Source organism: Janibacter cremeus, assembly GCF_029395675.1.
Taxonomy (GTDB): Bacteria; Actinomycetota; Actinomycetes; order Actinomycetales; family Dermatophilaceae; genus Janibacter; species Janibacter cremeus_A.
Map to the genome: position 1 here is coordinate 2,714,432 of NZ_CP115184.1, position 227,551 is coordinate 2,941,982.

The 227,551-nt window shown below is 71.4% G+C and carries 210 protein-coding genes, 4 tRNA genes and 1 riboswitch (2 of these 215 cut by a window edge); of the genes, 105 read left to right on the forward strand and 109 right to left on the reverse strand.

Going from position 1 to position 227,551, the window contains the following annotated elements; genetic code table 11:
* From O9K63_RS12965 to O9K63_RS12975, 3 genes are all read right to left on the reverse strand, one after another.
* On the reverse strand, positions 1-71 hold the 5' portion of the coding sequence (locus tag O9K63_RS12965) for an LLM class flavin-dependent oxidoreductase (protein ID WP_277238448.1). Its footprint begins 1,099 nt before the window's first position; the window shows 71 of its 1,170 coding nt (coding positions 1-71); it begins with the start codon at positions 69-71; the stop codon falls past the left edge of the window.
* 67 nt (positions 72-138) lie between these two features.
* Positions 139-978 (reverse strand): SMP-30/gluconolactonase/LRE family protein, encoded by an 840-nt coding sequence (locus O9K63_RS12970; protein ID WP_277238449.1) that lies wholly within the window; start codon positions 976-978, stop codon positions 139-141.
* Positions 979-1,011: 33 nt separating this feature from the next.
* Positions 1,012-1,959 carry a 5,10-methylenetetrahydrofolate reductase gene (locus tag O9K63_RS12975; protein WP_277238450.1) on the reverse strand — a complete coding sequence of 316 codons (948 nt, stop codon included), beginning with the start codon at positions 1,957-1,959 and terminating at the stop codon, positions 1,012-1,014.
* Between the two features lie 114 nt (positions 1,960-2,073).
* Here O9K63_RS12975 and O9K63_RS12980 point away from each other — a divergent pair, with 114 nt between their 5' ends.
* A complete protein-coding gene (locus tag O9K63_RS12980; RefSeq protein ID WP_277238452.1) occupies positions 2,074-2,832 on the forward strand; it encodes an SDR family NAD(P)-dependent oxidoreductase in 759 nt (252 codons plus the stop codon).
* An 18-nt stretch (positions 2,833-2,850) separates the two neighbouring features.
* On the opposite strand, the gene O9K63_RS12985 is transcribed toward O9K63_RS12980, so the two are convergent.
* The 10 genes from O9K63_RS12985 to O9K63_RS13030 all read right to left on the reverse strand — a co-directional run bounded on the left by O9K63_RS12985 (position 2,851) and on the right by O9K63_RS13030 (position 11,909).
* Positions 2,851-3,318, reverse strand: a complete 468-nt coding sequence (locus tag O9K63_RS12985; protein WP_277238454.1) for an aminoacyl-tRNA deacylase — start codon at positions 3,316-3,318, stop codon at positions 2,851-2,853.
* Between the two features lie 97 nt (positions 3,319-3,415).
* Positions 3,416-4,165 carry an enoyl-CoA hydratase/isomerase family protein gene (locus O9K63_RS12990; RefSeq protein WP_277238455.1) on the reverse strand — a complete coding sequence of 250 codons (750 nt, stop codon included), beginning with the start codon at positions 4,163-4,165 and terminating at the stop codon, positions 3,416-3,418.
* Positions 4,165-5,388, reverse strand: coding sequence for a thiolase family protein (locus tag O9K63_RS12995; RefSeq protein ID WP_277238457.1), 1,224 nt, complete (start codon positions 5,386-5,388; stop codon positions 4,165-4,167). The genes O9K63_RS12990 and O9K63_RS12995 overlap by 1 nt, the downstream gene beginning before the upstream one ends.
* 21 nt (positions 5,389-5,409) lie before the next feature.
* Entirely contained in the window at positions 5,410-5,919 is a 510-nt protein-coding gene (locus O9K63_RS13000) for a GyrI-like domain-containing protein (RefSeq protein ID WP_277238459.1), read from the reverse strand.
* 144 nt (positions 5,920-6,063) lie between these two features.
* Positions 6,064-7,248 (reverse strand): zinc-dependent alcohol dehydrogenase, encoded by a 1,185-nt coding sequence (locus O9K63_RS13005; RefSeq protein WP_277238460.1) that lies wholly within the window; start codon positions 7,246-7,248, stop codon positions 6,064-6,066.
* A 35-nt stretch (positions 7,249-7,283) separates the two neighbouring features.
* The gene (locus O9K63_RS13010) at positions 7,284-8,120 is read right to left on the reverse strand and encodes a PRC-barrel domain-containing protein (RefSeq protein WP_277238461.1); all 837 of its coding nucleotides are present in this window, start codon (positions 8,118-8,120) and stop codon (positions 7,284-7,286) included.
* Position 8,121: 1 nt separating this feature from the next.
* Positions 8,122-9,351, reverse strand: coding sequence for an NRAMP family divalent metal transporter (locus O9K63_RS13015; RefSeq protein WP_277238464.1), 1,230 nt, complete (start codon positions 9,349-9,351; stop codon positions 8,122-8,124).
* Positions 9,348-9,791: a hypothetical protein gene (locus O9K63_RS13020; protein ID WP_277238466.1), complete on the reverse strand. Its 444-nt coding sequence runs from the start codon at positions 9,789-9,791 to the stop codon at positions 9,348-9,350. The genes O9K63_RS13015 and O9K63_RS13020 overlap by 4 nt, the downstream gene beginning before the upstream one ends.
* A 270-nt stretch (positions 9,792-10,061) precedes the next feature.
* A complete protein-coding gene (locus O9K63_RS13025) occupies positions 10,062-10,193 on the reverse strand; it encodes a putative transporter small subunit (RefSeq protein WP_277238468.1) in 132 nt (43 codons plus the stop codon).
* A gap of 15 nt (positions 10,194-10,208) precedes the next feature.
* On the reverse strand, positions 10,209-11,909 hold the full coding sequence (locus O9K63_RS13030; protein WP_277238470.1) for a sodium:solute symporter family protein: 1,701 nt from the start codon (positions 11,907-11,909) through the stop codon (positions 10,209-10,211).
* A gap of 281 nt (positions 11,910-12,190) precedes the next feature.
* Between O9K63_RS13030 and O9K63_RS13035 the strand changes: the two genes are divergently transcribed.
* Positions 12,191-13,063: a hypothetical protein gene (locus O9K63_RS13035; RefSeq protein WP_277238472.1), complete on the forward strand. Its 873-nt coding sequence runs from the start codon at positions 12,191-12,193 to the stop codon at positions 13,061-13,063.
* Between the two features lie 97 nt (positions 13,064-13,160).
* Here O9K63_RS13035 and O9K63_RS13040 read toward each other — a convergent pair whose 3' ends face one another.
* From O9K63_RS13040 to O9K63_RS13065, 6 genes are all read right to left on the reverse strand, one after another.
* Positions 13,161-13,769 (reverse strand): class I SAM-dependent methyltransferase, encoded by a 609-nt coding sequence (locus O9K63_RS13040; RefSeq protein ID WP_277238474.1) that lies wholly within the window; start codon positions 13,767-13,769, stop codon positions 13,161-13,163.
* A 92-nt stretch (positions 13,770-13,861) separates the two neighbouring features.
* A complete protein-coding gene (gene ric, locus O9K63_RS13045) occupies positions 13,862-14,569 on the reverse strand; it encodes an iron-sulfur cluster repair di-iron protein (protein WP_277238476.1) in 708 nt (235 codons plus the stop codon).
* Between the two features lie 27 nt (positions 14,570-14,596).
* Complete coding sequence (locus O9K63_RS13050) at positions 14,597-15,007, reverse strand: RrF2 family transcriptional regulator (protein WP_277238478.1); 411 nt, start codon at positions 15,005-15,007, stop codon at positions 14,597-14,599.
* A gap of 17 nt (positions 15,008-15,024) precedes the next feature.
* Positions 15,025-15,612 (reverse strand): 2'-5' RNA ligase family protein, encoded by a 588-nt coding sequence (locus O9K63_RS13055; protein ID WP_277238480.1) that lies wholly within the window; start codon positions 15,610-15,612, stop codon positions 15,025-15,027.
* A 212-nt stretch (positions 15,613-15,824) separates the two neighbouring features.
* On the reverse strand, positions 15,825-17,912 hold the full coding sequence (locus O9K63_RS13060; RefSeq protein ID WP_277238481.1) for a neutral/alkaline ceramidase: 2,088 nt from the start codon (positions 17,910-17,912) through the stop codon (positions 15,825-15,827).
* Positions 17,913-17,993: 81 nt separating this feature from the next.
* Entirely contained in the window at positions 17,994-18,479 is a 486-nt protein-coding gene (locus O9K63_RS13065; RefSeq protein ID WP_277238483.1) for a DUF2177 family protein, read from the reverse strand.
* Positions 18,480-18,640: 161 nt separating this feature from the next.
* Between O9K63_RS13065 and O9K63_RS13070 the strand changes: the two genes are divergently transcribed.
* Positions 18,641-18,826, forward strand: coding sequence for a PspC domain-containing protein (locus tag O9K63_RS13070; RefSeq protein WP_277238485.1), 186 nt, complete (start codon positions 18,641-18,643; stop codon positions 18,824-18,826).
* Between the two features lie 103 nt (positions 18,827-18,929).
* Here the strand turns inward: O9K63_RS13070 and O9K63_RS13075 are convergent, their stop codons facing one another.
* The 3 genes from O9K63_RS13075 to O9K63_RS13085 form a co-directional block, all read right to left on the reverse strand.
* Positions 18,930-19,166, reverse strand: coding sequence for a DUF1059 domain-containing protein (locus O9K63_RS13075; protein WP_277238486.1), 237 nt, complete (start codon positions 19,164-19,166; stop codon positions 18,930-18,932).
* Between the two features lie 69 nt (positions 19,167-19,235).
* Positions 19,236-20,126, reverse strand: a complete 891-nt coding sequence (locus O9K63_RS13080; protein WP_277238488.1) for a sigma-70 family RNA polymerase sigma factor — start codon at positions 20,124-20,126, stop codon at positions 19,236-19,238.
* A 148-nt stretch (positions 20,127-20,274) separates the two neighbouring features.
* On the reverse strand, positions 20,275-20,472 hold the full coding sequence (locus O9K63_RS13085; RefSeq protein ID WP_277238490.1) for a hypothetical protein: 198 nt from the start codon (positions 20,470-20,472) through the stop codon (positions 20,275-20,277).
* Positions 20,473-20,553: 81 nt separating this feature from the next.
* On the opposite strand from O9K63_RS13085, the gene O9K63_RS13090 reads away from it, so the two are divergent.
* Entirely contained in the window at positions 20,554-21,459 is a 906-nt protein-coding gene (locus tag O9K63_RS13090) for a LysR family transcriptional regulator (protein WP_277238492.1), read from the forward strand.
* Between the two features lie 202 nt (positions 21,460-21,661).
* Positions 21,662-22,576, forward strand: coding sequence for an oxidoreductase (locus O9K63_RS13095; RefSeq protein ID WP_277238494.1), 915 nt, complete (start codon positions 21,662-21,664; stop codon positions 22,574-22,576).
* Positions 22,577-22,683: 107 nt separating this feature from the next.
* Here O9K63_RS13095 and O9K63_RS13100 read toward each other — a convergent pair whose 3' ends face one another.
* Complete coding sequence (locus tag O9K63_RS13100; protein WP_277238496.1) at positions 22,684-24,003, reverse strand: HNH endonuclease signature motif containing protein; 1,320 nt, start codon at positions 24,001-24,003, stop codon at positions 22,684-22,686.
* Positions 24,004-24,273: 270 nt separating this feature from the next.
* Here O9K63_RS13100 and O9K63_RS13105 point away from each other — a divergent pair, with 270 nt between their 5' ends.
* Positions 24,274-25,305: a hypothetical protein gene (locus O9K63_RS13105; protein ID WP_277238498.1), complete on the forward strand. Its 1,032-nt coding sequence runs from the start codon at positions 24,274-24,276 to the stop codon at positions 25,303-25,305.
* Here the strand turns inward: O9K63_RS13105 and O9K63_RS13110 are convergent.
* Both O9K63_RS13110 and O9K63_RS13115 read right to left on the reverse strand, forming a co-directional pair.
* Positions 25,298-26,392, reverse strand: coding sequence for an ABC transporter ATP-binding protein (locus O9K63_RS13110; protein WP_277238500.1), 1,095 nt, complete (start codon positions 26,390-26,392; stop codon positions 25,298-25,300). The two genes, O9K63_RS13105 and O9K63_RS13110, sit on opposite strands and share 8 nt — an antisense overlap.
* A 93-nt stretch (positions 26,393-26,485) precedes the next feature.
* Positions 26,486-27,454: a sugar-binding transcriptional regulator gene (locus O9K63_RS13115; protein ID WP_277238503.1), complete on the reverse strand. Its 969-nt coding sequence runs from the start codon at positions 27,452-27,454 to the stop codon at positions 26,486-26,488.
* Between the two features lie 112 nt (positions 27,455-27,566).
* On the opposite strand from O9K63_RS13115, the gene O9K63_RS13120 reads away from it, so the two are divergent.
* The 5 genes from O9K63_RS13120 to O9K63_RS13140 all read left to right on the forward strand — a co-directional run bounded on the left by O9K63_RS13120 (position 27,567) and on the right by O9K63_RS13140 (position 33,719).
* On the forward strand, positions 27,567-28,937 hold the full coding sequence (locus O9K63_RS13120) for an ABC transporter substrate-binding protein (protein WP_431190323.1): 1,371 nt from the start codon (positions 27,567-27,569) through the stop codon (positions 28,935-28,937).
* Entirely contained in the window at positions 28,934-29,890 is a 957-nt protein-coding gene (locus tag O9K63_RS13125; protein ID WP_431190324.1) for a carbohydrate ABC transporter permease, read from the forward strand. The genes O9K63_RS13120 and O9K63_RS13125 overlap by 4 nt, the downstream gene beginning before the upstream one ends.
* A gap of 14 nt (positions 29,891-29,904) precedes the next feature.
* Positions 29,905-30,729 (forward strand): carbohydrate ABC transporter permease, encoded by an 825-nt coding sequence (locus O9K63_RS13130; protein ID WP_431190393.1) that lies wholly within the window; start codon positions 29,905-29,907, stop codon positions 30,727-30,729.
* Positions 30,726-32,228 (forward strand): mannitol dehydrogenase family protein, encoded by a 1,503-nt coding sequence (locus O9K63_RS13135; protein WP_431190325.1) that lies wholly within the window; start codon positions 30,726-30,728, stop codon positions 32,226-32,228. Before O9K63_RS13130 ends, O9K63_RS13135 begins: the two co-directional genes overlap by 4 nt.
* Before the next feature lie 78 nt (positions 32,229-32,306).
* Positions 32,307-33,719 carry a xylulokinase gene (locus O9K63_RS13140; protein WP_277238507.1) on the forward strand — a complete coding sequence of 471 codons (1,413 nt, stop codon included), beginning with the start codon at positions 32,307-32,309 and terminating at the stop codon, positions 33,717-33,719.
* A gap of 21 nt (positions 33,720-33,740) precedes the next feature.
* On the opposite strand, the gene O9K63_RS13145 is transcribed toward O9K63_RS13140, so the two are convergent.
* Positions 33,741-34,778 carry a zinc-dependent alcohol dehydrogenase family protein gene (locus O9K63_RS13145; protein ID WP_277238509.1) on the reverse strand — a complete coding sequence of 346 codons (1,038 nt, stop codon included), beginning with the start codon at positions 34,776-34,778 and terminating at the stop codon, positions 33,741-33,743.
* 57 nt (positions 34,779-34,835) lie between these two features.
* Between O9K63_RS13145 and O9K63_RS13150 the strand changes: the two genes are divergently transcribed.
* Entirely contained in the window at positions 34,836-36,170 is a 1,335-nt protein-coding gene (locus tag O9K63_RS13150; protein WP_277238511.1) for an alpha-hydroxy-acid oxidizing protein, read from the forward strand.
* A 27-nt stretch (positions 36,171-36,197) separates the two neighbouring features.
* Here the strand turns inward: O9K63_RS13150 and O9K63_RS13155 are convergent, their stop codons facing one another.
* The gene (locus O9K63_RS13155; RefSeq protein ID WP_277238513.1) at positions 36,198-38,021 is read right to left on the reverse strand and encodes a thiamine pyrophosphate-requiring protein; all 1,824 of its coding nucleotides are present in this window, start codon (positions 38,019-38,021) and stop codon (positions 36,198-36,200) included.
* Between the two features lie 98 nt (positions 38,022-38,119).
* Positions 38,120-39,643, reverse strand: coding sequence for a fused MFS/spermidine synthase (locus tag O9K63_RS13160; RefSeq protein WP_277238515.1), 1,524 nt, complete (start codon positions 39,641-39,643; stop codon positions 38,120-38,122).
* 44 nt (positions 39,644-39,687) lie between these two features.
* On the opposite strand from O9K63_RS13160, the gene O9K63_RS13165 reads away from it, so the two are divergent.
* Both O9K63_RS13165 and O9K63_RS13170 read left to right on the forward strand, forming a co-directional pair.
* The gene (locus tag O9K63_RS13165; RefSeq protein WP_277238517.1) at positions 39,688-40,464 is read left to right on the forward strand and encodes a hypothetical protein; all 777 of its coding nucleotides are present in this window, start codon (positions 39,688-39,690) and stop codon (positions 40,462-40,464) included.
* A 71-nt stretch (positions 40,465-40,535) separates the two neighbouring features.
* Positions 40,536-41,720 carry a TIGR04053 family radical SAM/SPASM domain-containing protein gene (locus O9K63_RS13170; protein ID WP_277238519.1) on the forward strand — a complete coding sequence of 395 codons (1,185 nt, stop codon included), beginning with the start codon at positions 40,536-40,538 and terminating at the stop codon, positions 41,718-41,720.
* 13 nt (positions 41,721-41,733) lie between these two features.
* Here O9K63_RS13170 and O9K63_RS13175 read toward each other — a convergent pair whose 3' ends face one another.
* Positions 41,734-42,948 (reverse strand): ATP-binding protein, encoded by a 1,215-nt coding sequence (locus O9K63_RS13175; protein ID WP_277238521.1) that lies wholly within the window; start codon positions 42,946-42,948, stop codon positions 41,734-41,736.
* Between the two features lie 261 nt (positions 42,949-43,209).
* On the opposite strand from O9K63_RS13175, the gene O9K63_RS13180 reads away from it, so the two are divergent.
* From O9K63_RS13180 to O9K63_RS13200, 5 genes are all read left to right on the forward strand, one after another.
* Entirely contained in the window at positions 43,210-44,688 is a 1,479-nt protein-coding gene (locus O9K63_RS13180) for an NAD-dependent malic enzyme (RefSeq protein WP_277238524.1), read from the forward strand.
* 136 nt (positions 44,689-44,824) lie between these two features.
* On the forward strand, positions 44,825-45,604 hold the full coding sequence (locus O9K63_RS13185; protein WP_277238526.1) for a fructosamine kinase family protein: 780 nt from the start codon (positions 44,825-44,827) through the stop codon (positions 45,602-45,604).
* A 136-nt stretch (positions 45,605-45,740) separates the two neighbouring features.
* The gene (locus tag O9K63_RS13190) at positions 45,741-47,039 is read left to right on the forward strand and encodes a sensor histidine kinase (protein WP_277238529.1); all 1,299 of its coding nucleotides are present in this window, start codon (positions 45,741-45,743) and stop codon (positions 47,037-47,039) included.
* Complete coding sequence (locus tag O9K63_RS13195) at positions 47,036-47,701, forward strand: response regulator (RefSeq protein ID WP_277238531.1); 666 nt, start codon at positions 47,036-47,038, stop codon at positions 47,699-47,701. The genes O9K63_RS13190 and O9K63_RS13195 overlap by 4 nt, the downstream gene beginning before the upstream one ends.
* A gap of 3 nt (positions 47,702-47,704) precedes the next feature.
* Positions 47,705-48,553 carry a DUF4097 family beta strand repeat-containing protein gene (locus O9K63_RS13200; protein WP_277238533.1) on the forward strand — a complete coding sequence of 283 codons (849 nt, stop codon included), beginning with the start codon at positions 47,705-47,707 and terminating at the stop codon, positions 48,551-48,553.
* Between the two features lie 149 nt (positions 48,554-48,702).
* Here the strand turns inward: O9K63_RS13200 and O9K63_RS13205 are convergent, their stop codons facing one another.
* Genes O9K63_RS13205 through O9K63_RS13220 form a run of 4 tightly spaced genes read right to left on the reverse strand, consistent with a single transcriptional unit; the run spans position 48,703 to position 53,373 of the window.
* Positions 48,703-49,401: a LutC/YkgG family protein gene (locus O9K63_RS13205; RefSeq protein ID WP_277238535.1), complete on the reverse strand. Its 699-nt coding sequence runs from the start codon at positions 49,399-49,401 to the stop codon at positions 48,703-48,705.
* Positions 49,398-50,813: a LutB/LldF family L-lactate oxidation iron-sulfur protein gene (locus O9K63_RS13210; protein WP_277242325.1), complete on the reverse strand. Its 1,416-nt coding sequence runs from the start codon at positions 50,811-50,813 to the stop codon at positions 49,398-49,400. Before O9K63_RS13210 ends, O9K63_RS13205 begins: the two co-directional genes overlap by 4 nt.
* Positions 50,814-50,857: 44 nt before the next feature.
* Complete coding sequence (locus tag O9K63_RS13215; RefSeq protein WP_431190327.1) at positions 50,858-51,649, reverse strand: (Fe-S)-binding protein; 792 nt, start codon at positions 51,647-51,649, stop codon at positions 50,858-50,860.
* On the reverse strand, positions 51,646-53,373 hold the full coding sequence (locus O9K63_RS13220) for an L-lactate permease (protein ID WP_277238537.1): 1,728 nt from the start codon (positions 53,371-53,373) through the stop codon (positions 51,646-51,648). The genes O9K63_RS13215 and O9K63_RS13220 overlap by 4 nt, the downstream gene beginning before the upstream one ends.
* Positions 53,374-53,535: 162 nt before the next feature.
* Here O9K63_RS13220 and O9K63_RS13225 point away from each other — a divergent pair, with 162 nt between their 5' ends.
* A complete protein-coding gene (locus O9K63_RS13225) occupies positions 53,536-54,264 on the forward strand; it encodes a FadR/GntR family transcriptional regulator (protein WP_277238539.1) in 729 nt (242 codons plus the stop codon).
* A gap of 15 nt (positions 54,265-54,279) precedes the next feature.
* Here O9K63_RS13225 and O9K63_RS13230 read toward each other — a convergent pair whose 3' ends face one another.
* Both O9K63_RS13230 and O9K63_RS13235 read right to left on the reverse strand, forming a co-directional pair.
* The gene (locus O9K63_RS13230; RefSeq protein WP_277238541.1) at positions 54,280-55,140 is read right to left on the reverse strand and encodes an Fpg/Nei family DNA glycosylase; all 861 of its coding nucleotides are present in this window, start codon (positions 55,138-55,140) and stop codon (positions 54,280-54,282) included.
* Positions 55,133-56,209, reverse strand: coding sequence for an App1 family protein (locus tag O9K63_RS13235; protein ID WP_277238543.1), 1,077 nt, complete (start codon positions 56,207-56,209; stop codon positions 55,133-55,135). Before O9K63_RS13235 ends, O9K63_RS13230 begins: the two co-directional genes overlap by 8 nt.
* Positions 56,210-56,281: 72 nt before the next feature.
* Here O9K63_RS13235 and O9K63_RS13240 point away from each other — a divergent pair, with 72 nt between their 5' ends.
* Positions 56,282-56,602: a putative quinol monooxygenase gene (locus tag O9K63_RS13240; RefSeq protein ID WP_277238545.1), complete on the forward strand. Its 321-nt coding sequence runs from the start codon at positions 56,282-56,284 to the stop codon at positions 56,600-56,602.
* A 114-nt stretch (positions 56,603-56,716) separates the two neighbouring features.
* Here O9K63_RS13240 and arsC read toward each other — a convergent pair whose 3' ends face one another.
* The 4 genes from arsC to O9K63_RS13260 are packed head-to-tail and all read right to left on the reverse strand — an operon-like array spanning position 56,717 to position 59,764.
* Positions 56,717-57,073 carry an arsenate reductase (glutaredoxin) gene (gene arsC, locus O9K63_RS13245; RefSeq protein ID WP_277238547.1) on the reverse strand — a complete coding sequence of 119 codons (357 nt, stop codon included), beginning with the start codon at positions 57,071-57,073 and terminating at the stop codon, positions 56,717-56,719.
* 20 nt (positions 57,074-57,093) lie between these two features.
* On the reverse strand, positions 57,094-58,494 hold the full coding sequence (locus O9K63_RS13250) for a PQQ-binding-like beta-propeller repeat protein (protein WP_277238549.1): 1,401 nt from the start codon (positions 58,492-58,494) through the stop codon (positions 57,094-57,096).
* A 30-nt stretch (positions 58,495-58,524) separates the two neighbouring features.
* Positions 58,525-59,439 carry an exodeoxyribonuclease III gene (locus O9K63_RS13255; protein ID WP_277238551.1) on the reverse strand — a complete coding sequence of 305 codons (915 nt, stop codon included), beginning with the start codon at positions 59,437-59,439 and terminating at the stop codon, positions 58,525-58,527.
* Between the two features lie 10 nt (positions 59,440-59,449).
* Positions 59,450-59,764: a GNAT family N-acetyltransferase gene (locus O9K63_RS13260; RefSeq protein ID WP_277238553.1), complete on the reverse strand. Its 315-nt coding sequence runs from the start codon at positions 59,762-59,764 to the stop codon at positions 59,450-59,452.
* A gap of 164 nt (positions 59,765-59,928) precedes the next feature.
* Between O9K63_RS13260 and gdhA the strand changes: the two genes are divergently transcribed.
* Positions 59,929-61,284 (forward strand): NADP-specific glutamate dehydrogenase, encoded by a 1,356-nt coding sequence (gene gdhA / locus O9K63_RS13265; protein ID WP_277238555.1) that lies wholly within the window; start codon positions 59,929-59,931, stop codon positions 61,282-61,284.
* Between the two features lie 107 nt (positions 61,285-61,391).
* Here the strand turns inward: gdhA and O9K63_RS13270 are convergent, their stop codons facing one another.
* Positions 61,392-61,670 carry a hypothetical protein gene (locus O9K63_RS13270; RefSeq protein ID WP_277238557.1) on the reverse strand — a complete coding sequence of 93 codons (279 nt, stop codon included), beginning with the start codon at positions 61,668-61,670 and terminating at the stop codon, positions 61,392-61,394.
* A 342-nt stretch (positions 61,671-62,012) separates the two neighbouring features.
* On the opposite strand from O9K63_RS13270, the gene O9K63_RS13275 reads away from it, so the two are divergent.
* Positions 62,013-63,476 (forward strand): DEAD/DEAH box helicase, encoded by a 1,464-nt coding sequence (locus O9K63_RS13275; RefSeq protein WP_277238559.1) that lies wholly within the window; start codon positions 62,013-62,015, stop codon positions 63,474-63,476.
* A 128-nt stretch (positions 63,477-63,604) separates the two neighbouring features.
* Here the strand turns inward: O9K63_RS13275 and O9K63_RS13280 are convergent, their stop codons facing one another.
* Positions 63,605-64,387, reverse strand: coding sequence for an acyl-CoA thioesterase (locus O9K63_RS13280; RefSeq protein ID WP_277238560.1), 783 nt, complete (start codon positions 64,385-64,387; stop codon positions 63,605-63,607).
* Positions 64,388-64,407: 20 nt separating this feature from the next.
* Positions 64,408-65,247: an NAD-dependent epimerase/dehydratase family protein gene (locus O9K63_RS13285; protein ID WP_277238563.1), complete on the reverse strand. Its 840-nt coding sequence runs from the start codon at positions 65,245-65,247 to the stop codon at positions 64,408-64,410.
* Between the two features lie 106 nt (positions 65,248-65,353).
* On the opposite strand from O9K63_RS13285, the gene O9K63_RS13290 reads away from it, so the two are divergent.
* Both O9K63_RS13290 and O9K63_RS13295 read left to right on the forward strand, forming a co-directional pair.
* Positions 65,354-66,163 carry a maleylpyruvate isomerase family mycothiol-dependent enzyme gene (locus tag O9K63_RS13290; RefSeq protein WP_277238565.1) on the forward strand — a complete coding sequence of 270 codons (810 nt, stop codon included), beginning with the start codon at positions 65,354-65,356 and terminating at the stop codon, positions 66,161-66,163.
* 80 nt (positions 66,164-66,243) lie between these two features.
* Complete coding sequence (locus tag O9K63_RS13295; RefSeq protein ID WP_277238567.1) at positions 66,244-67,254, forward strand: aldo/keto reductase family protein; 1,011 nt, start codon at positions 66,244-66,246, stop codon at positions 67,252-67,254.
* A gap of 69 nt (positions 67,255-67,323) precedes the next feature.
* Here O9K63_RS13295 and O9K63_RS13300 read toward each other — a convergent pair whose 3' ends face one another.
* A complete protein-coding gene (locus O9K63_RS13300) occupies positions 67,324-68,349 on the reverse strand; it encodes an NADP-dependent oxidoreductase (protein WP_277238569.1) in 1,026 nt (341 codons plus the stop codon).
* Positions 68,350-68,425: 76 nt separating this feature from the next.
* On the opposite strand from O9K63_RS13300, the gene O9K63_RS13305 reads away from it, so the two are divergent.
* From O9K63_RS13305 to egtD, 4 genes are all read left to right on the forward strand, one after another.
* Positions 68,426-69,052, forward strand: a complete 627-nt coding sequence (locus tag O9K63_RS13305) for a hypothetical protein (protein ID WP_277238571.1) — start codon at positions 68,426-68,428, stop codon at positions 69,050-69,052.
* A gap of 77 nt (positions 69,053-69,129) precedes the next feature.
* A complete protein-coding gene (locus O9K63_RS13310) occupies positions 69,130-69,603 on the forward strand; it encodes a pyridoxamine 5'-phosphate oxidase family protein (protein ID WP_277238573.1) in 474 nt (157 codons plus the stop codon).
* A 190-nt stretch (positions 69,604-69,793) separates the two neighbouring features.
* The gene (gene egtB / locus O9K63_RS13315; RefSeq protein ID WP_277238575.1) at positions 69,794-71,041 is read left to right on the forward strand and encodes an ergothioneine biosynthesis protein EgtB; all 1,248 of its coding nucleotides are present in this window, start codon (positions 69,794-69,796) and stop codon (positions 71,039-71,041) included.
* Positions 71,038-71,979, forward strand: a complete 942-nt coding sequence (gene egtD / locus O9K63_RS13320; protein ID WP_277238577.1) for an L-histidine N(alpha)-methyltransferase — start codon at positions 71,038-71,040, stop codon at positions 71,977-71,979. Before egtB ends, egtD begins: the two co-directional genes overlap by 4 nt.
* 24 nt (positions 71,980-72,003) lie before the next feature.
* Here egtD and O9K63_RS13325 read toward each other — a convergent pair whose 3' ends face one another.
* Positions 72,004-75,711 carry a DUF2126 domain-containing protein gene (locus tag O9K63_RS13325; protein WP_277238579.1) on the reverse strand — a complete coding sequence of 1,236 codons (3,708 nt, stop codon included), beginning with the start codon at positions 75,709-75,711 and terminating at the stop codon, positions 72,004-72,006.
* Between the two features lie 69 nt (positions 75,712-75,780).
* On the opposite strand from O9K63_RS13325, the gene O9K63_RS13330 reads away from it, so the two are divergent.
* The gene (locus O9K63_RS13330) at positions 75,781-76,953 is read left to right on the forward strand and encodes an MFS transporter (RefSeq protein ID WP_277238581.1); all 1,173 of its coding nucleotides are present in this window, start codon (positions 75,781-75,783) and stop codon (positions 76,951-76,953) included.
* Positions 76,954-77,094: 141 nt separating this feature from the next.
* Here O9K63_RS13330 and O9K63_RS13335 read toward each other — a convergent pair whose 3' ends face one another.
* Entirely contained in the window at positions 77,095-77,757 is a 663-nt protein-coding gene (locus O9K63_RS13335) for a VOC family protein (RefSeq protein ID WP_277238583.1), read from the reverse strand.
* Positions 77,758-77,819: 62 nt separating this feature from the next.
* On the opposite strand from O9K63_RS13335, the gene O9K63_RS13340 reads away from it, so the two are divergent.
* Positions 77,820-79,286: an HAD-IB family hydrolase gene (locus O9K63_RS13340; protein WP_277238584.1), complete on the forward strand. Its 1,467-nt coding sequence runs from the start codon at positions 77,820-77,822 to the stop codon at positions 79,284-79,286.
* Positions 79,287-79,307: 21 nt separating this feature from the next.
* Here the strand turns inward: O9K63_RS13340 and O9K63_RS13345 are convergent, their stop codons facing one another.
* The 4 genes from O9K63_RS13345 to O9K63_RS13360 all read right to left on the reverse strand — a co-directional run bounded on the left by O9K63_RS13345 (position 79,308) and on the right by O9K63_RS13360 (position 83,370).
* Positions 79,308-80,726, reverse strand: coding sequence for a hypothetical protein (locus O9K63_RS13345; RefSeq protein WP_277238587.1), 1,419 nt, complete (start codon positions 80,724-80,726; stop codon positions 79,308-79,310).
* A gap of 18 nt (positions 80,727-80,744) precedes the next feature.
* Entirely contained in the window at positions 80,745-81,074 is a 330-nt protein-coding gene (locus O9K63_RS13350; RefSeq protein ID WP_277238589.1) for a hypothetical protein, read from the reverse strand.
* A 20-nt stretch (positions 81,075-81,094) separates the two neighbouring features.
* Positions 81,095-82,504 carry a hypothetical protein gene (locus tag O9K63_RS13355; RefSeq protein ID WP_277238591.1) on the reverse strand — a complete coding sequence of 470 codons (1,410 nt, stop codon included), beginning with the start codon at positions 82,502-82,504 and terminating at the stop codon, positions 81,095-81,097.
* A 203-nt stretch (positions 82,505-82,707) separates the two neighbouring features.
* A complete protein-coding gene (locus O9K63_RS13360; protein ID WP_277238593.1) occupies positions 82,708-83,370 on the reverse strand; it encodes an Ltp family lipoprotein in 663 nt (220 codons plus the stop codon).
* Between the two features lie 139 nt (positions 83,371-83,509).
* Between O9K63_RS13360 and O9K63_RS13365 the strand changes: the two genes are divergently transcribed.
* The 3 genes from O9K63_RS13365 to nagB all read left to right on the forward strand — a co-directional run bounded on the left by O9K63_RS13365 (position 83,510) and on the right by nagB (position 86,278).
* Positions 83,510-84,769: a sensor histidine kinase gene (locus O9K63_RS13365; RefSeq protein ID WP_277238594.1), complete on the forward strand. Its 1,260-nt coding sequence runs from the start codon at positions 83,510-83,512 to the stop codon at positions 84,767-84,769.
* Positions 84,766-85,431, forward strand: coding sequence for a response regulator (locus tag O9K63_RS13370; RefSeq protein WP_277238595.1), 666 nt, complete (start codon positions 84,766-84,768; stop codon positions 85,429-85,431). Before O9K63_RS13365 ends, O9K63_RS13370 begins: the two co-directional genes overlap by 4 nt.
* 70 nt (positions 85,432-85,501) lie before the next feature.
* Positions 85,502-86,278 (forward strand): glucosamine-6-phosphate deaminase, encoded by a 777-nt coding sequence (nagB, locus tag O9K63_RS13375; RefSeq protein ID WP_277238597.1) that lies wholly within the window; start codon positions 85,502-85,504, stop codon positions 86,276-86,278.
* 6 nt (positions 86,279-86,284) lie between these two features.
* Here the strand turns inward: nagB and O9K63_RS13380 are convergent, their stop codons facing one another.
* On the reverse strand, positions 86,285-87,001 hold the full coding sequence (locus O9K63_RS13380) for a FadR/GntR family transcriptional regulator (protein WP_277238599.1): 717 nt from the start codon (positions 86,999-87,001) through the stop codon (positions 86,285-86,287).
* 166 nt (positions 87,002-87,167) lie between these two features.
* Between O9K63_RS13380 and O9K63_RS13385 the strand changes: the two genes are divergently transcribed.
* A complete protein-coding gene (locus tag O9K63_RS13385) occupies positions 87,168-87,686 on the forward strand; it encodes a gluconokinase (protein WP_277238601.1) in 519 nt (172 codons plus the stop codon).
* 115 nt (positions 87,687-87,801) lie between these two features.
* Here the strand turns inward: O9K63_RS13385 and O9K63_RS13390 are convergent, their stop codons facing one another.
* Positions 87,802-89,352 carry a hypothetical protein gene (locus tag O9K63_RS13390; RefSeq protein WP_277238602.1) on the reverse strand — a complete coding sequence of 517 codons (1,551 nt, stop codon included), beginning with the start codon at positions 89,350-89,352 and terminating at the stop codon, positions 87,802-87,804.
* Positions 89,353-89,558: 206 nt separating this feature from the next.
* Here O9K63_RS13390 and O9K63_RS13395 point away from each other — a divergent pair, with 206 nt between their 5' ends.
* Entirely contained in the window at positions 89,559-90,926 is a 1,368-nt protein-coding gene (locus tag O9K63_RS13395; RefSeq protein ID WP_277238604.1) for an MFS transporter, read from the forward strand.
* Here O9K63_RS13395 and O9K63_RS13400 read toward each other — a convergent pair whose 3' ends face one another.
* Positions 90,927-92,606, reverse strand: coding sequence for a PucR family transcriptional regulator (locus O9K63_RS13400; protein ID WP_277238606.1), 1,680 nt, complete (start codon positions 92,604-92,606; stop codon positions 90,927-90,929).
* A gap of 118 nt (positions 92,607-92,724) precedes the next feature.
* Between O9K63_RS13400 and O9K63_RS13405 the strand changes: the two genes are divergently transcribed.
* The 3 genes from O9K63_RS13405 to O9K63_RS13415 all read left to right on the forward strand — a co-directional run bounded on the left by O9K63_RS13405 (position 92,725) and on the right by O9K63_RS13415 (position 95,650).
* Positions 92,725-93,177, forward strand: a complete 453-nt coding sequence (locus O9K63_RS13405; protein WP_277238608.1) for a GlcG/HbpS family heme-binding protein — start codon at positions 92,725-92,727, stop codon at positions 93,175-93,177.
* Between the two features lie 299 nt (positions 93,178-93,476).
* Positions 93,477-95,018 carry a hypothetical protein gene (locus tag O9K63_RS13410; protein WP_277238610.1) on the forward strand — a complete coding sequence of 514 codons (1,542 nt, stop codon included), beginning with the start codon at positions 93,477-93,479 and terminating at the stop codon, positions 95,016-95,018.
* Positions 95,018-95,650, forward strand: coding sequence for a cysteine hydrolase family protein (locus tag O9K63_RS13415; protein ID WP_277238612.1), 633 nt, complete (start codon positions 95,018-95,020; stop codon positions 95,648-95,650). The genes O9K63_RS13410 and O9K63_RS13415 overlap by 1 nt, the downstream gene beginning before the upstream one ends.
* A 78-nt stretch (positions 95,651-95,728) precedes the next feature.
* On the opposite strand, the gene O9K63_RS13420 is transcribed toward O9K63_RS13415, so the two are convergent.
* From O9K63_RS13420 to O9K63_RS13455, 8 genes are all read right to left on the reverse strand, one after another.
* The gene (locus O9K63_RS13420; RefSeq protein ID WP_277238613.1) at positions 95,729-96,124 is read right to left on the reverse strand and encodes a Na-translocating system protein MpsC family protein; all 396 of its coding nucleotides are present in this window, start codon (positions 96,122-96,124) and stop codon (positions 95,729-95,731) included.
* 152 nt (positions 96,125-96,276) lie between these two features.
* A complete protein-coding gene (locus O9K63_RS13425; RefSeq protein ID WP_277238615.1) occupies positions 96,277-96,714 on the reverse strand; it encodes a RidA family protein in 438 nt (145 codons plus the stop codon).
* Positions 96,708-98,336, reverse strand: coding sequence for a gamma-glutamyltransferase family protein (locus tag O9K63_RS13430; RefSeq protein WP_277238616.1), 1,629 nt, complete (start codon positions 98,334-98,336; stop codon positions 96,708-96,710). The genes O9K63_RS13425 and O9K63_RS13430 overlap by 7 nt, the downstream gene beginning before the upstream one ends.
* A complete protein-coding gene (locus tag O9K63_RS13435) occupies positions 98,333-98,731 on the reverse strand; it encodes a Rieske (2Fe-2S) protein (RefSeq protein WP_277238618.1) in 399 nt (132 codons plus the stop codon). Before O9K63_RS13435 ends, O9K63_RS13430 begins: the two co-directional genes overlap by 4 nt.
* Before the next feature lie 19 nt (positions 98,732-98,750).
* Positions 98,751-100,196 carry an aldehyde dehydrogenase family protein gene (locus tag O9K63_RS13440; protein ID WP_277238620.1) on the reverse strand — a complete coding sequence of 482 codons (1,446 nt, stop codon included), beginning with the start codon at positions 100,194-100,196 and terminating at the stop codon, positions 98,751-98,753.
* Positions 100,193-101,431 (reverse strand): NAD(P)/FAD-dependent oxidoreductase, encoded by a 1,239-nt coding sequence (locus tag O9K63_RS13445; protein ID WP_277238622.1) that lies wholly within the window; start codon positions 101,429-101,431, stop codon positions 100,193-100,195. The genes O9K63_RS13440 and O9K63_RS13445 overlap by 4 nt, the downstream gene beginning before the upstream one ends.
* Positions 101,428-101,778, reverse strand: coding sequence for a Rieske (2Fe-2S) protein (locus tag O9K63_RS13450; protein WP_277238623.1), 351 nt, complete (start codon positions 101,776-101,778; stop codon positions 101,428-101,430). The genes O9K63_RS13445 and O9K63_RS13450 overlap by 4 nt, the downstream gene beginning before the upstream one ends.
* Before the next feature lie 100 nt (positions 101,779-101,878).
* Positions 101,879-102,598, reverse strand: a complete 720-nt coding sequence (locus tag O9K63_RS13455) for a TenA family transcriptional regulator (protein WP_277238625.1) — start codon at positions 102,596-102,598, stop codon at positions 101,879-101,881.
* Between the two features lie 186 nt (positions 102,599-102,784).
* Here O9K63_RS13455 and O9K63_RS13460 point away from each other — a divergent pair, with 186 nt between their 5' ends.
* Both O9K63_RS13460 and O9K63_RS13465 read left to right on the forward strand, forming a co-directional pair.
* Complete coding sequence (locus O9K63_RS13460) at positions 102,785-103,516, forward strand: DUF1275 family protein (protein WP_277238627.1); 732 nt, start codon at positions 102,785-102,787, stop codon at positions 103,514-103,516.
* Positions 103,513-104,589, forward strand: a complete 1,077-nt coding sequence (locus O9K63_RS13465) for an Ldh family oxidoreductase (RefSeq protein ID WP_277238628.1) — start codon at positions 103,513-103,515, stop codon at positions 104,587-104,589. The genes O9K63_RS13460 and O9K63_RS13465 overlap by 4 nt, the downstream gene beginning before the upstream one ends.
* Here the strand turns inward: O9K63_RS13465 and O9K63_RS13470 are convergent.
* Positions 104,561-105,691 carry a diacylglycerol/lipid kinase family protein gene (locus O9K63_RS13470; protein WP_277238630.1) on the reverse strand — a complete coding sequence of 377 codons (1,131 nt, stop codon included), beginning with the start codon at positions 105,689-105,691 and terminating at the stop codon, positions 104,561-104,563. The two genes, O9K63_RS13465 and O9K63_RS13470, sit on opposite strands and share 29 nt — an antisense overlap.
* Before the next feature lie 99 nt (positions 105,692-105,790).
* On the opposite strand from O9K63_RS13470, the gene serS reads away from it, so the two are divergent.
* Positions 105,791-107,122 (forward strand): serine--tRNA ligase, encoded by a 1,332-nt coding sequence (serS, locus tag O9K63_RS13475; protein ID WP_277238632.1) that lies wholly within the window; start codon positions 105,791-105,793, stop codon positions 107,120-107,122.
* A 155-nt stretch (positions 107,123-107,277) separates the two neighbouring features.
* Positions 107,278-109,971, forward strand: a complete 2,694-nt coding sequence (locus O9K63_RS13480) for a helix-turn-helix transcriptional regulator (RefSeq protein ID WP_277238634.1) — start codon at positions 107,278-107,280, stop codon at positions 109,969-109,971.
* A gap of 115 nt (positions 109,972-110,086) precedes the next feature.
* Here O9K63_RS13480 and O9K63_RS13485 read toward each other — a convergent pair whose 3' ends face one another.
* Positions 110,087-110,734 (reverse strand): DedA family protein, encoded by a 648-nt coding sequence (locus O9K63_RS13485; protein WP_277238636.1) that lies wholly within the window; start codon positions 110,732-110,734, stop codon positions 110,087-110,089.
* 93 nt (positions 110,735-110,827) lie between these two features.
* On the opposite strand from O9K63_RS13485, the gene O9K63_RS13490 reads away from it, so the two are divergent.
* Positions 110,828-111,457, forward strand: coding sequence for a TrmH family RNA methyltransferase (locus tag O9K63_RS13490; protein ID WP_277238637.1), 630 nt, complete (start codon positions 110,828-110,830; stop codon positions 111,455-111,457).
* A 22-nt stretch (positions 111,458-111,479) separates the two neighbouring features.
* On the opposite strand, the gene putP is transcribed toward O9K63_RS13490, so the two are convergent.
* Positions 111,480-112,991 carry a sodium/proline symporter PutP gene (gene putP / locus O9K63_RS13495; protein ID WP_277238639.1) on the reverse strand — a complete coding sequence of 504 codons (1,512 nt, stop codon included), beginning with the start codon at positions 112,989-112,991 and terminating at the stop codon, positions 111,480-111,482.
* Positions 112,992-113,107: 116 nt separating this feature from the next.
* Between putP and O9K63_RS13500 the strand changes: the two genes are divergently transcribed.
* From O9K63_RS13500 to O9K63_RS13545, 10 genes are all read left to right on the forward strand, one after another.
* On the forward strand, positions 113,108-113,728 hold the full coding sequence (locus tag O9K63_RS13500) for a LysE family translocator (RefSeq protein ID WP_277238640.1): 621 nt from the start codon (positions 113,108-113,110) through the stop codon (positions 113,726-113,728).
* 34 nt (positions 113,729-113,762) lie between these two features.
* Positions 113,763-114,962, forward strand: coding sequence for a pyridoxal phosphate-dependent aminotransferase (locus O9K63_RS13505; protein ID WP_277238642.1), 1,200 nt, complete (start codon positions 113,763-113,765; stop codon positions 114,960-114,962).
* Positions 114,959-115,792: a GNAT family N-acetyltransferase gene (locus O9K63_RS13510; protein WP_277238644.1), complete on the forward strand. Its 834-nt coding sequence runs from the start codon at positions 114,959-114,961 to the stop codon at positions 115,790-115,792. Before O9K63_RS13505 ends, O9K63_RS13510 begins: the two co-directional genes overlap by 4 nt.
* Before the next feature lie 187 nt (positions 115,793-115,979).
* Entirely contained in the window at positions 115,980-117,014 is a 1,035-nt protein-coding gene (gene fbaA, locus O9K63_RS13515) for a class II fructose-bisphosphate aldolase (protein WP_277238646.1), read from the forward strand.
* A complete protein-coding gene (locus O9K63_RS13520) occupies positions 117,014-117,415 on the forward strand; it encodes a DUF3151 domain-containing protein (protein WP_277238647.1) in 402 nt (133 codons plus the stop codon). Before fbaA ends, O9K63_RS13520 begins: the two co-directional genes overlap by 1 nt.
* A 199-nt stretch (positions 117,416-117,614) precedes the next feature.
* Positions 117,615-118,412, forward strand: coding sequence for a helix-turn-helix transcriptional regulator (locus O9K63_RS13525; RefSeq protein WP_277238648.1), 798 nt, complete (start codon positions 117,615-117,617; stop codon positions 118,410-118,412).
* 81 nt (positions 118,413-118,493) lie between these two features.
* Entirely contained in the window at positions 118,494-119,783 is a 1,290-nt protein-coding gene (locus O9K63_RS13530) for an adenylosuccinate synthase (protein ID WP_277238650.1), read from the forward strand.
* Between the two features lie 72 nt (positions 119,784-119,855).
* Entirely contained in the window at positions 119,856-122,324 is a 2,469-nt protein-coding gene (locus O9K63_RS13535; protein WP_277238651.1) for a phosphoketolase family protein, read from the forward strand.
* Entirely contained in the window at positions 122,321-123,538 is a 1,218-nt protein-coding gene (locus O9K63_RS13540; protein WP_277238652.1) for an acetate/propionate family kinase, read from the forward strand. The genes O9K63_RS13535 and O9K63_RS13540 overlap by 4 nt, the downstream gene beginning before the upstream one ends.
* Before the next feature lie 96 nt (positions 123,539-123,634).
* A complete protein-coding gene (locus tag O9K63_RS13545) occupies positions 123,635-123,814 on the forward strand; it encodes a DUF5302 domain-containing protein (protein WP_277238655.1) in 180 nt (59 codons plus the stop codon).
* Positions 123,815-123,880: 66 nt separating this feature from the next.
* Here O9K63_RS13545 and O9K63_RS13550 read toward each other — a convergent pair whose 3' ends face one another.
* The 3 genes from O9K63_RS13550 to O9K63_RS13560 all read right to left on the reverse strand — a co-directional run bounded on the left by O9K63_RS13550 (position 123,881) and on the right by O9K63_RS13560 (position 127,762).
* Complete coding sequence (locus O9K63_RS13550; RefSeq protein ID WP_277238657.1) at positions 123,881-125,020, reverse strand: luciferase family protein; 1,140 nt, start codon at positions 125,018-125,020, stop codon at positions 123,881-123,883.
* Entirely contained in the window at positions 125,017-125,469 is a 453-nt protein-coding gene (locus tag O9K63_RS13555; RefSeq protein ID WP_277238658.1) for a DoxX family protein, read from the reverse strand. Before O9K63_RS13555 ends, O9K63_RS13550 begins: the two co-directional genes overlap by 4 nt.
* Positions 125,470-125,557: 88 nt before the next feature.
* Positions 125,558-127,762, reverse strand: coding sequence for a HelD family protein (locus O9K63_RS13560; RefSeq protein ID WP_431190394.1), 2,205 nt, complete (start codon positions 127,760-127,762; stop codon positions 125,558-125,560).
* A gap of 356 nt (positions 127,763-128,118) precedes the next feature.
* Between O9K63_RS13560 and purD the strand changes: the two genes are divergently transcribed.
* Complete coding sequence (gene purD, locus O9K63_RS13565; protein WP_277238662.1) at positions 128,119-129,414, forward strand: phosphoribosylamine--glycine ligase; 1,296 nt, start codon at positions 128,119-128,121, stop codon at positions 129,412-129,414.
* A 140-nt stretch (positions 129,415-129,554) separates the two neighbouring features.
* Here the strand turns inward: purD and O9K63_RS13570 are convergent, their stop codons facing one another.
* Positions 129,555-129,905: a WhiB family transcriptional regulator gene (locus O9K63_RS13570; protein ID WP_277238664.1), complete on the reverse strand. Its 351-nt coding sequence runs from the start codon at positions 129,903-129,905 to the stop codon at positions 129,555-129,557.
* A gap of 55 nt (positions 129,906-129,960) precedes the next feature.
* Between O9K63_RS13570 and soxR the strand changes: the two genes are divergently transcribed.
* Entirely contained in the window at positions 129,961-130,416 is a 456-nt protein-coding gene (gene soxR / locus O9K63_RS13575) for a redox-sensitive transcriptional activator SoxR (protein ID WP_277238665.1), read from the forward strand.
* 13 nt (positions 130,417-130,429) lie between these two features.
* Here soxR and O9K63_RS13580 read toward each other — a convergent pair whose 3' ends face one another.
* Complete coding sequence (locus O9K63_RS13580; RefSeq protein WP_277238667.1) at positions 130,430-131,386, reverse strand: SDR family NAD(P)-dependent oxidoreductase; 957 nt, start codon at positions 131,384-131,386, stop codon at positions 130,430-130,432.
* A 69-nt stretch (positions 131,387-131,455) separates the two neighbouring features.
* Here O9K63_RS13580 and O9K63_RS13585 point away from each other — a divergent pair, with 69 nt between their 5' ends.
* The gene (locus tag O9K63_RS13585; RefSeq protein ID WP_277238669.1) at positions 131,456-131,869 is read left to right on the forward strand and encodes a hypothetical protein; all 414 of its coding nucleotides are present in this window, start codon (positions 131,456-131,458) and stop codon (positions 131,867-131,869) included.
* 4 nt (positions 131,870-131,873) lie between these two features.
* Positions 131,874-132,830 carry a phosphoribosylaminoimidazolesuccinocarboxamide synthase gene (locus O9K63_RS13590; protein ID WP_277238671.1) on the forward strand — a complete coding sequence of 319 codons (957 nt, stop codon included), beginning with the start codon at positions 131,874-131,876 and terminating at the stop codon, positions 132,828-132,830.
* Between the two features lie 3 nt (positions 132,831-132,833).
* On the opposite strand, the gene O9K63_RS13595 is transcribed toward O9K63_RS13590, so the two are convergent.
* Positions 132,834-133,400 carry an ArsR/SmtB family transcription factor gene (locus O9K63_RS13595; protein ID WP_277238673.1) on the reverse strand — a complete coding sequence of 189 codons (567 nt, stop codon included), beginning with the start codon at positions 133,398-133,400 and terminating at the stop codon, positions 132,834-132,836.
* 49 nt (positions 133,401-133,449) lie between these two features.
* Between O9K63_RS13595 and O9K63_RS13600 the strand changes: the two genes are divergently transcribed.
* The 3 genes from O9K63_RS13600 to O9K63_RS13610 all read left to right on the forward strand — a co-directional run bounded on the left by O9K63_RS13600 (position 133,450) and on the right by O9K63_RS13610 (position 138,423).
* On the forward strand, positions 133,450-134,844 hold the full coding sequence (locus O9K63_RS13600; protein ID WP_277238675.1) for an MFS transporter: 1,395 nt from the start codon (positions 133,450-133,452) through the stop codon (positions 134,842-134,844).
* Complete coding sequence (locus O9K63_RS13605) at positions 134,834-136,798, forward strand: acyl-CoA dehydrogenase family protein (RefSeq protein WP_431190328.1); 1,965 nt, start codon at positions 134,834-134,836, stop codon at positions 136,796-136,798. Before O9K63_RS13600 ends, O9K63_RS13605 begins: the two co-directional genes overlap by 11 nt.
* 71 nt (positions 136,799-136,869) lie before the next feature.
* Positions 136,870-138,423, forward strand: coding sequence for a fatty acyl-CoA synthetase (locus O9K63_RS13610; protein WP_277238677.1), 1,554 nt, complete (start codon positions 136,870-136,872; stop codon positions 138,421-138,423).
* Between the two features lie 37 nt (positions 138,424-138,460).
* Here the strand turns inward: O9K63_RS13610 and O9K63_RS13615 are convergent, their stop codons facing one another.
* Complete coding sequence (locus tag O9K63_RS13615; RefSeq protein ID WP_277238679.1) at positions 138,461-140,227, reverse strand: ATP-binding protein; 1,767 nt, start codon at positions 140,225-140,227, stop codon at positions 138,461-138,463.
* Positions 140,228-140,706: 479 nt separating this feature from the next.
* On the opposite strand from O9K63_RS13615, the gene O9K63_RS13620 reads away from it, so the two are divergent.
* Positions 140,707-141,246, forward strand: a complete 540-nt coding sequence (locus O9K63_RS13620) for a DUF1697 domain-containing protein (RefSeq protein ID WP_277238681.1) — start codon at positions 140,707-140,709, stop codon at positions 141,244-141,246.
* Between the two features lie 28 nt (positions 141,247-141,274).
* Here O9K63_RS13620 and O9K63_RS13625 read toward each other — a convergent pair whose 3' ends face one another.
* On the reverse strand, positions 141,275-142,327 hold the full coding sequence (locus tag O9K63_RS13625; RefSeq protein WP_277238682.1) for a class I SAM-dependent methyltransferase: 1,053 nt from the start codon (positions 142,325-142,327) through the stop codon (positions 141,275-141,277).
* 154 nt (positions 142,328-142,481) lie between these two features.
* On the opposite strand from O9K63_RS13625, the gene O9K63_RS13630 reads away from it, so the two are divergent.
* Positions 142,482-143,180 carry a winged helix-turn-helix transcriptional regulator gene (locus tag O9K63_RS13630; protein ID WP_277238684.1) on the forward strand — a complete coding sequence of 233 codons (699 nt, stop codon included), beginning with the start codon at positions 142,482-142,484 and terminating at the stop codon, positions 143,178-143,180.
* 63 nt (positions 143,181-143,243) lie between these two features.
* Here the strand turns inward: O9K63_RS13630 and O9K63_RS13635 are convergent, their stop codons facing one another.
* Positions 143,244-144,899 carry an ABC1 kinase family protein gene (locus O9K63_RS13635; RefSeq protein WP_277238686.1) on the reverse strand — a complete coding sequence of 552 codons (1,656 nt, stop codon included), beginning with the start codon at positions 144,897-144,899 and terminating at the stop codon, positions 143,244-143,246.
* Between the two features lie 100 nt (positions 144,900-144,999).
* Between O9K63_RS13635 and purS the strand changes: the two genes are divergently transcribed.
* From purS to O9K63_RS13655, 4 genes are read left to right on the forward strand one after another with little or no spacing between them, the layout of a single operon-like run.
* Positions 145,000-145,290: a phosphoribosylformylglycinamidine synthase subunit PurS gene (gene purS / locus O9K63_RS13640; protein WP_277238687.1), complete on the forward strand. Its 291-nt coding sequence runs from the start codon at positions 145,000-145,002 to the stop codon at positions 145,288-145,290.
* Positions 145,287-145,958 (forward strand): phosphoribosylformylglycinamidine synthase subunit PurQ, encoded by a 672-nt coding sequence (purQ, locus tag O9K63_RS13645; protein WP_277238689.1) that lies wholly within the window; start codon positions 145,287-145,289, stop codon positions 145,956-145,958. The genes purS and purQ overlap by 4 nt, the downstream gene beginning before the upstream one ends.
* A gap of 11 nt (positions 145,959-145,969) precedes the next feature.
* Complete coding sequence (gene purL, locus O9K63_RS13650) at positions 145,970-148,252, forward strand: phosphoribosylformylglycinamidine synthase subunit PurL (protein WP_277242328.1); 2,283 nt, start codon at positions 145,970-145,972, stop codon at positions 148,250-148,252.
* Positions 148,249-148,920: an HAD family hydrolase gene (locus O9K63_RS13655; RefSeq protein WP_277238690.1), complete on the forward strand. Its 672-nt coding sequence runs from the start codon at positions 148,249-148,251 to the stop codon at positions 148,918-148,920. Before purL ends, O9K63_RS13655 begins: the two co-directional genes overlap by 4 nt.
* Positions 148,921-149,010: 90 nt before the next feature.
* Here the strand turns inward: O9K63_RS13655 and O9K63_RS13660 are convergent, their stop codons facing one another.
* The 5 genes from O9K63_RS13660 to O9K63_RS13680 form a co-directional block, all read right to left on the reverse strand.
* Positions 149,011-149,766, reverse strand: coding sequence for an amino acid ABC transporter ATP-binding protein (locus O9K63_RS13660; RefSeq protein ID WP_277238692.1), 756 nt, complete (start codon positions 149,764-149,766; stop codon positions 149,011-149,013).
* A 5-nt stretch (positions 149,767-149,771) separates the two neighbouring features.
* Entirely contained in the window at positions 149,772-150,557 is a 786-nt protein-coding gene (locus O9K63_RS13665) for an amino acid ABC transporter permease (protein WP_277238694.1), read from the reverse strand.
* 68 nt (positions 150,558-150,625) lie between these two features.
* Positions 150,626-151,417, reverse strand: coding sequence for a basic amino acid ABC transporter substrate-binding protein (locus O9K63_RS13670; protein ID WP_277238696.1), 792 nt, complete (start codon positions 151,415-151,417; stop codon positions 150,626-150,628).
* A gap of 246 nt (positions 151,418-151,663) precedes the next feature.
* The gene (locus tag O9K63_RS13675; protein WP_277238698.1) at positions 151,664-152,479 is read right to left on the reverse strand and encodes a spermidine synthase; all 816 of its coding nucleotides are present in this window, start codon (positions 152,477-152,479) and stop codon (positions 151,664-151,666) included.
* 86 nt (positions 152,480-152,565) lie between these two features.
* The gene (locus O9K63_RS13680) at positions 152,566-154,704 is read right to left on the reverse strand and encodes a bifunctional metallophosphatase/5'-nucleotidase (protein ID WP_277238699.1); all 2,139 of its coding nucleotides are present in this window, start codon (positions 154,702-154,704) and stop codon (positions 152,566-152,568) included.
* A 144-nt stretch (positions 154,705-154,848) separates the two neighbouring features.
* On the opposite strand from O9K63_RS13680, the gene O9K63_RS13685 reads away from it, so the two are divergent.
* On the forward strand, positions 154,849-155,244 hold the full coding sequence (locus tag O9K63_RS13685; RefSeq protein ID WP_277238701.1) for a sterol carrier family protein: 396 nt from the start codon (positions 154,849-154,851) through the stop codon (positions 155,242-155,244).
* On the opposite strand, the gene O9K63_RS13690 is transcribed toward O9K63_RS13685, so the two are convergent.
* Both O9K63_RS13690 and O9K63_RS13695 read right to left on the reverse strand, forming a co-directional pair.
* Positions 155,210-156,256 (reverse strand): Gfo/Idh/MocA family protein, encoded by a 1,047-nt coding sequence (locus tag O9K63_RS13690; protein ID WP_277238702.1) that lies wholly within the window; start codon positions 156,254-156,256, stop codon positions 155,210-155,212. The genes O9K63_RS13685 and O9K63_RS13690 overlap by 35 nt on opposite strands.
* A 60-nt stretch (positions 156,257-156,316) precedes the next feature.
* Entirely contained in the window at positions 156,317-157,420 is a 1,104-nt protein-coding gene (locus tag O9K63_RS13695; protein WP_277238703.1) for a class I SAM-dependent methyltransferase, read from the reverse strand.
* Between the two features lie 84 nt (positions 157,421-157,504).
* Here O9K63_RS13695 and O9K63_RS13700 point away from each other — a divergent pair, with 84 nt between their 5' ends.
* From O9K63_RS13700 to O9K63_RS13720, 5 genes are all read left to right on the forward strand, one after another.
* Entirely contained in the window at positions 157,505-160,390 is a 2,886-nt protein-coding gene (locus O9K63_RS13700; RefSeq protein WP_277238705.1) for a BTAD domain-containing putative transcriptional regulator, read from the forward strand.
* Positions 160,387-160,617, forward strand: coding sequence for a hypothetical protein (locus O9K63_RS13705; protein WP_277238707.1), 231 nt, complete (start codon positions 160,387-160,389; stop codon positions 160,615-160,617). Before O9K63_RS13700 ends, O9K63_RS13705 begins: the two co-directional genes overlap by 4 nt.
* A gap of 60 nt (positions 160,618-160,677) precedes the next feature.
* A complete protein-coding gene (purF, locus tag O9K63_RS13710) occupies positions 160,678-162,210 on the forward strand; it encodes an amidophosphoribosyltransferase (RefSeq protein WP_277238709.1) in 1,533 nt (510 codons plus the stop codon).
* Positions 162,207-163,325, forward strand: coding sequence for a phosphoribosylformylglycinamidine cyclo-ligase (gene purM, locus O9K63_RS13715; RefSeq protein WP_277238710.1), 1,119 nt, complete (start codon positions 162,207-162,209; stop codon positions 163,323-163,325). Before purF ends, purM begins: the two co-directional genes overlap by 4 nt.
* A 62-nt stretch (positions 163,326-163,387) precedes the next feature.
* The gene (locus tag O9K63_RS13720) at positions 163,388-163,927 is read left to right on the forward strand and encodes a helix-turn-helix transcriptional regulator (RefSeq protein ID WP_277238712.1); all 540 of its coding nucleotides are present in this window, start codon (positions 163,388-163,390) and stop codon (positions 163,925-163,927) included.
* 54 nt (positions 163,928-163,981) lie between these two features.
* Here the strand turns inward: O9K63_RS13720 and O9K63_RS13725 are convergent, their stop codons facing one another.
* From O9K63_RS13725 to O9K63_RS13740, 3 genes are all read right to left on the reverse strand, one after another.
* The gene (locus O9K63_RS13725; RefSeq protein WP_277238713.1) at positions 163,982-164,173 is read right to left on the reverse strand and encodes a DUF3073 domain-containing protein; all 192 of its coding nucleotides are present in this window, start codon (positions 164,171-164,173) and stop codon (positions 163,982-163,984) included.
* Positions 164,174-164,401: 228 nt separating this feature from the next.
* Positions 164,402-166,180 carry an ATP-binding cassette domain-containing protein gene (locus tag O9K63_RS16800; protein WP_346771029.1) on the reverse strand — a complete coding sequence of 593 codons (1,779 nt, stop codon included), beginning with the start codon at positions 166,178-166,180 and terminating at the stop codon, positions 164,402-164,404.
* Positions 166,173-167,081, reverse strand: a complete 909-nt coding sequence (locus O9K63_RS13740; RefSeq protein ID WP_277238715.1) for an ABC transporter permease — start codon at positions 167,079-167,081, stop codon at positions 166,173-166,175. Before O9K63_RS13740 ends, O9K63_RS16800 begins: the two co-directional genes overlap by 8 nt.
* 169 nt (positions 167,082-167,250) lie before the next feature.
* Here O9K63_RS13740 and O9K63_RS13745 point away from each other — a divergent pair, with 169 nt between their 5' ends.
* The 3 genes from O9K63_RS13745 (at position 167,251) to O9K63_RS13755 (ending at position 173,345) form a co-directional block, all read left to right on the forward strand.
* Positions 167,251-169,791: a glycosyltransferase gene (locus tag O9K63_RS13745; RefSeq protein WP_277238717.1), complete on the forward strand. Its 2,541-nt coding sequence runs from the start codon at positions 167,251-167,253 to the stop codon at positions 169,789-169,791.
* Positions 169,788-170,606, forward strand: coding sequence for a CDP-alcohol phosphatidyltransferase family protein (locus O9K63_RS13750; RefSeq protein WP_277238719.1), 819 nt, complete (start codon positions 169,788-169,790; stop codon positions 170,604-170,606). Before O9K63_RS13745 ends, O9K63_RS13750 begins: the two co-directional genes overlap by 4 nt.
* 138 nt (positions 170,607-170,744) lie before the next feature.
* Positions 170,745-173,345 carry a glycosyltransferase gene (locus O9K63_RS13755; RefSeq protein WP_277238720.1) on the forward strand — a complete coding sequence of 867 codons (2,601 nt, stop codon included), beginning with the start codon at positions 170,745-170,747 and terminating at the stop codon, positions 173,343-173,345.
* A gap of 34 nt (positions 173,346-173,379) precedes the next feature.
* On the opposite strand, the gene O9K63_RS13760 is transcribed toward O9K63_RS13755, so the two are convergent.
* Both O9K63_RS13760 and O9K63_RS13765 read right to left on the reverse strand, forming a co-directional pair.
* Positions 173,380-174,009 (reverse strand): sulfotransferase family 2 domain-containing protein, encoded by a 630-nt coding sequence (locus O9K63_RS13760; RefSeq protein ID WP_277238722.1) that lies wholly within the window; start codon positions 174,007-174,009, stop codon positions 173,380-173,382.
* 101 nt (positions 174,010-174,110) lie between these two features.
* Complete coding sequence (locus tag O9K63_RS13765) at positions 174,111-174,980, reverse strand: glycosyltransferase family 2 protein (protein ID WP_277238724.1); 870 nt, start codon at positions 174,978-174,980, stop codon at positions 174,111-174,113.
* 134 nt (positions 174,981-175,114) lie between these two features.
* On the opposite strand from O9K63_RS13765, the gene O9K63_RS13770 reads away from it, so the two are divergent.
* Complete coding sequence (locus O9K63_RS13770) at positions 175,115-175,576, forward strand: adenylyltransferase/cytidyltransferase family protein (RefSeq protein WP_277238726.1); 462 nt, start codon at positions 175,115-175,117, stop codon at positions 175,574-175,576.
* Positions 175,577-175,684: 108 nt separating this feature from the next.
* On the opposite strand, the gene O9K63_RS13775 is transcribed toward O9K63_RS13770, so the two are convergent.
* The 5 genes from O9K63_RS13775 to O9K63_RS13795 all read right to left on the reverse strand — a co-directional run bounded on the left by O9K63_RS13775 (position 175,685) and on the right by O9K63_RS13795 (position 178,636).
* Positions 175,685-175,761, reverse strand: a tRNA-Phe gene (locus O9K63_RS13775).
* Between the two features lie 26 nt (positions 175,762-175,787).
* Positions 175,788-175,861 (reverse strand) — tRNA-Asp (locus O9K63_RS13780).
* Positions 175,862-175,896: 35 nt separating this feature from the next.
* Positions 175,897-175,969: transfer RNA gene (locus O9K63_RS13785), tRNA-Glu, on the reverse strand.
* A 152-nt stretch (positions 175,970-176,121) separates the two neighbouring features.
* On the reverse strand, positions 176,122-177,171 hold the full coding sequence (locus O9K63_RS13790) for a PHP domain-containing protein (protein ID WP_277238728.1): 1,050 nt from the start codon (positions 177,169-177,171) through the stop codon (positions 176,122-176,124).
* A 28-nt stretch (positions 177,172-177,199) separates the two neighbouring features.
* Complete coding sequence (locus O9K63_RS13795; protein WP_277238730.1) at positions 177,200-178,636, reverse strand: GuaB1 family IMP dehydrogenase-related protein; 1,437 nt, start codon at positions 178,634-178,636, stop codon at positions 177,200-177,202.
* A 41-nt stretch (positions 178,637-178,677) separates the two neighbouring features.
* On the opposite strand from O9K63_RS13795, the gene O9K63_RS13800 reads away from it, so the two are divergent.
* Positions 178,678-179,934, forward strand: coding sequence for a DUF445 domain-containing protein (locus O9K63_RS13800; protein WP_277238731.1), 1,257 nt, complete (start codon positions 178,678-178,680; stop codon positions 179,932-179,934).
* Between the two features lie 10 nt (positions 179,935-179,944).
* On the opposite strand, the gene O9K63_RS13805 is transcribed toward O9K63_RS13800, so the two are convergent.
* Positions 179,945-181,069 carry an acyltransferase family protein gene (locus O9K63_RS13805; RefSeq protein WP_277238733.1) on the reverse strand — a complete coding sequence of 375 codons (1,125 nt, stop codon included), beginning with the start codon at positions 181,067-181,069 and terminating at the stop codon, positions 179,945-179,947.
* A 101-nt stretch (positions 181,070-181,170) separates the two neighbouring features.
* On the opposite strand from O9K63_RS13805, the gene O9K63_RS13810 reads away from it, so the two are divergent.
* The gene (locus O9K63_RS13810) at positions 181,171-181,587 is read left to right on the forward strand and encodes a hypothetical protein (RefSeq protein ID WP_277238735.1); all 417 of its coding nucleotides are present in this window, start codon (positions 181,171-181,173) and stop codon (positions 181,585-181,587) included.
* Positions 181,588-181,663: 76 nt separating this feature from the next.
* On the opposite strand, the gene O9K63_RS13815 is transcribed toward O9K63_RS13810, so the two are convergent.
* Positions 181,664-182,920: an NAD(P)/FAD-dependent oxidoreductase gene (locus O9K63_RS13815; RefSeq protein ID WP_277238737.1), complete on the reverse strand. Its 1,257-nt coding sequence runs from the start codon at positions 182,918-182,920 to the stop codon at positions 181,664-181,666.
* A 197-nt stretch (positions 182,921-183,117) separates the two neighbouring features.
* On the opposite strand from O9K63_RS13815, the gene O9K63_RS13820 reads away from it, so the two are divergent.
* The 5 genes from O9K63_RS13820 to O9K63_RS13840 are packed head-to-tail and all read left to right on the forward strand — an operon-like array spanning position 183,118 to position 187,711.
* Positions 183,118-184,326: an ABC transporter substrate-binding protein gene (locus O9K63_RS13820; RefSeq protein WP_277238739.1), complete on the forward strand. Its 1,209-nt coding sequence runs from the start codon at positions 183,118-183,120 to the stop codon at positions 184,324-184,326.
* Between the two features lie 7 nt (positions 184,327-184,333).
* Positions 184,334-185,200 carry a branched-chain amino acid ABC transporter permease gene (locus tag O9K63_RS13825; RefSeq protein ID WP_277238742.1) on the forward strand — a complete coding sequence of 289 codons (867 nt, stop codon included), beginning with the start codon at positions 184,334-184,336 and terminating at the stop codon, positions 185,198-185,200.
* Positions 185,197-186,228, forward strand: coding sequence for a branched-chain amino acid ABC transporter permease (locus tag O9K63_RS13830; RefSeq protein WP_277238744.1), 1,032 nt, complete (start codon positions 185,197-185,199; stop codon positions 186,226-186,228). The genes O9K63_RS13825 and O9K63_RS13830 overlap by 4 nt, the downstream gene beginning before the upstream one ends.
* Positions 186,228-187,007: an ABC transporter ATP-binding protein gene (locus O9K63_RS13835; RefSeq protein ID WP_277238746.1), complete on the forward strand. Its 780-nt coding sequence runs from the start codon at positions 186,228-186,230 to the stop codon at positions 187,005-187,007. The genes O9K63_RS13830 and O9K63_RS13835 overlap by 1 nt, the downstream gene beginning before the upstream one ends.
* Positions 187,004-187,711, forward strand: a complete 708-nt coding sequence (locus O9K63_RS13840) for an ABC transporter ATP-binding protein (protein ID WP_277238748.1) — start codon at positions 187,004-187,006, stop codon at positions 187,709-187,711. The genes O9K63_RS13835 and O9K63_RS13840 overlap by 4 nt, the downstream gene beginning before the upstream one ends.
* A gap of 25 nt (positions 187,712-187,736) precedes the next feature.
* Here O9K63_RS13840 and O9K63_RS13845 read toward each other — a convergent pair whose 3' ends face one another.
* Positions 187,737-188,642: a glycosyltransferase family 2 protein gene (locus tag O9K63_RS13845; RefSeq protein ID WP_277238749.1), complete on the reverse strand. Its 906-nt coding sequence runs from the start codon at positions 188,640-188,642 to the stop codon at positions 187,737-187,739.
* On the reverse strand, positions 188,639-189,565 hold the full coding sequence (locus O9K63_RS13850; RefSeq protein WP_277238751.1) for a glycosyltransferase family 2 protein: 927 nt from the start codon (positions 189,563-189,565) through the stop codon (positions 188,639-188,641). The genes O9K63_RS13845 and O9K63_RS13850 overlap by 4 nt, the downstream gene beginning before the upstream one ends.
* Before the next feature lie 375 nt (positions 189,566-189,940).
* Here O9K63_RS13850 and O9K63_RS13855 point away from each other — a divergent pair, with 375 nt between their 5' ends.
* From O9K63_RS13855 to O9K63_RS13875, 5 genes are all read left to right on the forward strand, one after another.
* Positions 189,941-190,741 (forward strand): sulfotransferase family protein, encoded by an 801-nt coding sequence (locus O9K63_RS13855; RefSeq protein ID WP_277238753.1) that lies wholly within the window; start codon positions 189,941-189,943, stop codon positions 190,739-190,741.
* 34 nt (positions 190,742-190,775) lie between these two features.
* Positions 190,776-193,037, forward strand: coding sequence for a catalase (locus O9K63_RS13860; protein ID WP_277238755.1), 2,262 nt, complete (start codon positions 190,776-190,778; stop codon positions 193,035-193,037).
* 180 nt (positions 193,038-193,217) lie between these two features.
* Positions 193,218-193,598 carry a DUF2267 domain-containing protein gene (locus O9K63_RS13865; RefSeq protein ID WP_277238756.1) on the forward strand — a complete coding sequence of 127 codons (381 nt, stop codon included), beginning with the start codon at positions 193,218-193,220 and terminating at the stop codon, positions 193,596-193,598.
* Between the two features lie 184 nt (positions 193,599-193,782).
* Positions 193,783-193,855: transfer RNA gene (locus O9K63_RS13870), tRNA-Lys, on the forward strand.
* An 86-nt stretch (positions 193,856-193,941) separates the two neighbouring features.
* Entirely contained in the window at positions 193,942-195,144 is a 1,203-nt protein-coding gene (locus O9K63_RS13875) for a MarP family serine protease (RefSeq protein ID WP_277238758.1), read from the forward strand.
* Positions 195,145-195,176: 32 nt separating this feature from the next.
* Here the strand turns inward: O9K63_RS13875 and O9K63_RS13880 are convergent, their stop codons facing one another.
* Together O9K63_RS13880 and O9K63_RS13885 are read right to left on the reverse strand one after the other, a co-directional pair.
* The gene (locus tag O9K63_RS13880; protein ID WP_277238760.1) at positions 195,177-196,106 is read right to left on the reverse strand and encodes a glycosyltransferase family 2 protein; all 930 of its coding nucleotides are present in this window, start codon (positions 196,104-196,106) and stop codon (positions 195,177-195,179) included.
* A complete protein-coding gene (locus tag O9K63_RS13885; RefSeq protein WP_277238762.1) occupies positions 196,103-197,032 on the reverse strand; it encodes a glycosyltransferase family 2 protein in 930 nt (309 codons plus the stop codon). Before O9K63_RS13885 ends, O9K63_RS13880 begins: the two co-directional genes overlap by 4 nt.
* Positions 197,033-197,254: 222 nt before the next feature.
* Here O9K63_RS13885 and O9K63_RS13890 point away from each other — a divergent pair, with 222 nt between their 5' ends.
* A complete protein-coding gene (locus O9K63_RS13890; RefSeq protein WP_277238764.1) occupies positions 197,255-198,397 on the forward strand; it encodes a UDP-galactopyranose/dTDP-fucopyranose mutase family protein in 1,143 nt (380 codons plus the stop codon).
* On the opposite strand, the gene O9K63_RS13895 is transcribed toward O9K63_RS13890, so the two are convergent.
* From O9K63_RS13895 to O9K63_RS13910, 4 genes are all read right to left on the reverse strand, one after another.
* Positions 198,323-199,678, reverse strand: coding sequence for a glycosyltransferase family 2 protein (locus O9K63_RS13895; protein ID WP_277238766.1), 1,356 nt, complete (start codon positions 199,676-199,678; stop codon positions 198,323-198,325). The two genes, O9K63_RS13890 and O9K63_RS13895, sit on opposite strands and share 75 nt — an antisense overlap.
* Positions 199,679-199,699: 21 nt before the next feature.
* A complete protein-coding gene (locus O9K63_RS13900; protein WP_277238768.1) occupies positions 199,700-200,659 on the reverse strand; it encodes a glycosyltransferase family 2 protein in 960 nt (319 codons plus the stop codon).
* Between the two features lie 52 nt (positions 200,660-200,711).
* Positions 200,712-201,950 carry a hypothetical protein gene (locus tag O9K63_RS13905; RefSeq protein WP_277238770.1) on the reverse strand — a complete coding sequence of 413 codons (1,239 nt, stop codon included), beginning with the start codon at positions 201,948-201,950 and terminating at the stop codon, positions 200,712-200,714.
* A 64-nt stretch (positions 201,951-202,014) separates the two neighbouring features.
* Positions 202,015-203,136, reverse strand: a complete 1,122-nt coding sequence (locus O9K63_RS13910; RefSeq protein WP_277238771.1) for a hypothetical protein — start codon at positions 203,134-203,136, stop codon at positions 202,015-202,017.
* Here O9K63_RS13910 and O9K63_RS13915 point away from each other — a divergent pair.
* On the forward strand, positions 203,120-203,794 hold the full coding sequence (locus O9K63_RS13915; RefSeq protein ID WP_277238773.1) for a histidine phosphatase family protein: 675 nt from the start codon (positions 203,120-203,122) through the stop codon (positions 203,792-203,794). The genes O9K63_RS13910 and O9K63_RS13915 overlap by 17 nt on opposite strands.
* 19 nt (positions 203,795-203,813) lie before the next feature.
* Here the strand turns inward: O9K63_RS13915 and O9K63_RS13920 are convergent, their stop codons facing one another.
* Complete coding sequence (locus O9K63_RS13920) at positions 203,814-205,523, reverse strand: S8 family serine peptidase (protein WP_277238774.1); 1,710 nt, start codon at positions 205,521-205,523, stop codon at positions 203,814-203,816.
* 75 nt (positions 205,524-205,598) lie between these two features.
* Positions 205,599-205,774, forward strand: a riboswitch (cobalamin riboswitch).
* Between the two features lie 43 nt (positions 205,775-205,817).
* On the opposite strand from O9K63_RS13920, the gene O9K63_RS13925 reads away from it, so the two are divergent.
* From O9K63_RS13925 to O9K63_RS13955, 7 genes are all read left to right on the forward strand, one after another.
* On the forward strand, positions 205,818-206,876 hold the full coding sequence (locus tag O9K63_RS13925; RefSeq protein ID WP_277238776.1) for a FecCD family ABC transporter permease: 1,059 nt from the start codon (positions 205,818-205,820) through the stop codon (positions 206,874-206,876).
* Positions 206,873-207,676 (forward strand): ABC transporter ATP-binding protein, encoded by an 804-nt coding sequence (locus O9K63_RS13930; RefSeq protein ID WP_277238778.1) that lies wholly within the window; start codon positions 206,873-206,875, stop codon positions 207,674-207,676. Before O9K63_RS13925 ends, O9K63_RS13930 begins: the two co-directional genes overlap by 4 nt.
* On the forward strand, positions 207,673-208,722 hold the full coding sequence (locus O9K63_RS13935; RefSeq protein WP_277238780.1) for an ABC transporter substrate-binding protein: 1,050 nt from the start codon (positions 207,673-207,675) through the stop codon (positions 208,720-208,722). Before O9K63_RS13930 ends, O9K63_RS13935 begins: the two co-directional genes overlap by 4 nt.
* 49 nt (positions 208,723-208,771) lie before the next feature.
* On the forward strand, positions 208,772-209,494 hold the full coding sequence (locus tag O9K63_RS13940) for an enoyl-CoA hydratase/isomerase family protein (protein ID WP_277238782.1): 723 nt from the start codon (positions 208,772-208,774) through the stop codon (positions 209,492-209,494).
* A 3-nt stretch (positions 209,495-209,497) separates the two neighbouring features.
* Positions 209,498-210,100, forward strand: coding sequence for a hypothetical protein (locus O9K63_RS13945; RefSeq protein WP_277238784.1), 603 nt, complete (start codon positions 209,498-209,500; stop codon positions 210,098-210,100).
* 304 nt (positions 210,101-210,404) lie between these two features.
* Positions 210,405-211,031, forward strand: a complete 627-nt coding sequence (locus O9K63_RS13950) for a DUF47 domain-containing protein (RefSeq protein WP_277238786.1) — start codon at positions 210,405-210,407, stop codon at positions 211,029-211,031.
* Between the two features lie 5 nt (positions 211,032-211,036).
* Positions 211,037-212,035 (forward strand): inorganic phosphate transporter, encoded by a 999-nt coding sequence (locus O9K63_RS13955; protein ID WP_277238788.1) that lies wholly within the window; start codon positions 211,037-211,039, stop codon positions 212,033-212,035.
* Positions 212,036-212,166: 131 nt separating this feature from the next.
* Here O9K63_RS13955 and pstB read toward each other — a convergent pair whose 3' ends face one another.
* The 8 genes from pstB to O9K63_RS13995 all read right to left on the reverse strand — a co-directional run bounded on the left by pstB (position 212,167) and on the right by O9K63_RS13995 (position 221,304).
* Positions 212,167-212,946, reverse strand: a complete 780-nt coding sequence (gene pstB / locus O9K63_RS13960) for a phosphate ABC transporter ATP-binding protein PstB (protein WP_277238790.1) — start codon at positions 212,944-212,946, stop codon at positions 212,167-212,169.
* Positions 212,947-212,981: 35 nt separating this feature from the next.
* Positions 212,982-214,076, reverse strand: coding sequence for a phosphate ABC transporter permease PstA (gene pstA / locus O9K63_RS13965; protein ID WP_277238792.1), 1,095 nt, complete (start codon positions 214,074-214,076; stop codon positions 212,982-212,984).
* On the reverse strand, positions 214,076-215,023 hold the full coding sequence (pstC, locus tag O9K63_RS13970; RefSeq protein ID WP_277238793.1) for a phosphate ABC transporter permease subunit PstC: 948 nt from the start codon (positions 215,021-215,023) through the stop codon (positions 214,076-214,078). The genes pstA and pstC overlap by 1 nt, the downstream gene beginning before the upstream one ends.
* Positions 215,024-215,115: 92 nt before the next feature.
* On the reverse strand, positions 215,116-216,234 hold the full coding sequence (pstS, locus tag O9K63_RS13975) for a phosphate ABC transporter substrate-binding protein PstS (protein WP_277238795.1): 1,119 nt from the start codon (positions 216,232-216,234) through the stop codon (positions 215,116-215,118).
* 211 nt (positions 216,235-216,445) lie between these two features.
* Positions 216,446-217,405 carry an NUDIX hydrolase gene (locus O9K63_RS13980; RefSeq protein WP_277238797.1) on the reverse strand — a complete coding sequence of 320 codons (960 nt, stop codon included), beginning with the start codon at positions 217,403-217,405 and terminating at the stop codon, positions 216,446-216,448.
* A gap of 1 nt (position 217,406) precedes the next feature.
* Positions 217,407-219,680, reverse strand: coding sequence for an RNA degradosome polyphosphate kinase (locus tag O9K63_RS13985; RefSeq protein ID WP_277238798.1), 2,274 nt, complete (start codon positions 219,678-219,680; stop codon positions 217,407-217,409).
* Positions 219,681-219,688: 8 nt separating this feature from the next.
* Positions 219,689-220,594, reverse strand: coding sequence for a mycothiol synthase (gene mshD / locus O9K63_RS13990; protein WP_277238800.1), 906 nt, complete (start codon positions 220,592-220,594; stop codon positions 219,689-219,691).
* On the reverse strand, positions 220,591-221,304 hold the full coding sequence (locus tag O9K63_RS13995; protein WP_277238802.1) for a winged helix-turn-helix transcriptional regulator: 714 nt from the start codon (positions 221,302-221,304) through the stop codon (positions 220,591-220,593). Before O9K63_RS13995 ends, mshD begins: the two co-directional genes overlap by 4 nt.
* A gap of 43 nt (positions 221,305-221,347) precedes the next feature.
* Between O9K63_RS13995 and O9K63_RS14000 the strand changes: the two genes are divergently transcribed.
* Positions 221,348-222,184 (forward strand): hypothetical protein, encoded by an 837-nt coding sequence (locus O9K63_RS14000; RefSeq protein ID WP_277238804.1) that lies wholly within the window; start codon positions 221,348-221,350, stop codon positions 222,182-222,184.
* 29 nt (positions 222,185-222,213) lie between these two features.
* The gene (locus tag O9K63_RS14005; protein WP_277238806.1) at positions 222,214-222,708 is read left to right on the forward strand and encodes an FABP family protein; all 495 of its coding nucleotides are present in this window, start codon (positions 222,214-222,216) and stop codon (positions 222,706-222,708) included.
* A gap of 478 nt (positions 222,709-223,186) precedes the next feature.
* Here the strand turns inward: O9K63_RS14005 and O9K63_RS14010 are convergent, their stop codons facing one another.
* On the reverse strand, positions 223,187-224,200 hold the full coding sequence (locus O9K63_RS14010; RefSeq protein ID WP_277238807.1) for an LCP family protein: 1,014 nt from the start codon (positions 224,198-224,200) through the stop codon (positions 223,187-223,189).
* A gap of 123 nt (positions 224,201-224,323) precedes the next feature.
* Here O9K63_RS14010 and O9K63_RS14015 point away from each other — a divergent pair, with 123 nt between their 5' ends.
* The 5 genes from O9K63_RS14015 to O9K63_RS14035 form a co-directional block, all read left to right on the forward strand.
* A complete protein-coding gene (locus O9K63_RS14015; protein ID WP_277238809.1) occupies positions 224,324-224,761 on the forward strand; it encodes a Fur family transcriptional regulator in 438 nt (145 codons plus the stop codon).
* Complete coding sequence (locus O9K63_RS14020) at positions 224,758-225,777, forward strand: YgfZ/GcvT domain-containing protein (protein ID WP_277238811.1); 1,020 nt, start codon at positions 224,758-224,760, stop codon at positions 225,775-225,777. The genes O9K63_RS14015 and O9K63_RS14020 overlap by 4 nt, the downstream gene beginning before the upstream one ends.
* Positions 225,778-225,985: 208 nt before the next feature.
* Positions 225,986-226,573 carry a helix-turn-helix domain-containing protein gene (locus O9K63_RS14025; RefSeq protein WP_277238813.1) on the forward strand — a complete coding sequence of 196 codons (588 nt, stop codon included), beginning with the start codon at positions 225,986-225,988 and terminating at the stop codon, positions 226,571-226,573.
* Positions 226,570-227,184 (forward strand): hypothetical protein, encoded by a 615-nt coding sequence (locus O9K63_RS14030; RefSeq protein ID WP_277238815.1) that lies wholly within the window; start codon positions 226,570-226,572, stop codon positions 227,182-227,184. The genes O9K63_RS14025 and O9K63_RS14030 overlap by 4 nt, the downstream gene beginning before the upstream one ends.
* A 51-nt stretch (positions 227,185-227,235) precedes the next feature.
* A protein-coding gene (locus O9K63_RS14035; RefSeq protein WP_277238817.1) for an asparaginase crosses the window boundary here: on the forward strand, positions 227,236-227,551 show its beginning. Its footprint extends 671 nt past the window's final position; only the first 316 of its 987 coding nucleotides appear in the window; its start codon is at positions 227,236-227,238; its stop codon lies off the right edge, out of view.

A 227,551-nucleotide genomic window follows, 5' to 3' on the forward strand; every position in this document is an offset into this window, starting at 1 on the left:
CCCTCGCTCGGCGTGCGGCCGGTCGTGGGGTCCATCGTCACGTCGCCGACGGAGAAGAGTCCGAACTGCATTGCTTCCTCCAATGCCTTATTGAATCGTCAACTATGCTAACAGCACGAGGTCACGGATGCATTCCCCTCACCCCGCGAAGGGAGTCACCGCCTTCCCCCGCACACCCGGTCGGACGACGAAGAGCGACCCGGCCGCGGGGTCGTCGTCCTCGTCGAGCCCCTCGCGGGAGGTCGTGATGTACAGCCGGTCAAGATCCGCTCCGCCGAAGGTGCACGCCGTCACCTGCCGCGCGCCGACCTCGACCACCGCGTCGCGGGACCCGTCCGGAGCCCGGCGCTCGACCCGGCTGCCGCCGAAGACGGCCGTCCACACGCCCCCTTCGCCATCGACGGTGAGGCCGTCGGGGAAGCCGTCCACCTCCGCGAACACCCGTCCCTGCTCCAGACCGCCCTCCGGTGACCAGTCGAAGACCGTGATCCGCCCGGTCGGGGTGTCGTTGTAGTAGGCGCGGCTGCAGTCGGGGGCGAAGTCGATGCCGTTGGACACCGTCACCGACTCCAGCGCGGTCTCCACGCGGCCATCGGGACGCACGCGGTAGAGGCGGGCGGCGCCCTTCGCCTGGTCGTAGGCCATCGACCCGACGTAGAGGCTGCCGTCGGGCGCGACCCCGCCCTCGTTCATCCGGACGGCGTCGGTGCTCCACATGGGGCGAAGGGGGTCCACCCGCCAGTCCTCGTCCGCGAACCCCAGGCCGCGCTCGAGTGCGATGACCGCACCCCCGACGGTACGGGGTCGGATCATCGCCGCGACGTCACCGACGTGGGTGCGGCCCACCTCGCCGGAGTCGCTCAGGTGCAGGACGTCGCCGGCGGTCATGTCGACCCAGCGCAGGCCGCCCCAGCCCGGCCACCAGCACGGCCCCTCGGCGTGGTGGGCGACGGCATCGGTGAGGCGTTCGGCCCGCATACCACCGAGGCTAGCGCCGATGGACGGCTGCGGTCAGTCCCGCTCGAGCAGCTCGGCGATCTCGTGGGTGAGGGCCACCGCCGCCTCGATCTCCACCCTGCGGCTGGAGACGGACTCGACGTTGAAGCCGAAGGGGATGCCCAGGTAGCGGCAGAAGCCGGCGAGGTCCCGGGCGGCGATGAGCGCCTGCTGGCGGGACCAGTCGAGCGGGTCGTCGGTGTGCAGGATCTCGTTGCGCACCCAGTGCGGCACCTCGACCCCGAGCCACTCGAGGAAGGACAGCGTCTTCGCCGAGCCGCACAGGGAGAGGGTGAAGATGAGGGGAGCGACCTCGACGCCGCTGTCGCGGGCGGCGTAGCGGTAGTCCGAGGCGAGGTTCTTGGCGGCGCCGATGTCGTAGACGATCTGGCTGATGAAGAACTGCGAGCCGCCCTGCTGCTTGCGCAGCAGGCGCTGGTGCTCGTCGCCGCGCCCGATGTGCCGCTCGGGGATGGTCACCGCCCCCAGGGGCAGCTCGGGACGGGTCTCGTGGTGGATCTCCACGGCCTGCGGCAGGCTCGTGCGGACGGTGGCGTCGCTGCTCGAGGAGCCGACGAAGACCGTCATGACGTTGTCGGGCGCCGTCTGCAGCCAGCTGCGCAGCTCGTCCGGGGAGTACTTGCCGACGTAGCGGTAGACGACGGCCGGCTTGTCCCACCCCATCAGGCCGTCCGAGAGGTAGGTCGCCGGGTCGAGCATCTCGACGAACGGGAAGGGGCGCGGCTGCGGGTTGCGGTCCGCCTCGTCGGTGATGTCGTAGATCACCAGCGCGTCGACCGGCAGGGCGTCGACCCGGGCGAGGGTGCGCTCGGCGATCTCGGTGACGCGCTCGGGCGTGGTGTCGGCGCGCGGGGGAGTCAGGCCGAAGAGCAGGACCTCGCGCGGGTTGCGGGCCGGTGCGGGGAAGGCGGCCGGAACGAGGGTGCGGTGCTGATCCTGCATGTGGGGCACGTTAACCCCCGTGGCCGCACCCGCGTCGTCCCGTCTCGCAACCGTGCCCCGGGGCCACGGTTAGGCTCGCCCCGAACGCACCACACGGACACAAGGAGCACGGACATGCAGGTCAAGGACACCGCCGCGATCGTCACCGGAGGCGCCTCCGGGCTGGGCGCGGCCACCGCAGCGGCGCTCGCGGAGCAGGGCGCGTCGGTCTTCGCCTTCGACCTGGCGGACGCCATCGCCGCCGCGCCCGCCATCGACGGCGTGGAGTACGTCGAGGTGGACGTGACCGACCAGGCGCAGGTGCGCGAGGCCGTGGCCACTGCGGCGGGCGCCGGGATCCCCCTTCGCACCGTCGTCAACTGCGCCGGCATCGGTCCGTCGATGCGCATCCTCGGCCGCAAGGGCCCGCACGACCTCGACTTCTACGCCAAGGTCGTCCAGATCAACCTCGTCGGCTCCTTCAACGTGCTCACCCTCGCGGCGGAGCAGATCGCGAAGACCGAGCCGCTGGCCGACGATGCCCGCGGCGTCATCATCAACACCGCCTCCATCGCCGGCTACGAGGGCCAGATCGGCCAGGCGGCCTACGCATCGAGCAAGGCCGGCATCATCGGCCTGACCCTGCCCGCGGCCCGCGACCTCGCCCAGCACGGCATCCGCGTGCTGACGATCGCGCCGGGCATCGTCGAGACGCCGATGCTCGCGACGGTGTCGGAGGAGTTCCGCGAGGGGCTGGCCGCCGGCGTGCCCTTCCCGAAGCGCCTGGCCCGCCCGGACGAGTACGCCCGCCTGGCGATGTCGCTCGTCGAGCAGGACTACCTCAACGGCGAGGTCGTGCGCATGGACGGCGCGCTGCGGATGGCCCCGCGCTGATCGGGGGTCGCGCGGCCCTCAGGCGGGGTCGGTGACGTCGGCGACGTCCGCGCCGAGGCGGATGATGGCCGCGTCGGCGTCGACGGTGGCCGCGACCCCGTGAGCGCCGGCCCCGATGGAGACGATCCGGCCGGCCATGGAGCTGTCGGCGATGACCGGCAGCTGCGTCAGCGACCCGAAGGGGGTGATCGTGCCCCTCTCGTAGCCGGTCACCTCGCGGGCGACGTCCTTGTCCGGCAAGGACAGCCGGTTCACGTCGAGGTGGGCACGCAGCTTCGGCCAGGAGATCTGCCGGTCGCCGGGGACGAGGACGAAGAGGTGGTCGTCCTCGCCCCGGCGCACGACGAGCGTCTTGATGATGTCCGCGGGCTCGACACCGCGGGCCGCGGCGGCCTCCTCGAGGGAGCCGACCTTCCCGTGCCGGGTGATCGTGTACTCCATACCGCTGTCCCTGAGGGCCTGTGTCGCCCGGGTCTCACCATCCATGGGCCCTAGCGTAGGACCCGCGCAGCGCACCGGGTGGTGGACGAGTGCCTCATGGATCCACCCATGGAGCGCCGGTCCACCACCCGGTGCGCAGCGGTCAGCGCGACAGGAACTGCGTGAAGCGCTCGCGCGTCTCGGGGTTCATCGACAGCCAGCTGATCATGTTCGCCTCGTCCTGGCCGACCTCCTCGCGGATGAGGTCCGCGCTCGCGCGGATCAGGCTGCGGGCCCGGCCGTAGGCCTCGGACGCGCCCGCGACCCACATCCCGGCGATCTCGCGCGCCCGGACACCCGGGTCCGCGGCGACCTCCGTCACCAGGCCCTGCTCGAGCGCCTGCGCGGTCGACATCGGCGCGCCGAGCAGCGCGAAGGCCAGCGCCCGCTGCTGCCCGAGGACGCGGGGCAGTGACCCCGAGGCCCCGCAGTCGGGGGACAGCCCGATGTTCGGGTAGGCGAAGACGAACTTCGTGCCCTCCGCGGCGATGATGACGTCGGCGGCGAGCATGATGCCCAGGCCGCCGCCCGCGACGGCTCCCTGCACGGCGGCGACGACCGGCTTGGCCATCGACTCGAGCGTCTGCACGGCCGAGTCCGCCGTCTGGGCGAGCTCGCGGACGTAGCCGCTCGGCTCCTCCTCGCCGGCGAAGGCAGCGACGTCGCCCCCGCCGCAGAACCGTGCGCCGGCCCCGCTGAGGACCACGGCACGCACCGCGTCGTCCTCGGCTGCGTTGGTCGCCGCCTCCCCGAGCGCGACTGCGAGCGGCATGTCGATCGTGTTGGCGGACTCGGGACGGTTGAGCTCGATGTGAGCGATCCCGTCCGCGACGGTGTAGGTGACTTCTGTCATCAGACCCTCCTGAAGAGTGCGGCGAGGGCCTGGCCCCCACCGATGCACATGGTGACGATGCCGTACTCGAGGTCGTTGCGCACCATGTGCTTGGCGGCGCGCACGGTGAGGATGGCGCCGGTCGCACCGACGGGGTGGCCGAGCGCGATGGCCCCGCCGTAGGGGTTGACCCGCGCCGGGTCCAGGCCGGTGTCGCGGATGACGGCGACGGCCTGGGAGGCGAAGGCCTCGTTGAGCTCGATGACGCCGACATCCGAGGGCTGCAGCCCCGTCTTCGCGAAGAGCGCCTTGAGCGCGTGCGTCGGCGCGTAGCCCATGAGCTCCGGCTCCATGGCGGCCGTGGTGACCGCCTCGAGGCTGACGAGCCCGGTCAGGCCGCGCTCCTTGACGGCGGACTCACGGCCGAGCACGACGGCTCCGGCGCCGTCGTTGATGCCGGAGGCGTTGCCGGCGGTGACCGTGCCGTCCTTGCTGAAGGCCGGACGCAGCTTCGCCAGGGTCTCCAGGGTGGTGTCCGGCTTGGGGTGCTCGTCCGTGTCGGCGGTGAAGGGCTTGCGGCCCCCGACCTCGACGGCCGTGATCTCCTCGGCGAAGGCGGCCCGCGCCTCGGGGGTCGCGGCACGACGCTGCGACTCGAGCGCGAACTCGTCCTGCTCCTCGCGGGAGACGCCGTACTTCGTCGCGACGTTCTCCGCGGTGACACCCATGTGGATGTCGTGGAAGGGGTCGGTGAGCATGAGGACGGTGCCGTCCTCGAGCGCCCGGTTGCCCAGCTTGTAGCCGTTGCGGGCACCGAAGTCGTAGAACGGCATCCGCGTCATCGACTCGTCGCCACCCGCGAGGGTGAAGTCGAGGTCGTTCCACCGCATCTCCTGCGCGGCGGACCAGATGGCCTGCAGGCCGGAGCCGCAGAGACGGTTGACGGTGAAGGCGGGGACGTTGGTGGGCAGGCCGGCGGTGACGGCGACCCGGCGGGCGTTGTAGGCGTCCGGGCCGACCTGGCCGATGCAGCCCATGACCACCTCGGAGATGTCCTCACCGGCCACCCCGGCGCGGGCCAGGGCCTCGCGGCCGGCGATCGCTCCGAGCTCGTAGCCGGGGACGTCCTTGAACATGCCGCCGAAGCTGCCGGTGGGGGTCCGGGCTCCGTCGACGACGACGATCTTCTCCACGATGTCTCTCTCCGTTGGTCGGGGAAGGGGGTCTCCTCCCCAGCATTCCATCCCACCCGATCCCCTCGAGCCTCAGCGGGCCAGGAGCGTCACCAGGTCCGTGCGCAGGGTGCTCGGGTCCACGTCGGGTCCCGGCTCGGTCACGTAGATCTCCCAGAACGGCAGCTGCGGTTGGTGCCCGGCACGCGCGACCGTCTCCATGAACTCCTGCCAGGCCTGTCCCAGTCCGTCGTAGCCGCCGAAGTACGAGATGGTCGCGATCCGTCCGGCGGGCAGCGTCGAGGCGTAGAAGGTGATGCCGCCCGCCTCGAGCTCGCCGTTGAGCACCTTGTCCACCGGGAATCCGAGGTCGAAGGTCATCGTCGCCCCGGGGTTGCGGTGGTGCAGCGAGAAGGCGGGGCCGGTCGCGGTCACGTCGAACTCCGTGAGCCCCGGAACCAGGGCGGAGAAGGTCTCGTCGAAGATCCCGCCCATCTCGTGCGGCGCGACCCCCTCGGTGACGCGCACGACGGTCGGCGTCTCCTCGGCGTCGAGGTAGGTGACCTCGGTGTGTGGCTCGGCGAGGTAGCTGGGCTCGGTCACGGCATGCTCCTGTCGTCGGGGTCCGGCATGGTCGTCCGCCTCGATCATCCTCGTGCCGCGGACGGGATGCCAGCCGGACGGCGCCGCGGCGGTGACCACTGCACGAGCACCTCATGGATCGCCCGCCCCGGCGCCGCCGCGCGCTCAGGGCTGGAGGACCACCTTGATGCAGCCGTCCTCCTTGTCCCGGAAGGTGCGGTAGGCCTCGGGCGCTTCGGCGAGCGGCAGGTGGTGGGTGGCCAGGCCCTCGACGTCGAAGACGTCCTCGTCGCGGGAGACCGTCTCCAGCAGCTCGTCGGTCCAGCGCCGCACGTTGGCCTGACCCATCCGCATCGTCACCTGCTTGTCGAACATCGTCAGCAGCGGCATCGGGCTCACCATGCCGCCGTAGACGCCACTGAGCGAGATCGTGCCGCCACGCCGGACGCAGTCGATGGCACTGTGCAGGGCCTCGAGGCGGTCGATGCCCACGGTCTTCATGGCCGCGCGGGCCAGCGGCTTCGGGGTGCGTGTCGTCGCCTTGATGACCGTCTCGGCGATGGGGTTGCCGTGCGCCTCCATGCCGACGGCGTCGATGACCCGGTCGGCGCCGCGGCCCTGCGTGAGGTCCCGCACGGCGTCACCGAGGTCCTCCACGGTGCGCAGATCGAGCGTCTCCACGTCGTGGGCCGCGGCCATCGCCAGGCGCTCGTCGACCCGGTCGACCCCGATGACGCGGCCGGCCCCCTGGACCTTCGCGGAGCGGGTGGCCATCTGGCCGATCGGTCCGAGACCGAGCACGAGGACGGTGTCGCCCTCGCCGATCTCCGCGTACTGCGCGGCCTGCCACGCGGTCGGGAGGACGTCAGACAGGTACAGGTAACGCTGGTCCGGCCCGGTGTCCGGGATGCGGACGGGACCGTACTGGGCCTGCGGGACCCGCAGGTACTCGGCCTGGCCTCCCGGGACCGAGCCGTAGAGGCTGCTGAACCCGAAGAGGGAGGCGCCCATGCCCTGCTCGGTCACCTGGGTGGTCTCGCACTGGGACTGCAGTCCCCGCTCGCACATCCAGCAGCGCCCGCAGGAGATGTTGAAGGGCACGACGACACGATCCCCCACCTTCAGGTCGCCCGTGTCGGGGCCGACCTCCTCGACGACGCCCATGGCCTCGTGGCCGAGCACGTCCCCCGGTGAGAGGAAGGGGCCGAGCACGCCGTAGAGGTGCAGGTCCGAGCCGCAGATGGCGGTCGAGGTGACGCGGACGATGGCGTCGGTCGGCTGCTCGATCCGCGGGTCGGGGACGTCCGTCACCTCGACGGAGTTGTGTGACTGCCAGGTCACGGCCTTCATGGTTGCCTCCTGATGGGTCGGGGTACCCCACCCCGCTACCCGGTCGGCGGCTGCCCAACCGGGGGCCGCCCCCCTTCGTCCAGACGGGCGCGACCCTCGGCCCACGAGATGTCGGCGATCTCGCTCCAGTCGTGCCACCGGGCCTTGCGGTGCAACGCCCCCACGAAGCGGTCGATGACGAGGGGCCCCTCCTGCTCCGAGGTGGAGTAGCCGAGGGTCGAGCCGACGGCGCGGGGACCGACGAGGAGCCGCGTCAACCGAAGGGTGCCAAGCGCGTCCCTGCGTCGGGTGACGGCGCATCCCTCGATGTCGCTGATCCGCCCCAGGTCCCGGCCGTCGGCGTCGACGACCGCCATCCGGAGCAGCTCGGTCAGGCGGTGGCGCTCGCCCGTCGATCCCGGCTCCGGCACGGGGATGCCTTCATCGCCCGCCCACGGGGGCTCTTCCGCGTCATCGGACGTCGGGTGCCCTGCGCCCCGCGCGCCGGGGATGCGCTCGATGAGGTGCTTGCGTAGCCAGTTCTCCAGGCCGAAGGAGGTGAGCAGGGCGTCTCGGGCGGCGGTGGTCACGACGATGTCGGAGCGGACCTCGAGCACCTCCTCCAGCGGGACGAGCACCGCGCCCGACGCGGCCGGGTCGCTGAGTCGCCGCCACATGGCCCAGCCCCACCGGCCGAGCACGCCGGGGTAGCGCGGGGCGAGGGCCGTGATTCCGACCATCAGCGCCTCCACCAGGAGGTCCCCACCGTCCTCCCGCACGGCGAGGTCGTCGACCTTGCCGAGGAAGCGGCCGTCCTCGTCGACGATCTGGTGGTCGAGGAGTCGGATGACGACGCTCGTGTCGAAGGCCGTCGGGTTGGAGTCCTGGCTCATCTCACTGCCCCATCTTCGTCAGGATCATCAGGGGGATCGACGCGGCCGAGGCCAGCATGACGGGGACGAGCACGGCGCTGCCCAGCACGTTGGCCAAGCGTCCGTTGACGCTCTCGCCCATGTAGGTGCGGTCGTTGGCGACGATGAGGATCGGCACGTACGTCAGCGGCAGCGCGAGGGCGCTGAAGACGACCGAGTACTCCGTGAGCATCACCGGGTCGACCGTCGTCAGCAGCAGACCGGCGCCGAAGATGCAGATGAAGAGCAGGATGGTGTGGAAGCGGGCGGCGTGCAGCGGCTGCTCGAACTTGCCCCACTGCCAGCCGAAGTACTGGCAGATGCTGTAGCCGACCGACAGCCCCGTCTCGCAGGCGGCGCCGAAGGTGGCGGCGAAGATGCCGAGGATGGCGAAGACGATGCCGAGCTTGCCCGTCGACTCCGCGACCGGGAGCACGATCTGGCTCAGGTCGCCCACCTGGATCGAGCGGGGGAGCAGGACCGCGGTCGCCCCGGCCATGATCGACAACGACAGCACCGCTCCGATCGGGAATCCGAGCAGGACGTTGAGGCGCATCGTCGGCAGGTGCTTCTTCGTCCACTTCTCCTCGACGCCGCCGGAGGAGAAGAAGAACACCTCGTAGGGCGTCATCGTCGCCCCGAACATCGCGACCGCGTAGTACCAGTAGGTGGGGACCCCCTCGGGCAGGGGCATCTCGGCCCGGCTGGCCTGCTGCCACATCTGCGACCAGTCGGGGGAGAGCTGCCAGACCGCGACCGCGAAGACGACCAGCGCCAAGCCACCCAGACCGAAGGTGTCCTCGAGCGCGGAGAACTTCACCCGCCAGAACACGATCCACAGCAGCGCGGCCACGACCGGGATCCACAGGTACGTGTTGACGCTCGTGGCCAGCTGCAGGGCGAGGGCGATGCCACCGATCTCCGCGCAGAAGGTCAGCAGCGTCACGCCCATCGACGCGAGCAGGTTGACCAGCCCCACGCGGGGACCGAAGCGCTCCCGGACGAGGTCGAAGGTGGGTCGCCCGCACACTGCGGAGACCCGTCCGCTCATCTCGGCGAAGACGCAGATGGAGATGGTGCCCAGGACGATGACCCAGGCCAACGACATGCCGAAGCGGGAGCCGACGACCCCGGCGGTGACGATGTCACCGATGTCGACGAAGCCGCCGATGGCGGTGAGGAAGCCGAGGAGGAGACCGAGGACCTTCTTCATCGCAGGTCCCCCTGCGCCTTCTCGATGTCGGACGAGACGGAGTCGAGGCCGGCTCGGGCCGAGCGCAGACCCGCGATGTCCCCGCGGCGGGCGGCGATCCGGGCCTCGGCGATGGCGCTGCTCGCATCCTCGATGAGCGTGAGCACCCGGCGACGGAGGGAGTCGTCGCGAGGGTTGGGGGGTTGGACCTTGCCGAAGCTGGCCGAGATCGGCCCGATCGCGTCCTCGGCGTTGCTCAGGCTGGTGTCGGCTGCGGGCCCGGTGATCTTGTCGCTGAGGAGCTGGCTCACCACGAGATGGGCCGTGCGCGTCTCGGACAGCGTCGACGTGAGGGCTCGCTCGGCATTCTTGGTGAACGCCCCGGAGTCGATCGCCGGGGCCACGCAGCCGGAGAGTGCGGCGGCGGAGAGCATCGCCCCCAGGGCCTGGCGGCGGTTCACCGCGGCCGCCTGAGGACGAGGTAGGCGAGGATGGCGACCAGGATCAGCAGCAGCAGCCATCCGAGCGCCAGCGGCCATCCCTCGATCATCGGGCCGCGCAGTCTCGTGGGCACAGCATGGCGGTCACCTACCCGAGGCCACCGGCTTCATGCGTGGGCGTCGGGTGGACGGCCCCACCGCCTCGCTCGGCACATCTGCGTCCGTGCCCACGGACACGCCGGTGGCCGCCACCGGGAGGGGTGACGGCCACCGGCGCGGGGGTCCCGGGCCTCAGATGAGGTCTTCGCCCTTCCGCCTCGCGGAGCGCATCTCGCGCACGAAGCCGGTGCAGATGACGGCCAGGATGACGGCGACGATCGCCGGCCACATGAGGATGTAGATGGTCAGTGCGGTGATGGACATGTGTGGCGTCCCTTCTCAGACGGTCGCGGGCTCGTCGTCGGGGTCGACGACGGGGCGGTTTGTGGACTCGAGGGCATCGTCCTCCGGGTCGAAGTCGCCCGTCTTGCGGGCGATGACGTCGAAGTCGAAGGGCTCGCCGCGGGAGGCGAGCGTCATCGCGGCGCAGACGAGGGTCGAGACCGCGTAGGCCACCAGCGAGCCGGACAGCGCGGCGTAGTCGGCGATGAGGCCGATGGCGAAGGGGGCGAGGACCAGGGCGGCGATCGTGCCCCCGGCGAGGCCGACCCTCGGTCCGAAGAACCCGAAGAGCATCAGTCCGATGACCACGCCGATCCCGACGACACCGAGCAGCTCGACGACCAGGTCCGTGCCGGTGGTGCGCGGCAGCCAGCCGAAGCGGACCGGGAGGAACGCGGCGAGGGCGAGGAGCACCGAGACGGTGAAGGCCGAGTTGGTGACCTTCGTCCAGTAGAAGGACGCGATGACGGGGAAGACCAGGCAGCCCCAGAGCGCGCCCACGAAGACGAGCAGGTCGAGGATGCTCAGCTCCAGAGCCGCGAACGCGACCGCTGCCGCCGTCGCCAGGACCATCGTCAGCCGGCCGATGAGCAGCATCGTGCGCGGGCTGACGGTCCGCCCGCTGCGACGCACGCTCACGCCGTAGACGTCGGTCATGACGATCGAGGAGAGAGCGGCCAGGTCCGAGTCGGCCGTCGAGGAGAGCGAGCCGATGATCATCACGAAGAAGATGACGATGAGCGGGGTCGCGAGGTGGCTGGCAGCCAGCTGCGGCAGCAGGTTGTTCGGGTCGCCTCCCGCCGGCTGGACACCGGCGTAGAGGGCGAGGACGCCGAGCATGCCGACGCCGATGACGGTGGCGCCGTAGCCGATGGTCGCGGTGATGAAGGTCGGCTTGATCAGGTCCTCGCGCACGGCGAAGAGTCGCTGGGCGATCGTCTGGTTGCCGATGGCGTAGGCGAGGACGGCCGCGATGTACGGGGCGCCCTGCAAGAGGAAGGCCTCCGAGGAGAAGAAGTTGGACTGCTGCGGGGTGAGGTTGGCGGCACCCTCACGCAGCAGGTCCGTCCCACCGAGGAGGAAGAACAAGGTCGGCACGAGGACGACGACGGCACCGAGCATGGCGACGACCTGGGCGAAGTCGGTCAGCACCGAGGCGCGGAACCCGGACCAGATCGTGTAGAGGAGCACGCCACCGGCGATCGCGAAGACGCCCTGGATGAAGTTCAGCGGCGACAGCATCGCGATGAGCGCGCCACCGGCGATGAAGTTCGACATCAGGGAGATGACGCTCCCGAGGACGTTGGACCCGGCGAGCATCAGCTGGCTCGAGCGGCCGTGGCGCACGGCCATCACCTGGGCGAGCGTGTGCGCTCGCGGCGCGACGGCGCGGATCCGCTTGCCGAAGGGGTAGATGAACAGGATCATCAGCGCACCCCACAGGCCGTAGTGGATCGGCCCGGAGATCCCGTAGAGGTACCCGGAGGTGGCGGAGGCGTACATCGAGGACGCCCAGATCCAGGTGGCCGTCATGGAGGCGGCGGAGATGCCGAATCCGATGCCGTGACCCGCGGTCATGTAGTCGTCGGCGTTCTCCTTGCCCCGGCTGATCTTGACGGACATGTACATCGTCAGTCCGTAGAAGAGGAGCAGGAGCAGGATGATGGTCACGATTCCCAATGGGGGCTCGGTAGGCATGCCGTCCTTCCGGTGTGGTGTTGTCGGTGTGGCATGCGGAACGTAACCCCGGATGCATATGCATTGCCAATGACGGCAAACGGCTCCAAACCGCCCGAGAAGCCGATGTCATCAACGAAAAGTGAATGTTCATGCACCCTGACGGATGTGGCGAACATCACCCGTGGGAGCACGTTTTCCGGGACTCCCGGCGGTGAGTCGGTCGCGGTTGACTGCGCCCGACGGCGCTCGTCCACAGGTGGGTCTTGCACGCTTGATGAGTTGGGGCTTGGCTGTGCCCCATGAGCTACCAGCCACCGCCACCGCCACCTCCGGGCGGGCCCGGCCAGCCACCTCCTTCTGGTGGGTACGGAGGACTGCCCTACCCGCCGCCAGGTGGCTACGGCGGTCAGCCGCCGGGTGGCTATGGCGGTCAGCCGCCGGGTGGTTACGGCGGTCAGCCGCCCGGGTGGGGCGGCGTCCCGAGCTCCTACAGCCCCCTCGAGGCGCTGACCTACGGCTGGCGGACGTTCACCCAGAACCTCGGGCCCTTCCTCGGGATGACGGTGCTGCTGGGCGTCATCTCCCTCGGGTTCTCCTTCGGCTCCGAGCTCCTGCTGGAGACCGGTCCGATCGTCCCGGGCTCGACCGACCCGTTCACCGGTGAGCCGACCGAGGTGCGCGACCCGGGGATCGGCGCGATCGCGGCCAGCGGCGTCCTGAGCATCATCAGCGCGATCGTCCAGTTCGTCATCGCCGCTGCCCTGATCCGTGCCGCGCTCGACGTGGTCGACACGGGGAGCGCGAGCATCGGCACGATGTTCACCCGGATCCCGTGGCTGCACATGGTGCTGGCAGCGATCCTCGTCGCCCTGGTGACCCTGGTCGGGATCATCCTGTGCATCATCCCGGGCATCATCGCCGCGTTCCTGCTGTCATTCACCAACTTCGCCGTCGTGGACGGCAGCTCGGCCACGGACGCGATGGGGGCGAGCTTCAGGTTCACCAAGGCCAATGTCGGTCCGGTGCTGCTGCTCTTCCTGGTCTTCCTCGGCCTCGGGATCCTGTCGCTGTGCACCCTCGGTCTCGGCTTCCTCGTCCTGATCCCGGTGGGCTATCTCGCCGTGGCCTACACCTGGCGGGTGCTGCAGGGGCGCCACCCCGTCGCTGCCTGACCCGGGCCCGCACCACCTTGGGGTAACGCGCGTAGATGCCGCACGACCCCAGGGAAATGCGGGCTACGGGCGCACGACCCCAGGGAAGTGCGGTGGTTCAGTGGCCCAGGATCGCCACGATGTAGTCGCCGTCCTCGGCGAAGGGCTCGAGAGCCCACCCACCGAGGAGGACCTGCTCGGTGAGTCCCGCCTCGGCCGCGTCGGCCCGGAAGTCCGCGAAGTCGTAGCCGCGCCCCGCGCCGAACCCGATGACCACGCGCCCGTCCTCGGCCAGGTGCTCGGCGAAGCCGGCGAGGACGTCCCCGCGGGTGCTCGGCGCGAGGAAGGTCATGACATTGCCGGCCGAGACGATCACGTCGAAGAGCCGGCGCTCACCCCCAACGCCTCGCACGTCGAGGACAGCGAGGTCACTGACCAGCCACTCGGGACCGGGGTGGTCCTCCTTCGCCGCGGTGATGAGGGCGGGGTCGACGTCGGCGCCGGTGACCTCGTGGCCCAGCTCGTGGAGTCGGCCACCGACCCGGCCGGGGCCGCAGCCGGCATCGAGGACGCGCGCACCACGCGGGGCCATCGTGTCGACGAGGCGGGCCTCGCCGTGCAGGTCGTCCCCGCGGGCGGCCATCGCCCGGAAGCGCTCGATGTACCACGTCGAGTGGTTCGGATCCTCTGCGACCTTGCGCATCCACTGGCTCGTCTCAGGCACCATGCACCCACGATAGGCGTGAGGTCCTCGCCGCCCGACGGCGCGCCGGAGTGGGCACGCCACCGGCCGATGCAGGCGGCCGGTGGCGTGCGGTCTCACGCCCCACGGAGTCGTTCGTGCATCTCCAGGACCCGGGGGAAGAGCAGGTTGTTCTCCTTGTGGACGTGCTCGTGCACGTCGTGCTCCAGCTCGGCCAGGCCGGTGAGCATCGCGCGGTAGGAGTTGCAGGCGTCCTGCGGTGGGGTGTGGCCATCCGTCAGCTCGTGGATCCGGGAGAGCAGGTCGCCGACGACGTCGTGCTCCGCGATGAGCTCGCGCAGCGCATCGGAGAAGTCGCCGGAGGAGAGTCGGACGGGGGCCTGCGTCTTCTCCAGGCGGCTGATGGCCGGGAAGATCACCCGCTCCTCGCGCGTCATGTGCGGCTCGAGCTCGGCGACCACGCGGCCGTAGAGCTCCTTGACCACGGCGAGCTCCGGGTGGCGCTCCCTGTGCACCCCGGCGACCTTGTCGACGAGCGCCTGCAGCCGCGGCATCTCCTCCCAGGTGTAGGCGTGGTGCGTGTCGACGATGTCGTGGGCGAGCGCGGCCATCTCGAGGTCACCGGCGACGACGGCCGGCGGCTCGCCGGGCAGGTCCAGGCGCGCGCTGATGTCGGCGAGGTCGAGGCCGGCCGTGCGGGCGGCCTCCTCGAGCGGGCGCTGCCCGTTGCAGCAGTAGTCGAGGCCGAGCTGCTCGAGCACGCGGCTGCGGCGGGGGTCCTCGGCGACCAGGTCACCGAGGGTTGCGGTGGTGGCGACGGCCATGTCCGTTGTCCCTTCGTGGTCGGGGCCTCACGATGTGCCCCTGCGGTGGACGTCGACCGCCGGGGTGGCGGCCAGCGTGGTGGTGAGTGTGGTGCGGGCGCGGGTCCACGCCTCGTGCAGGGCGCAGGTGCGCCCGTGGCCGCAGGCTCGGTCCTCGGCGACGCAGCGTCCGTTGGCGGTCGGTCCGTCGACCGCCTCGATGACGTCGAGCACGCTGGCGTGTGCCGCGGAGTCGGTGAGGGAGTACCCGCCGGTCGGGCCGGGGGTGGAGCGGACCCAGCCGGCCTTGACGAGTGGGCCCACCACCTGGGCGACGAAGCCGGGGGTGGCGTCCAGCGCCTCGCCCAGCTCGGGGGCCTTGAGTCGGGCATCCCTCGGCGACAGGGCCGCGATCGCCTGCACGGCCAGCTCGGCCCGGCGCGTGACCTCTAGTCTCATAGTGACAGACTAATAGATTATTCGGGAGGCGGGAAGAGCGCCTCCTCGACGGTGCTCCCGGCAACGGGCGTGCGCGCCCCGGACCGTCCCAGCGGCCACTCGTGCAGCACGCGGCACCGGCCGGACTCCCACCACGCGAGCTGCAGCTGCGTGAGCGTGCACGTCGCCGGCACCACGTCACCGAGCAGCGCACGGGTGCTCTCGAGGGAGACCGTCGCCGAGGCCGCGTCCAGCGTCAGGTGCGGATCGACGCGGGGGCCGAACCTCCCTTCGTACGGCGGGAAGTCCGGGAAGGCCGCGACCAGGGCCTCGGTCAGGTCACGCAGGGGGCCGTCCGGCTCGGGCCGCAGGTGGATGATGCCGTTCGGGAACTGCCCGAGGTCGGCCAGCCGGATCGTCATCGGCGCGCTCGCTGCCGCGATCCGTCCCACCTCGGCCAGGTCGCTCGCCGACGGCGCAGGGGCGAAGGGGGCCAGGGCCGTCACGTGCGCGTGGCCGAATCGCGGGTCGGCGGAGACGAACCCGGCGTCGTAGGAGCGGGTGCGCTCGCGGACCCAGGCCTCCAGCGGAGGCACGGGGAGCTGCAGCACGGTGTGGCCGGTCACGCCCCGAGCCTGCCCCATCGGCCGTGGTCTCGAGGCTCGGGCCCGGGGGCCCTCACGCCTCGACCGACGGGGTTCTCACCAACGGTGGTTGAGGTGCGAGTCCGCGCAGCGGGCGAAGCCTCGAAGCCACCGGCAGCGATCACCGTCTCGCCCAACGGTGGTTGAGGTGCGAGTCCGCCCAGCGGGCGAAGCCTCGAAGCCACCGGCAGCGATCACCGCACCGTGAAGGCCTGCGAGGTGCCACGGTAGGGCCGCACCCTGCCGGTCCAGCCGTCCCTCCGGTCACCGGTCTGCACGAGACGGTAGGTGCCGGGTGGCGTCTGCTCGCCGATCCGCCACTCGACCGTTGTCCGCGAGGCGGCGATGCCCTCCCGCTCCCACGTGTACGTCGTGTCCCAGTCGCGGTCGGTCAGGACGGTCCTCCACCCGTTGCCGCTCCGGCGCTGGACCTCCAGGAAGGTGCCGTTGGTGCGCAGGTCGTTCTTCGGGTGGGCCCCGCGGAAGACGGCGGTGGCGGTCTCCCCCTTCGCGTAGGCGTCCCGCGGCTGGATGAGCACCTCACCGAAGTCCTGGCCGATCGGGGTGTCGTCGTGGACGACCCCGGGGCGCTCCGGGTACCAGCTGCCGCTCCGGTCCTCGGGGCGCACGCCGTTGCCCACGGACTCACCCTCGGCCATCGCGGAGGCGAGGTCGGCGTACTCCTGCCGGTAGGCGGCCAGCGTGTGTGGGCCGAACTCCGTCGACGCGCCCTCGTAGTGCTGGGCCGCGAACTCCTCGCGCGTGGCGACGTAGCCGGTGTAGGAGTTGGCCAGGCCGGCGACGACGACGGTGTCCACGCCGCTGCCCGCGAGGCGCTTCTTCACCGTGGCCTCGAGGCGCCGCCCGCTCATCGTCGTCGGCTCGCCGGGTACGCCGACGATCGCGAGGGAGCCGAGGCGCAGCAGCTGGACGGGGACCTTCGTCGGGACCCAGCCGAGGTGGCCGGTCGGGAGCAGCACGGGCTTCTCCGCCTGGCAGCTGTCGAGCACGGGGGCGTCGACGAGGGCGTCGACGAGGGCGTCGCCGAGCAGGGCGCCCAGGGCCGAGCCCGCGATGGCGTCGAGTGCACCGCCGGTCATGCTGCTGCGGGTCATCCCCTCGGTGATGCCGGGGATGTTCGAGGGGCCGTTCTCGCCACCTGCGGCGAAGGAGAACCCGCGGGCCGGGGTGCACAGGTCGCGCTCCGGATCGCCCTTGGTGAACTCGTCGCGGACCGTGTAGTCGCCGAAGTCGGCCCAGCGGGAGCGGCTGTCGACGGGGCCGGTGAGGGGCTCCCCCTTCGCCTCCCACAGGCGGACCGCCGCGTCGAACTGCCGCCGGCCCGCCCGCTCGACGTTGAGCCGCTCGTCCGCGCTGCCCTCGTAGCCGGGGGCGGAGTGGGAGTTGCCGTCGACGGCGACGACATCGCCCTCCGCGGCGTTGGCGAAGCTCGCGACGAAGGTGTCGTCCGAGGCCGGGTCGGTGCCCATCCGCTCCTCGAAGAGGTAGCGCGCGTAGCCCTTGTTGTCGGCGCTGAGGTGGGTCCACTCCTTGCTGAAGCTCGTCGGGTGGACGGCGAACCAGTTGAGCATCCCGACCGGTTCTCCGGTGGCGTCGATGAGCTCCAGCTGGGTCATCCGGGTGTCGACGTCCGTGGGGTACTCGCCGGCGTCGTCGTTGGTCTCGTACGCCGGGACCGAGCGGTTGCGGGTGGCGTCGGCGAGCTCGCCCCGGGTCAGGGAGACACTGCCCGGCTCGAGATTGTCGTGCGCGCGGACGATCGAGGCGACGATGCCGTCGACGGCGGCGCGGAAGTTCTGCGAGCTGTAGCCCGCCCCCGAGGCGTCGGCACCGGCGATCTGGTAGAGCGTCGCGTGCGCCTGGCCGGAGTTGCCGACGTGGGTGTGCGTGGCGGTGAGCATGACGTTGTCGCCGGTGTAGGTGTCGCCGAAGCGCTCGCGCAGCTCCTTGACCACCTCGACGCGCACGGACTGGAACATCGCGCCCATGTCCGCGGAGACGTAGACGATCCGCTCGTCGGTGCCGGGGTCGGCGATGACGTAGGCGTGCGAGTACAGGCGGTCCTGGATGCCCCGCATCTCCTGCTGTGCGGCGTAGCCGAAGGCGCCCGTCTCCGCCGCGGCCCCCGTGATGTCGTACAGGCCGGCGCCGACGAGGTAGTCAGCGGACGCGGGCGCGGCCGTGGCGCTCGCGGCGAAGGGGGCGACCAGGCCGAGCGCGAGCGCGCCGGTGAGCAGTCGGGTCCGGGTCCTTCGCGACATCGCGACTCCTGCATCGGGGTGAGCGGTGGCACCGCGCCAAAAGTTACTGCTAAGTAATATTGGCTGCAGGAGGTGGGGTCGTCAACTGCGCCTCGGTGCCGCGGGGGCAGTGGGTGCCGAAGTGTGTCCGCCTCGGGTGAGCCGTCCCCGCAGCACGGCGGTCGCCGCCGCGGCGGCGACCGAGGTGGCGAAGGCCCCCCAGGCCATGTCGATGGGCACGATCCCGGCGGGGTAGCCCTCGATGACGGCAAGACTGGTCAGGTCGAAGGTCGCGTACGCGACCACACCCAGCGCCGCCCCCTGCAGGGCCGCGCTGCGGATGCTGCCGCTGCCCAGGGCCGGGGCGGTCGCGAAGTGCGTGATGCCGAGCGTGTAGATCACGTAGAACGCTGCTGCGGCAGGGGCGTTCATCGGGTCGGCGAGCAGGGGGCCGAAGGCGCGCTCGTAGGTGCCCTGGGCGACGACACCGAGCCAGACGCCGTCGAGGACGCCGAAGGCGATCGCGGTCACGGCCCAGCCCGCGAGCCAGGCCCTCGCGCCCAGTGGGGGATTCGTCGTGGCGGTCATGGGGCCCTCCCGAGCGTGGCGCCGGGTCCGTGGCGGCACGGCGTGCCGATCCCGAGCGTGTCCTACCTTTGTCCAAGGTTAGTCGATGTCCGCGGAGCGGGGGGCGATGACGCACCCTCCGGACCGCGCATGATCCGTGGATCCGCGGGTACGGCGAGGACATGTCGCGTCAACTCGTACGCCCACGCAATGGCAAGTGGATCGCAGGCGTCTGCGCCGGTCTCGCCGACCGGCTCGGACTGCCGCGCTTCCTGGTCCGCCTCGGTTTCGTCATCTTCGGCATCGTCGGGGTGGGGGAGCTCGTCTACATCGTGCTGTGGATCCTCATGCCGAAGTCCGACAACTAGTCCTCCTCGCGTCCTCGGGAGACCGAGGCGTCGAGGCGTGCCGAAGGGGGCCGGGTGACGTGAACCCGGCCCCCTTCGGCGTGCGCCTGGTCCTTGAGCAGGTCTAGTCCTCCGGCAGGGCGGCGAACGCCGTCTTCGTGTCGCGGTACCAGCCCAGGCTCCTGCGGGGGTGGCGCCAGCGCCCCTTCATGTCCTCGCGAGCCGGCTGGTGCGCGGCGTCGCCGGCCTTCTCCGCCTCCTTGAGGTGGCGGTCCTGGGCGTTGATCACGTCGTCGGCGCTCTCGCCGCGGTGCTCGAGGTCGCAGGGTCCGCCGAGCTGGCGGCAGGTCATGGTCTTCATCGTCGTGGTCCTCTCCTTCGTGCGTTCACTGGTCTGACGATCCGGGGGCGTCGGGTGTGACCGAGGAGGTCACCCCCTTCGCTCGGTGTCGCGGCGGCGCACGACCTGCGCGAGCACGGACTCCTCGGCGCGGAAGGTGATGCCCGTGACCCGGCCGTCCGCGACGGTGAAGTCGAAGAGGACCTTGGCCGCGCCCCGGTGGAACCATGCGGCGCCCGGCCGGTCGCCGACGAGGACCGGCAGGGCGGCGTGGGCGCTGCCGTTGAAGAACTCCGCGACCTCACGTCGGCCGTCGATCCGCTCGGGGGATCCCAGGGTGATCGCGGCGGCATCGGCGCCGACCGCGACGTCGGGGGCGAGGAGCTGCAGGAGGGTGTCGAAGTCGCCCTCCCGCGCCGCGGCCATGAAGGCGTCGACGATCTCCCAGTCGGACAGCCCGTCGTGCGAGGGCTCATCCGATGATGGGTGAGGTGCGACGGAGGAGCCTCGGTACCGGACCTTGGCCCGGGCGCGGGAGGCGAGCTTCCGGGCGGCCATGGGGGTGGTGTCGAGGACGGCGGCGATCGTCGGGAAGTCGAAGCCGAAGCTGTCGTGGAGGACGAAGGCGACCCGCTCGCCGGGTGTGAGGCGGTCGATGACCACCTGCAGGGCGATACCGACGGTGTCGGCGAGGGCGACCTCGTCCGCCGCGTCGGGGGAGGTCTCGGGGGCCTCGACCTCGTCGTGCGGCTCGGGTGTGCGGGACTTCAGGCGGTCCAGGCACAGCCGGCTCGTGACCGTGGTCAGCCAGGCGGGCAGGGAGTCGATGCGCGCATCCGTGCCGTGGAGGCGCAGCCAGGCCTGCTGGACGATGTCCTCCGCCTCGGCGTGGTCGCGGAGGATGCGGGTGGCCAGCCCGACCAGTCGTGGCCGCTCCGCCTCGAAGGCCCGCGTGCGGTCGTCCTCGTGCACCTGGTCCATGGGTCCCGCCTCCGTCCGTCGTCGTCACCGAAATGACGAATGGGCCGTCACGAGTGTGACGGCCCGGAGGGTCTGGTGGGCGGTGAGCCCGGTCCCGGGCGGTGCCCGGGGGATGGAGGTCGGCCTGACGACGCTGTCAGGCCGGGCCTCAGCTGCGGGTGGTGATCGTGGCGGGGACGAACATGTTGGCGCCGCGACGGAGGGTCGCGATGATGCCGGAGAAGCCCAGCTCGGACAGCGCGACGCGCTCGGAGCCGGGGACGAGGTGACGGCCGGCGACCCACCACGGGGAGAGGCCCGCGACGAGGAGGACGGCCAGGACTGCGATGGTTGCGAAGATGCTCATGACTCAAGTATCACGAACATCTTCAACAACCACAAGCAGCGGTTCCCACAAGAACATCAGGTAACGCCTTATGGTTGACGCATGATCGATCTGCACCGTCTGTCCATCTGGCGCGCCGTCGTCGCGAGCGGTTCCGTCAGCGGCGCCGCGGCCAACCTCGGCTTCACGCCGGCGACCGTCAGCCAGCACATCATCGCCCTGCAGACGGCCGTCGGGCTGCCGCTGTACGAGCGGCGCGGGAGGGGCATCGAGCCCACCGCAGTGGGCGAGCGCCTGGCCGAGGAGTCGACCGAGGTCTTCGAGAGCGCGCGCCGCCTGGAGGCTTTCATCGAGGACCTGCACGCAGGGCCGACGCCGACCCTGTCGATCGGGTCCTTCGCCTCGCTCGCCCGGGCCTGGCTGCCCGGTGTCGTCGCCGACCTGACGAAGGAGTTCCCCGACGTGCAGTGGGCGATCGACATCCACACGCCCGAGGCGCCCCCCGGGTATCGCACCCGCGACATCGAGATCGACGACGAGGTCCCGGCCGAGATGCCGCTCGACCTCAGCGGCTACCGGCGGCGGGAGCTGGCGATCGACGACTTCGGGGTCGCGGTGGCGGCCGACCACCCGCTCGCCGGCGCGACGGAGGTGCGGGCCGTCGAGTTGCGCGACGAGCTGTGGATCGACCACGACATGTACGACCGCACGTCCGGCCGGGTGGTGCGGGACGCGTGCCACGCCGCCGGGTTCGAGCCGCGCTACGTGGCCCGGTCGGACGACCACAACGTCGCCTTCGCCATGGTGGGTGCGGGCGTCGGCATCGCGATGCTGCCGAGGCTGGCGAAGGGGGAGACCCCCGCCCACGTGCACACGGCGCCGGTCGTCGATCCCGTCCCGCAGCGGCGGATCGCGATGCACGTGCGGGACACGAGCAGTCACCTGGACTACGTCCAGCGGGCGGTCGAGCTGATCGAGGAGCGCGCGGAGGCGGGGCCCGGGGAGTAGCTGCCGGTGCTGCGGGTCGTGATCGCGACGCCCCCTTCTTCCCGCCTCTCGTCCGGTCTCGGTCAATCTACGATGTGGCCGATACATGGAGATAGTGACCTACCGGCCATTCCCGAGTGTCGTGAGATGTCTCGGGGGCGAGCGAGCCGACCTCCTTCGTCCGGGGCAGTGGAGTGGCTCCCATGGTGACAGGGTGGGGCACATGGACAGCGGATCGTGGTCGAGCGAGGACATGCCGGACCTGACGGGGCGCACTGCGGTCGTCACCGGCGCCAACACCGGCCTCGGCGCGGTGACCGCACGAGAGCTCTCCCGGCGGGGTGCCCGGGTGGTCCTCGCCTGCCGGGACGTGGCGAAGGGGACGGACGTCGCCTCGGACCTCGCCGGGGCGCAGGTGGTCCGGCTGGACCTCTCGTCCCTGGAGTCGGTGCGGGAGGCGGCGGTGCAGATCGGGGAGGCGAACGGCCGGCTCGACCTGCTGGTCAACAACGCCGGCGTGATGATGACGCCCCGCGGGGTCACCCGGGACGGCTTCGAGCTGCAGCTCGGCACCAACCATCTCGGTCACTTCGCCCTGACCGGCCTCCTGCTCGACCGACTCGTCGCCACCCCGGGGTCCCGGGTGGTCACCGTCTCGAGCCTGGCGCATCGCCTCGGGTCCGGGCGGATGAACTTCGAGGACCTGCACAGCGAGCGCTCCTACGACCGGATGGGCGCCTACGCGCAGTCGAAGCTGGCCAACCTCCTCTTCACCCACGAGTTGCAGCGGCGACTCGTGGCGACCGGCGCGGAGACCATCGCGGTGGCGGCACACCCGGGCATCTCGAGCACCGACCTCGGCCGCTACGTGCCCTGGTACGCGCGTCCGGTGGTCTCGGGGTTCACCCTCGCCGCCGGGCACAACGCGGCGAAGGGGGCGCTGCCCACCCTCCGCGCCGCGACCGATCCCGCCGTGGTCGGCGGGGACTACCTCGGGCCGACCGGCTACCGGCAGATGCGGGGGCGCCCCGGTCTGGTCACCCCGTCCCGTGCCTCGCGCGATCCGGAAGCCATGCGACGGCTGTGGGAGATCTCCGAGGAGCTCACCGGCGTCCGGCCGCGGCTCGCCGTGGGTTGAGTGCCACCGGCCACTAGATCTGAGCACTTCCGGACCCGCCGTGTGGCTGAGCGCCCGCGGGCATGCCGGTGAGCCCTTCCCTGGGGAAGGGCTGTGGGGCGGGGTCGCTACAGGTGCCAGGTCACGCCGGTGGGGGTGATGCTCGCGTGGAGGTCGTGGGTGTGGACGGTGGTGTGGTGGCGCTGGCAGAGCAGGGCGGCGTTGTCGATGTCGGTGGTCCCGCCGCGGGACCACCAGGCCACGTGGTGGGCATCGCACCACTGCGGGGGCATGGTGCACCCGGGGTAGGTGCAGCCGCCGTCCCGTAGCCAGAGGGCGCGTTTTTGTCCGGGGGTGAACCAGCGCGCCGACCGTCCCAGGTCCAGGATCTCGCTGTCACCGCCGAGCACGGCGGGGATGATCCCCGCGTCGCAGGCCAGCTTGCGCACCACCGAGGGGGCCAGCACCTGCCCGGTCGCGCTCACTCCCGCGCCGTGGGTGCCCTCGCGCAGGTCGTCCAGGCCGATGGTGACCACCACCTGCGCCTTCTCGCACGTCGGCTCCGCGCCCGGGGAGGCGACCCCGCGGCGGATGATCTCCACCAGCGCGTCCGCGCGCCGTTGGGTCGCGGGCCGCTCGTCCGGTTCACCCTCGGGGCCCTTGACCGGCCCGGACAGCGCGGCCAGGGCGGCGTCGACGACCGCGGCGCCCTCGGGATCGAGCACCACCCGGTACAGGGACATCCCGGCCGGGCCCTGGCTCTTGGTCAACGAGCGGCCACGCTTGGCGCGCCGGTCCTCGTCCTCGATGTCCTTCTCCGGTTTCAGCAACCGCCCGGTGCGGGTGGTCGCCGCGGCCAGCTCCTTCTCGCTCAGGCCCCGCACCCGCTCCCGCCGCCGCCCCTCCGGGCCGGTGGCGACGACGTCGTCCTTCGCGGCCGCGACCAGGGTGCCCAGGTCCTCCTCGAGCAGGCCCTCGTCGGCGACCGGCGCGACCTGGGCGTGGAAGCGCACCAGCTGGTCGGCCTTGCCCAGCGGCAGGTCGCCGTCCTCGAAGGCCTCGCGCACCGCGTCCACGGCCTCGCTGGCGCGGGTGGCGTGCCGCCCCGCCAACGCGGTGCCGGCCTTGGCCACCCGCACCACCGACGCGGTGTGCCGCACGCTCGGGTCCGGTGCGCGCTGGCCTTCGGCGCGGGTGACCCAGTCCGTGGGGGACCACGACGACTCCCCCGGCAGCCCACGCGCCAGGCCCTCGCGGACCAGGTCGACCTCGGCGATCTCCAGCAGGGCGCGTGCCTGCCCGATCACCGCCAACGCCTCGGTGATCTCCGCCTCCCCCAGGCGCCACAGCTCCCCGCCACCACCAGCACTGCGGATCAACGAGCGCAGCGCGTCACGCAGGCCGGGAGCAGTCCCGTAGGCCTCGTGCCACTGCGCCGTCATCTCCATGAAGACACCCTGCCAGCGACCACCGACAACGCAGCCCGGGCGTGGTTTCGAGGCTCGCTCGCTACGCGAACTCACACCTCAACCACCACTGTCGGGACTCGCTATGCACACCTCAACCACCGGGTGTCGAAGGGCCAGCCGCCGGTGCGCGCACACCCACCTGTGGACGGCATGCCAGTACCCGTACCGGCCGGCCGCTCCTCGAACGCATGAGCCGCGCTGCCGCGGGTAGGGCGACCACAACGAACCCCCCAACACGGAAGAAGCGAGATGAAACTGCAGGCACTCCGCAAGGTCTACGACGCGGAAGGACCCTTCGCCACCGTCTACCTGGAGGCGCGCTCGCCCGGCGAGGACGCACGCAAGCAGGTGCGGCTGCGCTGGGACGCCCTGCGTGGGCAGCTGGAGGACGCGCAGGCCCCCGAGGCGGCGCTGACCGCGCTCGACGACGCGGTCCTCGACGAGCCGAGTGGGGAGGTCCAGGCCGACGGTCGAGTCCTCGTCGCCGGGAGCGACGGGGTGCTCCTCAACGAGCCGTGGGACGCCGCACTCGGCGCCGGCGACGCCGCCCACGTCGCCGGACAGCCCGAGCTGGGCGCCTACGTCCGGGAGTGGGCGCACTCGGTGCGGCTGCTGGTGGCGATCGTGGATCAGAACCGCGCCGTGGTCCGGCGTGAGGTCGCTGTCGCCGATCGCGAGCACCCTGCCGGCCCCGAGGAGGTCGTGGAGCCGGACACCGTCGAGTCCGTCCACAAGCCGCGCGGGCAGGCACTGTCCCACAAGCAGATCCAGCGCCGGGCGCACGAGACGGTCGAGCAGAATGCCCGGGAGATCGCCGAGCACCTCCAGTCGGTGGCCAAGCACTGGACACCGGACGTGCTGGTCCTGGCCGGCGAGGTGCAGGGCAGGACCGCGGTGCAGGAGGCGCTGCCCGAGGCACTCGCTCGGATCTGCCACCAGACCGACAGCGGAGGGACCGTCGACGAGGCGGCCGAGGAGGCACTCACCGCCGCGCTGCGCGAGCTGGCCAGCGACGTCGCGGCTGAGCGCGACCACCACCACCGTGAACGATTCGAGGAGGCCAAGGCGCACGACCGGGCGGTCGAGGGCTCACGGGCCGTCGCTCAGGCCGCCGAGGCCGGCGCCGTCGACACCATCTTCTTCGGTGACGGCGAGGCCCCCTCGGGTGACGGAGAGCTGCTCGCCGCCTGTGCCCGGACTGATGCCGACGCCGAGGTGCTGGACGGCTCCGTCACCGATGGAGTCGCCGCGGTGCTGCGATTCGAGGCGCCCGTCAGTTGAGCCGTTCGCCGCTGTCGGCGTGGAAGACGTGCAGGTGCTCGGGGGCCGGCCGGACGCGTAGCGTGTCCCCGCGCACCGGCGGGCGTCGCCCGTCCACGCGCGCCACGAAGGGCTTCGTGTCCCCGTCCGGACCGATGATGTCGATGCCCTCACCCATGGGGGTGGTGTGCACGTAGGCGTCGGCGCCGAGCTCCTCGACGAGGTCGACCCTGAGGGGGAACCCGTCGTCGCTCGCCACCAGGTCCTCCGGGCGGAGGCCGACGACGACGTGCGCGCCCGCGTCGGCGAGCACGTCGCGCGGCACGTCGAGCACGTGGTCACCGAAGGCCACGCCGCCGTCGACGACCGGGACCTTGACGAGATTCATGGCCGGGGAGCCGATGAAGCCGGCGACGAAGACGTTCGCGGGGCGGTCGTAGGTCTCCCGGGCCGTGGCGCACTGCTGCAGGTGCCCGTCCTTGAGCACCGCGATGCGGTCGCCCATCGTCATCGCCTCGGTCTGGTCGTGCGTGACGTACACGGTCGTCACCCCCAGGCGGCGCTGCAGCGAGGCGATCTGGGTGCGGGTCTGCACGCGCAGCTTGGCGTCGAGGTTCGACAGCGGCTCGTCCATGAGGAAGACCTGCGGCTGCCGGACGATGGCGCGTCCCATGGCCACGCGCTGGCGCTGGCCACCGGAGAGGGCCTTCGGCTTGCGGTCGAGGTACTCGGTCAGGTCGAGGACCTTGGCCGCCTCGTCGATGCGCTTGGCGATGTCGGCCTTGTCGTTGCCGGCGATCTTCAGCGCGAAGGCCATGTTGTCGGCCACTGACATGTGCGGGTACAGCGCGTAGTTCTGGAAGACCATCGCGATGTCGCGTTCCTTCGGCGATGCCCCCGTGACGTCCGTGTCGCCGATGAGGATCCGCCCGCTCGTCACCTCCTCGAGGCCGGCGAGCATCCGCAGCGAGGTCGACTTGCCGCATCCGGACGGGCCGACGAGGACGAGGAACTCCCCGTCCTCGATGTCGATGTCGAGGGCGTCCACCGCGGGCGTCGGGTGCCCCGGGTAGGTCCGGGTGGCGCCGTCGTAGGTCACCGTTGCCATGATCTCTCCTTCACCGGCGCTGCGCGCCGAACCGTTGCTCGGGGTGGGGTCGTGGGTGGGGGACGAGGGTGCGAAGGGGGTGGGGCCGGCCGGTCATCGGAGCAGCTCCTCGGCCAGGGCGAAGTCGCAGACGAGCCCGGTGACCAGGCCCCCTTCGACCGCTGCCCGCACGGCGGTGGCCCGCTCGGCGCCGGCGCACACGGCGATGACCTCGGGCATGGCCACGAGCTCGGCGACGGACACCGAGATCAGCCGGTCGGCCAGCGGCGAGGTGACGCTGCGCCCGTGCTCGTCGAAGAGGGCGCCGGCGATCTCGCCGACGACACCCGCCTCCCGGACCTCCCGGCGCTCCTGCGCCGAGACGGCGTCGTGGATCGTCGAGGTGCCCGCACCCCACCCGCCCAGCCCGACGACGGCGTGCGTCACCCGGGCCCGGTCGGCGATGGCGGTGCGGACCTCGCTCTGCCGCAGCACCGCACGGGCCGCGGCGGCATCCTCGAGGACGAAGGGGGCGAAGAAGAGCGTGGCCCGCCCGCCGGTGGCCCGGGCGCTCTCCCGGGCGATGGAGACCGCGCTGGAGTCGACCCCGGGCACCTGGAGGGCGCCGGTCAGCTGGACGACGTCGACCGGGGGCAGGTCGTGCAGCAGGGCGGGGAGGACGCTGACCGTGCGTGACCACGGGAGCCCGAGGACGTCCCCCTCGCGCAGCAGCTCGCTCAGCAGGTCGGCGGCGAGCTGTGCCAGGGCCTCCCGCGTCGCCGCGGCTCCGGCCGGCGTGGGCCCCGGGGTGACGAGCACGTGCTCGAGTCCCAGCCGGTCGCGCAGGCGGGCCGAGGTCTCGGTGTCGAGGCTGTCCGGCGGGGTGATGCTGATCCGCACGATGCCCGCGGCCAGGGCGAGGTCGATGAGCCGGGCGACCTTGAATCGGCTGATGCCCAGGGTCTCGGCGATGTCGGTCTTGGCCTCGCCCAGCACGTAGTGGCGCCGGGCGACCTCGGTCGCCAGGACGAGCTCCCTCGGCCCCGGACCGCCCTCGGTCGGGACCCTGCCGGTGGTTGACACACGAGCAGCATAGGCCCTTTACTCATATGAGCAACACCCCCGCTCATGTGAGCATCGGTGGATCGATGGTGACCACGCCGGCGGCGGTACCTCGTGCAACGGAGGACGAATCGTGCGACAGAGAGCCGGACGAGCACTGTGTGCCACGGCGGCGGCCACGCTGGCCCTCACGGCCTGCACCGCGGGCTGGGGCGGAGGCGCGCCCGAGGGCGGCAGCGGCAGCATCAACGTGCTCATGGTCAACAACCCCCAGATGGTCGACCTGCAACGGCTGACCAAGGAGCACTTCACCGAGGACACCGGCATCACCGTCAACTACACGGTCCTGCCGGAGAACGACGTCCGCGGCAAGATCAGCCAGGAGTTCTCCAGCCAGGCCGGCCAGTACGACGTCGCCTCGCTGAGCAACTTCGAGGTCCCGATCTACGCCAGGGCCGGGTGGATCGCGCCCCTCGACGAGTACGCCGAGCAGGACGGCGAGTTCGACCAGGACGACATCCTCGACTCGATGGAGAGCTCGCTCTCGCAGGACGGCTCGATCTACGCCGAGCCGTTCTACGGCGAGTCCTCCTTCCTCATGTACCGCAAGGACGTCCTCGCCGAGCACGACCTGACGATGCCCGACGAGCCGACGTGGGACGAGGTCGCGGAGGTGGCCGCCACCGTCGACGAGAACGAGCCGGGGATGGCCGGCATCTGCCTGCGCGGCCTGCCCGGGTGGGGGCAGGTCCTCGCGCCGTTGACGACGGTGGTCAACACCTACGGCGGTACCTGGTTCGACGACGACTGGGACGCGCGGGTCGCCTCCCCGGAGTTCACCGAGGCCGTGCAGTTCTACGTCGACCTCGTCCGCGACCACGGTGAGCGCGGCGCGCCCCAGGCCGGCTTCGCCGAGTGCCTCAACAGCCTCGTGCAGGGGGAGTCGGCCATGTGGTACGACGCCACCTCGGCCGCGGGGCTCATCGAGGCCGAGGGCTCGCCGCACCGGGGCAAGTTCGGCTACGCGGCGGCACCGACCGTCGAGACGGACAGCTCGGGCTGGCTCTACGCGTGGGTGTGGAGCATGCAGTCGGCGAGCACGAAGAAGGACAAGGCCTGGGAGTTCATCTCGTGGGCGTCGAGCAAGGAGTACGAGGAGCTCGTCGGCTCCGAGCTCGGCTGGTCGCGGGTCCCCTCGGGCAAGCGCGCGTCCACCTACGAGAACGAGGACTACCTGGCCGAGGCCGGTGACTTCGCGGGGCCGACCCTCGAGGCGCTCCAGGCGACCGATCCCCTGGACCCGGGCGTGCAGCCGCGTCCGGCGCCGGGCGTGCAGTTCGTCGGCATCCCGGAGTTCCCGTCCCTGGGGACGCAGGTCTCCCGGGAGATCAGCGCGGCGATCGCCGGCCAGCAGAGCGTGGAGGACGCACTCGAGCGCGGGCAGGAGCTCACCGACGACGTCGGCGCCCTGTATCGCGAGGGCAAGGGAGGGAGGCAGCCATGAGCGTCATGACCCGGACCGAAGGGGGCCGCGCCCCTGACGAGACCAAGGGGCCCGACCCCCGGTCCAGCTCCATGGCCAGGGCGGGACGGTGGGCCCGACGGGCGCCACTGCTCCCGGCGTTGATCTTCACGATCGTGGTCACCCAGCTGCCCTTCGCAGCGGCCGTGGTCATCTCGTTGATGAACTGGAATGCCTACTACCCCGACAACCGGGGCTTCGCCGGCTTCGGCAACTTCGCCAGCATCTTCACCGACTCCAACGCCCGGTCGGCGGTCCTCGTCACCATCGTGCTGACCGCCTCGGTGGTGCTGGTCAGCCTCGCCCTGGGGCTGGGCATCGCGATCCTGCTCGACCGGCCCTTCCGTGGCCGGGGGGTCGTGCGCACGATGATGATCACCCCCTTCCTCGTCGTCCCGGTGGCCGCTGCCCTGCTGTGGAAGCACGCCCTCTACAACCCGGAGTACGGGTTGCTCAACGGGATGCTCACGTGGGTCTTCGGCGACGATGCGCCACAACCGGACTGGATCAGCGAGAACCCACTCGTCTCGATCATCGTCGCGCTCGTGTGGCAGTGGACCCCCTTCATGATGCTCATCCTGCTGGCGGGCCTGCAGAGCCGACCGCTCGACGTCGTCGAGGCGGCCCGCCTGGACGGCGCCAGCTCGTGGCAGATCTTCCGGCACATGACGCTGCCGCACCTGCGTCGCTACATCGAGCTGGCCGGTCTGCTCGGCGCGATCTACGTCGTCCAGAACTTCGACCACGTCTTCACCATCACCGCCGGCGGGCTCGGCACCGCCAACCTGCCGTACTTCATCTACGAGACCTTCTACCTGGCGCAGGACTACGGACGGGCGTCCGCAGCAGGTGTCGTCACGGTCATCGGCACGCTGATCGTCGCGATCCTCGCGCTGCGCACGGTCTTCAGCATCTTCAAGGAGGAGACGTCGTGACCGCTGCACCCCAGATCCAGAAGTCGAGACGGCCAGGGCTCGCGGGCCTGCTCACGGCGGCCGCGTGGGCGTGCGGCATCCTCTTCGCCCTCCCGGTCCTGTGGATGGTGCTGACCTCCTTCCACAGCGAGCCGGACGCGGCCACCAACCCCCCGAGCCTCTTCGCGCCGCTCAGCCTCGAGGGGTACCGCTCCTTCCTCGACGCCGGGCCGTGGCCGCCGCTGCTGAACTCGATGACGGCCAGCATCGTCTCGACGATCCTCGTCATCCTGCTCGCCTTCCCCGCGGCATACGCCCTCTCGATCAAGCCGGTGGAGAAGTGGACGGACGTCATGTTCTTCTTCCTCTCCACGAAGATGCTGCCGATCGTCGCGGCGATCATGCCGCTGTACCTCTTCGCGCAGCAGCTCCAGGTGCTCGACAACATCTGGTTCCTCGTCGTCCTCTACACGGCGATGAACCTGCCGATCGCGGTGTGGATGCTGCGCTCCTTCCTCGCTGAGGTGCCCACGGAGATGCTCGAGGCGGCGCAGGTCGACGGTGCCGGCCTCATCCGCACCCTCGTGTCGGTCGTCGCGCCCGTCGTGGCGCCGGGGATCGCGGCGGCCTCGCTCATCTGCTTCATCTTCAGCTGGAACGAGCTGCTCCTCGCCCGGGTGCTCACGAGCACGGTGGCCCAGACCGCCCCGGTCTTCCTCACCGGCTTCGTCACCAGCCAGGGCCTCTTCCTCGCCAAGGTCTGCGCGGCGTCCTTCGTCGTCTCCGTGCCCGTGCTCGTGGCCGGCTTTGCCGCGCAGGACAAGCTGGTGCAGGGCCTGTCGATGGGGGCCGTCAAGTGAGCCGAGCGCTGGTCGACCTCACCACCGACGAAGGGGGTCCCACCGGCCTGGACGAGCGGGTCGCCGCGCCCGGCTACGACCGCACGTCGCTGCGGACGGGGATCGTCCACTTCGGGATCGGCGGGTTCCACCGGGCGCACCTCGCGGCCTACCTCGATCGGCTCATGGAGTCGGGAGGGGCCTCGGACTGGGCCCTCACCGGGGTCGGGGTGCTGCCGCACGACCGCGCGATCGTGGAGACCCTCGCCGAGCAGGGCGGGCGGTACACCCTCGTCGTCAAGCACCCCGACGGCCGCCTGGAGCCGCGCATCATCGGGTCCATCCGCGAGGCGCTGCTCGCGCCCGACGACCCCGAGGCGGTGCTCGACCGGCTGACCGATCCCGCGGTGCGCATCGTGTCGATGACGATCACGGAGGGCGGATACCTCGTCAACCAGGTCACCGGCGAGCTCGACGCCGACGCGGAGTCGATCCGGGCGGACCTCGTCCCGGGGGCCACGCCGAGCTCCGTCTTCGGGTACGTCGTCGAGGGGCTGCGCCGGCGCCGCGCCGCCGGCACCGCCCCCTTCGCCGTCATGTCCTGCGACAACCTCCCGGGCAACGGTGACGTGGCCCGGCGGATGATCACCGCCTTCACCCGGCTGACCGAGCCCGAGCTCGCCGACTGGATCGAGCGGGAGGTGGCCTTCCCCAACGCCATGGTCGACCGGATCACCCCGGTCACCTCGCCCGAGGACGTCGCCACGCTCGAGAGCGAGTTCGGTATCAGGGACGGGTGGCCCGTCGTCTGCGAGCCCTTCACGCAGTGGGTCCTCGAGGATGACTTCCCGCTGGGGCGCCCGGCGCTGCAGCAGGTCGGTGTCCAGCTCGTCGAGGACGTCGTGCCCTACGAGCTGATGAAGCTGCGGCTGCTCAACGCCAGCCACCAGGCGCTCTGCTACCTCGGCCACCTCGCCGGCCACCGCTACGCGCACGAGGTGCTGGGGGAGGAGCCCTTCCGCCGGTTCCTCCTCCGCTACATGGTCCGCGAGGGGATGCCGACGCTTCCCGAGGTCCCCGGGGTGGACCTGCAGGAGTACGCCCGGACGCTCATCGAGCGCTTCGCCAACCCCGAGATCCGCGACACCCTCGCCCGGCTCTGTGCCGAGAGCAGCGACCGGATCCCCAAGTGGCTCGTGCCGGTGATCCGCGCCAACCTCGCCGCCGGCGGGGAGATCGAGCTGTCCGCGCTCGTCGTCGCGTCCTGGGCCCGCTACGCGGAGGGGGTGGACGAGCAGGGACACCCGATCGAGGTCGTCGACCGGCTCCGGGAGCGGGTCATGGCCGCGGCCGCACGGCACGAGGAGGACGAGCTCGCGTTCCTGCGCGACCCGGACCTCTTCGGCGACCTCGTCGAGGACGACCGCTTCACGAGCGCCTACCGGCAGGCCCTCGCGAGCCTGCACGAGGTCGGGGCCCGCAGCACCGTCGAGCGGTGGATCGAGCGGGTCGGTGCCTGACCGCCCGTCGCGGCCTGCGGTGGCCGAGGTCGATCTCCCGCGCCAGACTGGCCGTCGAGTCCCGACCAGGAGGTCCTCGTGAGTGCACGCCCGCTCGTCGCCGGTGTCGACTCCTCGACGCAGTCGACCAAGGTCGTCGTCCACGACGCCGAGACCGGAGCCGTCGTGCGCTCCGGCCGTGCCGGTCACCCCGACGGTACGGAGGTCCATCCCGACCGGTGGTGGGAGGCCTACGTGACGGCGAGCGAAGGGGGTCTGCTCGAGGGCGTCTCGGCGATCGCCGTCGGTGGCCAGCAGCACGGTCTGGTCACCAGTGACGCCTCCGGGGCGGTCGTGCGCGATGCCCTGCTGTGGAACGACAACCGCTCGGCCGACGCGGCGGTGGACCTCGTGCGGGAGCTCGGTGGCCAGGACGCCTGGGTGGACGCGGTCGGCAGCGTGCCCGTGGCCAGCTTCACCGTGACGAAGCTGCGCTGGATGGCGTGGCACGAGCCGGAGCTGGCCGCCCGGGTCGCTCGGGTGGAGCTGCCGCACGACTGGATCACCTCGCGCCTGCTCGACGGCGGCGAGCGGGTGGCCGACGCGGTGACCGACCGTGGTGATGCGAGCGGGACCGGCTACTGGTCACCCGCGACGGGCGAGTACCGCACGGACCTCCTCGAGCTCGCGCTCGGGCGGGTGCCCGAGCTGCCCACGGTGCTCGGGCCGCACGCTGCCGCGGGCCGGACAGCCGACGGTCTGGTGGTCGGCCCGGGGACCGGGGACAACATGGGCGCGGCCCTCGGGCTGGGGCTGCGCGAGGGTGACGCCGTGGTCTCTCTCGGCACGAGCGGCACGGCCTTCGCCGTCCACGCCGAGGCGGTCCGTGACCCATCCGGTGACGTCGCGGGCTTCGCCGACGCGACCGGGCTCCACCTGCCCCTGGTGTGCACGCTCAACGCGGCCCGGGTCATCACCTCCGCCGCCCGGATGCTCGGGGTGGACGTCACCGAGCTCGACCGGCTGGCGCTCGCCGCGCGTCCCGGCGCCGGGGGGCTGACGCTCCTGCCCCACCTCGACGGGGAGCGCACCCCGACGCTGCCGCACGCGAGCGGCACCCTGGCCGGGCTGCGGCGGGACAACATGACCCCGGAGAACCTCGCCCGGGCCGCCTACGAGGGGATGCTGTGCAATGTCGGCGCGGGCCTGGACGCGCTGCGCGCGCACGGCGTCGAGGTGCGTCGGGTCTTCCTCATCGGCGGCGCGGCGATCTCCAGCGCCGTGCAGGCCATCGCCCCGGACGTCTTCGGTGCCCAGGTCGTCGTGCCGGTGGCCGGGGAGTACGTCGGGCGCGGTGCCGCCCGGCAGGCCGCCTGGGTGCTCTCCGGTGAGGAGCAGCCCCCGCAGTGGGAGATCGAGGTGGACTCGGTCGCCGACCCGGACGGTACCGCCGACGGCGAGAGCGTGCGCGGTCAGTACGCCGAGCTGCTGCGGGCCACCCACGGGATCTGACGCCGCCGCTGCCCGGGGGAGTCAGCGTGCCGGGTCCACGATCGTCATCCCCGCGACGGTCGCCCGGTCGAAGCCGGGCAGCAGTGCCGCCGCCTCCTCCAGGCCGATGGTCCGCTCGACGAGCCGCTGCGGCCGGAGCGCCCCGGACTCGATGAGCGCGAGCATGCCCGGGTAGTCGATCGCCGCCATGCCGTGGCTGCCGAGCAGGTCGAGCTCCCAGCCGATGACCCGCGCCATCGGCACCCGCGGGTGGCCGTCGACCGGCGGGAGCAGGCCGATCTGCACGTGGCGACCACGACGACGCAGGCTGTGGATGGCATCGGCGCAGGTCTGCTCGCTGCCCACGGCGTCGACGGCGACGTGGCTGCCGCCGGCGGTCAGCCCGGCCACGGCCTCCCCGATGTCGCGCCCGTCTGCGAGGAGGGTGTGGTCGGCGCCCAGCCCGGTGGCCACGGCGAGGGCCTGCGGGTTCCGGTCGACCGCGACCACCCGGGCGCCGAGCGCGCGGGCGATCATCACCGCGCTCAGCCCGACGCCGCCGGCACCGACGACGGTGACCCATTCCCCCTTCGTCAGTGCGGCCCGGGTGACCAGCGCCCGGTATGCCGTGGCGAAGCGGCACCCCAGGCTCGCCGCCGTCGTGAAGTCCACGCTCTCGGGGAGGCGGACGAGGTTGGTGTCGGCCGCGTGCAGTGCCACGTACTCGGCGAAGGATCCCCAGTGCGTGAATCCGGGCTGCTCCTGGTCCGGGCAGACCTGCGCCTCGCCGGCGGCGCACCACGAGCAGCGCCCGCAGCCGCAGACGAAGGGGACGGTGACCCGGTCCCCGACCTGCCACCGCTCGACACCGGCGCCGACCTGCGTGACGACCCCCGCCAGCTCGTGGCCCGGGACGTGGGGCCAGGCGATGTCGTCGTGCCCGGCCCAGGCGTGCCAGTCGCTGCGGCAGACCCCGGTCGCCCTGACCTGCACCACCACCCCACCCTCGGGAGCGAAGGGGGGCGCCACCTCCCGCACCTCGGGCTCGGCTCGGACGGCATCGATGACCACGGCTCGCACGGGGTCATCCTCTCAACCGCGCGCCGGTCGCCGGGAGCGAGGTATTAGCGTGTGCGCATGACCAACCGCGCGGGCCCGGTGCCCACCCCGGCCGGTCGCGGCCGCGCCCAGCAGAACGCGATCTACCGCCCCGGTGCGCTCGGCATCGCACCGACCGTGCCCACCGACGTCACCGAGCTCGAGCGGCGCGCGAAGCGGGCGATGACCCGCAAGGCGTGGGCCTACGTCGCGGGCGGAGCGGGCACGGGTGCCACGGTGCGGGCCAACCGTGACGCCTTCGACCGGTGGCAGGTGGTCCCCCGGATGCTGCACGGGACCAGCCGGCGCGACCTGACGACCCGGGTCCTCGACACCCCGATGGACGCACCCCTGATGCTCGCGCCGGTCGGGGCCGCCGGGCTCGTCGCCGAGGACGCCGACGTGCGGATCGCCGAGGGCGCGCACGCCAGCGGCATCCCCTACGTCTTCTCCTGCCAGGGCAGCTGCCCGATGGAGATGACGGCGCAGGCGATGGCCGGGACCCCCTTCTGGTACCAGCTCTACTGGTCGACCGACGAGGGCCTCGTCGACTCGATGATCGAGCGCGCCGAGGCGGCCGGTGCGCAGGCGCTCGTCGTCACCCTCGACACCACCATGCTCGGGTGGCGCACCCAGGACCTCGACCTGGGCAGCCTCCCCTTCGCCCGCGGGCAGGGGATCGCGCAGTACACCTCGGACCCGCACTTCATGACCCTGGTCAGGGAGCGGGTCGCGGCCGCCGGTGCGGCGGCGCAGGGCCTCGGCCTCGATCCTCGGCAGCCGGCGCAGCTGGCCAGGGCGGCGAAGGGGGGAGTCGGCACCCTGCTGTCGATGTCCCGGGAGCACCCCGGTGGGTTGCGGAGCAACCTGCGCTCCGCGGAGCCGCGGGCGGCGGTCGAGACCTTCCTCGACATCTACTCCAACCCGGCCCTGTCGTGGGAGCACATCGCCACGCTCAGGGAGCGCACCTCCCTGCCCGTCGTGCTCAAGGGTGTGCTGCACGAGGACGACGCGAGGCGTGCCTTCGACTCGGGCGTCGACGCGGTCGTCGTGTCCAACCACGGCGGGCGGCAGGTGGACCGCTCGATCAGCGCCCTCGACGCCCTGGTCCGCATCCGTGACACCGTCGGGCCGGAGCCGACGGTCCTCATGGACAGCGGGATCCGTTCCGGCGCGGACCTCTTCGTCGCGCTCGCGCTCGGTGCCGACGCCTGCCTGCTCGGTCGACCGCACATCTACGGGCTCGCCCTCGACGGTGCCGCCGGTGTCAGCGCCGTCATCGACAACGTGCTCGGCGAGCTCGACCTGACCATGGGTCTGGTCGGCGCCGCCTCGCTCAAGGAGATCACCCGGGACCTGCTCGTCGGGGCCTGACAGCCGACGGGCGGTCGGTGGTCGTCCTCAGCCCCGCTCCGGCTGGTCGACGCCGAGGGCGCCCTTGGCCTTGGCGAAGAGCTGCGCGCCCATCGCCCGGGCGGAGTTGCGCACCACGGCCACCTGGGCCGGGTCGCCCCGGACGAGGGACTCCACGACCCCCTTCGCCTGGCCGACGGTGATGTGGGCGGGGAGCGGCGGGACGTTCGGGTCCGTGCGCACGTCGAGGACCACCGGGCGGTCGGCGGCGAAGGCCTCGTCCCACGCCCTCTCGACGTCGTCGGGGCGCTCGACCCGGATGCCGCGCAACCCGAGCAGCTCGGCGTAGCCGGCGTAGTCCATGTCCTCGAGCAGCTGGCTGGTGTCGTAGCGCGGGTCGCCGGCCTCACGCATCTCCCACGAGACCTGGGTCAGGTCGTCGTTGTGCAGCACGAGCACGATGAATCGGGGGTCGTCCCACTCCTGCCAGTGGCGCTTGACCGTGAGCAGCTCGTTCATCCCGAGCATCTGGAAGGCGCCGTCGCCGATCGTGCACACGACGGGGCGGTGCGGGTGGGCGAACTTGGCCGCCAGGGCATAGGGCATCGCCGCGATCATCGAGGCGAGCATGCCCGAGAGGTTGCCCGACATCTGCGGGCCCAGCCGGATGTGGTGGCCGTACCAGTCCGCCGTGGACCCGGCGTCGGCGGTGACGATCGCGTCGTGGGGGAGGCGCTCGTTGAGGGCGCGGTAGACCCGGCGCGGGTTGATCGGGTCCGCCTCCACGGCGGCCTGCTCGGCCGTGACCTCGTCCCACGTCCGCATGCCCTCGATGACGCGCTGCTGCCAGCCGAGGTCCTCGGTCTGCTGCAGGTGGGGCAGGAGCGCGGTCAGGGTCGCCCGGGCGTCCCCGGCCAGGCTGACCTCCATCGGGTAGCGCAGGCTCAGGTGCGCCGGCGACAGGTCGATCTGCACCCCGCGTGCCTGCCCCGTCTGGGGGAGGAACTCGGCGTAGGGGAAGTTCGTGCCGATCATGAGCAGGGTGTCGCAGTCCTGCATCATCTCGTAGCTCGGCAGCGAGCCGAGCAGGCCGAGCTGCTGGGTGTGGAAGGGCACGTCGCCGGGGACGACGTCCTTGCCGAGCAGCGCGGTGGCGATCCCGGCCCCGAGCCGCTCGGCCACGGCGATGACCTCGTCGGTGGCCCCGCGCGCGCCCTGGCCGACGAGCATCGCCACCTTGCGGCCGGAGTTGAGCACCTCCGCCGCGCGGCGCAGCTCCTCCTCCGGGGGTGTGAGGGCGGTCGAGGGATGGCCGACACCGGTGCGGGAGACCCAGTGCTCGGCGGGCGGCTCGACCATGTCCAGCGTCTGCACGTCCGCGGGCAGGATGACGACGGTGGGGCACCGCTGCGCGGCCGCGATCCGCACCGCCTGGTCGACGACCGTCTGTGCGTGCGCCGGGGTCAGGACGGTCTGGCAGTACCCCGCGACGTCGGCGAAGACGGCCTCGAGGTCGATCTGCTGCATGGCGTCGGTGCCGAAGGAGACCCGTCCCTGCTGGCCGACGATCGCGACGACGGGCTGGTTGTCCATCTTCGCGTCGTAGAGACCGTTGAGCAGGTGCACCGCTCCGGGGCCGGAGGTCGCGACGCACACACCGACCTCACCGGTGAACTTCGCGTGGGCACAGGCGAGGAAGGCGGCGACCTCCTCGTGGGTGGGGCGGATGTACCGGAAGTCCTTGCCCTCCGACTCGCCGCTCTCCAGGGCGCCGTCGAAGCCGCCGATGCCGTCGCCCGGGTAGCCGTAGAAGCGGTGCAGGTCCCACTCGATGAGTCGGTCGATGACGAATTCGCTGACGCTCCTGCTCACGGTGGTGCTCCTGCGTACGGCGTCGGGTGGTCCTCGGTCCACTACCCCGGCCGCCGGTCAGCATGCGCGGCGGCCGCCCGGCGGTGCTCCCGTGCTCGTCAGGACGTGAGGTCGTACGGCTGCAGCAGCTGGTCCACGGGCGCGTGGTCGTCGGTGAGGACCTGGGCGTCGCCGACCCAGGTGGCGACCTCGTCGCCGGCGATGGCCGTCCACCCGGTCTCACGCGAGGCGAGACCGTCCTCGATGGCCGTCGGGTCGAGCGGGCGGTCCGAGCCCACGACGACCATGTTGCCCCCGTCGCGCTGCGCCGAGTCGACGTCGACGGTGGACGGCTCACCGACCACGGCCACGTGCTCGAAGACCTCGAGCACCGTGGCCACCTTGGCCCGGGCGAACGCCAGGTCGCCGTGGTCGATGAGGTTGGCCGCGTAGACCCCGTCGGAGTCGAGGACCCGGCTGACGTCGGTCATGGCCCTGCGGGTCGTCAGGTGCCACGGCACGCTGACCCCGCCGAAGGCGTCGCCCACGACGAGGTCACGGCTGTTGCTGTCGAGCTCGTGGAGGCCGAGCCTGCCGTCCTCCACGCGCACCTCGATCCCGCCGCCGAAGTCCGGACCGAGCAGCTCTCGATCGATGTCCACCACCCCGCCGTCGATCTCCGAGACGACGCTGCGGGTGCCGGGACGGGTGGCCTCGAGGTACCGCGGGAAGGTGAGCCCGCCGCCCCCGAGGTGGTAGGCGTCGAGCGGCTCGCCCGAGGCGAAGGAGGCCTCGGTGACGGCGGCGATGGCGCGGACGTACTCGAACTCCAGGTGGGTGGGGTCGTCGGTGTCGACGTAGGAGTGCCGCAGACCATCGAGGACGAGCGTCCGGCCACCCTGCCGGTCCGGATCGGCGAGCACCTCCAGGCAGTGGTAGCGGGTCTCGGCGTCGCACCCGCCGGGAGCGACGCCGCTCGCGAGCCCCGCGGCGACGACGAGCGCGAGCGCGGCGGCGCTGCGCCGGCGGCGTCCGTGCCACTCCATCACCACGCCGCCGAGCACGAGCAGCCCGCCGAGACCCAGGAGGATCCCGCTGACCGGCAGGTGCGAGATGAGGACGAACCCGGTGACCACGGTGCCCACGATCGCGCCGACGGTGCCGATGCTGGACAGGCGCCCGACCACCGTCCCGGTCTCGGCGATGGTCGTCAGCCTCACCTTGGTCACGAGGGGCGTCACCGCCGACAGCAGGGCGCCCGGGACGATGATGGTCCCTGCGGCGACGAGGAAGAGCAGCGGCGGCGACCACTCCGCCGTGGCCCGCATCAGCAGGGGCGTGAAGGCCACGACCACGCCCGAGATCGCCAGGGCCGGCCCGATGAGCCGGCGCGGATCCACGCGGTCGGCGTACCAGCCGCCTGACCACGACCCGAGCGCGATCGCGCCGAGGGCGACCCCGATCACCATCGTGCTCGTCTCCAGGGTGAGCCCGAGGTAGGGGGCCAGCAGCCGCAGCGCGACGATCTCGACCACGAGGACCGCCGCGGAGGCCCCGAAGACGAGGACGGCCGCGGTCCGGGGGCCCATGCCGGCGCCGTCGGACACCGGTGTGGCGGGAGGTTGCGAGGTCGAGCGCGTCATGGACCGCATCCTGCCAACTGTCCGGGCATGGCAGGCTGACCGGCATGGCAGCCGACCGCGCGCGATCCCGAGCCGTCGACGAGGAGACGGCTGCACCACACCCACCTGCGCACGACGTCACCCCCAGCCTGGACAGGCTCGATGCCGATCTGGTGCAGGTGAGCATCGCGCACCTCGGGCAGCGGATCGCCGCTCGCTTCCCCGCACGCAACCTGGTCCAGGTGGCGGCCCAGCTCACCGATCTCGCCGACGAGGTCGAGGACACCTCCGGCGCCAGCCGCACCCGCCTGCGCATCGCACGGTGGGTCTCGACCGCCCTGGGTCTGGCCATCACGGCCGCGACCGTGCTGATCGTGATCGCGGTGCTGCGCCAGGTGCGGGTCGAGCTCGCGGGCGGCTCGGCCGACTGGGTCCCCCTCGTGGAGTCGGGGATCAACGACGTCGTCTTTGCCGGCATCGCGATCTGGTTCCTCATCGCCCTGCCCGCACGCTTCGAGCGTGCGCGCATCCTCGCGCTGCTGCACCGGCTGCGATCGTTGGCCCACGTCATCGACATGCACCAGCTGACCAAGGACCCCGAGCACCTCAACCCGAGCTACAGCCCCACGGGTGCGTCGGTGCGCGACCCCATGTCACGTGAGGAGATGGCCCTCTACCTCGACTACTGCTCGGAGCTGCTGTCGCTCACCGGCAAGGTGGCCGCCCTCTGCGCCGAGGCGAGCGAGGACGATGTCATCCTCGACACCGTCGCCGGGGTGGAGTCCCTGACCTCGGACCTGGCCGCCCGTATCTGGCAGAAGATCTCGCTGTTGCCCGACTGAGCGAGATCGCTGCGTCAGCTGTCCGCGGGGCGGGTTCGGTATTTTCTACGGCGGGGGCGTAGTTTATTCGTGTGACCCTGTCTCCCTCCCGCTCCGTGCGTCGGCAGAAGCACGATGTCCACGACCGCCCGTTCATCGTCATCTGGGAGGTCACCCGCGCCTGCCAGCTCGCGTGCCTGCACTGCCGCGCAGACGCCATCACCCGCCGCAACCCCGGCGAGCTGACCCTGGAGGAGGGACGGCGGCTGCTCGACGGCATCGCCGATTTTCCCAAGCCCCACCCGCTGGTCGTGCTGACCGGTGGCGACCCCTTCGAGCGCCCCGACCTGGCCGAGCTCGTGCGGTACGGCGCGTCGATCGGGCTGTCGGTCTCGCTCTCGCCGTCGGTCACCCCGAACCTGACGCCGGAGCGCCTCACGGAGATGCACGCAGCCGGAGCCAAGGCCATCTCGCTGTCGCTCGACGGTGCGCGCGCCGGCACCCACGACGCCTTCCGCGGGTTCGAGGGCACGTACGCGGCCACGCGGGTCGCGGCGCAGCAGGTCACGGACGCGGGCTTCCGGTTGCAGATCAACTCCACGGTGACCCGGAAGACCGTCGAGGAGCTCCCCGCCCTGCTGCGTGACGTCATCGAGCTCGGCGCGAAGCTCTGGAGCGTGTTCTTCCTCGTGCCGACCGGGCGCGGCCAGCAGCTGCAGACCCTCTCGGCCGACGAGGTCGAGGATGTGCTGCACTGGCTCGCTGACATGTCCCGGTTCATCGCGATCAAGACCACGGAGGCACCCCACTTTCGTCGGGTCGTCCTCCAGCGGGAGATCGCTGCCGCGGCCGGGGAGAACCCCACGGCCGGACGGGGTGAGCTGTACCGGCGCCTGGTGGCGATGACGGCGGTCGAGCTCGAGGGCGTCGCCGTGCGCGACCGCCCCGCGCGGCCCCCGATCGACGTCAACTCGGGGCGCGGCTTCATGTTCATCGACCACACAGGGAAGGTGTACCCCTCGGGCTTCCTCCCGCACGTGGCCGGAGACGTCCGGACGACATCCGTGGCGGAGATCTACCGGTCGGCGCCAATCATGCGTCAGTTGCGCTCGCCGGAGGCCTTCGGCGGCAAGTGCGGGGTGTGCGAGTTCCGTGAGGTGTGCGGCGGCTCCCGCTCGCACGCCTACGCCGTCACCGGCGACCCGCTGGCGGAGGACCCGAGCTGTGCCTACGTGCCCAGGGCCGTCCTGAATGAGGCGGTCACACCTCTGTCGTAGCGGGTCGACGCCCTCACGTCTGCTCGCGCAGGTACCTCCCGAAGTGCGGGACGGTGAACGCGATGCGGCCCCGCTCGGCGGAGTAGATCAGCCCCTTCTTCAGCAACGCGTCGCGGGCGGGGGAGAGGGACTGGGGCTTCTTGTCGAGGACCCGGGCGACCTCCGCGGTGGGGACGGACTCGATGTCGTCGAGCTCCTCCTCCCCCTTCGCCGCGATCCCGGCTGCGACGTCCGCCATGGCGCGCAGGTACTCCCGCTCGCCCGGGGTCGCCCGCTCGTAACGGGACCCGAAGAAGCCGACCGCCAGCTCCGACTCCGCCTCGGGGGAGGCGACGCGGACGTCCTCGACCCGGATCGGGGACTGCGGTGCCTGGTCCCAGACCGCCTTGCCGTAGGCCTGGATGAAGTACGGGTAGCCGCCGGTCGCGAAGTACAGGGCGTCGAGCGCCTCCTGCTCGTACTCGGCCATCTCGTCGGCGGCGGGTGCGGTGAGCGCGTGGTCGGCCTCCGCCCGCGCCAACCGGTCGATGCGCTGGTAGCGGAAGAGCCGCTCGCTGTAGGACTTGCTCGCCGAGAGCACCGCCGGCAGGTGCGGCAGGCCGGCGCCGACGACGATGAGGGGCGCGCCGTTCTGGCTCATCTCGTGGCAGGCCGCGCAGATCGCCGAGACGTCCTCCGGGCCGAGGTCCTGCATCTCGTCGATGAAGACCGCGATGCCCCGCCCGAGGTCCGCCGCCAGGCCGCCCACGTCGGTGAAGAGCTCCACGAGGTCGATCTCGATGTCGCCCGAGTCCGCGCGGCCCTTGACGGCCGGGGCGTCGATGCCCGGGTTCCACACCTCGCGCAGCTTCGTGCCCGGCTTGGCATCGCGCTGGGCGAAGGACTTGATCACCCCGAGGACGTGTGCGACCTCGTCCTCCTGGGTGTGCCCGAGCTCGCGGACCGCCTGGTGCAGCGCACTCGAGAGCGGCCGGCGCAGCCCTTGGTCGGGGCGGGCCTCGAGCTTGCCGGTGCCCCACTTCGCGCGCACGGCGGCCGAGCGCAGCTGGTTGAGCAGGACCGTCTTGCCGACGCCGCGCAGGCCGGTGAGGACGAGGGAGCGCTCCGGTCGGCCGGTGACGATGCGCTTGAGCACGACATCGAATCGTTTCAGCTGCTCGTCGCGGCCGGCGAGCTCGGGAGGGCGCTGGCCGGCGCCGGGGGCGTAGGGGTTCGTGATCGGGTCCACGATGGGACCGTATCCGCATGTATAGGCAACGTCGGATATCTCGGGAGATTGCGCAAGGCGTGTTGCGTGGGGCGTCGCTCCCGGGTGCGGGCGAAGGTGGTGGGCCGGGTTCGGCGCGACGCCCCGATTCTGTTGTCTAGGCCAATCTAAACCGCAGCGAAGATCAGCGCAGAGTCGTGGATCGCGCCCGATGGCCCTGCTCGTGCCCCCCTCGTCGCGTGCGGTGCCGCTGGCCCGTCGCCGTGGTGAGAGACTGGTCACATGCCCGCCGCAACCCCCTCGTCCTACTCCGTCACCATCCGCCTGCACACCTCCACGGACTACGCCGTCGTCGGACGGGTGGCCACCGTGATCGCCGAGCAGGGCGGCATCGTCACCGCCATCGACATCGCCGACTCGCGGCACGACCGGCTCACCGTCGACGTCACCTGCTCCGGCATCAACGTCGACCACACCGACGACCTCGTCGAGGCGGTGGAGTCGGTGGACGGGGTGACCGTCCACAAGGTCTCCGACCGCACCTTCCTGCTCCACCTCGGCGGCAAGATCGAGGTGCGCTCCAAGGTCGCGCTGAAGACCCGCGACGACCTGTCGATGGCCTACACCCCCGGCGTCGGTCGCGTTTCCACCGCGATCGCGAAGAACCCCGACGACGCGCGCCGCCTGACGATCAAGGGCAACAGCGTCGCCGTCGTCACCGACGGCTCCGCGGTCCTGGGCCTGGGCAACATCGGCCCCGAGGCCGCGATGCCGGTCATGGAGGGCAAGGCCGCCCTGTTCAAGCAGTTCGCCGACATCGATGCCTGGCCGATCTGCCTGGCCAGCCAGGACACCGACGAGATCGTGCGCGCGGTCGAGATGATCGCCCCCGGCTTCGGTGGCATCAACCTCGAGGACATCGCCGCGCCGCGCTGCTTCGAGATCGAGCGCCGCCTGCGCGAGAGCCTGGACATCCCGGTCTTCCACGACGACCAGCACGGCACCGCCATCGTCGTCCTCGCCGCCCTGCGCAACGCCCTGCGCGTCGTGGGCAAGCAGCTCGAAGAGGCGAACGTCGTCGTCGCCGGCGGTGGCGCCGCCGGCTCGGCCATCGTCACCCTGCTGCTGGCCGCCGGCGCGAAGGACGTCATCGTCTTCGACCGCGAGGGGCTGCTCTCCCGTGACGACGACTCGCTCTCGCCCGCCAAGAAGGAGCTCGCCGAGCGCACCAACCCGCGCAGGCTCCGCGGCGACCTGCCGGACGGGCTCCAGGACGCCGACGTCTTCATCGGTGTCTCCGCGCCGAACATCCTCAAGGCCGAGTGGATCCGTGACCGCATGGCGCAGGACCCGATCGTCTTCGCGCTCGCCAACCCGGACCCGGAGATCGACCCGGCCGAGGCCGCGCAGTACGCCACGGTCGTCGCCTCCGGCCGCAGCGACTACCCGAACCAGATCAACAACGTCCTCGCCTTCCCCGGTGTCTTCCGCGGCCTGCTCGACGCGCACGCCGAGGACATCACCACCGAGATGCTCATCCGAGCGGCCGACGCGATCGCCGGGGTCGTCACCGACGAGGAGATCAACCCCTCGTTCATCATCCCCAGCGTCTTCCACTCCGAGGTCGCCGACGCAGTCGCCGTCGCGATCTCCGGGGAGGGCAAGTCCACCACCGGCACGCAGACGGGGCCGATCAAGGTCGGATCCCGGTCCACCGCCGCACCGCTGGACGACACCGGCATCATGCCGCGCGTGCAGTAACCGAGTCCGCCCGGGTGGATTCGGCAGGGGAGCGCGGGCCGATGGGGGCGTGGCCCGGCTCAGGGAGCGAGGAACGAGCGACCAAGGGCCGCGTCCGCATCGGGCTGCGCTGGGGACGAATGGCACCCTTGGTCCCGTGAACGAACCCCGCACCTACCGCAAGGACACCTCCGCCGCGCCTCGCGGCTACTCCTCCTGGGAGGCCGCGGGGCTGCTGTGGCTCGCCGAGGCCGAGGCGGACGGCGGCGCCCACGTCGCCGAGCTGCGGGACGTCGACGTCACCCACATCGACCTCGTGAAGTACGCCCCGGCCCCCTCGACCAATGTCGCGGCCGACGAGTTCGGGGCGGCCCTGGCGACCACCCACGCCGCCGGGGCGCCGGCCTTCGGCGCGCCGCCCGCGCGGTGGACCAGCCACGGGTTCATCGGCCCGGGGGACTCCCCGATGCCGATGCCCGTGGAGCCGACGCAGACGTGGGGTGCCTTCTTCGCCGAGCAGCGCATCCGCCACATGCTGCGCGCCGGCCGCTCCCAGGGGCTGTGGGAGGAGGAGAGCGAGGTCATCGAACGCGTCGCCGCCCGCCTCGAGACCGGTGAGTTCGACGACGGCCGTCCGCCCGCCCGTATCCACGGCGACCTGTGGGCCGGCAACGTGCTGTGGACCCGCAAGGGCGCCGTCCTCATCGACCCCGCCGCCCACGGCGGCCACCCAGAGACCGACCTCGCGATGCTGCTCCTCTTCACCGCCCCGCACATCGCGCGCATCATCGCGGCCTACGACGAGGCCGCGCCCCTGGCGGACGGCTGGCAGGAGCGGGTCGGGCTGCACCAGCTCTTCCCCGTGATGGTCCACGCCGTGATCTTCGGTGGTGGCTACGTCCAGCAGGCCGTGGAGATGGCGCGCAGGTACGCCTGAGCCCATCACATCGCCTGCACCAGGTGGCGATGGGCCGCGAGCGAGCAGGGGAGGAGGGCGAAGGGGGGGACATCCCCCCTTCGCCTCGGGGGAGAACTCGGCAGACCCGGGCGACTCCGGCTGCGAGAGTTGTCCCGTGAGCACACAGACGATGAATCCACCACTGGAGCGGCTGGAGCGGCCCGGTCTCGGGCGACGCTGGCTCGCCGGCTGGGGCAGCGTCCTGCTCCTGGTGACGAGCATCCTCACGTCGGTCGGGGCGATGGTCTTCACGGTGCTCGTCATCGGGGCGACGGTGGCCATCACCGCGGGCGGCATCGGCCTGCTCCTGCTCGTCCCGCTCGTGTGGCTCGCCGGCGTCATCGGCCACGCGGAGCGGCACCGCATCGTCGCCCTCTCCGGCCGTCGCGTGCACCCACCGGCGCGGCGGGAGCAGCCGTGGTGGCGGCGGCTCTTCCTCGACGAGCACTCGTGGCGCAGCGTCGCCTACCTGGCGCTGCACTCGCTGTGGGGCTTCGTCACCGGCTGGCTGACCGTGCTCGTCCTCGCGCAGACGCTCCTGCTGCTGATCGTCCCGGTGCTCAGCGGGCGCTCGCCCGAGCAGGGCTTCGAGATCTACGGGCTCGTGGAGGTGCAGGGCTTCACGGCGCTCGCGATCACCTGGGTGTCCGCCCTGGTCGTCCTGATCCTGCTGCCCCTCGTCGCCCACCTGCTCACCTCGGTCGACGTGGTGCTCGCCCGCTGGCTGCTCGGACGCGACGAGCGCAAGGTCCTCGAGCACCTCACGGCCCGCGTCGACACCCTCACCGACTCCCGCCGCGAGGCCGTCGACTCCGTCGAGGCCGAGCGCCGCCGGATCGAGCGGGACCTGCACGACGGGCCGCAGCAGCGCATGGTCTCCATCGCGATGACCCTCGGCATGGCCAAGGAGGCGCTCCACGACGACCCCGAGTCCGCGGCCGGGCTCATCGACGAGGCGCACCGCTCCGCCAAGGAGGCCATCGTCGAGATGCGCCACGTCGCCCGTGGCATCGTCCCGCCGATCCTCGCCGACCGGGGCCTGGAGGCCGCGCTCCCCGCGCTCGCCGCCCGGTCGGCCGTCCCGGTGTCGGTGGACGTGCGCGACGTCGGCCGGCTCGACCCGACCACCGAGGCGATCGCCTACTTCGTCGTCAGCGAGGCCCTGACCAATGTCGCCAAGCACTCCGGTGCCGAGCACGCCCGGGTGGACGTCACCCGCGACGAGGAGCACCTGACGACGGTCGTCACCGACGACGGCCGCGGCGGTGCCGATCCCGCGCGGGGCACCGGCCTGACCGGGCTGCGCCAGCGGGTCACCGCCGTCGACGGCACCCTCGAGGTGCACTCCCCGTACGGCGGGCCGACCCGCCTGACCGCGACCCTCCCCCTTCGCACCGGACGGAGCCTGACATGAGCGAGACCGCCACCAAGGTCGTGCTGGCCGAGGACTCCGTCCTCCTGCGCGACGGGATCGTGCGCCTGCTGACATCGGCCGGCTTCGAGGTCGCGGCGGCGTGCCCGGACGGGGAGACCTTCCTGGCGGCCGTGGAGGAGCACCGGCCCGACCTCGTGGTCGTGGACGTGCGGATGCCCCCGACCTTCACCTCCGAGGGGATCGTCGCCGCGCTCCAGGTCCGCGACAGCCACCCCGACACGGCCGTGATGGTGCTCAGCCAGTACGTCGAGGAGCAGTACGCGACCGAGCTCGTCGCCTCGAAGTCGAAGGGGGTCGGCTACCTCCTCAAGGACCGCGTCGCCGACACGAGCGACTTCATCGCCGCCCTGCGGGACGTCGCGGGCGGGGGCACGGTCCTCGATCCCGACGTCGTCACCCAGCTGCTGACCCGGGCTCGCCACGCGGACCCGCTCGCGGCGCTCACTCCGCGCGAGCGGGACGTGCTCGACCTCATGGCCCAGGGCCGGACGAACTCCGCGATCGCCAAGGAGCTCTTCGTCTCCCACGGGGCCGTGGAGAAGCACGTGACCTCCATCTTCACCAAGCTCGACCTGCCACCAGCCGACGGTGACCACCGCCGGGTGCTCGCCGTGCTCCGCTGGCTCGACCAGGAGGACTGACCGATGTCCCAGACGCCCGTGCCCACCCGACCCGGTGAGCCCCAGGACCCGGAGATGCGCGAGCGCTACCTGCGCGACGCCCAGCGGACGCGTGAGACCAGGCGCGCCGAGTCCGCACGGCTCGCGGCGGAGGTGCCCCCGTCTCGCACCCCCTCCGGCCCCATCTGGGTCGTCGCGGGCCTGCTCACCATCGTCCTCGTGCTCGGGGTCGGGGTCCTCCTCGCCGGGCCGATGCTGAAGCAGACGTCCACGAGCGAGCAGGCCCTGCCCGCGGACATCTCCCGTCTGCAGATCGACAACGCCGTCGGTGACGTACGCGTCCGCGCGGCCGACGCCGGTGAGGAGCCGAGGGTGACCCGGACGACCGAGTGGGGCCTGAGCCGGCCGGACGCCTCCGTCGACGTCACCGGCGGTACCGCGTCGCTGGAGGCGACCTGCCCCTCCGGGATCGTCCTGCCCTGCTCGACCGACTGGACGGTCGTCGTGCCCGAGGGTGCGGACGTGGAGATCGAGGAGGGCGTCGGCCGGGTCACGGTCGAGGGCATCGACGGTGACGTCGACGTCGAGACCGGGGTCGGTGACGTGCGGATCGCCGAGTCCACGGCCGGGCGCATCACCGCCAACCTCGGTGCCGGCGCGCTGTGGGTCGAGGCGGTCGAGCCCCCGCAGCACGTGCGCGCCAAGGTCGGCGTCGGCGGCGTCTCGGTGCAGCTGCCGGACACCGCCGCCTACGACGTCGACGCCAGCGGGGGTGTCGGGGACGTGCACAACGACCTCGGCAGCGACCCCACGTCGGACCGCACGGTCGTCGTCGAGGGCGGCGTCGGGTCGGTGAGCCTCTCCGCCTCCTGAGCCGCCGGTGGCCCGTGCCCAGCACGGTCGCTCGCCTCGTGACCATGGGCCTGGTGGCGCGCTTGTGCCGTACCTCATGCGGTGGGATGCGTCCCACCACACGAGGTACGGCACAAGGACGCCGGAGGGGACCGTGTGCGGTGCGTCGCTCAGGCGGAGACGAGGAGCACGACCAGGGTCCGCGGGCCGTGGACACCCTCGACCCGCTCCAGCTCGATGTCGCTCGTGGCGCTCGGCCCGCTGATCCACGTCAGCGGCCGCGCGTCCCGTGGGTCCGGCCGCAGCCGGGAGACCGCGTCGGGCACGTCCGCGACCACCTGGTCGGTGCGCACGACGCACACGTGGGTGTCCGGGACGAGCGTCAGGGCGCGTCGGCCCTGGTCCGCCCGGTGGTCCAGCACGATGGTCCCGGTCGCCGCGATCCCGACCGCGGAGGCGGTGAGGACGGCGTCGACCCGGTCCAGGTCGGCCGCGGCGAGCGAAGGGGTGTCCCGCACCACCTCGGGCGCCGTCCCCAGGGAGCCGGTCCACTCCGCGTCGATCCCGTCGGGGACGATCACCGAGCGGCAGTCCACGTCGCGCAGCACCTGCGCGATCGTGTCGGGGAGGTTGGACTCGTGCACCCGCAGCACCCGCGCCTCGTAGTCGGCGACCGCCTCCGCGAAGCGGTCCAGAATCGCGGCCTCCGGTGCGGTGCCCGGCGGGGTCGTCTCGGGCCCGATCCCCTCAGGCGGGGTCGCCCCGGGCGACGCGGTCCCGGTGGGGGCGGGGACCCCCTTCGCCTCCGTGGTGATGTCCGCGGTCGCCCCGCGGATCCGGTCGAGGATCTCCTGCTTGGCGCTGCTCACTGCGTCCCCCTCTCGCGAGCCCACCACTGCCGGAAGGACTCCGTGGGGGGTGTGGGCACGTCCCGGGCACTCGTCCACGCGCCCATGCCCGGAACGGTGCGGATCGTGCGGTCACCGAGGAGGCGACCGACGGAGTTCGCGGCCTTCTGTGCGGCGCCGAGGCGGCGCGGGTCCGACAGCACCCAGCCGGCGGCGGCCATCGCGGCCGACTCGGCGCTGGGTCGCTCCTGGTCGGCGACCGCGCCGCGCAGCTTCACGAGCAGCTCGGGGATGTTGATCTTGACCGGGCAGACCTCGTAGCAGGCGCCGCACAGGGTCGAGGCGTACGGCAGCGACTTGTCGACCTCGCTCGCGGTGCCGCGCAGCTGCGGGTTGAGCACCGCACCGATCGGCCCCGGGTAGACCGAGCCGTAGGCGTGGCCGCCGGTGCGCTCGTAGACCGGGCAGACGTTGAGGCAGGCCGAGCAGCGGATGCACCGCAACGCCTGGCGCCCGATGCTGTCGCCGAGGACGTGCGTGCGGCCGTTGTCGAGCAGGACGACGTGCACCTCCTGCGGGCCGTCCCCGTCGTGGGTGCCCGTCCACGTCGAGGTGTAGGGGTTCATCCGCTCGCCGGTGCTCGAGCGAGGCAGCAGCTGCAGCATCGGAGCGAGGTCGTCCCAGCTCGGCAGGACCTTCTCGATGCCGACGACGGAGATGAGTGTCTCGGGCAGGGTCAGGCACATCCGGCCGTTGCCCTCCGACTCGACGACCACGAGGCTGCCCGTGTCGGCGATGGCGAAGTTCGCCCCCGAGATCCCGACCTTCGCCCGCAGGAACTTCTCCCGCAGGTGCAGTCGGGCGGCCTCGGCGAGGCGGGCCGGGTCGTCGGTGAGGTCCTCGGGCGCGGCCCGGCCGACCTGGCCCATCTCCCGCAGGAAGATCTCGCGGATCTCGCTGCGGTTGCGATGGATCGCCGGGACGAGGATGTGGCTGGGCAGGTCGCCGCCGAGCTGGACGATCAGCTCGGCCAGGTCGGTCTCCCAGGCGTCGATGCCGGCCTCGCGCAGGGCCTCGTTGAGCTCGATCTCCTGGGTGGTCATCGACTTGACCTTGACGACCTCGTCGGTCTCCTTGGCCTTGACCAGCGCGGTGACGATCCGGTTGGCCTCCTCGGCGTCGCGCGCCCAGTGGACGGTGGCGCCGTTGGCGGTGAGGTTCTCCTCGAGCTGCTCGAGGTAGTCCGCGAGGTGGGCCAGGGCCTCGTCCTTGGCGTCGGCACCCGCGGTGCGCAGGGCCTGCCAGTCGTCGAGCTCGCCGACGACGCCGGCGCGCTTGGCGCGGATCGTGTGCGTGGCGTGGTGGAGGTTGTGCCGCTGCTGGGTCTTGCCCAGCGCCTCCTCGGCCGCCTCGGGGAAGGCCGGCATGCCCATGAAGGTCGGTGAGGTCTCCTGCAGGGGGCCCGGTCGGGTGGTGGTCACAGCTGCTCCTCCTCCGTGCTCGCGAGGATCTCGGCCAGGTGCAGGCGTCGCACCCCGGATCGGTGACGGGACAGGAGCCCGCCGACGTGCGCCAGGCAGGAGTTGTCGCTCATGACGACGACCTCCGCATCGGTCGAGGTGATCTGGCGGGCCTTGTCGGCCCCCATGGCGATGGAGACGTCGGCGTTCTTCATCGCGAAGGTCCCGCCGAAGCCGCAGCACTCCTCCGCCCCGGGCAGCTCGACGAGGTCGATGCCCTTGACGGCGCGCAGCAGCGACAGCGGCTTGTCGCCCACGTGCAGCATGCGCAGCGAGTGGCAGGTCGGGTGGTAGGTCACCCGGTGCGGGAAGTAGGCCCCCACGTCGGTCACGCCGAGCATGTCGACGAGGAACTCCGAGAGCTCGTACGTGCGGGGCGCCGTCTCCTCCACGCGATCGAGGAGGGCGTCGTCGCCGACCTCCCGGGCGATCGTCGCGTGCTGCTCGCGCACCGACCCGACGCACGACCCCGACGGGGCGACGACCGCGTCGTACCCGTCGAAGACGTCGACGAAGCGGCGCACCAGCGGTGCCGCGTCCTTGCCGTAGCCGGTGTTGGTCTGCATCTGGCCGCAGCAGGTCTGCTCCATCGGGAACTCGACCTCGCACCCGAGGCGCTCGAGCAGCCGCACGGTCGCCTTGAGCGTCTCCGGCCACATCGTGTCGTTGAAGCAGGTGGCGAAGAGGGCGACCTTCGGGCCGGCGGCCCTCGGCGCGGGTGTCGCGGTGGTCTCGGCGGCGGTGCTCACGGGAGCATCCCCGACAGGATCGTCGACTGGAGGCCCACCAGTAGGCACATCACGATGATCAGACCGACGCTCCATGGCAGCACCTTTCGCAGGATCGCGGACTCCTGTCCGACCATACCGACGGCGGTGGCTGCGATGGTCAGGTTCTGCGGGCTGATCATCTTGCCGACCACACCACCGGATGTGTTCGCGGCGACGAGCAGGGTCGGGTCGATCCCGGCGCGCTCGGCGGCGCTCTGCTGCAGCGTGGCGAAGAGGGCGTTGGCGCTGGTGTCCGAGCCGGTGACCGCCGTGCCGATCCAGCCCAGGAGCGGGCTGAAGAAGGCGAAGGCGGTGCCGGTGCCGGCGATCCAGGCGCCGATGGTGATCGTCTGGCCGGAGAGGTTCATGACGTAGGCCAGTGCCAGCACGGAGGCGACGGTGAGGAAGGCGAAGCGCATCTGGATGGCGACTGCCTTCATCTCGGCGAAGAGGCCGGAGAAGCCGATGCCGTAGACGAGCGCGACGACGATGCCGCAGATCAGGAGCAGGGTGCCGGGGGAGGAGAGCCACGGGAAGCCGTAGGTGGTGGAGCCGCTGACGCTGCCGTCGTGGTTGAGGACCTGGCCGTCGAGACCGGGCCACGGGACCGCCACGTTGGTACCGGTGAGGAAGGCGTCGACCGGCGGGACCAGCTTGGCGATCGAGAAGACCGCGACGACGAGGACGTAGGGGAACATCGCCCAGGCGATCGACCGGGGCGTGAGCGCGTCGGCCTGTGCGTCGAGCTCCTCGGGGGAGACGTGGTGCTCACCAGCGGCTGTCGTCGGGTGGTCCCCGCCGGCGCCCACCATGGCGAACTGCTTCTCGCGCTCGACCTGCAGGGAGTCGATGGCCGCGTCGCCACCGGTGGGCTGCCAGACGCGCAGGAAGGCGACGGCGACGGCCAGGGAGACCAGCGAGGCGATGATGTCGGTCATCTCGACCGAGATCCACGTGGCGGAGATCCACTGGGTGACCGCGAAGGTGAGGCCGATGACGACGGCTGCCGGCCAGGTCTGCTTCACGCCGCGCTTGCCGTCGACCATGAGCACGAGGAGCAGCGGGACGAAGACCGCGATGACCGGGGCCTGGTGACCGACGTAGGCGCCGATCTCCTGGTAGGGGATGCCGGTGAGGTTGCCGGCGGTGATGATCGGGATGGCGATGGCACCGAAGGCGACGGGGGCGGTGTTGGCCAGCAGTACGACTGTGGCGGCGCGAAGGGGGGCGAAGCCGACGGCCATGAGCATGACGCCGGTGATGGCCACCGGGGCGCCGAAGCCGGCCAGCGCCTCGAGGAGGGCACCGAAGCAGAAGGCGATGATGATCGCCTGGATGCGCGGGTCGTCGGAGATCAGCCGGAAGGTCGCGCGCAGGTCCTCGAAGTGACCCGAGCGCACCGTGACCTGGTACAGGACGATCGCCGTGAAGACGATCCACATGATCGGGAAGAGGCCGAAGACGGCTCCCTCGGTCGCGGAGAGGAACGCCAGGTCGATCGGCATCCCGAAGAAGAGGACGGCCACGAGGATGGCGACGGCGACCGAGCTCAGGCCGGCCCAGTGGGCCTTCCACTTAAGGACGCCGAGGGTGACGAAGATCGTCACGAGCGGGAGGAGGGCCACGAGGGCAGAGGCGACGAGGCTGTCCGCGACCGGGGCGATGTCGGGCTGGAAGGCGGCTGGTGCTGCAGCGGTGCTCATGGGTCTCCGGGTGCACTTCGTTGGGCAGGAGTAATGGTCGGACCATTCAGGTGGCCGACTGTAGAGGACCGCGCCGTGGCGTGTCAATGGTCGGACCATTGTCCTCCCGCAATGGTCCGACCATCTGTTCTCCACAGCCTCGGCGCGTGCCATCCTGTGCTGGTGACCGTTGACGCCACCCCAGCACCGGCTCGGGCCCCCAAGGCCTACGAGATCGTGCTCGCGTGGGTCGACGAGCAGATCCTCGGCGGCCGCCTGGCGGTCGGGGACACCCTCCCCGCCGAGCGCGAGCTGGCGAGGATGCTCGAGGTCGGCCGCGGGGCCGTGCGTGAGGCGGTCCGCACGCTGGAGGCCCAGGGCGTGGTCCGCTCCGCTGTGGGCGCCGGGGGAGCGGGCGGGACGATCATCACCGCCGTGCCGAGCGGCGCCCTCGGTCGCCTGCTGCGACTGCACGTGGCCCTGGCCAACTTCCCCGTACCCGACGTCCTCGAGGTGCGGGTCTCCCTGGAGTCGTTGAGCGTGCGGTTGGCGGCGACCAACGCGACGCCCGAGCACCTCGCGTCGATCGAGGAGCTGCTCGAGCGGATGTCGGACCCGGACATCGACCGGGTGACCTTCAACGACTGCGACACCGCCTTCCACGTCGCGCTCGCCTCGGCCGCCGGCAACCACCTCGCCCGGGACTTCACGGCTGCGATCCGCGAGTCGATGCGGCTGCCGATCCTCGACGCCTTCCGTACCGTCGGTGCGTGGGACGAGGTCGCCAACAAGCTGCGAGCTGATCACCGGGCGATCTACGACGCGGTCGTTGCCGGGGACGGGGACGCTGCCGCGGAGATCACCGAGGAGCACATCCGCTCCGCCTGGCGCCTGATCACCCCGCAGGCGTGACCGACCCCCTTCGCCCTACTTGAGGAACTTGCTCGTGCGCCGGTCGGCGAGTGCCTTGCCGCCGGTCTGGCAGGTCGCGCAGTACTGCAGGGACCGGTCGGCGAAGCTGACCTCGCGCACGACGTCCCCGCACACCGGGCACTCCTCGCCGGTGCGGCCGTGGACGCGCATCCCCGCGCGCTTGGCGTCCTTGAGCTGCTGGGCCGGCTTGCCGGAGGCGGCGGCGACCGCGTCGGTCAGGGTCGTGATCAGCGCCTCGTAGAGGACGTCGACCTCGTCGTCGGTGAGCTTCGCGGCATGGGCGAAGGGGGACAGTCGCGCCACGTGCAGCACCTCGTCGGAGTAGGCGTTGCCGACCCCGGCGATGAGCGACTGGTCGCGCAGGACGCCCTTGACCTGTGCCGGGCGCCCGGCGAGCAGCTCACCGAAGGCCTCCCGGGTGAAGTCCGGGGACAGCGGGTCGGGGCCCAGGCGGACGATGCCCGGCACGTCCTGCACGTCGCGGACGAGGTAGGCGGCGACGCTCTTCTTCGTCCCCGCCTCGGTGAGGTCGAAGCCCGAGCCGTCGGACATCCGCAGCCGCAGCGCGACGGGGGACTTGCCCGGCCGCAGCATCGTGCGGGGGAGCTCCTCGCTGAAGCGGATCCACCCCGCGCGCGCCAGGTGGATGACCAGGTGGGTCCCGTCGCAGTCGATGTCGAGGAACTTGCCGTGCCGGTGGACCCCGTCGACCGGCGCACCGGCCAGGGCCTGCGGCGGCGGGTCGACCGTCTTCAGGACGGTGAAGGAGGCGAGCTCCAGCGACTCGACGGCCAGCCCGCCGAGGTGCTCGTCGAGGAAGTCGACGAGTCCCTGCACCTCGGGCAGCTCAGGCATCGCTCCGCTCCGGGGAGGTCGTCCCGAGGGCCCGGCGCATCTGCTCCAGCATCGTGTAGCCGTCGGCCGCGTGGCAGATCGGCAGCTGGACGCCGACGTGCTGCTCGTAGGCGTCGGTGGCGATCGGGGTGAAGTGGCTCAGCAGCTGCTCGGTCGCGGACAGCACGCGGATGCCGATGGCGCGCACCCGGTCCGGGCGCTGCTCGGCGAACTCGCCGTAGATGCTCGGGTCGTGCTGCCCGTCGTCGCCGATGAGCACCCACCTGACCTCGGGCAGCTCCCGCACGAGGCGGTGCAGGCAGGCGCGCTTGTGGTCCTGGCCGGAGCGGAACCAGCCGGTGTTGGTCGGGCCCCAGTCGGTCATGAGCATCGGCCCGAGCGGGTAGCCGGCCCGCCGCAGGAAGCGGGTCAGGGGCGGCACGGCGTTCCACGCGCCCGTCGAGACGTAGATGATCGGTGCGCGCGGGTGCTCGCGCAGCAGCTCGCGGTACATCGTCGCCATCCCCGGGACGGCCCGGCGGGTGCCCTCGTGGCGGAAGAAGGTGTTGTACGCGGCGATCATCGGTCGCGGCATCGTCGTCGTGATGATCGTGTCGTCGATGTCGGAGACGATCCCGAAGGTCTCCTCCGGGTCGACGATGAAGACCGCCGCCGTCGTGTCCGCGGCGCGCGGTGAGGACAGGTGCAGGTCGTGCCAGCCCGGCCCGAGGCCGTGGCCGGTGATCGTCAGGTCGAGGATGCCGGAGCGGTCCACCCGGGTGCGGAACTCCTTCTCCCCGATGGTCACGGTGACCGGCTCGCCGCTGGCCGGGGTGGCGAAGAAGAAGCGCCACCCCCTTCGCTCGTTGTCGGCGGTGCGCAGCTCCAGCCAGGTCGCCCGGGCGTCGGCCGCGGCCGGGGCGTACGGGCGGCGGGTCATCAGCACCCGGCCGAGGACGCGCACCCGGTCCACGCTGCCGTACCCGGTGTGGGCGAGCACCCGCGTGCCCCATCCGCGGCGACGCATGGCACCGGCCACCTGGCGGTGCCAGGCGTCCTCGATGATCGCGGCGGAGTGCGGTCTCGGCATGCTCCGAGCCTAGGGGAGGACGACCCGCATCGGCTCACCACGGGGCGCTGCGGACCGCGTTAGCGTGAGGACATGATCCTCATCGTCGTGAAGTACCGCACCAGGCCCGAGTGGACGCAGCAGTGGCCCGAGCTCGTCCGGGAGTTCACCGAAGCCACCCGCGCCGAGCCGGGCAACATCTTCTTCGAGTGGAGCAAGAGCCTGGAGGACGAGCACGAGTGGGTGCTCGTCGAGGCCTTCCAGGACGACGCCGGTGAGGCGCACGTGAGCAGCGAGCACTTCGCCAAGGGTCTGGAGACCATGCGGCCCGCGCTCGCCGAGACCCCGCGCATCATCAGCCGCGTCGTCGACGGCACCGGCTGGGAGGAGATGGGCGAGCTCAAGGTCGACTGAGCTCGCACCACCAGCCCCCCGATTTCCGGGTGACCCGATAAACCCCCGCTTCGCAGGAGTTCCAGACTCTTGCGAAGCGGGGGTTTCTCTTGCTGAGTGGGCTCCGGGTTGCGCTCAGTCCTCGACGAAGGGGGCGACGCGGTCCTTGGGGCGGCCGATGATCGCGCGGTCGTGCTTGACGATGACCGGCCGCTGCATCAGGCGCGGGTGCTCCACGAGGACGGCGACGACCTGGTCGGTCGTGGCGACGTCGTCGTCGCTCAGCCCCTGGTCCTTGAAGAACGAGTCCCGGCGCACGAGGTCGGTCGGCTCGTCCTCGAGCTTGGCGATCAGCTCGCGCAGGGCCCCCTCGTCGAGGGGCTCCTTGAGGTACTGGACGACCTCGGCCTGCTTGCCGGCCGCGTCGAGGGTCTCGAGGGCGGAGCGGGAGGTCGAGCACTTCGGGTTGTGCAGCACGGTGAGGTCACTCATGGCTGTCACCGTAGCGCTGTCTACCGGGCCTGGTAGACGGTGACCGTCTCCTCGCCGGCGGCGTCGGAGCCGATCACCGCGAAGCGCTCCGACGCCCCGGTCGGGTCGAGGGCCGTGATGGCGCGCGCCTGGTCCCACGGGCCGTCGACCGACCACGCCCGCTCACCCGTCTCGGGGGCCAGCGCGGTCAGCCCGTCGTCGTCGGCCACGAGGAGGTGGTCGCCGTCGCACGAGATCGCGGCCTCGTCCGGCAGGGGGCGACGCCACAGCTCGCGGCCGTCCTCGAGGGCGCGCACCGAGACGGCGTGCCCCGTCACGTCGTCGTACGGGTCGTCGGTCAGGGCCACGACCCCACCGCACACGGCTCCCAGCCCCACGTCGGAGGGGATGCTCCACAGCGGGTCCTCGTCCACGTCACCGGCGGGCACCACCTGGGTGTTGCGGGACCCGTCGTACAGGAAGCGGTGGTCGGTGGCGCTGCCGTCGTCGACGAACCGGCGGGCGGACTCGGTGATGCCGGTCAGCGCGTCGGCGTTGTCCGAGGACATCACGACGAGGTCGCCGGTCTCGGCGGAGAGGGCGAAGGGCTCGCCGGCCTCGGTGGTCACGTGGGTGAGGACGAGCTCGTCGCCGAGCAGGTGGGTCTCGCTGAGGATCCCGTCGCCGATGCTGGCCGGTGACTGGTTGTGCCACACGATCGAGCCGTCGGCACCGATCCTCGCCGCGTGCACCGACGCCGTCCGGGTGGCGGCCTCGTCCTCCTGGACGAGCACGCTGACGTAGACCTCGTCCCCGCGGCGCTCGGCGCTCATCCCGACGATCGTCGAGTCCTGCGGGGTCGGCGCGCCGGCGTAGGGCGCGACCTCGGCGAAGGGGGCGCGCGCCACCTGCCCGCCGTTGTCCGCCGAGATGGTGCGGAAGGCGTACTGGTCGGGGCCGCTGGTCCCGGTCTCCACGCAGACGAGCGCGTCGGCGCTCCCGCCGACGCAGATCTCGCCGGCGTCGACCTGCCCCGCGGGGACGGACTCGGAGGTCGACCACGCCACCTCACCGGTCGTCAGGTCGACGGCGGAGCGGAAGTCGTGCCGGCCCTCGCGGGAGCCGCTGACGGTGCCCTCGGCCACGACGGTGTCGGCGTCGATCGGTCGCCAGGTGACGACGCACGTCGCTTCGCTGCACTCCTCCCGCGGGTCCGTCGCGGCGACGGGCAGGGTGAAGAGCTGCGTGGGTGCCCTACCCATCGTCGCCAGGAGGTCGTGCGTCACGGGCCGTCCGGTCTCGCGGAACGCCGTCACACGGTCGGACGCCTGTTCCGGCGGCTCGCCCTCGGGGGCGGGGTCGTCACCGACGAGGCTGCACCCGGCGAGCACACCGACGGCCAGCGCGGCACCGACCGCGCGGATCCGCCGGGTGTGGGTCATGCGGGTGAGCCCCCTTCTCGTGGTCTCCGGTCAGGCGTCGACGTAGTCGACGACGACGGCCGCGTGGTCGCTGACGCGCTCGGCCGCGCTGGCCGGTCGGTCGGTCCCGGCGGCCACGGCCCGCTTGGCCAGCGCGGGGGTCGCGAGGTGGTAGTCGATCCGCCAGCCGGTGTCCCGGTCGAAGGCGCCGCCCATCCACGACCACCACGACATCGGTCCGTCCGCGTCCGGGTGCACGTGGCGCACGACGTCGATGAGGGTGCGCGGTGAGACGATCGAGGAGAACCACTCGCGCTCCTCCGGCAGGAATCCCTCCGACCTGGCGCTCCCGCGCCAGTTGGTCAGGTCCTGGCGGGTGTGAGCGACGTTGAGGTCACCGAGGAGCAGGAAGTCCCGGCCCGCGGCCCGCGCCGCCTTGCGGGAGCGGTCGAGCTGCCGGGCGAAGGAGGCGAGGAAGCCCATCTTGCGCTCGTACTTCGCCCCGCCGTCCGGCGCCTCGCGCCCACCCGACTTCTGCAGATGGGCCGGTAGACCCCCCTTCGGCAGGTAGAGGGAGGCGACGGTGACCGAGCGGTCGGACAGGTCCACCTCGACGTACCTCCCCTCGGAGGCGAAGGGGGCCAGTCCCCGCGCCATCGTCCCGGGCGGGGAGGGCTCCCGGTGGGTGTGCTCCTCACCGGGGGCGCGCATGAGCACCTCACCGTCCCAGGTGCGCACGGCCGCCGGGCGCTCGCGGGTGAGCACGGCGACGCCGTTGCGGCCGGCGATGTGGCCGGGCTCGTAGGTCAGGTGGTACTCGCCGAAGACACCCTGCGGCAGCTTGTCCGGGGAGCAGCGGACCTCCTGGAGCGCGACGACGTCCGGGTCGCGCTCGGCGAGCCACTGCTCGAAGCCACGGCGCTGCGCCGCCCGGATACCGTTGACGTTGAAGGTGGCGACGCGCATGCGGGCCGGGTCAGGCACCGACCGCGGCGATGTCCGCCGGCGTGGGGTCGGAGTGGACGTCGCTGTGCTCGGGGTGCTTGGTGAGCCACGTCTTGACGTAGGGGCACAACGGGACGATGAGCAAGCCGTCCTCGCGGGTCGCCTCGATCGCCTCGCCGACGACGATCCCGCCCAGGCCCTGTCCGCCGAAGTCCTCGCCGATCTCGGTGTGGGAGAAGACACGACGGCCTGCGTGGTCCGTGAACTGCGTGAACCCCGCCACTCTCCCTTCGGTCGTGATCTCGAAACGGTCCGGGTTGCTCTCGCGGGTGACGGAGGTAGTCATGGGGGCCACTGTGCCACGCGCCCAGACCTGTGAGAGAGGCCACTTCCCCGGGTTGCCGGGGGTGTGCGTGTCTTCTCACCCAAAGGACAGGCACACGGGACCGGCGGCCGGGCCGCTACCGTGGCCCCCCTGAACCCGCCCCGACGATGATGGAGAAGATCCGCATGTCTGCTCCCGCGCTCCACCCCCTCTTCACGAACCATTTCGACGAGGTGATCGCCCGAAACCCCGGTGAGAAGGAATTCCACCAGGCGGTCTACGAGGTGATGTCGTCGCTGTCGCCGATCGCGGGCCGGGTCCCGGAGTACGCCCAGTGGTCGATCATGCAGCGCATCTGCGAGCCGGAGCGCCAGATCATCTTCCGCGTCCCGTGGACGACCGACACGGGCGAGGTGCACATCAACCGCGGCTTCCGCGTCGAGTTCAACTCCGCGCTCGGCCCGTACAAGGGCGGGCTGCGCTTCCACCCGAGCGTGAACCTGTCGATCATCAAGTTCCTCGGCTTCGAGCAGGTCTTCAAGAACTCCCTGACCGGCATGCCCATCGGTGGCGGCAAGGGCGGTTCCGACTTCGACCCCAAGGGCAAGTCGGACCAGGAGATCATGCGCTTCTGCCAGTCCTTCATGACCGAGCTCTACCGCCACATCGGCGAGTACACGGACGTGCCTGCCGGTGACATCGGTGTCGGTGGCCGCGAGCTCGGCTACCTCTTCGGCCAGTACAAGCGCATCACCAACAGCTACGAGTCCGGTGTCCTCACCGGCAAGGGCCTGTCCTGGGGCGGCTCGCAGGTGCGCACGGAGGCGACCGGCTACGGCACCGTCTTCTTCGCCCAGGAGATGCTCAAGGAGAGGGGCGAGTCCCTCGACGGCAAGACGGTCGTCGTCTCCGGCTCCGGCAACGTGGCGATCTACGCCGTGGAGAAGATCCACCAGTTCGGCGGCAAGGTCATCGCCGTCTCCGACTCGGGCGGCTACGTCGTCGACGAGGACGGCATCGACCTGGCGCTGCTGCAGGAGATCAAGGAGGTCCAGCGCGGTCGCCTGACCGACTACGCCCGGGCGAAGGGGGGATCCGTCCGGCACGTGGCCGACGGCTCCATCTGGGACGTCCCGTGCGACGTCGCCCTGCCGTGCGCCACGCAGAACGAGCTGACCGGGGACCACGCCAAGGTCCTCGTCGAGAACGGGCTCCAGCTCGTCGCCGAGGGCGCGAACATGCCGTGCGTGCCGGGTGCCGTCGAGGTCTTCCGCGACGCCAAGGTGCTCTACGCACCCGGCAAGGCCTCCAACGCCGGTGGTGTCGCCACCTCCGCACTGGAGATGCAGCAGAACGCCAGCCGCGACTCCTGGGGCTTCGAGGAGACCGAGGCGCGCCTCGAGGACATCATGCGCGACATCCACCGCAACTGCGTCGAGACCGCGGCCGAGTTCGACCAGCCCGGCGACTACGTCATGGGCGCCAACCTCGCCGGCTACATCAAGGTCGCCGACGCGATGGTGGCGCAGGGCGTCATCTGATCCACCACGCGCCCCACCGATACGAACTACTGCAGGCAGCCCTTCGTATCGTCTGCAGTAGTTCGTACTGCGGCGGACGATACGAAGTGCGGCTGACGCTCGGCTCGTCAGGTGATCGGCTCGTGGCAGTCGCACCCGCACCGCTCGTCGAGGTCGTCCTGGTCGTGCGTCACCTCGAAGCGCGAGCCGAGGCACAGCGAGACGAGCGAGACGCAGTAGGGGTTCTCGCAGATCTCGAACCGCCCCTGCTCGTGTCGACGAAGCAGCTCCACCACCGCGAGCATCGCCCCCGCCTCCAGGGCGCTGAGGTGCGGCGCGTGCAGTCGCGCTCGCAAGAGGGTCAACTCGGCGGTGTGGTCGGGTCGATCCGTGACGTCTCGGTACATACCGCCCACCCTGAGCTCCGGCGAAGGGGGAGTCAGCTCCCCTCGACGGGTCGTAGCTCAACCGCAGCTTTGACGTCGAGTCCCGGAATAGTTGTGTGTTGAACCGGTAGCTCCAGGTGCCGGTTCACCGCACACGGCGTCCCCGGCAGCGGGGACCACCGGTTCAACACACAACCGTGGTGAGTCACGGCCTCCGTCACCTGTAGACTGGACACAGCAGCCGCCCAGTTCTGCAGCGTGCTGCTCTTCTTCTTGCAACGATGCCAACGCGCCGCGACCGCCCTGTGCGGGTCCGCGCCGGGCAGAACCGAAGCATCATGACTCCCTCAGGAGCACCCCTTCGTGACCACCACGTTCGCCGACCTCGGCGTGCCCACCGCCCTCACCTCGATCCTCGAGAAGGACGGCATCACCACCCCCACCCCCATCCAGGCCGCGACGCTGCCGGACTCCCTCGCCGGCCGTGACGTCCTCGGCCGCGGGCGCACCGGCTCGGGCAAGACCCTCGCCTTCGTGCTGCCGATGCTCACCCGCCTCGCGGCCAGCGACAAGCGCCGCCAGAGCCGGCGTCCCCGCGCCCTCATCCTCGCGCCGACCCGTGAGCTGGCGACGCAGATCGACGAGGCCCTCGCCCCCTTCGCCGCCGTCCTCGGCATGCGCAGCCGCACCGTCTTCGGTGGCGTCGGCCAGAACCCCCAGGTCAACGCCATCGCCAAGGGCGTCGACGTCGTCGTGGCCTGCCCCGGCCGCCTCGAGGACCTGATGAACCAGGGCCACGTGAACCTCGACTCCATCGAGATCACGATCCTCGACGAGGCCGACCACATGGCCGACCTCGGCTTCCTCCCCGGCGTGAAGCGCATCCTCGACAAGACCCCGCGCGGCAGCCAGCGGATGCTCTTCTCCGCCACGCTCGACGGCGCGATCAACCAGATCGTCAAGCGCTACCTGGACCAGCCGGTCACCCACGAGGCCGACTCTGCGCAGTCCCCGGTCGCGAAGATGACCCACCACGTGCTGCACATCCAGTCCAACCAGCACCTGCCGGTCCTCACCGACCTCGTCGCGGCCCCCGGTCGCAAGGTCGTCTTCACCCGCACCAAGCACCGCGCCAAGCGGATGGCCCGCCAGCTCAACGCCGCCGGGGTCCCCGCGGTCGAGCTGCACGGCAACCTCAGCCAGGGTGCGCGCACCCGCTCGATGGACGCCTTCCACTCCGGTGCGGCCCAGACGCTCGTCGCCACGGACATCGCCGCCCGCGGCATCCACGTCGACGACGTCGCCCTCGTCATCCACGCCGACCCGCCGGTCGAGCACAAGGCCTACCTCCACCGCTCGGGCCGGACCGCCCGCGCCGGTGCCGAGGGCACGGTCGTCACGCTCATGACCGACGAGCAGGTCCGCGACGTGCGTGACCTCACCCGCAAGGCCGGCATCAAGCCGACGACGACCAAGGTCACCTCCGGCGACGCGCTCCTCGCTGAGCTCGCCCCCGGTGAGCGGGCCTACCCCGGCGGCTTCGTCGCCGCGACCCCGCAGCAGCAGACCGGGGCGAAGGGGGGTTCCCGCGGCGGTGGTCGTGGCGGCTCCGGCCGTGGTGGCCAGGGCGGTCGCAACGGCGGCGGCGCCGGTGGTCGCGGTGAGCGCGGCGGCGCCGGTCGCAACCGCAACGGCCAGGGCTCCGGTCGCGGCGGCCAGTCGCGCGGTGCCGGTCAGGGCCGCAGCGGCGGCTCGCGCCAGGGCGGCAACTCCCGCGGTGGCAGCGTCGTCGCCTTCTCCTCCAGCAGCTCGGGTCGCAGCCGCTGAGCGGACGCCTGAGCGCGGGGACGGTGTTCCCGAAGCGACGAAAGATGGGTCGGTCCGACTCAGGGGCTGAGCTTGCGAAGCCCCAAGGACCGGCCCATCCTTTCGTTCGGTGAGGTTGGCTCTGCCCCTCAGCCGAACACGGACACCGTCTGCCGGCTGATCGCCACGAGCCGACCGTCCGGGTGCCAGATGCGGGCGTCGGTGTGGGCGTACCCGTCCGCGGCATGGTCGGTGTGCACGGCATAGGCCCAGTGGGTGTCCGGCTCGGCGGTCACGTCGTCGAGGAGCTCGAGGGTCCAGGTGAGGCTGCTGCCGGGCGCGGGCTTCGCCAGCATCTGGATCACCGCGGGCGGCCAGGAGTCGGCGAGGCTGACGAAGTGCCGCTCGTCGAAGGTCGGCGGCGCCTCGCGGAAGCGCATCCACCCCGTCATGTGCGACGTCTCCGCGCCCGAGTAGGGGACGTTCCCGTCGGCCAGGCGCATCTCGACGTGCTGGAAGAAGTCCGGCGTCATCCCGGGGATGTAGGGCAGCGGGTCGATCGTCATGGGCTCGGGCAGCTGCGGCATCGCCATCGCCGAGCGCACCGTCAGCGCCGACTCTCGGGGCGCGCCGAAGGCGGCCAGCGCCGCAGCCACGACCGTGTCCGCCTGGCGCAGCGTCACCAGGCCCTGCGTCGCGCTCTTGCCCGAGCGCAGGATCTGCACGTCGACCTCGGCCGGGCCGGGCGTGACCGGCGCGACGAAGTTGACCGTGAGGCTGCGCAGCGGCACGTCCGCGGGCAGCTGGGCCCGCAGCGCGGAGTGCATCAGCCCCCCGACGAGCCCGCCGTAGGTGGCGCGGCCCTGGCCCCAGCCCTCCTCGACGTGGGCGGTGCCGGTGGCGGCCTGGTCGAGCATCTCCTGCAGATTCATGGGCTCACCCTAAGCAGGCCTCAGGAGTCGAGCTGCACCTGTGCCCGGTAGCCCTCACGGAAGGTCGGGTACCGCAGCCGGAAACCGCTCTCCCGCAACCGTGCGTTGCTCATCCGACGACCGCTCGGCTCAGTGCTCCCGGTCGGTGCCGGGCGCGGCAGACCGAGCTCGTCGGCGACGAAGTCCCGCACGGCTCCGGCGGGTGCCGGCTCGTCGTCGGTGCCGATGTAGAGCGGCTGCAGCGGGTCGACCCGGGTGAGCAGGTGCACGGCGGCAGCGGCCGCGTCGTCGCGGTGCATCCGGTTCGTCCACTTCCCCGGGTCGGGGTTCTCGCCGCGCCGGACCCGGGTGACCAGGCGGTTGCCCGGCGCCCCGTACAGACCGCTGAGGCGCAGCACCGCCCCCTTCGTCCGCTCGTGGAAGAGCCGCTCGGCCTCGAGCAGCACCTCCGCCCGCCCGGTGGACGGCGCGGGTGCGGTGTCCTCGTCGATGTCCCCCTCGAGGTCGCCGTAGACGCTCGTCGAGGAGATGAGCACCGCCCGCTGCGGGGTGCCGGCGCGCAGCACGGCATCGACCCCCCGGCGCATCGCCTCGACGTAGGTGTGGCGGTACCCGGTCTCGTCCCGCTGGTCGGGCGCGAGCGCGACGAGCAGCAGGTCCGCGGGCAGGTCCGGCAGATCGTCGGTGGCGAGGTCCGCGGAGACACCGGTGATCTGAGGTGGGAGTGCCTCGATGGTGCGGCGGACACCGGTGACGTGGTGGCCGGCGTCGGCGAGGGTGGTCCCGACGCGGATCCCGAGGTCACCGGCGCCGATGAGCACGACGCGAAGGGGGGATCCGTCAGCTCGGTAGGAGGTCACCGCCCGATGGTCCCACGCCCTCACCCGCAACTGCTTGGGCTCCTGCAAGCCAGGCACCGCAACTGCTTGGGCTCCTGCGAAAACCTCGGCGCTCTAGGGTGTCGCCATGACCAATGCTGACCCGCTGACCGTGTGGGACGAGGCTGCGCAGGATCTCCTGAGCCTCCTCCACGACCTGTCCGAGGAGGAGTGGGGCCGCCCGGCGCTCCCCGGCTGGACCGTGCGCGACGTCCTTGCCCACCTTACCCACCTGGAGTCCGAGGCGGCTGGCTTCGAGCAGCCGGCGGGCGGTCGGGTCGTGGTCGAGCCGGCCCGCAACCAGCCGATGCCGATCGAGGTCACCCGGGCCGGGGTCGCCGCCCGGCGTGATCGGTCGGCCGAGGAGCTGCTCACCGAGCTCGAGCGGGCGTGCGCCGTGCGTCGCGAGGCGCTGGCGAGCGCGGACCTGAGCGACCCGAAGGCCCCCGCGCTCGGCCTCGCCGGCGAGCTGGGCTGGGACATGCGGACCTGGCTGCGCAACCGGCCCATCGACCTGTGGGTCCACGAGCAGGACATCCGCCGCGCGACCGGCCGGCCGATGACCACGGCGACCACGGGGGCGGCGCACGTCGCGGGCGTGATGACCGCTGCCTTCCCGGCTGCGCTGCGCAAGCTGCCCGCCGGCACCTCCGTCGTCGCCCACGTCAGCGGTCCGCAGGGCCGGGTCCTCACCGCTCGGGTCGGCGAGGACGGGCGAGCCGCCCCCTTCGACCCCGAGGACGGCGCCGAGGTGGAGGCGGTCGTACTGGAGATGAGCGACGAGACCTGGCTGCTGCTCACCGGCGGGCGGCTCGCGCCTGCGGACGCCGACGTCGCGGTGACCGGCGACGCGGACGTGGCCGCGCAGGTGCTGGGGCGGCTCAACGTCACCCCGTGAGCCGCAGTCGAAGACGAAGCGCGACCTCGAGGCCGCGCTTCGTCTTCGACCCAGGCCTCCGGCCCGCGTAGCGTGGCGGCATGAAGCATCGATACCTCGGCAACAGCGGTCTGAAGATCTCCGAGATCGCCTACGGCAACTGGCTCACCCACGGGTCGCAGGTGGAGGCGGACGCGGCGAAGGCGTGCGTGCGCGCCGCGCTCGACCACGGCATCTCGACCTTCGACACCGCCGACGTCTACGCCAACACCGCCGCGGAGAGCGTCCTCGGCGAGGCGCTCGTGGGGGAGCGGCGCGAGTCGCTGGAGATCCTCACGAAGGTCTACTGGCCGACCGGGCCCAAGGGGCACAACGACTCCGGCCTGTCCGCCAAGCACATCCGCGAGTCGATCGACGCCTCGCTGGTGCGGCTGCGCACGGAGTACGTCGACCTCTACCAGGCGCACCGCTTCGACACGGAGACGCCGCTGGAGGAGACGATGCAGGCCTTCGCCGACGTCGTGCGCTCCGGCAAGGCCCTGTACATCGGCGTCAGCGAGTGGACCGCCGAGCAGATCCGTGAGGGGCACGCGCTGGCCAAGGAGCTCGGCATCCGGCTGATCTCCAACCAGCCGCAATACTCGATGATCCACCGGGTCATCGAGGGCGAGGTCGTCCCGACCTGCCAGGAGCTCGGCCTCTCCCAGGTCGTGTGGTCCCCGATCGCCCAGGGCATCCTCACCGGCAAGTACCAGCCCGGTCAGCCGCTGCCCGAAGGGAGCCGCGCCGCCCACGAGGAGGCCGGCCAGTCGATCGCCGGCCGGGTCAATGACGACGCCCTCCTGACCGCCGTGCAGGGTCTGCGGCCGATCGCCGAGGAGCTGGACCTGACGATGGCCCAGCTCGCCGTGGCATGGGTCCTGCAGAACGACAACGTCTCGGCCGCCATCATCGGGGCCTCGCGCCCCGAGCAGGTCGAGGAGAACGTCGCTGCTTCTGGCGTGGTGCTCGAGCCGGAGGTCATGACGAGGATCGACGACGTCCTCGGCGACCACGTCGCGAGCGACCCGGCGATCACGGCCAAGCAGGCGCCGCAGGAGCGCCCGAGCTGACCGCCCGAGCCGACACGGCCGCGCCCGCGTCGCGGGTGAGGCCGTGCTCCGTCTCGGAGACGCACGAGCTCAGAGGCGCACGAGCATCTTGCCGGTGTTCGCGCCCTCGAGCAGGTCCATGAAGGCCCGCGGCGCGCCCTCGAGACCCTCGCGCACGGTCTCGTCCCCGACCAGCCGTCCCTCGGCCAGCCAGGTGGCGGCGTGGGCGCGGTACTCGTCGGCCAGGTGCGGGTACTGACCGACGATGAAGCCGCGCAGGGTCAGACCCTTGCCGATGGCCTGGAACAGGTTGCGCGGGCCCGGGGCGGGCTCGGTCGCGTTGTACTGGGAGATCGCCCCGCACATCGCCACGCGTCCGAAGCGGTTGAGGTGACTGATCGCCGCCTCGAGGTGGTCGCCGCCGACGTTGTCGAAGTAGACGTCGATGCCGTCCGGGGCGACCTCGCGCAGGCCGTCGCGCACGGAGGTCTCCTTGTAGTTGAAGGCCGCGTCGTAGCCGAGCTCGAGCAGGCGCTCGATCTTCGCCGGGGAGCCGGCCGAGCCGACCACCCGCGCGGCACCGAGGGCCTTGGCGATCTGGCCGGCGACCTGCCCGACGGCTCCCGCGGCGCCGGAGACGAAGACGGTCTCCCCCTCACGCATCCCGGCGATGACGGTCAGACCCACGTAGGCGGTCACCCCGGGCATGCCCAGGACGCCGAGGTAGGCGGATGCCGGCGCGGCATCGGTGTCGATGACCCTCGCCTCCGCGGCGGGGAGCGTGACGTGCTCGCGCCAGCCGAGACCGTGCAGGACGTGGGCCCCGACCGGTGCATCCGCCGAGCGCGAGGCGATGACCTCGCCGACCGCCCCGCCGTCCAACGGGGCATCGATCCGGAAGGGGGCGACATAGGACTTCGCGTCGTTCATCCGCCCGCGCATGTAGGGGTCCACCGACATGAGCGTGTTGCGCACGAGGATCTCGCCGTCTGCCGGCTCCGGCAGGTCGACGGTCTCGAGGCGGAAGTTCTCCGGCGTCGGCGCGCCGTGCGGTCGGGAGGCCAGGGAGATCTGACGGGTGGTGGTCGGGGTTTCTGCGGAGTGTTCGGGCTGCATGCGGCGACAGTTGCACCCAACCGGGTTGTGCACAACTTGGTTGTACGCAATTCATCCACACTGCTTGGATGGGCGCGTGGCACGCAGGCGGACGGTGGACCGGTTCGACGGGCGGATCCTCGGGGCCGGGACGAGCAGCGGGGTACGGCTCGTGGTCGGCGACTGGGCCGGCTCGCCGCTCGGCTCCTTCACCGATGTCATGGTCGCCACCGCCGACGACCGCCGGGTGCTCCTGGCGCCCACCGAGGCGGTGGCCGACTACGTCACCTCGACCTACACCTTCGACGAGGTGGTGCGATGCGACGTCGCGCTGACCGAGACCGCGGCGGAGGCCGGCACCCGCTGGCTCGTCGAGGCCGGCCCCCTGGTCGCCCGCCTCGACCTCGGCTCGCGGACGGCGACCGGGTGGCTGCTGGCGGCGATACCCGGGCCCCTCTCCCGCAGTCGGGTCTTCGCGACCCTCGCCGACCCGGTGGCACGCCTGGTCCACCCGGGCGTGCGGACCCGGGGCAGCGCCGGCAACGGGCGCCGGGAGTACTACGGCGCCCGCGACCAGCACGCCGTCACCCACGTGGCCGGGACCTGGCAGGGCCGGGACCTGGGGCGCCTGGGCGATGTCGCCCCCGACCCGCGGTTCGGCTTCAGCTCCACCCCCGCGCGCCCGTCCCTGACCCGGGTCACCACCACCGTCGTGCGGGTGTGAACACCCCGTGACCGGGTAGTGCGCCGACCTGCGGCGCCCTCCGGTGCCGCACCTCCATGCCTGAGAAGGAGAGCCACATGCCGCACGAGAAGGACGTCGTCACCTCGATCATGAAAAACACGCGGATCGCGGTCCTGACCTATGTCGACGAGCAGGGGCGTCTGGTGTCCATGCCGATGGCCACGCAGGACTTCGACGACCCGGGGGTCGTGCACTTCATCACCGAGGCCGTCGCCGACAAGATGTCCGCCATCGCGGCCACCCCACAGGTCAACGTCGCCTACTCCTCCGATGACGGGTGGGTCAGCCTCAGCGGCACCGCCCGACGCAACGACGACCGCAGCCTGCTCGAGCAGCTCTGGGGGCCGGGGAACGCCGCCTTCATGCCCGGTGGCCCCGAGGACCCCAACAGCACGGTGCTCACGGTCACCGCGGAGACGGCCTCCTACTGGGAGTCGCCCGGGAAGGCCGCGCTGGTGGTGGAGATGGCCAAGGGCGTCGTCGGCGACCACCAGGCCAAGCCCGGCGACTCCGGCACCGTCTCCCTGTGATCCGGGAGGGCGGGCGCGTCAGGGGCTGATCGGCACCTCGACGCTCGTCGGCGATCTGTTGGTCGGGTCGGGTGCACCTCGGCCGGACACCCGGCGCCGGTCGCTCGGGTCGGGTAACGTCGATCGCGTCCGAAGCTCCACAACTCGGTGCCCGACGGGGTTCGTCAGACCTCGTCGCATGGAGGACACGATGACCACGACATCCACCCGCCCGGACGTCACGAGACTGCTCGCACGCTTCCGTGACGTCCGCAGCCGTACCGATCGCCTGACCCGGGACCTGAGCCCCGAGGACCAGACGCCGCAGTCGATGATGCAGGCCAGCCCGGCCAAGTGGCACCGGGCCCACACCACCTGGTTCTTCGAGGAGTTCGTCCTCGGCAGCGACCCCGGGTACCGGCCGCGCAACCCGGCCTTCCGGTACCTCTTCAACAGCTACTACGAGGCCGTCGGGGAGCGACACCCGCGAGCCGCCCGCGGCCAGGTGACCCGCCCCGGGGTCGACGAGGTCGCCGCCTACCGCGAGGACGTCGAGCGGCAGGTCGCCGACCGGCTCGCCGCGGGCAGCCTCGACGACGCGGCGCTCGACCTCGTGGAGCTGGGCTGCCACCACGAGGAGCAGCACCAGGAGCTGCTGCTGATGGACCTCAAGCACCTCCTGTCCGGCAACGTCCTGCAGCCGTCCTACGTCGACCGGTCGCCCGATCCGGACCCCGGCGCCGGACCCGACCCCCTTCGCTGGACGCACCTCCCCGGCGGGCTCACCCAGGTCGGCGACGACGGCCGCGGGTTCGCCTTCGACAACGAGCGTCCCCGCCACCGGGTGTGGCTCGAGGACGTGGAGGTCGCCGGCAGGCAGGTGACCAACGCCGAGTGGATGGAGTTCATCGCCGACGGTGGCTACCGCGATCCCCAGCTGTGGCTGTCGGACGGGTGGGCGACGCTGCAGGCGACCGGCTGGGACGCCCCCGGCTACTGGCGCCGGGACGAGGACGGGTGGACGACGTTCACCCTCTCGGGTCGCCGCCCCGTCGTCGCGGCCGAGCCGGTCTGCCACATCTCGTACTTCGAGGCCGACGCCTTCGCGCGGTGGGCCGGGTACCGCCTGCCCACCGAGCAGGAGTGGGAGGCCTTCGCCGCCAGCGGCGACCAGGTGCGCGGCGAGCTGCTCGACCCCGAGCGGTGCCACCCGGCAGCCGCCCGCGAGATCACGCTCGGCAACGTGTGGGAGTGGACGGCCAGCGCCTACCTGCCCTACCCCGGCTTCGAGACGGCACCCGGCGCGGTGGGCGAGTACAACGGCAAGTTCATGAACGACCAGCACGTGCTGCGCGGTGCGTGCGCCATCACGCCGCCGGAGCACCCGCGGATCACGTACCGCAACTTCTTCCCGGCGGACTCGCGCTGGGTCTTCTCCGGTCTGCGGCTCGCCCGGTGAGCCGGGAGCAGCTCGAGGCCGACCTGCGCGCCGGCCTGTGGTCGCCGCCGCCGTCGCTGCCGCCGCGGTGGTTCTACGACGAGCGCGGCAGCCGCCTCTTCGACGAGATCACCGGCCTGCCGGAGTACTACCCCACCCGGGCCGAGCACGAGATCCTGGCGCGTCGCAGCGCGGAGATCATCGAGATCACCGGTGCCCGCGCCGTCGACGAGCTCGGTGCCGGCTCCTCGACGAAGACCCGGGTCCTCCTCGATGCGCTGACCACCGGTGACCGGCAGGCGGTGTACGCACCGCTGGACATCAGCGGCGAGGTGCTCCTGGAGACCGCCGACCGGTTGCGAGCGGAGTACCCGACGCTGACCGTCGCGCCGGCCGTGGCCGACTTCCACCACCTGCCCTCGCTCGCCGGGGAGCCGGGCAGGCGTCTGCTGCTCTTCCTCGGCGGGACCATCGGCAACTTCACCGGTCCCGAGCGCTCGGACTTCCTGGCGATGGTGCGCGGTGCACTCGTCCCGGGGGACCACTTCCTCCTCGGCGCGGACCTGGTGAAGGACCCGGCTCGGTTGGTCGCCGCCTACGACGACGCCGCCGGCGTCACCGCACAGTTCAACCTCAACCTCATCGACGTCATCAACCGGGAGGCCCCGGTCACCGGGCTGCACCGGGAGGACTTCGAGCACGTGGCGCTGTGGGACGAGGACGCGCTGCACATCGAGATGCGCCTGCAAGCCGTCCGTGACGTCGAGGCGGACTTCACCGGTATCGGCCGTCGGTGGCGGCTGGCGAAGGGGGAGCACCTGCGGACCGAGATCTCCCGCAAGTTCCACCTCGATGCGCTGCACGCCGAGCTGGCGGACCACGGGTTGGCGACGGCGACGGTCGCCGGGTGGACCGACGAGGCGGGCGACTTCTCGCTCACTCTCGCCCGCGCCACCTGAGGGCGCAGTGCGCTGGTCGAGGGGTCAGGCCGTGGGCGGGACCGGACCCTCGGCGCTCGTCTCCACGACGTCCGCACCGGCAGCGGGTGGCATCCCGGCCGCGACCGCACCGGCCGGCGGCGCGGCGAAGTCGTCCACGGTGCCCGGGGCCCGGTCCGTCCCGGGGAAGCGGCGCAGGTCGAGCGTGACCGGGAAGTCGGTCACGGCCGGGCCGAGGCTCGCGAGCGGGTCCGGCAGCGCGGCGACGTCGACCGGTCCCGGGGTGTGGCCGCCGACGACGAAGCGCGCCGCACGGCGGGACTCGGCCGCCGCCGCGTTGACCGGGAAGCTGCTGTAGGAGATCCCGCCCGGGTGCGTCACGTGGTGCGTGAAGCCGCCGAGCGAGCGCCCGGACCACCGGTCGACGAGGTCGAAGACGAGGGGGCCGTGCACGCCGATCGTCGGGTGCAGCGCGGACGGCGGCGCCCACGCGCGGAAACGGACCCCACCGACGAAGGCGCCGGTGCTCCCCTTCGCCCCGACCGGACCGCCCCAGCCCTGCTCGGCCACCGGGACCATCGGCACCGGGACGCCGTTGCACGTGACGACGTGCCGCCCCTCGACGAGGCCGACGGCGCGGACCTGGACCTTCTCCACGGAGGAGTCGACGTAGCGGGCGGTACCGGACTGGCTGACCTCGTCGCCGAGGACGTGCCACGGCTCGATCGCGCTGCGCAGTCCCAGCTCGACCCCGCCGACGACCGTGTCCCCGAGCCGCGGGAAGCGGAACTCGAGGAAGGAGTCGAACCACGCCGGGTCGAGCTGCCCCACGCCCTGCGACCCCAGGTAGCGGTTGACGTCGTCGATGACGTCCCGCAGGTCGGCGGCGACGAAGGCCGGCAGCAGGTATCGGTCGTGCAGGCGGGTGCCCCAGTGCACGAGCGGGGCGGAGTAGGGCTCGTCCCAGAACTTCGCGACGAGCGAGCGCACGAGCAGCGCCTGCAGCAACGCCATCCGCGGGTGCGGGGGCATCTCGAAGCCGCGCATCTCGAGCAGCCCGAGACGCCCGCGCTCGCTGCCGGGGGCGAAGAGCTTGTCGATGCAGAACTCCGCGCGGTGGGTGTTGCCGGTGATGTCGGTGAGCAGGTGTCGCAGCAGGCGGTCCACCAGCCACGGCCGGGTGTGCCGCTTGACGTAGTGGTCCCCGGTCAGCGGCTCGGTGATGTCCTGCGCGTCGTGCTCCATCGCCAGCACGTGGTCCATCTGGGCGAAGGCGATCTCGAGCTCGTAGAGCGTGTCGGAGCGGCCCTCGTCCACGCGCGGCGCCTGCGACGTCGGCCCGACGAAGCGCCCGGAGAAGAGGTAGCTCAGCGCCGGGTGGTGCTGCCAGTAGGTCACGAGCGAGCGCAGCAGGTCGGGGCGGCGCAGCAGCGGGCTGTCGGCGGGGGTGCGACCGCCGAGGGTCAGGTGGTTGCCACCGCCGGTGCCGGTGTGCGAGCCGTCGACGTCGAACTTCTCGCTCGCCAGGTGGATCTGCCGGGCGTGCTCGTGCACGGACTCGGTCTGCTCGACGAGCTCGGTCCACGAGGAGGTGGGGGAGACGTTGACCTCGATGACGCCGGGGTCGGGCGTGATGGACATGGTGCGCACCCGCTCGTCACCGGGCGGTGGGTAGCCCTCGAGGACGACCGGCTGTCCGAGCTCGGTCGCGGCGCCCTCGACGGCCGCGATGAGCCCGACGGCGTCCTCGAGATCCTCGAGCGGCGGCAGGAAGACGAAGAGGTGTCCGTCGCGGTGCTCCACGGCCAGCGCGGTGCGCGGCGCCTCCTCGATCGGGATCACCTGCGCGGGAGCTCGCAACTGCCTGGGCTCCTGCGTGCTGGCTGCCCCCTCACCCTGCAACTGCTTAGGCTCTTGCGAATTGAATGCCCCCTCACCCTGCAACTGCTTGGGCTCCTGCGAAGGGGGGACGGCGGCCGGCAGCGCTCCGCGCGGGGCGAAGGGGGATCGCTGCGGCGTGATCGGCCCCTCGCCCCACGCGATGGAGCCGAGCGGCAGACGCAGTCCCGCCGGTGAGTCACCCGGGACGAGGGCGAGGAAGCCGCGGCGGGTGCGCCAGGTCGTCGTCGCCCAGCCCTCGCCGTCGGGTGCGGGGAAGACCGGCAGCACCCAGGCAGCCGGCGTGTCCGCGTCGACGGCCTCGTCCACCCCGGCCACGTGGGCGGCCCGGGCCCGCTCGTCGGCCAGCTCGGGGGAGTCGGGGGGCAGGTCGCCGGCGGTGGGCCCCTCGCCGGCCGGCAGGCGCGCCTCCGTGACGAGTCGCTGGAGCGGGTCCTCGACGGCCGGGGCGAGGTGCGCGACGTCGATCCCGAGCCGGCGGGAGATCGCGACGGCGAGGTCGCGGGCGGCGCCGACGGCCTCGGGGGAGCCGGACTCGAGGCGGGCCTCCCCCCACGGGTCGTCGAGCAGGTCGGGGTCGCTCCACAGCGGCTGGCCGTCGGTGCGGTCGGCGAGCATGATCTGCCAGCGGGGCAGGGGCTCACCCGGGTACCACTTGCCCTGGCCGTGGTGGCGCAGCGTGCCGGGAGAGGACAGCCGGCGCGCGAGCGCCATGGCCAGCCCGCGCTTCTGCTCGCCGTCGGCCGCGGTGTGCCACTGCGGGTCGGTCGTCCCGCCGGCCGCGACGAAGGTCGGCTCGCCGCCCATGGTCAGGCGGACGTCCCCCTTCGCCAGCAGGCCGTCGACCGCCTCGCCCACCGCGGTGATCCGGGACCACTGCTCCTCGTCGACCGGCTTGGTGACGCGCGGGTCCTCCGCGAGGCGGGTGACGGTGTTGGCGAAGTCGAAGTCGACGCCGACGGGGCCGGTGGCGCCGCTGATCGGAGCGGCGGAGGAGGGGTGCGGAGTGCACGAGAGGGGGATGTGCCCCTCGCCGCAGAGCAGCCCGGACGTCGCGTCGAGGCCGACCCAGCCCGCGCCGGGGACGTAGACCTCGGCCCACGCGTGCAGGTCGGTGAAGTCCTCCGCCGGCCCGCTGGGGCCGTCGACCGCGGCCTGGTCGGTGCTCAGCTGCACGAGGTACCCGGAGACGAAGCGCGCGGCCAGCCCGAGGTGGCGCAGCGCCGCGACGAGGAGCCACGCGCTGTCGCGGCACGAGCCGATGCCTCGGTCGAGGGTGTGCGCGGGAGTCTGCACGCCGGCCTCGAGGCGGACGGTGTAGTCGACGCTCTCGCGGATGGCGCGGTTGAGGCCGACGAGGAACCCGACGATCGGGGTGCCGGCGCCCACGGCCGCGTCCCGGGGTGCGGTCAGGAGCGAGGGCATCCGCTCCTCGAGCCAGGCGACGACGTCGGGGGACGTGGCGGCGCCCCCGCGACCCCCTTCGTCGCCCACGGGGTGGAGGTACGGGGCGAGGTCGCCGCGCAGCTGCTCCGGGTAGGCGAAGGGGAAGGTGGCCGCCCAGTCCTCGACGAAGAAGTCGAAGGGGTTGATGACCGTCATGTCCGCGAGCAGGTCGACGGTGACCTCGAGGTGGTCGACCTTGTCCGGGAAGACGACGCGCGCCAGCCAGTTGCCGAAGGGGTCCTGCTGCCAGTTGACGAAGTGGTTCTCCGGCTCGATGCGCAGCGAGTAGCTCGGGACCGGCGTGCGCGCGTGCGGCGCCGGGCGCAGCCGGATCGTGTGCGGATAGACCTGCACGGGCTCGCTGAAGCGATAGCTCGTGCGGTGCTCGAGGGCCACGCGGATGGTCACCCGCCCACTGTAGGCGCGGGTGGGGTGCCGGATGGCGGGGCGAGGGGCCCCGTCGGAGACAATGCGGGGATGACCACCGTCCCGACCACGCCCGTCTGGCGCCTGCCCGGGATGCTAATCCTGCTCGTGGCGACGGTCGCCGGCTTCAGCGGCTTCTCGGCGCTCATGCCGGTCGCGCCGCTCTGGGCCGCCCAGGGGGGCGCGGACTCGGCCGGGGTCGGGGCCGTCAACGGCGTCCTCATGCTCTTCACGGTGCTCACCCAGCCCTTCGTCCCCGTCGCGGTGCGACGGTGGGGGTGGGGGCCGGTCATGGCGGCCGGTCAGCTGCTGCTCGGCCTGCCCGCGCTGCTCCACCTCGTCGCCGACGAGCTGTCGTGGGTCCTCCTCCTCGCGGCCGTGCGCGGTCTCGGCTTCGGGATCCTCACCGTCACCGGCAGCGCCGCCGTGGCGAACCTCGTCGACCCGAGCCGGCGCGGTCAGGCGGTCGGCGTGTACGGGCTGGCCATCGCGGCGCCGCAGGTGGTCTTCATGCCGATCGGCCCGTGGCTGGCGCAGGAGATCGGCTTCTGGCTGGTCTTCGCGGCCGGGGCGCTGCCGGTCATCGGCGCCGTCCCCGCGTGGCTCGCCGGCCGGTCCCTCGTCGTCGAGCCCGATGACTCGCCCGTGACGCACTCGCGGGCGCAGGTCCACCGCTCGCTCGTGCGCGCGATGCTCCTGCTGCTGGGCGTCACCCTCGCCGGCGGTGCGCTCATCACCTTCTCCAGCGACCTCGCCGGCGCGGCCTGGCTCGCGACCGTGGCGCTGCTCGTGCTCACCGGCGCCGCCGCCGTGACCCGGTGGAAGATGGGCGCGCTCGCCGACATCTACGGGACCCGGCCCTTCCTGTGGCCACTCGTGCTCGTCACGAGCACCGGGCTCGTCCTCGTCGCGGTGTCGCTCACGCGGGACGGGGCACCGGCTGCGGCCCTGCTCCTGCTCGGCGTCCTGTGCGTCGGGATCTCCTACGGTGCGTTGCAGAACCTCACCCTGCTGCTCGCCTTCGCCTCCGTCTCGCGGCGTGACTACGGCACGGCGAGCGCGGTGTGGAATGTCGGCTTCGACGCCGGCACCGGGCTCGGCTCGGTCCTCGTCGGTGCGATCGCCGCCGGGGCGTCGCTCACGGAGGCGCTGCTCGTGGCCGCGGTGCTGTCCCTGGCCACCCTGCCCCTGGCGCTGGTGCGGGGACGCCCCGCAACTGCCTAGGCTCCTGCGCGGTCTGGTGCGCAACTGCCTAGGCTCCTGCGCGGTCTGGTGCGCAACTGCCTAGGCTCCTGCGCGGTCTGGTCCGCAACTGCTCAGGCTCCTGCGGGGCGAAGGGGGGAAGCGCCCCCCTTCGCCATGGGCTCAGTTGTGCGGCTGCCAGGTGCAGACGCACGCCCGGTTGCCGTCGGCATCGGCGAGGACCCACCAGGCGGGGGCGTACTCGTCGGTGACGAGCTGACCACCGGCCGCGACCACCGCGTCGACCCGCTCCTGCGCCACGTCGTGCGGCACGTACACGTCGAGGTGGAAGGGACCCCCGACGCCCGGCTCATCGGTCACCTGGAACCAGATCTCGGGCAGCTGGCCGTCCGGGCTCGGCAGGGAGGTGCTGTCGTGGGGGGCCGGTGCGTGACCGGTCAGGGCCGACCAGAAGTCGCGGATCCTGTCCGGGTCGGCCGTGTTGATGCCGACGGTCATCGCGGTGGGGACCTGCGGGGCGTGCTCGACCTCGCGGTCGTCCGCGAGCCGGGAGATCACGCCAGCGAGCTGGATGTCGCGCGAGGTGATCCCGCCCACGTCGTGGCTGACCATCCGCAGGCCGACCCAGCCGTAACGCAGGTCGATGTCGGGGTGGTGGTTGGCCTCGTCGGCGGCGGTGGCGATCTCGTCGACGAGCCGCAACGACTGGTCGAAGTCGTTGGTGATCAGGCGCGTGCACAGCATCCCGTTCACCTCGCGCCACCCGACGGGGGCCTGGTCGTTCACCTGCTGGCTGGTCAGGACCTGCTTGGCGTCATCGTTCATGTGACCCACGTTAGGCCGCTTTCGGGTTCACCCGCACTGGTACGGCTCGGTAGCCTCGCGGGATGACCGGCGCCGCGTTCTTCGATCTCGACCGCACCCTCCTGCCCAAGGCCTCGGGCCCGGCCCTGTCGGCCGCGATGCGGGAGACGGGTGTCGTGTCCGCGCGGCTGCCGGGGGAGGCGCTGCTCTTCGGCTACTTCAACCTCCTCGGGGAGTCCCTCGGGTCCATCGCCCTCGCCCGCCAGGCCGTGCTCGTGGCCAAGGGGCGTCCGGCCGATGCCTTCGACGAGGCCGCGCAGCTGGCGGCGGACGTGCTCGAGCCGATGGTCGGGCCCTTCGCCCACATGCTCATCGACGAGCACCACGAAGCCGGACGACCGGTCGTGCTGGCGACGACGACCCCGGAGCACCTCATCCTGCCCTTCGCCGAGCGCCTCGGCATCGACTACGTCATCGCCACCCGGTACGAGGTGGACGACACCGGCCACTTCACCGGCCGCAACGACGGCCACTTCGTGTGGTCGATGGGCAAGGTCGCCGCGGTGCGCGAGTGGGCGGCGGAGGAGGGCATCGACCTCGACGAGTCCTTCGCCTACTCGGACTCGATCTACGACGCGCCGCTGCTGAGGGCCGTCGGCAACCCCGGTGCGGTCAACCCCGACCCGCGGCTGCAGGTCCTGGCGACCGCGGCCAAGTGGCCGGTGCTGCACTTCGACGCCTCACCGGGCGTCTTCAAGGTGCCGGTCCTGGGCGTGGAGCTGCAGCGCCTGGTCACCCTGCTCGCCCGACCCGAGGTCTTCCCGTACGCCAGGTTCACCGTCCGGGGCACCGAGAACGTCCCCGAGACCGGTCCGGCGATCCTCGTGGGCAACCACCGCTCGTACTTCGACGTCGCAGCGATGGTCGTCGCGATGGGACGCACCGGCCGGACCGCACGCTTCCTGGGCAAGAAGGAGCTCTTCGACGTCCCCGGCCTCGGCAGCTTCTTCCGTGCCGGTGGCGGGATCAGCGTGGACCGCCGGCAGGAGGACCCGGACAGTCCCGACGCCTTCGCCTCCGCCATGCGCTCGCTCGCGGGCGGGGAGATGCTCGCGATGATGCCCGAGGGGACGATCCCGCGCGGCATCCACTTCTTCGAGCCCGGCATGTCCGGCTTCACGGGCGCAGCCCGGCTGGCCCACCTGAGCAGGGTGCCGGTGATCCCCTTCGCCATCACCGGGACGGAGAAGGTCTGGCCCCGGTCCTCGCGGGTGCCGCGCATGCTGAACCTGCTCGATCCGCCCGAGGTGACGATGACCTTCGGCGAGCCGGTGGAGCTGAAGTACCGCTCGGTCCGGCGTGACATGGAGCGGATCTTCGACGCCATCACCGGCCTGCTCCCGGACGAGGTCGCCAACCCGCCCCGACCCACGATGGCCGAGCTCGCGCTGACCTACCCGGACGGCACGGTCCCCGACGAGGACCGGTGGTTCGCGGTGGACGGGGGCACCGACGGTGAGGCGTACGTCGAGGGGTCTGACGAGAGCTAGGCGACGCCGACCCGACCCGGTCTACGCCTCGCCGAGCTCGTCCGTGGCGAAGCGGAGGCCGTGGGTGACGGCTTCGGCGAAGGGCCGGGAGGTGGTGGGTACGTACGCGGCCACGACCGCAGCCACATGGGCGTGGAGCGTGCCGGCGTCTGCGCTCGCGCGGATCGCGGAGAGGATCTGCTCCAGGGCCCAGTGGTTGTGTCCGATGCGGGCGTGGTCCACGGCGTCGCGCCGAGGCCCCGACGGTGGCTCGGAGAACAAGGGGTAGGCGTCATACAGGGCGCCGTCCGGGCGAAGGTCGGCAGCGGTGACGTCCTGGTCGGGGTGGGCGTGGCGCCAGGCGTGCCCGAGGGAGTAGGTGAACGGGAACCGCTTGGTGAATGTGGTGCAGAACGGGCACGGGCAGTCCCAGACGCGGTCGGGGTCCGACGCCAGCCACCCGGCGCTCTTGCGGATCCGGATCTTCAGGTAGGCCGGCGTGGTGACGTAGAGGACACCGTCGCGCACCGCGTCCTTGATCGGGCTGGTGGCATCGAAACTCAGCGCGGTGCCACCCCCGGATGCCAAGGCCACCAGCGGCAGCATGATCGGGGCACCGAGCCCGAGGAAGTGGAATGCCCGCGGCGCGTGGCCGGCCCTGGAACGGTAGCCGTCCCAGAACCCGCGAGCGGCCAGCACGGTGCGGGTGTAGCGGTTCGGCAACCGGCCGGCGAAGTCGATCCGGCGGCGGCCGATGATCACGTGGTCGGTGTAGTTGGCGTCGGCCATGTAGGCGCCGAACCCCATGGAGATCCGGGTCAGCCCGTGCTCGGCGAACACCGCGCCGGCGTCGTGGGCGGTGTTGTAGGACTCCGCGCTCGCCACCGGGTAGTAGTGCGAGGCGAGGTCGTTCGGCAACGTGGTGATCCGGTCGACGGCACGCCGGGCGACCGTGGTGTTCATCCTGCGCCAGTCCCGCCTGCGTCGTCCGGTGTAGGTGCGCTCCAGGTCCAGCGCCAACCAGCAGGCAGCGGTGATGTCCTCCACGCCGATCACCTGGGTCGGGTCGAGCGCCAGCTGGCCGGCCAGGCTGGCCTCACCGGTGCCGGCCAACGTCCGGGCCAGCTGGTGCGCGCGAACGGACAGGTCGAAGTAGTCGGCCTGCAGCCGCTCGGGGAGCTCACCCGGCCGCAGCGACCGCCCCAGCAGCGTCTCGACCGCATCGGCCCGTTCGTCCAGGGCGTCGGACTCCTGGGACAGGGCGGCCCTGACCTGACCGATCAGGGTGAAGTTGCCGTTGTCGGCCATCAGGTCCAGCCCCTCGCTGCGGACCTGCCGAGCAAGTTCGGCCAGCTGCGGGGTGGCGTTGTTGGGGGCCAGCAGGTAACCACCCGGTGGCAGGTCCACGTTCGCCGGCGTGAAGGTGTCCGGTGAGAGGTTGAAGAAGAACCGCGCCGACACACCGCACCGCCGACGAGCTCAGTTGCGTTTGTGGTCGTTCAGGCACGCGAGGTATGCCTGCTGGGCCTCCGCCGCCGCGGTGGTCGCATCCACGGCCTCCTTGCCGGAGTCGCGTACATCGCACCAGGAGGTGGCTGCCTCCCAGATCCCACCCACACACGCGGGAGTGGTCGCCAGCCCGGCGGCCAAGCCGGCGGCGAAGCCGCCTGCTGTGGTGGCGCACAGGGCGAGCGCCTTGCCGGTATCGGCGCGGGCCTCCTGCAGGTCGTCCTTGGTCTCCGTGGCGGCCTGTTCGGCGTCCCGGCGGGCATCACGAGCCTCGTCCCTCAGTGCGTCGCACGCAGCCATCGTGTCTCCCTTTTTCTGGCTCACCTGGCGAACGGGGCGTAGATCAGCTCCGCGGCCCCGCGGGTGGGGTCCTCGCTGTCGTCCGGGCCGGCGGTGTGGCCGCCCAGCGACCAGCACAGATTGAGGTTGCTGCGCCACACGTCGAGCCAGCGTCCCGCGGTGAACCACAGTCGCGCCTGCCACCACTGCTGTCCCATCGCGGAGGGCGCCAACGCGTCCACCTCAACCCCCGGCCGCCCCTCCAGCCGGGCCGAGGTGGTGCGGTAGACCCCGTGGGCGATCACGTAGCAGCCGAGGGTGATGCCGATGTGCGGCGGGTGCAGGAAGGTGGTGCTCATCTCCACGCTGGTACCGCTGGAGGCATCCTCGACGACCATCCGTCCCACGAGTTTGCCGTCCGACTCACGGACCGCGCTGGCGCCGACGACGAAGCCCTCGACCTGCACGAACTCGCCGTCGTCGTCGGGCCCCAGGTGGGCGATCTCGGTGTCGCGACCGTTGGGCGGGTCCGCGGCGAAGGGGGCCCCACCGGCCTCGAACAGACCGGTCACCGCATCGGACGGGTCGCGCAGCGTCAGGTCCAGGCGCAGCAGATCAGCCACGCTCGCACTCGCGATCGCCCGCCGCAGCAGCAACCCCCCGCGGGCCAGGACCCGGCCGATCCGCTCGGCGTCCCCGTTGCGGCCGGCCTCCCGCAAGGCCGCCACCCACGCCCTGCCGGTCGCCTGCATCGTGGCGGCGGGCACCACGATGTCCTGGACCGTTGCCGCCAGTGCCGCGGCCGCCGTCTCCACCGCGAGCGGCTGCCCGCCGAGGCAGGCAGCGTGCAGCGCCTGCTCCGCTGTCTCCACCACCTCGCCCAGCTCGGCGTGCGTCTGCTCCAACCGGCCCAGCTGGGTCCCGAACCCGGACAGGTCGAGGGACCCCGGGTCGGTGGAGTTCACCACCCAGTGCACCAGCCCCAGCAAGCCGCGCGCGCCTGCGGCCACACACAACGCCGCCTCCAGGTCGGTGGTCGGTGCCTGCCCCAGTACCGCTGCAGTCGCCCGGGCCTCATCGAACACATCCGCGTTGATCGACCCCGCGGCCACCTGGTCGAGCAGCAGGTCTGCTCGTGCCCCCAGTGCCGGGTCGATGTCGTGCAGCATGTCCCGGATGCCCTGCGCCTGTGCGCCGTGGTCGCTTCGAGCCGCCAGCTGCGACAGCCCATCGTGCAGCTGGGCCGCGATCTCCATGGCCGAATCGGCCTGCGCCGCGTCAGAACGGCGGACCGCCCGGATCGCCACCCCATGACCGTGCCCGGCACCCAGCAGGTCCAGCGACACGCGCAGCATCCCCGGCCAATCCGCGTCCCGAGCAGCCTGACGTTGCGCGACCAACATCCCCGCCAGCGCGTGCCCGCTCTGCTCCGAGACCGGCGGAACCGGCACGTCCGCCACACCTCCGAAAGCCCCACCTGCCATCGGATCCACCTCACCCAAGGAATCTTACGAATCTACTCCTGCCGCCCCCGAATAGCGAGGCCCTCGGGAGCGGGCCCGGGCTGTGCTCGCCCCCTCGCGAACCACGTGCAGGTGGACAGCACGAAGGGGGTGGCCGCAGCCACCCCCTTCGCCCCTCCCCCCGGAGGTCTCTACAGGCCGACCTGGTCGGCCGCGTACTCGGCCTGCTCGCGGGTGTAGCCGTCACCGGCGTCCGAGGTCAGCTGCTCGATCAGCCCGGACCGGGAGAAGGACATCAGGTCCAGGTAGCTCTCCGCGGCCTTGACGGCCTGCTCGTTCCAGTCGACGTCGGACTCGATGTGCTCCACCGCGAACGTGGCCACGTCCTGCGGGTAGTCGTCGCCGGCGGGCGAGGACAGCTGCTCGATGAGGCCCTGCTTGGAGAAGGGCATGAACTCCAGGTAGTTCTCGGCCGCGCGGACTGCGTTCTCCTGCTCAGTGGTCATCTCCGCGGCGGGTTCCTCCGCCTCGTCCTCGGTGGCCTGGTCCTCGGTGGCCTCCTCGGCGGAGGTCTCCTCGGCTTCCTCCGACGCCGTCGTCTCCTCGGCGGGCTCCTCCGTCGCGGCCTCCGCCGACTCCTCAGCGGCCTGGGAGGTCTCGCTGCCGGTCCCGGTCGACGAGTCACCACCGGCCAGCGTGGCGAGGCCCGCACCGCAGCAGACCACGACGACGAGCAGCGTGACCCCAAGGACGACGGACAGGACCTTGTGCCGGGCGAACCAGCTCTGCCTGACCGGTGGGACGGGCGGGTTGGTGGGCTGCCACTGGGGTGACTGTGGGGGCTGCTGGCTCATGGTCCGACTCCTGTTTCCTCGTTCGTTGTCACCGCAGATGCAACCGCTCGGCGGCGCCGTGCCGCCTCGACCGAACGGTTCGACCCCGATGACCGAAGGGATGAGTCGGCTGTCCCTGCACGCCCCTACGATGCGGACCATGGACCTGGGGGAGCAGGTGAAGGGGTGGGCACGCGCCACGTGGTGGCGCTCGGTGCTGTGGAGCCTCGCCTGCCTCGCGAGCGTCAGCTTCGCGGTGGACGCCGGGGAGACCCGAGCCGATCGTGCGGCCGGCAGGACTCCCGATGCCGTCTCCGGCGACTGGTGGATGTTGCTCTGGGTCCTCGGCCTCGGCCTGATCATCCTGCTGTGGTGGCGCCGGCGCTGGCCGTGGCAGATCGCGATCGGTTCCTCGGTCCTGATCCTCCTCACCCCGCTCGACCCGCTCGTGGCCCTGGCCGCCCTCCTGCAGGTGTGGATCCGCTGCAGCTGGCGACTGGTCGCCGTGGCCACGACGTTCGTGGCCGCGGCCACCTTCGCCGCCACCTGGCGCGACACCCGCGGGATCTCGTCCGAGGGCTCCTTCTGGTGGCTCTGGTTCTCCAGCGAGGAGGGCACGGTCATGGGTGCCTTCGAGTGGTGGGCCCCGGTGATCATCACGGTCGTCGTCATGGCGGCCTTCATCGGCATCGGGTGGCTGCGCCGTGAGCTGTCGCGGAGCCGCGCGAGCGGGGAGGGGCACCGGGTCGTCGCCGCCGAGCTCTCCGACGAGGTCGCCCGGCAGGCCGAGCGCGAGCGCATCGCCCGCGAGGTCCACGACGTCATCGGGCACCGGCTGTCCCTCCTGTCGATCCACGCCGGCGCCCTCGAGGCGCAGACCCGCGACCGCGACGACCGGCTGGCGGGGTCGGCCAGCCTCGTGCGCGAGTCCGCGGCGCAGACCTCCGCGGACCTGCGCTCGTTGCTCGAGGTGCTGCGCCGACCCGACGACCCGGACCTCGCCGAGGCCGTCCCCGGGATCGACGCGATCCCGGCACTCGTCGACGAGACCGTCGCCCACGGCATGCACCTCGTGGCCACCGTGATGATCGACGGCGCGTCCACGCTCGACCCGGTACTCGGCCAGACCGCCTACCGCGTCGTCCAGGAGCTGCTGACCAACGCCCGTCGCCACGCCCCCGGCTCCGGTGTGCGCCTCGTGGTGCAGGCCCGGCCCGACCTCGGCGTGACGATCGAGGCGGCCAACCACCGCCTCGAGTCCGGCCCGCTGGTCAAGGGCAACGGCCTCACCGGGCTGGACGAGCGGGTCGCCCAGGTCGGCGGCGAGGCACACGTCCACGTCGACGACCAGGGCGTGCTGCGCACGGCGGTGCGGCTGCCGTGGCGGTTCACCGCCACGACCGACGGGACCGCGCCATGACCGCCACCCCCATCCGGGTCCTCCTCGTCGACGACGACCCGCTCGTGCGTTCCGGGTTGCGCTACATGCTCGAGGCGTCGCCCGACCTGCTCGTCGTCGCCGATGTCGGCTCTGGGGAGGAGGCCGTACCGGCGATCCACGCCCACCGACCCGATGTCGTCCTCCTCGACTACCGCATGGGCGAGCTCGACGGCATCAGCACCACCCGGGAGATCCGGAGGCTCGACCCGTCCCCGAAGGTCGTCCTGCTGACCACCTGGGACCTGGACGACCTGCCGCTCACGGCGGTCCGGGCCGGCGCCAACGGCTTCCTGCTCAAGACGGCCGGCCCGGACGAGATCACCCGGGCGGTGCGGGACGCGGCCGCCGGCCACGCCCCCTTCTCCCCGCAGTCGGCGCAGCACGTCGTCACCCACGTGCGCAACGGCGACACGGGCGGACGCCGTGAGCAGGCCGCACGTCTCGTCGCGACCCTCAGCGAGCGTGAGCGCGAGATCTGCGTCCGGCTCGCGGACGGCGCGACGACGGCGATGGCCGCCACCGCGCTGCACCTCGCCGAGTCGACGATCAAGACCCACCTGCGCAGCGCGCAGGCCAAGCTCGGCGTGGGCTCCCGCGCCCAGCTGGCCGTGATCGTCGAGCGGGCCGGCCTGCTGGACTGAGCAGGCGCCGAGGCGCTGACCCGCTCGGGCCCACGTCGATCACCCCGGCGCGCAGCGCTACGGTCACCGGGTGGAGATCATCATCGCGTCGGACCACGAGCAGGTCGCGAGGCTGGGCGCCGACGCGGTGGCCCGGCACGTCCTCGACGACCCCGAGACGGTTCTGGGCCTCGCGACCGGGTCCAGCCCCCTTCGCGTGTACCGGGAGTTGGGCCGGCGGGTCGACGCCGGTCGGCTCAGCCTGCGCGGATGCCGTGCCTTCCTCCTCGACGAGTACCTCGACCTCCCGACCGGGCACCCGCAGTCCTATCGCGAGGTCATCGAGCGCGACTTCGTCCGGCTCGTCGACATCGACGGCGCCAGCGTGATCGGCCCCGACTGCGGCAGCGTGGACGCGACCGCCTGCGGCCTCGCCTACGAGGAGCAGATCGCGGCGGCCGGGGGCATCGACGTGCAGATCCTCGGCGTCGGCGCCAACGGTCACATCGCGTTCAACGAGCCCGGTTCGTCCTTCTCCTCCCGCACCCGCGAGACGACGCTGGCCGAGCAGACCCGGCGGGACAACGCCCGGTTCTTCGGCGACGACGTCGACGCGGTGCCCCACCGCTGCATCACCCAGGGCGTGGGCACGATCCTCGAGGCCGGGCACCTCGTGCTCATCGCCACGGGTGAGCGCAAGGCCCGGGCCGTCCGCGAGCTCGTCGAGGGGTCGGTCACGGAGAGCTGCCCGGTGACCGCGCTGCAGCACCATCCGCACGTGACCGTGCTGCTCGACGACGCAGCGGCATCGCTGCTGCAGTCGCAGGAGGGTCACCGCGAGGTCATCACCGACGCGCAGGGAAACTGAGGCGGGTCAGGCCTCGCCCCGGGAGCCCATCTCGTCCATCGCCTGCTGCGCCTCGGAGAGGATCAGGCGCATCGTCTCCTCCGCGAGCTCGGCCCGTCCCTCGGTGACCGCCTCCGCGACCTCGGCGTGCCAGGCGATGGCCCGCTGCTCGGGGACCTCGGGCATGAGGTGGTGCTCGGTGCGGCCGCGCAGCGCCTCCTCGACGAAGGGGGCGAAGCTCACCAGCAGCGCATTGCCGGACGCCGTCAGCAGGCTGCGGTGGAAGTCGATGTCGTGGGCCAGGTACCCCTGCAGGTCGCCCCGGGGCCCGGTGTCGGCCATACCCTGCGCGGCGGCCCGCAGCCGGGCCGTCTCGTCCTCGTCGGCGCGCTGGGCGGCCAGCCAGGCCGCCTGGGGCTCGATGCCGCGGCGCAGCTCGCTGACCTCGCGCAGCTGGTTCAGCCGCTGGGGGCCCTCGAGGCGCCAGTGGATGATGACCGGGCTCAGTGCCTCCCAGGAGCTCTCCGGCTGGAAGGTCACGCCGACGCGGCGGCGTGAGGTGGCGACCCCGACGGACTCGAGGACCTTGACCACCTCGCGCACGACCGTGCGGGAGACGCCGTACCGCTCCTCGATCTGCTCCATCGACATCACGTCGCCGGGGACGACCCGCCCGTGCGTGAGGTCGGCGCCGACCCGGGCCAGCACACGGTGGTGCAGCCCTCCGGCGCGCTCTTTCACCATGTCGCGGATTCTGACAGAGCACACGTCGGCCGCCAATGGGCGTCCACGTCGGCCGCGTCACACCGTGCAGCCAACGCATTCCGGTCGTCGGGAGTCACCCTCGTGGAGACCCTCATCGGTACGATCGGCTCCATGCTCATCCTCCTGGTCAGTCCGGTGTCCTGACATGACGACGCACGTCGTCGTCATGGGCGTCTCCGGCAGCGGCAAGTCGACCGTGGCCGAGGGGCTCGCCGAGCGGCTGGGCTGGACCTTCGCGGAGGCGGACGAGTTCCATCCGCAGGCCAACATCGACAAGATGACCCGCGGCATCCCGCTGGACGACGAGGACCGCGCCCCGTGGCTGCGAGACCTCGCCGCGTGGATGGCCGAGCGCGCCGCGGCTGGGGAGGACACCGTCATCGCCTGCTCGGCCCTCAAGCGCGTCTACCGCAACGTGCTGCGCCGGGACGTCGCCGCTCTCGAGGGTGGGCACCGCGTGGTCTTCGTCCACGCGCACGGCCCCTTCGAGGTCATCGTCGAGCGGATGGAGGGACGTCGCGGGCACTTCATGCCCGAGTCGCTCCTGCAGTCGCAGTTCGACGACCTCGAGGACCTCGAGCCCGACGAGGACGGCTTCGTGCTCGACGTGCGCCGCCCTCCGGAGGAGCTCGTCGACGAGGCGGTCGAGCGCCTCCGGAGCTAGCCGCCGACGTCCGAGGGCAGCCGCCGACGGGGGCCCGACGTGCACGACCACCGCTGCGCGCGCAGCGGTGGTCGTGGACATCCAGCGGGGTTGGCGACCGCCGAGCCGAGGGACGCTAACCGAAGAGCGCCACCGCAGCGAGCGTCGAGACGATCAGCCCCGCCATCACGGGTAGGAAGCACATCCGCGCCAGCTCCAGCACGTTGACGCGGGCGAAGCCGGCCACGGCGATGAGCGAGGACCAAGCGACGAAGGTGCCGCCACCGGACCAGATGTTGCCCATCTGACCGACCGCCGCGAGCGTCTCCGGCGAGATGCCGACGACCGGACCCAGGCTGCCCGCGAGCGAGCCGGTGAGCGGCAGGCCGGAGAAGCCGGAGCCGTCGAGGCCGGCGATGACGCCGATGGCGAGGATGCCGAGCGCGGAGACGTAACCGTTCTCCGGGATGTAGGCCTGGGCGCTGACGACCGCGTCGAAGAGCAGCGACGGGCCTTCGGCGACGCCTTCCGCGTTGGGCTCCACACCGAGGATCGTGCCGGAGAAGTCGCCGTTGCCGATGAAGAAGAATCCGGCGATCGGCAGGACGACACCCATGGCCTTGAAGGCGAAGACGAGGCCGTCGACGACGTGCTCCGCGGAACGCTCGAGGAAGGTCTTGCGGCTCTCGGCGAAGGTGGCGAAGAAGATCGTCATCGCGGCGATACCACCGACGAGGGCTGCGGCGTCACCGCCGGAGACACCGCTGTCGGGGCCGGCGGAGAGCGTCCAGATGAGGTAGCCGATGAGGGCGAGGTAGGCCAGCGGCACGGCGAGGGCGAAGGCCTTGGACACCCTCTGGGAGATCCCGGGAGGCGTGTCGAAGTCCTTGGAGTCGGGTTCGACGAGCTCGCCCTGCCGGGCGTGGGCGTGCTCGGACATCTCGTCACGCCGCAGCGCGGCACCGTGCCCGACAGTCGGCGAGTCGACGGAGACGTCCTCCTCGAAGGTGTCGTTGGCCTCCCACGCGGCGAGGAGGGCCGGGCTGCCGGGGCGGATCTTGCGGAACTCCAGGAGGTAACCGATGGCGAGCGCCACACCACCCGTGATGAACGAGAGCACGAGTGCGCGGTTCGCGATGAGGTCCGGATCGGCGCCGGCCGCCGCGGCGGACAGGCCGGGAGCGACGCGGATGACGAAGTCGCTCGAGAGCGCCATGCCCTGGCCGGCGACGGCGATGGCGAAGCCGGCGGCGAGGGGACGCAGGCCGGACCGGATGGCCACGGGGACGAGCACCGCGCCGATGAGCGGCACGGCGGGCGTCGGCCAGAAGAAGAGCGAGATGATGTAGGTCGCCACGACGATGGTCCAGAAGGACAGGTGGCCGTTGCGCATCACCGGACGGAAGGGTGCGACCATCCGCTTGTCGGACCCCAGGGCCTGCAGGGCCCCGAGCATCCCCGTCACCAGGGCGATGATGAGGAAGATGTTGAACAGTTCCTTCGCCGCCACGAGGGTGGCGTTGAAGATCGCTGCCAGGCCCGCAGGGAGGGAGCCTGTGTAGACGATGCCGACGAGCATGGTGAAGAAGACGGCGGGGACGATGATGTTCTTGCGGGCAAGCATCGTGGCGAGAATCGCGACGATGCCGACGAGATAGACCCAATGAGCTGCGGTGATCTCGATCATTCGGGGGACTCCTGACACGACGGTGTGCTGGTGATGGGTCAGCCTGCCGACAGCCGGTTCCCACCGTCTAGGTGAGGGGTGCACAGTCGGCGCCATCGAATCCTGTGCACTTGTGTGCTGCATCCCGCCGGGGTGGCAGTGCATGGTTGTGTCGGGACACCAGGCGCCCTCCGGATGGTGAAGGTCCTGACGAAGGGAGATCGGGCGTGGACGTCCTGGACAACCGTCGAGCGGCAGTGGTCGCGGCCATGGCGTTGCTGCTCGTCACCGTCACGGGCACCATGTCGAACAACATCATCAACGTGCCCCTGCGTCGGGTTGCCGAGGACTTCGACCAGCCGGTCGCCTACGCGGTCCTGAGCATCAGCGCCTTCACCCTGATGCTGGCGATCTCCCTGCCGCTCACCGGGTGGTTGGGGGACCGATTCGGCCGCAAGCGCGTCCTGGTGTCGGCGCTCGCCCTGATGTGTGTCGCCCAGGTCGCCGCGGCGCTGGCGCCGTCCCTGCCCTTCCTCATCGTCATGCGCGCGCTGCAGGGGCTGGGTTGCTCGGCGATCCCGCCCCTGGTCATGGGCATCCTCATGGCCGTCTACCCGGAGAGCCGCGGACGCCTGATGGGGGCGTGGGCCGCGGCCAACGGCGTCGGTCAGGCGATCGGTCCGCCCGTGGGGGGCGTCTTCGCCGACTACTTCGGTTGGCGTTCCGTCTTCGTCCTCGTGGCCGTGCTCTCGCTCACGGCCCTGGTCGTCATCCAGGCGACTGTGCCCACGTTCGCGCCGCGAGACGTCTCCTTCCACGTCGCGGGCGCGGTGCTGCTCACCTCCGGGACGGGTTTCGTCCTCCTCGGGGCGACGCTGCTGTCCCAGCCGTCCGTGCCGGTCTGGCTCGACGCCGCCTTTGCCGTCGCGGGGCTGGCCCTGCTCGGCGGATTCATCAAGGTCTCCTACGGCAACCCGCGAGCGCTGATCCCCCTGCGGCTCGCGGCGGAGGTGCGCTTCCTCCGCAGCAGCTTCGCCGCGTTCGCCCAGATGTTCCTTCTCGGGACGAGCCTGGTCGCGATCCCGCTCGTGCTCACGGGACCGATGGACCTGTCGTACAGCAGCGCGGGTGCCTTGTTCTTCGTGCTCCCCGTGGTCATGGCGATCAGCGCTCCGCTGGTGGGTCGGATGGCCGAGGAGGGGTCGCCCCGGACCGTGCTGCGCATCGGGCTCGCGTTCATGATCGCCTCGGCCGGACTGACCGCGGGCGTCGTCGGGGGCGCGTCGCCCTCGATCCTGCCGGTCGTCCTCTGCCTCCTGCTCGTCGGCGGGTCCATGGCGATGGTCCAGACCCCGGCCGCCACCGGGGCGACCCGGTCGCCGGCCGGCGCCCATGGTGCCGCTCTGGGCCTGTTCAACCTCACCCGTTTCGCGGGCATGACCGCCGGGGCGGCGTGGGTGGGGCTGCTCACCCCCTTCGATGCGCGCGCTGCGATGTTCGTCGGCGCGGCCGCCATGGCGGCCGTGGCGCTGGGGGTCAGCTTCCTCGGCGTCAGTCCGCGCCGGGAGGTGCTGGCCGCCTCGTCCCGCGCCTGATCAGCCCGAGGCGATCGTCCGGGAGGCGCTGTCGGCGGTCTTCGCGAGGAGGTCGAGCTTCATGGCCAGCCACAGGGAGAACTGCGTCTCCGGGTCCCGCAGGTCCTGGGCGATGGCCTTCGACGCCCGGTCGAGCTTGTAGAGCATCGTGTTGCGGTGGACATTGAGGTCCCGCGACGCCTGGGTGAGGTTGCCGCCGTCGACGATGTAGGTCCGTGCCGCCTCCTCGAGATCTCCCGTGGCCTGGCGAAGGGGGGTGAGCAGCTCCGTGGCAAAGGTGCGGCCCTCACGACTGAGGGCGAGGTCGAGGAGGGCGACGTGGGTGCGCATGTCGAGGAACCCCACCGGCTCGGTCATCCCGAGCTGCTCCGCGAGGGACAGGGCGATACGGGCCTCGCGGTAGCTCTCGCTGATCCGCATGGCTCCCTCGACGGGTCGCCCGTGGGCGACGAGCAGCGGCCGATCGGTCTCCGACCGGAGCCGACGATGGAGGGCCGTGGCATAGGACGCGAGTTCCGTGCTGCCCTTGTCGGTCCCGGAGCGGTTGGCCGGCGCGACCTCGCGCACGACGGCGATGACGTCCCCGACGACGGCCGACAGCGCGGCGCGGTTCTCGGTTCCGCGCAGGCGGAGCGCGGTGCGGGCCATGTTCGACAGGTGCTGGGGTGAGTCGTTCTCGGCGATGAGTCCCTGGGCCTGGACGATCACCACGCCGAAACGTCGGTCCGTCGGAAATTGGCGGTGGGCGGCACGGGCGACGAGGTCGGCGGTGTTGGAGAAGCGTCCGTGCAGCAGCGCGTGGACGAAGTTTCCGCGCGCCCGCTCCTCGGCCCGCTCGATGCCTCGGGTGCGCAGCACCTCGGTGCCCACGATCGACACCGCCTCCTGCAGAGCGATGATGCGAGCGGCCGTGTCGTGTGCCGTGTGGTCGTCGGAGGCCGCGATGAGCACCAGCCACCCCTCGGGCCGCTCGGCGACCGTCACCCGCGCGCACAGCACCTGGGCGACCTGTCCCTCCACCTCGGCGCTGTGCTCGTGTACCGGGTGCTGGTGACCGCCGAGCGGCCGGGGGACGGTGCCCTCGGCGGTGGTCACCCGGCGCGCGATCGCCCCGGCGGTGCTCGAGTCGATCCACGGGTGCTGGTCGCGGGCCACCGCCTGCAACGTGTTGGTGGCGTCGAGGAAGGCGACCGCGCAGCCGGTCAGCCGCTCGAGCTGCTGACAGATGGCCTCGACGCCCACGCCGCGGTGCAGGAGCGTCGCGAGGCGCTCGTGGACGCTCGTTGCGTACCGGAGCACGTGGCTCTCGTGGGCGAGGGCCAGCTGGGCGACGAGCCGGATGACCGCGTCGATGGACGCGCCGGAGGGGAAGCCGAAGACGGGGAGATCTGTGGTGAGGTCGGCCCACCGGTCCTCGTTGGGCTCGCGCACCAGGACCATGGCCGCCCCTCGCTCCGCCAGCGCCGGCAGGTGGTCGGGCGTGAGCACGCCGTCGTCGCCGACGACAGCCGTGCGGGTGAGGTCGCTGGCGTTGTCCAGTGCCTCCTGTGCCGATCGCGCCCACTCGAGGGGACGCGTGCGGTCCCCGTCGGCGAGAGGCCGTGCCTGGCGCAGCAGATGCTCCTCGAGCAGGCCGGCGATGGTGAGGTGCTCCGACACCTCGGCACCGAAGGTCTCCATTTGTGCAGTCTAACCACCCAGAGGGCGTCCTTTACGTGCGATCAGCCCATTGAGTTGGCTGGGCGGCTCGGCCAGTGTGGGTCCTGACGAACCCGCACCCTCCACGAAGGACGCACCCATGCACAGCATCTACCGGATCACCCTCGACGACGCCCTCCCCGTCCTGACCGCCGCTCGTGCGAAGGCGGAGGAGATCGGGGTGAAGCAGACGCTGTGCGTCGTGGACGAGAGCGCCAACGTCATCGCCCTGCACCGGATCCCGGGAGCGCGCCTGACCGGCGTGGACATCTCCATCGCCAAGGCGTTCACGGCGGCGGGCCACGAGCGGCCCACGCACAAGTTCAACGAGGGGCCGAACGGCCCGGCCCTGCCGGGCAACGAGGCCTTCGGCATCAGCCACATGATCCCGGGCAAGTTCGCGATCTTCGTCGGCGGGTTCCCGCTGGAGTACGACGGTCAGATCGTGGGAGCGATCGGTGTCTCCGGTGGCAACGGGGAGCAGGACAAGGCCGTCGGTGCCGCTGCCATCGAGGCCTTCGCGAAGCACATGGAGGCCAACCCGCCTGCCTGATCACCGGCAGGACACAGGCACTCTGGACGGTCCGGGGCGCCTGTGGTACAAATCACTCACTTGGCCGTGTCGCTGGTCGCACCGGCGTCACCACGGCCTCTTCTCACCCACGAACGACCGCGGGAGCTTCGCCAGAAGAGCCCGGCTGCCGTCGCTGGTGGCGGTTCCCACAACCGCGTCCCGGGACCTGAGTGTTCCGGGAACCACCCGCGCACGGAAGGTCAACTCGTGAACTCACACATCGTCCGACTGCTTGATCGGCACCACTGCGCGCCGCGCCCCGTGATCGGGGGTGCGCGATGACCGCGCTCGCTCCTTGGGTCTACCTCGGCGGAGTCGCCGTCCTGCTCGCATTCATGGCGATGCGCCGCAATGTCATCGTCCCGGCGGTGATCGCCACGGCCCTGACGGCCTGGGTCTACACCGGGTCCGTCTTCAAGGGACTGGCGGCCCCCTTCAACGGACTGATCGTCGCCACGACCGAGCTGCTCAACATCTTCCTCGTCCTGGCGGTCATCGGAGCGATGACGGGGGCACTGCGGGCGATGGACATCGACTCGCGGATGCTGCGGCCGCTGGTGCGCTTCATGCGCAACGGGCACATGGCATTCGTCGTCCTCTTCGTCGCCTCGTACCTGATGTCGCTGGTCTTCTGGCCGACGCCCACGCTGGCGATCCTGGCGGCCCTGCTGATCCCTGCGGCAGTCGCTGCCGGTCTGACCCGGTTGGGCGCAGCCATCGCGATCGCGCTCTCCGGGCAGGGGATGGCCCTGGCCTCCGACTACATCCTCGGGGTGGCCCCCGGCATCACCGCCAGCGGCGCCGGCCTGGACGCCGGGGTCATCGCGGACCGCGCGCTGATCCTCTCGTGGATCGTCGGCGGGGTCGCCGCTGCGCTCGTGTACTTCGGCACCTGTCGCGGACGGATGGTCGTGGCCCGGGCATCCCGGCTCGGCGCGGACCGCGAGCTGGTCGGCGTCGGCTCCGCCTCCGAGATCCACGGCGACCGAGAGGTCGTCAGCGCCGTCTCGGCCGGAATGGTGCGTCGTGAGACCGACCCCGGCGAGGCGGTGCGGGACGAGGGTGTCCTCCGACTGGGCGACGGCACCGACCCCTACGAGACGCACCCCACGAGCGAACGACAGCAGCGCCTCATGGCCCTGGTGGTGCCTCTGGTCTTCCTCGTCATGGTCGTCCTGCTGACCCTCTCCCGCTTCACCGACCTGTTCGCGGTCCTCAAGGAGGTCTCCGGCGCCGCCCTGATCGCTGGTCTGGGATTCGGTCTGCTGTTCATCGTGTGCTTCCTCAGCGCGAAGGATCCGCTCGAGGCAGTCGCGTCCAACGTCGTGGACGGACTCGTCTTCGCCTACAAGGCCATGGGCGTCGTGCTGCCGGTCGCCGGTTTCGTGCTCATGGGGGTCGGGGACTTCTCAGCGAAGATCATGACCCTGCCGGAGGGCGCCACCGCGCCGGCCTTCCTCTTCGACGTCATCGTCGCCGGTCAGGACCACGTCCCGGCATTCGCGCCGATCACCTGTCTGGCGCTCATGGTGGCCGGGATGCTCATCGGTCTGGACGGCTCCGGATGGGCGGGCCTGCCCCTCATCGGCGCGCTGTCCGAGGCGCTCGGCCCGGCCGCCGGCGTCGACCCGGAGACCCTGGCCGCCATCGGGCAGAACGCCGCCTCCTGGACCGGGGGTGGGACCCTTATCGCCTGGTCCTCGCTCGTCGCGGTCGCCGGTGTGACCGGCATACCCGTCGTGGAGCTCGTCAGGCGGTTGTTCCTGCCGGTGGTCACGGGACTGGTCGTGGCGACCCTCGTCGGCGGGGTGGTCTTCTGATGCGCCAGCACGGCACGGCCGACGTGCGTGGTTCGGCCCTGACGATCATCGACATGCAGAACGCCTTCCTCGACGAGCGCGTCGGCTTCCGGTTCGCGCCGGCGGCCCTGGCGATCGTCGAGCCGATCAACCGTCTCGCCCGGCGCTTCCGCGCCGCCGGGGGGCTGGTCGTGTGGGTGCAGACGACCAGTCGCCCGGACAGGGCCGACTGGCCCAGCCTGCGTCGGATGCTCGGGGACGAGGCGATGGACTTCCGCGCGAGCGTGCTCGCCGAAGGGGCTCATGGGCAGGCGTTGTTTCCGGGCCTGGAGGTCGAGGAGTCCGACAGCATCACGCTGAAGTACCGCTACAGCGCGATGGTCGAGCCGCACGGACAGCTCGAGGAGCTGCTGCAGGAGCGCGGCGTGAGCTCGCTCTACGTGGCCGGCACGCAGACCAACATCTGCTGCGAGTCCACCGCACGGGACGCGATGATGCTCGGGTACGAGTCCTTCATGGTGGCCGACTGCCTCGCGGCCGAGACCCCGCAGCTGCACGATGCGTCGTTGACGAGCTTCGAGTCGGCCTTCGGGCGGGTGCTGGACTCGCACGAGGTCGACCCGGTGCCCGTGGCGGTGGCGGGACGGCGGTAGCTCCCGACCCCGGTGTGCCCACCGCGATGATGTCGGGCCGGCGTCCCACCCGCACCACGGTGGGATGCCGGCTCGTCGTCAGTGGGGCTCGTGGGTGCCGGGCAGGGGGGAGGTGAGCAGGGCGACCGTGACCGCGACCTGGGTCTGCGGGTCGTAGTCCTGGAAGACACCGCTCATGACGACACCGAGCTCCTCCGACAGGGCGGTGGCCAGCCCTGCCTTGTTGGCGTCGATGAGGGCGATGTCCGCCCACCGCGCGAGCTGGGCGTTCTGGGCGGTCACCGTCGCCAGGGCGGGGACGCGGTTGTGGACCGCCACGATCAGGATGTAGGTGCTGGTGATGTGGATGTTCTGGCGTTCGACACCGGTCCCCACGACCTCCTGTTTCACCCTGTTGTAGATGCGCAGGATGCTCTGCTTGCACTCGCCCATGGTCCGGGGGGTCTCGCGAGGACCGTGTGGCGCCGTTGCCATGTCATTCCACCCTTCTCGAAGTGGCCAGGAGACGCCTGCGCGCAGGGCTCTGGATCGCAGTCACTCTAGTGAGCGCCGGTGGTGTCGGACAGCACCTCACCCCGAGCGCCGCGGCGTCCACCTTGCTGCGGCCGAGTTCGCCCGGGAGGCACTCAGCGCACGTGGGCGGTCAGCTCGACCTCGACCGGCGCGTCCCCCGGGAGGCTGGCGACGCCGACGGCGGAGCGGGCGCACCGGCCCCGCTCGCCCAGGTGGGTCACGAGGGCGTCGGTGGCGGCGTCGGCGACGGCCGTGTGCTCGGTGAAGCCGCTGGCGGCGTGGACGTACACGGTCAGCCGGGCCAGTCCGAGGACCTGGTCCAGCCCGCCGACAGCGTCGACCACGGCGGAGAGGGCATTCGAGGCGGCGATGGCGGCACCCCGCCGGGCCTCCTCGAGGTCGACGACGTCGCCGACCCGGCCGGTGATCGCCAGCCGCCCGTCGACACGGGGCGTCATCCCCGCGGTCGCCACGAGGTCGCCCGCGCGACTGGCCGGCACGTAGTGGCCCTGGGGTTGTGGCGGAGCGGGCAGGGCCGGTGGGTTCACCATGCGACAGCAGTTCCTTCCATGCGGGGGTCGGCGCCTGCGGACAGGACGCCGGTGTGGGGGTCGCGGGAGATCGCCAGTGCCGAGCCGCCCGGTCCGCCGCGCTGCACGGGGACCTCGCGGACCCGGTGGCCGTCGTCCCGCAGCGACTCGAGGGTCGCCTGCGGCAGCCCCTCCTCGACGCGCACCTCGGCCGGCTCGTCGATGACGTCGGCGTCTGAGCCGGGGAAGACCGTCAGCCGCGGGAGCGAGACCGCGGTCTGTGGATCCAGGTGGTGGTCGACGAGGTGGCTGAGGACCTGCATGTTCCATTGCACCTGCCCGTCGCCGCCGGGGCAGTTGCCGACGTGCCGCAGCCCGTCGCGGTCGTCGGCCAGCCAGGCGTTGAGGGTGTGCAGCGGCTTGCGGCGCGGGCGGACCTCGTTGGGGTGTCCCGGGACGAGGTAGGCGCCCCGGCCCAGCCGGTTGTTCAAAACGACACCGGTCCCGGGGACCGTGATCCGGGCGCCGAAGGTGAAGGCGAGCGAGTGGATGAAGCTCACGGCGCGCCCTTCGTCGTCGACGCAGACGGTGCTCGTGGTGTCGCCGTCGATCCGGGCGTGCAGGCGGGTGTCGGCGGCGGGGGGCGACGCCAGGCCCTCCCGCTGCCGGGCCAGTCGCTCCGGCGTCAGCAGGTCCTCCCACGCCGAGGTGTCCGAGGCGACGACTGCGAAGCGGTCGTCGAACGCGGCCCGGGCGGCACCCGCGAGCAGTGCGCAGGCATCGGGGCCGAGGAGATCGAGGCCGCCGAGCATGCCGTCGAGGAGCCCGGCCTGCTGCAGGACCATCCACCCGGCCGACGGGAGCGGGGTCTGGTGCACCGTCAGGCCGCCGTAGTCGGCGCTGATCGCGGCCTCCTCCGTGAGCTCGGCCATCGCTTCCCACTCCCCGCCGGCGAAGGGGGCACCCCCCTTCGTCAGGAAGGCCAGGCTGCGCTCGGCGAGCTCACCGCGGTAGAAGGAGAGCGGGTCGTCCGCCAGGACCTCCAGCGTGTCGGCGAGGTCGCGCTGGTGCAGGAGCCGGCCGACGGCGGGGACGTCGCCGTCGGGAAGGAAGCACGCCGCGGTGGAGGGATCGGCCGCCAGGGGAGCGCGCCGTTCGGTGATGTCGGCGCGGTTCTTGTCCGTGCAGGCGAATCCCTCACGGGCGAGACGGATGCCGCTCGCCCACGCCGTGCCCAGGTCCCAGCGTCCGTGGCGCGCGAGGACGGCGTGGGCCGCCGCGGCCCCGGGCACGGTCACGGACAGGGGACCGGTCAGTGGGATCGCGGTGTGCCCGCGCTCTCGGTAGAAGTCCGGGGTGCCACCGTCGGGGCCGTAGCCGCTGCCACCCACCGTCCAGACGCGCCCGTCCGGCTCGCGGACGATGGCGAAGGCGTCGCCGCCGATACCGCACTGCCCGGGCAGCACGGTCCACGCGACGGCGGCCATCGCCAGACTGGCGTCGATCGCGTTTCCACCCGCCGCGAGCACCCGCGCGCCCTCGGTCGTGATCAGTGGGTGGCTGGAGGAGATCGCGGAGGATCGTCCCAGCACCACCCGCTGCTGCTGACCGAGGGCGGCGGGCGTCGTGGCGGGAGTGCTCATTCGCGCGGCTTCTTGCGGCGCGGGCCGCCGTGCTCGATGTCCTTGCGGGAGACACCCACGAAGAGCTCGCCGTCCTCCTCCTTGACGTCGTAGACCGCGATCGGCTCCGTCGCCGGTGGGTAGATGGGCTCGCCGCCCTCGAGCTCGAAGACGCTGCCGTGGCAGGAGCACCGGATGCCGTCGTCCTGCAGCTTGCCGCTGCTGAGCAGGCAGTCCAGGTGGGTGCAGTAGTTGCTCGTCGCGTATGCCTTGCCCTTCAGGCGGGCGACGGCGCACTCGAGCTCGTCGACGTAGAAGCGTCGGACATAACCCTCGGGCACCTGACCGCTGCGGCAGACGCGGTGGAAGACGACCTCGTCGTCCGCTGGCTCGGTGGTGTCGGTGTGCTCGCTCATGGGTGGTTCCTCTCGGGTGTCAGGGGGTGAAGTAGACCGTCTTGTCGGTGGTGTAGAAGGTCATCATCGAGGCGCCGGCCTGCTCCTTGAAGGTCTGCGTCGACGAGTGCTTCATTCCCCCGAAGGGGGCGTTCATCGCCATGCCGTTCGTGGCCTGGTTGACCTTGACCAGGCCCGTCTCGACGTCCTCGGAGAAGCGGATGGCCCGACCGATGTCGGAGGTGACGATGCCCGCCGAGAGGCCGTAGCGCGTGTTGTTCACCGCGGTGACCGCCTCCTCGTAGGACGAGACGGTGATGAACGCGAGGACCGGGGAGAAGATCTCCTCCTGGGCCATGGCGGACAGGGGATCGACGTCGCGGAAGATCGTCGGTCGGACGAAGTGCCCCCCACCGGGCGGGTCGGACTGGTGGGCGATCGGCTCGACGAGGCGGGCACCCTGACCGGCGGCACCCTCGACGTAGTGGCAGAACTTGTCGATCTGGGCCTGGTTGGCGAGGGGGCCGAAGGTGACGCCGTCGTCGAGGCCGTTGCCGACCCGTGCGGCCTTGGCGACCTCGGCGATCCGGGCGACGAGCTCGTCTGCCACGGCCTCGTGGACGATCACCCGCGAGGTGCCCGTGCAGGCCTGGCCGGAGAGGCCGAAGGCGCCCTTGGCGATGATCGCCGTCGCCCGGTCGAGGTCGGAGTCCTCGAGGACGACGAGCGCGTTCTTGCCGCCCATCTCCAGCTGCGTGCGCACGTCGACGCCGGTGACCTCGTGGATCGCCGTGCCGACTGCGGTCGACCCGGTGAAGGTGACGGCCTGCACGTCGTCGTTGGCGACCATGGCGCGTCCGACCTCGGCGTGCCCGTGCACCAGCGCGAGGGCCCCACCGGGGACGCCCGCCTGGTGGAGCGCCTCGACGAGGCGCTGGCCCATCAGGGGGGTGACCTCGCTGGGCTTGAAGATGACGGCATTGCCCGCGGCCAGCGCCGGGCCGAGCTTGCGCGACGGAATGTTCAGGGGGAAGTTCCACGGCGTGATCGCGGCGACGACCCCGACCGGCTGGCGCCGGGTGAAGACGAGGCTGCCGTCACCCGTGGGGTAGGTCTCCCCGGTCATGCGCAGCGCCTCTCCGGCGAAGAACCGGAGGTTCTGCGGGGTGCGCTTGGTCTCGACCCGCGCCTCGGAGAGGGTCTTGCCCTCCTCCCGGACGAGCTCGACCGCGAGGTCCTCGGCCTGGGAGGCGAGGATGTCGGCGGCCGCGACGAGCACGTCGGCGCGTCGGTCCGGGGAGGTCGCGGCCCACTCGTGCCGGTGCTCGGCGAGGTGCGCGATCGCCTCGTCGACGTCCTGGGCGCTGGACTCGGGGGCCGTCGAGACCAGCTCGTCCGGCCGGGCGGGATTCGTGCGATCGAAGGACTTGCCCGAGCCCGGCCAGACCCAGTCACCTGCGATGAAATTGCCCTTGAGTCGGGTCATGTTGCGGCTCCTTCCAGGGCCTCGAAGAGATCGCGCTCGGGGTCGGTCAGCAGATCGGTCGGGACGTGGAGTCCCATGTTCACCAGCTCGCGAGCCAGGCCCACGGTCTCCTCGTCGTTGACGGCGAAGACCGCGGACACCGCTCCTTCGCGGATGAAGAAGGCCGTGAAGCTGTCGGACTCGATGTCGCCTCGCACGACCATCTCATCACTGGGGTGGGGCTGGCCCACGCCCTGGATGTTCACCCCGAACTGGTCGGACCAGTACCAGTGGGGGTCGGAGTTGGTCACGTCGGCACCGAGCATCGACTGGGCGGCGACCGAGGCCTGCTTGCTCGCGTTGTCGAAGTGCTCGACCCGGATGCGGCCGTCGACCTGCGGGTGGTCCTGGTTGGCCACGTCGCCGGCCGCCCACACGCCGGGCATGCTGGTGCGTCCGGCTGCGTCGACGAGAACGCCGTTCTCGCAGGCGATGCCCGAGGCCTCCGCCACCGCGGTGCTGGGCACGATGCCCACGGCGACCACGGCGTGGTCGGCGAGGACCTCGCCGGCGGTGGTGTCCACGACCACGCCATCGGCGCTCTCGCGCACGGCGCTGACTCCCGTCGACAACCGCAGGTCGACCCCGCTGGCCCGCTGGAGCCCGGCGCAGACCTCGCCGAGGCGCGGACCGAGCGCGCGCTGCATGGGCTGGTCGGCCGCCTCGAGGACGGTGACCTCCACCCCCTGCTCGCGGGCGGCGGAGGCGATCTCGGCGCCGATGAAGCCGGCACCGACGATGACCAGGCGGGATGAGGCCGACAGGGCCGCACGCAGGCGGTCCGCGTCGTCGCGCGTGCGCAGATGGTGGATGCGCTCACCGGTCGCGTCACCGATGGTGCGGGCCTGGCCACCCGTGGCGAGGAGGACGGCCGAGGCCGGGACCCGCTCGCCGGAGGTGGTGACGACGACCGGTCCCTCCTCGATGCGCTCGACCCGCACGTCGGTGCGTACGGAGACGTCGTTGGTGTCGGTCCAGTCCTGCGGCAGCAGGTCGACGCTCGCGGTCGGGTCCGCCAGGTACTCCTTCGACAGCGGCGGGCGCTGGTAGGGCCGGTGGCTCTCCTCGCCGAGGATGGTGATGGGACCGGTGTACTTCTTGCGACGCAGCGTCCGGGCGGCCACGGCGGCGCTCTGGCCACCGCCGACGATGACGACGCCGTCGGGCAGGATCGGGGTGTCGGAGGGGGAGCTCATGCGGTTGCCACCACTCCGGAGTCGGCGGTCTTGTCGGCGGGATCGAGGCTGACGGCGATCGTGCCGTCCTCACTCACCCGGACCGCGTATGTCGGCTGGCACCCGTCCTGGTCGTCGGGCTCCCCGGTCTCGGGGTCGAACTTCCACTGGTGGCCGGGGCAGATGACCTTGCCGAAGAGCAGGGTGCCCTTGCTCAGCCGGCGCTCCTCGTGGATGCAGATGTCGTTGAGGGCGTAGACCTTGTCGCCGACGTAGAACAGGGCGATCGGGGTGTCACCCACCTCGACGGCCTTCTTCTTGCGCAGCTTGAGGTCCTTGACGTTGCCGACGTCGTGCCAGTTGCTCATCTCGTGCTCCTGGTGAGGTGAGGGGCCGGGGGGTCCGGCGAGCATGGGTGGGTAGCAGAGAGCGGGCGCCGGGAGGCGCCCGCTCTCCTGGTGGGGTCGGTCAGGCAGCGACCGGCTCGAGGTCCTCGGCGACGTAGCTGTCGTAGAGGGCCTTGGTGTAGCTGAAGCGCATCTCGGCGCCGATGCGGACCGCCTCGAGGCAGCGCTGCTGCAGCTCGGCGGTGTCCGCGCCCTCGAGCACGATCTGGTAGCCGCGCTCGCCGTGGACCTCGTCCGAGGTGATGTGGAGGTCGAAGAACTCGATCTCGTCCTCGGTGAAGCCGTAGGTCTCGCGCAGCGGGACGATCTGCTTCTTGTAGATCTGCGGAACCTGGGACTCGAGGCCGACGACCAGGGCCGCGGTCGCGACGACGTAGTGCTCGCGGTCGGCGATCTGGTAGCACCAAGCCTGCAGGCCGCGGGTCACGGCGTTCATGTTGCGCGGGTCCTCGATGCGCTCGGCGGTCGTGCCGCAGGCCTCGGCGAAACGGATGAGCAGGTCGGTGTGGCGGATGTCGGCCAGCTCCTCCTCGTACATGTTCTGCAGGAGGAAGTCCTTGGCGTCCTTGTGGTCGTCCGGGGTGTTGCGGTAGACGAGACCGAGGTAGTCGGCGAAGAAGCCGACGTAGTGGTAGTGGTTCTCCGCCCAGCGGGCGAAGTGCTTCCGCTGGAGCTTTCCTTCGGCCCAGGCCTTGCTGAAGTTCGCGGTCGAGGCCTCGCGGCCCTTGATCGCGTCCTGCAGTGCGGCGCGGAAGTCCTCCTTCGACAGGAGCTCAGCCATGTCAGTCACCTTTTCTTCGGGATGTCGGGGAGACGGATGGCGTTCCGACCACCCGGGTCAAGCGATGTCTCCAACGCTAGGTCGGACCCACGCGGACCTCTAGGGTCGGACTGCACATGAATATCGGGTATTTGTCGTGCAGTTCGACTGGCGACCGTCCCAGTCCTCGGATGTGAGCATTGTGTGGTGACCAGAACACGCGATGTCCGCTTGCGCGCGGCGACTGCTGACCAGGACCCCAGAGCCCGCGCCGAGGGCCTGCGCAACGGGCTCGTCGTCGTCCTCGCCGTGGCGAGCGGTGCCGCCGACGCCCTCGGCTTCCTCGCCCTCGGCAGCGCCTTCACCAGCGTGATGACCGGAAACATGGTGCTCTTCGGCGTCGCCACCGCCCAGGGCGATGCCAACCTCATGCTGCTCACCGCCGTCGCCATCGGCGCCTTCGTCGCGGGTGCCGCGGCCGGCGCCCGGATCGCCGGATCGCCGGTGTCCGGTGACCCGGTCTGGCCTCCGTCGGTCACGCGTGCGCTGACCGTCGAGCTCGCGCTCTTCACCGGGGTCGGCACCGCGTGGTGGGCGCTCGGCTCCGAGCCGCCGGCGAGCACGTACCTGCCGCTCCTGGCGGCGTCCGCGGCAGCCCTCGGGCTGCAGTCCAGCGCGATCCAGCGCTTCGGTGTCTCCGGCCTGTCGACGACGTACCTCACCGGCACCCTGACGACCGTGGTCATCCGGCTGACCACCGGCCACGGCTTCCGGGCCGTGCGCCACTCGGCGGTGATCCTCCTGGGGCTCATCGTGGGCGCCGGGGCCATGGCGGCGCTCATCGCCCTGGCACCCGTCCTCGTACCGGCCCTGCTGATCCTCACCGTGGCGGGCGTCCTGGCGATCGTCCTCCTGCGTCGTGAGGAGCTGCACCGGTGACTTCCGGCGCCACCGTCGCCCTCGACGACCTGCACCGGCTGGCCACCGACGTGCTCGAGGAGGTCGGGATGCCGGCCGAGCACGCCGGGTGGACCGCGGACGGGCTCGTCTGGGCCGATGCCCACGGCCTGCCTGCCCACGGGGTGGCCACGAAGCTCGTGCAGTGCGTCCACCGCATCCGCGCGGGCGGGACCGTGGCCGACCCGGACGTGCGCGTCCTCGGCCAACGCACCGCCCACGAGCTCCTCGATGCGGGCCACGGATGGGGCCAGGCGGTCGGCACCATGGCGATGCTCCGGGCCGTCGAGATGGCGGGGCAGCACGGTCTCGCGGCCGTGTCCGTCCGCGATGCCACGTCGGCCGCGGCGATGGGGTACTTCGCCGACCTCGCGGCCGACCGTGGTTGCATCGGCCTGGCGGCGACCAACGGCCCCGCACTCATCGCTGCACCGGGTGGCCGACGCAGGGTGGTGGGCAACCAGGGCCACGCGCTGGCGGCCCCGGGCGAAGGGGACCAGCGCCTCCTCTACGACACCGCGACGACGACGATGTCCACCGGTGAGATGGACGGGTACCACGAGCGTGGCGAGTCCTTGCCCCCCGGCGTGCTGCGCGACGCGGACGGTGATCCGACGACCGATCCGGCGCAGTGGACGACCGGGCTACTCGAGCCGATCGGCGGCCACCGCGGGTTCGGGCTGAGCCTGGCGCTGGAGGTCCTCACGGGGGTGCTCGCCGGTGGTGATCGCTTCGGTGCCGACGTGGGGCTGCCGACCCGGCACGACGAGAGCCAGGGGGTCAGTCTCTTCATGCTGGCCATCGCTCCGGTGCCCGGGCAGGACCTGGCCGCCCGCGTCCAGCAGCTCATCACGGTGGTCGGTGCCTCGGGCGAGGACGCGCGCGCCCCGGGAGTGAATGCGGTGCGGCGGGCCCGGCACGCTCGCGAGCACGGGGTGGAGTACTCCTCCGGCCAGCTGGACCGGTTGGGCGACTTGGCCGCGTCGTGCGGCGTCGCTCCGCTCCCGGTCCGAGGTCGTCCGGCGCTCAGTCCGTCCCGGCGACCCGGACGATGACCGCCTGGTGGTCGACCGTCAGCCGCATGCGGGAGGCCTCACCGATGACGTCGCCGTCGACCTGGACGGGGCGCGGCTCGTCGACCTCGGCGGTGTAGGTCCGGCCGGAGGTGCGGATGAGCTCGGCGGCGTCCTTGCGGGAGCGGCCGATGACGCGCACGGCGACGGAGCCCCACCCGAGGATCGTCTTGGGGGCCACGACGACCGCATCGAGCAGGCCGTCGTCGTACGCCGCGTCGGGGAGCAGCTGCAGGCCGCCCTGCAGCGTGCCGCAGTTGCCGAAGAGGATCGTGCGGGCCTGCACCTCCGGCTGCTCCCGGCCGTCGATGCTCCACCGCACGCGGAAGCGCTTGACGAAGAGCTTGCGCCCCCCGGTGACGAAGTAGGCGGTCCAACCGACCCTGTTCTTCAGCTCCTCGCTGGTGCCGCTCATGATCTCCGCGTCGAGGCCCATGCCGGCCATGACGAGGAAGGGGTGCCGGTCCACCGGTGGACCCTCGATCGGCTCCTCGGCCTGGCCGGTGTCCTCGGTCGCCGGCTCCTCGACGGGGTCGAGCTCGAGCCACCCGACGTCGATCGCCTTGTTGCGTCCGCTGCAGGCGACCCGCAGGGCCTCGGTGATGTCGGTGCCGAAGGGGATGTCGAGGTTGCGGGCCAGCAGGTTGCCGGTCCCGCGGGGGAGCAGCCCCATCGGGGTCCGCGTGCCCGCCAGGGCGACGGCCACGGCCCGGATCGTGCCGTCACCGCCGAGCGGGCAGACGACGTCGACGCCCTCCTCGATGGCCACCCGGGCCTGGCCGGTGCCGGGGTCCTCGATCGTGGTCTCGATGAAGAGCGGCTCGGCCCAGTCGAGCACCCGGCTGGCCTCGGTCAGCTCCTGCCGGACGGCGGCGACGTCGTCGAACTTCGTCGGGTTGATGATGATCCCCGCACGCCGGGGTGTCCTCTTCGCCCCGGTGCGCCGGAAGCTGCTGCGCTCCGGACGGGGGCGCGGGTCGCGCCCGCGACGTGCACCCGGGCCCATGAGCACCAGAGCGAAGGCGATGCCGATGAGGATGAGGCAGAGGGCCACGGCGAGGGCCAGCAGGGTCCAGTCAGACACGGCGGTGACGTTACCGCAGGGTTGCCCCTCCGGGCCGGGATGGCCGGGGTGCCCACGGCCGGGGCGGGCCCGGACGCCATCGCGGATATCCTGCGAGGCGTGATCGACCTCAAGTTCCTGCGCGACCAGCCCGAGACCGTCCGAGCGAGCCAGCGTGCCCGCGGTGAGGACCCCTCCCTCGTCGATGCGGTCCTCGCCGCCGACGATCAGCGCCGCACCGCGATCGGGGCCTTCGAGACCGCCCGCGCGGAGCAGAAGGCCGCGAGCAAGGAGCTCGGGCCCGTCATGGGTCGGCTGAACAAGCTGCGCAAGAGCGATCCCGACAGCGTCGACCTCCCTGCACTCGAGGCCGAGGCGGGCTCCCTGCGGGAGAAGGGCGCCGCCATGTCCGCCCGCGTCAAGGAGCTCGAGGCCGCCGCCGACCGGGCGAAGGGGGAGCTGGACACCTCCCTTCGCGCCATCGGCAATGTCATCCAGGAGGGCGTGCCCGCCGGCGGTGAGGACGACTTCGCGCTCCTGACGGAGGTCGGGACCGCGCGCGACTTCGCGGCCGAGGGTTTCGAGCCGAAGGACCACCTCGCGCTCGGCGAGCTGCTCGGTGCGATCGACATGGAGCGCGGGGCGAAGGTCAGCGGGAGCCGCTTCTACTACCTCAAGGGCATCGGTGCGCGCCTCGAGTGGGCGCTGATGGGCCTGGCGCAGCAGATCGCGACCGAGGAGGGCTTCACCCCGCTCGTCGTGCCCAACCTCGTGCGTGCGGAGACGATGGCCGGGGCCGGCTTCCTCGACGAGCACGACGACGAGGTCTACCAGCTGCCCGCCGACGACCTGTACCTCACCGGGACGTCCGAGGTCGCGCTCGCCGGCTTCCACGCCGACGAGATCCTCGACCTGTCCGACGGGCCGCTGCGCTACGCCGCGACCTCCACCTGCTACCGCCGCGAGGCCGGCAGCTACGGCAAGGACACCCGCGGCATCTTCCGCGTCCACCAGTTCCAGAAGACCGAGATGTTCGTCTTCTGCCGCCCGGAGGACGCCGTCGCCGAGCACGAGAACCTGCTGCGCATCGAGCGCCGCGTCCTCGACGCCCTCGAGCTGCCCTACCGCGTCATCGACGTCGCCGCCGGCGACCTCGGCGGCCCGGCGTCGCGCAAGTACGACTGCGAGGCGTGGGTGCCGACCCAGTCGAAGTACCGCGAGCTGACCTCGACGAGCAACTGCACGACCTTCCAGGCGCGCCGTCTGGACATCCGCGAGCGCGACCCGCAGGGCTCGGGCACGAGGATGCTCGCCACGCTCAACGGCACCGCGATCACCAGCACCCGACCGATCGTCGCCCTCCTGGAAAACCACCAGCAGGCCGACGGTTCCGTGCGCGTGCCGGAGGCGCTGCGCCCCTTCCTCGGCACGGACGTGATGTCACCGCGCTGACCCGGCACGGGTCCTCAGCGCACCCGGCGGGACGGCGAAGGGGGTCCCACCCCTCCGTATTCATCTCGCCGGGTTACGTTTGGGACACGAACGTCGATGAGGAGGGTGCATTGAACCTGGCAATGCGGCATCTTCCGTCGGGTACCAACGACCCGGTGGGTCGCACCCGCCTCATCACGTCGGTGACGGCCCGGGTCCTGGAGGGACAGGCCGTCGCCATCCACGGTCCCCGCGGCATGGGACGCAGCACCTTCCTCGCCGCGGTCACCGCCGGCGTCCCGCACGCGATCAGCGTGCGGTTGCAGCGCCGGGGTGTGCCCGGCCACGGGGTCTCGGTCGTCGCCGCCGCCTTCCCGCAGGCGACCCTGGACGAGCTGCCGGACCGGATGCGTTCCCTCCTGCTCGACCCCCGGACGCTGCCGGCCACCGACCCCGCGGAGCGCCTCGGCTATGCCCTGACCGAGCTGCTCACCGCCCAGGCGGCCACGGCCCCCTTCGTCCTCGTCCTCGACGACGCGCAGCACCTGGACGCGGTGAGCCTGGCGGCGCTGCGGGCCGCGGCCTCGCGCTCCCTGGGGCCCGGCGCCTTCGGTGCCCTCGTGGCGATCGGGCCGGCGGAGGTCGACCCGACGACCGGGCACCCGCGCACGGTCACGGCCCGGGAGCTGTCGCTGCTGCACGTGGAGCTGCAGCCCTTCGCCGCGGCCGACACCGTCGAGCTGCTCGCCGCGGACGACGTGCCGACCGACACCGCCCTGTGGGCGCACCGCGAGTCCGGCGGCAACCCCGGCCTGGCCCGCGAGATCGCCGCGGCCGTCGACGGGCTCCCCCCCGAGGAGGCGGCCCGCCAGCTGGGGAGCCTCGCACGCACCCGTGTCCACGAGCTGACCGAACCGGTGCGCGCGACCCTCCAGCGGGTGGCTGCGATGCACCAGCCGACGACGGCGACACTCCAGCGCATCGGCGGCGAGACGGCCGTCGCGAGCGTCCGCGCGGCCCGGGCCCTCGGCCTGGTCGTCACCGAGGACGAGTACCTGCGACTCACCCCTGAGGCCCTCGGCGACGTCCTCCTGGAGTCCGTCGACAGCGACGAGCTGGTGGCGCTGCACCGCGAGCTCGCCGAGCACGCCGACAGCGAGGGCCTGACCCGGTACCACCTCGCCCTCGCCGGCGACACCGGAACGACCCCGGCCGACCTCGCCGCCGCCGCGACCGGGTGCGCGGCCCGGGGCGAGCACGACCTCGCCGCCCAGCTGTACCTGCTCGCCGCGGATGCCGGGACCCCGGAGCGGGACGAGTGGCTCACCCTCTGCCTGGAGAACGCCGTCATCGGCAAGGAGACCCGGGTGCTGCACCGGGCCACCCGGGCCGCAGCGGACCTGACCGAGCCCAGCCTGTCCGTGCGCGCCAAGCTCGCCCTCGTCGAGCTCGGGGACAGCGCCCCCGACGAGATCCTCGTCGCGGCCCTGTACGAGTCCCGGGAGGACCCGACGCTGCAGGCCCGCGTCCTCCTCCAGCGCGCCCGTCTCCTCGCCGGCAGCAACGACCTGCGCTCCGCCATGGACTCCGCGGGCCGCGCGGTCGAGCTGGCCCGACGCGCCGGCCGCACCGACATCGAGGTCGACGCCCTGACCGTGGGGGCCGCGGTCGGCCGGACCCTCGGCGACCCGGACGCCCGACGCCTGATGGAGGAGGCCGCCGCGCTCGCGGGCGACCCGAGGCCCGGCCAGGTGCACACCTCGGCGCGCTACATCGCGGCGCGCTTCTCGCTCCACGACGACGACCTGCGCCGGGCTCGTGCGGCCTTCGTCGACATGCTCGCCGACGTCGGTCCGGACGCCGGCTACGACACCGTGCACGTGCTGCGCTCGCTCGTCGAGGTGGTCGCCCGGCAGGGGCGTGGTCGCGAGGCGCTCGAGCTCGCCGGCCGGGCCACCCGAGCGGCGACGCACTTCGACACCCCGGTGGCGACCACGTGGTTCATCGAGGAGATCGCCGAGAGCGTCGGCGGCACCTTCGAGCGCACCCGGGTCGTCAGCTCGCGCGGCGTGGAGCTCGCGCGCCGCGAGCGCGACCAGCGCTACCTGCGACGCCACCTCGCCCATCTCGGCCTCGCGCTGCTGCACCTCGACGACCTCGAGGGCGCCGTCGGTGTCTATCGGGAGCTGCGTCGTCTGGACGCCGACTCCGGGATCCGCGACCTGACCTCGGTCCGGTGGCACACCGACGCCGTGACGGCACTCGTGCTTGGCGGCGAGATCGACGAGGCCGAAGGCCTGCTCGCCGAGGTGCGCGCGGGTCTCGAGGACGGGTTGGGTGCCCCCGGCGTGGCCGCCGCCGCCGATCGGGCCGCCGCGGAGATCGCCGCCGCCCGCGGGGACCTGGACACCGCGCGCACCCTGGCCACGCGCTCCATCGCCGCCGCGGAGGAGCACCGCCTGCCCATCGAGCTGGCCCGCTCCCTCGTCACCCTGGCGCACATCGAGCGCCGCGCCCGCCGCGGGGGCCGCAGTCGCGAGGCCGCCGCTCGTGCCCGCGAGGTGCTGCGGCCGCTCCACGCGGTGCCGTGGGCCGAGTGGGTCAACGCGCGCTTCCCGGAGGGCGCGGCGCTGCACACCCTCGAGGTCGAGGAGCCGGAGGGCGCTGCCGACCCGCTCGGCGACCTCACCCTCACCGAGCAGCAGGTCGCCGGGCTCGTCGCCGAGGGCGCGAGCAACCGCGAGATCGCCCAGCGCCTCCACCTGAGCGTCAAGACCGTCGAGGGCAGCCTGACGCGGATCTACCGCAAGATCGGCGTGCGCTCACGCACCCAGCTGGCCACGCTCGTCCTCGGCCACGGCCCCCGCTGACCCGGGCCACACCCCTGCGCCCGCGCTCCGCCCCCTTCGCAGGAGCCTAAGCAGTTGCGAAGGGAGAGGCTTGGGGGTTGCAGGAGCCTAAGCAGTTGCGAAGGGAGGGGTCGGCTCAGTCCGTCTCGAGGTCGATGTAGTCGTCCGGGTCCCGGCGGCGACTCATCGCGCGGCGGGCCATCCACGCGATGGTGGCCAGCACCGCGATGATGATCAGGGCGTAGACGACCTTGCTGATCGGGTCCATGTACTGCTCGACGAGGTGGTATCGGCCGCCGAGCTGGTAGCCGATCGTGACGAAGAGCGAGTTCCACAGCAGCGACCCGGCGGTCGTGTACCCGAGGAAGGTCGTCACCGGCATGCCGTCGATGCCCGCCGGGACGGAGATGAGGCTGCGCACGCCGGGGATGAAGCGCCCGAAGAAGACCGCCTTGGGGCCGTGCCGGTCGAACCACACGTCCGCCTTGTCCACGTCCGCGACGTCCACGAGGGGCATCTTCTTCGCGATGAGTCGCAGCCGGTCCATACCGAGGGCGGCGCCGATGCCGTAGAGCAGCATCGCGCCGACGACCGAGCCCAGCGTCGCCCACAGGACGGCCTCGACCGGTGAGTACTTCCCCTGCGAGGCGGTGAAGCCCGCCAGCGGCAGGACGACCTCGCTCGGGATCGGCGGGAAGACGTTCTCGAGGAAGATCGCCAACGCGATGCCGGGGCCCCCGATCCGCTCCATGAGGTCGAGGACCCACTCGACGATCGTGTTCATGAGGCCTTTCCGAGGCAGTGGCGTCTACGATGGGGGCTCGTGGGCACCCCGGATGATCAGGACAAGGCTAAGGGTGCTCCCTCTGCAGATCCTGTGAGCCACGGGGTGGGGCCCTGGTCGGGGGAGTGGCCGCAGGACCCGCGACTGGACCCGGACCTGCTGCGCGGGGGAGACCGGCGCAACGTCGAGGACCGCTACCGCTACTGGTCCCACGACGCCATCACCGCCGACCTCGCCTCCCGGCGGCACACCTTCCACGTCGCGATCGAGAACTGGGAGCACGACTTCAACATCGGCTCCGTCGTGCGCACCGCCAACGCGATGGGCGCCGCGGCCTTCCACATCGTCGGCAAGCGGCGGTGGAACCGGCGCGGCGCGATGGTCACCGACCGCTACCAGGTCGAGCACCACCACCCGTCCGTCGCCGACCTCGTGGAGTGGGCGAGGACGGCGGGCGAAGGGGGGACCCCCCTTCGCCTCATCGGCATCGACAATGTCCCAGGAGTGCTCCCGATAGAGACCTACGACCTGCCGCGGGAGTGCGTCCTCATCTTCGGCCAGGAGGGGCCGGGGATCTCCCCGGAGATGCTCGCCGCCTGCGACGACGTCCTCGAGATCAGCCAGTTCGGCTCGACCCGGTCGATGAACGCCGGTGCCGCCGCGGCGATCGCCATGCACTCCTGGGTGCGCAGGCACCACTTCGGCCAGGCGCCCCACGCCTGAGACGTAGGACGCCCGGCCGTGGTCAGGCGACCGGCTCGCGTCGACGGTGGCCGAGCTCGTGCTCCATGCGCTCGAACTCCTCGTCGACCCCGGCGTTGGTGCCGGGCCGCGCCAGCGAGACGACGACCGCGACGAGGAGGTTGACGAGGAAGCCGGGGACGATCTCGTACATGTTCGACGTGAGCACGTCGATGTTGCCCCAGACGAAGACGGTGACCGCACCGGCGATCATGCCGGCGAGGGCACCGGCAGCGGTGAGCTTGCGCCAGTACAGCGACAGCAGCACGATCGGGCCGAAGGCGCCGCCGAAGCCGGCCCAGGCGAAGGCGACCAGTGCGAGCACCCCGGCGTCCGGGTCGAGCGCGAGCACGAGCCCGACGACGGCGACGACCAGCACGGAGAGACGACCCAGGTTGAGCAGCATCTGCGGGGACGCCTTGCGGCCGGTGAGGTTGACCAGGTCCTCCACCAGCGCGGAGGAGCAGACCACGAGCTGGCTGGACATCGTCGACATGACCGCGGCGAGGACCGCCGCGAGGACGAAGCCGGCGACGAGCGGGTGGAAGAAGATCTGGCTGAGCAGGAGGAAGACCGTCTCGGGGTCCTCGAGCTCCTTCTCGGCGTCGCCCGCGAAGTAGGAGATGCCGATGAGCGAGGCGGCGGTGGCGCCGAGCGCGGTGATGATCATCCACGTCGTGCTGACGATCCGGCCGTAGTGCGCTTCACCGGGGGTGCGCAGTGCCATGAAGCGCACGATGATGTGCGGCTGCCCGAAGTAGCCCAGGCCCCACGCGGCGGTGGAGAAGGTCGCGACCGCGATCGCGAGCGCGCCGCCCTCACCGGAGAAGAGGGCGAAGGCGTCCGGGTTGACCGCACGGGCGCCGGCGGCGACCTCTGCGAGGGACCCGATCTGGGTCAGGGCGACGAACGGCACCGCGATGAGCGCAGCGAACATCAGCAGACCCTGGGCGACGTCGGTGAGCGTGGCGCCGAGGAACCCGCCGAAGAGGGTGTACGCCAGCGTGACCGCGGCGACCAGGAGCATGCCGTCGAGGTAGGTCCACCCGAACGAGCTCTCGAAGAACTTGCCCGCGGCGACCATGCCGGAGGAGACGTAGAAGGTGAAGAAGACGAGGATGACGAGCGCGGCGACGATGCGCAGCAGGTGGCTGCGGTCGCGCAGCCGACGCTCGAAGAAGCTCGGGATGGTGATCGAGTCACCGGCGATCTCGGTGTAGGCGCGCAGCCGCGGGGCGACGTACTTCCAGTTCAGCCACGCTCCGATGATCAGCCCGATGGCGATCCACGACGCGCTCAGGCCGGAGAGGTAGATGGCTCCGGGGAGTCCGAGCAGCAGCCAGCCGCTCATGTCGGCGGCATTGGCGGACAGGGCGGCTACCGCCGGGTGCAGGCCACGTTCGGCGAGCATGTACCCGTCGATGTTCTTCGTCCTGGTGTAGGCGTAGTAGCCGATCGCCAGCATCATCACGAAGTAGATGGCGATGGCGATAAGCTGGAATGTCTGGTCGGACACGAGCGTCCTCTCGGTGTGGGGGGCGCAAGAACGCTACCCACCCCCCTGATCCCACGATCTCGCGCCCCCCACCTCGTCGTTGCGGAGCTGCACCGCCGGACCCCTACCATCGACGAGTGAGCCAGTACCTGACCTTCGTCGCCTTCGCGGCGGTCGTGGCCGTCGCGCCGGGACCCGACACCCTGCTGACCCTGCGCAACTCGGTCGTCGGGGGTCGTGTCCGCGGTGCCTGGACCGCCGTGGGGATCTGTGCGGCCGGTGTCGTGCAGGGCGTGCTCGCCGCCGCGGGCCTGGGCGCGGTCGTCGCCCACGTCGAGCCCCTCTTCCAGACCATCCGCTGGGTGGGCGTCGCCTACCTGCTCTTCCTCGGGGTCGCCGCCCTGAGGTCCGCCGTCGCCAGCGAGGGCGCCTGGGCGGTGGGCGAGCTGAAGGGACCGGTCGAGCGTCCGTGGCGGGCGCTCGCCACGGGCTTCCTGTGCAACATCACCAACCCCAAGGTGCTCCTGTTCAACCTCGCGGTACTGCCGCAGTTCCTCTCCCCGGGCGCCGGGACGGGAACCTTCATCGCCTACGCCCTCACGCTCACCGCCCTGGGGGCGGTCGTGCTCTTCGCGATCGTCCTCGCCGCCCAGCTCGCCCGCGGCGCGATCCAGCGGGTCCGGGTGCGCCGCGGCATCGACGGCGGCACCGGGGCGGCGATGCTCGGCTTCGCCGGCGCGCTCGCAGCAGGCCACTGACCCGACGCCGAGCGTCGACTGCCACGATCGAGCCATGAGCCCTGCACCGTCCCGTCGTTCCGAGGTCGCACCCTTCGAGGTCATGGACGTGCTCGCCCGAGTGGCGGCCATGCGCGCCGAGGGGCGCGAGGTCATCTCGCTGTGCGCGGGCGAACCGAGCCGGGGCGCCCCGGCTGCCGTGCACGCCGCGGCGGCCCGGATCCACACCGAGCGACGCTCGCTCGGCTACACGCCCGCGCTGGGGACCGCCTCCCTTCGCTCCGCCATCGCCGGGCACTACTCCCGCTGGTACGGCCTCGACCTCGACCCGGGTGAGGTGGCGGTGACGACGGGCTCGTCCGGCGGGTTCGTGCTGGCCTTCCTCGCCGCCTTCGACCACGGGGACCGCGTCGCGCTCGCCCGCCCCGGCTACCCGGCCTACCGCAACATCCTCGCCGGGCTCGGCTGCGAGGTCGTCGACCTGCCGACCGGCCCGGTCGAGCGCTACCAGCCGACGGTCGCGCAGCTGGAGGCCGCGCACGCCGAGGCGCCCCTGGCCGGGCTCGTCCTCGCCTCCCCGGCCAACCCCACCGGGACCATGGTCGACCGCGGTGAGCTGACGGCGATCGCCGCGTGGTGCGCCGCGCACGGCGTGCGGCTGGTCAGCGACGAGATCTACCACGGGGTCACCTACGCCGACCCCGACGGCCCGGACGCGAAGGGGGTCTGCGCCCGGGAGGTCGACGAGCACGCCATCGTGGTCTCCTCCTTCAGCAAGTACTGGGGGATGACCGGGTGGCGGCTGGGCTGGCTGCTCGTGCCGCAGGACCTGCGCACCGCGGTCGACGCGCTGGCCGGGAACATCGCGCTGTGCCCGCCGGCCGCGGCGCAGGAGGCTGCGGTCGAGGCCTTCACCGAGGAGACCTATGCCGAGTGCGAGGCGGCTCTCGCCGACTTCGCCGAGGCCCGCGAGGTGCTGCTCGCCCGGGCGCCCGAGCTGGGCTGGGGCGACGCGGCACCCGCCGACGGTGCGTTCTACTACTGGGCGGACCTCGGTGAGGCCCTCGCCCCCTTCGCCGACTCGCGCGAGTACGCGACCGCCCTGCTCGAGGAGACCGGTGTCGCGCTCACTCCCGGGACCGACTTCGACCCGGTCGACGGGCGTCACTGCGTGCGCCTGTCCCTCGCCGCCGGTCCCGAGGCGATCGGCGAGGCCCTGGAGCGGATCATCGCCTGGCAGCGCTCGGGCCGGTGAGCCTGCTCGAGGAGTTCCACCGGCAGATCCGGCTCGCCGGGCGCGAGGACGAGCCGCGACCCGGACTCGTCCTGGACTCCGACGGCCCGGTGCGGCGGACCTGGTCGACCGACCCGACGAAGTTCGCGATGGTCGAGTGCCCCTCCGGTCTGGGCGACGACCCCGATCACTGGATCTCGCGCCAAGTCGCGTTCTTCGCCGAGCGCGGGCAGGAGGTCGAGTGGAAGACCTACGACTACGACGAGCCTGCCGACCTCCTGGAGCGGTTGCGGGAGCACGGCTTCACGATCGGCGACGAGGAGGCACTCGTCCTGGGTGGGACCGCCTCCCTCGTGCACTCCGTCGAGCCGAAGGGGGTCCGGCTGCGCCGGGTCGAGGTGGACGACGAGGCCTTCGCCGGGATCGCGGAGCTCACCGAGGTGGTGTGGGGGCGGCGTGACGGTCACGCCGCCGAGCTGCGCGAGGAGCTGCGGGGCGCCCCCCGCGGTCTCGACATTGTCGTCGCCGAGGCGTCCGAGCCGATGGAGGCCGGCGATCACCGGGTCCGCCCGGGAGAGGTGGTGTGCGCGGCGTGGGCGCGCTACTCGCCGGGGACCGACTTCTGCTCGTTCTGGGGCGGGTCGACGCACCCCGCCGCCCGGCGACGGGGGATCTACCGCGCCCTGGTGGCGCAGCGGGCGCGCTACGCACTCGAGCGCGGGTTCCTGTCCGTGCGGGTGGACTGCTCGCCCGACTCCCTGCCGATCCTGACCCGGCTCGGCCTGAAGCGTGTGGCCACGACCGTCCCCGCCACCTACGCCCCGTCGCCCGTGGCCGCTGTCGGCTCGTGACCGTCGGGTACGACGACACGGTGCTGCAGGGACCGGGGGCGAGCCCCCGGTCTGACGGGGTCCGGCCGCCGAGCAGGGCCGCACCATGTCGTCGTACCCGCGCGTAGGGTTTCGGCCCCATCGCCGGGGCCGCCGATGATCTGCGAGGATCATCGACAAGACCACCCCAGCTCGCCAGGAGGCCGTCATGCCCATCGCCACTCCGGACGTCTACCGCGACATGCTCGATCGCGCGAAGGCCGGATCGTTCGCCTATCCCGCGATCAACGTGACCTCGAGTCAGACGCTCAACGCCGCCATCCGCGGCTTCGCCGAGGCCGGGAGCGACGGGATCGTCCAGGTCTCGACCGGCGGCGGGGAGTACCTCTCCGGCCCGACGGTCAAGGACATGGTCACCGGCTCGCTCGCGCTCGCTGCCTACGCGCAGGAGGTGGCGAAGAACTACGACGTCAACATCGCGCTGCACACCGACCACTGCCCCAAGGACAAGCTCGACGGCTTCGTGCGGCCGCTGATCGCCGCGAGCCGGGAGCGTCGCGACAAGACGGGCCTGCCGATCTTCCAGTCGCACATGTGGGACGGCTCGGCCGTGGAGCTGCACGAGAACCTCGCCATCGCCGAGGAGCTGCTCGAGCTCGCCGCCGCGGCCGACATCATCCTCGAGGTCGAGATCGGTGTGGTCGGCGGCGAGGAGGACGGTGTCGCCAACGACATCAACGACAAGCTGTACACCACCCCCGGCGACACCCTCGACATGGTCGAGGCGCTCGGGCTCGGCGAGAAAGGGCGCTACATGGCCGCCCTGACCTTCGGCAACGTCCACGGCGTGTACAAGCCGGGCAACGTCAAGCTGCGCCCGGAGATCCTCAAGCAGTGCCAGGACGCGGTGAGCGAGAAGTACGGGAAGGACGCCGGCAGCCGTCCGCTCGACCTCGTCTTCCACGGTGGCTCGGGCTCGACCCCGCAGGAGATCTCCGACGCGGTCGACTACGGCGTCGTCAAGATGAACGTCGACACCGACACCCAGTACGCCTTCACCCGCCCGGTCGCCGGCTGGATGCTGGAGAACTACACCGGCGTCCTGAAGATCGACGGCGAGGTCGGCAACAAGAAGCAGTACGACCCGCGGGCCTGGGGCAAGGAGGCGGAGGCGTCGATGGCGGCCCGCGTCGTCGAGGCCTGCGAGAACCTGCGCTCCGCCGGGACGTCGGTGAAGGCTTGATGGACAACCTGCTGAGCATCCCCGAGACCAAGCTGCCCGAGGACCCGGCCGCGGCGCGGATCGACGCGGGCGAGGACCCCACGACCGTGGCGGCGGACCTCCCTTCGTCGTCCCTGCCGTGGGCCGTGCTGGCCGAGCGGTCGCTCGACGGCGGCCGCAGCATCGAGGGCTACGCCTACGCCCGCACGGGTTACCACCGCGGGCTGGACGCACTGCGCCGCTCCGGGTGGAAGGGCCAGGGGCCGGTGCCGTGGTCGCACGAGCCCAACCGCGGTTTCCTGCGGGCCCTGGCGGCCCTGTCCCAGGCGGCCGGCGAGATCGAGGAGACCGAGGAGGAGCAGCGCTGTCGCACCTTCCTCGCCGACTCCTCGCCGGAGGCGGCCCAGCAGCTGCTCGGCTGACACGCACGACGAAGGGCGTCCCGACCGTGGTGGTCGTGACGCCCTTCGTCGTGCGGTCCGGTGTCCCCTCCGGAAGCATGAGGGGGCGCCGCTGACTGGTCCCCTGAATCCATTTGCGGCGCCCCTTGCAGGAACCAGTATGCCGCATGCCACCCCCCAAATACGGCACGAAGCGGACAGTGACACTAACCTGCCAATCATGTCCCCTTCGCCCGACTTCGACGACGAGCCGTTGCGTCGTCTCGAGGCCCACCTGATCAGCGACTCCATCCAGCTCGAGGAGGCACGTGGGCGGCTGGCCGACGTCGGCGACGCCCTGATGGCGCTGCGGGCCCGGATGCACAACATCGACCTCGGTGACGACCCCGGCGTGCAGGTCCTCACCCAGGCGATGGCGGCGCCGATGATCGACCGGGTCGCGGGGGAGGTGGACCGGGTCGACAACGTCATGCTGTCGATCGAGGTCGGCGCCGGCAGCGAGGACGTCAACACCCGCAACGAGCGCAACCGCGCACTGGAGGGTCAGCGGCAACGCACCCTGGTGAGCCCGGCCGTCCTCGAGACCGACCTCGGACGCAGCCAGCTCGCCGCCAAGCGGGAGGCCGGCCAGGAGCAGCGCGTCACCGACCTGTTCCACACCGAGTTCCTCGTCCTCGGCGACGAGGCGGTGATCACGCTGGAGACCTGGGGCGATCCGCGCGCGCCGTACGTCTTCATCCGCAACCCCGCGCTCGTGGGCTGCTTCTCGGCCTGGTTCGACCTGATGTGGGCGCGGGCCCCGGGGATCGATCCGCCGGTCGGGCGGTCGGACGAGGCCCTGGTGCGGATGCTCGCCCTCGGGGCGAAGGACGAGATGATCGCGCGCACCCTCCACGTCGGCCTGCGCACCGTGCGCCGCCGGGTGGCCGCGCTGATGGACGTCTACGGGGTGGACACGCGCTTCCAGCTCGGGGCCGCCCTCGAGCGCGACGGCCGGCTGTCGGCGGCCGATCGCTAGACTGTTCCGGTGAGCAGCCGCGGGGGAGCCCCGCGGCTGAGTGTTGTCGAGACCCGCTCGCGAGGCGGGCGAGGAGGACCGATGCCGGCGATCGTGCTGATCGGGGCCCAGTGGGGCGACGAGGGCAAGGGCAAGGCCACCGACCTGATGGGCAACGACGTCGACTACGTCGTGAAGTTCAACGGAGGCAACAACGCCGGTCACACCGTCGTCATCGACGGCGAGAAGTACGCGCTGCACCTGCTGCCGTCCGGCATCCTCACCCCGACCGTCATCCCGGTCATCGGCAACGGCGTCGTCGTCGACCTCGAGGTCCTCTTCGAGGAGCTCGCCGGGCTCGAGGCACGGGGCGTCGACGTCTCGAAGCTGCGCCTGAGCGCCAACGCGCACATCATCCCGCCGTACAACCGCACCCTGGACAAGGTCACCGAGCGCTTCCTCGGCAAGCGCAAGATCGGCACGACCGGTCGCGGCATCGGCCCGACCTATGCCGACAAGATGAACCGCGTCGGCATCCGCGTGCAGGACATCTTCGACGAGGGCATCCTGCGGCAGAAGGTCGAGGCCGCGCTCGCCCTCAAGAACCAGGTCATGGCCAAGATCTACAACACCCGCGCCGCGGACGTGGACCTCGTCGTCGAGGAGCTCCTCTCCTACGCCGACCGGCTGCGCCCGATGGTCACCGACACCAGCCTCGAGCTGGAGCAGGCGCTCGACGCGGGCAAGAACGTCCTGCTCGAGGCGGGCCAGGCGACGCTGCTCGACGTCGACCACGGCACCTACCCCTTCGTCACCTCCTCCTCGGCGACCGCCGGCGGCGCGTGCACCGGGTCCGGCATCCCGCCGACCCGGGTCAGCCGCGTCATCGCGATCCTCAAGGCCTACTCGACCCGTGTCGGTGAGGGGCCCTTCCCGACGGAGCTGTTCGACGACGACGGGGAGTTCCTGCGCAAGACCGGGCACGAGTACGGCACGACGACCGGGCGTCCGCGGCGCACCGGCTGGCTCGACGCCGTCGTCGGCCGCTACGCGACCCGGATCAACGGCGTCACCGACTTCGTCGTCACCAAGCTCGACGTCCTCACCGGGCTCGAGCGCGTGCCGATCTGCGTCGCCTACGAGATCGACGGCGAGCGGGTCGACCAGATGCCGGTCAACCAGTCCGACGTCCACCACGCCCAGCCGATCTACGAGTACCTCGACGGCTGGTGGGAGGACATCACCCACTGCCGCTCGTTCGACGAGCTGCCGGCCAACGCCCAGGCCTACGTCCTGCGCACCGAGGAGCTCATCGGCGCCCGGGTCTCGGCGATCGGCGTCGGGCCCGGCCGGGACGAGATCATCCAGCGCCACCCGCTCCTCGACGCCTGAGGTCCACGCCGCGCCATTGCCTTCTCGCGGGTCGCTGGCTTGGATGGAGGTCCACCCGATCACGGAGGACCCATGTCTGCACCGACCGCGTGGCGGCGCCGCGACGAGACCGATGCCACGCCCCTGGACGCTGCGACCCTCGAGCGGATCGACCGGTGGTGGCGTGCGGCGAACTACCTGTCCGTGGGGCAGATCTACCTCATGGGCAACCCGCTCCTGCGCCGGCCGCTGCAGCGCGAGCACGTCAAGCCGCGCCTGCTGGGTCACTGGGGCACCACACCCGGCCTGACCTTCCTCTACGCCCACCTCAACCGGGCCATCGCCGAGCGGCAGCAGCCCACGCTCTTCGTGACCGGCCCCGGCCACGGCGGGCCCGGCCTGGTCGCCGCCACCTACCTCGAGGGCACCTATTCCGAGACCTACCCGCGGATCAGCCGGGACACCGAGGGCCTGCAGCGGCTGTTCACCCAGTTCTCCTTCCCGGGCGGCATCCCCAGCCACGTCGCCCCCGAGACCCCCGGCTCCATCCACGAAGGGGGTGAGCTCGGCTACTCGTTGTCCCACGCCTACGGGGCGGCCTTCGACGACCCCGAGCTGCTCGTCCTCGCCGTCGTCGGCGACGGGGAGGCCGAGACGGGGCCGCTCGCCACGGGGTGGCACGGCAACAAGTTCCTCAACCCGGTCACCGACGGAGTCGTCCTGCCGGTGCTGCACCTCAACGGGTGGAAGATCGCCAACCCCACCGTCCTCGCCCGCATCGGTGACGACGAGATCGAGGCGCTGATGCGCGGGTACGGGCACACCCCCGTCGTCTTCGAGGCGGGCTTCGACGACGAGTCACCGGCCGAGATCCACCGCCGCTTCGCCGAGCAGCTCGACGACGTGCTCGACCGGATCGCCGACGCGCGCGCCACCGCCGCCCGGCAGGGCGCCGAGCACGCCGAGCGCCCCCGCTGGCCGATGATCGTGCTGCGGACGCCGAAGGGGTGGACCGGGCCGGAGCTCATCGACGGCAACCAGACGCTGGGCCACTGGCGCAGCCACCAGGTGCCGCTGGCCAACGCCCGCGACACGGACGAGCACCTCGAGGACCTGCGCGCCTGGCTCGCCTCCTACCGGCCGGAGGAGCTCTTCGACGAGGACGGCCGGCTGCACGAGGACATCGCCTCGCTCGCACCGGAGGGCGACCTGCGGATGGGCGCGCTGCCCCAGGCCAACGGGGGACGGCGGCTGCGCAAGCTCGTCCTGCCGCCGGTGGCCCCGCACGCCGTCGACGTCCGGGAGCCCGGGACGGTCGTCGCCGAGCCCACCCGGGTGCTCGGCGGCTGGCTGGCCGACGTCATGGCCGCCAACCCGGACAACTACCGGGTCTTCGGTCCGGACGAGACCGCGTCCAACCGGCTGGGCGGGCTCTACCGCGAGACCGACAAGCAGTGGCTCGCCGACTACCTGCCGGCCGACGAGGGCGACCCGATGTCGCGCGTGGGCAAGGTCATCGAGATGCTCAGCGAGCACCAGTGCCAGGGGTGGCTCGAGGGGTACCTCCTCACCGGGCGGCACGGGCTGATGTCGAGCTACGAGGCCTTCATCCACATCGTCGACTCGATGGTCAACCAGCACGCCAAGTGGCTGAAGGTGACCAACGAGATCGGCTGGCGGCGACCGATCAGCTCGCTGAACTACCTGCTCAGCTCGCACGTGTGGCGGCAGGACCACAACGGCTTCTCCCACCAGGACCCCGGCTTCATCGACCACGTCGTCAACAAGAAGTCGGAGATCGTGCGCGTCTACCTGCCGCCGGACACGAACACGCTGCTGTCGACCTTCCACCACGTCATGCGCACGGAGCAGTACATCAACGTCGTCGTCGCGGGCAAGCAGCCCGGCCCCTCCTGGCTGTCGATGGCGGACGCGGAGCGGCACTGCGCCCGGGGAGTGGGCATCTGGGAGTGGGCCGGCACCGAGGCGGGCGTGAGCGGCTGCGACGTGGTCCTCGCCTGCGCCGGGGACGTCCCGACGATCGAGACGCTCGCCGCGGCGAAGATCCTGCGTGAGGAGCTGCCCGGGCTGCGCACCCGGGTGGTCAACGTCGTCGACCTCATGCGGTTGCAGGACGCGGCGGAGCACCCGCACGGGCTGTCCTCGCGCCACTTCGACACGATCTTTACCCCGGACAAGCAGGTGCTCTTCGCCTTCCACGGCTACCCGAGCCTCATCCACCGCCTCACCTACCGTCGGACCGGGCACCACAACATCCACGTGCGCGGCTACAAGGAGGAGGGGACGACCACCACCCCCTTCGACATGCTGATGCTCAACGACCTCGACCGCTACCACCTCGTCATGGACGTCATCGACCGCGTGCCCGGGCTGGGCGAGAAGGCCGCCGGGCTGCGGCAGCGGATGGTCGACGCGCGCCACGACGCCCACGAGTACACCCGGGTGCACGGCGCCGACATCCCGGAGGTCGCCGAGTGGACGTGGTCGGCCGCCGGGGCGGAGGGAAAGACCGGCACCGACACCGGCGGCGACAACGAATGAGCGTCCTCGTCCTCAACACCGGGTCGTCCTCGCTGAAGTACCGCCTCGTCGATGACGACGGGCGGTCCCTCGCCGGCGGGTCGGTGCAGCGCGTCGGCGGCGACGCCGACGACCCGCCCGGAATCCTCACGCACGAACGTGCCGGTGCCGACCCGGTCGAGCAGGAGCTTCGGTGCGACGACCACGGCGGGGCGCTCGAGGCCGTGGTCGCCGCCTTCGACGAGCACGGGCCGGACCTGCGCCACCACCTCGCCGGGGTGGGCCACCGGGTGGTCCAGGGCGGCCGGGACATCGACGGCCCGCGTCTCGTCGACGACGACCTGCTGTCGACCATCGACGACCTGGCCGAGCTGGCGCCGCTGCACAACCCGGTCAACGCCGCGGTCATCCGCACCGCCCGCGGACTGCTCGACGCGGTCCCCCACGTCGCCGTCTTCGACACGGCCTTCTTCCACGAGCTGCCGGAGGACGCGGCCACCTACGCGATCGATGCCGCGACGACCCGCCGGCACGGCATCCGGCGCTACGGGGCCCACGGGACCTCCCACGAGTACGTGTCCCGGGTCGTGGCCGAGCACCTGGGCGGGGGTACCGGGGAGGCGGGCACCCCCCTTCGCCAGATCGTGCTGCACCTGGGCAACGGTGCGTCCGCGGCGGCGGTCCTCGGCGGGGCGCCGGTGGACACGTCGATGGGCTTCACCCCGCTCGAGGGGCTGGTCATGGGCACCCGCAGCGGCGACATCGACCCCGCCGTCGTCACCCACCTGCAGCGCGTGGGTGGGATGGACGTCGCGACGGTCGAGGACCTGCTCAACCACCGCAGCGGGCTCGAGGGGCTGTGCGGGCTGACCGACGTCCGCGACGTCGTCGAGCACGCCGACGAGGGTTCGCAGGCGGCGCGGCTGGCGCTGGCGGTCTACACGCGACGCATCCGTCGGTACATCGGCGGGTACGCGGCGGTCCTCGGCGGTCTGGACGCGATCACCTTCACCGCCGGTGTCGGTGAGCACAACCCGCGGGTGCGCGCCGATGCCTTGGCCGGGCTGGACTTCCTCGGGGTCGCGCTCGACGAGGAGGCGAATGCTGCGTGCGTGGGCGTGGCCCGGGACGAACCGGTGGTCATCTCCACCGCCGACAGCGCGGTGCGCGTCCTCGTGGTGGCCACGGACGAGGAGGGCGAGATCGCCCGGCAGGTGCGCACGGTCATCGCGTGAGGGCCCGGCAAAATCCGTTGCCGCTCCGGTCCGGCGCTGCGAAGGTGGGGTCAGGAGCCGCGGCCGCGGCCCCTTCCGGTGACGAAGGGAGGTCCCATGGGTCAGCACGAGAGCGCACCCGAGGACGTGAAGGCGAAGTTCCGGGAGGCGTTGGAGAAGAAGCAGTCGCACGGCGGGGCGGATGTCTCGCCCCATGGCGCCCGCGGCAAGGTCGGCGGCTCGCACGATGCCGAGACCAGCGGTGCCCAGCAGATGTTCCGCCGCAAGAGCGGCTGACCGACCACTCCGAGACGGACGGCCCCGGAAGCGGTGCGCTTCCGGGGCCGTTCCTGCTCGCGGTGGTCAGCCGGCGGTCGCGTAGCGGTGGGCCGCCCCGACGATGCCGGTGACGACGTCCAGCTCGGTGGCGTCACGCGGGCCGTAGACCATGACCATGCCGCGGGCCAGGCGCACTCCGGCCAGCGGATGGGCGACCGCCCAGCCCCGGGCCACGGCGTCGCGCGCGAGCTCCGGTGGCAGTGCGAGGTGCAGCGACCCGTCGTACTCCGGGTGGAGATGGGCGAACTCGCCGACCGTGGGCACGATGTAGGCGTCGGCGGGTGCCTCGCTCGCCGGCGTGACCATGAAGCCCCGGGCGCCGGGGACGGAGATCGCCGACGGGCGGCTCGTCACGCCGGGCAGAGCACTGATCCGCGCGAAGAGCTGCTCCTGCAGGTCCGTCGGACTCTGGTCGGAGCGCTGCTCCTGCGGGATCCGCCACGTCACCGCCGGTCGCTCGCCGGCCCGCTCGGGCAGCCGGCTGCTGGGGAGGGGCCAGGTGATCGAGGTGGGGGCGAGCGGGGGACGGCGGGTGAGGAAGTGTGTCCTCTCGGCCAGCCAACCGCCCAGGTGGGAGACGACCTCGGCCGTGATGCCGTGGCCTCCGGCGACGCGCACCGCGTACGGGGGCGAGCCGGCCTCGCCGGTCAGGTACGACCAGGTGCGCTCCATCAGCTCACGTGGGATCACGTGGTCCTCCTCGCCCTGGGCGACGAGGACGGGCAGGCCGCTCAGCCGTGCCGGAGTCACGGGGACGCCGGCGTCGAAGGGCAGCGTGCCGTAGAGGATCGCCGCACCGGCGAAGCGCTCCGGGTCGTCGAGGACGAGTCCACCGGCGAAGGCCGCTCCGCCGCTGAAGCCGACGAGGAGCACCGGACGGCCCTCCGGGGCGACACCGTCGAGCCACTCACGGAACCAGGCCATCGTCTGCGAGAGGGACTCGGCGACCGGGCGGCCGATGCCGCGGTTGGCGAACCACGCGTAGCCGCCACCCTCCGCGATGGGGGCGCGCACCGCCGCGTAGGAGATGCCCTCCGGCAGGTGCTCGGCCAGGCCGATGATGCCGCGCTCGTCGGCACCCCGGCCGTGGAGGAGGACGACGAGGGGGCGGCTCGGGTCGTCCTCCCCGTGCCGGGCGACGACCGGGTCGGCGAAGGGGGTCACCCGGACACCGTGGCGGGGGCCGGTCGGCGGATGAGGGCGTCGACGCTGAAGCGTCCGGCCCCGAGCGCGGCGACGACGAGCAGGCCCGCGGCCAGGGCGAGGACGAGCTCGAAGCCGTTGTCCTGGACGAAGATGCCGTTCTCCGCGTGCACGATGACGAGCGCGCCGGTCAGGGTGATGACGTTGATCAGGGCGACGACCGGGGTGAGCAGCCCGAGGACGAGCGCGGCGCCACCGATGATCTCGACGACGGTGACGACGACCGCCGCGACACCGGCGGCCGGGACGCCCATCTGCCCGAAGGCGGCGGTGGTGCCCTCGAGGGTGAACTCGTTCAGCTTCTGCAGGCCGTGCGCGAGGAGCACGACGCCGAGCGCCACGCGGGAGATCAGGAGGGCGACGTCCTTGAGGGCGGGCGTCGTGGAGGCGGGGTGGAGCAGGGGACGCATGAGGGGATCCTTGTGTCGAGTCGATAGTTGAACCGACAACAGAACCTACGGGACAAAGGTTGTTATTTCAACTTTATCCCGCCTGGTGTCACTCCGTCGGGCGTAGGACCGTCATCCGGTGGGCGGCGCGGGTGAGCACGACGTAGAGGATGCGCGCCCCTCCGGGGGACTCGTCGACGATGGCGTCCGGGTCGACGACGAGCGTCGCGTCCCACTCCAGACCCTTCGTCGACAGCGGGTCGATGACCGTGACCCGGCCCTCGTACCCATCGGCGAGGGCCTCGACGGCCGCCGTGTGCCGCTGCGGGGTGATGACCGCGATCGAGCCCTCGACCTCCTGCGCCAGGTCGGCCAGTGCCTCCTCGGCGACCGTGCCGACGTCCGGGCGCGAGGTGTCCAGCGCGTCCCCGAAGGTCACCTCGACCGGGTCGACTCCGGTCTCGCGCACGGCGTCCGGGATGTCGGCATCGGGGACGGCGGGCAGGATCACCCGGCGCGCGTAGTCGAAGATCTCCTGCGCGTTGCGGTAGTTCGTCGTCATGTGGAAGGACTGCCGCGGCTGGGTCCCGTAGGCCTCCACCCGTGCGCGGTCGGCCTCGGCGGGGTCCGGCCACGAGGCCTGGGCGACGTCGCCGACGACGGTCCACGAGGCCCGACGGCCACGACGCCCGATCATCCGCCACTGCATCGGGGAGAGGTCCTGGGCCTCGTCGACGAGCACGTGCGCGTACTCGTCGGCCGGGCCGATGGTGTCGTACAGGAGTCGGTCGCGGGCGCTGGTCGGGCTGAGGTGGTGCTCCACGAGCGGGGCCTTGATCGCCGACCCCATGGCGCGCAGCTCCTCGACCCCGTCCAGCTCCTCGATCTCGAAGAAGGAGCGCTCCTCCGGCGCCTCGTGCTCGACCAGGCCCAGGCGCACGGACAGCTCGTCGATGAGGGCGACGTCGGCGACCGTCCAGGTCCCGAGCTCGAGCGTCTCGCGGGTGGCGTGCGCGAGTGCGGCGGCATCGCCCTGGCTGAGCACCGACCGGCAGACGTCGTAGGCCAGCTCGGTGTCCTCGAGCCACAGCAGGGCCTCGCGGGGGTCGACCTGCGGCCACCACTCGCCGAGGAAGGTGTCGACGGCCATCGAGCTGTCGAAGGCGTCGAGGAACTCCTCGCGCTCGCCCTCGCCCTCGCGCACCTGGCGCCATGCGGCCTCGGCGAGCAGGTCGCGCACCGCATTGGTCGCCTGGTTGCGGGTGCGGTCGCGCAGGGCCCGGCGGCGGATGTCGGCGAGCGCCTCCTCGTCGAGGTGGACCGCCTGGCCGTCGACGATGACGCGCAGGCTCGTCGGGGCGCCGGGCACGGCCATGGTCGCCAGCCGCTTCAGGACGGTGCGCATCTGCAGGGAGCCCTTGAGCGCGGCGACCTCGGGCGGGTCGTGCCGCACCGCGGTGATGACGTCGACGACGTCGCCGAGCGAGCGCAGCGTCACCGAGTCCTCGCCCAGCGAGGGCAGGACCCGCTCGATGTAGGCGGTGTAGGCCGAGGAGGGTCCGATGACGAGGATGCCCCCGGACTCGTACCGCCGGCGGTTCGCGTAGAGCAGGAAGGCGGCGCGGTGCAGGGCGACGACGGTCTTGCCCGTGCCGGGGCCGCCGGTGATCTCGGTGATGCCGCGGTCGGTCGCGCGGATGGCCTCGTCCTGGTGGGCCTGGATGGTCGCGACGATGTCGCGCATCTGCTGGCCGCGGCTGCGGGTCAGGGCCGCCAGCAGGGCGCCGTCGCCGACGACCACCATGTCGTCGGGGGCCTCGGGGACCATGAGATCGTCCTCGACGCCGATGACCTCCTCGCCGCGGCTGCGCAGCACCCGGCGGCGGATGACGCCCAGGTTGTTGCCGGGGGTCGCGCGGTAGAACGGCGAGGCGGCCGGTGCGCGCCAGTCGATGACGAGCGGCTCGTAGTCGTCGTCGCGGACGCCGAGGCGCCCGATGTAGCGGATCTCGCGCTCGTCCTCGCCGTCCTCCTCGAGGTCGAGGCGGCCGAAGACGAGGCCCTCGTGCTGGTGCTCGAGGTGCGCCCGGCGGCGAGCGGCGTTGTAGACCAACGCGTCCCGCTCGAAGAGCCCGGACATCTCCTCGTCGCGCACGTCCCCGGTGCGGGACGTGCGGCCGCGCGACATGCCGTCGACGGCGACGAGCTCGGCTCGCTGGCCGGCCTTGGCCAGCTCGGTGTTCACGCGGTCCAGGTGCTTCTGCTCGATGGCGATCTCGGCGGCGATGGCGTCGACATGGGTGTCGGTCACGATGGAGTCCTGCTCCCCTCCAGCTTGGACAGAAGGAGAGAGTCTAGTTGCAGGGTCGGCATGTCGAGGACGCGGTCTCCCGGCTCGATGTCGGCCGCTCCGGCGGGGCCGACACGCGCGGGCACGACGACCGACCCGGTCACTTGATTTCACCTTCATCCAGGTGCCAGTATCGGGGCAGACCGGCCACGGCCGGTGGTCGCGTGGTCGGTGTCCCCCCTGATGTCTGGACCCGCGGCCCCGGGGCGCAGCTCACGGCAGACCCCCCTGCTTGCCGAGAGCTGCGCCCCGCCTCCGTCTCCGGGTCCCCGGACGCGGGACCCGCGACCACCTGCTCGCCGGTCTCGTAGGCTCACCCCGTGAAGGTTCTCGTCATCGGCTCCGGCGCCCGCGAGCACGCCCTGGTGCGTGCCCTCACCCACGACCCCACGGTGGATGCCGTCATCGCCGCCCCCGGCAACCCCGGCACCGACGCGCTCGCGCTCAACGCGCCGGTCGACGCGGCCGATCCCGATGCCGTCCTCGAGCTCGCCCGGCGCCACGCCGTCGACCTCGTCGTCATCGGTCCGGAGGCCCCGCTCGTCGCCGGTGTCGCCGACACGTTGCGTCAGGCCGGGTTCCGGTGCTTCGGTCCGAGCGCTGCCGCCGCCCGCCTCGAGGGCAGCAAGGCCTACGCCAAGGAGGTCATGGCGGCCGCCGGCGTGCCGACCGGACTGGCGCGGGTGTGCACGACCGAGGACGAGCTGGCCGAGGCGCTGGATGCCTTCGGTGCGCCCCATGTCGTCAAGGACGACGGCCTCGCCGCCGGCAAGGGGGTCGTCGTCACCGAGGAGCGCGAGGTCGCCATGGCGCACGGCCGCGCCTGCCTGGCGAAGGGGGCCGACGCCCGGGTGGTCATCGAGGAGTTCCTCGACGGGCCGGAGGCGAGCCTCTTCTGCATCTGTGACGGCACGCGGGTCGTCGCCCTGGACCTCGCGCAGGACTTCAAGCGCATCTTCGACGGCGACGAGGGGCCGAACACCGGCGGCATGGGGGCCTACAGCCCGCTCGACTGGGCCCCCGAGGGGCTCGCCGAGGACGTCGTCGCCCGGGTGGCCCAGCCGGTCGTCGACGAGATGGCCAGGCGGGGGACCCCCTTCATCGGGGTGCTCTACGTCGGTCTGGCCCTGACCTCCGCCGGGCCGCGGGTCATCGAGTTCAACGTCCGCTTCGGCGACCCGGAGACGCAGTCGGTCCTCGCCCGCCTCGACTCGCCGCTGGGTGTGCTCCTCGCCGCCGCCGCCGACGGCAGGCTGGACGACCTCGAGCCGCTGCGCTGGAGCGCCGAGTCCGCCGTGACCGTCGTCCTGTCCGCCGAGGGCTACCCGTCCTCGCCGGTGACGGGGGTCGGGATCGACGGACTCGAGGACCTCGCCGCGAGCGATTTGGCCGAGCACGTCCACGTCCTGCACGCCGGTACGCGCATCGACGCCGACGGTGACCTGCCGCAGCTCGTCTCCTCCGGTGGCCGAGTGCTCTCCGTCGTCGCGCTCGGCGACGATCTCGCGCAGGCGCGCACGCGTGCCTACGAGGCCGTCGAGCGGATCGACTTCCCCGGCAGCCACCACCGCACCGACATCGCGCTGCGGGCCTCGCGCGACGAGATCCGCGCCTGACTGCCCCCGGACCTCGTCTGCCTGGGCTTGTGTGGGTTACGGTCCTGGACTTCGCATCTGCCTGGGCTCCTGCGATCTGCGGTCCTGGATGGCGCAACTGCCTAGGCTTTTGCGATCTCTGCGGCAGTGGGCGAAGGGGGTCAGGCCGCGACGTCCTTGCGCGGCCGCCCCGCGGTCCGCTTGCGGGGGATGACCCGCCCGCGGTCGAGGAGCTCCCCGCCCCAGACGCCCCACGGCTCGCCGCGCTCGAGCGCGCCCTGCAGGCACATCTCCCGCAGCGGGCAGGGGCCGCAGAGCGACTTCGCGTGCTCGAGCACCTCCGGGCTCTCCGCGAACCAGGTCTCGGGATCGCCCGTGCGGCAGGGGATCCCGTCACCCGCCGCCCGCTCCTCGGGCGCGGTCGCCCCCTTCGCCGGGGCGGGGATGTGCGGGCGCCCCGGAGCGCGCGCTGGTCGGTCGAATCGGGGGTGCGGGAGGCCGGGTGAGGTCATGCCGCCACCCTCTGACCTCAAGTGCACTTGAGGTCAACCGGTAGGGTCAACTGCCATGGACCAGCGCGATCCGCTCACGATCGGGGAGACCGCGCGCCGGGCGGGCGTCACGGTCCCGACCCTGCGCTTCTACGAGTCCAAGGGACTGGTGCACCCCACCCGCACCGCCGGCAACCAGCGCCGCTACCCGCGGCACACCCTGCGGCGGTTGGCCTTCGTCCGGGCCGCCCAGCGCTTCGGCCTGTCGCTCGAGGAGATCAGGTCCGCCCTCGACACACTGCCGCGCGACCGGCCCCCGACCGCCCGGGACTGGAAGCGCCTCTCCCGCACGTGGCACGACGCGCTCCAAGAGCGCATCGACGCCCTCGTGCGCCTGCGGGACACCACCACCGGCTGCATCGGGTGCGGCTGCCTGTCGACGACGAGCTGCCCGATCTACAACGCCGACGACCACCACGGTGACGAAGGGCCCGGCGCACGACTGTGGCCCTCCGCCCTGCGGCGGAACTGACACGCGGCCGCGATCACCGTCGGCGGGCCCGGTGCCACCGCCGCCGCAGCGTCCGCCGGCCGCCGGTCACGAGTGCCTGCCCGAGGGGACGCAACCAGCGCCGGTCCAGCCGGCCGTGGACCGCCTCGCCCTCCGGGACGGCCTCCAGCACGTTGCCCGGTGTGTCCTCGCTCCCTTCCCGTTCCAGACCGGCGTGCACGAAGGGGGTCACCACCCGATCGAACACGCCCGGCACGGCGTGGAAGGCGGCCACGGACACGCCGTTGGTCCACCCGGCCCGCGAGGCACGCCGCGGACGGTCCAGGGTCCGCAGCACGGTGCGTGCCACCTTCTCGGGCGAGTCGACCGGCAGCAGCGGCCTGCCCCGCCGCCCGAGGTACCCGCCCGCCTGGGCGTAGATCGGGGTGTTCACCACGCCGGGCCACACGAGGCTGATGTGGGTCCCCGGAGTCGAGCGCGCCTCGATCTGCAGGGCCCGCACCAACCCGTGCACCCCGTGCTTCGCGGCCACGTAGGGGCTCATGTACGGCGCCGAGATCCTCCCGAGCAGGGAGCCCAGGACCACCAGGTCGCCCCCGTCGTGGGTCCTGAACTCCGTCATCGCGCGGCGGGCGACGGTGGCCGTGCCGGTCAGCACCGTCGCCACCGTGCCGTCGAAGACCTCGGCGGGGATGTCCTCGAAACGGCCGAAGGCGAGCGCTCCCGCCGCGTGGACGACGCCGGTCACCGGCCCGAATGTCCGGCGTGCGGTGGTGAACGCGGCGTCGACGGCCGCGCCGTCCGTGACATCGGCGACGACGACCAGCGCGCGCCCGCCCGCCGCCTCGCACTCCGCGCGGACCTGCTCCAGCACGCCCTCGGATCGCGAGACGAGCACGACCGGGCAGCCCCGACGGGCCAGCAGGAGTGCTGTGGCGCGCCCGATCCCGCTGGAGGCGCCGGTGACCAGGACGGTTCCCGCGAATGTCATCGTGTCTCCCTCCGCATGTCGCAGGGATAGTGCCCGCGTGCGACGGTCCCAAACGGGTAGGTGACCCCCATGGATGATGCGCACCGCAGACCGACGGGGACGGACGACCTGACCGTCGAGGCCCTCGGCAAGCTGTCGGAGGCCCTCGAGGTCGTCGAGGAGGCGCGCGGGTACCTCTACGCCTTCCACCGGCGCTGCGGGACCGCGGACCTGACGCTCGGGGAGGCCGTGCGCCTGCTGCGGGAGGCCGGGCACACCGCGATGGCCGACGACCTGCAGGCGAATCTGGTCGGACGCAACGTGCTCCCGGACCGCTGGAGCTACCAGGTCGTCGAGGAGTACGACGACGGGTACTACGCGCCCTTCCGCGCGGCGGAGGTGGCCGCCCGGTACGAGCTCGTGGAGGGGAGGCGGCACATCTTCGAGGCGGAGATGAAGGAGGAGGAGCGCCGGGACGGGCCCGGGGACGGCCTGCGAAGATGAGCCCATGACGAGTGACGCCCCCCTCGAGCTGCCCGGCTACGCCCACCTCTACTCGGGCAAGGTCCGCGACCTGTACGCGCCGCTCGACGACAGCGGGGCGTCCCGCGCGGACCAGCTGCTCCTCGTGGCCAGCGACCGGATGTCGGCCTACGACTTCGTCCTCGACACCCCGATCCCGGACAAGGGCGCGGTGCTGACGCAGATGTCGCTGTGGTGGTTCGAGCAGGTCGCCGACCTCGTGCCGCACCACGTCGTCTCCACGGACGTGCCCGCCGCCGTGGCCGGCCGGGCGGTCCTGGTCGAGCGCCTCGACATGCTCCCCGTGGAGTGCGTCGCCCGCGCCTACCTCACGGGTGGTGGCCTGGGTGAGTACCGCTCGACCGGCGCGGTCAGCGGGATCGAGCTCCCCGAGGGGCTCGTCGACGGCTCCCGACTGCCGGAGCCGATCTTCACCCCGTCCACCAAGGCGCCCGCCGGCGCGCACGACGAGCCGATCCCCTTCGCCGGAGTCGTCGCCGAGGTCGGCCAAGCGCTCGCCGAGCGCGCCCGCGACCTCACCGTGCGCATCCTCCAACGCGGCAACGAGATCGCCACCGATCGCGGGATCATCCTCGCCGACACCAAGGTCGAGTTCGGCCTGCGCGGCCTCGATCTCGGCGAAGGGGAGGACCCGCGGGCCGCGATCCGCTCCCGGGGGGCGGACGCCGAGATCGTCCTCGCGGACGAGCTCCTCACCCCCGACTCCTCGCGCTTCTGGCCGGCGGACCAGTGGGAGCCGGGCCGGCAGCAGCCCAGCTACGACAAGCAGTTCGTCCGCGACTGGCTGACCTCGCCGGCCTCCGGCTGGGACAGGTCCTCCGGCGAGGCGCCGCCCGCGCTGCCGGACGAGGTCGTCGAGCAGACCCGGGCGAAGTACGTCGAGGCCTACGAGCGGCTGACGGGGCAGACCTTCCGCGGCTGAGGGTTACTCCATCTCCTCCATCGGGAGCATGAGGACGTAGGAGTCCCAGGCACGGGCTCCCTCGGGGTGGTCCGAGCGGGTCCGGCCGCGGTACTCCTCGGTGATCTCCGCGATGCGGTCGCCGAGCTCCTGGACCTCCTCCCACGTGAGCCACAGTCGGCCGTGGCTCATCCGACCCACGTCGTCGCGGCCTGCCGTCATGGCCCGCTCCGCACGATGGACGCCGGCCCGGATGTCGGTGAACCACCCGGAGAGGTTCGCGTCCCAGGCGTCCACGCCCGAGTCCCGGTAGGCCTCGGGGCGGATGGAGAAGCTGTCCGCCGCGGCCCGCCACGGACGCTGCCGCGCGTCGGAGGTCGACTCGTCACGCACGACGACGCCCGCCTTCTCCAGCGCCCGCAGGTGGTAGCTCGTGGCAGACGGGGTGAGGCCCACGAGCTGCGCCGCCTCGGTCGCGGTGAGGACCTCTCCTGCGTAGAGCTCGGTGATGAGGCGCTGCCGTGCCGGGTGGGCGAGGACGCGCAGGGCCGTGGGATCCGTGATCTGCAGCTCGGTGCGCTCTGGGGCCATGGGCCGATGCTATTGCCACGCGAACTCGTGAAGCACTACCTTCACAAATATGAAACACATGCTTCACGACTGTGGTCGGCTCCTGGGCGATCGACGCACCCGGTGGGTGCTCGGCGGCCTCGCCGTCTCCGTCGTGGGGGACGGGGCAGCCCGGGTGGCGATCCTGCTGCGGGTGCACGCCGAGGGCGACGGGCCGTCCGCGCTGGCGGTCGTGCTCGTGCTCTTCGCCCTCCCGATGATCCTGCTCGCGGGCGTGGCCGGAGCGCTCGCCGACCGACCCGACCCGCGCCCGCTCGTGCTGGGTGCAGCCGCGCTGCAGCTCGTCGCCGCAGTGGTGCTGGCGCTCACCGGCGGGCTGGCCTGGACGGGGGGCGCTGCCTTCGTGCTGCAGACGGGCTTCGCCCTCGCCAACTCGGCGTGGATGGTCGCCCTGCCCCGGCTCGTCACGGAGGAGGACGTCGGCACGCTCGTGTCCCTGCACCACGGTCTGATGGCGCTGGCCGCCCCGACCGGTGCGGCCCTCGGCGGGCTGCTCGTCCAGCAGATCGGCACCGCGGCCCCCTTCGTCCTCGACGCGGCCAGCTTCGTCGTCCTGATGGGCACCGGCCTCGCGCTGCTGCCGGTGCGGGAGCCGACCACCCCGAGCGCTCCGGCGGGGATCCTCCGCACGGTGCTCCCGCTCGACGGCCTCGCCGCGCTGCGACGGCACTCGCTGCTGACCCTGCTGGCGGCCGCGGTGCTGCCCTTCATCATCGCCATCGAGTCGATCAACGCGATCGAGGTGTACCTCGTCAAGGACGTGCTCGGGGGCAGCTCCGCATTCTTCGGCTTCTCCGAGGGGATGGCCGGTGCGGGGGTCGCGATCGGGGCCCTGCTGGCGTCGACGGCCAGGACGACGACCGCCCGGGCGCGCACGGTCCTGTGGGCGCTGCCGGCCATGTCGCTCCTCGTGGTCGCCGAGGGGCTCGCCCCCGGGACGTCGGTCTACCTGGTCCTGGTGGTCGCGGTCGGCCTTCTGCTCGGTGGCCTCAACGCGGTCGTCATGACGCTCGTGGTGAGCGAGACCGAGGCGGGCACTCGGGGGCGGGTCGTCGCCTTCGTCGGAGGCGCCGCCCGCTCCTGCGGGATGATCGCGCTGGCCGTCGGTGGCCTCCTCGGCACCCTGCTCGATCCGCGCGCGTCCTTCGTCGCCGTGGGCGTGGTCGGTCTGGCCATCGGCCTCGTGGCCCTGTGGGCCGCGCGCGGACGGGTCCCCGGAGCTTGTCCGGAGTCGGCCACACAGTGGCCGGCACGGCGGCGGACGGCAGCAGCCGAGTCACCGGGGTGCCCGTGCGCTCCCGGTGTGCGCACGGTCGCGCTGGGCCTGCCGAAGCGGTTCAGCGGGTGGCGGCAGATGAGGATCTCCCGGAGACTGGGAGGAGGAGGCGAGTCCATTGACCAGTGACGTCCAGGACACACAGCCCACCAGCGCCGGGTCCGGCCAGCGCGCCGACGTGAGCGCCGACCACGCGCGACAGGTCGCCGAGGCCGCCCGTGAGGAGTCGTGGGAGCGGCCGAGCTTCGCCAAGGAGCTCTATCTGGGTCGCTTCGACGTGGACCTCATCCACCCACACCCCCGGGCCGACGCCGAGGACGAGGCGCGCGGGGAGGAGTTCCTCGCTCGATTGCGCGAGGTGTGTGAGGGGATCGATGGTCAGCGCATCGAGCATGAGGCCCGGATCCCCGACGAGACCATCGCGGCGCTGAAGGGCATCGGCGCCTTCGGGATGAAGATCCCCCGTGAGTACGGGGGGCTGGGCCTGACGATGTCCTACTACGGCAGGGCGCTGATGCTCGTCGGCTCCGTCAATGCCAGTCTCGGCGCAATGCTCTCGGCGCACCAGTCCATCGGCGTGCCCGAGCCGGTCAAGCTCATCGGGTCGGACGAGCAGAAGGAGCGCTTCCTGCCGCGGTGCGCGGCCGGCGCGATATCCGCGTTCCTCCTGACCGAGCCCGACGTCGGGTCCGACCCGGCCCGGGTGGCGACCGCCGCGACCCCCACGGACGATGGCTCGGCCTACCTGATCGACGGCGTGAAGCTGTGGACCACGAACGGCGTGGTCGCCGACCTGCTCGTCGTCATGGCTCGGGTCCCTGAGCACGACGGAGGCAAGGGCGGCGTGACTGCCTTCGTCGTCGAGGGGCGGGCCGAGGGGATCACCGTCGAGCGACGCAACGCCTTCATGGGTCTGCGCGGGATCGAGAACGGCCTCACCCGCTTCCACCGGGTGCGCGTGCCGGTCGAGAACCGGCTCGGAGCGGAGGGCGATGGGCTCAGGATCGCCCTGAAGACGCTCAACGCCGGTCGTCTGTCGATACCGGCGATGTGCGCGGCCGCCGGCAAGTGGTCGCTGAAGATCGCCCGTGAGTGGTCGAGCGAGAGGGTGCAGTGGGGTCGCCCGGTCGGTGAGCACGAGGCCGTGGCGGAGAAGATCTCCTTCATCGCGGCGACGACCTTTGCGCTGGAGTCGGTGCTCGAGCTCTCGACCCAGCTGCACGATGCGGGCAGCAAGGACATCCGCATCGAGGCGGCCCTGGCGAAGCTGTGGTCGAGCGAGATGGCGTGCCGCATCGCTGACGAGCTCGTGCAGATCCGGGGTGGTCGTGGCTACGAGACCGCGGCATCGTTGGCGGCGCGTGGCGAGCGAGCGGTGCCCGTCGAGCAGGTGCTGCGGGACCTGCGGATCAACCGGATCTTCGAGGGCTCCACCGAGATCATGCATCTGCTCATCGCCAGGGAGGCCGTCGACGCGCACCTGAAGGCGGCAGGCGACCTCGCCTCACCGGACGCAGGCCTGGGCGACAAGGCACGAGCGGCGGTGGGCGCGAGCGGCTTCTACGCCCGGTGGCTCCCGCACCTGGTGGCCGGCCAGGGCGACGTACCGTCCTCGTACGCCGATTTCGGGCCGCTCGCCCGGCACCTGCGCTTCGTGGAGCGCTCCAGCCGCAAGCTCGCGCGGCACACCTTCTACGGGATGTCCCGGTGGCAGGCGACGATGGAGCTGCGTCAGTGCTACCTCGGACGCGTCGTCGACATCGGCGCGGAGCTGTTCGCGATGGCCGCCGTGTGCAGCCGCGCAGAGATGCTGCGGGAGGACGACGCGGAGCTGGGGCGCTCGGCCCAGCAGCTGGCGGATGCGTTCTGCGCCCAGTCGCGGTTGCGGGTCAAGGAGCTCTTCGGTGCCCTGTGGAGCAACACCGACGACGGTGACCGGCGGTTGGCCAGGGAAGTGCTGGCGGGCGGCTGCACGTGGCTCGAGGAGGGCGTCCTCGACGCGAGCGAGGGGACCGGACCCTGGATCGCGAGCTGGTCCGCCGGACCGAGCGAGCACGAGTCGGTGTGGCGATCCCTCGAGTGACTCCGGCCCGGGCCCCTCGCGAGCGCGACCATGCTCTTCCGTCGCGGACCAGCCCCGGGCAGACTGCGGCCATGTCGACGACGATGCAGATGGCCACCGCCCGTGCCAACGGACTGGGGGAGGTGCTGCGCCGCAGTGCCGCTCGCTTCCGGGACAAGACCGCGATCATCGACGGGGACACCCGGCTGAGCTTCCGCGAGTTCGACGCCCTGTGCACGCGCGTGGCCGCCGGTCTCGCCGGCCTCGGCATCAACCCGGGCGACCGGGTCGCCCTGCTCAGCCGCAACTCCGCCGACTTCGCGGCGATCGCCTGGGGCGCCGCGCGTCTGGGTGTCGTCCTCGTCCCGATCAACTTCATGCTCACCGCGGACGAGGTCGGCTACATCGTCGGCGACAGCGAGCCGGTCGCCTTCATCGCCCAGCCGGAGTTCGTGGAGACCGCCACCGAGGCGATCGCCGCGAGCGGTCAGGCGGTGCCCACACTCGTCGTCACCGGTGCGGCGAAGGGGGAGTGGGCCCCCTTCGCCGACCTCGCCGCGACCGACGCGACCGGCTGGACCCCTCCGGTGGTCGCCGACGACGACCCGATCCGGCTGATGTACACCTCCGGCACCGAGTCCCGGCCGAAGGGGGCGCTGCTCACCTCCCGCGCGCTGCAGGCCGAGTACCTCAGCGCGATCATCGACGGGGGGATGACCGGCGACGACATCGACCTGCACACCCTGCCGCTGTACCACTGCGCGCAGCTGGACTGCTTCCTCGGGCCCGACCTCATGCTCGGTGCGACGAGCATCATCCTGCCCGCGCCGGAGCCGGCGACCGTGCTGCGCACCATCGCCGAGCACGGGGTGACGAAGTACTTCGCGCCGCCGACGGTGTGGATCGGCCTGCTGCGGCACGCGGACTTCGACACCACCGACCTGTCCTCGCTGCGCAAGGGCTACTACGGCGCCTCCCCGATGCCGGTGGAGGTCCTCAAGGAGATCCAGCAGCGGCTGCCCGATGTGGACCTGTGGAACTTCTACGGCCAGACCGAGCTCGCGCCGGTCGCGACGATCCTGCCGCCGCACGAGCAGCTCTCGCACGCCGGCTCGGCGGGCTTCCCCGTGCTCAACGTCGAGACCAGGCTCGTCGACGACGACGGTGTCGAGGTGCCCGTCGGCGAGATCGGCGAGGTCGTCCACCGCAGCCCGCAGATCGCGGCCGGCTACTGGCGCAACGGGGAGAAGACCGCCGAGGCTTTCCAAGGTGGCTGGTTCCACTCCGGCGACCTGGCGATCGCCGACGAGGACGGCCGGATCACGATCGTCGACCGCAAGAAGGACATGATCAAGACCGGTGGCGAGAACGTCGCCTCCCGCGAGGTCGAGGAGGCGATCTACGCCCACCCGGACGTGGCGGAGGTCGCGGTCTTCGCCCTGCCGGATCCCAAGTGGGTCGAGGCGGTCACCGCGACCGTCGTCGCCAAGGAGGGCTCGGCCCTCACCGTCGCCGCGATCGAGGAGCACTGCGCCGGTGTGCTGGCCCCCTTCAAGCGGCCCAAGCGGATCGAGGTCCTGCCCGAGCTGCCGAAGAACCCGAGCGGCAAGATCCTCAAGCGCGAGCTGCGGGAGCGCTTCAGCTGATGCACTTTGGCAGCCAAAGGGCCCAGTGTCAGGTTAGTTAAACGTCGGTGTCGCCAAACAGGGACTCCTGCAGAGCCTTTGCGCTGAGGCGATACCTGGTGCGCTTGTTGCCGCGACCTGGCTCGGTTGGCTCAACGCTGCCTTCTCCCTTCAAGGTTCGTAGCCAGTGCTCAGCAGTCTTAGGATTCAGGGCCAGAAGTTCGCTGATCTCCGTCTTCGACAACTCTTTATGCAGTTCGAGCAGGTCTAGGATTTGGCGCCTTCGATTGGGGCGAGCTCGCCGGCCACGCTCTTGAGCAGTGATTGCATACTCCGACAGGGTGTAGCGAGCAGCGCCGCGAGTGCCCGCCTGAGCAACGAGTTCGCGGGCAACTAGGTCTTGCAACTCGAATGTCGCAACCCGACTGTCGGTTATGCCCGTGGCCGCGCGGTATCTTCCGTTATCCATCACTTCTCCGCGTCGCATGAGAGCCAGGCCGGTGCACTGTGAGTCGCGAAGGCCCTCTCGGCCCAATAGCCGCAACCAAGCAAGAGTTTCATCATCGAGCAGAGTGTGGTTTGGGAGTATGACCTCGAAGGCTGTCGTTGAGTCTTTGAATCTTGGTGGACTCATCCCCGCGTGGCGCAATGCGGTCAGCATTGCTCGGATGCCAGACCCGCGATTCTCGCAAACCGTGCGGTCTTCTTCCGGTACCTCAACTTCTTCGAGCAGCTTCAGGAGGAGACTGTTGCGGGCGGAAGATCGGCCCTCCTCGCCAAGGCGATCAATGTCGACGGCGCCAAAGAGGCCCCCAGCATTCATGATGCGGAGTCGATCCGGGTACATCTCGATCTGCACCTGAATGCCGCGCGAACCTGGGCTCAGATCACGGTGAACGAGTGCGTTCACGACGGCTTCGCGCAGTGCCTCGGGTGGGTATTCCCACATGTCCCGACGCCCCTCGCCCGTAATGAGCGCGCGTCGACTCATGTTTCTCCGAATGGCGCTCAGTGTATCCCAGACCATGGATGGAATTGGCCCATCAATGGACACATTATCCAAGAATCTAACGCCCGTTGATGTGCTGTCACCAGAAGCAGTGGGATAGTGAACGAATGTCACGTTCAACTGTGGAAAGAACTGTTGAGGGTAGCGGCCCAGCGCAAGCAACCCTGCTAACGTGGGCCGCTCCTTTCCATCAGGGTCCAGACTGGTGACCCTCGTCATTCGCAGAATTACGTCAGCGCGTTCGTCAGCAAAAATGCGAGGGCTGTTCTCGCGCGTGCGACCTACATAAGTTTCGACGGCAGTGGGATCCAAGTCGTCCATCGACGCATTGGTGACGACCTCGTGATCGAACTTCGGCTGGCCCCGATCAGCCACGATCTGTTGCACTTCCTCGGAGGTCAGGCGGCGATCGCTTTCACCAACTCGGATGTAACTGCCGCGCTCCTTGCCAAGGGAGCGGACGTAGCAAGGCTTTTGCTCCTTGGTGATCTCCCGGATGTCCGCAACGAGAACGGTGCGCCCGTCGACCTCCGCCATTTCGATCTCCGGTGTCAGCGGGGGCGCGATATCCTCGCGGCACATTGAAGTGAGGTCGGCCATCATTTTCGCGGGGTCCTCAAGCCCGATGGCAACGAACCCGGACGCTTCGTCCAGCCCCAGGACCAGAGCTCCGCCGCCGGGTGTATTGGAGAAACTCGACAGCGTCTCGCGGACGCTCTTGGGGAGTCCACCTGCTGCCCGCTTGACCTCAACTGCCGTTGCCTCTGCGCCGAACTTGCGAAGTTCTGCCACGAGGGCGCCGATGTCATTTGGCACAGCTACTCCTAGCTACGGTGCGGCTCCTTAGGAGGACAAGACTAGGGTCAAGGAGGATGGGAGGGGGTTTGAGGGTCTAGCGGTCCTCCTAAGCTGTCCTCCTAACTCGGTCAAGTTAGGAGGAGCCATCAGCCCGCCCGCCGCCCCCACCTGATGGGTTGACACCTTGAGCTCCGCGTCGCGGGATCTTTCAGAGCTCGCGCACGAGGTGGTTCTCCACGACCGTGTGGCCGAGGTGGACTCTCCAAGCGCTCAAGTCCACTGGATCGGATGCTCGATAGCGCCTCGGCTGTGGTCACCGCTTCGGCGTTGTAGCCCTCGCGTGGAGATCGGGAGGTCAGGACGATGTGCTCGTCGTGCAGAACGTCCGACGGTTTAGTCGGGCACACTGCTCCCTTTGCGGTAGCAGGGTCCGGCCGTCGGTCTCCGTAGGTCGGCGGGTGTAGTTTCCGAGTTCAAAGTTCGCGAGACTGGCTGACATGCCCGCCTACGTCGCCTTCCTCCGGGCGATCAACCTCGGCGCCCGCCGGAAGTTCCCCAAGGCCGACCTGCAGCGCGTCGTCGAGTCGGTCGGCACCGGGGTGCAGGTGCACCTCAACACCGGCAACGTGCTGCTGACGAGCCGGCAGCGCTCGACGGAGGCGGTGGCGCGGACGCTCGAGCGGTCCTTCGCCGCCGACCGTGGGTTCGAGGTGCCCACCGTCGTGCTCACGCTCGACGAGCTGGCGGGCGTCGCCGTGGAGGCCGACGCGGTGGCGGGGGAGGCCCCCTTCGCCGTCGGGGCGCACTACGTCTCCTTCCTCAGGGAGGAGCCGGGCGCGGAGGCGGTCGCAGCCTTCACCGCACGGGAGGCGAAGGGGGAGACCGCCGTGGTCCGCGGCCGCACCGTGCACCTCATGGTCGCCGAGGGCGGGGCCTACCACGCCGCGAAGCTGCCCGCCGCCGTCGAGCGCGACCTGGGCGTCGCGACGAACCGCAACCTCACGGTGGTGAGGGAGCTGGCGCGGCGCTGGACCTGAGTGCGTCCACACCGCGCCCAGCGGCACCTCAGACGGGTCGACGACCGTGGGTCACCGCGTGCACCGGGTTGAGCTGGAACCAGCCCAGCTCGGTGAAACCGTGCCGGGTGAGCAGCTCGTCGTAGGCCACGCGCGGCAGCAGCTGGTCGTCGATCTGCGCCTCGAAGAACTGCACTCCCGACATCAGCCGCCCGGGGACGGACCGCAGTCCTTCGTCCGTGTCCGGGAAGGGGAAGTCGGAGATGACGAACCACCCTCCCGGCTTGAGCGCGGCGCGCACCCGCTCGGTGACCCGATCGATGTCACGGCACTCGTGCATGGAGATGTTGTTGATGACCACGTCGACCGGCTCGTCGAGGGTCATGTCCTCGAGTGGGCTGACGACGAGCTCGATCCGGTCGGTGAGGCCGGCCGAGTCCACTGCTTCCCGGGCGCGGCCGATCGAGTGCGCGTCCCCGTCCACGCCCATGACCGTCGCCTCGGGATAGGTCGTCGCGAGCCGGACCACGCCGACCCCCGCTCCGCAGGCGGTGTCCAGGACCCGGCCGCCGGCGTGCAGCGCGTCCTCCAGCCCGGGAACCTGCGCCAGCCCGGCGCCGAGGAGGCGCGTGTAGAACGGCCGGCCCGTGCGCTCGACCGAGGCGATCCACTCGGGGCTCGTCTCGTCCCACCACATCCGTTCGCCGGTCGTGAGGTTCTCCGCGAAGCGTCCGAACATCTCCGGCTGCGCCACTGCCATGACCATGCCGCCGACGAAGGCAGGCGAGGACTCGTCGAAGAGCAGCATCTCCATGTGCGGGGCGAGCGTGTACCCGTCGCCGCTGCGGTCGAGGACGCCGGCACCGAAGGCGGCCCGGCACCAGACGGACACGTAGAGGTCATCCATGCCCAGAGCGTCCGCGAGCGTGTCCGGCGTCACCGACGGATTGGCGGCGATGGCCCGCAGCAGGCCGGACGTCAGGCCTATCTGCAGGACGCGGGTGGCCATGTACCCGGCCAGGTGGGTCTGCAGGACGCCTGCCTGCTCCGGGACCGTGGGTCCGGTCGTGGTCTCCGTGGGGGTCATTCCTGTCGTCGTCATGGCGAGCCTCCTGCGTGCTGGTCGGTCGTTCCAGCGTCCTGCTCACCCGTGGTCGCGGGATAGTTCCGGGTCTGTACCGAACCGCTACACGATCTGTACTTGGCGACGTCCCGGGGCGCGAGTAGCGTCGACACCACCGGAGGAGGCGGGGCCAATGGCGGGATACGGCCAGTTCTGCCCCATCGCCAAGACGATGGAGGTCCTGGACGAGCGGTGGACCGTGCTGATCGTGCGGGAGTTGTTGTGCGGCAGCCACCACTTCAACGAGCTGCGGCGCGGCGTGCCTCGGATGTCACCCGCGCTCCTGTCCAAGCGCCTGCGCAGTCTCGCCAAGGCGGGGATCGTGCTCCGCCGTGACGACGGCAACCGGATCCGCTACGAGCTGACCCCTGGCGGCAGGGCGCTGGGCCCCGTGGTCATGGCTCTCGGGGAGTGGGGCGTGCAATGGCGCAGCCAGCTGGGCGAGGAGGACTTCGACCCAACGCTGCTCATGTGGGACGTCCACCGCAACCTCGACCTCGATGCGATGCCGGGTGGCAGGGTGGTGCTGGGTTTCACGTTCCCGGATGTCGAGGCCGCCCACCGGGACTGGTGGATCGTCGTCGAGGACCGGGGACTGGTCGACCTGTGCGACTTCGATCCCGGCTTTCCCGTCGACGTGCGCGTGGTCTGCGACCTTCCGACCCTCGTGCACGTCTGGCGCGGCGACCTCGACTGGAGCAGTGCCCTAAGCAGCGGCGGGGTCACCCTCGAGGGCCCGACCGACCTTCGCCGCGCCCTGCGGCGGTGGCTCAAGCTCTCGCCCTTCGCCTCGGTGGCGAGGGAGACCGGCTCCTCCGCCGCCGGCCGTTGACGCCCCGGGTGGGTCCACCGGGTGCGCCGGTGGAATCGATGCACAACCGGTCGGGCGGGTCGGTCACTGGTCGTCCTGCGACGAGGGGTGGTACCGGGCGACCTTGCGGTCGGTGAGCACGATGTGGACGCCGAGCGCGACCGCCGCCAGCACGGCGACGACGAAGAAGAGCATCGCGATCGCCGGGAAGCCCAGGAAGGTCACCTCGGTCTCCACGCGCATCATCATCGCGGCACCGATGATCGTCGCCGCGATGATCAGGCCGAGGGTGAGCCGGTTGGCGATGCGCTGGAGCACCAGGTGCAGCCGCTGCTCGTCGATCGCGTCGACGTGCAGGCGCATCTCGCCGCGGGCGAGCGAGTCGAGGATCCGGTTGGCCCGCTTGGGCAGGTGCGCGGTGAACTCCTTGGCCTCGATCGCGGCGGCGAGCAGGCCTCCGGGGGAGGTCTTCAGCGACGAGGCGAAGATGTCGGAGACGTTGTCACGGATCGCGTCGGCCGGGGAGAAGTCCGGGTCGAGGTGCGAGGTGGTCTGGTCGAGGTTGAGCAGGGCCTTGCCGATCATCGCCATCTCGGCCGGCGGGCGCAGCCCGTGGGTCCCGGAGAGGCGGGAGAGCTCGACGAGCAGCCGACCGGCCTCGAGGTCGGGGCCGCTGGCCATGGCCTCGCTGACCAGGTGGGCGACGTCGTCGCGGAAGCCGGCCGCGTCGTAGTCGTCGAGCGCGTGCCCCATGTCGCCCAGGACGGCGGCGGCCTCCTCCCCGTCCCCGTCGTTGATCGCGAGCAGCAGCTTGGTCACGTGCGTCTGCACGCGTTGCGGCACGGTCGCGATCATCCCCAGGTCGAGCAGCGCGAGCCGCCCGTCCTCGGTGACCAGCAGGTTGCCGGGGTGGGGGTCGGCGTGCAGCACGCCGTCGTCGAGGATCATCTGCAGGTAGCAGTGGAAGAGCTGCTCCACGAGCGGCCGGGCGTCGAGGTCGATGAGTGCCAGCGGTCCCAGATCGGTCACCTTGCGGCCCTCGATGTGCTCCATCGTCAGCACCCGCGTCGTCGTCAGCTGCAGCAGGGGCTCGGGCACGACCAGCCGGTCGTGCTCACCGGTCAGCTCGATGAACCGCAGCAGGTTGCGTGCCTCCCGGCGGTAGTCGAGCTCGTCGACGAGCGAGCGCCGGAACTGGTGGAGCAGCTGGTTGAGGCCGTAGGAGCTGCCGACGCTGGTGTGCTTGTCGACGAGACCGGTGACCTTGTCCAGCACGTCCATGTCGCCGCGGATCGTCGCCCGCACGTCCGGGCGCTGCACCTTGACGACGACGTCGCGGCCCGAGCGGGTCGTCGCCCGGTGCACCTGCCCGAGCGAGGCCGCCGCGAGCGGCTCCTCGTCGAAGAAGGCGAAGGCGTCCTTGATCCGCGTCCCGAGCTCTCCCTCGACGATCTCGCGGACCTCGTCGAAGGGGAAGGGCTCGACCGTGTCCTGCAGTCGGGTGAGCGCGTCGGTGTACGACGGAGGCAGCAGGTCGAAGCGCGTCGAGAGCAGCTGGCCCATCTTGATGTATGTCGGGCCCATCTTCTCGAGGTCGTTGGCGAAGGCCTGCGCCCGTGCGTCGGAGCCCTCGGGCAGGTCGTCGCCCTCGGTGAGGCCGTCCACCTGCGCCCCGGCCAGCAGGTCGCTGCGGGCGTGCCGGAGCAGGAGTCGGACGAGGTCGGTGTAGCGGCTGCTCATGGCCCCATCCTGCCGAGGATCGAACCGCAGGGGTGAGCCGGGGTCGGGCCAACTAGACTCTTCGGCGGACGCACCCCCCTTCGCACCCAGGAGACGCCCCGTGGGACGCATCGTCGTCGACGTCATGCTCAAGCCCGAGATCCTCGATCCCCAGGGCCAGGCCGTGCGCGGTGCGCTGCCGCGCCTGGGGCTGGACCAGTTCACCGACGTGCGGCAGGGGAAGCGCTTCGTGCTCTCCGTCGACGGCGAGGTCACCGAGACGCACCTTGCCAGCGCCCGCGAGGCCGCCGAGACACTCCTGTCCAACCCGGTCATCGAGGACGTCGTCAACGTCCACGAGCTGACGACGGACGAGCCCGAGCAGGCTCCGATCACCGGGGCGGGCGCGTGAAGATCGGCGTCATCACCTTCCCCGGCAGCCTCGACGACGCCGACGCCCGCCGCGCCGTGCGCATCGCCGGCGGCGAGCCGCTCGCCCTCTGGCACGGCGACGCGGACCTCCACTCGGTCGACGCGGTCGTCATCCCGGGCGGGTTCTCCTACGGGGACTACCTGCGCGCCGGTGCCATCGCCCGCTTCGCCCCGGTCATGGGCGAGGTCATCACGGCAGCGAAGGGGGGTCTGCCGGTCCTCGGGATCTGCAACGGCTTCCAGATCCTCACCGAGTGCCACCTCCTGCCGGGATCGATGATCCAGAACGACCACCGCAGGTTCCTCTGCCGGGACCAGGTCCTGCGCGTCGAGAACGCCGCGACGGCGTGGACGACCGGTTTCGAGGCCGACCAGGAGATCACCGTGGTCCTGAAGAACCAGGACGGCCAGTTCGTCGCCGACAGGGAGACCCTCGACCGCCTCGAGGGGGAGGGGCAGGTCGCCTTCCGCTACGTCGGCGTCAACCCCAACGGCTCCTCACGTGACATCGCCGGCATCAGCAACGAGCGCGGCAACGTGGTCGGCCTCATGCCGCACCCCGAGCACGCCGTCGAGGAGGGCTTTGGCCCGGGACTCGACGGCCGCACCGTCTTCACGTCCGTCCTCGAGCAGGTGGTGTCCGCGTGAGCGAGACCGACATGAGCCAGCAGTCCGTGAGCGCCCTCGACACCGTCGACAAGGCCGGCACGACCCCGGACACCGCCCAGCCGTGGGCCGAGCTCGGCCTGAAGCAGGACGAGTACGAGCGCATCCGCGACATCCTCGACCGGCGCCCCACCAGCGCGGAGCTGGCGATGTACTCGGTCATGTGGTCCGAGCACTGCAGCTACAAGTCCTCCAAGGTCCACCTGCGGCGCTTCGGTGACCTGCCGGCGGAGACCCCGCTGGGCAAGACGCTCGCGGGCATCGGCGAGAACGCCGGCGTCATCGACATCGGGCAGGGCTGGGCGGTGACCTTCAAGGTCGAGTCGCACAACCACCCGAGCTACATCGAGCCCTACCAGGGCGCGGCCACCGGCATCGGCGGCATCGTCCGCGACATCATGGCGATGGGCGCCCGCCCGGTCGCGGTGATGGACCCCCTTCGCTTCGGTGCGATCGACCACCCGGACACCGCCCGCGTCCTGCCCGGCGTCGTCAAGGGCGTCGGTGGCTACGGCAACTCCCTCGGTCTGCCCAACATCGGTGGCGAGGCCGTCTTCGACGACTGCTACCAGGGCAACCCGCTCGTCAACGCCCTGTGCGTAGGACGGCTGCGTCACGAGGACCTGCACCTGGCCAACGCGTCGGGCACCGGCAACAAGGTCATCCTCTTCGGTGCCAAGACCGGCGGCGACGGCATCGGCGGCGTCTCCGTCCTCGCCTCCGAGTCCTTCGACGAGGGCGGGCCTACCAAGCGCCCGGCCGTCCAGGTCGGCGACCCCTTCGCCGAGAAGGTCCTCATCGAGTGCTGCCTCGACCTCTACGCCGCGGGCGTCGTCGAGGGCATCCAGGACCTCGGTGGTGGCGGCCTCTCGTGCGCCACCTCCGAGCTCGCGTCCGCCGGTGACGGCGGCATGCACGTCGAGCTCGACCGCGTCCCGCTGCGCGACTCCACGCTCTCCCCCGAGGAGATCCTCATGTCGGAGTCGCAGGAGCGGATGATGGCGATCGTCGCCCCCGACAAGCTCGACGACTTCCTGCGGATCACCGGCCGCTGGGACGTCGAGGCCGCCGTCCTCGGCGAGGTCACCGACGGCGACCGCCTCGTCATCACCTGGCACGGCGAGACCGTCGTCGACGTCGAGCCGGGCACCGTCGCCCACGAGGGCCCGGTCTACCACCGCCCGATCGCCCGGCCCGACTGGATCGACGCGGTCCGGGCGGACTCCAGCTCCGCCCTCCCGCGCCCGGACGACCACGGTCGGACGCTGCTCGACCTGCTCGCCTCGCCCAACCTGTGCGACAAGTCCTGGATCACCGACCAGTACGACCGCTACGTCCTGGGCAACACCAAGCAGGCCATGCCCCACGACTCCGGCATCGTGCGCATCGACGAGGAGTCCGGTCTCGGCGTCGCCGTCTCCACGGACTGCAACGGCCGCTTCGGCCGGCTCGACCCCTACGCCGGTGCGCAGCTGGCGCTGGCCGAGTCCTACCGCAATGTCGCCGTCGCCGGGGCGCTGCCGCTGGCCGTCACCGACTGCCTCAACTTCGGCTCGCCCGAGGACCCGGGCGTGATGTGGCAGTTCGAGCAGTCCGTGGCCGGTCTCTTCGACGCCTGCAGCGAGCTGGGGATCCCGGTCACCGGCGGCAACGTCTCGTTCTACAACCAGACCGGCGAGACCGCCATCCACCCGACGCCCGTCGTCGGCGTCCTCGGCGTCCTCGACGACGTCGCCACCGCGGTGGGGTCCGGCTTCACGGCGGCGGGCGAGATCGTCCTCCTCCTCGGCGAGACCCGGGAGGAGCTCGACGGCGGCGAGTGGGCCAACGCGATCCACGGCCACATCGGCGGGCGACCCCCCAAGGTCGACCTGGCCGCGGAGAAGGCCCTCGCGGAGTTCTTCGTCGAGGCCGTCCGGCGCGGACTGCTCACCAGCTCGCACGACCTGTCCGACGGCGGTCTGGCCATCGCGCTCGCGGAGTCCGTGCTCCAGGGCGGCACCGGCGCCGCGGTCGACCTGGCACCGGTCCTCGAGCGGGACGGCATCGATGCCTTCACCGCCATGTACTCCGAGTCCACGGCTCGTGCGCTGGTCACGGTCTCCTCCGAGAGCGACCTGGCCGACCTCGTCGCCGTGGCCGAGACGCACGGCGTGCCGATGGCCCGGCTCGGTGTCACCGATGGCACCGACCTGCGGGTCCAGGACGTCCTCTCCCTGCCGTTCGACGAGATGCGCATGGCGCACACGGGGACGATGGGCCGGTACTTCGGGTGAGCGCGGTGGGTTCGGGCTGGCTGGTCGTCTTCGACTGCGACGGCGTGCTCGTCGACAGCGAGCGGCTCAACATCCAGACGTGGACCGCGATGATGATCGACGCCGGCGTCGACTTCACCGAGGACGATGCCGTGCAGGCCTTCGTCGGCAAGGCCTACGCCGACAACCGGGTCACGATGGCCGAGATGACCGGAGCGGTCCCGGACCCCGAGTGGGAGAGGCGGTGGCGCGCGGAGTTCGCGCGCAGCCACGAGCGGCTCGAGCCGATCGAGGGTGCGCGGGAGGCCGTCGTCGCCGTCCAGGACGTCGGGCACGCGGTGTGCGTCGCCTCGGGGTCGATCCGGCGGGCCATCGGCAGCAAGCTGACCACCGCCGGACTGGTCGACCTCTTCCCCGAGGAGGCCCGCTTCAGTGCCGAGCAGGTCGAGCACGGCAAGCCGGCCCCGGACGTCTTCCTCGCCGCCGCCGAGTCGATGGGCTTCGCGCCCGAGCGGTGCGTCGTCGTCGAGGACAGCAGGGCCGGTGTGGAGGCCGCGCGCGCGGCCGGGATGACGGTCGTGGGTTACTTCAGCGACATCACCCCCCATCACTGGCTGGACGACTCGGACGCGATCATCGACGACATGGCGGACCTCCCCTCGGTCATCGCGCGCCTGACCCACACCTGACACCCCCGCACTTCGCAGGAGCCTAAGCAGTTGCGCACCGGCGACGCAGGAGCCTAAGCAGTTGCGAAGGGGGCGGGGCCGGGTCTCCGTTCAGAGCACCTTGGACAGGAAGTCCTGTGTGCGCGACTCCTGCGGGTTGGACAGGATCTCCCGGGGGTCGCCCTGCTCGACGACGACGCCATCGTCCATGAAGACGAGGCGGTCACCGACCTCACGGGCGAAGCCCATCTCGTGGGTGACGACCATCATCGTCATGCCCTCGTTGGCCAGCGTGCGCATGACCTCGAGGACGTCACCGACGAGCTCGGGGTCCAGTGCGCTGGTCGGCTCGTCGAAGAGCATCATGTCCGGGTCCATGGACAGGGCCCGCGCGATGGCGATGCGCTGCTGCTGACCCCCGGAGAGCTGGTTCGGGTAGGCGCTCTCCCGGCCGGCCATCCCGACCTTCTCGAGGTTGCGGCGCGCCACTTCCTCCGCCTCGGCCGTCTTGCGTCCCTTGACCCGCTTCTGGGCGAGGGTGAGGTTGCGCAGGACGTTCAGGTGCGGGAAGAGGTTGAACTGCTGGAAGACGATGCCGATCCGCGTGCGGACCTGCTCGAGGTTGGTCTCCGGGTCGGTGATGTCGACGCCCTCGACGAGGATCGTCCCGCTCGTGGGTTCCTCGAGTCGGTTGACGCAGCGCAGCAGCGTGGACTTGCCCGACCCGGAGGGGCCGATCACGCAGACGACCTCACCCTGGTCGACGTGGAAGTCGATGCCCTTGAGGACCTCGTTCTTGCCGAAGGACTTGTGCAGGTCCCGCACGGCGATGGCCGGGGTTCCGCCCGGACGTGGGTTCGCGCTCACCGGGCTCACTGTCCCATCTTCTGACGTCGTTCCATGTACGCCACCAGCTGGGTCAGCGGCAGCGTGATGACCAGGTAGCCCGCGGCCGCCATGAGCAGCGGGGTCGCACTGGCGGTCTGCGAGACCATGTCGCGGGCGAAGGTCGTCAGCTCGCGGTCCCCGAGTGCCATGCCGGCCATGAAGAGCAGCGAGGTGTCCTTGATGATGATCACCAGCTCGTTGGTCAGCGGTGGCGTGATGATCCGGAAGGCCTGCGGCAGCACGACCGAGACCATCGTCCAGGTGGGGCTCATGCCCAGCGACTTCGCGGCCTCGACCTGCCCCTTCGGGACGGCCTGGATGCCCGCGCGGATGGTTTCGGCGATGTAGGCGGCGGAGACGATGATCAGGGCCAGCAGACCGGCACCGACGCTGCCGCCCGGGGGCCGCCAGTTGAAGGCGACCGGGACGGCGAAGGCGAAGCCGAAGATCACCAGCAGGGCCGGCAGCCCGCGGAAGAGCTCGATGTAGGCCGTCGACACCCAGCGGTAGGGCGCGACCGGCGAGAGCTTCATCAGGGCGAGGACGAGGCCGAGCGCCAGTCCGCCGAGGAAGGCGATGAAGGTGTAGAGGACGGTGTTCTTGGCCGCGGTGGTCACGATCACCGGCCAGGAGGCCTGCGCCGAGCCCGCGTCGAGGAAGCTGTTGCGGGCTGCTTCCCAGTCGGCCACGAGGAGGACGAGGACGACCGCCACCACGAAGAGGGCGTAGAGGGTTCCGCGGAACAGGCGTCTGCGGGTGGAGGGTTTCACGTGTTGACCTTCCGGTGGTTACCTACCGAGGGCTGTGGCCCGGGTGCGGGACCCGGGCCACAGGTGGATCACTTCTCGGTGAAGTACGTGTCGTAGATCTCCTGGTACTTGCCGCTGTCGCGCAGCGAGGCCAGCTCCTTGTCGACCGCCGTGAGCAGCTCCTCGCTGCCCTCCTCCTTGACGGCGAAGCCGTACTGCTCGTCGGTGTCGTACTCCTCGACGATGGTGAAGGCGCCCTCGTCGGTGTGCAGGATGTTCACCGGGAGGTCCTGCAGGACGGCGTCGACGCCACCGGACTGAAGTGCCGGGAAGAGCTCGGCGTCGCTCGGGTAGGCCTTGGTCTCGGTGTCCTCGGGGACGTTGTCCTGGGCGTACTTCTGGCCGGTGGTGCCCTGCTGGACACCGACGGTCTTGCCGGCCAGGTCCTCGATGGACTTGATGTCCGAGTCCTTGGGCACGAGCAGCGACTGGAGCGAGTCGTAGTACGGCTCGGAGAAGTCGAGGTTCTTCTCCCGCTCCTCGGTGATCGTCATGGCGCTCGCGCCGATGTCGCAGGTACCGGCCGCCAGCGCGGACCCGCTCTGCAGGCCCTCGAAGCCGACGTCCTTGATCTCCAGCTCGAGGTCGAGCCCCGAGGCGATCTCCGTCATCAGGTCCATGTCGAAGCCGGTGTACTCGCCGTCCTTCTCGAACTCGAAGGGCGGGTAGGGGATGTCGGAGCACACCGTGAGGGTCCCGGACTGGATGAGGCCGAGGCCGGCATCGTCGCCGCCACCGCCGGAGTCGTCGCTGCTTCCGCCGCAGGCCGTCAGGGCCAGCGTGGAGGCTGCGAGGAGAGCGAGGGGAAGTCGTGCTCGCATGGGAGCCGCCTTTCATGGGTCAATGGATCGCAAGCGTGGGTGCAGCATATGGTTCGACGAGATGGTCGAGGGGCGAGGTCGTCCCGGTCGGTCGACCGTCGCGGCTCGCCCCGCGCATCACCCCTGAAGTGCGTGTCGCCCGCCGGGAGAGCAGGGGCAGGCGTGACCTTATCAGCGGCTCGTGTGGGTCAGGTCACAACTCGATCTCCATCGGGGCCCATGGGGCCGGGCCCCGTCCCGGCCGGGTCAGCGGGCCCGCCAGACCCCCGGGTCGGGAGCGACCGGCGAAGGGCGGGAGTCGCCGTCCGTGATCGGCGTGCCGCCGTTGGTGCGTCGGGTCAGCGCCGGCCCGGAGAGCACACCGGAGGGGAAGGGCCACCGGCCCACCTGCCGGCGCAGCTCGTCGGCGTCGATCGGCCGGGGCGAGGCGAGCAGGACGGTGTTGCCGTAGCGCCGCCCCTTCATCACGTCGCGCATCGCGACGAGCGCCACCTGACCCGAGGGACCGAAGACCGCCAGCAGACCGGCGACGACGTCCTTGACGTGCCGCCATCCCGGCTCGTCCGGGCAGTTCATCGCCACCAGGCCCTCCGGCCTCAGGACGCGGGCGACCTCGGCGAAGAACTCGACCGTCTGCAGGTCGGGCGGGACCCTCCCTTCGTCGAAGGCGTCCACGAGCACCACGTGCGCGGACGCGTCCTTGAGGGCGGCCACCCCCGCGCGTCCGAGCTGGGGGCGCACCCGGATGCGGTGCCCGCGCGGCAGCGGCAGCTCCTCGCGCACGGCGGCGGTGAGCCGTTCGTCCGGCTCGAGCACGATCTGCGGGGAGCCGGGCCGCGTGGCGTGCACCCACCGCGGGAGGCTCAGGCCGGCCCCACCGACGTGGGTGACCCCGATCGGGTCGGGGCCGGGGAAGGTCGCGTCGATCGCGGCAGCCATGTGCTGCACGTACTCGAAGACGAGGTGCTCGGGGTCGGCGACGTCGACGTGGCTCTGCGGGTGCCCGTCGCGCATCACCGTCACCCCGCCGTGCTCGTCCGGCACGAACTCGATCCCAGCCACCCGCTGATCCTCCCTCACCTGCCCAGGCGGACAGGACGAAGGGGGTCACGCACCCGATCTGGTGCGTGACCCCCTTCGCCGGGGTGCTACCTGTTGTTGCCCTGGCCGGGCCGGACCTCGGTGTCGTTGCCCTTGCCGGGACGGTCACCGTCCCGGCCCTCGCCGGGGCGGTCACCGAGGCGGTTGCCCTTGCCGGGGCGCTCGGCGGCGTTGCCCTTGCCGGGGCGCTCGGTCCCGGCAGCGGCCACCGTCACGGGGAAGGTCGCCGTCGTCCCGCTCGGCGAGGCCATGAGCGTCACCGTCGCGTCCCCGACGAGCTCGGGCACGGTGAAGGTGATCTCGGCGGTGCCGTTGCGCGTCGGCAGCCCCTCGATCAGCCCGGTGGTGATCGGGAAGGTCCCGACGGACGTCTCCCCGGCGAGGACCTCCACCTCGGTGCTGGTCGGTGCGTCGACCGAGGTCAGGTCGAAGCCGGAGGCGGTGAAGGAGACCTCCTCACCGGCGACGAGCTCGCGCGGCTGGTCGTCGACCGCGACCGCGCGCTTGGCGAAGTCCGGCGCGACGACCTCGCGCGACTCGAAGTGGTCGACGAAGGCATCGGTGTCGATGAGGCCGCTGTCGGTGAGGTTGCTCCCCTCCGCGAGGACGGTGAAGTTGTCGCCACCGCTGAGGAGGAAGGAGCCGGAGGTGACGGTGTACGTCCCTGCCGGGTCGATCGGCGCCCCGTCGACCGTCACGGAGGTGATGCGCTCGCCCTCGGCGGCGTCCGGGTCCCAGGTGTAGGAGACGTTCTCCGAGACGCCCAGCTTGAGGAAGGGGCGCGACGCGTCGGCCGGCTGCCACTGCTGCTCGAGCACCCGGACGAACTGCTCACCGGTGAGGTCGACGGTCATCAGGGTGTTGGCGAAGGGGTTGATCGCAGCGGCCTCGGCGAAGGTCACCTCACCGGGGGCCTCCTCGCGGGTTGGTGCGTAGTAGAGCTCGTCGCGCAGGCCGCCGGGGTTCATGATGCCGATGTCGGCCCCGGGGCGGCCCTCCTGGTTCATCGCGTCCAGCCAGATGTCGGCGGTGAGGTTGCCCAGCGTCGACTCGCGCATCCGGTCGTCGCGGTCGTCGTCGACGGGGACGGCGGTCGTGATGTCGTCGGAGACCGTGCCGATGACCTCCCGGCCGATCACCTCGGCGTCGGCGACGGCGGCGTCGACGATGCTCGCGGCCGCGTCGAACTCGGGGTCACCGGCGCAGGCGTCGAAGGACTCGAGGGTGGGCAGGTTGGTCGCGGAGTACTCGGTCACCTCGCCGGTGGCGGGGTCGAAGCCCAGCTGGACCTGGCCGACGGGGTCGCCGTAGGAGCCGGACTGGATGACCGGGCGGGTGCCGCCGTCGGGGTCGGCGCCGTCCCACGCGTACTCCTGGTGGGTGTGGCCGGTGAAGATCGCGTCGACCTCTCCGGAGGTGTTGGTCACGATGTCCGCGAAGGCACCGCCGGCCGCCACCTGCTCCTCGAGGGTCGTGCCGGCGGTGGCGCCCTCGTGGTACTCGGCGAGGAGGACATCGGCCTCGCCATTGGCGGCGTCGCCGTCGCTCAGCTGCGCGGCGACCCGGTTGACGGCCGCGACCGGGTCGCCGAACTCGATCTCGGTGATGCCGGCCGGCGAGACGAGCGAGGACGTCTCCTCGGTGACGGCGCCGATGACGGCGACGTCGAGCCCGTTGATGCTCTGGATCGAGTACTCGTCCAGCGCCGGGGTGGTCGTGCCGGCCGCGTAGACGTTCGCGCCGAGGTGGTCGAAGTCGGCCGTGTCGGCCACCCGTCCCGTCAGGTCGGCGAAGCCGCCGTCGAACTCGTGGTTGCCGACGGCGCTCGCCCGCAGGTCGAGCGCGTCGAGGAACTCGATCGTCGGGGTGTCCTGCTGCGAGGAGGAGACGAAGGGGGAGGCCCCGATGTTGTCGCCCGAGGACAGCAGCATCGTGCTCTCCTCACCGAGCGAGGACTTGGCCGACTCGATGGTGCAGGCGACGTTCTTGCCGAGGGCGCCGGTGCCGTTGCCGTCGATGCGGCCGTGGAAGTCGTTGATGTTGAGCAGGTTGATGGCCGTGAGGGCCGGGTCGATCCCGCCCGGGTCGACCGGGTCCGCGGCGTGGGCGGCGCCGCCGGTGGCGACGAGCGCGATGGTCGCGCTCGCACCGGCGAGCAGCGACGCACCCCGTGACGTGATGGGCATGGGTGTCCTCCCGAGAGCAGTGGCGTGGTGCGCCCGCGAGCGGCGCACGCGAAGGACTGTGCCGCATCCGGGTGGCTCTCGCAGGACGAAGGGCGTCCGGGGGCTTGCGGGGAGATGAATGATCGGCGGTGGGAGACTGGGGCCATGGCTGCACGACGGCGGATCCCCGTGGACACCGGTCGGACCGCACTGCGCGCGTGGGCCGGGGCGCAGGAGCCGACCGCCGTGGAGCGGGCCACCCTCGCGACCGCCGTGCGCTACACGATGGAGGAGCTCGCCCAGCGCGCCCCCGGCCGCAGCGTCGAGGTGCGGGTGCCCCCCTTCGCCGCGACGCAGTGCGTGGAGGGCCCGGTGCACACCCGCGGGACCCCACCGGCTGTCGTCGAGACCGACCCGCAGACGTGGCTGGCGCTCGCGGTCGGTGACCGCACGTGGTCCGAGGCGGTCGACGAAGGGAGCGTCCGGGTCAGCGGTCAGCGCACCGACCTCTCCGGCTACCTGCCGCTCACCGCCGAAGGGAGCCGAGCAGCTCGTCCATGACCGCCAGGATCGTCACGGTCTCGTCGAGCGGCATGACCGGTGACTCGGTCTCGCCGGCGGCCACGCGCAGCGCCACCTCGACCGCCTCGTGGCGCAGCCCGCGGTGCTGCTCGATCGGGTCGCCGGTCATCGTGTCGAGCACGACCCCGTCGGCGCCGACGAGGCGCATCGTCGTCGGCATGTAGAACTTCGTCTCCAGCTCGAGGCGGGCCCACGTGCCGTTGACCGAGGCCGTCGTCGGGGTGCTCGCGGACATGTCGGTCGAGAGGGAGGCGACCGCGCCGCTCGGCCCCTGGGCCACGAAGGCGAAGCGCCGGTCGACGCCGAGGTCGGTCACGTCACCCAGCCCCGTGGTTCGCTCGAGCCCGCCGAGGGTGAGCGAGGCGAAGGACAGCGGGTAGATGCCCAGGTCGAGCATGGCCCCTCCCGCGAGGGCCGGGTCGGAGAGGCGCCGGGGACCGTCCGGCCACAGCCGGATGCCGTGGTCGGCGAGCACCGTGCTCACCTCACCGAGCAGCCCGAGATCGAGCACCTGCCGCAGCACGTCGACGTGCGGCAGGAAGCGCGTCCACATCGCCTCCATGCAGAAGACACCCGCCTCGCGGGCGGCCGCGACGATCTGCCGGGCCTCGTCGGCGGTGGGTGCCATCGGCTTCTCGACGAGGACGTGCTTGCCGGCCGCGATCGCCAGCAGTGCGTGCTCGAGGTGCTCGCTGTGCGGGCTGGCGACGTAGACGACGTCGACGTCCGGGTCGGCGACGAGCGAGGGGTAGTCCGCGTGGGCGCGGGCGCCGGGGGCGTGCTCGGCGACGAAGGCCCGCGCCCGCTCCCCGTCGCGGGAACCGACGGCGACGACCTCCTGCGTGGTGCCGCTGAGGGAGAAGGCCATCTGCGAGGCGATCCAGCCCGCGCCGAGCAGGCCCCAGCGCAGGCGGGGCCCGGTGGTGGGGTCGGGGGTCCGCGGGGACGGGAGCGTCATCCCGGGGACGTCGGCGTGCGGGCGCTGGTCCATGCGGTCAACCTACGACGTCAGGCGCGGTGGCCGACGGCCAAGGTGTGTGTGCAGCGTCGGTCAGGGGGTCGGTGAGGCCTCCATGACGAGGTTGACGTCGCTCTCGGCGGCCACCCGGACCGAGCCGAAGCCGGCCTGCTGCAGCACCTCGCGCAACCTGCGCGCGCCCGCCCCGGCACCCAGGGCCAGCCCGACGGGCTGGGAGAGGGAGTTGGGCGTGCACATGAAGGTCGAGGCCGCGAAGCTGATCGGCGCCAGCGGCACGGTGGCCAGGGTCGTGGCGAGGTCGTCACCGGCGCGCGGCTCCACGAGCACGAGGGTGCCGTCCGCGGCCAGCGCCCGGCGGGCGTGCGCTGCCGCGCCGACGGGGTCGCCGAGGTCGTGGAAGGCGTCGAAGAAGGCGATGACGTCGACCCCCTCGTCCCGGTACCCGTGGCAGTCGCTGACCTCGAAGCGCGTCCGGTCGGCCAGACCGGCCTCGGCCGCTCGCTGCCGGGCGACCTCCACCGACCCCGCGTGCACGTCGTACCCGATGAACCGGGACCGGGGAAATGCCTCGGCGAGCACCAGCAGCGGCGCCCCGTGGCCGCACCCGACGTCGACGAGGGTGGCACCCGCTCGCAGCTTCTCCTCCACCCCGGTCAGGGCCGGGACCCACTGGTCGACGAGGTTGGCCCGGTAGCCCACCCGGAAGAAGCGCTCCGTCGACTCGAAGGTCGCCGTATCCTGCTCGCCCCAGGGGATGCCCCTCCCGGTGCGGAAGGCGTCACCCACCTGCTCCGTCCGGCGGTGCATGCCCGTGATGAGCCCGGCGGCTCCGATCATGCTCGCCGGGGAGTCGTCCGTGGCCAGGACGGCGGCATGCTCCGGCGGGAGGGTGAAGGTCTCGCCCTCCGCCGAGTACACGACGAAACCGACCGCGGCCTGCTGCGCGAGCCATTCACGTACGTACCGCTCCGACAGCCCGGTGCGCTCGGCCAGCTCGCCCGACGTCGTCGCCCGGCCATCGGCCATGGCTGCGTAGAGCCCGACCCGGTCACCGACCACCATCATCGCGGCGGTCGCCCCGCCGGCCAGCATCCCGCCCACCTGCTGGGCGAACTCACCCACCCTGTCCATGTCGAGTGTCGTCGGGTCCATCGGCGTGTCGATCGTTCCGGTCATGGCGTCCTCCTCGGTCCGTGCCGCCCATCGTCCGCGGAGGTCCTTTCACGGGACTTTCACGGCGCGATCGGGCAGAGTGGGAGGGTGCCGAAGGTGCACATCGGCGTGCTGGGGCCGCTGGGGGTGAGCGTCGACGGACGGACGGTGGCGGTGCCACCGGGGCGTCGACGCAGGGTGCTCGCGTGCCTGGCCGTCCACCGCGGCCGTCCCGTGCCGGTGGACTCGCTCATCGAGGCCGCTTGGGGTGAGGACCTGCCCCACGACCCGGTCGCCGCGCTGCACACCGTCATCTCCCGGCTGCGCACCGTCGTGGGTGATGCGATCGCCGGTGCCGGTCCGGCCGGGTACGTGCTGGACGTGCCGGCGGAGGGGGTCGATGCCGGTGAGTTCGAGGCCCGGTTGGCCGGGGCGGAGCAGGCCGGGCCGAAGGGGGCCGCCCACCTGCTCGAGGAGGCACTGGCACTGTGGCGGGGGCCGGCCTACGCGGAGGTGCGGGAGGCCCCCTTCGTCATGGTGGAGGCGATGCGCTTGGAGGGCCTGCGGGCCGACGCGACCGAGCGGCTCGCGGCCCTGGCCGTCGACGCCGGTGATCCCGTCACCGCGGTCGGGCTGACCGAGGCGCTCCTCGCCGAGGAGCCCTTCCGCGAGCGGGCCATCGAGACGCTCGTGACCGCGCTCTACCGCGACGGCCGTGCGGCGGACGCCCTCGCCGAGTGCCGTCGGTACCGCGCCCGGCTCGCGGACGAGCTCGGGCTGGACCCGGCCCCCACGCTGCGCCGGCTGGAGCAGCAGGTCCTCGGCCACGACCTGCCCGATGCCCCGCCCTCGCGACCGCCGGTGTGGCTGGACACGTCCGCGGCCTTCATCGGCCGTGAGGACGAGCTGGCCGACCTCGTGGCCGCCGTCGTGCGCAACCGGCTCACCGTCGTCACCGGTCCCGGTGGTGTCGGCAAGTCCCGTCTGGCGGCCGAGGCGCTGCCCCTGCTCCACGACCGGCTCGCGCTGCCAGCGCGCGTCGCCGAGCTGGCGTCCGTCACCCCCGGCGGCGTCGCGCTCGCCGTCGCGACCTCGCTGGGGCTGCGTCCCGACGGGGTCTCCGGGGCCGCGGGCGCCGTCGTCGACCGGCTCGAGCCGCGTGGCGGTCTGCTCGTGATCGACAACTGCGAGCACGTGGTCGACGAGGTCGCGGTGCTGGCGCGGCGATTGGTCACCCGGTGCCCGGATGTGCGCGTGCTGGCCACGAGCCGCCGACGTCTCGGGGTGGACCACGAGCAGGTGGTGCCCCTGGCGCCACTGGCGGTCCCCGCGGCCGACGTGCGCGGGTCGGGCCTGACGGCATCGGTCCGTCTCCTCACCCACCGGGTGCGGCGGCTGGCGCCGACCTTCGCGCTCACCCCGGACAACGCCACGGAGGCGGAGGAGCTGTGCCGACGGCTCGACGGGTTGCCCCTCGCCCTGGAGCTGGCCGCCGCACGCGTGGCCACCCGTGGCCTCGACGAGGTGCTGGGCTCCGTCGAGGGCTTCGCCCGCGACCCGGTCGACGGGCTCGAGGACGTCGTCGCCTGGTCGTACCGGCTGCTGACGCCCGAGCAGCAGGCACTGCTCTCCCGGCTGTCGGTCTTCGTCGGGGACTTCACCACCGAGGAGGTCCGGGGACTCGTGGCGCGGCTGCCGGGCGAGCACCGTGACGTGGGGGCGGACCTCGCGGAGCTGGTCGAGTCCTCGCTCGTCTCCTGTCACGACCGCGGGAGGGGGATCCGCTACCGCCTGCTCATGATCGTGCGGGCCTTCGCCACGGAGCGGCTGCGTGACCCGGACGCGGTCCGGGTGGCCCATGCGGGCCGGGTCGCCGACGTCGCCTCCGGCGTCGCCCGGGACTGGCTGCACGTCGACGGAGCGGAGATCGACGGGCGGCTGCGGGCAGCCGCCCCGGAGATGGTGTCCGCCGTCCGCTGGGCACTGGACGCAGGACGCATCGACCTGGCCGCATCGATCGCGGCCGACGTGGCGTCGTGCATGCACTGGACACCCGGGGTGGAGCTGAGCGACCTCTTCATCGAGGCCGCCGAGCGAGGGGCGGCGAGCCCGCACCCCCGGCTGGCCGCAGGGGTCGCGGCCGGGGCCTTCTTCGTGGTCGAGCGCGGGGACCTGGCCGGCGCGCGCCGTCTGGCGCAGGCGGCGGTGGCGATGGCCGACGGTGACGAACCGGCGCTCGCGGACCTCGCCCTCGCGGTCGCCGCCATGTACGGCGGTGACGAGGTGGGGACCGTCCACTGGTTCTCGCGCATGGCCCGGGCGCCGGGACTGCTCGTGGAGGCCAGCTCCTCGCTCGCGCTGAGTGCCTGCTACCACGGGGACATGGTCGCCGCCCGTGACCACCTGGAGGTCGCGCTCGCCGCCGGGGCCTGCGTGGCCGACGCGTCGTCCGCGTTCGCCCACTTCGCTGCCGGGGAGATCGCGCTGGCGCAGGACCCGGCCCGGGGGGCGGCGCTCCTGCGGCAGGCCGCGCAGGAGGCCGACCGGGTCGGCGCGGAGCAGGTCGGTCGGGTCGCCCGCGTGGCGCTCCTCGCGGCCACGACCCGGCACGGCGCCCCCGAGGAGGCGGTCCACCTCGCATCGTGGCTGCTGGCCGACCTCGCGGCGAAGGGGGCGTGGCCGCAGCTGTGGACCACGCTGCGGTTGAGCGCCGAGCTGCTCGCGTCGCGCGGCAGGGCGGCGGAGGCGGCCTTCGTCCTCGAGGCGACCGGGGTCGGGCAGTCGGCGCCGCCGCTGGTCGGCGAGGACGTCGACCGGTACGCGGCCCTGACCCTGGACCTCGGGACGCGGTTGGGTGCGCCCGCCGTCGCCGGCATCCGGCAGCTCGCGTCGGCCACGTCCCGGGCGCACGTGGTCCGCAGGACGGAGGCGGTGCTGCGTGAGATGACGGCGCCTCGGTCCCCGTCCGGCGCCCCGCCTACGATGGAGTCGTGAGCAGCAAGCGACCGAGCCACCCGAAGCCCATTCCCTTCATCGTCACGGGGGCGATCGTCGGCTTCATCGTCTTCGGCGTCGTCTCGCTGCTCGGGCCCACCACGGACGAGGGCTACAACATCACCTACGACCCGGGCACGGCCCTGGGGTTCATGAGCGTGGTCGGCCTGTGCCTCGGCGGTCTCGTCGGTGCCGTCGTCGCGGCGCTGTTCACCTACCGCAAGTAGGCGACGGGAGGCGGACGACCGCTCTGTGCCCGCCCCGGCGGCTGTGGGAGACTGGACCTCGTGCCACGCGGAGACGGACAGCTGTCCCATGACCTGATCCCCGGGGAGAAGGGCCCCCAGGACGCCTGCGGCGTCTTCGGAGTCTGGGCCCCCGGTGAGGACGTCGCGAAACTGACCTACTACGGCCTCTACGCCCTGCAGCACCGCGGGCAGGAGTCGGCCGGCATCGCGACCTCGAACGGTCAGCAGATCCTCGTCTACAAGGACATGGGCCTGGTCTCCCAGGTCTTCGACGAGCGGAGCCTGTCCACGCTGCGGGGCCACATCGCCGTCGGGCACTGCCGCTACTCGACGACCGGCGGGTCGACGTGGGAGAACGCCCAGCCGACGCTGGGCGGGCACGCGACCGGCACCGTCGCCCTCGCCCACAACGGCAACCTCGTCAACTCCGCCGAGCTGCGCCAGCTCGTCGAGGAGCGCGGGGACGAGATCCCCGGCGACGACGGCCGGATCCACCGGATCACCGACGGTGAGCTGCGCCGCGGCAACACCTCGGACACGGCCCTGGTCACTGCACTCCTCGCGCACGACCCGGAGCTCGGCCTCGAGACCGCCGCGATGGGCCTGCTGCCCAAGCTGCGGGGAGCCTTCTGCTTCGTCTTCATGGAGGAGAACACCCTCTACGCCGCCCGCGACCCGCAGGGCCTGCGCCCCCTCGTGATCGGCCGCCTCGAGCGTGGCTGGGTCGTCGCCTCCGAGACCGCCGCGCTCGACATCGTCGGCGCCTCGTTCGTCCGCGAGGTCGAGCCGGGTGAGCTGGTCGCCATCGACGAGGACGGGCTGCGCACCCGGCAGTTCGCCGAGCCGGCCCGCAAGGGCTGCGTCTTCGAGTACGTCTACCTCGCGCGCCCCGACACGACGATCAACGGCCGCACCGTCCACGAGGCGCGCGTCGAGATGGGCGCCACCCTCGCCCGCGAGCACCCGGTCGAGGCGGACCTGGTCATGCCGACCCCGGAGTCCGGCACCCCGGCGGCCATCGGCTACGCGCAGGAGTCGGGCATCCCCTTCGGCCAGGGCCTGGTGAAGAACGCCTACGTCGGACGCACCTTCATCCAGCCGAGCCAGACGATCCGTCAGCTCGGCATCCGTCTGAAGCTCAACCCCCTCAAGCACGTCATCAAGGGCAAGCGCCTCGTCGTCGTCGACGACTCCATCGTGCGCGGCAACACCCAGCGCGCCCTGGTCCGGATGCTGCGCGAGGCGGGTGCCGCCGAGATCCACGTGCGCATCTCCTCGCCGCCGATCAAGTGGCCGTGCTTCTTCGGCATCGACTTCGCCACGCGCGCCGAGCTCATCGCCACCGGGCTCGAGGTCAGCGAGATCGCGACCTCCCTCGGCGCCGACTCCCTGGGCTACATCAGCGAGGAGGGGATGGTCGCGGCCTCGGCCCAGCCGGCCGACCAGCTGTGCACGGCCTGCTTCTCCGGTGTCTACCCCATGGAGCTGCCCTCCGAGGACCGTCTCGGCAAGGGTCTCCTCGAGCTCGAGTTCGGTCCCTCGGGCAATCCGGCGGAAGCGGTTCGTCCATGACCTCCCAGCAGTCCCCGATCACCTACGCCGCCGCGGGTGTCGACGTCGAGGCCGGTGACAAGGCCGTGGACCTGATGAAGGAGTCGGTCCGCAGGGCCACCCGACCGGAGGTCCTCGGGGGCCTCGGGGGCTTCGCCGGCATGTTCGACGCCAGCGCCCTGCAGGGCATGCGCCGGCCGGTGCTCGCCACCTCCACCGACGGGGTCGGGACCAAGGTCGCGATCGCGCAGGCGCTGGACAGGCACGACACGATCGGCCAGGACCTCGTCGGCATGGTCGTCGACGACATCGTCGTCTGCGGCGCCGAGCCGCTCTTCATGACCGACTACATCGCGACCGGCAAGGTCGTCCCCGAGCGCATCGCGGCGATCGTCGCGGGCATCGCGAAGGGGTGCGAGCTCGCCGGTGTCGCGCTCGTCGGCGGCGAGACCGCAGAGCACCCCGGACTGCTCGACCCGGACGAGTACGACGTGGCCGGTGCGGCCACCGGCGTCGTCGAGCACGACGCCGTCCTCGGGCCGGACCGCGTGGTCGCGGGCGACGCGGTCCTCGCCTTCGCCTCCTCGGGCCTGCACTCCAACGGCTACTCCCTCGTCAGGAGGGTCATCGCCTCCGCCGGGTGGGAGCTCGACCGGCACGTCGACGAGCTGGGCCGCACCCTCGGTGAGGAGCTGCTCGAGCCGACTCGCATCTACACGCGTGCGCTGCTCGACCTCGTCCGCTCCCCGGACGTCGACGTCCACGCGCTGAGCCACGTCACCGGTGGCGGCCTGGCCGCCAACCTCGCACGGGTGCTGCCCACCGGCACGCTGGCCCGCGTCGAGCGCTCGACCTGGACGCCGCCGGCGATCTTCTCGCTCCTCGGCGCGCTCGGCTCCGTCCCGCGGCCCGACCTGGAACGCACGCTGAACATGGGCGTCGGCTTCGTCGCGGCGCTGCCGCAGGGTGATGTCGACGCCGCCATCGCCCGTGCCGGTGCCGCCGGCATCGACGCCTGGGTCCTGGGCGAGGTCAGCGACGCCGCGACGGCCGGGATCGAGTCCGGGACCGAGATCGTCCAGGGCGCCAAGGGCGTGGACGGCGGAGCCGTCCAGGTCATCGGGGAGTACGCCTGACACCCGCCACGCGGGTCCTCGTCGCAGATGCCGACGAGCACCGTCGTGACGCCCTCGTCGCCGTGCTCGGTGCGGACCCGGACCTGGAGATGGTCGAGCCGGCTGCGACGGCCGCCGAGATCGCCGCGACCCCGCACGTGGACGTCATCGTGCTCGTCGGGGGGCTCGGCGCCGGCACCATCGAGGTGCTGTCCTCCACGCGGACACCCGATGCTCCCGCCTGGGTCTGCCTCGCCGAGGACGGCGTGCCCCCCGAGAGCGTCATCGCCGCGGGCGCGCGCGGCTGCCTCGTCATGTCGAGCACCCCGCTGCAGATCGGTGCCGCCATCCGTGCAGCCGCACGCGGCGAGCGCGCCGATCTGGACCACCCGGTGACCGGGCCCCTTGTCCAGCGCACCCCTCGAGCGACCCCGCCGCTGTCGCAGCGGGAGGTCGAGGTGCTGCGTCTGGTGGACGCGGGCCTGGGCAACAGGCAGGTGGCCGAGCGGCTCTACCTGAGCCTCTCGAGCGTGAAGTCACACCTGTCGCACACGTACGGCCGGCTCGGCGTGTCCGGGCGTGCCGCCGCGGCCGCCGAAGCGCGTCGTCAGGGGCTGATCTGAGCCCTCAGGCGTGGACCTGACGGAGGGCAGCGCCACTCCGCCGGGCGGTGGGTTCTACCGCTCCACGTCGGACCACGACTCGTCGTCGTCGTCCACGTGGTGCTCGTCGTCGTGCGCACGCTCGGTGCGTCCGTGCGACTTGCCGTGAAGTTCCGCCTCCAGCGCTCGCAGGTCGGTGTCCGGCGAGTAGTACTTCAGCTCGCGGGCAACCTTGGTCTGCTTCGCCTTCGCTCGGCCGCGCCCCATGGCGTGACCCCCTCATACGCTAGTGCGGGCCGACTCGGATCACCCCGCGTCCCCGATGGGGATGCGGAACTGAGCAGAGTGGACCCGGATCTGTGTGGTTTCTCGTGGTCCCACGGTACATGGTTCCGGCTCGAAGTGCCCCATCGGGCCACGGCACCGGAGTGTCCTCCCCGGACCCCCACGACGCGTGCAGGGCCGCCCCGTTCCTGCCGCCGCGAGACGCCTCGACTACTGCGCTCGGGAGACGTCGGCCGGTGCCTGCGCGGGGGAGACGAGCTCGCCCAGGGACTGCCGCAGATCGGGTGGCAGCGCCTCCATCGACCCGGAGAGCACGATCTGCGAGGGCGCGAGCCGCTCCAGGTGGTCACGTACGAGGTCGGGCAGGCGACCGGAGGTGATGAGCAGCACCGGGGTACCGGTGTGCCCGGAGGCGGCCGTGACGGTGAGCATCTCGAACGCGGAGGCGCCCGAGACGATGACCCGCCCGCCGGGCTCGACGTCCTCCCACAGGGCGGCGGCCCTGGCCATCGGGCCTCCCTGCGCGGCGAACTCGACCTCCGCACCGGTGGCCTGCCGCAGGCGGTCGATGACGTCGGTCGGCCACTCCTCCTCGTAGCCGAGCAGGGCCAGTCGCCGTGGCTGCACGTCCGCGAGCGCGGCGGCGAGCTCGTCGCCCGGGCTCCCGGCGTCGCACACGACCACCGCGCGACCGGTCCTGGCCGCCTGCAGCGAGGCCACGGGCGTGCCCCCGGAGTTGTCCGGGTGGGCCACGTACACGGTGGAGCTGTCCCTCGGGGGGAAGGCCCTCAGGAGCCGGGCGGCGGTCCGCGGCGGGTCGTCCTCGCCGAGCCTCTCGACCGTCCCGCTGACGAGCTCCTCGATGCGGCCGTACGTCTGCGAGCTCACCTGCTCCTCGCCGCCGACGACGATGACGCGCTCGGGGGCGAGGCGGCCGAGCTCGTCGCGAGTGGCCGCGGGGATGGCGCCCGGGCGCACCCAGAGCATGGGCCGGCCGAGCTGGGCGGCGACCGGAGCCACCATCCGCGCCATGGACATGGACTGCACGCTGACGAGGAAGCACTCCCTGACACCGGGGGCCCAGGTGGCCCGGCTGATCTCCTGGGAGGTCTGGAAGCGTGTGGGGCCCGTCCAGCGAACCGTGCCGGGGACGTCCGGCTCGTCGGGGGCGTCGTCCTTGCGTGGCTTCTGCTTGGGCAGGGTCGCCTCGTAGGCGCGCAGGACGTCCTCCGTGGGGCCGTCCATGATCAGGCGGCCCTGGTCCATCCACAGGACCCGGTCGCAGATCTCGCGGATGTTGGAGTTGGAGTGGGAGACGAGGAAGACGGTGCCGGCCGCCTCCCTGATCGCCTCGATGCGCTCGGCGCTCTTCTGCCGGAAGGAGGCGTCGCCGGTGGCGAGGGCCTCGTCGATCATCAGCACGTCGGGAGCCGCCGCCGTGGAGATCGCGAACCGCAGCCGCGCACCCATACCGGAGGAGTAGGTGCTCATCGGCAGGTGCACGGCATCGCCGATCCCGGAGAACTCGACGATGTCGTCGAACTTCTCGTCGATCTCGGCGGTGCTCAGCCCGAGCGCCTGGCCGCCGACGTAGATGTTGCGTTCGCCACTGAGCTTGTTGATGAGCACGGCGTTGACGCCGAGCAGGGAGGGCTCGCCCGCGACCCAGACCTTGCCCTTGGCCGGTGGGATCAGGCCGGTCACGGCCCGCAGGAGGGTGGACTTGCCCGAGCCGTTGCGGCCGATGATCCCGATCGACTCACCATGGCGAGCGATGAAGCTGACGTCCTTGACGGCGCGGACCTCGCGGGTGCGTTCGCCCGTGCCCGGACGGAGCAGCCGGCGGAGGGAGCGCCCTTCGTCCTGTCGGCCGGGGGTCCCGCGGCGGTCGCCGCCGAGGACCTGGTAGGTCACGCTGAGGTGACTGACGATGACGGTGGGGGCCGCCTCCGGTGAGGCGTCGTCGACGGTGGGGTCGGGCTCAGCCACGGCCGTACCTCATCTCCGCCTGCCAGAAGACGACCAGCCCCACGCCGGCGGCGCCGACGGCCCAGGCCGCCATGATGAGCCAGTCGGAGAGCACGACGGGCTCGCCGTTGAGCAGCGACTGCCGGCCGGTGGTGAGCATGAGGGCGAAGGGTTGCATCGTCAGCACCTCCTGCACGACCACGGGCGCTCCCTGCACGTAGTGCACGACGGGGAAGAAGACCCCGGAGACGTAGCGCAGCAGGCGCACGACGACCGGGATGAGGTTGGCGATGTCCTGCGAGGCGTTGACCAAGCGGGCCGCGATGAAGGCGAAACCGACCAGTGCCAGACCCTGCATCGCGACCGCCACCGGGAAGAGCAGCCACTCCCAGTCGGGTCGCTCCCCGGTGGCGAACATCAGCACGAAGAGCAGCCCGAAGGCCGGGATCGAGGCCAGGAACTCGGTGAGGGTCACCGAGATCGGCAGCAGGGCCCGGGGGAAGTGCAGCGTGCGCACCAGGCTGATCTTGCCGGTGATCGCCTTCGCCCCGCGGGTGACGACCGAGGAGGTGAAGGCGAACATGACGACACCGATGCCGAGGAACCCGACGAAGTTCTCGATGCCCCCTCGCGTCCCCAGCAGCAGGCCGAAGATCAGGTAGTAGCTCGCGATGAGCAGTGCCGGGTTGAGCACCGACCAGAGCTGACCGAGGTGGTTCGCCTCGTTCTTCGCGTACGACTCGGCCGACGAGAGCGTCCAGAGGAAGGAGCGGCGCTGCCACAGGTCGCTGACGTACCGGTGCAGCGGGGGGCGCTCGCTGAGCGCCCGCAGACCGTGACGGTCCGCCAGCTCCCGTGCCTCCTCGACGGTCGGCGCAGGGGGAAGGGAGGCCCGCCCGACTGCCTGGGCGACGTCAGCCACACTTGGTCCTTCTCGTTGGTCGTACCCCGTGTGCACGGGGCGGTCGGGGCTCGCCCGGTGCCTGACGGGGATCATACCGACCGGTTCCACCGGCACGGTGGAGCGAAGGGGGTGGCGCCCCCTTCGACCATAGACTGGTCCGCCGGACGGCCCGGGACGAAAGGTGGACATGGCGAAGCTGAGGAAGGCGGTGGCGACCCTGCGTCGCGCCCGCCGCATTCCCCGGGCGCAATGGGTGGCCCACTGGCGGTCCCGACCGATCGAGAGCGACACCGTCCTCTACGAGGCGACCTTCGGCGCCGGGCTGGTCGACAGCCCCTACGCGATCTTCCGTCACCTGGTCGACGCCCCGGACCTCGCGCACCTGCGCCACGTGTGGGTCGTGGCCGACGACGAGCGCCGCCGACGCGCCCGCGAGCACCTGGCCTCGCTCGGTCTGCACGAGCCGCGGGTCCGTGTCGTCGGTCACCGCACCCCCGGGTACTTCCGCCACCTGGCGACGGCGGCCTTCCTGGTCAACAACTCGACCTTCCCCGCGGAGTTCGGCAAGCGTGCGGGCCAGACCTACGTCAACACCTGGCACGGCACGCCGCTGAAGGCGATGGGCTACGACATCCCCGGGGGCGCGCTGGGCGCGGCCAATGTCATCCGCAACTTCCTCGCGGCGGACCACCTGGTCTCCTCGGGGCCCTACATGACGGACACCATGTACCGGCGGGCCTACCGCCTGGACGGGATCGCGCCCGGGACGGTGCTCGAGGTCGGCGTGCCCCGCACCGACGTGCAGGTGGGTGTCACCGACGCGCGTCGTCGCGAGGTGCGCGAGCGCCTTGCTGCCGGCGGTGCGGCGGTGGACGGGACGCGACGCACGGTCCTCGTGGCGCCGACCTGGCGGGGTGAGGCCTTCGCGGACCCGCGGCTCGATGCGGATGCCGTGGTGGGGCTGGTCACCGGCCTGCGGGAGGCGCTCGACGACGACTGGCAGGTCCTCGTCAAGGTGCACCCGGTGGTGCACGCGCAGGCGGGGGACCTCCCTTCGCTCCGGGGGGTGCTGGTGCCGGCGGACGTCCCGGCGAACGAGGTGCTCACGATCACCGACCACCTGGTCACGGACTACTCGAGCATCCTCTTCGACGCGCTCGCCGACCCCGGCGTCCCGATCACCTTCCACGTGCCCGACCGGTCCGCGTACGCGACGGCGCGACCGCTGTACCTGCCGGCCGAGGAGCTGCCGGGGCGCGTGTGCGAGACCGTGGAGGCCACGGCCGCGGACGTGGCCGCGGGGGGAGCGCGCGCAGGGGTGCGCCACGAGTGGGCGGCGCGGTACGCCCCCTTCGCCGACGGCCGGGCCACCGAGCGGTTGGTGGACGTTGTCTGGCGGGGCCGGACCCCCACGGTGGGTCGTTGCACGTCCCTGTCGGAGCGGATGCACGAGGGCGAGCGGGTCCCGCGGCTGCTCATCCACGGGGGATCCCTCCAGCGCAACGGCGTGACGTCGTCGCTCATCGCGCTCCTCGGGCACCTCGACCTGGACCGTCTCGACGTGTCCATCGCCTGGGGGCCGGCGCGCAGGGCCGACCCGCACGCGTTCGCGGAGTCGATCGACGACCGGATCCGGCTGCTTCCCCGGGTGGGAGGTCTCAACGGGCCGAAGCGGGTGGTGTGGTCGCGGCGCCTGCTCGAGCGGCTCGGTGCCGGCGGCCGGCTGGTGCCGATGCCCTCCCTCGTCCGCCTCCTGCAGGAGGAGTGGACGCGGTGCTTCGGCTCCGCGCAGTTCGACCACGTCATCGACTTCGGTGGGTACTCGCCCTACTGGGCGCTCCTGATGTCGCGGGGGGTCGCGCCGGAGCCCGTGCGGTCCCACTCGATCTGGCTGCACAACGACCTGGCTGCGGAAGTGGCCAGCACCGCGGAGCACGGCAGGACGAGGGCGCACCACCTCGAGCAGGTGTTCAGCCTCTACGACCGCTACGACCGGCTGGTCTCGGTGTCCGAGCCGCTCTCCCGGGTCAACGGGCGGTCGCTGCGCAGGTACGCCGGCGGCGCGAGCTTCCGCAGCGCGCGCAACGTCATCGACGACTCGCGGGTGCGCTCGCTGGCACGCGTCCCCCTCGAGGAGATCGGTCTGGCCGAGGACGTGGTGGCCGCTCTGCGTGACGAGGGCACGGTGACCTTCGTGACGGCGGGCCGCCTGACCCACGAGAAGAACCAGGCGCGCCTCGTCCGGGCGGCAGCGGCCACGCGCGCCGCCGGGCACGACGTCACCGTGGTGATCATGGGGTCCGGGCCCCTCGCGGACGACCTCCGGGCGCTCACGGTCGAGCTGGGGCTGGAGCGGTCGGTCTTCCTGACGGGCCAGGTGGCCAACCCCTTCCCCGTCGTGGCGGCCGCGGACTACTTCGCCCTCACGAGCGAGCACGAGGGGCTGCCGATGGTCATCCTCGAGGCCCTGGCGCTGTCCACCCCGGTGCTGACCACGCAGTTCTCGTCCGTCGAGGGGGTCGTTCCCCCGGGGTGCGGCCTGGTGGTTGCGCGCGATGACGAGTCGGTCGCCCGTGCCATGATGGGGCTCGTCTCCGAGCGTCCTGGCTTCACGGCCCTGGATGTCGACGCCTACAACGCCACGGCTCTCGAGGAGTTCGCGGCAGCGGTCGGCCTCGGGGACGATCTGCGTACGCCAGCCATGCCCCGACCCACAGGACACACGTGACCGAGCGAGACCCTCGAGCCGGACGCCCTTCGCTGGAGGAGCTGCGTGCGGTGGCGCAGCCGCCGTCGGTGGTCGGCCGACGCAACTCCGAGCACTGGGCGGGCACGCTCTACCTGCGGCGGATGTCCCTCCACTTCACCCGGCTGATCCTGCCGACGGGGATCTCGGCCAACGGCGTCACCTGGCTGATGATCCTCGTCGGCGTCATCGGCGCCGCCGTCCTGATGATCCCCTCGTGGTGGGCGGTCCTCGCCTGTGCGCTCCTCATGCAGTTCCAGATCCTCATCGACTGCTCGGACGGTGAGGTCGCCCGCTGGCGCGGGACGTCATCCCCGATGGGCGTCTACCTCGACCGGGTGGGCCACTACGTCACGGAGGCGGCCCTGCCCATCGCGCTCGGTGTCCACGTCGACGGTGGTCCCGGCTCCATCGGCGGGTGGACCACGATCGGCGCGCTCACCGCGTGCGTGGTCCTGCTCAAGAAGTCCTTCGGCGACATCGTGCACGTCGCCCGCCACTACGCCGGCCTGCCGAAGGGGGACGAGGACGCCCAGGTCGCGGCCTCCCGCTCCGCCGGGCTGCGGTCCGCGCGCAGCCTGCTGCGGTTCTTCCCCTTCTTCCGCGCGTTCGTCGCGATCGAGTTCTCCCTCATCACGCTCGCCGCGGCGACCCTCGGTCTGCTCCTGTCGGCCACGGGCGTCGTGGGCGAGGGCGTCGTCCTGCGGTGGTGGCTGCTCCTCTCGCTGCCCCTGGCCCTGGCCACGGCCGGTGGCTTCCTGCTGATGATCGTCACCTCGCGTCGCTTCGACGGCTGACTGGCAGGAGGCGACCGGCGAGCGCCGGGTGCTGCCCGCGACGGCGGTGTCGAACGCCCGGCCGAGCGACGGACGGGCATAATTGCCCGTCGGTCGCAAAACATCTTCGGCCCGGACGGGTCGTCGGACTGTAGGAGGATGGAATTGCGCGTTGTCGACGCCGTGAAGACCCTGAAGAGCGCCCGCCGCGTCGGGTCGCAGGAGTGGCGCGCCTACTGGCACGAGCGCCCCCTGGACGACAACAGCGTCTTCTACGAGTCCTTCGCCGGCAACGGAGTGCTGTGCAACCCGGAGGCGGTCTTCCGGGCGCTGGTCGACGACCCCGAGTTCGCCCACCTGACGCACGTCTGGTCGTTGTCGCCGCAGATGTGGACCTCGGGGATCCGGGCAGAGTTCGCGCAGCACCCGCGGGTGCGCTTCGTGCGGTACAAGTCGCCCCAGTACTACCGGGCCCTGTCCACGTCCCGGTACCTGTTCAACAACGCGACCTTCCCTCCGGAATTCATCAAGCGCGACGGTCAGGTCTACGTCAACACCTGGCACGGAACCCCGTTCAAGACGATGGGATACGACGAGCCGGGAGGCGGCCCGAACGCCCGCAACGTCATCCGCAACTTCCTCTCCGCCGACTACCTGCTCGCAGCGAACCGATTCATGGCCGAGCGGATGTACGAGGAGGCCTATCGGCTGACCAACATCCACCCCGGACGGATCATCACCGAGGGCTCGCCGCGCGTGGACCGGCAGTTCCTGGACGAGGCGGGCCGTGACCGGGTGCGTGGCCGGCTCACGGCGGCCGGTGTCGCGCTCGGTGATGACCAGAAGGTCGTGCTCTACGCCCCGACGTGGCGTGGGGAGTCCTTCCAGCAGCCGGCCAATGACGTCGTGCTGCTCGCGAAGCGGGTCCGCGAGCTCAAGCGCCAGCTTCCGTCGGAGCAGCAGGTGCTGCTACGGGTGCACCAGCAGGTGTACACCTTCGCGCTCGAGCACCCGGAGCTGTCCGACATCCTCGTCCCGAACGAGATCCCGAGCAACGAGGTGCTCGGGATCACCGACGTGCTCGTGACCGACTACTCCAGCATCTTCTTCGACTTCCTCGCCACGGGACGGCCCATCGTCTTCTTCGCGCCGGACATGAGCGCCTACGACGGATACCGCGGCCTCTACCTCGACACCAAGCACCTGCCCGGACCACTCGTGCGGACGGCCGGCCAGCTCGCACGGGTCCTCGTGGCCGATGGGTCCGGCGCGGAGGACGACCCGGCGGTCAGCCACCGCGATGCCTATGACGCCGCCCGCGAACGCTTCGCCTCCCGGGAGGACGGCCGGGCCTGCGAGCGGATCATCGATGTCGTGCTCCGAGGCAGCACGCGCGACCACGACGTCCGTCCCGTGCGGTCTGACGGACGCACCCGGGTGCTGATGTACCTCGGTGGCATGCGCTCCAACGGCATCACGACCTCGGCGCTGAACCTGCTGAACAACATCGACCACGATCGCTACGACGTCTCCGTGTTCTACCAGTACTCCGGGTCGGACGAGATACGGGCCAACGAGGCCAGGATCCATCCACGGGTGCGCGTCCTCCCGCGCATCGGGGCGATGCTGTGGTCACTGCGGACCGAGGGCCAGCGGACGAAGGCGCTCCAGGGCGGCGAGCGCGTCCGTGAGGAGTCCCTCGATCAGGCGGAGCGCATGTTCGCGCACGAGTGGCGGCGGTGCTTCGGGCTGGCGGAGTTCGACCACATCGTCGACTTCAGTGGCTACGCCGCCTTCTGGGCCCTGCTGCTGCGCCAGGGGGCGGCGCAGAGCCACTCGATCTGGCTGCACAACGACCTCAAGGCCGACCAGATGCGGGAGGTGGACGGTCGCCGACCCCACGAGGCGAACCTCGGGTCGGTGTTCAACGCCTATGCCGGCTACGACCACCTCGTCTCGGTCTCCTCGGCACTGATGGAGATCAACCGGGCGAACCTCGCGGAGGCCGCGCCGGCCGAGAAGCACACCTTCGCCCGCAACACCATCGATGCCGGCTACATCTCCCGGATGGCCTACGGCGAGCGGAACGAGGCCGGTGAGGAGCCCACGGCGGCGACGGTGCCGGCCGGCGACCTCTCCTTCGCTGTCCGGACGCTCGCGGACGTGCACGGACTGGACCCGCTCGAGGCCGCCGTGGAGCGCCACCGCACGGTCAGTGAGGTGATCCCGCCTGCGGACGGGGTGCGCACGTTCGTCACGGTCGGTCGGCTGTCGCCGGAGAAGAACCACGAGCGCCTCATCCGCGCCTTCGCCCTCGTCCACCAGGACAACCCGGCCACCCGACTGGTCATCATCGGCGGGGGGCCCCTCGAGGGCTACCTCGTCGAGGTGGTGCGTGACCTGGGGCTGAGCGACGCCGTGACCATCGCCGGTCAGCGGAGCAACCCGCACGTCGTGCTGTCGAAGGCGGACGTCTTCGTCCTCTCCAGCGACTACGAGGGCCAGCCGATGGTGATCCTCGAGGCACGGGTGCTCGGACTGCCGGTGGTTGCGACGAAGTTCGACTCGGTCGGTGGCGCGCTGCCCGAGGGCGTCGGGCTCGTCGTGGAGCGTGACGAGGTGGCCCTGGCCGAAGGCATGCGGGCCGCCCTGCTCGGCGAGGTGCCGAACCCGGCGTTCGACGCAGCCGCATACAACGCGGAGGCGACGGAGGACTTCTACCGGGTGCTCGGGTCGGCGCCGGTCTCCCGCGAGGCCTGAACCGGCCACGCGGGAGGCGGCAGCCGCAGCCGACTCACCCCTCGTACCCGAACCTCGCGTAGTCCTCGCCGTACATGTCGTGCACGAGGTCACGCATCCCCGGCGTGACCTCGACGTCCTTGCTGGCGTACTTCGTCGTGGAGCTGCCCTCGCGCACCCGCGGAAGCTGCTCCGGGAGTCCGAGGTCCCACTTCTTGTTCAGGGCGGCCGCCATCTGGTCCAGGCCGTCCTCGAAGCGGAAGACCTCAGCGCGGTCGACCAGGAAGTCGACCTGCGGTCGCAGGTGGTTGTCGAAGAGGAAGGGATCCTTCGCGTACCGGGCGAAGGAGCCGGCGGTCCACTTCTCGACCGACCGGCCGTCGATGGAGAACTCGGCCGTGCGGTGCCGCCACAGGTACTCGGACTTGATGCGCGCCATCGGGTCCCGCACGACCGTGAAGACACCGTCGAACCGCTCGATCCGGAAGAGCGCCTCCAGCATCTCGCGGTGCATGTGCTGGGGCGTGCACCGGCGGATGTCGTTCCATGACCTGCGGCCGACCCGGCCGTCGCGGTAGAGCGTGTCCCACCCGGCATCGGCAAAGGCCCGCTCGATGCTGGAGCCACCTGTCTTGGGGATGTGGATGAAGAGGAACTTGCGTTCGCCCTGACGGAATACAGGCATGGAGACCCTTCGGTAGTGGTGCGGTCGCCGGGCCTTCCGGCCGACGGCCGCTCGACGGTTATCGGGACTATATCGACACGACGTGCCGGTGCGGGTGGGGCTCAGAGGACGGGCGGGTGCCCGAGACGGGTGAGCGTCCAGACCGTCCTCCAGCGCATCGGGTCTCGTCCTCCGGGGCTCGTGCTCAGCCCTTCGCGGAAGCCCGCGAACCAGAAGCGCAGGTTGGTGGGCTGGCGCCAGGTGCGGGCGACCGTGATGGCTGCCCACGTTGCGACGTAGACCAGGGCCAGTGGCCACGGCAGGTTGCGGCGTGCGACCCACACGCGGTTGCGGGCGTTGAGCCGCCAGAAGAGGGCGTGCCGGGTGGCTTCGGTGGCCGGGTGGTGGATGAGCACGGACGGGTCGTACGTGAGCTCCCAGTCGTGGTCACGCAGGCGCCAGGCCAGCTCGATGCCCTCGTGCCCGAAGAAGAAGTTCCCGGGGAAGCCGCCCACCTCCTCGTACGCCGACCGCCTGAGCGCCACGACCCCTTCGCAGACGGAGAACGCGGGGCTGCCGACGGTCGGGTCGCCGACGTGGGCGCGGGGGACCCAGCGCCGCAGGGTGACGCCCTCGGTGTCGGCGACCCGGGCGTGCACCAGGCCCAGCCGCTGCTCGGCGCGAAAGCGCGCCACGGTGTGCGCCAGGGCGGTGGTGTCGGGGAGCCAGGCGTCGTTGTCGAGGAAGAAGATGAACTCCGACGTGCCGTGCGCGACGCCGATGTTGCGCCCCTCGGCGGGGCCGACGTTCTCCGGGAGGTGGACGGTGCGGACGTCGTCGGGGAACCCCACGGGATCCCAGCCGTTGCCGACCAGGATCGTGGTGACGTCCACGCCGGTCTGTGCCCGGGCCGACTCCAGGGCACGCAGCGTCTCGTCGCGACGGTCGCCCTGGCTGAGGACGACGACGTCGACGGACGGGTGCGGGGCCATGGGGGCTCCTCTCGGGGGATCGACCTTCGACCCTACTGTGAACTCGCCCCCTCGGCCGCGTCCCGCGCCAGGATGCCGAGGAACCATAGACTGGGCGACTGCCAGCCCCGAGCGCCCGAGCGAGGTACCCACCCATGCCCAAGACCGTCATCACGTACGGCACGTTCGATCTCTTCCACATCGGACACCTGAACATCATCAAGCGTCTGAGCGCGCTCGGGGACCGGCTCATCGTCGCCGTCTCGACCGACGAGTTCAACGCCATCAAGGGCAAAAGGCCGATCGTGCCCTTCGAGCAGCGCATGGAGATCGTCCAGAGCATCCGGTACGTGGACCTGGCCATCCCCGAGGACCGGTGGAGCCAGAAGCGGGAGGACATCGAGACCTACGACGTCGACATCCTCGGTATGGGCGCCGACTGGGAGGGCAAGTTCGACGAGCTGTCCGACCAGGTGGAGCTGGTGTACCTGCCCCGCACCGACGGCATCTCCACCACGGAGATGAAGCGGATCCTCAGCGCCTTCGACGCCCGCCACGTCGAGGAGCTCAAGCGCACCATCGACAACATCGGGCAGATCGTCAAGGAGCTCAGCTGACCTCGTAGGTCCGGCGGGCGCAGCCGACCTCGTCGGAGGGGGCGAAGGGGGGACCCGCCGACGTGGCGGTCGTCCGGGAGTGCAGGGGAAGGGTCGGCGACGAGCCGATGGTGGCCAGGGGCGGGGTCGAACCGCCGACCTTCCGATTTTCAGTCGGACGCTCGTACCAACTGAGCTACCTGGCCGAGCCGGTCCGTGGTGGACCAGCGAGCGACCGCGACGGGACTCGAACCCGCGACCTCCGCCGTGACAGGGCGGCGCGCTAACCAACTGCGCTACGCGGCCTTGTGGTGTGCAAGGCACTGCAAGACTTGCTTGCGTATCCCCAACGGGATTCGAACCCGTGCTACCGCCGTGAAAGGGCGGGGTCCTAGGCCGCTAGACGATGGGGACCCGTACTCGACGAACCCCTCGCTACGCAGCAGGCAGCAGCACCCGAATCCGTCGAGGACTCGGAAAGCATACGAGAGACATGGCTGATCGCCCAAATCGGTCCCTCCCCGGGTGGTTGTCGGGCCATTTCCCGCGGATTCCTGCCCTTTTCGTCAGGACGAACGGGCCCACTCGCGCACCCTGTCGGCGTCCCAGGTCGTGACGATCCGCTCCATCGGCACCCCGAGGCGCTCGGCCCGCTCCGCGCCGTACACCTTCATCTCCAGCTGCCCGGGTGCGTGCGCGTCGGAGTCGATGGCGAAGAGGCACCCGGCCTCCAGGGCCAGCTCGATCAGCTCGTCCGGGGGGTCGCACCGCTCGGGTCGGGAGTTGATCTCGACGGCGACGTCGTGCTCCGCGCAGGCCTCGAAGACCGCGCGGGCGTCGAAGTCGCTCTGCGGGCGGGTGCCGCGTCCCCCGGTGACGAGGCGCCCCGTGCAGTGGCCGAGGACGTTGACCCGGGGGTTGCGCACCGCAGTGAGCATGCGCCGGGTCATCGCCCCCTTCGCCATGCGCAGCTTGGAGTGCACGGACGCGGTGACCAGGTCGAGCCGACCGAGCATCTCCTCGCTCTGGTCGAGCGTGCCGTCGTCGAGGATGTCGACCTCGATCCCGGACATCAGGGTGAAGACATCGCCCACGGACTCGTCGATGCGTGCGAGCAGGCCCAGCTGCTGCGCGAGGCGTTGGGGCGACAGGCCGTTCGCGATCCGCAGTCGTGGCGAGTGGTCGGTCAGCACCATCCACTCCTGTCCCAGCTCGACGGCGGTGAGGACCATCTCGTCGATCGGGCTGCCGCCGTCCGACCAGTCGGAGTGCAGGTGGCAGTCGCCGATGACGGCGGCGGCGTACGCGTCGCCACCCTCGACGAGCGGGCCGCCGTGCTCCTCCTGCTGCCGGACGAGGTAGTCGGGCAGCTCCCCGCGCACCGCCTGCCCGATGACGCCGGCGGTGGACTTCCCGATGCCGGGCAGCTCGGTCAGGGTGCCGTCCTCGGCCCGCTGGGCCACCTCCACCTCGCTCAGCTCGCGCACCACGCCGACGGCGCCCCGGAAGGCCTCCACCCGGCGACTGTGCTGCCGTGCGCGCTCCAGGAGGAAGCCGATGCGCCGCAGCGCCTCGACCGGGTCGACGGGCGCCGCGAGCGGAGTGAGGGGCTGCATGATCCCAGTCTGGCCGATCGAGCCGTCGTCACCAGGAGGAGTGCAGTGGCCGTCCCTCGGCGAAGCCCGCGGTGGACTGGAGGCCGACGAGGGCCCGCTCGTGGAACTCCTCCAGTGTCGAGGCGCCGGCGTACGTGCAACTGCTGCGCACGCCCGCGATGATCTGGTCGATGACGTCCTCGACCCCCGGCCCGGACGAGTCGATGTACATCCGGGAGGCCGAGATGCCCTCCTCGAAGTGCGACTTGCGCGCCCGGTCGAAGGGGGAGTCCCCCGCGGTCCGTCCACGCACCGCACGAGCCGAGGCCATCCCGAAGGACTCCTTGTAGCGACGGCCGTCCGGGGCGGTGACGAGGTCACCGGGGGACTCGAGCGTCCCGGCGAACCAAGAGCCGATCATGACGTTGCTCGCGCCCGCGGCCAGCGCGAGGGCGACGTCGCGCGGGTGACGGACACCGCCGTCGGCCCACACGTGCTTGCCGAGCCCGCGCGCGGCGGCCGCGCACTCCAGGACGGCGGAGAACTGCGGCCGGCCGACGGCGGTCATCATCCGGGTGGTGCACATGGCGCCGGGGCCCACCCCGACCTTGACGATGTCCGCGCCCGCCTCGATGAGGTCACGGGTGCCCTCCGCGGAGACGACGTTGCCGGCGACCACCGGCACCTGCGGGTCGACGGACCGCACGGCGGCGAGGGCCTCGAGCATCTTGGTCTGGTGGCCGTGCGCGGTGTCGACGACCAGGACGTCCGCCCCCGCCTCGAGGATCGCCTTGGCCTTGCCGGCCACGTCTCCGTTGATGCCGACGGCGGCCGCGACCCGCAACCGGCCCTCGGCGTCGAGGGCGGGGGTGTACATGCTCGCCCGCACCGCCCCCTTCCTCGTCTGCACGCCCACGAGCGCCCCGGAGGCGTCGACGACGGGCGCCACCCGACGGCGGGTCCGGTGCAGCTCCTCGTAGGCCGTGCGCGGGTCGACGTCGGTCGACAGCGTCATCGGGTCGGCGGACATCACGGTGCGCACCTGGGTGAATCGGTCGACGCCGACGAGGTCGCGCTCGGTGACGAGGCCGACGGGTCGGCCACCCTCGACGACGACCGCCGCGTCGTGGGCCCGCTTCGGCAGCAGGGCGAGGGCCTCACCCACGGTCACGCTCGGGTCGAGCGTGATCGCGGTGTCGTGGACGTGGTGGCGGTCCTTGACGAAGGAGATGACCTCCGCGACCACGTCCACCGGGATGTCCTGGGGGAGGACCGTCAGGCCGCCACGACGGGCCGTGGTCTCGGCCATGCGCCGGCCGGCGATCGCGGTCATGTTGGCCACGACGAGCGGCATCGTCGTGCCGGTCCCGTCGCTCGTGCGCAGGTCCACGCCGTGCCGGCTGGCCACCTCGCTGCGACGCGGGACCATGAAGACGTCGTCGTAGGTCAGGTCGAACTGGGGCTGCAGGCCGTTGAGGAACTCCACGCAGTGCAGTCTAGGGCCGCTCGTGGGGGAGGATCTGAGGCGTGAACTTCTTCCAGGAGACCCCCGCAGATGCCCAACGACGGGCCGGACTGCGTCGGATGCGGTTCGTCGCCACCGGCCTGCTGGTCCTCGCCGCGATCGTCTACGTCCTCACCCTGCGCCTCGACCACGACGGGGTGTGGGGCTTCGTCAACACGGCCGCCGAGGCCGGCATGGTCGGTGCCCTCGCGGACTGGTTCGCGGTCACCGCGCTCTTCCGCCACCCCTTGGGCATCCCCGTGCCCCACACGGCCCTGGTGAAGAAGCGCAAGGACGAGCTGGGGCGCAGCCTGCAGGAGTTCGTCTCGGAGAACTTCCTGACCGAGGAGATCGCCCGCGAGCGGCTGGCCGCGGCCCGGGTCGCCGAGCGCCTGGGTCGGTGGCTGGGGGAACCGGCGAACCGGCAGCGCGTCCTCGGCGAGGTCGCGGTCGGTGGGACGCGCGGACTGGAGCGCATCAGCGACGAGGACGTCCACGACTTCCTCGCACAGCTGCTCCTGCCGCGGTTGTCCCGGGAGCCGGTCAGCCCCATCCTCGGGGCCCTCCTCGAGGGCGTGGTCGCCGACGGCAACCACCGGGGCCTCGTCGACCTGGGCATCGACGAGGTCCACCGGTGGCTCCGGGACAACCCCGACCTCTTCGCCGCCGTCGTCGGGGAGAAGGCGCCGTGGTGGTCACCGGAGTGGCTCGACGACCGGGTCATCGCCTGGACCTACGAGCAGGCCCTGTCGTGGTTGGCCGAGATGCGGGCGGACAACGCCCACCCCGCCCGGGTGGCGCTGGACGACCTCCTGCGCCGGCTCGCCGACGACCTGCAGCACGACCCGGACGTCATGGCCAGCGCGGAGTCGCTCAAGGAGCGGCTGCTCGCCCACCCGCAGGTGCCGACGAGTGCCGTGGCCGTGTGGCAGTCGCTGCGGTCCTCGTTGCTCGGTGCGATGGCCGATCGGGACTCCTACTTCTGGACCCGTGGGGACCAGCTGCTGGTCGACCTCGGGGGGCACCTCACCTCCGACCGGGTCTGGCAGGAGCGGCTGGAGACCCATCTGAGCGAGGTGGTCGCGTTCTTCGTCAACACCTACGGCGACGAGCTCGCCGGGGTGATCTCCGTGACCGTGGCGCGCTGGGACGCGGACGAGGCGAGCGAGCGCATCGAGCTCTTCGTCGGGCGCGACCTGCAGTTCATCCGGATCAACGGCACGGTCGTGGGTGCGCTCGCCGGAGTGGTCATCCACTCGGTCAGTGTGCTGATCAGCTGAGGACCGCGGCTCAGCGGCCGACCGTGAGGGTGGTGGACGCGTGGTGGTCCCACTCGCGCTGCGCCATGGCCGCGCCCGGGGCCGGGACGGGGACCGCCGGGCCGACCATCGGGATGCGGGCCCGGGCCAGTCGCAGGCCCATGGCCGGTTTTTCCACGTAGCGCCATGAGGCGAGCGCGAGCGGGAAGGTGAGCGCCATCGAGGCCAGGGCGAAGCCCCACACCGGGAGGAGCGCGCCGAGGCCGAGCATCGCGAGCAGCTGCTGGACGGGGTAGCCGTAGATGTAGAGACCGAAGGAGGCGTCCTCCTCCGCAGCGATCTGCGTCCGCCAAGTCGAGCCGATGTGCAGCAACAGGTACGTCAGCGGGATCGGTGTGGCGGCATGGAGGAGCGTCTCGGAGGTGAACCCGGCGGCCAGGACGGTCACCGCGGCGAGGCCGGCCACCGCGTGGGAGGTGCGGATCCGGTGACGCAGTGCGTAGGCCAGGACGCCGGCGAAGTAGAAGGAGAGCAGTCGCAGGCTGTCGTTGACCATGTGCGCCGGGCCGTCGAGGTCCGGGACGGCCACGTAGGCCAGCGGGAGGACGGCGACGACGGCGCCGGCAGCCAGGGCGAGGTTGCGGCGCACCCAGAGCACGCCGAGCAGCACGCCGCACACGATGTAGGCGATGAACTCGTGCATCAGCGACCACAGCGAGCGGTTCCAGTTGGCGCCCTCCGGCGAGGCCGCCAGGGTCTGCCCGATCTCCCGGTCGACGATGACCAGACCCGCGTTGTTGCGGATGTAGGCGAGGGCGTCCCCGGGGTCCCAGCTGACGCCGCTGAGCAGCGCCCCGAGCGGGGAGAAGAAGAGGGCGATGACGACCAGGCAGGCCCAGAATCCCGGGAAGATGCGCTGGGCGCGACGCGTGATGTAGTGGCGGAAGTCGTGGCGCAGCCGGCTGCCGGCGATGAGGAAGCCGGACAGCGCGAAGAAGCCGTTGACGCTGTTGGCCCCGATCCAGTGGAAGATGGTGTCGCCGTACCCCCCGATCGTCCACGAGTGGGCGAGGATCACTGCAGCCGCGAGCACGAGCCGGACAGCGTTGAGGGAGTTGTCGCGTCCGGCCAGCGCGGATCCGATCGTGCTGGCCATGCGATGATGGTAACGAAAAGATAACGGCGTCGCAGGAGGAGAGACCACCTGCGGAGCCGGCGCGTCAGCACCTGGCGCGACCTCGATCGAAGGAGAGACACATGAAGCTCAGCCACATCCCCCTGCGCCTGGCCACCGGAGCCTTCATCCTCAACAGCGGGCTGTCCAAGCGCAACCTGCCCCCGGAGGCGGCCGGCGCCCTGCAGGGCATGGCCGCCAACGCGGTCCCCCGCGCGAAGGAGATGGAGCCGCAGGTCTTCGGTCGCACCCTCAGCACCGGGGAGATCGCCCTCGGCGCCGCGCTGCTCACCCCCTTCGTCCCCTCGGCCCTCGCCGGCGCCGCCCTGACCGCGTTCGGCGGGGGGCTGATCCAGATGTACCTCAACACCCCCGGCATGACCGAGGAGGGCTCGCTGGTCAAGCCCACCCAGGACGGCACCGCCGTCGCCAAGGACATCTGGCTGGTCGGCGCCGGTCTGGCCCTGCTCATCGACGGGCTGACCTCGAAGAAGAAGTAGCACCGGGGCCGTTTCCCGCTGCGACGAGGGCACCGCGCACGCCACGTGCGCGGTGCCCTCGTCCGTGCGGGGTCCGTCAGCGCAGGGGGTCGAAGGGGGTCAGCTCCGGCGCCGGACGGCCGGTCACCATGGTCTTGGCCAGGAGCTGCCCGGTGGCCGGGCCCAGGGTCATGCCCCACATGCCGTGGCCGCCGGCGATGTGCACGTGCGGCGACTTCGACGCGCCGATGAGCGGCAGGCCGTCGGGGGTGCAGGGGCGCGACCCGACCCACTCGTCCCGCCGGTCGTCGAGGTCGACGCCACTGAGGAAGGGGCGGGCCGCCTCGACGACCGCCTCGACGCGCCGATGGTCGAGCGCCGCCTCCGGCGGGCGGAACTCCATCATCCCGGCCACGCGCAGCCGATCACCCAGCGGCGTGCAGGCCACCCGCTCGTTCGGCAGGTAGATCGGCCCGTGCGGGACGTGGTCGATCGGCACGCTGAAGCTGTAGCCCCGGCCGGCCTGGACGTGGGTGCGCACGCCGAAGGGGCGGGCCAGGTGGTCCAGCCACGTACCCGTGGCGACGACGACCCGGTCGAAGGTCTCGGTGCCCCCTCCCGCGATCGCCAGGCGGACCCCCTTCGCCTCGTCCGTGATGCCGGTGACGCGCGCGCCCTCGCGGACCTTGCCGCCGCGGGCACGCACGGAGTCCGCGAGCGCCTGGACGTACTCGATGGGGTTGAGGTAGCGCTGGCCGAGCAGGCGGATGCCGGCCCCGACCTCGTCGGAGAAGGTCGGCTCGATCTCGCGCACCTGGTCGCCGGTGAGCTCCTCGAAGCCGACGTCCTGGCCGGAGGCGGCGATGTGCTCGAGCTCGGTGAGCAGGAACTCCGTCTCGGACCTGGTGCGGTACCCGGCGATGAACGAGGTCGCCTCGTGAACCGGTGAGCTGACGCCGCCCGCCTCGAGGGCGTCGAAGGCCGACAGGGCGCACTCGTTGATCGGCACGAGCGAACGCATCGAGCGGGACCAGCGGCGCATCGTGCTGTTGCGGGTGAACGTCGCGAGGAAGCGCAGCAGACGCGGGTCCGCGGTCACCGGGACGTAGACGGGCGACGAGGGGGAGACGACGGCCTTGATGCCGTAGGAGAGGACCGCAGGGTCCGGCAGGGGCGTCGACAGGCCGGGGGTGATCCACCCGGCGTTGCCCCACGAGGAGCCGGCCGCCACGCTGTCGCGGTCCAGGACCTCGACCTCCACGCCGTGCTCCTGGAGGAACCACGCGGTTGACAGTCCGACCATGCCGGCGCCGATGACGGCGACCTTCGTGGGAGGGGGAGTGGGGGAGTTCATCGCGTCCTCTCGACAGGGGCCCGGGGTCTCCGGCGGCCCACCGATCCACTGTGCCGCAGATCACGTCGCCGTGGCAAAGCAGGGCGCGCCCCTCGGGGTCGGCCCATCTGTTGACAGCGCACGCCGGCTTCCATAACCTCGGTCCACACCTGAACTTGAACCCGAGTTCAGGGCGCATCTCAACGAGGAGAGACACGATGGCTGCAGCTTTGTCGAACCGCACGATCCGCTGTGTCGCCACCATGGCCAGTGGTGGTCTGGTGGCCACCCTGGCAGCGTGTGGAGGCGCGGGAGGGGGCGGTGGCTCCGACTCCGGCACGATCACCATCGGGTACTCCGCCGGCATCAGCGGTGGCGCCGCCGAGTACGGCAAGAACGTCCAGAACGGCCTGCAGATGGCCATCGACGAGGTCAACGAGGAGGGCGTGACGGTCGATGGCACCGAGTACACCGTCGAGCTCGAGAGCCTCGACGACCAGTACCAGCCGGGGACGACCGGGACCAACGCCCAGCGACTCGTCGAGCAGGACGGCGCCACCGTCGTGTTCATCCCCCACGCCGGTGGGATCAAGGCGGCGCAGGAGCTGAACTCCGGACGCACCGAGTTCCTCATCGGTGCCTACAGCTCGGACCCGGAGATTGTGGAGGGCGGCAACCCGCTCACCGTGATGATCCCGCCGTCCTTCACCAGCTACATCGACCCGTTCATCAGCAAGGTCGACACCCAGGGCAAGGGCAAGCTGGGGCTCCTGGCCACCTCGAGCGAGTTCGGCCAGCAGTGGACCAAGGCAGCGACGGCAGCCTGGGAGGACGCTGGTGGCGAGGTCATGGCGAACAACAACATCAACTACGGCACCGTCTCCGACTTCGCCGGCCCGGTGTCCAAGACGCTGTCCGGCAACCCGGACGTGATCCTCGTCGGAGGGCCCTCGCAGCCCACCGCCATCATCATCGAGGAGGCGCGCAAGCAGGGCTATGACGGCTCCTTCATGATCCTCGACCAGGCGAAGTTCGAGGAGATGGAGGAGTTCACCGACCCGAAGAACCTCAACAACTCGGTCGGGATCGCTCCGCTGACGGCGTTCGAGGGCACCGAGGACTTCATCTCGCGCTACCAGGAGAAGTACTCGTCGGACAAGCCGGTCAACGCGGACATCGCGCTGAACTACCAGGCGCTGCCGATCTTCATCAAGGCGATGGAGACCGCCGGGACCGTCGACGACCCGGCTGCCATCCGCGAGGCCATCGGCGAGAGCATCGACAAGGTCGACCCGAAGTTCCGGGTGGCCTTCGCGCCCGACCGCGTCACCGACAACGGGCACCTCCTCGCGGACGACCTCCAGGCGGCCTACCGCAACGAGCAGGGACAGTACGAGTCCTTCCCGATCGACCAGCCCAAGGAATGAGCAGCGGATGACGCTCTTCATCCAGCAGCTGATCAACGGCCTGGCGCTGGGCGGCATCTACTGCCTGGCCGCCGTAGGGCTGACCCTCGTCTTCGGGGTGCTGGGCTTTCCCAACCTCGCCCACGGCGCGCTCTTCATGCTCGGCGGGTACTTCACGTACTCACTGCTCGTCGACGTCGGCCTGCCCTACGTGGTGGCGATCGTGTGCGCTGCGCTCGTCCTCGCCGTCGTCGGGGTGCTCTTCGAGCGGCTCATCTTCCATCCGCTTCGGAAGGCGCCGCACACCCACCACATGATCGCGACGATCGGCGTGATGTTCTTCCTCATCGCCGTGGTCCAGGAGGTCTGGGGCACGGGCTTCCTGCGCATGGACTCCCCCTTCGCCGGTCGGATGACGGTCGTGGGGGCGCAGATCTCCTCGCAGCGGGTCATCATCATCGTGACGGCCATGGTCGTGCTCATCGCCCTGACCTGGTTCCTCAAGAAGTCCGTCCACGGCCAGGCGATCGAGGCCGTCGAGCAGGACCGCACGGGTGCCACGCTCGTCGGGATCAACCCGGGCGTGGTCTCCATGGTGACCTTCGCGGTGTCCTTCGCGCTGGTGGCCGTCTCGGCGGGACTGGTCGCGCCGATCCAGCTCCTCTCGCCCACCATGGGCGAGTCGCTGAACCTGATCGTCTTCGCGATCATCATCCTCGGTGGGCTGGGTTCCCTCCCCGGGGCGATCATCGGCGGTTTCGTCATCGCCATCGCCGAGGTGATGGCCTCGACCTACATCTCCGTGGCAGCAGGTGAGGCGGCGATCTTCATCCTCCTCATGGGCGTCCTGGCGGTCAAGCCGACGGGACTGTTCGGAATGGTGGAGCAGCGATGATGGAGAAGATCAACCCCCGCCTCCTCGGCGTCGCGCTCGTCGCGCTCGCGCTGCTCGCGGCGCCGCTCGTCCTCAACGACCAGCCCTACCTGATCCGGGTGACCACGACGGCGGCGATCTACGCGATCGCCGCCTACGGGATGAACATCATCCTCGGCCTGACCGGGCAGCTGTCCCTGGCACACGGTGCGTTCTTCGGTGTCGGTGCCTACATCGTGGGACTGCTGACGACGGACCACGACTGGTCCTTCTGGGGCTCCTTCCTGCTCGCCATCGTCGCGACCACGGCCCTGGGGTACGCCTCGGGACTGATCGCGTTGCGGACGCAGGGTGCGTACTTCGCGATCTTCACGATGGCCCTGGGCTTCCTCATCTTCATCGTCGTCACCCGGTGGGAGTCGGTCACGCACGCCCACTCGGGCGTGAGCGGCGTGAAGTACCCGGAGAACATCGGGCCGATCGACTTCACGCAGCCGACGACCATGTACTACTTCGTGCTGTTCATCCTCGGTGGTGCCGCGTACACGACCCACGCGCTGCTGCGGTCCAATGCGGGCCGCTCCCTCGTGGCCATCCGCACGTCCGAGGACCTCGCCCGGTCCATCGGGGTCAACGTCGCCGTCAGCAAGCAGCTCGCCTTCACGGCGTCGGCCGGCATCGCGGGGCTGGCAGGTGGTCTCTTCGCCTCCCTGACCGGATTCATCGGTCCCGACTCGGCCGCCATCGACGTCACCTTCGAGTTCCTGCTCTTCCTGCTCATCGGTGGCATGGGGACGGTCATGGGCCCGGTCATCGGGAGCCTGCTCGTGGCGTTCCTCTTCGAGATGCTGCAGGACCTGCAGTCCTACCGGTTCATCGTCCTGGGGCCGATCATCGTCCTGCTCGTCATCTTCGCGCCGAAGGGGATCGTCGGGTACCTCAACGACCTGATCCCCGCCCGTCGCCGACGGCGGCAGCGTGCGGCGGCACGGGCAGAGGACGCGCACGAGGCGACATCCGCCACCCGGACGAAGGAAGAGGTGCTCTGATGCTGCTCCAGGTACGCGGGCTCAGCAAGAGGTTCGGTGGCCTCGACGCGGTCAAGGACGTCGACTTCGACGTCCCGGAGGGGCAGATCACGGCGATCATCGGGCCCAACGGTGCCGGCAAGTCGACGCTGTTCAACCTGCTGGCGGGCTTCTACCGACCGACGTCCGGGACCGTCACCTTCGACGGCACGGACATCACCGGCATGAAGCCCCACCGGACGGTCCGTGCCGGGATCGCGCGCACCTTCCAGACAACGCATCTCTTCGACGGCGCCACGGTCCTCGAGAACGTCCTGGCCGCGTGTGTCGTGCGGGGCAGGTCCAACCCCCTGGACGCGGTGTTCCACACGCCGCGGTACCGGCGGGACGAGCGGGCGAGCCTCGAGAAGTCGATGGAGGAGCTGGAGTTCGTCGGCGCCGCCCACCTGCGCGACGAGCTCGCCTCGACCCTCCCGCAGGAGACGCAGAAGCGGATCTCGATCGCCCTCGCCCTGGCCACCGAGCCGCGCCTGCTGCTCCTGGACGAGCCGGCCGCCGGGACCACCGATGAGGAGACCGAGTCCTTCGGCGAGCTCATCCGGCAGATCGTCCGGCGCGGGATCACGGTCTGCCTCGTCGAGCACAAGATGTCCATGGTGATGGGCCTCGCCGACCAGATCGTCGTCCTCGACCACGGCCAACGCATCGCCCTGGGCAGCCCGGAGGAGATCAAGAAGGACCCGCTCGTCATCGAGGCCTACCTCGGGGCCGACGCGAGCACGACAGGAGCCTCATCATGATGACCATCACCGGGCTCAGCGCCGGCTACGGCGCCGGGAACGTCCTGCACTCCGTCGACATCACCGTCCCCGCCGGTGAGCTGACGGTCATCCTCGGGTCGAACGGCTCCGGCAAGTCGACGCTGTTCCGCACCGTGAGCGGGGTGCTCCGCCCGACCGGCGGCCGGATCGAGTTCGCGGGTGAGGACACCACGAGGAGCAGCACGGCCGCGCTGGTGCGCAAGGGGCTGGCGCACTGCCCGGAGGGGCGACACCTCTTCCCGCGCATGTCGGTGGAGAAGAACCTCGTGCTCGGTGCCTACGCCGGCCGTCGGCGCAAGGACCGCGTCCGCACGCTCCTGGAGCGGACCTACGAGCTGTTCCCGGTGCTCAGGGACAAGAGCAAGCAGTCCGCGGGGTCGTTGTCCGGAGGCCAGCAGCAGATGGTGGCCATCGGTCGTGCCCTGATGTCCGACCCGACGATGCTGATCCTCGACGAGCCGTCGATGGGTCTCGCACCGCTGGTCACCCAGCAGGTCTTCGACGCCATCGTCGGGATCAACCGGGAGGGCATCGGCGTGCTCCTGGCCGAGCAGAACGCGACGTCCGCCCTGCGCATCGCCTCGTCGGGCTACGTCATGGCCGAGGGCCGGGTCGTCCTGTCGGGCGCGGCCGAGCAGCTCGCGGGGGATCCCGCCGTGCAGCAGGCCTACCTCGGGGTGTGACGCCCGGCCGCCGACCCGGTGGTGATCAGACGAAGGGGGGTCGCCCCAGGCGGGTCATGGTGGCCACCGTCCGCCAGCCCAGCGGTCGACGAGCGGGACGGGTCCGCCACGCCTCCCGGTACCCGGCGAGGACGTCACGCAGTGGCTGGCACCGCACGGCGCAGACGACCGTCCAGATGAGCAGGTGCGCCACGAAGAGCGGCAGCGGCAGCGACCGCCAGGCCATCCACAGACGGTTGCGGGCGAGGAACCACATGTAGCGGGAGTGCCGCGACGGGGGCGTCCGGGGGTGGAAGGCGGCCAGGTCGGCGGAGTACCAGATGCCCCAGCCGCGATCCATGAGGCGCCAGGCCAGGTCCGACTCCTCCATGGCGTAGAAGAAGCGGGGGTCGAAGCCGTCGACCCCCTCGAACGCACTCGTGCGCACCGCGCAGGCCGCGCCGATGAAGTGGGTGACCTGGCCCGAGCGGTGTGCCGAGCGTCGGCCGACACGGGGGACGTGCCGCCGTTGCGTCCGGCCCGTCTCGTCGACGATCCGCATCGCCATGGCGCCCAGGTCGGGGTCCTCGTCGAAGCGCTCGAGGACCGACGCCAGGTGGTCCTCGCCCTGTAGCTCCGCGTCGTCGTCGAGGAAGACCACGACGTCCGCATCGGTCGCGGCGACGCCGATGTTGCGGCCGGCCGGGACGCCGACGTTCTCCGGCAGCACGATCAGCTGGTCGGCCGGGTCGAGCTGCGGTGGGCGGCCCCCGTTGACCACGAGGACGAGGTGCGGGTCCACGCCGCGCTGGGCGCGGACGGAGGCCAGCGCCCGGGCCAGCTCGGGACGATCGCCCTGGGTGAGCACCACGACGGTGAGTCGGGGGCGAAGGGGGCGGGGCACCTCCTCCCACGGTTCGACCTGCTCCCTCACCAGGGTCGCGCTGGTCACGCCCCCACCTCCACGCCTCGGGGGATCCGGGCCACGCACCGGGCGGCCTCGCGCGCCTGCCGACCGGCGGGGAGCCACCGGCCCGCCCGGGCCAGGTCGAGGGCCGAGCGTCCGGCGAAGTAGACCGAGTGGGCCAGCGCCCGCCGCACCGTCGGTGCGCGGCGCGACGGAGGGATGTGGGTGGAGATCACGTCGATGGCCTGCACGCGTTCCCGGACGTTGGCGCCGGTGCGCACGAGTGTGGAGGTGTGCGAGGCCTGGTGGCGGCGGTATCGGGCGAGGACCTCGTCGACGAAGAGCACGGGGCCGTGTGCCGCCAGGCGGGTCCACATCTCCCAGTCGGCCGCGTGGGGGAGGTCCGTGCGGTAGCCGCCGACCTTGGCGTAGGCCGAGCGTCGCACGACGATGCCCGGGGCGCGCACGCGGTTGGACACCGCGAAGGTGTCGAGGGCCTCGGTCCAGATGCCCGTCCCGTGTCGGTAGGACCGTGTGGTGTAGAGGTGGTTGCCGTCGGCGTCGATGTCCTGGGCGCGGCAGACGGCTGCGACTGCGCGGGAGGGCAGCAGCGCCTCCTCCATGGTGGTGTAGAAGCCGGGAAGGATCTCGTCGTCACCGTGGAGCAGGTGGACGAGCTCTCCCTGGGCGAGGGCGATGCACCGGTTGAAGGTCGCCACGGCGCCGCGGTTGGGTGAGTGGCGCACGTAGCGCACTCGTCCGGCTCCGACCTGCTCGACCACCCGGTCGGGGGCGTCGTCGGAGGCGTCGTCGACGACGATGATCTCGGCGTCGTCGCGGTGCCCGAGCTGGGCGACCACCTCGGGCAGGGCCCGGGCGAGCAGGTCGGCGCAGTCGTGGACGGGGATGACGACGGACCAGCGAAGGGGGGTCGGGTCCACCGTCGCGACGGTCGGGGTCGGGGCCATGCAGCAAGGTTCGACTCCCGGGGCCAACTCGAGGTGAACCGTTCAGGTGCAACAGGTGTCGGTTCGTGGACCCTTTCGTGCACCTGTCCGTGAGTGGCCGTCTCGGGTACTCACGCCTGCCTACGGTTGCCGCGTGCTTGCTGCCGGTGAACCTGCTGACGATCAACCACCTGTTCGGGGCCGCGATGCGTCTCGATGAGGCCCCCGAGTTCATCGCGGAGCAGGCCGACCAGGACATTGAGGAGTCCCGCCCCGAAGCCACATCAGGCCTGGGTGGCGAGAGTTCGCAGGACGTTCACAGCGCGTTCGCGGGGTCACGCACATGGGCCGGTCTAGAGTCGAATTTCCTTCTGCACGAGACACATCGGGACTTGCATGCCTCTTCCTAATTTCCTCATCGTCGGTAGTCAGAAGAGTGGGACGAGCTGGCTCCACCGCAGTTTGGGCCGCTCGAAACACATCTTCGCCTCGCAGGTGAAGGAGCTGAACTTCTTCAACCAGACGGACTTCGACGCACCCGAGAAGCTGGCCGCCTTCCGCGAGCACTTCCCGAAGCAGGACCTGCCCGGGGTGGAGTACTACCTCGAAAGCACGCCGCACTACTTCCGGGCTCGTCCGACGACAGCCAGGAACATCCGCTCCCTGCTGGGCTCGCCGGAGATGGTCGCGGTCTTCCGGCACCCGGTCGACCGGTACGAGTCCGCGTACATCCACCACATGATGAGGGGGCGCTTCCCCTACACCCCCGTCATCGACGAGCTCACGGACGAGTACTCGGTGCTCTCCCTCGGGCGGTACGCCGAGGCCCTGGAGAGCTGGTGGAGCATCCACCCGCAGCTCAAGCCCATGCTCTACGACGACCTGCTGCGCGACCCGCTGGGCTTCGTCACCGAGGTCATGGACCACCTCGGGTTGACCTCCGACATCACCATGGACGACGTGACCTTCCGCGCCAACGACAAGACGAGGAAGAAGTCGCGGCTCGGCTCCGAGTGGGAGGAGATGCCGAGTCTGGACCCGGGGCTGCGCCACCGGCTGCAGGAGGAGTACGCCGAGGACACGCGCCGTCTCGAGGACCTCCTCGGCCGCGACCTCAGGGCGTGGCAGGAGGGCGTGGCAGGAGGGGGTGGCCAGCCGGTAACCGCGACGGTCGGCTCCCGGGCGCAGGAGTTGTGATTGACGTCGGTCGGCGCCGGGTAGGGCACGGCACATGGATCCCACAGAGCCTGGTGAAGCGAAGAAGGAGACGGTCTCGAAGGGGGCCGGCGGGGCAGCGCCTGCCGATGAGGTGCCCGGCGTCCCCGGAGCCGCACCAGCCCCGGTCGATGAACCCGTGGACCCCCGGCCGCCACTGCCGACGAAGTCCGATCAGGCCGCGCCGAGGGGGGTCACGCCGACGGGAGCCGAGACCGGGACCGGACCCGAGGCAGCGGCACAGCAGGGCGCGTACCTGACCACGTCCCAGGGGGCCCGGCTGCGGGACAGTGACCACTCCCTCAAGGCCGGGCGTCGGGGGCCGACCCTCTTGCAGGACCACCACCTGCGGGAGAAGATCACCCACTTCGACCACGAGCGGATACCGGAGCGGGTCGTGCACGCCCGGGGCGCCGGAGCGCATGGGGTGTTCGAGGGGTACGGCAACGCCGGAGACGTCACCACCGCAGGCTTCCTGGCCGCAGGCAAGAGGACCGACGTCTTCGTGCGGTTCTCCACCGTGCTCGGCTCGCGCGGTTCGGCGGACACGGTGCGCGACACCCGCGGGTTCGCGACCAAGTTCTACACCGAGGAGGGCACGTTCGACCTGGTTGGCAACAACATGCCGGTCTTCTTCATCCAGGACGGGATCAAGTTCCCCGACGTCGTCCATGCCGCCAAGCCGCATCCGGACCGGGAGATCCCGCAGGCCCAGAGCGCGCACGACACCTTCTGGGACTTCGTCTCACTGCACACCGAGGCGCAGCACCACACGATGTGGAACATGTCCGACCGTGGGATCCCGCGCTCGTACCGGATGATGGAGGGCTTTGGCGTCCACACCTTCCGGTTGACCAATGCCGAGGGCGTCACGTCCCTGGTGAAGTTCCACTGGAAGCCCAAGCTCGGGGTGCACTCCTTGACGTGGGAGGAGGCCCAGATGCTCGGCGGCATGGATCCCGACTTCCACCGCCGGGACCTCTACGACGCCATCGAGTCCGGCGCCTTCCCCGAGTGGGAGCTCGGGATCCAGGTCTTCCCGGACAATGACGAGGAGACCTTCGAGGGGATCGACCTGCTGGACCCGACGAAGATCGTCCCGGAGGAGCTCGCGCCCGTTCAGCGGATCGGCCGGATGACCCTCAACGCGAATCCGACGAACTACTTCAGCGAGACCGAGCAGGTCGCCTTCCACGTCGGTCATCTCCCGCCGGGGATCGACGTCACGAACGACCCTTTGCTGCAGGTCAGGTTGTTCTCCTACGTCGACACCCAGCTCACGCGTCTCGGCGGCCCGAACTTCTCGCAGCTGCCGATCAATCGCCCGCACGCCCCCGTCAACGACATGCTGCGCGACGGGTTCGGTCAGCAGGGTTCTCACGCCGGTGTGGCACCGTACACACCCAACTCCCTGGACGGTGGCTGCCCGCTCTTCGCCGGTTCCGATGTCCCCGCATTCGACGACGTGCCGGTGCGTGTGGCCGAGGACAGGAAGGTCCGCGCCAACCCGGCCTCCTTCGAGGACCACTTCAGCCAGGCCCGGCTGTTCTGGAACAGCATGACTCCGGTGGAGAAGGAGCACATCATCCGCGCGTACACCTTCGAGCTGGGCAAGTGCTACGAGCAGGGGATCAAGGAACGGCAAGTGCAGCAGCTGGCCAACATCGACCCGGTGCTCTGCGCCGAGGTCGCGACCGGTCTGGGGCTTCCCGCGCCCGGGCCCACCGTCCCTCTCACCGACGAGGCACCCAGCCCGGCGCTCTCGCAGGTCGCAGGGGAGTGGCCCCCGGACGGCAGGACGGTAGGGATCCTGCTCGACCCGAGCGGGGATCTCGAAGGGCTGGATGAGCTGCGGCGAGCCGTCTTCGCTGCCGACATGGTTCCCCTGCTCATCGCGCCGCACGGCGGGACGGTGGCCGGTCTTCCTGTCCAGCGGACCTTCGCGACCGGTCGCTCGGTCGAGTTCGACGCACTCCTGCTGGCTGGCTGCCCGGCAGCGGCCCCGGACGCCATCGCTGCCCGCGACGAGAAGGCCGGCAGGGCGGAGACCTCCGCGCTCGACCCGCGCGCCCTGCTGCTGCTCGAGGAGTGCTGGCGGCACGGAAAGGCCATCGGCGCGTGGGGTGCAGGCCTCAGGGCACTCGAGCAGGCCCGGCTCGAGGGCACGAGCGGAGTGGTGACCGACGAGAGCGCCGACGCGGTGTTCACCGCAGTTCAGGGGCTCATGAAGGGGCACCGGGTCTGGGAGCGGTTCCCGTCGTCCGCCGACGTGGGGTGACGGACGTGAGTTCGTTGACGTAGCGCAGTATTCGTGTTTACGGTGTAAGCGCCGTTGTTCAGTGCGCTGGCCGCGGGGAGAAATGGTCCTCGCTCGGGCAGGCGCATGCGGGATGCCGGGAGATTCCCCCCGGTCCGACGCGAATTCAGAGCACACGACAACCAACGACAAGGAGTACCCATGCGGTATGACGAGTTCCTGGCCGCCGTCGCGAACCACGGCGGGCCGGCCGACCGTGAGCACGCGGACGAGGCCACCCGTACGGTCCTGGCGGATCTGGGGAAGCGGCTGGCCGGCAACGAGCCGCGCGACCTGGCCGCCCAGCTTCCCAGCGAGATGCAGCAGCCGCTGCTGGAGCACAACGGGGAGCAGGAGACGGATGACGACCTCGACGCCTTCCTGCGCAGGGTGGCCGAGCACGAGGGGCGCGGCTGCGACCCGGAGCAGGCGATGGCACATGCTCGGGCCGTGCTCTCCACGATGGCCGGTTTCGTGTCGGCCGGTGAGATCGCTGACCTGCGCTCCCAGCTGCCGGCCGGGTTCGGCACTCTCTTCGAGTGACCCGCTCGATGCTCTGCTGACAGGACGGCGCCGGACCGCGACCACGCGGCCCGGCGCCGCCCCTCTGTCTGTGGCCGCCCCCGCGAAGCCCTGGGCTCGGCGGGCGGCGTTCGGCGGGTAACCTTTGCCCGGGATCGGACCAGTCGATTCTCCCCGGAGAAGTTCCAACTGAAGTCCCGTCCCCGGGCCTCTAGCTCAATTGGCAGAGCTGCGGACTTTTAATCCGTAGGTTGTGGGTTCGAGTCCCACGGGGCCCACAGCCATCTCGCCCCGCACTCCCAGATGGACGTGCTGCCATGTGCGGGGGCTCGACGGCCCCGCCCACCAAGCCCGAGGAGCGACCATGACCGGAGCACTCGTCCTGGACATCGTCCTGCTCCTCGCGCTCGCCGCCTACGTGAGCGGCATGTACCGCACCGGCCTCGTCGCCGGCGCCTTCTCCCTCGTCGGCTTCCTCGGTGGCGGCCTGCTCGCACTCTGGGGTCTCCCCGGGATCCTCGCCCGCTCTGACCTGGCCGGCGGGGACCCCCTTCGCAGCGGGGTGCTGCTCGTCGTCGGCGTCCTCATCGCCGCCGCCCTCGGCCAGTCGCTCGGCGCGATGATCGGCCTGCGTCTGCGCTCGTGGGTGCGCTTTCGCCCGGCTCGCGCGCTCGACTCGCTCCTGGGCGGAGTCGCCGCCCTCCTCGTCGGCGCCACCGTCGCGTGGCTGGCGGCCTCGGCCGTCGTCGGTGCCTTCCCCGGCGCCGCGCAGCCGGTGGCCGGTTCGAAGGTCATCCAGACGATCGACCGGGCGATGCCGGCGCCCGCGGACCGGGTGCTCGGCAGCGTCTACCAGGCACTGGGCGCCAACGACTTCCCGCGCGTCTTCACCGGCGTCCGGCCAGAGGCGATCCGCCCGGTCGAGCCGCCCGGGCCGGGTGTCGCCGAGGGCCCGGGCATCCAGCAGGCGGCCGATTCCGTGGTCAAGGTGACCGGCCTGGCGGCCGGGTGCGGCCGCGGTCAGACCGGCAGTGGCTGGGTGGCGGCGCCCCGCCGGGTCGTGACCAACGCGCACGTCGTGGCCGGCGTGGACCAGCCCTCGGTCCAGGTCGCCGGGAGCGGTCAGACCTACCAGGCCACCACGGTCGCCTTCGACCCGCGGCGCGATGTCGCCGTCCTCGCCGTGCCCGACCTGACGGCCCCGGCGCTGCCCACGGGTGAGAGGCAGTCGCACGGTGACGAGGTGGTCGTCGCCGGCTTCCCCCTCGGCGGCCCGTACGACCTCGAGGCCGGTCGCGTCCGTGAGCTCCTCACCGCACGAGGAGCAGGCATCGACGGGACCCCAGGTGTCGACCGGCAGGTCTACGCGGTCAACACCCGGGTGGAGCAGGGGAACTCCGGAGGCCCCCTGCTGTCACCGACCGGTCAGGTCGTCGGCACGATCTTCGCGAAGTCCCAAGCGAACCGGGACACGGGGTACGCGCTCACCCTGGAGGAGACCCGGCCGGTGCTCGACCGCGCAGCCCGGGCCACCGAGCCCGTGTCCACGGGGTCCTGCGCGGCCTAGGGGTCGTCGAGCACGCCGCAAGGTGATGGTGCTCAGACGAAGGGGGGTCGGCCCAGGCGTGTCATGGTGACCACCGTGCGCCACCGCATTGGCCGGCGCCGAGGTCGCGCGGCCCAGGCCTCCCGGTACCCAGTGAGGATGTCGCGCAGTGACTGGCACCGCACGGCGCAGACGGCCGTCCACGTCACCATGTGTGCCACGAACACGGGGCCGGGCAGGGAGCGCCAGGCCATCCACAGCCGGTTGCGTGCCTGCAGGCGCAGGTGGTTGGCGTGCCGTGACGGCGCGGTGTGGGGGTGGAAGGCGGTCAGGTCGGCGGAGTACCAGACGGACCAGCCGCGATCCATGAGGCGCCAGGCCAGGTCCGACTCCTCCATGGCGTAGAAGAAGCGCGGGTCGAAGCCGCCGACCCCCTCGAACGCACTCGTGCGCACCGCGCAGGCCGCGCCGATGAAGTGGGTGACCTGGCCCGAGCGGTGTGCCGAGCGCCGGCCGACACGGGGGACGTGCCGCCGTTGCGTCCGGCCCGTCTCGTCGACGATCCGCATCGCCATGGCACCCAGGTCGGGGTCCTCGTCGAAGCGCTCCAGGACCGACGCCAAGTGGTCCTCCCCCTGCAGCTCCGCGTCGTCGTCGAGGAAGAACACCACCTCGGCATCGGTCGCGGCGACGCCGAGGTTGCGGCCGCCGGGGATCCCGGCGTTGTCAGGCAGGACGATGAGGCGGTCGGAAGGGTCAGGATCGGGGGGGTCAGCCCCGTTGACGACCAGCACGAGGTGCGGGTCCACGCCACGCTGGGCACGGACCGAGGCGATGGCCCGGCTCAGCTCTGCTGGGCGGGTGCACTGAGTGAGCACCACGACGGCGATGCGCGGCTGCGTGCGGTCAGAGGTTGATGGAGGCGTGTGGGAGAGAGCCGCCGCCATTGCTACACCGTCCTTCAGTGCGTTCTGCACGGTCACCGGGGCACCTTGAGTCCGCGGGGGAGCAGGGTGACGCACCGTGCCGCCTCGCGAGCCTGCTGGCCCGCAGTGGGCCAGTCGCCGGAGCGGGCGCAGGTCAGCGCGGACCGCCCCGCGAAGTAGGCGGAGTAGGCCAGTGCCCGGCGGACCACGGCCGGGCGACGTCCGGGGGTGACGTGCGCACTGACCACCCCGATGGCCTGCACGCGTTCCCGGACGTTGGCGCCGGTGCGCACGAGTGTGGAGGTGTGCGAGGCCTGGTGGCGGCGGTATCGGGCGAGGACCTCGTCGACGAAGAGCACGGGGCCGTGTGCCGCCAGGCGGGTCCACATCTCCCAGTCGGCCGCGTGGGGGAGGTCCGTGCGGTAGCCGCCGACCTTGGCGTAGGCCGAGCGTCGCACGACGATGCCCGGGGCGCGCACGCGGTTGGACACCGCGAAGGTGTCGAGGGCCTCGGTCCAGATGCCCGTCCCGTGTCGGTAGGACCGTGTGGTGTAGAGGTGGTTGCCGTCGGCGTCGATGTCCTGGGCGCGGCAGACGGCTGCGACTGCGCGGGAGGGCAGCAGCGCCTCCTCCATGGTGGTGTAGAAGCCGGGAAGGATCTCGTCGTCACCGTGGAGCAGGTGGACGAGCTCTCCCTGGGCGAGGGCGATGCACCGGTTGAAGGTCGCCACGGCGCCGCGGTTGGGTGAGTGGCGCACGTAGCGCACTCGTCCGGCTCCGACCTGCTCGACCACCCGGTCGGGGGCGTCGTCGGAGGCGTCGTCGACGACGATGATCTCGGCGTCGTCGCGGTGCCCGAGCTGGGCGACCACCTCGGGCAGGGCCCGGGCGAGCAGGTCGGCGCAGTCGTGGACGGGGATGACGACGGACCAGCGCGGTCGGTCCGTGGACCCCACCGCCGCGATGGTGGGTACCTGAGCCATGCAGGCATGCTAGTGGCCCTCGGGAGAATGTGGTGTGCGCCATGCCGGTGCGGGCACGCCGTGGCGTGTTCATTTTCCTTTCGGCGTCCATGCACGCGTGGGTCCACGCCGTGGCGCCTCTCGTGGCTAGGGTGATGCCGTGAAGACGTTGCCCGGCACCGCCCCCTGTCCAGTCTCCGTAGCCGCACCGGCTGTCCGCGTCGACCACCGGGGGGTGTCGCGATGAGGTTCGGCATCGCCGGCGCCGGCTTCTCCGGAGCGGTCATCGCCCGCGAGCTCGCCGAGGCGGGCCACGAGGCGGTCGTCTTCGAGTCGCGCGCCCACATCGCCGGGAACTGCTACACCGAGAGGGACCCCGAGAGCGGGGTGATGATCCACCGCTACGGACCGCACATCTTCCACACCGGCGACGAGCGGGTGTGGGAGTACATCACCCGGTTCGGCACGATGATGCCGTACAACCACCGGGTGCGCACGACCGTTGGTGGCCGGACCTACCTGTTGCCGGTGAACCTGCTGACGATCAACCAACTGTTCGGGACCGCGATGCGTCCCGACGAGGCCCGCGAGTTCATCGCGGAGCAGGCCGACCAGGACATCGAGGAGCCGCAGAACTTCGAGGAGCAGGCGTTGAAGTTCATGGGCCGCACGCTCTACGACGCCTTCTTCCACGGATACACGCGCAAGCAGTGGGGCCTGCACCCGCGCGAGATCCCGGCGTCGGTGCTCAAGCGCCTGCCGCTGCGCTTCAGCTACGAGGACTCCTACTTCAACCACCCGCACCAGGCCATCCCCCGCGACGGCTACACCGCCATCGTCGCCGCCATCCTCGACCACCCGGGGATCGAGGTGCGGCTGTCGACGCCGTACACCGCCGCGGACCGCTCGCAGTTCGACCACTCCGTCTGGACGGGACAGCTGGACGCATGGTTCGACCACGAGCTCGGTCGTCTGCGCTACCGGACGCTCGACTTCGAGGAGATCCGGGCGACGGGGGACTACCTGGGGTGCTCGGTGATGAACTTCGGCGACGTGGACGTGCCCTACACGCGCATCGCGGAGCACAAGCACTTCGCTCCGTGGGAGGAGCACGAGGACACGGTGTGCTTCCGCGAGTACAGCCGGCTGGCCGAGGACGATGACATCCCGTACTACCCGATCCGCATGGCGAACGACAAGACGCTGCTTAGCAAGTACGTCGAGGCGGCCCGTGCCGAGTCGGGCGTGACCTTCGTGGGGCGGCTCGGCACCTACCGCTACCTCGACATGGACGTCACGATCGGTGAGGCCCTAGCCGCGGCCGACGGGATCCTCGAGGCGATCGGCAGCTCGCGACCGATCCCCTCGCTCTTCGTCGACGCCTGAGGGCGAGCCACACCCGGAGGGGGCGGCGCCCGACTCGAGCCGACGCTCGATGTCGTTCAGCCGCTCCTCGATCCGGCGCAGCCGCCGGTCGATGACCACCAGACCGAAGAGCACGTCCCGCCCGCCTGAGTCGGGTGCCTTGCTGCGGGCCCGGGTGAGGTACCCGGACAGCCGGCCGCTCGGCGCCGAGTTGCGCAGGTAACGGCTCGTCAGCACCGCTGTGTGCCGCAGTCCGGAGTGGCGCAGGTGGAAGGCCGCGGTGACCACGGGGTTGTCCGAGCCCGGTCGCGTGGACAGGGCACGCGCGAAGGTCCCGAACTCACGCTTGGCCACGGCGGTGCTCAGCCGCTGGGCGGTCGCCCCCTTGTTGTTCTCCTGCAACGCACGTCGGACGGTCTCGAGGGAGTACTGGGCGAAGATCGGCACGAGGACGTCGAAGAGCCGGCGCCGCAGCTCGGGCGGTGTCCGGCGGGAGATCCACTCCATCTGGGAGATCACCCAGCCCAGGAGGGGCCCCTGGTAGAGGTCCAGCAGCCCTCGTGCGGCCAGCCACGTGTGGATCGTGTCGTGGTGGTGGAAGATGTGGAACAGCCGCTCGTCGGCCGTGGCCATCGTCTGGCCGCTGCGGGCCACGCGGTGGTAGCACAGCACCTCGGGGACGATCGCGATCGACGCGGCGGAGACGACCGTGAACCAGTGGAAGGGGTTGTCCTCGAAGAACCCCTCGCTCACGGGGAAGCGGATCGAGTGCTTCTCGAGGAGCTCGCGTCGGTACAGCTTGCGCCACGGCACGGCGATGAAGCGCAGGAACGTGTGGCTCGTGGGCACGTCGAGCTCGTAGTACGGCTCGGTCAGGGGCGCCCACCGGTGCGCGTCGGCCGGGGCGCGGCGCTCGCCCGTGGCGTCGACCTCCTCCTGGTAGTCGCACATCGCCAGGTCGGCCCCGTGGGAGACGGCCGCGGTGTGCAGCCGCTCGAACATCGTCGGCTCGATGTGGTCGTCACCATCGACGAAGCCGACCCAGGTACCGGTCGCGCGATCGAGACCGATGTTGGCGGGCGTGGCGACGCCGCCGGGGCTGTTCTCGCTCTGGAGGACGGGGACGAAGCGGGGGTCACCCTCGCAGAACCGGGCGATGCGCTCGGGCGTCGAGTCGCTGGACCCGTCGTCGACCACGATCACCTCGATGTCGGTGAACGTCTGAGCAGCCACGCTCGCGAGGCACTGCTCGATGTAGTCCTCGATGTTGTACGTGGTGACGATGATGCTGAGTTCGGCCACAGCGATCCCCTTTCTGAGGTGTCAGGTCTGCGCGCGGCGCACGATGCGGCTGGCCAGTCCGGCGTCCTGCCTGAACCGGATGCGGTGGAAGTCGCTGAGGTCGATGCGCAGCACGTGCTCATGCACGCGCAGGTTGAACTCGTCCCGGACGTCCGGCGTGATGCGTTCGGAGGCCCACCCGGTCACCCGCGTGACGAGGTCCCAGTACTGCCGGGCGAACTGCCGCCGCTTCATCGGTCGGGCCTCGAGCTCGGTGTAGGTCTCGTCGAGGGCGTCGATGAGACTCAACCTGGCCCGGCTCTCACGATTGGTCAGGTTGCGCCCCCCTTCCCCGACGATGTGGGTGCACAGGGGCTGGTCGAGCAGCAGGATGGTCTCCGCGTCGACGAGGGTGAGCCAGTGGCCCAGGACGTCGTTGTGGACCTGGGTGGCGCCGTACCTCAGGCCGGTGCGGCGGTAGTGGTCGGTGCGCGCGATCTTGTTCCACGGGTAGTTGGTGAAGCCGAGCAGCTGCGGCACCTCGTCGAGGCGGGCGAGCCGTCGCGGCGAGGTGACGTACTGCTCCCACACCGCGACGTCGAAGGAATTCATGCCCTCGGCGGTCGTACCGGCCCGCCGGTACCGGTAGGGGAGCATCGCCACACTCGCCCCGCTGTCGTCGAGCGCCCCGAGGGCCGCGGTGAGGGCCTCGGGATGGATCTCGTCGTCGGCGTCGAAGAAGAGGACGTACCGCCCGGAAGCCCGGGCGAAACCGTGGTTGCGAGCGACCCCGGCGCCGTGGTTGTGGGGGAGGCGCACGAGCACCAGGCGGGGATCGTCGATCGCGCTCACCCGCTCCACCGAGTCGTCGCTGGAGTCGTCATCGACGACGATCACCTCGACCGCCACCGAGTCGATCGAGAGGAAGGACTCGACCACTCCCGAGACCGTCGCGCTGGCGTTGTGCATCGGGATGATGACCGACAGGTCCGCTCTGCTCATCGATGTTTGCTACTTCCTGCCGTGGGGCTGGGCCGGTGCGTGCGCGGTCAGCCTATCGGGGTCGACGGGTGGTCGCGCGGAGCGTGTGGAGACGGCGTGTGGCCGCGTGCCCTTGGTCGAGGACGGCGCGTGCTCCCCGCAGGATCGTCGGCCCGCCGGGCAGCTCGCGAACCCGCTCCTTGGCGGACTCGGCCGGCGTGGGCCGGGGCCGTGTTGCCGGTTGTGGGCGTCCTGCTCGGCCGTTCCCGACCATGACCGAGGCCACGACCGCTTCGACCGCGGTGTCGATGGGCATGGAGTCGGGGACGGGGACCTCGCCCGGTTCGGTCGTGCCGACGGGCGCGTGGAGCGAGGCGAGGTCGCCGATGACGTTCACCCGACTGTCGGCGATGCGGTCCGCGATCTCACGACCGTAGGTCGCGGCTCGCTCGGCTGCCCACTGCGGGAGCAGGATCCGGCGCTGCTCACCCCGCACTTCCGGCTCGGTGCGCAGCATGCGGGCCACGGCCTGGCGGCGATAGGCCAGGGCGTACTCGCGGAAGGGGACGCCGTTGCGCCTGAACGCCTCGTTCTGCCGGCGGAAGAACTCCGCCTCCGCCGGCGACAGGGACCGGTTCGCCGCGCCGCCGTCCGCATCGGCGTGCGCGAGCATCCCCGACGGCAGATCGAGCAGGCGTTCGAGCGACGCAGGGACCCTGGTCGGGTCCGTCTTGTCAGCGATGATCACGGTCACGCGGTCCGGGCCGAGAAGTCGCTCCCATCGCTCGACCATCCCGGCCTGGTCGCTCTGCCGGTCCCACTGCTCGTCGCGCCGGAGTCCGGGCGGAGCTGCCAGGGCGTCGCGCAGCCACGTCTCGAACGGAGGCGTGACCCGGCCGTTCTTGACGATCTCCTGCCAGTACGAGCCCAGCATCCCCGACAGCGGGCGGAGGGTGATCGCGACGTGGGTGCGCTGCCCGAGGGCATCGATGAAGCGTTGAGCCATCGCGTCGTCGGCCTCGCACGCCCACTCGTGGCTGATGAGGATGCGGTTGGTCTCGTCCCCTTCGACCTCATCCATCAACTGGTGCCATGTCGCCAGGTCGGGGTACTCCCCTTCCCGTCGAACGCCCATGAAGGCTGCGACCGGAGTGAAGTGGTTCAGCCCCTTCCCCGGGTAGCGGACACCACTCTCGAGGAGCTTCGTGCGCCGCTGGGACGCTGCGCGTTGCACGGCCGTCGTGCCTGATTTCATCGCACCGATGTGGAGCAGTCGGGTCCGCGGAGGGGTCGGCGCCATTGGTCCCAGCATGAAGGTCAGGGTAATGGTGGCGGAAGGGCCCCGGTGACCGGCACCCGGACGGCTCCCCCGGACGTCACTTCCCCTGCTGGACCCGGACGAACTCCACCGCTGCGGCGATCTCGGCCGAGAGGGTCTTGGCCTCGTCGAGTCGGTGCACGTTGGGTGTGGCGTCGTACTTGTCCCAGTCAGGATCCATGTCGGTCGACTCGAGCTCGGGACGCCTGTCGATGAGCTCTGCATTCTCAGCGGAGAAGCGATCCTGGACGGTCTTGGCGATGTCCAGCCCGACCTGCAGACGCTCGGACGTGGGAAGCGCTGCCAGAAGGGTCTTGAACTGATCCGCCCCCAGCGCCTTGTCGACCTTGTGCTCGACCAGCGCGTTCGACGTTGCGATCGCGCGCCAACCGAGGGCCTCGTTGACGCGGAGCGGCTCGCCGAGCCCATCCTGCGAGAGGTTGAGTGTGTCGATGATGTGCGCCGACATGTCAGGCGACCGGCGGAAGGGCACGACCTGGACGCGATCGGCGCCGAAGACCCTTTCCCACACGGCCACGGTCGCCGACATGTTGTACAGCCAGTTGCCCGGGCCCACCGCCTTCCTGGTGAACCAGGCACTGTCGACCACCTCCCCGAGCCTGGCGGTCTGGGAGGCGTTCGAGACGAGCATGTCGATCTGGGGTCGGACGTGGACCACGACGGTGATGTCGTCCGACACGCGTCGAAGCATGTCCTTTGCCCGTTGCACCGTCGACTCCGCGCGCACCCGGGAGTAGAGGTGCTCGTTGGAGATCAGGAGTGTGTCCGGGTTCCCCGCTCTCACCTCGGTGGCGAGCGAGTCGGCCAACTGACGGCGAAATGCCCGGTGATCATCCTCGGTGGCCACTCCGTTGCGGGCGAAGTAGGGATCGTCCTTCATGAGGTCGCTCGCATAGACCATCATTCGGGTGTGATTGACCCTCCCCAGCGACAGTGGATACAGCACCCCTTGATCGCGTAGCCCATCGCGGTTGCGGTTGCACCACTTCTGGAAGGACGTGGTTCCCGACTTCGGCGGCCCGATGTGCAGCAGGATACGGGGACCAGTGATCACCTCGGTGACTGTAGCAGCGGCCCCGCACGACCTCCCGTGGACGCGTCCACCCGGTCCGGCCCCCGGGAGTGGATGGCACGATCGGTCCGTGCGACTCCTCCTCATCCGTCACGGCCAGACGCCCCACAACGTCACGGGGGCGCTCGACACCGCCTTCCCGGGGGCCGGCCTGACCGGCCTGGGCCGCGTGCAGGCCCGCGCCGTCCCCGACGTGCTCACCGAGCCGGTCTCCGGCGTCTACGCCTCACCCCTCGTGCGCACCCAGCTGACGGCCGAGCCGCTCGCGCTCGCGCGCGGCGTCGACGTCCGCGTGCGCAAGGGACTGGAGGAGATCTCCGCCGGCGAGCTGGAGCTGCGCTCGGACGAGGGGTCCCGCGAGGCCTACATCGCCGCCCTCGTGCGGTGGATGCGCGGGGACCTCGACCACGTGCTCGGCGGTGGGGAGAGCGGCCGCGGCTTCCTTGCCCGGTACACCTCGGCGGTGGCGGCGATCACCGCCGAGCACGCCGACGGGGACACGGTCGCGCTCTTCAGCCACGGGGCGGCCATCCGCGTCTTCGCGACGGCGGCCGCGCGCCTGACTGCGGCCGGGGCCGCGGACCTGAGCATCATGAACACCGGCATGGGCGTCCTCGAGGGCGACCCGCGGTCGGGATGGCGCCTTGCCGGCTGGTCCAGCGAGCCGCTCGGGGGCCTCGACCTCGAGGACCCCGAGGCGCAGGACGTCACCGGCGAGAGCGCCGAGGAGGTACTGGACGACTGACGAGGGGGGACCCCGTCCGTCAGCGCACGGCCGCGGCCACGTCGAGGATCCCGTCGCCGAAGAAGCCGTTGCGCTCCGCGGTGCCGGTGCACACGGCGCTGGTGCCGCCGCCACCGTCCTCATCGCCGCCGAGCGCGGTGCACTCGTGGTCGCGGGCGCTGCGGCGCAGGGTCTGCACGACCTCGTCGGGAGCCACCGAGCCACCGTTCTCGCTGATGACGAGCGCGGCGGCACCGCTGACGTGCGGAGCGGCCATCGACGTGCCCATCAGCCACGTGTACAGGCCGCACCGGGCGTCGGGATCGGGCTCGCCCCGACCGATGCCCTCGGGGCAGCCGCGCACGACCCCCTCCTCGGCACCGGAGACCGTCACCCGGCCCTGCTCGTCGACATCACCCGTGGCGAGCAGCTCGTCGCGCGATGCCGTGGAGAGGATCGGCAGGCCGTTGTCGTCGCCTGTACCGCCCGGCGCCGCGAGCGCGACGTCGTCCGATCCGGGGTCGGACGTGTAGTTGGAGAAGCCGCTGCGGGTGAGGTCCTCGTCGATCGAGGAGACGCCGATGACGTGCGGTCCGTCGAGGGGCAGCAGTCGGCAGTCCCGGTCGAGCGTGCGCTCGTGCGTGCTGTCGCCGAAGTTGGGGCTCGTGTGGTCGGTGCCCGGGTCGGCGAGGTCGCGGGAGTTGTTGCCTGCGGCGGTGACGAGCGTGACGCCCCGGTCGTGGGCGAGCTCGAGGGACCGACGCATCAGCTCGATGGTCACGTCCTGCACGGTGGCCTGGGCGGGGGAGTCCTCCGGTGCGCCGCCGGGGCAGGAGTAGAGCCAGGGGTCGACGTAGAAGCTCATGTTGAGCACGTCGAGCTCCTGCTCCGCGCCGGCGGTGATCGCGTTGGCGACCGGGCCGAGGAAGAAGTAGCCGGCGTCCTGGCCGGCGCGCAGGTCGACGAGGCCCACCTCGGGGGCGACGCCCTGCACGCCCAGTCCGTTGGCCGAGGCGGCGATCGTGCCCGCGACGTGGGTGCCGTGCCCGTTGTCGTCGCTGCCGACGGGGTCGACGCACCCGTCGTGCTCGCACGTGCCGTCGAGGCCGGGGATGTCGGTGACGAAGGACCGCGAGCGCTCCGCGTCCACGCGCTCGACGAGGTCGGGGTGGCTCGAGTCGACGCCCGTGTCGATGACCCCGACGCGCACGTCGGGGCTGCCGGCGGTCACCGACCGGGCCTGGGGGGCGTTGATCTCGGCCATGCCCCACAGCCACCCGTCGAAGGGGTCGCCACCCTCCGGCGGAGCCGGGGGCTGCAGCGTGCTCGCCGCGGGCTCGGTGTCCTCGGGGGAGGAGGTGGGCTCCTCCTCGGGGGACCAGCCGACGCTCTGGTCGGTCACGGCCTGCGCCACACCGTCGACCCCCTCGGCGCTCGCCCGCACGTCCTTGCGGGTGCTGCGCAGCGTCACCATGCCGATGCCCCGGTTGACCGAGGTCAGCGCGAGGCCTGCCTGCTCGAGCTCGTCGGCGACCCGGTCGGTCTCCTGCGGGTCCTCGACGAGGACGACCCAGTCGCGGCCCTTCGCCGGCTGCTCGAAGGTCTCGACGAGCGCAGCCTCCGCCGGCGGCGACGAGGTGGACGACGTCGATCCCGATGACGAAGGGGGGGCCCCGCCCGGCAGGGAGCACCCGGCGATCACGACGGCGAGCGCGAGCCCCCACACCGCCCCGGTCCGTCGTCCACGCATCTGGTGTCTCCCCCTTCGTCCGAGCCGGTCTGCCGCGCAGTCTACGGACGGCGCACCGGACGCAGGAGTCGCTGCTAGGGTCCGTCACGAGTCAGACGCACACCAGTGCAAGGGAATCCGGTGCGAATCCGGAACTGTCGCGCAGCGGTGAGGGTGACTGACGGGGTGTGAACCACTGGGCCGCCAGCCCGGGAAGGGACCCCGTCGGGACGACCCCGAGTCCGAAAACCTGCTGTCTCGCCGTCATCCGTACGGGCCTCGCGATCTGGGCCCCTGATGCAGGTGGAGCCTCGCATGTCCCACGACCGACCCGGCGGGCGCCGTGTGCCCACCCGCCCCCTCCTCGTCCTCCTCCTCGCGCTGACCACCACCAGCGCGGTCCTCTCCCTCGCGCTCGGCTCGGAGCCGCTCGCGGTCTCCGGAGTGCTCGACGTGCTCCGCGCCCGTCTCGCCGGCGCGGCGGGTCCGGACCCGACCCTCGACACGATCGTCTGGGACCTGCGGGCCCCGCGGGTCGTCATGGGCATGGTCGTCGGCGCCGGTCTGGCGATGGCCGGCGCCTGCATGCAGACCCTCGTGCGCAACCCGCTGGCCGACCCCTACCTCCTGGGGGTCTCCTCGGGCGCCGGCGTCGGGGCGACCCTCGTCATCGTGCTCGGCGCCCTCGGCGGCCTCGGCGTGTGGGCGCTGTCGCTCGGCGCCCTCGCCGGAGCCCTCGCGGCGACCGCACTCGTCTTCGGCATCTCGATGTGGCAGGGCGGGATCACCCCCCTTCGCCTCGTGCTGACGGGGGTCGTGATGTCCGCCGCCTTCTCGTCCGTCTCGAGCTTCCTCGTCTTCGTCAGCGCCGATCCGCGGGCGACCCAGTCGGTGCTCTTCTGGCTCCTCGGCAGCCTCTCCGGGTCGGTGTGGGACCGCGTCCTGCCCTCGGTGGTCGTCGTGGCCCTCTCGATGACGGTGCTCATGGCCCTGCACTCGTGGCTCGACGCGCTGGCGGCCGGGGCGGACGTCGCCTCCGGGCTCGGCGTGCCGGTGAGCACCCTGCGCATCGGCCTCTTCGTCCTCACGTCCGTGCTCGTCGGTGTGCTCGTGGCCGTCTCCGGAGGCATCGGCTTCGTCGGTCTCGTCGTGCCCCACCTCGCCCGCATCCTCGTCGGGGCACTGCACCGCAGCGTGCTGCCGGTCGCGGCGGTGGGTGGGGCCCTCTTCCTGCTCTGGGTCGACGTCGCCGCCCGCGTCGTCGTGCGACCCCAGGAGATCCCGCTGAGCGTCGTCACCGGCCTCGTCGGCGCCCCGATCTTCCTGCTCCTCCTCGGCCGGCGTCACTACACCTACTCGGGAGGCGGCGAATGACCCACCTGTCCTGTCGCGGGCTCACCTGCGCCATCGGCGACCGCACGATCCTCTCCGACGTCGACCTCGACATCGGGCGCGGCGAGATGGTCGCGCTCGTCGGCCGCAACGGCAGCGGCAAGTCCACCCTCATCCGCTCGCTCACCGGCCTGCGGCCACCGGTCGCCGGCTCGGTGCACGTCGACGGCAGCGACCTCACGGCGCTCTCGCCCCGCCGGCGCGCCGGCCACCTCGCCCACGTGGGCCAGGAGGAGGGGCCTCCCGAGGACCTGCTCGTCGGCGAGATGGTCGCCCTGGGGCGCATCCCGCACCGGCCACCGTGGTCCGGTGGGACGAAGGGGGAGGAGCGCATCGTCCTCGACGCCCTCGCCGCGGTCGGGCTCGCCGAGCAGGTCGACCGGCCCTGCCAGCACCTGTCGGGCGGGGAGCGGCGGCGGGCGATGCTCGCCCGTGGTCTCGCCCAGGGCACCGACCTGCTCGTCCTCGACGAGCCGACCAACCACCTCGACGTCCACCACCAGATCCAGCTGCTGGAGACCGTCCGCGGGCTCGGTCGCACCGTCCTGGCGGCGGTGCACGACCTGGCGCTGGCCGCGGCGCACTTCGACCGGGTGGCCGTGCTGCACGAGGGGCGTCTGCACGCGCTCGGGGAGCCGGCCGAGGTCCTCTCCACGGACACCCTGCGCGAGGTCTTCGCCGTCGACGCCGTCCGCCTCACCGACCCGGCCACCGGCCGGGTGCACCTCTCCCTCGGCCCGGGCGCGCTCCCCGCGGCCACTACTCGAAAGGCCCTCGCATGATCCGCCGTCGCACCGTGCGCACCACCGCCGCGCTCGCCCTCCTCGCAGCCGGACTCGCCGGGTGCGGCGCCGGCGACAGCGCGGGCCCCGCCCCCGCGAGCGGGGGCGAGGTGACGGTGACCAACTGCGACCGGGAGGTGACCCTCCCTTCGCCCGCGGAGCGGATGTACGTCACCGGTGACGGCAACCTGCTCGCGCTGGTCCTCGCCCTGCGCGCCGAGGACCAGGTCGCCGGGGTGACCGGCCTCGACGACGGCAGGCAGGCCCTGTCCACCGTCTACGGGCAGGACGTGGTGGACGGCCTGCCGGTCGCCTCCCCCGACCGTCCGACACTGGAGAACGCCATCGCGCAGGAGCCGGACGTCGTGGTCTCCGGGTGGGGCTACGGTTTCTCCGACGAGCAGAACTTCACCCCCGACGGGCTCGCGGAGCACGACATCGGTGCGTACGTCCTCTCGGAGAGCTGCCGGCAGGAGAGCGGCGCCCGCGGGACGATGCCGCCGTGGGAGGCGCTCCACGCCGACCTGGCCGACCTCGGGAGGATCACCGGGCACCCGGGCCGCGCGGACGCGGTGGTGGCCGACATCGAGGAGCGGCGCCGGGCACTGGAGCAGGCCCCGCAGGCGCAGGAGCCCCCGACGGTCTTCCTCTTCGACTCGGGGACGAAGGAGATCTTCACCTCCGGCTCCTACGGCGCGCCGCAGGCGATCATCGAGACGGCCGGCGCACAGAACGCGACCGACGACGTCGCGGACACCTGGACCGAGGTCTCCTGGGAGCGGCTCGTGACGTCCGAGCCGGACGCCATCGCCTTCGTCGACTACCCGGGCCAGACCTTCGAGCAGAAGGTGGCGGTGCTCGAGACCAACCCGGCGACGAAGGACCTGCCGGCCGTCGAGGAGGAGCGCTACGTCAACCTCCCGATCTCCGCGTGGACGAGCGGGCCGCTGAACATCGACGCCGCCGAGCAGCTGCGGGTCGCCCTCGAGCGCCACGGTCTGGTCCCCGAGAGCGCCATCGAGCCCCGGCACGACCTGCGACCGTGAGCGCGTGAAGGGGTCGGCATCCGTGGGTGGGGTGACTATGGTGCAGGGTGTGGGAGTCACGTACGAAGCATCCGACCGTCTGGCCCGAATCGTCCTCGACCGGCCCGAGGCGGGCAACGCGCTCGACCTCGACATGGCGCGCGAGCTGCGCGAGCAGGTCCAGCGTGCGCTCGCGGACCCCTACGTGGACATCCTGACGCTGACCGGCAACGGCACCGACTTCTGCGTCGGTTCGGACACGAGCAAGGCCGAGCGGGCGGACGATCCGACGACCGCCGTCTTCGAGCTCGCCGCTGCCCTCGAGGAGCTCTTCGCCCTCCTCAACTCCTCCGCCAAGATCGTCCTCGTCGGCGTCCAGGGGCTCGCGGCCGGTTCCGGCCTGGGCCTCGTGCTCGCCGGGGACCTCGCCTTCTGCTCCGGCGACGCCTGCTTCCGCGTCCCGCCGAAGGGGGGAACCGGCGCCCCGGACCCGGGGTTGGCCTGGCTGCTGCCCCGCGCGATCGGCCAGCAGCGTGCCCTCTCCTTCGGTCTGGGTGGCCGTACGCTCGACGCGGCGACGGCCGACAGCTGGGGCATCGCCGAGCTCGCCCCCGACGGGGACGTCCCGGCCGCGTTGCGGGACGCCGCCGAGAACCTGGGCGGCAAGCACCTCTGGGCCAACTCCGAGATGCGTCGCCTGCTCCACGCCTCCTGGGAGACCTCCCGCACCGAGCTGTCCCAGTCCGAGGCCGTCACGCTCGTGCGGGCCCTGCTCAACCGGCAGCGGCGCTGAGCCGTGGCCGACCCCGGACGTCCGCGGCGCCCCGTCCACTTCGGCCCCGACGCGATGGAGGCGCACGGCGGCACGCTGCCCGATCCTGCTGAGGCTGCGGAGGCCGCGCACGCGGCCGCAGTCACCGTCGTCGAGGCCGGACGCTCCGGCGCCGACCCGGCCACGACCGACCGGCTCGTCCGGCTCGTCGACGAGCTGGGCATCGACACGCTCGCCCACCTCTGGTCCGACCGGCCGGCCCGCAGCCTGCCGGGCGCGCTGTGGCGGATGTACCTGCTGCGCGAGTGGGTCCAGCGCCAGCCCCTCGAGGCCGCGCGGCAGTATGCCTCCGGCATGATGGTCGCCCCCGTGAGCCACGTCATCGCCGGCGTCGTCGAGCCGCCGGGCGTCGACGAGGTGCGCCAGCTGTCCGACCGGATCCTCTCCGGGGTCTTCGACGGGGACCTGGCGATCGCCCTGGAGCGGGCCGGCGCCTTCTGCCGCGTGATCGCGACCGGCCGGGCGCACCTGGAGGACGGGGACGTCACCTCGGCCTCGGCCATGATCGGCACCGCCGAGGACCTCGAGGCCGGCGCGCGACTGTGGCGCAGCGGCCACCTGGCCTGAGTGCCCCCACCGCAACTGCCTAAGCAGTTGCGGTGGGTCAGCCGCCGCTCGCCTGCAGGAGCCCAGGCAGTTGCGAAGGGGGAACATCGTGGCCTCGGTCGCCGTTAGGGTGGGGGAGTGCGCCGGGCCGCGGTAGCCCCGGGTCCCAAAAATCGCCGCTACGAGCGGCCGTGCGCCGTGAGGCGCTCCCGGCCCGGCGCACTCTCTCCCACCGCTGGTGAACCTCCGATGGCGAGGACGTGGCCGGACGGTTCTAGGCTGACCCCCGACAGCGCGACCTCCCCGGACCTGGAGATACGAACGAGTGGGCTTCCTACGAGCACAACCACGAGATGACAGCTTCTACCAGCTCCTCGCAGACAGCGCCCACCAGACCGTCGCCGCCGCCGAGATGCTCACCCACATGCTGGCGGCCGGCACAGAGGAGCGCGAGGAGCTGGCACCCCGGCTCAAGGACATCGAGCACCAGGCCGACGAGGCGACCCACGCGATCATCCACAAGGTGAACTCGAGCTTCGTCACCCCCTTCGACCACAGCGACATCGTCGAGCTGGCCGCCGCCCTCGACGACTGCACGGACTTCCTGGAGTCCGTCGGCCAGACGGTGGTCCTCTACCGGATGGACGGCCTCATGCCCGGGGTCACCGCGCAGATGGAGGTCATCGTGCGGATGGCCGAGCTGACCGCGGACGCCATGCCGCGGCTGGCGACGATGAAGCAGCTCCGGGACTACTGGGTGGAGATCAACCGCTTGGAGAACGAGGGCGACGCGATCTACCGGGACCTGCTCCGCGACCTCTTCGGCGGCGCCGTGACCGACCCCATCGAGGTGATCAAGCACAAGGACATCATGGAGCGGCTCGAGATGGCGGCCGATGCCTTCGAGAAGGTGGCCCACCGCGTCGAGAGCATCGCCATCAAGGAGTCCTGACCGACGTGGACTGGATCCCGGTCGCCCTCGTCACCCTCCTGGCGATGGGCTTCAACTACACGAACGGCTTCCACGACGCGGCGAACGCGATCGCGACCTCCGTCTCCACCCGGGCGCTGACCCCGCGGGTGGCGCTGGCCATGGCCGCGGTCGCCAACCTCTTCGGCGCCTTCTTCGGTGCCAAGGTGGCCCAGACCGTCGGGCAGGGCATCATCGAGGCGCCGAACGGTCACCTGGGTCTCGTGCTCTGCGCGGCCGCGCTGATCGGAGCCATCGGGTGGAACATGCTCACCTGGTGGTACGGGCTCCCCTCCTCCTCGTCGCACGCGCTCATCGGCGGGCTCGGTGGGGCGGCACTCGCCGCCGGCGCCGGCGTGCAGTGGATGGGCATCCTCGAGAAGGTCATCATCCCGATGCTGTTGTCCCCGATCGTGGGCATCATCGTCGGGTTCCTCGTGATGCGGCTGATCCTGAGGATCTTCCACGACGCCCACCCCGGGCGGACCAGGCGGGGCTTCCGCTACGCCCAGACCGCCTCGGCCGCGGCGATGGCCTTCGGCCACGGCATGCAGGACGCCGCCAAGACGGCCGGTGTCGTCGTGCTCGCGCTGACCGTCGCCGGCTACCAGGACGGTGGCGACCAGAGCATCCCGCTGTGGGTTCTCGTGATGTCCGCCGTCGTGATCTCGATGGGGACCTATGCCGGTGGCTGGCGGATCATGCGCACCCTGGGCCGCGGGATCATCCACCTCGACCCGCCGCAGGGCTTCGCGGCCGAGGTGACCGCCGCCTCGATCCTGTACGTCGCGACGGCACTGCGCGCCCCGATCTCGACGACCCACGCGATCACCTCCGCGATCATGGGCGTCGGCGCGACGAAGTCGCTCAAGGCCGTCCGGTGGGGCGTGGCGAAGAACATCGTCGGTGCCTGGGTCTTCACCTTCCCCGGCGCGGGCCTCAGCGCCGCGATCCTCATGTGGGTCCTCCGGCCGATCTTCATCTGAGCCGGTCCCACCCGCCGCATCTCCCCAGGGACGTGCGCACGGGTGCCGGGACCCCGGAACGACGAACGGCCGGTGGACCCCCTGCGGGTCCACCGGCCATCGTCTTCCCCCGTCCCCCGGGGGGAGTCTGCTCAGCCGAAGCGCCCCGAGATGTAGTCCTCGGTGGCCTGCTGGCTGGGGTTGTTGAAGATCTTCGACGTGTCGTCGAACTCCACGAGTTGGCCGGGCTTGCCGGTGCCCTCGATGTTGAAGAAGCCGGTGCGGTCCGACACCCGGGCCGCCTGCTGCATGTTGTGGGTGACGATCACGATCGTGTAGTTCTCCTTCAGCTCCGTGATCAGGTCCTCGATCGCGAGCGTGGAGATCGGGTCGAGGGCGGAGCACGGCTCGTCCATGAGGACGACCTCCGGCTCCACGGCGATCGTCCGGGCGATGCACAGACGCTGCTGCTGACCACCGGAGAGACCGGAGCCGGGCTTGTCGAGGCGGTCCTTGACCTCGTTCCACAGGTTGGCGCCGCGGAGCTTGGACTCGACGAGGTCGTCGGCGTCGGACCGACTGATCCGCTGGTTGTTCAGCTTCACGCCGGCGAGGACGTTCTCCCGGATGGACATCGTCGGGAAGGGGTTGGGCTTCTGGAAGACCATGCCGACCTTCCGGCGCACGAGGACCGGGTCGACCCCCTTCGCGTACATGTCCTCCCCGTCGAGGACGACGTGGCCGTCGACCCTGGCTCCCGGGATCACCTCGTGCATGCGGTTCAGGGCCCGCAGGAAGGTGGACTTGCCGCAGCCGGAGGGACCGATGAGGGCGGTCACGGCGCGGGGCTCGATGGTGATCGAGACGTCCTTCACGGCCAGGAAGTCGCCGTAGTAGATGTCGAGGTTCTTGACGTCGATGCGCTTGGACACGTCAGGTGTTCCTTGTCTGGTCTGGTCTGCTCGGGTCAGCGACCGGTCTTGGGGGCGAAGAACTTGGAGATGAGGCGGGCGATGATGTTCAGCGCCATGACGATCAGGATGAGCGTCAGGGCGGCCGCCCACATCCGCGCGAAGTACGGCTCCTTGGGGATGCCGGGGGTCGCATAGCTGTAGTAGGCGAAGATCGGCAGCGTCTGCATGCGCCCGTCGAAGGGGTTGAGGTTCAGCGAGTCCGTCGTGCCGACGGTGACCAGCAGGGGTGCCGTCTCACCGATGACGCGGGCGACCGCCAGGGTGACGCCGGTGGCGATGCCGGCGATGGCGGTCGGAAGGACGACCTTGACGATCGTGAGCCACCGCGGCACGCCGAGGGCGTAGCTCGCCTCGCGCAGCTCGTTGGGCACCAGGCGCAGCATCTCCTCGGTGCTGCGGACCACGACGGGGATCATCAGCACCGTCAGTGCCACCGCTCCGATGATGCCCATGCGCACACCCGGGCCGAAGAAGAGGATGAACAGCGCGATCGCGAAGAGACCCGCGACGATCGAGGGGATCCCCGTCATGACGTCGACGAAGAAGGTGAGCCCCTTGGAGAGCGCGTTCCGGTTGCTGTACTCCACGAGGTAGATCGCGGCGAAGATCCCGATCGGGACCGAGATCAGCGTCGTCAGGCCGGTGATGATCAGCGTGCCCATGATCGCGTGGTACGCGCCGCCACCCTCACCCATGACCCCGCGCATCGACCACGTGAAGAACTGGGCGTCGAACCGCTCGAGGCCCATGGAGGTGACCTCCCACACCACCGACACCAGCGGCAGGAGGGCGATGAGGAACATCGTCGTGACGACGCCGGTGATCACGCGGTCCACCGCGTGCCGGTGCCCCTCGACGATGCGCGAGATCGTGTAGATCCCGACGAGGTAGATGACGGCGGCGACGGCGCCGGCGGCGATGAGGTTCCACCCCCACAGCAGCGAGGTGACCAGGACGCCCAGGACGACGGACGCTGCGAGCACGGCCCAGCGGACGGGCGTGGTCAGCGTGCTGCGGCCGCGGGTGCCGCCCAGCTGGCGGTCAGGAGCCCGGTTCGGGGCCGGTGCCTCGGTGTTGGTCGTGGTCATCAGTTGGCTCCCGAGAACTCGGACCGCCGGGAGACGATCCAGCGGGCGAACATGTTGACGAGCAGGGTGAGGAAGAAGAGCACCAGGCCGCTCGCGATGAGGGTGTTGACGTCCAGCCCGCTCGACTCCGGGAACTGCAGGGCGATGTCACCGGCGATGGTGCCGGGGTTCGCCGAGCTCGTGATCACCGGGGTGAACCGTGCGGAGGCCGACAGGATGACGGCGACGGCCATCGTCTCGCCGAGTGCCCGGCCGAGGCCGAGCATCGCACCGGAGATGATGCCGGACTTGCTGAAGGGGATCACGGCCTGCTTGATCATCTCCCAGCGCGTGGCACCGAGGGCCAGGGAGGCCTCCTCGTGCAGGCGCGGTGTCTGCAGGAAGACCTCGCGGTTCACGGCGGTCATGATCGGCAGGATCATGATGGCCAGGACCAGGCCGGTCACCAGCATCGACTTCGGGCTGGCCGGCCCCCCGAAGAGCGGGATGAACCCGAGGTACTCGATCAACCCCTGCTGGGTCGGCATCAGCCACGGTCCGAAGACGTAGAAGCCCCACAGGCCGAAGATGACTGAGGGCACCGCCGCGAGCAGGTCGATGATGTAGCCGAGCAGCGACGCGAGCCGCCGGGGGGCGTAGTGCGAGATGAAGAGCGCGATGCCGATGGCCAACGGGGTGCCGACGACCAGTGCGATGACCGCGGCCACGACCGTGCCGAAGAGCAGGGGGGCGATGTAGTGGACGAGGCCCTGCCCACCGCGCACCTCCTCGGGCGAGGCGGTGATGGCCGGCATCGCCTGCCACACCAGGAAGGCGGCAACGAGGAAGAGCACGACGAGGATGGTGACGCCGGCCGAGAGGGACAGGCCGGCGAAGATCGCGTCGCCGCGCCGTTTCCTGGCGCTGGTGAATCCGGTGTCGCCGGGAGCTTGGGGGACTGAGCTCACGAGTGGGACTCCTGTGGGAAGGGGGACGGACACGGCCGCGGCGGCCCACGACCGGCTGAACCGATCATGGACCGCCTTGGGCCGCTAGTGCATCACTTTGCGGAGATCGCCTCGATGGCAGTGGTGGCGTTCTTCCGCGTGGCGTCGCTGATGGGAGCGGAACCGGCCGTCTCGGCGGAGGCCTGCTGGCCCTCCTCGCTGACGACGTGGGTGAGCCAGGCCTTGACGAGGTCGGCCGTCTCGGCGTCGTCGTACTGGGTGCAGGCCAGCTCGTAGGACGCCAGGACGATCGGGTAGGTACCGGCCTCCTTGGTGTCGCGCTCGATGTCGGTGGCGTAGTCGAACTCGCCACGGTCCTTGACCTGGGTGGAGGCCTCGATGATCTTGGCGGCGGCCTCGGAGCTCGGGCCGACCCAGTCCTCGCCCACCTTGACCTTCGCGGCGGGCAGCTCGCCGATCTGCGAGACGTCGGAGTAGCCGATGGCGCCGTCGGTCGACTCGACGGACTGGACGACGCCCGTGGTGCCCTTGGCAGCGGTGCCACCGGAGACCGGCCAGTCACCGGAGACCTCGTGCGACCAGGCGTCACCCGCCGCGACGGAGAGGTAGTCGACGAAGTTCTCGGTGGTGCCCGACTCGTCGGAGCGGTTGACGACCGTGATCGGCGTCGACGGCAGGTCGGCGTCCGGGTTGTCCTCGGCGATCGCCTTGTCGTCCCACGTGGTGATCTTCTGGTCGAAGATCTTGGCCAGGGTCTCGGGGGAGAGCTGCAGGTCCTCGACGCCCTTGACGTTGTAGGGCACGGCGATGGGGGAGATGTAGGCGGGGATCTCGATGAGGTTGCCCTCGCCGCCGCAGCGCTCCTGCGCCTTGGTCAGCTCGTCGTCGGCGAGGTAGGCGTCGGATCCGGCCCACGGCACGGCGCCGGAGACGAACTGCTCGCGGCCACCGCCGGAGCCGACCGGGTCGTAGTTGACCGTGGCGTCCGGGTTGGCCTCGAGGAAGCCCTGCTTCCACGCGTCGACGGCGGCGGCCTGCGAGGAGGCTCCCGCGCCGGAGAGGGTGCCGGAGACACCCCCGTTGCCCTCGCCGGAGCCGCCACCGGCGCCCGAGCCGGACTCGTTGCTGGCGCCGCAGGCGGCGAGGCTCAGGGACAGTGCCAGGGCGGCGGTTGCGGTCAGGGCCTTGCGACTGCGGGTGGAACGAATCACGTCTGTTGGACCTCTCTACGGGGGTGGGCACGTCGTGTCACGGCGGTCCGCCGCGACCGCCGTGGTCGTACACCCATGAAGGTAGGCAGCCACGGTGACCGGATGGGCCCCAGATGGTGAACAATCGGTGAAGAGGACCTGCACACTGCGTGGTGCGCTCGCGCGGCGGGCGTGACCGGGGTAACAACGAGGAGAGTGTGTCCACGACCGGTCATGTCCGGTCCTCGGGGTGGTGCCGCTCCGCGGCGACGACCTGGGCGCCCTCGCCGGTGCCGACGACGTGCGCGACCAGCACCTCCCCTTTCGCCATCCCGCGCTCGACGACGTCCTCGAGGACGGACCGGGCGATCAGCCCCGGCGCGAGGGTCGCGTCGACCCGCTCCAGGAGGCAGGCCACGAGCTCGGGCAGGACGGGGCCGTGGCTGCAGACCGCGGCGGCGACGCCACGCTCGAGGAGCCGCTCGACGTGGTGGCGGGCCTTGCCTGGGGCCTGCTCGTGGCCCTCCTCGGACAGGCCCGGCTTCGGCCGCAGCCGGACACCGCTGGCGGCGGCGTACGGCGCGAGCGTGTCGCTGGCCCGCACGGAGGGGCTGGTCACCAGGCGGGTGATGCCGTAGGCGCCGAGGAGCGGGACGAGGTCCTCGGCCTGCGCGCGTCCCGCCTCGTCGAGCGGGCGCAGGGCGTCCTCGTGCCGCCACGAGGAGCGCGAGCGTGCCTTGGCGTGGCGCACGATGGCCAGCGGCCACGTCGACAGCGTCCCCTGCACGTCGGCGGCGGCGACCGCTCCGAGCTGGGCCCGGTCGTGGGCGTAGCTGAGCCGGTCGGCGGCGATGTCTGCCTCGAGCCAGGCCACCTCGTCGACCTCGTGGATGAGCCCGCCGTCCCCGCCGGTCACCTCGGCGGCCCAGTACCGCACCTCCTTGACCGCGGAGCGACCCCGCTGCGTCGTGGTGTACGTCGTCGTGGGCAGCGGGTGCCCCAGGCGCACCCGCAGCCCGGTCTCCTCGAGGGTCTCGCGGGCAGCCGCGGCGGGGAAGGCCTCGCCCGGGTCGAGCTTGCCCTTGGCCCAGGACCAGTCGTCGTAGCGGGGACGGTGGACGAGGGCGACCTCGAGGCGGCCGCGACGACGTCGCCACGGCAGGGTTCCCGCGGCGAGGACGGAGGCTCCCACGTCAGCGCCGCGCCTTGCGGCGAAGCTTGGCGTGCATCGCGATGAAGGCCGCCTGGATGTCCGGCAGCGGCTGCCCGTCCTCGCCCTCGTGGATGCGGGTCCAGCGCCCGTCGCCGGCGAGCCTCCAGTGAGCGTAGTCGCCGGACATCGCCCGCTCGACCATGTCGTAGATCTGCTCCACGTGGCCCGGGTCGACGATCCTGACCATGGCCTCGACCCGGCGGTCGAGGTTGCGGTGCATCAGGTCGGCACTGCCGATCCACGCCTCGCGGTCGGCGCCCCGGCCGAAGAGGAAGACGCGGGAGTGCTCCAGGAACCGGCCGAGGACCGAGTGCACGCGGATGTTCTCGCTCAGCCCGGCGATGCCGGGGCGGATGGTGCAGATCCCGCGGATCCAGATGTCGATGGTCACGCCCGCCGTGCTGGCGCGGTAGAGGGCGTCGATGGTCGCCTCGTCGACGAGCGAGTTGGCCTTGATGCCGACGTAGCCGTCACCCGAGCGCGCCTGCCGCTCGACCTGCTTCCCGATCCGGTCGAGCAGGCCGTCACGGGCGGTGCGCGGGGCCACGAGCAGGCGCTTGAACTTCGTGCGCGGAGCCACCCCGGAGAGCTGGTTGAACAGCCGGGTGAGGTCCTCGCCGACCTCGGGGTCGGCGGTGAGCAGGCCCATGTCCTCGTAGAGACGGGCCGTCTTGGGGTTGTAGTTGCCCGTCCCGACGTGACAGTACCGCTTGAGCCCGTCGGCCTCCTGGCGCACGACGAGCGCGAGCTTGCCGTGGGTCTTCAGCCCGACGATGCCGTAGACGACGTGCACGCCCGCGTGCTCGAGCTTGCGGGCCCACTCGATGTTGTTCTCCTCGTCGAAGCGTGCCTTGATCTCGACGACCGCGAGGACCTGCTTGCCCGCCTCCGCGGCGTCGATGAGGGCGTCGACGATGGGGCTGTCGCCGGAGGTGCGGTAGAGCGTCTGCTTGATCGCCAGCACGTGCGGGTCGGCGGCCGCCTGCTCGATGAAGGCCTGCACGGAGGTGGAGAAGGAGTCGTAGGGGTGGTGCAGCAGCACGTCCTGCCGAGCGATCCGCCCGAAGAGGTCGGCCGCCTTGGACGTCTCCGCGGGTGCGAGGTCGGCGTTGGTCCCGGCGACGAAGGGGGCGAAGTGCAGGTCGGTCCGGTCGATGTCGGCGATCTCGTTCAGCCCGCGCAGGTCGAGCGGCCCGGGGAGTCGGTAGACCTCCTCGTGGGTCACCCCGATCTCGCGGCTGAGCAGCTCCATGACGTGGTCGTCCAGGTCGTGCTCGACCTCGAGGCGCACCGGTGGGCCGAAACGGCGGCGGGTCAGCTCCTTCTCCAGCGCGGCCAGGAGGTTCTCGGCGTCGTCCTCCTCGACCTCGAGGTCCTCGTTGCGGGTGACCCGGAAGGAGTAGTGCTCGTGGACCTCCATGCCGGGGAAGAGCCTGTCGAGGTGGGCCGCGATGACGTCCTCGAGCGGGACGAAGCGGGCCTCGAAGAGGTCGGAGGTCACCGTGGCGCTCGCCCGCCGCACCTGCAGGAAGCGCGGGAGCGAGGGCGGCATCTTGATGCGCGCGAAGTGCTCCTTGCCCGTCTTGGGGTTGATGAGGATGACGGCGAGGTTCAGCGAGAGCCCGGAGATGTAGGGGAAGGGGTGGGCGGGGTCGACGGCCAGCGGCGTGAGGACCGGGTAGATCTGGTTGAGGAACATCTCCTCGAGGCGGTCCTTCTCGGACTGCTCGATGGCGTCCCAGCGCACGATGCTGATGCCCTCGTCCTCGAGGGCCGGCCGCACGCTCTCCTCGAAGATCCGCGTCTGCATCGCGGTGAGGTCGTGGGCGATCCGGGCGACCTGCTCCAGCACCTCGCGCGGCTCGAGCCCGGACGTGCTGCGCACGGCGATGCCCGTGGCGATGCGGCGCTTGAGCCCGGCGACCCGGACCATGAAGAACTCGTCGAGGTTGCTCGCGAAGATCGCGAGGAACCGGGCGCGCTCGAGCAGCGGGACGGTCTCGTCGGCGGCGAGCTGGAGCACCCGCTCGTTGAACTGCAGCCAGCTGATCTCACGGTCGAGGAAGCGGTCGCCCGGCAGGTCGTGGGGCCCGTCGGCCTCCGCACCGCTGATGCGCACGAAGCGGCCGTTGGCCGCGCGTGGACGCAGCTCCGGCGTCGATGCCGGAGCTGCCGAGGAGATCGTCACGTCGGCAGCCCGGGGACGGACCTCGGCGTCCTCGCGGGAGGCCTTCACGGCGGACCTGTCGGACATGGCCGACATCATCCCACGGTGTCGTGAACCACGCGTGAATACATGACGTGGACGGCCTTGCGCCCGAAGCCGACCCGTCGGTACGTCGCCAGGGCCGGGTGGTTGTCGCCCTCGACGTACAGCTCGACCTCCCGCACGCCGCGTCGGGCCAGGTGCGCCAGCCCGAGCCGGGTGAGCGGACCGCCGAGCCCGCGCCCGTGCAGGTCGGGGTGCACGCCGACGACGTAGACCTCACCGACGTCACCGTCCGGTGGGTCGACCTTGGTCCAGTGGAACCCGGCGAGACGGTGCCCGGCGGTGGCACCGTCGTCCACCTCCTCCACCAGGATCAGCCCCTCGGCCTCGAACCACGGCTGCTCCATCCGCTCGGCCAGACCCGCGGCGTCGAGGTCGCCCTGCTCGGGGTGGCTGGCGAAGGCGGCGGCGTTGACCGCCAGCAGCGCGTCGTCGTCGCGGCCGGGCTCGAAGGGCCGATGGGTGAACCCCTCGGGCAGCGTCGGGTCGACCTCGTCGCCGTCGGCGACCGGCCGGGAGAGCACGAGCAGCTCGCGCACGACCTGCAGGCCCAGCGAGGCCGCGAGCGCCCGGGAGGCGGGCAGGTCGCCGTGCGCCCAGGGTCGGGCGTCGGGGCGACGCTCGAGGACAGTGGTCAGGAGGGCCGAGCCGGCCCCCTTCGCCCGGGCGGCGGGGACGACGAAGGCCTCCACCGAGCCGTCGGCGGCGATCTGCGCGTAGCCGGTGAGATCCCCGTCGTCGGTGGCGACGAGGTGCTCGCCCTCGCGGGGCAGACCGAGCAGGAAGGCCTCGCTCAGCGGGGCGACGCCGTCGGCGGCGGTGGTCTCCTCTGCCGCGGCGCGCACCGCCTCGAGGTGGTCCGGCTCGAGCCGGGCGAAGGGGGTGACCTGCGTCGTCATGCCGGCACCCCCGCTCCCTCGGTCGACCCGACACCCTCGTCGCGGGCGGGGACGAAGCGGTAGCCGACGTTGCGCACGGTGCCGATGAGCTGCTCGTGCTCACTGCCCAGCTTCGCCCGCAGTCGCCGCACGTGGACGTCGACGGTGCGGCTGCCGCCGTAGTAGTCGTAGCCCCACACCTCGTGGAGGAGCTGGTCACGGGTGAAGACCCGACCGGGGTGCTGGGCGAGGTGCTTGAGCAACTCGAACTCCTTGTAGGTGAGGTTGAGCACCTGCGACCCGAGTCGGGCCGAGTAGCTCCCCTCGTCGATGATGAGGTCACCCGCGACGATACGGCCGTCCTCCTCCTCCTCGGACCCGGCGGTGCGGCTCGTCGCCAGGCGCAGCCGGGCCTCGACCTCGGCCGGCCCGGCGGTGTCGAGCAGGACGTCCTCGACGTGCCAGTCGGCGTTGACCGCGGCGAGACCGCCCTCGGTGAGCACGGCGATGACCGGCCGGGAGGTGCCCGTCGCGCGGATGACCCGGCACAGCGCACGCGCCTGCACCAGGTCCTGGCGGGCGTCGACGAGCACGACGTCGGCGTCGGGGGAGTCCAGGAGGACGGACGCGTCCGGGGGCAGCGTGCGCACCCGGTGCCCGAGCAGGCCCAGCGCCGGCACGACGCGGTCGCTGGGCGCCAGGTCGTGCGTCAGCAGCAGGAGGTGGCCCATGGCCCCCAGATTATGCCGTCCCCGGCCCGATACCCTCTGCCTCGTGCCCACCTCCGCAACGAACGAGCCGACGACGCGGGCCGCACGACACGCCCAGCGTGCCGCCGAGCGCGTGGCCGACCGTGGTGTGCCGGCACCCCGGCCGCGTCCCCTGGTGATCGCCGGCGCCGTCGTCAGCGCGCTCGCGCTGGCCGGGTCCGCCGCGAGCGGCCTGCGCGGACTCGAGATCGCCGTGGTTGTGCTCGCCGCCCTGGTCGTCGCCGTCGGGTGGCCGCGCCTCGTGGGCTCGCCGACGCCCAGGGGCTCCTCGGTGGTCCTCGCCGTCACCACCGTGGCCCTCGGCGCAGCCCTGCTGGCCAAGGGGGCGGAGCCGCTCCTCGAGCACGTCCCCGCAGCCGTCGCGGCCGGGATCATCGCGATGTGCCTGCACCCGCTCGTCCAGGAGTCGGCGCGTGCCGACCTCGCGCGCGGGCTGACCGGTACGGCGCTCGGCATCCTCGTCATCTCCTGCGGCGCGGTGCTCACCAGCACCGTGCCCCACGGGGCGAGCCCGGTCGTCATCGCGGGGATCGCGCTCGCGGTGGCGGCCCTCGTCGACCTCCTGACCGAGCGCGCCCGGCTGGTGGCGTGGATGCTGCCCGTCGGCATGCTCGTCGGCGGGGTCGCCGCCGTGGCCGCCCACTGGATCCTCGACTCCGGGATCGAGCCGTGGGCCGCGCTCGTCGGCGTCCTCGGTGCCGGCGTGGCGCTGTCCCTACGGCGGGCGCTGTCCCAGCAGCCGGCCGTGGACGGTGTCCTCGGCGGCGTCGCCACCGGCGTGGCCTCGGTGCTCGTCGTGGGTCCGCTGCTGCACCTGATCTCGCGACTGCCCATCGGTTGAGGCGCCTGCCCGGCGCCTAGGATGGGCGGGTGTTCACTCTCGACCCCACGATCCACCCGGACATCGCCCCCCTCGCCTGGCTCGTCGGCCGCTGGGAGGGTGCCGGTGTCCTCGGCTACCCGACGATCGAGTCGGCCAACTTCGGGCAGGAAATCATCGTCAGCCACGACGAGCGCCCCTTCCTGCGCTGGGAGAGCCGCTCGTGGATCCTGGACGACCAGGGTGCCAAGGTCCGCCCCGCGGGCACCGAGCTCGGCTTCTGGCGCCCCGGCGGCGAGGGCGAGGTCGAGCTGCTGCTGACGCACCCCACGGGGATCGTCGAGATGTACTTCGGCACCATCGAGCCCGGCCGGATCGAGATGGCCACCGACGGTGTCATGCGCAGTCCCCACGCCAAGGCGTACACCTCGGCGAAGCGCATGTACGGCCTGGTCAACTCCAACCTCATGTGGGTCATGGACATGGCCGCCGTCGGCGAGCCGATGACCAGCCACCTCTCCGCGGAGCTCAAGCGCGTCGAGTGAGTGTCGTCGCCGCGACCGTCCCGACCCACGCCGGCTGAGGTCGCCGCGCCCGTCTCACCCACGCCGGCTGAGGAGGTCGCCCCGCGACCGTCTCGAAGCCACCACACGCGTGCACCGTCACGGGCGAAGGGAGACGGCCGCCCTTGGCGCACAGTCCGCGGACGTGCGTACGTCTCACACCCGAGCGGATCGGTGCGGGCCTGTGGCCTGGGTCGGGTGAGCCCCTCCCTTCGCCCGCTCCACCCGAGCGCATCGGCGTGGCCTGTGGCCCGGGTCGGGTGAGCCCCTCCCTTCGCCCGCTCCACCTCTCCACTGACGGGTCGAGGGTGACGTCGAAAGTGGCGGTTGGCCCACGTCCTACCGTGGGCCAGCCGCCAACAACGACGTCAGCCTCCGGCCCCCGGCGCATGGTCCGAGGGGGCGAACCGATGGCCGCACCCTCCCCTCGACCCGCGCGAGGCAGCGCGCAGGCGCGGGCTCAGCTGGTGGTGGAGTCGTCGTAGGACGCCAGGTCGTCGGTGCGCAGGGCGTCGCTGAGGGCGGCCATGCCCTTCTCGTCGAGGATGTCGATGGACTCGCCCTCGGCGGTGGTGCCGTAGCCGCTGAACGGCGCGGTGATGAAGTGGATGTCGCCGCCGCGGACCGAGCGCAGCCGGATGGCCTCGCTGCGGATGACGTTGCCGGTGAGGCCGTCGTCGACGACCGTGTGCTCGGTCCCGGCCTCGATCACGCCGTTCAGGCGGCCGGGGTTGAGCAGCACCGACGGGTCCAGGGTCTCGCGCATGATCGCCTTGAGCCAGGCCTGCTGGCGCTGACCGCGCGAGATGTCCCCCTCCGCGAGCTGCTTGCGCTCGCGGACGTAGTCCAGGGCCTGGGCGCCGTCGAGCTGCACCGGGCCGGCGGGGTAGTCCGGGCCGGGCTGGGTGTTGTTGACCGTGACCCCGCCGAGGGCATCGGTCAGCTGCTTGAAGCCCTCGAAGTCCGTCTTGGCGACGTGGTCGATCTTCACCCCGACGAGGTCCTGGATGGTCTGCACCAGCAGCGGCGACTTGCCGTAGGCGTAGGCGGCGTTGATCTTGTCCTCGCCGTGGCCGGGGATCGGCACGAAGAGGTCGCGGGGGAAGTGGATGATCCAGACGTTCTCGTGGTCCTTGTCGACGTGGACCAGCTGGATGACGTCGGCGCGGCTGTTCGTCTCGCCCGGGCGGGCGTCGGAGCCGATGACGAGGTAGTTGTCGCCGGCGTCGTCGACGAGCTTCGTGCCCTTGCTCGTCGTCGTGTTGTCCTTGCTGTCCCCGAGGAGGTTCTCGTGGGTGAGGCCGCGGTCGACCTTGCTGCTGACGAACCAGCCGTACCCGCCGGCGCCGATGCACACGAGCAGGACCACGGCGAGCAGCGAGACCAGCACGCGGCGGCCGCGACCCATCCCGCGGCGGCGTCGGCGACGCGGGGCGTCGGAGGAGGCCGCGGTGTCATCGAATTCTTCGAGCATGGGGCACAGGGTACGGGCGATGGGTGGGAGGACGCCGAGACCCCGCCGAGCCGTGGCTGGGCGTGGTCGGCGGAGGGCGCGAGGGGTCTGCCCGGGCGCGAGCACAGCCCGTAGATTGGGGGTATGGACGATCCGGGTGAGGTGCTGCGCCGCCACGGTCTGCGCATGACCGAGCAGCGGCGGCGCGTGCTGGGTGCGTTGACCCGGCGATCGCACCTGACTCCCGACTCCATCGCCGCGCTCGTGGCGACGGACGGAGGACCCGAGCTGCCCCCGTCGACCATCTACCGCACCCTCGACGCCCTCGAGGAGGTCGGTCTCGTCGAGCACACGCACCTCGACCACCGGGCGCCGACCTACCACCGCGCGGGACGGCACGGCCACCTGCACCTGCGCTGCCGCGACTGCGGGCGGGTGACCGAGGTCGACCCGGCCCTGGCGACCCCCTTCGCGGATGCCGTGCGCGGCACCACCGGCTTCGTCGCCGACCTGACCCACATGGCCATCCACGGTCGCTGCGCGGACTGCGCCGGCGACACCGACACCGAAGGAGGGGCATGACCGCCTCACCACTGCTCCAGGCACCCGGCGCCGTCGTCGGCGAGGGACTCGACGCGGGCGTCGCCGCCCACTACGGCGACCCGATGCGGGAGCAGCGACTGCTCTCCGAGGGCCTCGCCGTCGTCGACCTCTCCCACCGCGGGGTCGTCACCGTCTCCGGCCCGGACCGCCTGTCCTGGCTGCACTCGCTGACCTCACAGCAGCTGACCGACCTGCCGCCGCGCACGTCGGCAGAGTCGCTCGTCCTCAGCCCCAAGGGCAAGGTCGAGCACGCCCTCCATGTCGTCGACGACGGCGAGCGGACCTGGCTGACGGTCGAGCCGGGCACGGCGCCCGACCTCGCCGCTTGGCTGGACTCGATGCGCTTCATGCTCCGGGTGGAGGTCGAGGACGTCAGCGACCGCTACTCCGTCCTCGGCGAGAGCGTGGACCGCGAGGGCCGCGAAGGGGAGCCGCCGACATGGCTGGACCCGTGGCCCCGGGTGGTCGGGGACACCGCGACGTACGGCCCGCCTCCCGAGGAGCACCCCGGCAGTGCGCGGCGCTGGCGGGAGGTGATCGTGCCGCTCGAGGAGATGACCGCCGCGGTCGGCGACCGCGAGCTCGCCGGGACGTGGGCGGCGGAGGCCCTGCGGGTCGCCGCCTGGCGTCCGCGCCTCGGGGCGGAGACCGATCACCGCACGATCGCCCACGAGGTCGACTGGCTGCGCACCGCCGTGCACCTGCACAAGGGGTGCTACCGCGGCCAGGAGACGATCGCACGGGTGCACAACCTCGGGCGTCCGCCCCGACGGATCGCCTTCCTGCACCTCGACGGCTCGGGACACGTCCTGCCGGACGTCGGCGCCGAGATCCGGCTGGGGGAGAAGGTCGTCGGGCGGATCACCTCCCGAGCCCGCCACCACGAGGACGGGCCGATCGCGCTGGCGGTGCTCAAGCGCAACACCGACTCGGGCGCCGACCTGCTCGTCGACGGGGACATCGCCGCCGCGCAGACGGAGATCGTCCCCCGCTGACCGAGCGTGTGCCCGTGGTCGAGGATCGTGCGCAGACCGCCCCGAGATGCGCGGTGAGGTCTCGTGCCTCCGCTCCTGCTCCACCCCGGGGGCAGCTGCCCGTGTGGTGGAGCAGGAGCGGAGGCAACGGAGCGACGGCAGATGAGACGTCGGTCACGACCGCTTCCTCTGGCTTGCAGACGCTAACTGCAGCAAGCACAATGGAGTCATGTCCAAGAATCCGCTCGATGCCCTCCCGGGCAACCTGGGCAACAACCTGGGCGAGTACCTCCGTGAGCAGCGCATGCTCGCGAAGCTCTCGGTGCGGCAGCTGTCTGCGTTGGCCGGGGTCTCCAACCCCTACCTGTCGCAGATCGAGCGGGGCGTGAAGCGGCCGAGCGCCGACATCCTCCAGCAGATCGCCAAGGGACTGTCGATCTCCGCGGAGACCCTCTACGTCCAAGCCGGTCTGCTCGACCCCAAGGACGCCGCGGCCGAGGCGGCGGCCAACACCCGATCGGCGATCCGCTCCGACCCGGCGCTCACGCCGCGGCAGCGGCAGACGCTGCTGGAGATCTACGAGTCCTTCGTCGGGACCGACCAGTCCCGCACGAAGGACACCGCCCCGAAGAAGCCCACCCCCACGAAGGGCGCGACCTCGGGCACGAGGACCACCTCCCCGCGAGTGGCCACGAAGAAGGCCGCGACGAAGGCCACCACGAGAACCGGCGGCACCACGTCGTCGGCCCGTACGAAGAGCTCGCCGAAGGCGTCGGGCTCCACACACCCGAAGTCCACCCCAAGGAGAGACTCATGAACGTCACCACCACCGTCAAGAAGGTCGTCACCGACCAGACCTACGCGACCGTCGGCGCGACCGACCTCGTCGTCGAGACCTTCCGCGGCTACACCTCGCAGATCGCTGCCCTGCGCTCCGAGCTCGAGCCGAAGAAGGTCCAGGCCCGCGTCAAGGCCGCCCCGACCGACGCCCAGAACTACTACGCCGACCTCACCAAGCGCGGTGAGGACCTCGTGGCCCGCCTGCGCAAGCAGAAGGCCACCCAGGAGCTCATCGACCAGGCCGAGGCCACCGTCGCGCTGGGCCGGGGTCTCGTCGACACGGTCCGCAAGGCCGCCTCCGACGTCGAGCGCTCCGCGAAGACCACCCTGACCGTCGGGCGCAACGAGGCCGCCAAGGCCAGCGAGGCCGTCGCGGACTCGGTCGACGTGGACACGGAGAAGGCCAAGACGGCCGTCGCCGACTCGGCCAAGCGCACGACCACCGCGGCGAAGGGCACCCGGACCACGGCGAAGAAGGCCGCGAACCGCACCCGCACCGCGACCAAGTCCACCGGCGCCGGCGCGAAGAAGACCGCCGCCAAGACGGCCAAGGCCGCCGAGAAGTCGGCCGAGAAGACCGGCAACTGAAGCGCAGAAGCGCATCAACCGATGCTGTGGTGAGCCGGTAGCCTGCGGCGGGTGACCGCCCAGGCCCCTGACACCACCAGCCTCGACGAGGCCCCCGTGCTGGTCCACGTGACCCGCGGGGGCTTCGTCGAGTCCGCCCACCGAGCGACGCTCGTCGCGACCGACGCCGACGGGGGGACCCCCCTTCGCCACGGCCGGGTCGACGACCCCGTCCTGCCGCGCTCCTCGCTCAAGCCGATCCAGGCGCTGGCGATGGTCCGCGCCGGGCTGGACCTGCCGCCCCACCTGCTCGCCCTGGTGTGCGCGAGCCACTCCGCGGAGGAGGTCCACCGCGAGGGTGTCGCCGAAGCGCTCGCGAGCGCGGGGC

Coding starts and splice junctions, on each gene's coding strand:
- O9K63_RS12970 (WP_277238449.1), bottom strand. CDS start 978: ATGCGGGCCGAACGCCTCACCGATGCCGTCGCCCACCACGCCGAGGGG.
- O9K63_RS12975 (WP_277238450.1), bottom strand. CDS start 1,959: ATGCAGGATCAGCACCGCACCCTCGTTCCGGCCGCCTTCCCCGCACCG.
- O9K63_RS12980 (WP_277238452.1), top strand. CDS start 2,074: ATGCAGGTCAAGGACACCGCCGCGATCGTCACCGGAGGCGCCTCCGGG.
- O9K63_RS12985 (WP_277238454.1), bottom strand. CDS start 3,318: ATGGATGGTGAGACCCGGGCGACACAGGCCCTCAGGGACAGCGGTATG.
- O9K63_RS12990 (WP_277238455.1), bottom strand. CDS start 4,165: ATGACAGAAGTCACCTACACCGTCGCGGACGGGATCGCTCACATCGAG.
- O9K63_RS12995 (WP_277238457.1), bottom strand. CDS start 5,388: ATGGAATGCTGGGGAGGAGACCCCCTTCCCCGACCAACGGAGAGAGAC.
- O9K63_RS13005 (WP_277238460.1), bottom strand. CDS start 7,248: ATGAAGGCCGTGACCTGGCAGTCACACAACTCCGTCGAGGTGACGGAC.
- O9K63_RS13010 (WP_277238461.1), bottom strand. CDS start 8,120: ATGAGCCAGGACTCCAACCCGACGGCCTTCGACACGAGCGTCGTCATC.
- O9K63_RS13015 (WP_277238464.1), bottom strand. CDS start 9,351: ATGAAGAAGGTCCTCGGTCTCCTCCTCGGCTTCCTCACCGCCATCGGC.
- O9K63_RS13025 (WP_277238468.1), bottom strand. CDS start 10,193: ATGTCCATCACCGCACTGACCATCTACATCCTCATGTGGCCGGCGATC.
- O9K63_RS13030 (WP_277238470.1), bottom strand. CDS start 11,909: ATGCCTACCGAGCCCCCATTGGGAATCGTGACCATCATCCTGCTCCTG.
- O9K63_RS13035 (WP_277238472.1), top strand. CDS start 12,191: ATGAGCTACCAGCCACCGCCACCGCCACCTCCGGGCGGGCCCGGCCAG.
- O9K63_RS13040 (WP_277238474.1), bottom strand. CDS start 13,769: ATGGTGCCTGAGACGAGCCAGTGGATGCGCAAGGTCGCAGAGGATCCG.
- ric (WP_277238476.1), bottom strand. CDS start 14,569: ATGGCCGTCGCCACCACCGCAACCCTCGGTGACCTGGTCGCCGAGGAC.
- O9K63_RS13050 (WP_277238478.1), bottom strand. CDS start 15,007: ATGAGACTAGAGGTCACGCGCCGGGCCGAGCTGGCCGTGCAGGCGATC.
- O9K63_RS13060 (WP_277238481.1), bottom strand. CDS start 17,912: ATGTCGCGAAGGACCCGGACCCGACTGCTCACCGGCGCGCTCGCGCTC.
- O9K63_RS13065 (WP_277238483.1), bottom strand. CDS start 18,479: ATGACCGCCACGACGAATCCCCCACTGGGCGCGAGGGCCTGGCTCGCG.
- O9K63_RS13070 (WP_277238485.1), top strand. CDS start 18,641: ATGTCGCGTCAACTCGTACGCCCACGCAATGGCAAGTGGATCGCAGGC.
- O9K63_RS13075 (WP_277238486.1), bottom strand. CDS start 19,166: ATGAAGACCATGACCTGCCGCCAGCTCGGCGGACCCTGCGACCTCGAG.
- O9K63_RS13080 (WP_277238488.1), bottom strand. CDS start 20,126: ATGGACCAGGTGCACGAGGACGACCGCACGCGGGCCTTCGAGGCGGAG.
- O9K63_RS13085 (WP_277238490.1), bottom strand. CDS start 20,472: ATGAGCATCTTCGCAACCATCGCAGTCCTGGCCGTCCTCCTCGTCGCG.
- O9K63_RS13090 (WP_277238492.1), top strand. CDS start 20,554: ATGATCGATCTGCACCGTCTGTCCATCTGGCGCGCCGTCGTCGCGAGC.
- O9K63_RS13095 (WP_277238494.1), top strand. CDS start 21,662: ATGGACAGCGGATCGTGGTCGAGCGAGGACATGCCGGACCTGACGGGG.
- O9K63_RS13100 (WP_277238496.1), bottom strand. CDS start 24,003: ATGGAGATGACGGCGCAGTGGCACGAGGCCTACGGGACTGCTCCCGGC.
- O9K63_RS13105 (WP_277238498.1), top strand. CDS start 24,274: ATGAAACTGCAGGCACTCCGCAAGGTCTACGACGCGGAAGGACCCTTC.
- O9K63_RS13110 (WP_277238500.1), bottom strand. CDS start 26,392: ATGGCAACGGTGACCTACGACGGCGCCACCCGGACCTACCCGGGGCAC.
- O9K63_RS13125 (WP_431190324.1), top strand. CDS start 28,934: ATGAGCGTCATGACCCGGACCGAAGGGGGCCGCGCCCCTGACGAGACC.
- O9K63_RS13150 (WP_277238511.1), top strand. CDS start 34,836: ATGACCAACCGCGCGGGCCCGGTGCCCACCCCGGCCGGTCGCGGCCGC.
- O9K63_RS13160 (WP_277238515.1), bottom strand. CDS start 39,643: ATGACGCGCTCGACCTCGCAACCTCCCGCCACACCGGTGTCCGACGGC.
- O9K63_RS13165 (WP_277238517.1), top strand. CDS start 39,688: ATGGCAGCCGACCGCGCGCGATCCCGAGCCGTCGACGAGGAGACGGCT.
- O9K63_RS13180 (WP_277238524.1), top strand. CDS start 43,210: ATGCCCGCCGCAACCCCCTCGTCCTACTCCGTCACCATCCGCCTGCAC.
- O9K63_RS13195 (WP_277238531.1), top strand. CDS start 47,036: ATGAGCGAGACCGCCACCAAGGTCGTGCTGGCCGAGGACTCCGTCCTC.
- O9K63_RS13200 (WP_277238533.1), top strand. CDS start 47,705: ATGTCCCAGACGCCCGTGCCCACCCGACCCGGTGAGCCCCAGGACCCG.
- O9K63_RS13210 (WP_277242325.1), bottom strand. CDS start 50,813: ATGGGCATGCCGGCCTTCCCCGAGGCGGCCGAGGAGGCGCTGGGCAAG.
- O9K63_RS13220 (WP_277238537.1), bottom strand. CDS start 53,373: ATGAGCACCGCTGCAGCACCAGCCGCCTTCCAGCCCGACATCGCCCCG.
- O9K63_RS13230 (WP_277238541.1), bottom strand. CDS start 55,140: ATGCCTGAGCTGCCCGAGGTGCAGGGACTCGTCGACTTCCTCGACGAG.
- O9K63_RS13235 (WP_277238543.1), bottom strand. CDS start 56,209: ATGCCGAGACCGCACTCCGCCGCGATCATCGAGGACGCCTGGCACCGC.
- O9K63_RS13240 (WP_277238545.1), top strand. CDS start 56,282: ATGATCCTCATCGTCGTGAAGTACCGCACCAGGCCCGAGTGGACGCAG.
- arsC (WP_277238547.1), bottom strand. CDS start 57,073: ATGAGTGACCTCACCGTGCTGCACAACCCGAAGTGCTCGACCTCCCGC.
- O9K63_RS13250 (WP_277238549.1), bottom strand. CDS start 58,494: ATGACCCACACCCGGCGGATCCGCGCGGTCGGTGCCGCGCTGGCCGTC.
- O9K63_RS13255 (WP_277238551.1), bottom strand. CDS start 59,439: ATGCGCGTCGCCACCTTCAACGTCAACGGTATCCGGGCGGCGCAGCGC.
- O9K63_RS13260 (WP_277238553.1), bottom strand. CDS start 59,764: ATGACTACCTCCGTCACCCGCGAGAGCAACCCGGACCGTTTCGAGATC.
- gdhA (WP_277238555.1), top strand. CDS start 59,929: ATGTCTGCTCCCGCGCTCCACCCCCTCTTCACGAACCATTTCGACGAG.
- O9K63_RS13270 (WP_277238557.1), bottom strand. CDS start 61,670: ATGTACCGAGACGTCACGGATCGACCCGACCACACCGCCGAGTTGACC.
- O9K63_RS13280 (WP_277238560.1), bottom strand. CDS start 64,387: ATGAATCTGCAGGAGATGCTCGACCAGGCCGCCACCGGCACCGCCCAC.
- O9K63_RS13290 (WP_277238565.1), top strand. CDS start 65,354: ATGACCAATGCTGACCCGCTGACCGTGTGGGACGAGGCTGCGCAGGAT.
- O9K63_RS13295 (WP_277238567.1), top strand. CDS start 66,244: ATGAAGCATCGATACCTCGGCAACAGCGGTCTGAAGATCTCCGAGATC.
- O9K63_RS13300 (WP_277238569.1), bottom strand. CDS start 68,349: ATGCAGCCCGAACACTCCGCAGAAACCCCGACCACCACCCGTCAGATC.
- O9K63_RS13310 (WP_277238573.1), top strand. CDS start 69,130: ATGCCGCACGAGAAGGACGTCGTCACCTCGATCATGAAAAACACGCGG.
- egtB (WP_277238575.1), top strand. CDS start 69,794: ATGACCACGACATCCACCCGCCCGGACGTCACGAGACTGCTCGCACGC.
- O9K63_RS13330 (WP_277238581.1), top strand. CDS start 75,781: ATGACCACCGTCCCGACCACGCCCGTCTGGCGCCTGCCCGGGATGCTA.
- O9K63_RS13335 (WP_277238583.1), bottom strand. CDS start 77,757: ATGAACGATGACGCCAAGCAGGTCCTGACCAGCCAGCAGGTGAACGAC.
- O9K63_RS13340 (WP_277238584.1), top strand. CDS start 77,820: ATGACCGGCGCCGCGTTCTTCGATCTCGACCGCACCCTCCTGCCCAAG.
- O9K63_RS13350 (WP_277238589.1), bottom strand. CDS start 81,074: ATGGCTGCGTGCGACGCACTGAGGGACGAGGCTCGTGATGCCCGCCGG.
- O9K63_RS13360 (WP_277238593.1), bottom strand. CDS start 83,370: ATGAGCCAGCAGCCCCCACAGTCACCCCAGTGGCAGCCCACCAACCCG.
- O9K63_RS13365 (WP_277238594.1), top strand. CDS start 83,510: ATGGACCTGGGGGAGCAGGTGAAGGGGTGGGCACGCGCCACGTGGTGG.
- O9K63_RS13370 (WP_277238595.1), top strand. CDS start 84,766: ATGACCGCCACCCCCATCCGGGTCCTCCTCGTCGACGACGACCCGCTC.
- O9K63_RS13380 (WP_277238599.1), bottom strand. CDS start 87,001: ATGGTGAAAGAGCGCGCCGGAGGGCTGCACCACCGTGTGCTGGCCCGG.
- O9K63_RS13385 (WP_277238601.1), top strand. CDS start 87,168: ATGACGACGCACGTCGTCGTCATGGGCGTCTCCGGCAGCGGCAAGTCG.
- O9K63_RS13390 (WP_277238602.1), bottom strand. CDS start 89,352: ATGATCGAGATCACCGCAGCTCATTGGGTCTATCTCGTCGGCATCGTC.
- O9K63_RS13400 (WP_277238606.1), bottom strand. CDS start 92,606: ATGGAGACCTTCGGTGCCGAGGTGTCGGAGCACCTCACCATCGCCGGC.
- O9K63_RS13405 (WP_277238608.1), top strand. CDS start 92,725: ATGCACAGCATCTACCGGATCACCCTCGACGACGCCCTCCCCGTCCTG.
- O9K63_RS13410 (WP_277238610.1), top strand. CDS start 93,477: ATGACCGCGCTCGCTCCTTGGGTCTACCTCGGCGGAGTCGCCGTCCTG.
- O9K63_RS13415 (WP_277238612.1), top strand. CDS start 95,018: ATGCGCCAGCACGGCACGGCCGACGTGCGTGGTTCGGCCCTGACGATC.
- O9K63_RS13420 (WP_277238613.1), bottom strand. CDS start 96,124: ATGGCAACGGCGCCACACGGTCCTCGCGAGACCCCCCGGACCATGGGC.
- O9K63_RS13425 (WP_277238615.1), bottom strand. CDS start 96,714: ATGGTGAACCCACCGGCCCTGCCCGCTCCGCCACAACCCCAGGGCCAC.
- O9K63_RS13430 (WP_277238616.1), bottom strand. CDS start 98,336: ATGAGCACTCCCGCCACGACGCCCGCCGCCCTCGGTCAGCAGCAGCGG.
- O9K63_RS13435 (WP_277238618.1), bottom strand. CDS start 98,731: ATGAGCGAGCACACCGACACCACCGAGCCAGCGGACGACGAGGTCGTC.
- O9K63_RS13440 (WP_277238620.1), bottom strand. CDS start 100,196: ATGACCCGACTCAAGGGCAATTTCATCGCAGGTGACTGGGTCTGGCCG.
- O9K63_RS13445 (WP_277238622.1), bottom strand. CDS start 101,431: ATGAGCTCCCCCTCCGACACCCCGATCCTGCCCGACGGCGTCGTCATC.
- O9K63_RS13450 (WP_277238623.1), bottom strand. CDS start 101,778: ATGAGCAACTGGCACGACGTCGGCAACGTCAAGGACCTCAAGCTGCGC.
- O9K63_RS13455 (WP_277238625.1), bottom strand. CDS start 102,598: ATGGCTGAGCTCCTGTCGAAGGAGGACTTCCGCGCCGCACTGCAGGAC.
- O9K63_RS13485 (WP_277238636.1), bottom strand. CDS start 110,734: ATGAACACGATCGTCGAGTGGGTCCTCGACCTCATGGAGCGGATCGGG.
- O9K63_RS13505 (WP_277238642.1), top strand. CDS start 113,763: ATGAGCCCTGCACCGTCCCGTCGTTCCGAGGTCGCACCCTTCGAGGTC.
- fbaA (WP_277238646.1), top strand. CDS start 115,980: ATGCCCATCGCCACTCCGGACGTCTACCGCGACATGCTCGATCGCGCG.
- O9K63_RS13520 (WP_277238647.1), top strand. CDS start 117,014: ATGGACAACCTGCTGAGCATCCCCGAGACCAAGCTGCCCGAGGACCCG.
- O9K63_RS13525 (WP_277238648.1), top strand. CDS start 117,615: ATGTCCCCTTCGCCCGACTTCGACGACGAGCCGTTGCGTCGTCTCGAG.
- O9K63_RS13530 (WP_277238650.1), top strand. CDS start 118,494: ATGCCGGCGATCGTGCTGATCGGGGCCCAGTGGGGCGACGAGGGCAAG.
- O9K63_RS13535 (WP_277238651.1), top strand. CDS start 119,856: ATGTCTGCACCGACCGCGTGGCGGCGCCGCGACGAGACCGATGCCACG.
- O9K63_RS13540 (WP_277238652.1), top strand. CDS start 122,321: ATGAGCGTCCTCGTCCTCAACACCGGGTCGTCCTCGCTGAAGTACCGC.
- O9K63_RS13545 (WP_277238655.1), top strand. CDS start 123,635: ATGGGTCAGCACGAGAGCGCACCCGAGGACGTGAAGGCGAAGTTCCGG.
- O9K63_RS13555 (WP_277238658.1), bottom strand. CDS start 125,469: ATGCGTCCCCTGCTCCACCCCGCCTCCACGACGCCCGCCCTCAAGGAC.
- O9K63_RS13570 (WP_277238664.1), bottom strand. CDS start 129,905: ATGACCTCACCCGGCCTCCCGCACCCCCGATTCGACCGACCAGCGCGC.
- soxR (WP_277238665.1), top strand. CDS start 129,961: ATGGACCAGCGCGATCCGCTCACGATCGGGGAGACCGCGCGCCGGGCG.
- O9K63_RS13580 (WP_277238667.1), bottom strand. CDS start 131,386: ATGACATTCGCGGGAACCGTCCTGGTCACCGGCGCCTCCAGCGGGATC.
- O9K63_RS13585 (WP_277238669.1), top strand. CDS start 131,456: ATGGATGATGCGCACCGCAGACCGACGGGGACGGACGACCTGACCGTC.
- O9K63_RS13590 (WP_277238671.1), top strand. CDS start 131,874: ATGACGAGTGACGCCCCCCTCGAGCTGCCCGGCTACGCCCACCTCTAC.
- O9K63_RS13595 (WP_277238673.1), bottom strand. CDS start 133,400: ATGGCCCCAGAGCGCACCGAGCTGCAGATCACGGATCCCACGGCCCTG.
- O9K63_RS13600 (WP_277238675.1), top strand. CDS start 133,450: ATGAAACACATGCTTCACGACTGTGGTCGGCTCCTGGGCGATCGACGC.
- O9K63_RS13610 (WP_277238677.1), top strand. CDS start 136,870: ATGTCGACGACGATGCAGATGGCCACCGCCCGTGCCAACGGACTGGGG.
- O9K63_RS13620 (WP_277238681.1), top strand. CDS start 140,707: ATGCCCGCCTACGTCGCCTTCCTCCGGGCGATCAACCTCGGCGCCCGC.
- O9K63_RS13625 (WP_277238682.1), bottom strand. CDS start 142,327: ATGACGACGACAGGAATGACCCCCACGGAGACCACGACCGGACCCACG.
- O9K63_RS13630 (WP_277238684.1), top strand. CDS start 142,482: ATGGCGGGATACGGCCAGTTCTGCCCCATCGCCAAGACGATGGAGGTC.
- O9K63_RS13635 (WP_277238686.1), bottom strand. CDS start 144,899: ATGAGCAGCCGCTACACCGACCTCGTCCGACTCCTGCTCCGGCACGCC.
- purL (WP_277242328.1), top strand. CDS start 145,970: ATGAGCCAGCAGTCCGTGAGCGCCCTCGACACCGTCGACAAGGCCGGC.
- O9K63_RS13670 (WP_277238696.1), bottom strand. CDS start 151,417: ATGCGAGCACGACTTCCCCTCGCTCTCCTCGCAGCCTCCACGCTGGCC.
- O9K63_RS13680 (WP_277238699.1), bottom strand. CDS start 154,704: ATGCCCATCACGTCACGGGGTGCGTCGCTGCTCGCCGGTGCGAGCGCG.
- O9K63_RS13685 (WP_277238701.1), top strand. CDS start 154,849: ATGGCTGCACGACGGCGGATCCCCGTGGACACCGGTCGGACCGCACTG.
- O9K63_RS13690 (WP_277238702.1), bottom strand. CDS start 156,256: ATGGACCAGCGCCCGCACGCCGACGTCCCCGGGATGACGCTCCCGTCC.
- O9K63_RS13695 (WP_277238703.1), bottom strand. CDS start 157,420: ATGACCGGAACGATCGACACGCCGATGGACCCGACGACACTCGACATG.
- purM (WP_277238710.1), top strand. CDS start 162,207: ATGACCTCCCAGCAGTCCCCGATCACCTACGCCGCCGCGGGTGTCGAC.
- O9K63_RS13725 (WP_277238713.1), bottom strand. CDS start 164,173: ATGGGGCGCGGCCGAGCGAAGGCGAAGCAGACCAAGGTTGCCCGCGAG.
- O9K63_RS13745 (WP_277238717.1), top strand. CDS start 167,251: ATGGCGAAGCTGAGGAAGGCGGTGGCGACCCTGCGTCGCGCCCGCCGC.
- O9K63_RS13755 (WP_277238720.1), top strand. CDS start 170,745: ATGGAATTGCGCGTTGTCGACGCCGTGAAGACCCTGAAGAGCGCCCGC.
- O9K63_RS13760 (WP_277238722.1), bottom strand. CDS start 174,009: ATGCCTGTATTCCGTCAGGGCGAACGCAAGTTCCTCTTCATCCACATC.
- O9K63_RS13765 (WP_277238724.1), bottom strand. CDS start 174,980: ATGGCCCCGCACCCGTCCGTCGACGTCGTCGTCCTCAGCCAGGGCGAC.
- O9K63_RS13770 (WP_277238726.1), top strand. CDS start 175,115: ATGCCCAAGACCGTCATCACGTACGGCACGTTCGATCTCTTCCACATC.
- O9K63_RS13790 (WP_277238728.1), bottom strand. CDS start 177,171: ATGCAGCCCCTCACTCCGCTCGCGGCGCCCGTCGACCCGGTCGAGGCG.
- O9K63_RS13805 (WP_277238733.1), bottom strand. CDS start 181,069: ATGGCCAGCACGATCGGATCCGCGCTGGCCGGACGCGACAACTCCCTC.
- O9K63_RS13810 (WP_277238735.1), top strand. CDS start 181,171: ATGAAGCTCAGCCACATCCCCCTGCGCCTGGCCACCGGAGCCTTCATC.
- O9K63_RS13815 (WP_277238737.1), bottom strand. CDS start 182,920: ATGAACTCCCCCACTCCCCCTCCCACGAAGGTCGCCGTCATCGGCGCC.
- O9K63_RS13820 (WP_277238739.1), top strand. CDS start 183,118: ATGGCTGCAGCTTTGTCGAACCGCACGATCCGCTGTGTCGCCACCATG.
- O9K63_RS13825 (WP_277238742.1), top strand. CDS start 184,334: ATGACGCTCTTCATCCAGCAGCTGATCAACGGCCTGGCGCTGGGCGGC.
- O9K63_RS13830 (WP_277238744.1), top strand. CDS start 185,197: ATGATGGAGAAGATCAACCCCCGCCTCCTCGGCGTCGCGCTCGTCGCG.
- O9K63_RS13835 (WP_277238746.1), top strand. CDS start 186,228: ATGCTGCTCCAGGTACGCGGGCTCAGCAAGAGGTTCGGTGGCCTCGAC.
- O9K63_RS13840 (WP_277238748.1), top strand. CDS start 187,004: ATGATGACCATCACCGGGCTCAGCGCCGGCTACGGCGCCGGGAACGTC.
- O9K63_RS13850 (WP_277238751.1), bottom strand. CDS start 189,565: ATGGCCCCGACCCCGACCGTCGCGACGGTGGACCCGACCCCCCTTCGC.
- O9K63_RS13855 (WP_277238753.1), top strand. CDS start 189,941: ATGCCTCTTCCTAATTTCCTCATCGTCGGTAGTCAGAAGAGTGGGACG.
- O9K63_RS13860 (WP_277238755.1), top strand. CDS start 190,776: ATGGATCCCACAGAGCCTGGTGAAGCGAAGAAGGAGACGGTCTCGAAG.
- O9K63_RS13865 (WP_277238756.1), top strand. CDS start 193,218: ATGCGGTATGACGAGTTCCTGGCCGCCGTCGCGAACCACGGCGGGCCG.
- O9K63_RS13875 (WP_277238758.1), top strand. CDS start 193,942: ATGACCGGAGCACTCGTCCTGGACATCGTCCTGCTCCTCGCGCTCGCC.
- O9K63_RS13885 (WP_277238762.1), bottom strand. CDS start 197,032: ATGGCTCAGGTACCCACCATCGCGGCGGTGGGGTCCACGGACCGACCG.
- O9K63_RS13890 (WP_277238764.1), top strand. CDS start 197,255: ATGAGGTTCGGCATCGCCGGCGCCGGCTTCTCCGGAGCGGTCATCGCC.
- O9K63_RS13900 (WP_277238768.1), bottom strand. CDS start 200,659: ATGAGCAGAGCGGACCTGTCGGTCATCATCCCGATGCACAACGCCAGC.
- O9K63_RS13905 (WP_277238770.1), bottom strand. CDS start 201,950: ATGCTGGGACCAATGGCGCCGACCCCTCCGCGGACCCGACTGCTCCAC.
- O9K63_RS13910 (WP_277238771.1), bottom strand. CDS start 203,136: ATGAGGAGGAGTCGCACGGACCGATCGTGCCATCCACTCCCGGGGGCC.
- O9K63_RS13920 (WP_277238774.1), bottom strand. CDS start 205,523: ATGCGTGGACGACGGACCGGGGCGGTGTGGGGGCTCGCGCTCGCCGTC.
- O9K63_RS13925 (WP_277238776.1), top strand. CDS start 205,818: ATGTCCCACGACCGACCCGGCGGGCGCCGTGTGCCCACCCGCCCCCTC.
- O9K63_RS13930 (WP_277238778.1), top strand. CDS start 206,873: ATGACCCACCTGTCCTGTCGCGGGCTCACCTGCGCCATCGGCGACCGC.
- O9K63_RS13935 (WP_277238780.1), top strand. CDS start 207,673: ATGATCCGCCGTCGCACCGTGCGCACCACCGCCGCGCTCGCCCTCCTC.
- pstA (WP_277238792.1), bottom strand. CDS start 214,076: ATGACCACGACCAACACCGAGGCACCGGCCCCGAACCGGGCTCCTGAC.
- O9K63_RS13985 (WP_277238798.1), bottom strand. CDS start 219,680: ATGTCCGACAGGTCCGCCGTGAAGGCCTCCCGCGAGGACGCCGAGGTC.
- mshD (WP_277238800.1), bottom strand. CDS start 220,594: ATGACGACGCAGGTCACCCCCTTCGCCCGGCTCGAGCCGGACCACCTC.
- O9K63_RS13995 (WP_277238802.1), bottom strand. CDS start 221,304: ATGGGCCACCTCCTGCTGCTGACGCACGACCTGGCGCCCAGCGACCGC.
- O9K63_RS14010 (WP_277238807.1), bottom strand. CDS start 224,200: ATGCTCGAAGAATTCGATGACACCGCGGCCTCCTCCGACGCCCCGCGT.
- O9K63_RS14015 (WP_277238809.1), top strand. CDS start 224,324: ATGGACGATCCGGGTGAGGTGCTGCGCCGCCACGGTCTGCGCATGACC.
- O9K63_RS14020 (WP_277238811.1), top strand. CDS start 224,758: ATGACCGCCTCACCACTGCTCCAGGCACCCGGCGCCGTCGTCGGCGAG.
- O9K63_RS14025 (WP_277238813.1), top strand. CDS start 225,986: ATGTCCAAGAATCCGCTCGATGCCCTCCCGGGCAACCTGGGCAACAAC.
- O9K63_RS14030 (WP_277238815.1), top strand. CDS start 226,570: ATGAACGTCACCACCACCGTCAAGAAGGTCGTCACCGACCAGACCTAC.